At 69.7% G+C, this 217,557-nt stretch carries 189 protein-coding genes, 1 tRNA gene and 2 pseudogenes (1 of these 192 running past the window's edge); 107 read left to right on the top strand and 85 right to left on the bottom strand.

Annotation, left to right across the window (positions count from 1 at the left end):
* On the top strand, nucleotides 1-497 hold the 3' portion of the coding sequence (locus AC1DCT_RS16610; RefSeq protein ID WP_477430385.1) for an SMP-30/gluconolactonase/LRE family protein. 424 nt of this gene lie to the left of the window's left edge; the window shows 497 of its 921 coding nt (coding positions 425-921); the start codon falls outside the window, past its left edge; it ends in the stop codon at nucleotides 495-497.
* Nucleotides 494-619 carry a hypothetical protein gene (locus AC1DCT_RS16615; protein WP_477430386.1) on the top strand — a complete coding sequence of 42 codons (126 nt, stop codon included), beginning with the start codon at nucleotides 494-496 and terminating at the stop codon, nucleotides 617-619. The genes AC1DCT_RS16610 and AC1DCT_RS16615 overlap by 4 nt, the downstream gene beginning before the upstream one ends.
* 97 nt (nucleotides 620-716) lie before the next feature.
* Here AC1DCT_RS16615 and gndA read toward each other — a convergent pair whose 3' ends face one another.
* Nucleotides 717-2,177, bottom strand: a complete 1,461-nt coding sequence (gene gndA / locus AC1DCT_RS16620) for an NADP-dependent phosphogluconate dehydrogenase (protein ID WP_477230825.1) — start codon at nucleotides 2,175-2,177, stop codon at nucleotides 717-719.
* A gap of 319 nt (nucleotides 2,178-2,496) precedes the next feature.
* On the opposite strand from gndA, the gene AC1DCT_RS16625 reads away from it, so the two are divergent.
* The 5 genes from AC1DCT_RS16625 (at nucleotide 2,497) to AC1DCT_RS16645 (ending at nucleotide 7,675) form a co-directional block, all read left to right on the top strand.
* Entirely contained in the window at nucleotides 2,497-3,720 is a 1,224-nt protein-coding gene (locus AC1DCT_RS16625; protein WP_477430387.1) for a branched-chain amino acid ABC transporter substrate-binding protein, read from the top strand.
* A 95-nt stretch (nucleotides 3,721-3,815) separates the two neighbouring features.
* Entirely contained in the window at nucleotides 3,816-4,832 is a 1,017-nt protein-coding gene (locus tag AC1DCT_RS16630; protein WP_440732375.1) for a branched-chain amino acid ABC transporter permease, read from the top strand.
* Nucleotides 4,829-6,031 (top strand): branched-chain amino acid ABC transporter permease, encoded by a 1,203-nt coding sequence (locus AC1DCT_RS16635; protein WP_440732374.1) that lies wholly within the window; start codon nucleotides 4,829-4,831, stop codon nucleotides 6,029-6,031. Before AC1DCT_RS16630 ends, AC1DCT_RS16635 begins: the two co-directional genes overlap by 4 nt.
* A complete protein-coding gene (locus tag AC1DCT_RS16640) occupies nucleotides 6,028-6,975 on the top strand; it encodes an ABC transporter ATP-binding protein (RefSeq protein WP_440732373.1) in 948 nt (315 codons plus the stop codon). Before AC1DCT_RS16635 ends, AC1DCT_RS16640 begins: the two co-directional genes overlap by 4 nt.
* A complete protein-coding gene (locus tag AC1DCT_RS16645) occupies nucleotides 6,962-7,675 on the top strand; it encodes an ABC transporter ATP-binding protein (RefSeq protein WP_440732372.1) in 714 nt (237 codons plus the stop codon). The genes AC1DCT_RS16640 and AC1DCT_RS16645 overlap by 14 nt, the downstream gene beginning before the upstream one ends.
* A gap of 83 nt (nucleotides 7,676-7,758) precedes the next feature.
* Here the strand turns inward: AC1DCT_RS16645 and AC1DCT_RS16650 are convergent, their stop codons facing one another.
* Nucleotides 7,759-7,884, bottom strand: coding sequence for a hypothetical protein (locus tag AC1DCT_RS16650; RefSeq protein ID WP_258955456.1), 126 nt, complete (start codon nucleotides 7,882-7,884; stop codon nucleotides 7,759-7,761).
* Nucleotides 7,885-8,073: 189 nt separating this feature from the next.
* On the opposite strand from AC1DCT_RS16650, the gene AC1DCT_RS16655 reads away from it, so the two are divergent.
* Nucleotides 8,074-8,682, top strand: coding sequence for a 50S ribosomal protein L25/general stress protein Ctc (locus AC1DCT_RS16655; protein ID WP_440732371.1), 609 nt, complete (start codon nucleotides 8,074-8,076; stop codon nucleotides 8,680-8,682).
* Between the two features lie 79 nt (nucleotides 8,683-8,761).
* Complete coding sequence (gene pth, locus AC1DCT_RS16660) at nucleotides 8,762-9,343, top strand: aminoacyl-tRNA hydrolase (protein WP_440732370.1); 582 nt, start codon at nucleotides 8,762-8,764, stop codon at nucleotides 9,341-9,343.
* 37 nt (nucleotides 9,344-9,380) lie between these two features.
* Here pth and AC1DCT_RS16665 read toward each other — a convergent pair whose 3' ends face one another.
* A complete protein-coding gene (locus AC1DCT_RS16665) occupies nucleotides 9,381-9,974 on the bottom strand; it encodes a hypothetical protein (RefSeq protein WP_477230823.1) in 594 nt (197 codons plus the stop codon).
* 84 nt (nucleotides 9,975-10,058) lie between these two features.
* On the opposite strand from AC1DCT_RS16665, the gene mfd reads away from it, so the two are divergent.
* From mfd to AC1DCT_RS16685, 4 genes are read left to right on the top strand one after another with little or no spacing between them, the layout of a single operon-like run.
* Nucleotides 10,059-13,637, top strand: coding sequence for a transcription-repair coupling factor (gene mfd / locus AC1DCT_RS16670; protein WP_477230822.1), 3,579 nt, complete (start codon nucleotides 10,059-10,061; stop codon nucleotides 13,635-13,637).
* Complete coding sequence (locus AC1DCT_RS16675; protein WP_441976656.1) at nucleotides 13,634-14,449, top strand: NUDIX hydrolase; 816 nt, start codon at nucleotides 13,634-13,636, stop codon at nucleotides 14,447-14,449. Before mfd ends, AC1DCT_RS16675 begins: the two co-directional genes overlap by 4 nt.
* A 31-nt stretch (nucleotides 14,450-14,480) precedes the next feature.
* Complete coding sequence (locus AC1DCT_RS16680) at nucleotides 14,481-15,077, top strand: gamma carbonic anhydrase family protein (protein WP_440732366.1); 597 nt, start codon at nucleotides 14,481-14,483, stop codon at nucleotides 15,075-15,077.
* 44 nt (nucleotides 15,078-15,121) lie between these two features.
* On the top strand, nucleotides 15,122-18,109 hold the full coding sequence (locus tag AC1DCT_RS16685; protein ID WP_477430388.1) for an aminotransferase: 2,988 nt from the start codon (nucleotides 15,122-15,124) through the stop codon (nucleotides 18,107-18,109).
* 42 nt (nucleotides 18,110-18,151) lie between these two features.
* Here AC1DCT_RS16685 and AC1DCT_RS16690 read toward each other — a convergent pair whose 3' ends face one another.
* Nucleotides 18,152-18,919 carry an SDR family oxidoreductase gene (locus tag AC1DCT_RS16690; RefSeq protein ID WP_477430389.1) on the bottom strand — a complete coding sequence of 256 codons (768 nt, stop codon included), beginning with the start codon at nucleotides 18,917-18,919 and terminating at the stop codon, nucleotides 18,152-18,154.
* Between the two features lie 101 nt (nucleotides 18,920-19,020).
* Between AC1DCT_RS16690 and AC1DCT_RS16695 the strand changes: the two genes are divergently transcribed.
* A complete protein-coding gene (locus AC1DCT_RS16695; RefSeq protein WP_440732363.1) occupies nucleotides 19,021-19,911 on the top strand; it encodes a helix-turn-helix transcriptional regulator in 891 nt (296 codons plus the stop codon).
* Between the two features lie 24 nt (nucleotides 19,912-19,935).
* On the opposite strand, the gene gdhA is transcribed toward AC1DCT_RS16695, so the two are convergent.
* A complete protein-coding gene (gdhA, locus tag AC1DCT_RS16700) occupies nucleotides 19,936-21,252 on the bottom strand; it encodes an NADP-specific glutamate dehydrogenase (protein WP_477430513.1) in 1,317 nt (438 codons plus the stop codon).
* A 207-nt stretch (nucleotides 21,253-21,459) separates the two neighbouring features.
* A complete protein-coding gene (locus AC1DCT_RS16705; protein ID WP_477430514.1) occupies nucleotides 21,460-24,054 on the bottom strand; it encodes a phosphoenolpyruvate carboxylase in 2,595 nt (864 codons plus the stop codon).
* 189 nt (nucleotides 24,055-24,243) lie between these two features.
* Here AC1DCT_RS16705 and AC1DCT_RS16710 point away from each other — a divergent pair, with 189 nt between their 5' ends.
* From AC1DCT_RS16710 to AC1DCT_RS16725, 4 genes are all read left to right on the top strand, one after another.
* Entirely contained in the window at nucleotides 24,244-25,458 is a 1,215-nt protein-coding gene (locus AC1DCT_RS16710; protein WP_477430390.1) for a Na+/H+ antiporter NhaA, read from the top strand.
* Nucleotides 25,448-26,179: a nucleoside triphosphate pyrophosphohydrolase gene (locus AC1DCT_RS16715; protein ID WP_477384176.1), complete on the top strand. Its 732-nt coding sequence runs from the start codon at nucleotides 25,448-25,450 to the stop codon at nucleotides 26,177-26,179. Before AC1DCT_RS16710 ends, AC1DCT_RS16715 begins: the two co-directional genes overlap by 11 nt.
* Nucleotides 26,180-26,227: 48 nt before the next feature.
* Entirely contained in the window at nucleotides 26,228-27,496 is a 1,269-nt protein-coding gene (locus tag AC1DCT_RS16720; RefSeq protein ID WP_477430515.1) for a histidine--tRNA ligase, read from the top strand.
* A gap of 67 nt (nucleotides 27,497-27,563) precedes the next feature.
* Nucleotides 27,564-28,418 carry an SGNH/GDSL hydrolase family protein gene (locus tag AC1DCT_RS16725; protein WP_440732360.1) on the top strand — a complete coding sequence of 285 codons (855 nt, stop codon included), beginning with the start codon at nucleotides 27,564-27,566 and terminating at the stop codon, nucleotides 28,416-28,418.
* On the opposite strand, the gene AC1DCT_RS16730 is transcribed toward AC1DCT_RS16725, so the two are convergent.
* Complete coding sequence (locus AC1DCT_RS16730) at nucleotides 28,399-28,923, bottom strand: VOC family protein (protein WP_477230817.1); 525 nt, start codon at nucleotides 28,921-28,923, stop codon at nucleotides 28,399-28,401. The two genes, AC1DCT_RS16725 and AC1DCT_RS16730, sit on opposite strands and share 20 nt — an antisense overlap.
* 114 nt (nucleotides 28,924-29,037) lie before the next feature.
* Between AC1DCT_RS16730 and AC1DCT_RS16735 the strand changes: the two genes are divergently transcribed.
* Nucleotides 29,038-29,826, top strand: a complete 789-nt coding sequence (locus tag AC1DCT_RS16735) for a helix-turn-helix domain-containing protein (protein ID WP_477430391.1) — start codon at nucleotides 29,038-29,040, stop codon at nucleotides 29,824-29,826.
* Here AC1DCT_RS16735 and AC1DCT_RS16740 read toward each other — a convergent pair.
* The 5 genes from AC1DCT_RS16740 to AC1DCT_RS16760 are packed head-to-tail and all read right to left on the bottom strand — an operon-like array spanning nucleotide 29,780 to nucleotide 36,020.
* Nucleotides 29,780-31,030: an APC family permease gene (locus AC1DCT_RS16740; RefSeq protein WP_477430392.1), complete on the bottom strand. Its 1,251-nt coding sequence runs from the start codon at nucleotides 31,028-31,030 to the stop codon at nucleotides 29,780-29,782. The two genes, AC1DCT_RS16735 and AC1DCT_RS16740, sit on opposite strands and share 47 nt — an antisense overlap.
* Before the next feature lie 4 nt (nucleotides 31,031-31,034).
* Nucleotides 31,035-32,699 (bottom strand): CocE/NonD family hydrolase, encoded by a 1,665-nt coding sequence (locus tag AC1DCT_RS16745; protein ID WP_477430393.1) that lies wholly within the window; start codon nucleotides 32,697-32,699, stop codon nucleotides 31,035-31,037.
* On the bottom strand, nucleotides 32,696-33,994 hold the full coding sequence (locus AC1DCT_RS16750) for an MFS transporter (RefSeq protein WP_477430394.1): 1,299 nt from the start codon (nucleotides 33,992-33,994) through the stop codon (nucleotides 32,696-32,698). The genes AC1DCT_RS16745 and AC1DCT_RS16750 overlap by 4 nt, the downstream gene beginning before the upstream one ends.
* Nucleotides 33,994-35,022, bottom strand: a complete 1,029-nt coding sequence (locus AC1DCT_RS16755; RefSeq protein WP_477430395.1) for an alpha/beta hydrolase fold domain-containing protein — start codon at nucleotides 35,020-35,022, stop codon at nucleotides 33,994-33,996. Before AC1DCT_RS16755 ends, AC1DCT_RS16750 begins: the two co-directional genes overlap by 1 nt.
* On the bottom strand, nucleotides 35,019-36,020 hold the full coding sequence (locus AC1DCT_RS16760; RefSeq protein WP_477430396.1) for an alpha/beta hydrolase: 1,002 nt from the start codon (nucleotides 36,018-36,020) through the stop codon (nucleotides 35,019-35,021). Before AC1DCT_RS16760 ends, AC1DCT_RS16755 begins: the two co-directional genes overlap by 4 nt.
* A gap of 73 nt (nucleotides 36,021-36,093) precedes the next feature.
* Between AC1DCT_RS16760 and AC1DCT_RS16765 the strand changes: the two genes are divergently transcribed.
* Nucleotides 36,094-37,095, top strand: coding sequence for a LacI family DNA-binding transcriptional regulator (locus AC1DCT_RS16765; protein ID WP_477430397.1), 1,002 nt, complete (start codon nucleotides 36,094-36,096; stop codon nucleotides 37,093-37,095).
* On the opposite strand, the gene AC1DCT_RS16770 is transcribed toward AC1DCT_RS16765, so the two are convergent.
* On the bottom strand, nucleotides 37,076-37,546 hold the full coding sequence (locus AC1DCT_RS16770; protein WP_477430398.1) for a DUF4442 domain-containing protein: 471 nt from the start codon (nucleotides 37,544-37,546) through the stop codon (nucleotides 37,076-37,078). The two genes, AC1DCT_RS16765 and AC1DCT_RS16770, sit on opposite strands and share 20 nt — an antisense overlap.
* Before the next feature lie 101 nt (nucleotides 37,547-37,647).
* On the opposite strand from AC1DCT_RS16770, the gene AC1DCT_RS16775 reads away from it, so the two are divergent.
* The 10 genes from AC1DCT_RS16775 to AC1DCT_RS16820 all read left to right on the top strand — a co-directional run bounded on the left by AC1DCT_RS16775 (nucleotide 37,648) and on the right by AC1DCT_RS16820 (nucleotide 48,507).
* Nucleotides 37,648-37,995, top strand: a complete 348-nt coding sequence (locus tag AC1DCT_RS16775; RefSeq protein WP_440732350.1) for a GntR family transcriptional regulator — start codon at nucleotides 37,648-37,650, stop codon at nucleotides 37,993-37,995.
* Nucleotides 37,996-38,007: 12 nt separating this feature from the next.
* A complete protein-coding gene (locus AC1DCT_RS16780; protein WP_477430399.1) occupies nucleotides 38,008-39,096 on the top strand; it encodes a DUF1648 domain-containing protein in 1,089 nt (362 codons plus the stop codon).
* A complete protein-coding gene (locus AC1DCT_RS16785) occupies nucleotides 39,093-40,175 on the top strand; it encodes a lysostaphin resistance A-like protein (RefSeq protein WP_477430400.1) in 1,083 nt (360 codons plus the stop codon). The genes AC1DCT_RS16780 and AC1DCT_RS16785 overlap by 4 nt, the downstream gene beginning before the upstream one ends.
* Before the next feature lie 31 nt (nucleotides 40,176-40,206).
* Entirely contained in the window at nucleotides 40,207-40,875 is a 669-nt protein-coding gene (locus tag AC1DCT_RS16790) for an O-methyltransferase (protein WP_477430401.1), read from the top strand.
* Between the two features lie 133 nt (nucleotides 40,876-41,008).
* The gene (locus AC1DCT_RS16795; RefSeq protein WP_440732453.1) at nucleotides 41,009-41,539 is read left to right on the top strand and encodes a PH domain-containing protein; all 531 of its coding nucleotides are present in this window, start codon (nucleotides 41,009-41,011) and stop codon (nucleotides 41,537-41,539) included.
* Nucleotides 41,540-41,629: 90 nt separating this feature from the next.
* Nucleotides 41,630-42,754, top strand: a complete 1,125-nt coding sequence (locus tag AC1DCT_RS16800) for a 5-(carboxyamino)imidazole ribonucleotide synthase (RefSeq protein ID WP_477430402.1) — start codon at nucleotides 41,630-41,632, stop codon at nucleotides 42,752-42,754.
* Nucleotides 42,755-42,902: 148 nt separating this feature from the next.
* Nucleotides 42,903-43,370, top strand: a complete 468-nt coding sequence (purE, locus tag AC1DCT_RS16805; protein ID WP_440732452.1) for a 5-(carboxyamino)imidazole ribonucleotide mutase — start codon at nucleotides 42,903-42,905, stop codon at nucleotides 43,368-43,370.
* 5 nt (nucleotides 43,371-43,375) lie between these two features.
* Nucleotides 43,376-44,824, top strand: a complete 1,449-nt coding sequence (locus AC1DCT_RS16810; RefSeq protein WP_441976786.1) for an LCP family protein — start codon at nucleotides 43,376-43,378, stop codon at nucleotides 44,822-44,824.
* Nucleotides 44,825-44,883: 59 nt separating this feature from the next.
* Nucleotides 44,884-45,957: a glycosyltransferase gene (locus AC1DCT_RS16815; RefSeq protein WP_477430403.1), complete on the top strand. Its 1,074-nt coding sequence runs from the start codon at nucleotides 44,884-44,886 to the stop codon at nucleotides 45,955-45,957.
* Nucleotides 45,958-46,053: 96 nt separating this feature from the next.
* Nucleotides 46,054-48,507 (top strand): FG-GAP repeat domain-containing protein, encoded by a 2,454-nt coding sequence (locus AC1DCT_RS16820; RefSeq protein WP_477430404.1) that lies wholly within the window; start codon nucleotides 46,054-46,056, stop codon nucleotides 48,505-48,507.
* A gap of 45 nt (nucleotides 48,508-48,552) precedes the next feature.
* Here AC1DCT_RS16820 and AC1DCT_RS16825 read toward each other — a convergent pair.
* Both AC1DCT_RS16825 and rfbB read right to left on the bottom strand, forming a co-directional pair.
* Nucleotides 48,553-49,089, bottom strand: a pseudogene (locus tag AC1DCT_RS16825) (dTDP-4-dehydrorhamnose 3,5-epimerase family protein); the annotation flags it as partial.
* Nucleotides 49,090-49,109: 20 nt separating this feature from the next.
* The gene (gene rfbB, locus AC1DCT_RS16830) at nucleotides 49,110-50,108 is read right to left on the bottom strand and encodes a dTDP-glucose 4,6-dehydratase (protein ID WP_477430405.1); all 999 of its coding nucleotides are present in this window, start codon (nucleotides 50,106-50,108) and stop codon (nucleotides 49,110-49,112) included.
* Nucleotides 50,109-50,194: 86 nt separating this feature from the next.
* Between rfbB and AC1DCT_RS16835 the strand changes: the two genes are divergently transcribed.
* The 4 genes from AC1DCT_RS16835 to AC1DCT_RS16850 all read left to right on the top strand — a co-directional run bounded on the left by AC1DCT_RS16835 (nucleotide 50,195) and on the right by AC1DCT_RS16850 (nucleotide 55,300).
* A complete protein-coding gene (locus AC1DCT_RS16835) occupies nucleotides 50,195-51,730 on the top strand; it encodes a DUF2142 domain-containing protein (protein WP_477230803.1) in 1,536 nt (511 codons plus the stop codon).
* A 43-nt stretch (nucleotides 51,731-51,773) separates the two neighbouring features.
* Nucleotides 51,774-53,405 carry a DUF2142 domain-containing protein gene (locus tag AC1DCT_RS16840; protein WP_477430406.1) on the top strand — a complete coding sequence of 544 codons (1,632 nt, stop codon included), beginning with the start codon at nucleotides 51,774-51,776 and terminating at the stop codon, nucleotides 53,403-53,405.
* Between the two features lie 72 nt (nucleotides 53,406-53,477).
* Nucleotides 53,478-54,356 (top strand): chymotrypsin family serine protease, encoded by an 879-nt coding sequence (locus tag AC1DCT_RS16845; RefSeq protein ID WP_477430407.1) that lies wholly within the window; start codon nucleotides 53,478-53,480, stop codon nucleotides 54,354-54,356.
* Between the two features lie 56 nt (nucleotides 54,357-54,412).
* Entirely contained in the window at nucleotides 54,413-55,300 is an 888-nt protein-coding gene (locus tag AC1DCT_RS16850; protein WP_477430408.1) for a chymotrypsin family serine protease, read from the top strand.
* Here the strand turns inward: AC1DCT_RS16850 and AC1DCT_RS16855 are convergent.
* Genes AC1DCT_RS16855 through AC1DCT_RS16870 form a run of 4 tightly spaced genes read right to left on the bottom strand, consistent with a single transcriptional unit; the run spans nucleotide 55,293 to nucleotide 58,747 of the window.
* Complete coding sequence (locus tag AC1DCT_RS16855; protein WP_477230799.1) at nucleotides 55,293-56,249, bottom strand: glycosyltransferase family 2 protein; 957 nt, start codon at nucleotides 56,247-56,249, stop codon at nucleotides 55,293-55,295. The two genes, AC1DCT_RS16850 and AC1DCT_RS16855, sit on opposite strands and share 8 nt — an antisense overlap.
* Nucleotides 56,250-56,262: 13 nt before the next feature.
* Nucleotides 56,263-56,685, bottom strand: coding sequence for a GtrA family protein (locus AC1DCT_RS16860; protein WP_477230798.1), 423 nt, complete (start codon nucleotides 56,683-56,685; stop codon nucleotides 56,263-56,265).
* The gene (locus AC1DCT_RS16865; protein WP_477230797.1) at nucleotides 56,682-57,644 is read right to left on the bottom strand and encodes a Gfo/Idh/MocA family protein; all 963 of its coding nucleotides are present in this window, start codon (nucleotides 57,642-57,644) and stop codon (nucleotides 56,682-56,684) included. Before AC1DCT_RS16865 ends, AC1DCT_RS16860 begins: the two co-directional genes overlap by 4 nt.
* A complete protein-coding gene (locus tag AC1DCT_RS16870) occupies nucleotides 57,641-58,747 on the bottom strand; it encodes a DegT/DnrJ/EryC1/StrS family aminotransferase (RefSeq protein WP_477230796.1) in 1,107 nt (368 codons plus the stop codon). The genes AC1DCT_RS16865 and AC1DCT_RS16870 overlap by 4 nt, the downstream gene beginning before the upstream one ends.
* Nucleotides 58,748-58,849: 102 nt before the next feature.
* Between AC1DCT_RS16870 and AC1DCT_RS16875 the strand changes: the two genes are divergently transcribed.
* Together AC1DCT_RS16875 and rfbA are read left to right on the top strand one after the other, a co-directional pair.
* Nucleotides 58,850-59,566, top strand: coding sequence for an acyl-ACP--UDP-N- acetylglucosamine O-acyltransferase (locus AC1DCT_RS16875; RefSeq protein ID WP_477430409.1), 717 nt, complete (start codon nucleotides 58,850-58,852; stop codon nucleotides 59,564-59,566).
* 95 nt (nucleotides 59,567-59,661) lie between these two features.
* Nucleotides 59,662-60,537, top strand: coding sequence for a glucose-1-phosphate thymidylyltransferase RfbA (gene rfbA, locus AC1DCT_RS16880; protein WP_477230794.1), 876 nt, complete (start codon nucleotides 59,662-59,664; stop codon nucleotides 60,535-60,537).
* A 17-nt stretch (nucleotides 60,538-60,554) separates the two neighbouring features.
* Here rfbA and AC1DCT_RS16885 read toward each other — a convergent pair whose 3' ends face one another.
* Nucleotides 60,555-61,400, bottom strand: a complete 846-nt coding sequence (locus AC1DCT_RS16885) for an NAD-dependent epimerase/dehydratase family protein (RefSeq protein ID WP_477430410.1) — start codon at nucleotides 61,398-61,400, stop codon at nucleotides 60,555-60,557.
* 147 nt (nucleotides 61,401-61,547) lie between these two features.
* On the opposite strand from AC1DCT_RS16885, the gene AC1DCT_RS16890 reads away from it, so the two are divergent.
* On the top strand, nucleotides 61,548-62,462 hold the full coding sequence (locus tag AC1DCT_RS16890) for an ABC transporter permease (protein ID WP_477430411.1): 915 nt from the start codon (nucleotides 61,548-61,550) through the stop codon (nucleotides 62,460-62,462).
* Nucleotides 62,462-63,658, top strand: coding sequence for an ABC transporter ATP-binding protein (locus AC1DCT_RS16895; RefSeq protein WP_477230791.1), 1,197 nt, complete (start codon nucleotides 62,462-62,464; stop codon nucleotides 63,656-63,658). The genes AC1DCT_RS16890 and AC1DCT_RS16895 overlap by 1 nt, the downstream gene beginning before the upstream one ends.
* Before the next feature lie 4 nt (nucleotides 63,659-63,662).
* Here AC1DCT_RS16895 and AC1DCT_RS16900 read toward each other — a convergent pair whose 3' ends face one another.
* Nucleotides 63,663-65,114, bottom strand: a complete 1,452-nt coding sequence (locus AC1DCT_RS16900; RefSeq protein WP_477230790.1) for a glycosyltransferase — start codon at nucleotides 65,112-65,114, stop codon at nucleotides 63,663-63,665.
* Nucleotides 65,115-65,296: 182 nt separating this feature from the next.
* On the opposite strand from AC1DCT_RS16900, the gene AC1DCT_RS16905 reads away from it, so the two are divergent.
* From AC1DCT_RS16905 to AC1DCT_RS16915, 3 genes are read left to right on the top strand one after another with little or no spacing between them, the layout of a single operon-like run.
* Entirely contained in the window at nucleotides 65,297-67,177 is a 1,881-nt protein-coding gene (locus AC1DCT_RS16905; RefSeq protein WP_477430412.1) for a rhamnan synthesis F family protein, read from the top strand.
* Complete coding sequence (locus AC1DCT_RS16910) at nucleotides 67,174-68,406, top strand: acyltransferase family protein (protein WP_477430413.1); 1,233 nt, start codon at nucleotides 67,174-67,176, stop codon at nucleotides 68,404-68,406. Before AC1DCT_RS16905 ends, AC1DCT_RS16910 begins: the two co-directional genes overlap by 4 nt.
* Entirely contained in the window at nucleotides 68,403-69,623 is a 1,221-nt protein-coding gene (locus AC1DCT_RS16915) for an alginate O-acetyltransferase AlgX-related protein (protein ID WP_477230787.1), read from the top strand. Before AC1DCT_RS16910 ends, AC1DCT_RS16915 begins: the two co-directional genes overlap by 4 nt.
* 44 nt (nucleotides 69,624-69,667) lie before the next feature.
* Here AC1DCT_RS16915 and AC1DCT_RS16920 read toward each other — a convergent pair whose 3' ends face one another.
* Entirely contained in the window at nucleotides 69,668-71,815 is a 2,148-nt protein-coding gene (locus tag AC1DCT_RS16920; RefSeq protein ID WP_477430414.1) for a glycosyltransferase family protein, read from the bottom strand.
* An 87-nt stretch (nucleotides 71,816-71,902) separates the two neighbouring features.
* On the opposite strand from AC1DCT_RS16920, the gene AC1DCT_RS16925 reads away from it, so the two are divergent.
* Together AC1DCT_RS16925 and AC1DCT_RS16930 are read left to right on the top strand one after the other, a co-directional pair.
* Nucleotides 71,903-72,802: a glycosyltransferase family 2 protein gene (locus AC1DCT_RS16925; RefSeq protein WP_477430415.1), complete on the top strand. Its 900-nt coding sequence runs from the start codon at nucleotides 71,903-71,905 to the stop codon at nucleotides 72,800-72,802.
* Nucleotides 72,792-74,609, top strand: a complete 1,818-nt coding sequence (locus AC1DCT_RS16930; RefSeq protein ID WP_477230784.1) for a glycosyltransferase — start codon at nucleotides 72,792-72,794, stop codon at nucleotides 74,607-74,609. The genes AC1DCT_RS16925 and AC1DCT_RS16930 overlap by 11 nt, the downstream gene beginning before the upstream one ends.
* Here the strand turns inward: AC1DCT_RS16930 and AC1DCT_RS16935 are convergent.
* Nucleotides 74,602-75,738, bottom strand: coding sequence for an NAD-dependent epimerase/dehydratase family protein (locus tag AC1DCT_RS16935; RefSeq protein ID WP_477230783.1), 1,137 nt, complete (start codon nucleotides 75,736-75,738; stop codon nucleotides 74,602-74,604). The genes AC1DCT_RS16930 and AC1DCT_RS16935 overlap by 8 nt on opposite strands.
* A gap of 322 nt (nucleotides 75,739-76,060) precedes the next feature.
* Between AC1DCT_RS16935 and AC1DCT_RS16940 the strand changes: the two genes are divergently transcribed.
* From AC1DCT_RS16940 to AC1DCT_RS16950, 3 genes are read left to right on the top strand one after another with little or no spacing between them, the layout of a single operon-like run.
* Nucleotides 76,061-78,514 carry an FG-GAP-like repeat-containing protein gene (locus tag AC1DCT_RS16940; protein WP_477430416.1) on the top strand — a complete coding sequence of 818 codons (2,454 nt, stop codon included), beginning with the start codon at nucleotides 76,061-76,063 and terminating at the stop codon, nucleotides 78,512-78,514.
* Nucleotides 78,511-79,110: a hypothetical protein gene (locus AC1DCT_RS16945; RefSeq protein ID WP_477430417.1), complete on the top strand. Its 600-nt coding sequence runs from the start codon at nucleotides 78,511-78,513 to the stop codon at nucleotides 79,108-79,110. Before AC1DCT_RS16940 ends, AC1DCT_RS16945 begins: the two co-directional genes overlap by 4 nt.
* Entirely contained in the window at nucleotides 79,110-79,655 is a 546-nt protein-coding gene (locus AC1DCT_RS16950; protein WP_477430418.1) for a hypothetical protein, read from the top strand. The genes AC1DCT_RS16945 and AC1DCT_RS16950 overlap by 1 nt, the downstream gene beginning before the upstream one ends.
* Nucleotides 79,656-79,674: 19 nt before the next feature.
* Here the strand turns inward: AC1DCT_RS16950 and AC1DCT_RS16955 are convergent, their stop codons facing one another.
* Complete coding sequence (locus tag AC1DCT_RS16955) at nucleotides 79,675-81,021, bottom strand: hypothetical protein (RefSeq protein WP_477430419.1); 1,347 nt, start codon at nucleotides 81,019-81,021, stop codon at nucleotides 79,675-79,677.
* A 200-nt stretch (nucleotides 81,022-81,221) separates the two neighbouring features.
* On the opposite strand from AC1DCT_RS16955, the gene glf reads away from it, so the two are divergent.
* From glf to AC1DCT_RS16975, 4 genes are read left to right on the top strand one after another with little or no spacing between them, the layout of a single operon-like run.
* On the top strand, nucleotides 81,222-82,358 hold the full coding sequence (gene glf / locus AC1DCT_RS16960) for a UDP-galactopyranose mutase (protein ID WP_477430420.1): 1,137 nt from the start codon (nucleotides 81,222-81,224) through the stop codon (nucleotides 82,356-82,358).
* Nucleotides 82,355-84,424, top strand: coding sequence for an acyltransferase family protein (locus tag AC1DCT_RS16965; protein WP_477430421.1), 2,070 nt, complete (start codon nucleotides 82,355-82,357; stop codon nucleotides 84,422-84,424). Before glf ends, AC1DCT_RS16965 begins: the two co-directional genes overlap by 4 nt.
* Before the next feature lie 38 nt (nucleotides 84,425-84,462).
* Nucleotides 84,463-85,257, top strand: a complete 795-nt coding sequence (locus AC1DCT_RS16970; protein ID WP_440732325.1) for an ABC transporter permease — start codon at nucleotides 84,463-84,465, stop codon at nucleotides 85,255-85,257.
* Nucleotides 85,257-85,997: an ABC transporter ATP-binding protein gene (locus tag AC1DCT_RS16975; protein WP_477230775.1), complete on the top strand. Its 741-nt coding sequence runs from the start codon at nucleotides 85,257-85,259 to the stop codon at nucleotides 85,995-85,997. The genes AC1DCT_RS16970 and AC1DCT_RS16975 overlap by 1 nt, the downstream gene beginning before the upstream one ends.
* 70 nt (nucleotides 85,998-86,067) lie before the next feature.
* Here AC1DCT_RS16975 and AC1DCT_RS16980 read toward each other — a convergent pair whose 3' ends face one another.
* The 4 genes from AC1DCT_RS16980 to AC1DCT_RS16995 all read right to left on the bottom strand — a co-directional run bounded on the left by AC1DCT_RS16980 (nucleotide 86,068) and on the right by AC1DCT_RS16995 (nucleotide 90,447).
* The gene (locus AC1DCT_RS16980; RefSeq protein WP_440732323.1) at nucleotides 86,068-86,661 is read right to left on the bottom strand and encodes a hypothetical protein; all 594 of its coding nucleotides are present in this window, start codon (nucleotides 86,659-86,661) and stop codon (nucleotides 86,068-86,070) included.
* Nucleotides 86,661-87,635 carry a glycosyltransferase family 2 protein gene (locus AC1DCT_RS16985; protein WP_441976699.1) on the bottom strand — a complete coding sequence of 325 codons (975 nt, stop codon included), beginning with the start codon at nucleotides 87,633-87,635 and terminating at the stop codon, nucleotides 86,661-86,663. Before AC1DCT_RS16985 ends, AC1DCT_RS16980 begins: the two co-directional genes overlap by 1 nt.
* A gap of 113 nt (nucleotides 87,636-87,748) precedes the next feature.
* Nucleotides 87,749-89,044 (bottom strand): O-antigen ligase family protein, encoded by a 1,296-nt coding sequence (locus tag AC1DCT_RS16990; RefSeq protein WP_477430422.1) that lies wholly within the window; start codon nucleotides 89,042-89,044, stop codon nucleotides 87,749-87,751.
* Nucleotides 89,041-90,447, bottom strand: coding sequence for an O-antigen ligase family protein (locus AC1DCT_RS16995; protein WP_477430423.1), 1,407 nt, complete (start codon nucleotides 90,445-90,447; stop codon nucleotides 89,041-89,043). Before AC1DCT_RS16995 ends, AC1DCT_RS16990 begins: the two co-directional genes overlap by 4 nt.
* 209 nt (nucleotides 90,448-90,656) lie before the next feature.
* On the opposite strand from AC1DCT_RS16995, the gene AC1DCT_RS17000 reads away from it, so the two are divergent.
* The 3 genes from AC1DCT_RS17000 (at nucleotide 90,657) to AC1DCT_RS17010 (ending at nucleotide 95,700) form a co-directional block, all read left to right on the top strand.
* The gene (locus AC1DCT_RS17000; protein WP_082076464.1) at nucleotides 90,657-90,974 is read left to right on the top strand and encodes a WhiB family transcriptional regulator; all 318 of its coding nucleotides are present in this window, start codon (nucleotides 90,657-90,659) and stop codon (nucleotides 90,972-90,974) included.
* A gap of 182 nt (nucleotides 90,975-91,156) precedes the next feature.
* Nucleotides 91,157-94,303, top strand: a complete 3,147-nt coding sequence (locus AC1DCT_RS17005) for a glycosyltransferase (RefSeq protein ID WP_477430424.1) — start codon at nucleotides 91,157-91,159, stop codon at nucleotides 94,301-94,303.
* Nucleotides 94,300-95,700, top strand: a complete 1,401-nt coding sequence (locus tag AC1DCT_RS17010) for a DUF5719 family protein (protein WP_477430425.1) — start codon at nucleotides 94,300-94,302, stop codon at nucleotides 95,698-95,700. The genes AC1DCT_RS17005 and AC1DCT_RS17010 overlap by 4 nt, the downstream gene beginning before the upstream one ends.
* A 39-nt stretch (nucleotides 95,701-95,739) precedes the next feature.
* Here AC1DCT_RS17010 and AC1DCT_RS17015 read toward each other — a convergent pair whose 3' ends face one another.
* Nucleotides 95,740-96,183 carry a hypothetical protein gene (locus AC1DCT_RS17015; protein WP_441976703.1) on the bottom strand — a complete coding sequence of 148 codons (444 nt, stop codon included), beginning with the start codon at nucleotides 96,181-96,183 and terminating at the stop codon, nucleotides 95,740-95,742.
* 144 nt (nucleotides 96,184-96,327) lie between these two features.
* Between AC1DCT_RS17015 and AC1DCT_RS17020 the strand changes: the two genes are divergently transcribed.
* A complete protein-coding gene (locus AC1DCT_RS17020; protein ID WP_159576472.1) occupies nucleotides 96,328-96,534 on the top strand; it encodes a DUF3499 family protein in 207 nt (68 codons plus the stop codon).
* 13 nt (nucleotides 96,535-96,547) lie between these two features.
* On the opposite strand, the gene AC1DCT_RS17025 is transcribed toward AC1DCT_RS17020, so the two are convergent.
* Entirely contained in the window at nucleotides 96,548-97,396 is an 849-nt protein-coding gene (locus AC1DCT_RS17025) for an RDD family protein (protein WP_477430426.1), read from the bottom strand.
* 16 nt (nucleotides 97,397-97,412) lie between these two features.
* Here AC1DCT_RS17025 and AC1DCT_RS17030 point away from each other — a divergent pair, with 16 nt between their 5' ends.
* On the top strand, nucleotides 97,413-98,405 hold the full coding sequence (locus tag AC1DCT_RS17030; protein WP_477430427.1) for a stage II sporulation protein M: 993 nt from the start codon (nucleotides 97,413-97,415) through the stop codon (nucleotides 98,403-98,405).
* A 61-nt stretch (nucleotides 98,406-98,466) separates the two neighbouring features.
* Here AC1DCT_RS17030 and AC1DCT_RS17035 read toward each other — a convergent pair whose 3' ends face one another.
* From AC1DCT_RS17035 to AC1DCT_RS17070, 8 genes are all read right to left on the bottom strand, one after another.
* Entirely contained in the window at nucleotides 98,467-99,240 is a 774-nt protein-coding gene (locus AC1DCT_RS17035) for an aquaporin (protein WP_477430428.1), read from the bottom strand.
* Between the two features lie 146 nt (nucleotides 99,241-99,386).
* Nucleotides 99,387-101,603, bottom strand: coding sequence for a catalase/peroxidase HPI (gene katG, locus AC1DCT_RS17040; RefSeq protein ID WP_477430429.1), 2,217 nt, complete (start codon nucleotides 101,601-101,603; stop codon nucleotides 99,387-99,389).
* Between the two features lie 89 nt (nucleotides 101,604-101,692).
* Nucleotides 101,693-102,112 carry a Fur family transcriptional regulator gene (locus AC1DCT_RS17045; protein ID WP_477430430.1) on the bottom strand — a complete coding sequence of 140 codons (420 nt, stop codon included), beginning with the start codon at nucleotides 102,110-102,112 and terminating at the stop codon, nucleotides 101,693-101,695.
* Nucleotides 102,113-102,184: 72 nt separating this feature from the next.
* On the bottom strand, nucleotides 102,185-103,495 hold the full coding sequence (locus tag AC1DCT_RS17050; protein ID WP_477430431.1) for a DUF58 domain-containing protein: 1,311 nt from the start codon (nucleotides 103,493-103,495) through the stop codon (nucleotides 102,185-102,187).
* An 18-nt stretch (nucleotides 103,496-103,513) separates the two neighbouring features.
* Nucleotides 103,514-104,437: an AAA family ATPase gene (locus AC1DCT_RS17055; protein ID WP_440732449.1), complete on the bottom strand. Its 924-nt coding sequence runs from the start codon at nucleotides 104,435-104,437 to the stop codon at nucleotides 103,514-103,516.
* 161 nt (nucleotides 104,438-104,598) lie between these two features.
* A complete protein-coding gene (locus tag AC1DCT_RS17060; RefSeq protein WP_477430432.1) occupies nucleotides 104,599-105,867 on the bottom strand; it encodes a DUF4350 domain-containing protein in 1,269 nt (422 codons plus the stop codon).
* Nucleotides 105,864-106,565 (bottom strand): DUF4129 domain-containing protein, encoded by a 702-nt coding sequence (locus AC1DCT_RS17065; RefSeq protein ID WP_477430433.1) that lies wholly within the window; start codon nucleotides 106,563-106,565, stop codon nucleotides 105,864-105,866. Before AC1DCT_RS17065 ends, AC1DCT_RS17060 begins: the two co-directional genes overlap by 4 nt.
* On the bottom strand, nucleotides 106,562-108,010 hold the full coding sequence (locus AC1DCT_RS17070) for a glycerophosphoryl diester phosphodiesterase membrane domain-containing protein (protein WP_477430434.1): 1,449 nt from the start codon (nucleotides 108,008-108,010) through the stop codon (nucleotides 106,562-106,564). Before AC1DCT_RS17070 ends, AC1DCT_RS17065 begins: the two co-directional genes overlap by 4 nt.
* Nucleotides 108,011-108,210: 200 nt before the next feature.
* Between AC1DCT_RS17070 and mtrA the strand changes: the two genes are divergently transcribed.
* The 5 genes from mtrA to hpf all read left to right on the top strand — a co-directional run bounded on the left by mtrA (nucleotide 108,211) and on the right by hpf (nucleotide 114,008).
* Nucleotides 108,211-108,891 (top strand): MtrAB system response regulator MtrA, encoded by a 681-nt coding sequence (gene mtrA / locus AC1DCT_RS17075; RefSeq protein ID WP_440732307.1) that lies wholly within the window; start codon nucleotides 108,211-108,213, stop codon nucleotides 108,889-108,891.
* Between the two features lie 69 nt (nucleotides 108,892-108,960).
* Nucleotides 108,961-110,634 carry an MtrAB system histidine kinase MtrB gene (gene mtrB / locus AC1DCT_RS17080; RefSeq protein WP_477430435.1) on the top strand — a complete coding sequence of 558 codons (1,674 nt, stop codon included), beginning with the start codon at nucleotides 108,961-108,963 and terminating at the stop codon, nucleotides 110,632-110,634.
* Nucleotides 110,631-112,343, top strand: coding sequence for an LpqB family beta-propeller domain-containing protein (locus AC1DCT_RS17085; protein WP_477430436.1), 1,713 nt, complete (start codon nucleotides 110,631-110,633; stop codon nucleotides 112,341-112,343). Before mtrB ends, AC1DCT_RS17085 begins: the two co-directional genes overlap by 4 nt.
* A 304-nt stretch (nucleotides 112,344-112,647) precedes the next feature.
* Entirely contained in the window at nucleotides 112,648-113,166 is a 519-nt protein-coding gene (locus tag AC1DCT_RS17090) for a ComF family protein (RefSeq protein WP_477430437.1), read from the top strand.
* A 188-nt stretch (nucleotides 113,167-113,354) separates the two neighbouring features.
* Nucleotides 113,355-114,008, top strand: coding sequence for a ribosome hibernation-promoting factor, HPF/YfiA family (hpf, locus tag AC1DCT_RS17095; RefSeq protein WP_440732303.1), 654 nt, complete (start codon nucleotides 113,355-113,357; stop codon nucleotides 114,006-114,008).
* Between the two features lie 139 nt (nucleotides 114,009-114,147).
* Here the strand turns inward: hpf and AC1DCT_RS17100 are convergent, their stop codons facing one another.
* Together AC1DCT_RS17100 and AC1DCT_RS17105 are read right to left on the bottom strand one after the other, a co-directional pair.
* Complete coding sequence (locus AC1DCT_RS17100; RefSeq protein WP_477430438.1) at nucleotides 114,148-115,488, bottom strand: coiled-coil domain-containing protein; 1,341 nt, start codon at nucleotides 115,486-115,488, stop codon at nucleotides 114,148-114,150.
* Between the two features lie 59 nt (nucleotides 115,489-115,547).
* A complete protein-coding gene (locus tag AC1DCT_RS17105; protein WP_477430439.1) occupies nucleotides 115,548-116,144 on the bottom strand; it encodes a PadR family transcriptional regulator in 597 nt (198 codons plus the stop codon).
* Between the two features lie 1,001 nt (nucleotides 116,145-117,145).
* On the opposite strand from AC1DCT_RS17105, the gene AC1DCT_RS17110 reads away from it, so the two are divergent.
* Both AC1DCT_RS17110 and secA read left to right on the top strand, forming a co-directional pair.
* Nucleotides 117,146-117,802: an HNH endonuclease signature motif containing protein gene (locus AC1DCT_RS17110; protein WP_477430440.1), complete on the top strand. Its 657-nt coding sequence runs from the start codon at nucleotides 117,146-117,148 to the stop codon at nucleotides 117,800-117,802.
* A gap of 159 nt (nucleotides 117,803-117,961) precedes the next feature.
* Nucleotides 117,962-120,763, top strand: a complete 2,802-nt coding sequence (secA, locus tag AC1DCT_RS17115; protein WP_477430441.1) for a preprotein translocase subunit SecA — start codon at nucleotides 117,962-117,964, stop codon at nucleotides 120,761-120,763.
* Between the two features lie 123 nt (nucleotides 120,764-120,886).
* Here the strand turns inward: secA and AC1DCT_RS17120 are convergent, their stop codons facing one another.
* From AC1DCT_RS17120 to AC1DCT_RS17140, 5 genes are read right to left on the bottom strand one after another with little or no spacing between them, the layout of a single operon-like run.
* The gene (locus tag AC1DCT_RS17120; protein ID WP_477430442.1) at nucleotides 120,887-122,308 is read right to left on the bottom strand and encodes a YlbE family protein; all 1,422 of its coding nucleotides are present in this window, start codon (nucleotides 122,306-122,308) and stop codon (nucleotides 120,887-120,889) included.
* Complete coding sequence (gene fdrA / locus AC1DCT_RS17125) at nucleotides 122,308-123,855, bottom strand: acyl-CoA synthetase FdrA (protein WP_477430443.1); 1,548 nt, start codon at nucleotides 123,853-123,855, stop codon at nucleotides 122,308-122,310. Before fdrA ends, AC1DCT_RS17120 begins: the two co-directional genes overlap by 1 nt.
* A gap of 20 nt (nucleotides 123,856-123,875) precedes the next feature.
* Nucleotides 123,876-124,538 (bottom strand): ankyrin repeat domain-containing protein, encoded by a 663-nt coding sequence (locus tag AC1DCT_RS17130; protein ID WP_440732297.1) that lies wholly within the window; start codon nucleotides 124,536-124,538, stop codon nucleotides 123,876-123,878.
* Nucleotides 124,535-125,842 carry a purine-cytosine permease family protein gene (locus AC1DCT_RS17135; RefSeq protein ID WP_477430444.1) on the bottom strand — a complete coding sequence of 436 codons (1,308 nt, stop codon included), beginning with the start codon at nucleotides 125,840-125,842 and terminating at the stop codon, nucleotides 124,535-124,537. The genes AC1DCT_RS17130 and AC1DCT_RS17135 overlap by 4 nt, the downstream gene beginning before the upstream one ends.
* Complete coding sequence (locus AC1DCT_RS17140) at nucleotides 125,842-126,840, bottom strand: oxamate carbamoyltransferase subunit AllH family protein (RefSeq protein WP_477430445.1); 999 nt, start codon at nucleotides 126,838-126,840, stop codon at nucleotides 125,842-125,844. Before AC1DCT_RS17140 ends, AC1DCT_RS17135 begins: the two co-directional genes overlap by 1 nt.
* A 150-nt stretch (nucleotides 126,841-126,990) precedes the next feature.
* Between AC1DCT_RS17140 and AC1DCT_RS17145 the strand changes: the two genes are divergently transcribed.
* The 3 genes from AC1DCT_RS17145 to AC1DCT_RS17155 are packed head-to-tail and all read left to right on the top strand — an operon-like array spanning nucleotide 126,991 to nucleotide 129,934.
* Nucleotides 126,991-127,935 carry a carbamate kinase gene (locus AC1DCT_RS17145; protein ID WP_440732294.1) on the top strand — a complete coding sequence of 315 codons (945 nt, stop codon included), beginning with the start codon at nucleotides 126,991-126,993 and terminating at the stop codon, nucleotides 127,933-127,935.
* 53 nt (nucleotides 127,936-127,988) lie between these two features.
* Nucleotides 127,989-128,675, top strand: coding sequence for a GntR family transcriptional regulator (locus AC1DCT_RS17150; protein WP_440732293.1), 687 nt, complete (start codon nucleotides 127,989-127,991; stop codon nucleotides 128,673-128,675).
* A 35-nt stretch (nucleotides 128,676-128,710) separates the two neighbouring features.
* Nucleotides 128,711-129,934, top strand: a complete 1,224-nt coding sequence (locus AC1DCT_RS17155) for a pyridoxal phosphate-dependent aminotransferase (RefSeq protein ID WP_477430446.1) — start codon at nucleotides 128,711-128,713, stop codon at nucleotides 129,932-129,934.
* A gap of 24 nt (nucleotides 129,935-129,958) precedes the next feature.
* Here the strand turns inward: AC1DCT_RS17155 and AC1DCT_RS17160 are convergent, their stop codons facing one another.
* Together AC1DCT_RS17160 and AC1DCT_RS17165 are read right to left on the bottom strand one after the other, a co-directional pair.
* A complete protein-coding gene (locus AC1DCT_RS17160) occupies nucleotides 129,959-131,215 on the bottom strand; it encodes a CpaE/TadZ family protein (RefSeq protein WP_477430447.1) in 1,257 nt (418 codons plus the stop codon).
* On the bottom strand, nucleotides 131,212-131,691 hold the full coding sequence (locus tag AC1DCT_RS17165; RefSeq protein WP_477430448.1) for an SAF domain-containing protein: 480 nt from the start codon (nucleotides 131,689-131,691) through the stop codon (nucleotides 131,212-131,214). Before AC1DCT_RS17165 ends, AC1DCT_RS17160 begins: the two co-directional genes overlap by 4 nt.
* 233 nt (nucleotides 131,692-131,924) lie before the next feature.
* On the opposite strand from AC1DCT_RS17165, the gene AC1DCT_RS17170 reads away from it, so the two are divergent.
* Complete coding sequence (locus AC1DCT_RS17170; RefSeq protein WP_477430449.1) at nucleotides 131,925-132,203, top strand: helix-turn-helix domain-containing protein; 279 nt, start codon at nucleotides 131,925-131,927, stop codon at nucleotides 132,201-132,203.
* Nucleotides 132,204-132,260: 57 nt separating this feature from the next.
* On the opposite strand, the gene AC1DCT_RS17175 is transcribed toward AC1DCT_RS17170, so the two are convergent.
* Entirely contained in the window at nucleotides 132,261-132,857 is a 597-nt protein-coding gene (locus AC1DCT_RS17175; protein ID WP_440732288.1) for a hypothetical protein, read from the bottom strand.
* A gap of 136 nt (nucleotides 132,858-132,993) precedes the next feature.
* On the opposite strand from AC1DCT_RS17175, the gene AC1DCT_RS17180 reads away from it, so the two are divergent.
* Nucleotides 132,994-133,377, top strand: a complete 384-nt coding sequence (locus tag AC1DCT_RS17180) for an Rv3235 family protein (RefSeq protein ID WP_374107815.1) — start codon at nucleotides 132,994-132,996, stop codon at nucleotides 133,375-133,377.
* A 62-nt stretch (nucleotides 133,378-133,439) separates the two neighbouring features.
* Nucleotides 133,440-134,930: a sensor histidine kinase gene (locus AC1DCT_RS17185; protein WP_440732287.1), complete on the top strand. Its 1,491-nt coding sequence runs from the start codon at nucleotides 133,440-133,442 to the stop codon at nucleotides 134,928-134,930.
* A gap of 59 nt (nucleotides 134,931-134,989) precedes the next feature.
* Here the strand turns inward: AC1DCT_RS17185 and AC1DCT_RS17190 are convergent, their stop codons facing one another.
* Nucleotides 134,990-135,238, bottom strand: a complete 249-nt coding sequence (locus tag AC1DCT_RS17190) for a WhiB family transcriptional regulator (RefSeq protein ID WP_045249333.1) — start codon at nucleotides 135,236-135,238, stop codon at nucleotides 134,990-134,992.
* A 250-nt stretch (nucleotides 135,239-135,488) separates the two neighbouring features.
* Between AC1DCT_RS17190 and AC1DCT_RS17195 the strand changes: the two genes are divergently transcribed.
* Complete coding sequence (locus tag AC1DCT_RS17195; RefSeq protein ID WP_477230749.1) at nucleotides 135,489-135,899, top strand: hypothetical protein; 411 nt, start codon at nucleotides 135,489-135,491, stop codon at nucleotides 135,897-135,899.
* Between the two features lie 4 nt (nucleotides 135,900-135,903).
* Here the strand turns inward: AC1DCT_RS17195 and bcp are convergent, their stop codons facing one another.
* Genes bcp through aroA form a run of 3 tightly spaced genes read right to left on the bottom strand, consistent with a single transcriptional unit; the run spans nucleotide 135,904 to nucleotide 138,819 of the window.
* Nucleotides 135,904-136,380, bottom strand: a complete 477-nt coding sequence (bcp, locus tag AC1DCT_RS17200; RefSeq protein WP_477430450.1) for a thioredoxin-dependent thiol peroxidase — start codon at nucleotides 136,378-136,380, stop codon at nucleotides 135,904-135,906.
* 37 nt (nucleotides 136,381-136,417) lie between these two features.
* The gene (gene rsgA / locus AC1DCT_RS17205) at nucleotides 136,418-137,485 is read right to left on the bottom strand and encodes a ribosome small subunit-dependent GTPase A (protein ID WP_441976728.1); all 1,068 of its coding nucleotides are present in this window, start codon (nucleotides 137,483-137,485) and stop codon (nucleotides 136,418-136,420) included.
* Nucleotides 137,482-138,819 (bottom strand): 3-phosphoshikimate 1-carboxyvinyltransferase, encoded by a 1,338-nt coding sequence (aroA, locus tag AC1DCT_RS17210; protein ID WP_477430451.1) that lies wholly within the window; start codon nucleotides 138,817-138,819, stop codon nucleotides 137,482-137,484. Before aroA ends, rsgA begins: the two co-directional genes overlap by 4 nt.
* 62 nt (nucleotides 138,820-138,881) lie before the next feature.
* Between aroA and AC1DCT_RS17215 the strand changes: the two genes are divergently transcribed.
* From AC1DCT_RS17215 to AC1DCT_RS17230, 4 genes are read left to right on the top strand one after another with little or no spacing between them, the layout of a single operon-like run.
* Nucleotides 138,882-139,556 (top strand): sigma-70 family RNA polymerase sigma factor, encoded by a 675-nt coding sequence (locus tag AC1DCT_RS17215; protein ID WP_440732282.1) that lies wholly within the window; start codon nucleotides 138,882-138,884, stop codon nucleotides 139,554-139,556.
* Complete coding sequence (rsrA, locus tag AC1DCT_RS17220) at nucleotides 139,553-139,798, top strand: mycothiol system anti-sigma-R factor (RefSeq protein WP_477230746.1); 246 nt, start codon at nucleotides 139,553-139,555, stop codon at nucleotides 139,796-139,798. The genes AC1DCT_RS17215 and rsrA overlap by 4 nt, the downstream gene beginning before the upstream one ends.
* 58 nt (nucleotides 139,799-139,856) lie before the next feature.
* Nucleotides 139,857-141,164: a GNAT family N-acetyltransferase gene (locus AC1DCT_RS17225; protein WP_477430452.1), complete on the top strand. Its 1,308-nt coding sequence runs from the start codon at nucleotides 139,857-139,859 to the stop codon at nucleotides 141,162-141,164.
* Between the two features lie 29 nt (nucleotides 141,165-141,193).
* Nucleotides 141,194-142,534 (top strand): APC family permease, encoded by a 1,341-nt coding sequence (locus tag AC1DCT_RS17230; RefSeq protein ID WP_477430453.1) that lies wholly within the window; start codon nucleotides 141,194-141,196, stop codon nucleotides 142,532-142,534.
* Nucleotides 142,535-142,543: 9 nt separating this feature from the next.
* Here AC1DCT_RS17230 and AC1DCT_RS17235 read toward each other — a convergent pair whose 3' ends face one another.
* Nucleotides 142,544-146,242, bottom strand: a complete 3,699-nt coding sequence (locus AC1DCT_RS17235; RefSeq protein WP_477430454.1) for a multifunctional oxoglutarate decarboxylase/oxoglutarate dehydrogenase thiamine pyrophosphate-binding subunit/dihydrolipoyllysine-residue succinyltransferase subunit — start codon at nucleotides 146,240-146,242, stop codon at nucleotides 142,544-142,546.
* A 228-nt stretch (nucleotides 146,243-146,470) separates the two neighbouring features.
* Between AC1DCT_RS17235 and guaB1 the strand changes: the two genes are divergently transcribed.
* The 3 genes from guaB1 to AC1DCT_RS17250 all read left to right on the top strand — a co-directional run bounded on the left by guaB1 (nucleotide 146,471) and on the right by AC1DCT_RS17250 (nucleotide 150,458).
* A complete protein-coding gene (guaB1, locus tag AC1DCT_RS17240; RefSeq protein WP_477430455.1) occupies nucleotides 146,471-147,934 on the top strand; it encodes a GMP reductase in 1,464 nt (487 codons plus the stop codon).
* Between the two features lie 152 nt (nucleotides 147,935-148,086).
* Entirely contained in the window at nucleotides 148,087-149,400 is a 1,314-nt protein-coding gene (locus AC1DCT_RS17245) for a hemolysin family protein (RefSeq protein WP_440732448.1), read from the top strand.
* Nucleotides 149,397-150,458: a hemolysin family protein gene (locus tag AC1DCT_RS17250; RefSeq protein WP_477430456.1), complete on the top strand. Its 1,062-nt coding sequence runs from the start codon at nucleotides 149,397-149,399 to the stop codon at nucleotides 150,456-150,458. The genes AC1DCT_RS17245 and AC1DCT_RS17250 overlap by 4 nt, the downstream gene beginning before the upstream one ends.
* A gap of 54 nt (nucleotides 150,459-150,512) precedes the next feature.
* On the opposite strand, the gene AC1DCT_RS17255 is transcribed toward AC1DCT_RS17250, so the two are convergent.
* On the bottom strand, nucleotides 150,513-151,580 hold the full coding sequence (locus AC1DCT_RS17255; RefSeq protein WP_477430457.1) for an NADH:flavin oxidoreductase/NADH oxidase: 1,068 nt from the start codon (nucleotides 151,578-151,580) through the stop codon (nucleotides 150,513-150,515).
* A gap of 106 nt (nucleotides 151,581-151,686) precedes the next feature.
* On the opposite strand from AC1DCT_RS17255, the gene AC1DCT_RS17260 reads away from it, so the two are divergent.
* From AC1DCT_RS17260 to drt3b, 6 genes and pseudogenes are all read left to right on the top strand, one after another.
* Nucleotides 151,687-152,613 carry an ADP-dependent NAD(P)H-hydrate dehydratase gene (locus AC1DCT_RS17260; protein ID WP_477430458.1) on the top strand — a complete coding sequence of 309 codons (927 nt, stop codon included), beginning with the start codon at nucleotides 151,687-151,689 and terminating at the stop codon, nucleotides 152,611-152,613.
* Nucleotides 152,610-153,968, top strand: a complete 1,359-nt coding sequence (locus tag AC1DCT_RS17265) for a hypothetical protein (RefSeq protein ID WP_477430459.1) — start codon at nucleotides 152,610-152,612, stop codon at nucleotides 153,966-153,968. The genes AC1DCT_RS17260 and AC1DCT_RS17265 overlap by 4 nt, the downstream gene beginning before the upstream one ends.
* Nucleotides 153,968-154,138, top strand: a pseudogene (locus AC1DCT_RS17270) (thiamine-binding protein); the annotation flags it as partial. The gene AC1DCT_RS17265 and the pseudogene AC1DCT_RS17270, both read left to right, overlap by 1 nt.
* A 56-nt stretch (nucleotides 154,139-154,194) precedes the next feature.
* A complete protein-coding gene (locus AC1DCT_RS17275; protein ID WP_477430460.1) occupies nucleotides 154,195-154,509 on the top strand; it encodes a thiamine-binding protein in 315 nt (104 codons plus the stop codon).
* 252 nt (nucleotides 154,510-154,761) lie between these two features.
* The gene (gene drt3a, locus AC1DCT_RS17280; protein ID WP_477430461.1) at nucleotides 154,762-156,105 is read left to right on the top strand and encodes an antiviral reverse transcriptase Drt3a; all 1,344 of its coding nucleotides are present in this window, start codon (nucleotides 154,762-154,764) and stop codon (nucleotides 156,103-156,105) included.
* A gap of 37 nt (nucleotides 156,106-156,142) precedes the next feature.
* Nucleotides 156,143-158,140: an antiviral reverse transcriptase Drt3b gene (gene drt3b / locus AC1DCT_RS17285; protein ID WP_477430516.1), complete on the top strand. Its 1,998-nt coding sequence runs from the start codon at nucleotides 156,143-156,145 to the stop codon at nucleotides 158,138-158,140.
* A 358-nt stretch (nucleotides 158,141-158,498) separates the two neighbouring features.
* On the opposite strand, the gene AC1DCT_RS17290 is transcribed toward drt3b, so the two are convergent.
* The 5 genes from AC1DCT_RS17290 to AC1DCT_RS17310 form a co-directional block, all read right to left on the bottom strand.
* Nucleotides 158,499-160,271, bottom strand: coding sequence for an SAVED domain-containing protein (locus tag AC1DCT_RS17290; RefSeq protein ID WP_477430462.1), 1,773 nt, complete (start codon nucleotides 160,269-160,271; stop codon nucleotides 158,499-158,501).
* Nucleotides 160,268-161,731: a HesA/MoeB/ThiF family protein gene (locus tag AC1DCT_RS17295; protein WP_477430463.1), complete on the bottom strand. Its 1,464-nt coding sequence runs from the start codon at nucleotides 161,729-161,731 to the stop codon at nucleotides 160,268-160,270. The genes AC1DCT_RS17290 and AC1DCT_RS17295 overlap by 4 nt, the downstream gene beginning before the upstream one ends.
* Nucleotides 161,728-162,735: an SMODS domain-containing nucleotidyltransferase gene (locus AC1DCT_RS17300; protein ID WP_477430464.1), complete on the bottom strand. Its 1,008-nt coding sequence runs from the start codon at nucleotides 162,733-162,735 to the stop codon at nucleotides 161,728-161,730. The genes AC1DCT_RS17295 and AC1DCT_RS17300 overlap by 4 nt, the downstream gene beginning before the upstream one ends.
* A 150-nt stretch (nucleotides 162,736-162,885) precedes the next feature.
* Complete coding sequence (locus tag AC1DCT_RS17305) at nucleotides 162,886-163,347, bottom strand: hypothetical protein (protein WP_477430465.1); 462 nt, start codon at nucleotides 163,345-163,347, stop codon at nucleotides 162,886-162,888.
* A gap of 237 nt (nucleotides 163,348-163,584) precedes the next feature.
* Nucleotides 163,585-163,959 (bottom strand): ribbon-helix-helix domain-containing protein, encoded by a 375-nt coding sequence (locus AC1DCT_RS17310; protein WP_477430466.1) that lies wholly within the window; start codon nucleotides 163,957-163,959, stop codon nucleotides 163,585-163,587.
* Nucleotides 163,960-164,072: 113 nt separating this feature from the next.
* Between AC1DCT_RS17310 and AC1DCT_RS17315 the strand changes: the two genes are divergently transcribed.
* The 4 genes from AC1DCT_RS17315 (at nucleotide 164,073) to AC1DCT_RS17330 (ending at nucleotide 166,735) form a co-directional block, all read left to right on the top strand.
* Complete coding sequence (locus tag AC1DCT_RS17315) at nucleotides 164,073-164,300, top strand: helix-turn-helix domain-containing protein (RefSeq protein ID WP_477430467.1); 228 nt, start codon at nucleotides 164,073-164,075, stop codon at nucleotides 164,298-164,300.
* A 185-nt stretch (nucleotides 164,301-164,485) separates the two neighbouring features.
* A complete protein-coding gene (locus AC1DCT_RS17320; protein ID WP_477430468.1) occupies nucleotides 164,486-164,761 on the top strand; it encodes a thiamine-binding protein in 276 nt (91 codons plus the stop codon).
* Between the two features lie 9 nt (nucleotides 164,762-164,770).
* The gene (locus AC1DCT_RS17325; RefSeq protein ID WP_440732272.1) at nucleotides 164,771-166,012 is read left to right on the top strand and encodes an MFS transporter; all 1,242 of its coding nucleotides are present in this window, start codon (nucleotides 164,771-164,773) and stop codon (nucleotides 166,010-166,012) included.
* Nucleotides 166,013-166,072: 60 nt separating this feature from the next.
* On the top strand, nucleotides 166,073-166,735 hold the full coding sequence (locus AC1DCT_RS17330) for an NUDIX hydrolase (protein ID WP_477430469.1): 663 nt from the start codon (nucleotides 166,073-166,075) through the stop codon (nucleotides 166,733-166,735).
* 109 nt (nucleotides 166,736-166,844) lie between these two features.
* Here the strand turns inward: AC1DCT_RS17330 and metX are convergent, their stop codons facing one another.
* The 3 genes from metX to AC1DCT_RS17345 form a co-directional block, all read right to left on the bottom strand.
* On the bottom strand, nucleotides 166,845-168,053 hold the full coding sequence (gene metX / locus AC1DCT_RS17335) for a homoserine O-acetyltransferase MetX (protein WP_477430470.1): 1,209 nt from the start codon (nucleotides 168,051-168,053) through the stop codon (nucleotides 166,845-166,847).
* Between the two features lie 169 nt (nucleotides 168,054-168,222).
* On the bottom strand, nucleotides 168,223-169,206 hold the full coding sequence (locus AC1DCT_RS17340) for a hypothetical protein (protein ID WP_477430471.1): 984 nt from the start codon (nucleotides 169,204-169,206) through the stop codon (nucleotides 168,223-168,225).
* 307 nt (nucleotides 169,207-169,513) lie between these two features.
* The gene (locus tag AC1DCT_RS17345) at nucleotides 169,514-170,836 is read right to left on the bottom strand and encodes a bifunctional o-acetylhomoserine/o-acetylserine sulfhydrylase (protein WP_440732268.1); all 1,323 of its coding nucleotides are present in this window, start codon (nucleotides 170,834-170,836) and stop codon (nucleotides 169,514-169,516) included.
* A gap of 235 nt (nucleotides 170,837-171,071) precedes the next feature.
* Here AC1DCT_RS17345 and AC1DCT_RS17350 point away from each other — a divergent pair, with 235 nt between their 5' ends.
* Genes AC1DCT_RS17350 through AC1DCT_RS17365 form a run of 4 tightly spaced genes read left to right on the top strand, consistent with a single transcriptional unit; the run spans nucleotide 171,072 to nucleotide 173,840 of the window.
* The gene (locus AC1DCT_RS17350; protein ID WP_441976742.1) at nucleotides 171,072-171,884 is read left to right on the top strand and encodes an SDR family oxidoreductase; all 813 of its coding nucleotides are present in this window, start codon (nucleotides 171,072-171,074) and stop codon (nucleotides 171,882-171,884) included.
* Nucleotides 171,885-171,886: 2 nt separating this feature from the next.
* The gene (locus AC1DCT_RS17355) at nucleotides 171,887-172,606 is read left to right on the top strand and encodes a Type 1 glutamine amidotransferase-like domain-containing protein (RefSeq protein WP_441976743.1); all 720 of its coding nucleotides are present in this window, start codon (nucleotides 171,887-171,889) and stop codon (nucleotides 172,604-172,606) included.
* Nucleotides 172,606-173,295 (top strand): uracil-DNA glycosylase, encoded by a 690-nt coding sequence (locus AC1DCT_RS17360; RefSeq protein ID WP_441976744.1) that lies wholly within the window; start codon nucleotides 172,606-172,608, stop codon nucleotides 173,293-173,295. Before AC1DCT_RS17355 ends, AC1DCT_RS17360 begins: the two co-directional genes overlap by 1 nt.
* The gene (locus tag AC1DCT_RS17365) at nucleotides 173,292-173,840 is read left to right on the top strand and encodes an N-acetyltransferase family protein (RefSeq protein WP_477430472.1); all 549 of its coding nucleotides are present in this window, start codon (nucleotides 173,292-173,294) and stop codon (nucleotides 173,838-173,840) included. The genes AC1DCT_RS17360 and AC1DCT_RS17365 overlap by 4 nt, the downstream gene beginning before the upstream one ends.
* Before the next feature lie 3 nt (nucleotides 173,841-173,843).
* Here the strand turns inward: AC1DCT_RS17365 and AC1DCT_RS17370 are convergent, their stop codons facing one another.
* The 8 genes from AC1DCT_RS17370 to AC1DCT_RS17405 all read right to left on the bottom strand — a co-directional run bounded on the left by AC1DCT_RS17370 (nucleotide 173,844) and on the right by AC1DCT_RS17405 (nucleotide 182,438).
* Nucleotides 173,844-174,668: an ABC transporter ATP-binding protein gene (locus AC1DCT_RS17370; RefSeq protein ID WP_477430473.1), complete on the bottom strand. Its 825-nt coding sequence runs from the start codon at nucleotides 174,666-174,668 to the stop codon at nucleotides 173,844-173,846.
* A complete protein-coding gene (locus AC1DCT_RS17375; RefSeq protein WP_477230731.1) occupies nucleotides 174,665-175,453 on the bottom strand; it encodes an ATP-binding cassette domain-containing protein in 789 nt (262 codons plus the stop codon). The genes AC1DCT_RS17370 and AC1DCT_RS17375 overlap by 4 nt, the downstream gene beginning before the upstream one ends.
* Nucleotides 175,450-176,337 carry an ABC transporter permease gene (locus AC1DCT_RS17380; protein WP_477430474.1) on the bottom strand — a complete coding sequence of 296 codons (888 nt, stop codon included), beginning with the start codon at nucleotides 176,335-176,337 and terminating at the stop codon, nucleotides 175,450-175,452. The genes AC1DCT_RS17375 and AC1DCT_RS17380 overlap by 4 nt, the downstream gene beginning before the upstream one ends.
* Nucleotides 176,334-177,287 (bottom strand): ABC transporter permease, encoded by a 954-nt coding sequence (locus AC1DCT_RS17385; protein ID WP_477230729.1) that lies wholly within the window; start codon nucleotides 177,285-177,287, stop codon nucleotides 176,334-176,336. Before AC1DCT_RS17385 ends, AC1DCT_RS17380 begins: the two co-directional genes overlap by 4 nt.
* A gap of 10 nt (nucleotides 177,288-177,297) precedes the next feature.
* The gene (locus AC1DCT_RS17390; RefSeq protein ID WP_477430475.1) at nucleotides 177,298-178,848 is read right to left on the bottom strand and encodes an ABC transporter substrate-binding protein; all 1,551 of its coding nucleotides are present in this window, start codon (nucleotides 178,846-178,848) and stop codon (nucleotides 177,298-177,300) included.
* A 132-nt stretch (nucleotides 178,849-178,980) separates the two neighbouring features.
* Complete coding sequence (locus AC1DCT_RS17395) at nucleotides 178,981-179,940, bottom strand: alpha/beta fold hydrolase (protein ID WP_477230727.1); 960 nt, start codon at nucleotides 179,938-179,940, stop codon at nucleotides 178,981-178,983.
* A 160-nt stretch (nucleotides 179,941-180,100) separates the two neighbouring features.
* Nucleotides 180,101-181,291, bottom strand: a complete 1,191-nt coding sequence (locus tag AC1DCT_RS17400) for an acyl-CoA dehydrogenase family protein (protein ID WP_477430476.1) — start codon at nucleotides 181,289-181,291, stop codon at nucleotides 180,101-180,103.
* Between the two features lies 1 nt (nucleotide 181,292).
* A complete protein-coding gene (locus tag AC1DCT_RS17405) occupies nucleotides 181,293-182,438 on the bottom strand; it encodes a CaiB/BaiF CoA transferase family protein (protein WP_477430477.1) in 1,146 nt (381 codons plus the stop codon).
* 164 nt (nucleotides 182,439-182,602) lie between these two features.
* Between AC1DCT_RS17405 and AC1DCT_RS17410 the strand changes: the two genes are divergently transcribed.
* Entirely contained in the window at nucleotides 182,603-183,307 is a 705-nt protein-coding gene (locus AC1DCT_RS17410; RefSeq protein ID WP_440732247.1) for a tyrosine-protein phosphatase, read from the top strand.
* A 67-nt stretch (nucleotides 183,308-183,374) separates the two neighbouring features.
* Nucleotides 183,375-183,839, top strand: a complete 465-nt coding sequence (locus tag AC1DCT_RS17415) for an SIP domain-containing protein (RefSeq protein WP_477430478.1) — start codon at nucleotides 183,375-183,377, stop codon at nucleotides 183,837-183,839.
* Between the two features lies 1 nt (nucleotide 183,840).
* Here the strand turns inward: AC1DCT_RS17415 and AC1DCT_RS17420 are convergent, their stop codons facing one another.
* From AC1DCT_RS17420 to AC1DCT_RS17435, 4 genes are all read right to left on the bottom strand, one after another.
* Entirely contained in the window at nucleotides 183,841-184,293 is a 453-nt protein-coding gene (locus AC1DCT_RS17420; protein ID WP_441976789.1) for a Fe-S oxidoreductase, read from the bottom strand.
* On the bottom strand, nucleotides 184,293-185,105 hold the full coding sequence (locus tag AC1DCT_RS17425) for an arginase family protein (protein ID WP_441976760.1): 813 nt from the start codon (nucleotides 185,103-185,105) through the stop codon (nucleotides 184,293-184,295). Before AC1DCT_RS17425 ends, AC1DCT_RS17420 begins: the two co-directional genes overlap by 1 nt.
* Nucleotide 185,106: 1 nt before the next feature.
* Complete coding sequence (locus AC1DCT_RS17430) at nucleotides 185,107-185,847, bottom strand: PspA/IM30 family protein (protein WP_477430479.1); 741 nt, start codon at nucleotides 185,845-185,847, stop codon at nucleotides 185,107-185,109.
* 69 nt (nucleotides 185,848-185,916) lie between these two features.
* The gene (locus tag AC1DCT_RS17435) at nucleotides 185,917-187,944 is read right to left on the bottom strand and encodes a TPM domain-containing protein (protein WP_477430480.1); all 2,028 of its coding nucleotides are present in this window, start codon (nucleotides 187,942-187,944) and stop codon (nucleotides 185,917-185,919) included.
* A gap of 126 nt (nucleotides 187,945-188,070) precedes the next feature.
* On the opposite strand from AC1DCT_RS17435, the gene AC1DCT_RS17440 reads away from it, so the two are divergent.
* Together AC1DCT_RS17440 and trmB are read left to right on the top strand one after the other, a co-directional pair.
* The gene (locus AC1DCT_RS17440; protein ID WP_477430481.1) at nucleotides 188,071-188,946 is read left to right on the top strand and encodes a DUF3097 domain-containing protein; all 876 of its coding nucleotides are present in this window, start codon (nucleotides 188,071-188,073) and stop codon (nucleotides 188,944-188,946) included.
* A 65-nt stretch (nucleotides 188,947-189,011) separates the two neighbouring features.
* Nucleotides 189,012-189,737, top strand: coding sequence for a tRNA (guanosine(46)-N7)-methyltransferase TrmB (gene trmB, locus AC1DCT_RS17445; protein WP_440732241.1), 726 nt, complete (start codon nucleotides 189,012-189,014; stop codon nucleotides 189,735-189,737).
* Nucleotides 189,738-189,780: 43 nt separating this feature from the next.
* Here the strand turns inward: trmB and AC1DCT_RS17450 are convergent, their stop codons facing one another.
* Nucleotides 189,781-190,521: an alpha/beta fold hydrolase gene (locus AC1DCT_RS17450; protein WP_441976764.1), complete on the bottom strand. Its 741-nt coding sequence runs from the start codon at nucleotides 190,519-190,521 to the stop codon at nucleotides 189,781-189,783.
* 73 nt (nucleotides 190,522-190,594) lie between these two features.
* On the opposite strand from AC1DCT_RS17450, the gene AC1DCT_RS17455 reads away from it, so the two are divergent.
* Both AC1DCT_RS17455 and AC1DCT_RS17460 read left to right on the top strand, forming a co-directional pair.
* The gene (locus AC1DCT_RS17455) at nucleotides 190,595-191,293 is read left to right on the top strand and encodes a helix-turn-helix transcriptional regulator (RefSeq protein WP_441976765.1); all 699 of its coding nucleotides are present in this window, start codon (nucleotides 190,595-190,597) and stop codon (nucleotides 191,291-191,293) included.
* A gap of 45 nt (nucleotides 191,294-191,338) precedes the next feature.
* Nucleotides 191,339-191,725, top strand: coding sequence for a DUF1304 domain-containing protein (locus AC1DCT_RS17460; protein ID WP_477430482.1), 387 nt, complete (start codon nucleotides 191,339-191,341; stop codon nucleotides 191,723-191,725).
* Between the two features lie 23 nt (nucleotides 191,726-191,748).
* On the opposite strand, the gene AC1DCT_RS17465 is transcribed toward AC1DCT_RS17460, so the two are convergent.
* Nucleotides 191,749-192,342, bottom strand: coding sequence for a hypothetical protein (locus AC1DCT_RS17465; RefSeq protein ID WP_477430483.1), 594 nt, complete (start codon nucleotides 192,340-192,342; stop codon nucleotides 191,749-191,751).
* A 93-nt stretch (nucleotides 192,343-192,435) separates the two neighbouring features.
* Between AC1DCT_RS17465 and AC1DCT_RS17470 the strand changes: the two genes are divergently transcribed.
* A tRNA-Arg gene (locus AC1DCT_RS17470) sits at nucleotides 192,436-192,508 on the top strand.
* 80 nt (nucleotides 192,509-192,588) lie between these two features.
* Here the strand turns inward: AC1DCT_RS17470 and AC1DCT_RS17475 are convergent.
* Nucleotides 192,589-193,692, bottom strand: coding sequence for a LacI family DNA-binding transcriptional regulator (locus AC1DCT_RS17475; protein WP_477230717.1), 1,104 nt, complete (start codon nucleotides 193,690-193,692; stop codon nucleotides 192,589-192,591).
* A gap of 56 nt (nucleotides 193,693-193,748) precedes the next feature.
* Nucleotides 193,749-194,771: a hydroxyacid dehydrogenase gene (locus tag AC1DCT_RS17480; RefSeq protein ID WP_441976768.1), complete on the bottom strand. Its 1,023-nt coding sequence runs from the start codon at nucleotides 194,769-194,771 to the stop codon at nucleotides 193,749-193,751.
* A gap of 224 nt (nucleotides 194,772-194,995) precedes the next feature.
* Here AC1DCT_RS17480 and AC1DCT_RS17485 point away from each other — a divergent pair, with 224 nt between their 5' ends.
* From AC1DCT_RS17485 to AC1DCT_RS17510, 6 genes are all read left to right on the top strand, one after another.
* The gene (locus AC1DCT_RS17485) at nucleotides 194,996-196,042 is read left to right on the top strand and encodes an ABC transporter permease (protein WP_477430484.1); all 1,047 of its coding nucleotides are present in this window, start codon (nucleotides 194,996-194,998) and stop codon (nucleotides 196,040-196,042) included.
* Nucleotides 196,043-196,070: 28 nt separating this feature from the next.
* Nucleotides 196,071-196,982, top strand: a complete 912-nt coding sequence (locus AC1DCT_RS17490) for a carbohydrate ABC transporter permease (protein WP_477430485.1) — start codon at nucleotides 196,071-196,073, stop codon at nucleotides 196,980-196,982.
* A gap of 50 nt (nucleotides 196,983-197,032) precedes the next feature.
* Entirely contained in the window at nucleotides 197,033-198,694 is a 1,662-nt protein-coding gene (locus tag AC1DCT_RS17495; RefSeq protein WP_477430486.1) for an extracellular solute-binding protein, read from the top strand.
* Between the two features lie 80 nt (nucleotides 198,695-198,774).
* Complete coding sequence (locus AC1DCT_RS17500) at nucleotides 198,775-200,766, top strand: DUF2264 domain-containing protein (RefSeq protein WP_477430487.1); 1,992 nt, start codon at nucleotides 198,775-198,777, stop codon at nucleotides 200,764-200,766.
* The gene (locus tag AC1DCT_RS17505) at nucleotides 200,763-202,151 is read left to right on the top strand and encodes an alpha-L-fucosidase (RefSeq protein WP_477430488.1); all 1,389 of its coding nucleotides are present in this window, start codon (nucleotides 200,763-200,765) and stop codon (nucleotides 202,149-202,151) included. Before AC1DCT_RS17500 ends, AC1DCT_RS17505 begins: the two co-directional genes overlap by 4 nt.
* A gap of 102 nt (nucleotides 202,152-202,253) precedes the next feature.
* On the top strand, nucleotides 202,254-204,416 hold the full coding sequence (locus AC1DCT_RS17510) for a hypothetical protein (RefSeq protein ID WP_477430489.1): 2,163 nt from the start codon (nucleotides 202,254-202,256) through the stop codon (nucleotides 204,414-204,416).
* A gap of 124 nt (nucleotides 204,417-204,540) precedes the next feature.
* Here the strand turns inward: AC1DCT_RS17510 and AC1DCT_RS17515 are convergent, their stop codons facing one another.
* The 6 genes from AC1DCT_RS17515 to AC1DCT_RS17540 form a co-directional block, all read right to left on the bottom strand.
* Entirely contained in the window at nucleotides 204,541-205,824 is a 1,284-nt protein-coding gene (locus AC1DCT_RS17515) for an alpha-L-fucosidase (RefSeq protein ID WP_477430490.1), read from the bottom strand.
* Nucleotides 205,825-205,952: 128 nt separating this feature from the next.
* Complete coding sequence (locus AC1DCT_RS17520) at nucleotides 205,953-206,744, bottom strand: carbohydrate ABC transporter permease (protein WP_440732446.1); 792 nt, start codon at nucleotides 206,742-206,744, stop codon at nucleotides 205,953-205,955.
* Between the two features lie 107 nt (nucleotides 206,745-206,851).
* On the bottom strand, nucleotides 206,852-207,877 hold the full coding sequence (locus AC1DCT_RS17525; protein WP_440732227.1) for a carbohydrate ABC transporter permease: 1,026 nt from the start codon (nucleotides 207,875-207,877) through the stop codon (nucleotides 206,852-206,854).
* Complete coding sequence (gene ngcE, locus AC1DCT_RS17530) at nucleotides 207,874-209,292, bottom strand: N-acetylglucosamine/diacetylchitobiose ABC transporter substrate-binding protein (protein ID WP_440732226.1); 1,419 nt, start codon at nucleotides 209,290-209,292, stop codon at nucleotides 207,874-207,876. The genes AC1DCT_RS17525 and ngcE overlap by 4 nt, the downstream gene beginning before the upstream one ends.
* Nucleotides 209,293-209,353: 61 nt before the next feature.
* On the bottom strand, nucleotides 209,354-210,106 hold the full coding sequence (locus AC1DCT_RS17535) for a sugar isomerase domain-containing protein (RefSeq protein WP_440732225.1): 753 nt from the start codon (nucleotides 210,104-210,106) through the stop codon (nucleotides 209,354-209,356).
* Entirely contained in the window at nucleotides 210,103-211,035 is a 933-nt protein-coding gene (locus AC1DCT_RS17540) for a MurR/RpiR family transcriptional regulator (RefSeq protein ID WP_440732224.1), read from the bottom strand. Before AC1DCT_RS17540 ends, AC1DCT_RS17535 begins: the two co-directional genes overlap by 4 nt.
* 120 nt (nucleotides 211,036-211,155) lie before the next feature.
* On the opposite strand from AC1DCT_RS17540, the gene AC1DCT_RS17545 reads away from it, so the two are divergent.
* The 3 genes from AC1DCT_RS17545 (at nucleotide 211,156) to AC1DCT_RS17555 (ending at nucleotide 214,831) form a co-directional block, all read left to right on the top strand.
* Complete coding sequence (locus AC1DCT_RS17545) at nucleotides 211,156-212,211, top strand: N-acetylglucosamine kinase (protein WP_477430491.1); 1,056 nt, start codon at nucleotides 211,156-211,158, stop codon at nucleotides 212,209-212,211.
* 12 nt (nucleotides 212,212-212,223) lie between these two features.
* Nucleotides 212,224-213,891: an arginine--tRNA ligase gene (argS, locus tag AC1DCT_RS17550; protein ID WP_477430492.1), complete on the top strand. Its 1,668-nt coding sequence runs from the start codon at nucleotides 212,224-212,226 to the stop codon at nucleotides 213,889-213,891.
* 172 nt (nucleotides 213,892-214,063) lie between these two features.
* Nucleotides 214,064-214,831: an LmeA family phospholipid-binding protein gene (locus AC1DCT_RS17555; protein ID WP_477430493.1), complete on the top strand. Its 768-nt coding sequence runs from the start codon at nucleotides 214,064-214,066 to the stop codon at nucleotides 214,829-214,831.
* Nucleotides 214,832-214,840: 9 nt separating this feature from the next.
* Here AC1DCT_RS17555 and AC1DCT_RS17560 read toward each other — a convergent pair whose 3' ends face one another.
* Nucleotides 214,841-216,019: a YhjD/YihY/BrkB family envelope integrity protein gene (locus AC1DCT_RS17560; protein ID WP_477430494.1), complete on the bottom strand. Its 1,179-nt coding sequence runs from the start codon at nucleotides 216,017-216,019 to the stop codon at nucleotides 214,841-214,843.
* Between the two features lie 267 nt (nucleotides 216,020-216,286).
* Between AC1DCT_RS17560 and AC1DCT_RS17565 the strand changes: the two genes are divergently transcribed.
* The coding region (locus tag AC1DCT_RS17565; protein WP_477430495.1) for an HNH endonuclease signature motif containing protein at nucleotides 216,287-217,557 on the top strand (1,271 nt) is incomplete at its 3' end.

The raw sequence follows: 217,557 nt of genomic DNA on the forward strand, positions 1-217,557 counted from the left end.
GGATCGCGGTCGAACGCCTCGGCGGAGTCACGGTGTCCAACGGCCTCGTCTTCGACGACACCGGATCCACGATGTACTACATCGACACGCTTCCGCACCGCAGCATCGAGGCGTTCGATGTGGCGCCGGACGGCAACCTGTCGCACCGCCGCACGGTGTGCGCCGTCGAAGGAGGGAACCCCGACGGCATGGCGATCGACAGGGAGGGGATGCTCTGGGTCGCGGTGTGGGATGCGGGAGAGGTGCGCCGCTACTCGCCCGACGGGACGCTCGACGAGGCCATCGCGCTCCCCGCGACGAGGCCGACCGCGGTCGCCCTCGTCGGCGACCTGCTGGTGATCACGACCGCCAGCATCGGACTGCAGAGCCCCTCCGCGGCGGACGGCGCGATCCTGGGCGTGCAGGTCGAGGTCGGCGGTGCGCCCGCGCGGCCGTGGGGCGGAGCGATCCCCGTCGGGAGTCGCGCAGACACGACGGCCGGGAGGAACGGCTCGTGAGCATCGTGGACGACGTGCGCCTGCAGGAGCGGCTCGGCGCGAGCCGGCTCGTCGCGACCCTCCGCGGAAGCGACGTCGACGCCACGGTCGCGGCGGCGCGACCCTCACCCCGGCGGATGTGAACCCGAGCTCCGAGGCAAGCCCCTCCACTTGCGAGTCGTCCCTGTCAGCGCACACTCTGGAGTGCGCTGACGGGGACGACTCGTCGGTGAGGCCGCGTCAGTGCGTGTCGACGGCTTCGATCTCGGTGCGGTCGCCGGACCACTGGGTGTGGAAGGTGCCTTCCTTGTCGATGCGCTTGTAGGTGTGTGCGCCGAAGAAGTCGCGCTGGCCCTGCACGAGCGCGGCGGGAAGGCGGTCGGCGCGGATCCCGTCGTAGTACGACAGCGACGAGGAGAATGCGGGCGCGGGGATCCCGGCCTGCGCGGCGGTCACGACCACGCGGCGCCACGCGGCCTGGGCGCGGGTGAGCGCCTCGGCGAAGTACGGCGCGGTCATCAGGACGGGCAGCTCCGGCGTCTCCGCGTAGGCGTCGGCGATCCGGTTCAGGAACTGCGCGCGGATGATGCAGCCGCCGCGCCAGATCTTCGAGATCGCGCCGAGGTCGATGTTCCAGCCGTATTCGGCCGCACCGGCGCGGATCTCGTCGAAGCCCTGCGAGTAGGCCACGATCTTCGACGCGTACAGCGCCAGGCGCACGTCCTCGATGAACGCGTCGACCTGGTCGGCGGACACCGTGAGGGCCTCCGCCGGACCGGGAAGGGCGGTGGCGACGGCGCGCTGCTCGGGGTGCGAGGAAAGGGACCGGGCGAATGTGGCCTCGGCGATGCCGGAGACCGGCACCCCCAGCGCCAGTGCGGTCTGCACGGTCCAGGCCCCGGTGCCCTTGGCCCCGGCCTGGTCGAGGATGACGTCGACGAGCGGCTTGCCGGTGGACGCGTCGACCTGGCGGAGCACCTCGGCGGTGATCTCGATCAGGTAGCTCTCGAGCTCGCCCTTGTTCCACTCGGCGAAGATCTCCGCGATTTCGGCGGGGGTCTTGCCCGTGCCGCGGCGGATCAGGTCGTAGGCCTCGGCGATGAGCTGCATGTCGGCGTACTCGATGCCGTTGTGCACCATCTTCACGAAGTGGCCTGCGCCGTCGTGGCCGACGTGGGTCACGCAGGGCTCGCCCTCGGCGATCGCCGCGATGGAGCGCAGGATCGGTCCGAGCGTCACCCAGGACTCGTCGGATCCGCCCGGCATGATCGACGGGCCGGTGAGCGCACCCTCCTCGCCGCCGGAGATGCCTGCGCCGACGAAGTTGATGCCCGTGGCGCGCACCGCCTTCTCCCGGCGGATCGTGTCGGGGAAGTACGCGTTGCCGCCGTCGACGATGATGTCGCCCGGCTCGAACACCTTCACGAGCTCATCGATCACGGCGTCGGTACCGGCGCCGGCCTTGACCATGATGATCGCGGTGCGCGGCTTCTGCAGCGCGTCGGCGAACTCCTGGTAGGTGGAGGCGGGGATGAAGCCGGCCTCCGGGTGCGCGTCCAGCACGCCCTGGGTCTTCTCGTAGCTGCGGTTGAAGATCGCCACGGTGTTGCCCTCGCGGCTCGCGAGGTTGCGGGCGAGGTTCGAGCCCATGACGGCGAGTCCGACGACTCCGATGTTGGCGTGGGCGGTGTGTTCTGACACGCGGGACTCCAGACGACAGCGTGGGTGGGCTTCCCAGGCTACCCGGTGGGTCCTCGCCGACGATGTCGATGACGTTCGCCGTCGGGGGATCCACGGGGGAGGTGCGCCCGGAGCGTGCGTCGCGTGCGTGGATGTGTCGGTCGCGAGAACAGCATGTAACGATCCGAATACCCGTTCGTCGCGGGGGAGCGAAATTCCGGACGCCGTCGGACTAATGTCGTTCGCGGAGCGCGTGCAAAGAGGTACGCTCACCACACCCTTGATGACATCGACGTTCGCAAGGAGCGGTCGATGACCCGAATCGGAAGGCAATCACAAAATGATGCGAAAGAAGGCCCTCACCGCGGGCGTCGCAGCAGCAGCGGCCCTGCTCTTGCTCGCAGGTTGTGCGAACAAGGCTGGAGGAACCCCGACGTCGAGCAACGGAGGCGGGATCGACGTCCCCGCCGTCACCTCGGTCGACACCCCGAAGGACGCAGTCCTGCCCGCGGGTGACGGCAAGGGCAAGTGCGCGGCGACGACCACGATCGCCTACATCGGCGCGGAGACGGGCGCAAACGCCCAGCTCGGCATCAACATCTTCAACGGCGTGCAGCTCGCGATCGACCAGCACAACAAGGCCAACCCCGACTGCCAGGTGCAGTTCAAGAAGTTCGATACCGAGGGAACGCCCGACAAGGCGACCGGTCCCGTGACCCAGGCCGTGGGCGAGGCCGACATCGTCGGCGTCATCGGCCTGCCGTTCTCCGGAGAGTCCAAGGCGACCGGCAACATCTTCGAGCAGCAGGGCCTCGTGCACCTGACGCCGTCGGCGACCAACCCCGGCCTGACCAAGAACGGCTGGACCACCTTCTTCCGCGCCCTCGGCAACGACTCGCAGCAGGGTCCCGCCGCGGCGAAGTTCGTCACCGACACGCTGAAGGCCAAGAAGGTCTACCTGGTGCAGGACGACTCGGACTACGGCATCGGCCTCGGCACCGCGACCAGCGACGCGCTCGGCTCCGCACTGGTGGGCACGGACAAGGTCACCACCGGTCAGAAGGACTTCTCGGCCACGATCTCGAAGATCATGAACGCGAAGCCCGACGCGGTCTACTACGCCGGCTACTACGCCGAGGGTGCGCCGTTCGACCAGCAGCTCGTCTCCAAGGGCTACAAGGGCGCCTTCGTCGGCCCCGACGGCGTGAAGGACGACCAGTTCATCAAACTCGCCGGTGACGCGTCCAAGAACGCGTACTTCACCTGCCCCTGCATCCCGGGCGAACTGCTGACCGACTTCGCCAAGCAGTACCAGGACGCGTCCAACGCGGCTCCCGGCACCTACTCCATCGAGGGCTACGACGCCACCACCGTGCTGCTGGCCGGCATCGACGCGGGCAAGCAGACCCGCGCAGACCTCAAGGACTGGGTCAAGAACTACGACAAGGACGGGCTGAGCAAGCACTACAAGTGGGACGCCACGGGTGAGCTGCAGGCTCCCGCGGTCTACGGCTACAAGGTCGACGGCGGCAAGATCGTCTACGTCGGACAGATCGGCAAGTGATCCACCGGCCCCGCGACGCACGAGCTGCGTCGCGGGGCCCTTCTTCTCCTGCTCTTTCCCGGCGCCACGAGCGCCCCCTGTGGAAGCGAACCTGAATGCTGGATCTTCTCGCCCAGTCCGTCGTGCACGCGGACAACTCATGGATCAATTTCGACGTCAATGCGCTGTTCCAGAACTTCTGGAGCGCGACCTTCGACGGTCTCACCTTCGGGGCCGTCTACGGCCTCATCGCGGTCGGCTACACGCTCGTCTACGGCGTGCTCAGCCTGATCAACTTCGCCCACTCCGAGGTCTTCATCGTGGGCGCATACGGGGTGGTCGTCACACTGACCACGCTCGGCTTCGGCCCGAGCGCGCCGACCATCGGCCCGGCTGAGATCATCATGGATCTGCTGCTGGCGCTCGTGGTCGGCATGCTCGCCTCGGCGGTCACAGCCTTCCTCGTGGAACGCGTGGCCTATAGACCGCTGCGCAAACGCAACGCGCCGAGGCTCGCGTTCCTGATCACCGCGATCGGCGTCTCCTTCGCGATCCAGTACCTCATCTTCCTGCCGTTCGTCGGCGGGGCGAACGCGCAGCCCGCCGTGACGATGTTCATCCCGGAGCCGGTCTTCGATGTCTTCGGCACGATCATCACCAACCAGCAGATCATCATCGTGGTCGCCGCGATCCTGCTCATGGTCGGCACCGACATGTTCATCCGCCGCAGTCGCACCGGACGCGGGATCCGCGCCGTCGCGCAGGATCCGGACACCGCGACCCTGATGGGCGTCTCCAAGGAGCGCACCATCGTGATCACGTTCGTCATCGGCGGCCTGCTCGCCGGCGCCGCGGCCCTGTTCTACGTGATGCTGGTGCCCTCCGGTGTCATCTACAACGGCGGGTTCATCCTCGGCGTCAAGGCGTTCGCCGCCGCTGTCCTCGGCGGCATCGGCAACGTCCGGGGTGCGCTGCTCGGCGGCATCCTGCTGGGCGTCGTCGGTAACTACGGGCAGATCCTCCTCGGGGATGCGCAGTGGGCCGACGTCGTGGCCTTCGTCATCCTCGTCCTCGTGCTGCTGGTCCGCCCGACCGGCATCCTGGGCACCACGCTCGGAAGGAGCAAGGCATGAGCACCTCATCCGACGGGCCCCGCCCGCTGCCCACGGCCGAGTCGGCCCGAGAGACGATCGAGACAGAATCGATCGCCACCGCACGTCGCGGTCCGTTCCGCGGGCTCCGCGAACGCTGGAACGAGATGTCGCGTCCCATGCAGTGGGCATGGATGCTGCCCGTGGTCGCGATCGCCTACGCGTTGCCGTTCCTGGACTTCTTCCCGCTCAGCACGTCGCCGGGCAACAACTGGTCGATCGCGCTGTTCTCGATGGCGGTCTACGCGCTCGTCGCGGTCGGGCTGAACGTCGTCGTCGGCTACGCGGGTCTGCTCGACCTCGGCTACGTCGCGTTCTTCGCCGTCGGCCAGTACACCGCGGCGATGTTCACCAGCCCCGACTCGCCCTACCTGAAGATCCCGTACCTGTGGACGCTGCCGGCGGCCATGGTCGTCGCGATGATCTTCGGCGTCGTCCTGGGCGTGCCCACGCTTCGACTGCGCGGAGACTACCTCGCGATCGTGACGCTCGGCTTCGGAGAGATCGTGCGGATCCTCGCGACGATCATCCCGGCCATGAAGGGTCAGGTCGGCTTCCAGAACATCGGTCGCCCGCCGGGGGAGACCGCCTCCGGAGTGCCGATCTTCTCCAACTCGAACGGCGTACCGTGGTACTGGCTGACCATCACGATCCTCATCATCGTGCTGCTGCTGGTGGGCAACCTCGAGCGCTCGCGCGTCGGCCGCGCATTCATCGCGATCCGCGAGGACGAGGACGCCGCCGAGACGATGGGCGTGCCCACCTTCAAGTACAAGGTGTGGGCGTTCGCGATCGGCGCGAGCGTCGGCGGCCTCTCCGGCGCGCTGATGGCAGGGCAGATCGGCTTCGTGAACAACCAGAAGTTCGACGTGCAGACCTCGATCCTGTTCCTCGCCGCCGTCGTCCTCGGCGGCACGGGCAACAAGGTCGGTGCGATCCTGGGCGGCGCGATCGTGGCGTACATCCCGCTGCGCTTCACGGCGATCGCCGAGTACAAGTACCTCATCTTCGGTGTCGCTCTGGTGATCCTGATGATCTACCGCTCGCAGGGTCTGATCCCGGCCAAGATGCGTCTGATGGCCTACTCGCGCAAGGCGATCGAGTGGATTGCGCCGCCGAAACCCCCCAGGGCGGAACCGACGCGAACGCCCAAGCCGAGCACTGAGGGAGGTGCGTCATGACCGATCCGAACGAGAACCAGGTTCCCGCCGACGCGGCTCCGGAGGAGTCCGTGACGGACGCGGTGGCTGCCGAGATGCCCGAGGGCGCGCAGCCCGACATCGTGCCGGGTGAGGACCCGCCGCTCGTCGAGGGCGCCGAGTCCGAGCGCGAGATCGAGGTCGAGGTCGGCGAGAAGCTGGTCGAGGTGAAGAACCTCACCATCCGCTTCGGCGGTCTCACCGCTCTGGACGACGTGTCGTTCGACATCAAGCGCGGTGAGATCCTCGGTCTGATCGGACCGAACGGCGCCGGCAAGACGACGTGCTTCAACGCCATGACCGGCGTCTACAAGCCCACCAGCGGCGACGTGCTGCTCGAAGGCCAGTCGGTCAAGGGACGCAAGCAGCACCAGATCACGCGTCTGGGCTTCGCCCGCACGTTCCAGAACATCCGCCTCTTCGGCGAGATGACCGCTCTGGAGAACGTCGTCGTCGGGTTGGACGCGCGGCACCGCACCTCGGTGCCGGGAGCTCTGCTGCGGCTGCCCAGGCACGTGCGGGAGGAGAAGAGCTCGGTCGATCGTGCGATGGCCCTGCTCGACTTCGTCGGGATCGCGCAGCACGCGCAGAAGCGCTCACGGGATCTGTCCTATGGATCCCAGCGACGCCTCGAGATCGCCCGCGCCCTCGGAACGGATCCGAAGCTCCTCTGCCTGGACGAGCCGGCCGCCGGCTTCAATCCGGCTGAGAAGGAGGATCTGATGGCCCTCATCCGCTCCATCCGCGACGAGGGCTACACGGTGCTGCTCATCGAGCACGATATGAAGCTCGTGATGGGTGTCACCGACCGCATCGTGGTGCTGGAGTTCGGCAAGAAGATCGCCGATGACCTGCCCGCCGCCATCCGCAACGATCCGCGCGTGATCGCCGCCTACCTGGGAGTGCCCGAAGATGACGTTGCTTGAACTGAAGGACGTCTCGGTCCACTACGGACGGATCAAGGCGATCCACGACATCTCCTTCTCGGTGGACGAGGGTGAGATCGTCTCGCTGATCGGCGCGAACGGCGCGGGCAAGACCACGACCATGCGCACGATCTCGGGACTGCTGCAGCCGTCCACTGGATCCATCACGTTCGATGGCGAGGACATCACCAAGATGAAGGCGCACCTGCGCGTCGTCAAGGGGATCTCGCAGTCGCCCGAGGGCCGGGGGATCTTCCCCGGCATGACGGTGCTGGAGAACCTCGACATGGGCACGTTCGGTCTGAAGAGCAAGTCGGGCGTCGCCGAGTCGTACGAGCGCGTGTTCTCGCTCTTCCCGCGGCTGGACGAGCGCAAGAAGCAGCTGGGAGGCACGATGTCCGGAGGCGAGCAGCAGATGCTCGCCATCGGGCGGGCGCTGATGTCCCAGCCGCGCGTGCTGCTGCTGGACGAGCCCTCGATGGGTCTCGCCCCGCAGTTCATCCGGCAGATCTTCAAGATCATCACGGAGATCAACGCGCAGGGCACGACGGTGTTGCTGGTGGAGCAGAACGCGAACCAGGCGCTCGCACGCGCGCACCGCGCCTTCGTGCTGGAGACCGGGGCGATCACCCGCACCGGAACCGGCAAGGAGCTGCTCGCCGATCCGGCCGTCAAGGAGGCCTATCTCGGCGTCGGATGACCGGTCCCTGAGCCTGTCGAAGGGCACACACGAGAAGAACCGCGTCGTCCGAAGGGGCGGCGCGGTTCTTCGTGTGTGGTTCGTCAGTCCTTGCGGTAGCCGGAGCGGCCGAGCGAGAACAACGCGCCGAAGCAGAGTACGGTCGCGCCGACGGCCATCAGGCCGATCAGCCAGGCCAGCGCTTCGGAGAGGAATGCACCATCGGTCATGCCGTACAGCCTACCGTCAGAACAACGCGCCGAACTCGGGTAGCATGGTGTGGTCCTCGGCGAGGGATGACGCACGTGTGCGCGCATCCGTGATCGACGCGGCGAGCTCTGGCTCTCCTTCCGTCGTGTCGAGACGACGCACCCAGACCACCGCGCGGCCTCGAGCCGCGTGTGAACAAGGAGAACACCATGACCGAAGACAACAAGGTTGTCGCCGAGCTCCGCACCAGCTTCGGCAAGGGCTTCGCCCGCCGCCTGCGCGCCGCGGGCCAGATCCCGGCCGTCATCTACGGCCACGGCACCGAGCCGGTGCACGTCGCGCTGCCGGGCCACCAGGTCGCCCTGCTCATCCGTCGCGCCAACGCGCTGCTCGAGCTGGACATCGAGGGTCGCGCCGAGCTCGCCCTGGTCAAGGACGTGCAGAAGGACCCGGTGCACCAGATCATCGAGCACATCGACCTGCTCGTGGTGAAGAAGGGCGAGAAGGTCTCGATCGAGCTCCCCGTCGTCGTCGTGGGCGAGGCGTTCGCAGGCACGATCGTGCAGCTGGAGAACACGCACGTCGCCGTCGAGGCCGAGGCCACCCACATCCCCGAGCACGTCGAGGTCTCCGTCGAGGGCCTCGAGGAGGGCTCGCACATCACCGCCGCCGACGTGAAGCTGCCCAAGGGTGTCACGCTGGTCGCCGACCCGGAGCTGCTCATCGTGGCCGTCTCCGCGCAGAACGTCGCCGACTCGCTCGCCGAGGCCGAGGGCGACGCCCTCGAGGCGGACGCGATCGCCTCCAAGGCGGAGTGACCTTTCGGTTCTCAGAACTCTGAGAAGGGAGCGCGATTCTTTCGCGCTCCCTTCTTCTTCTCTCCGGGAGGATGGATCCATGGCGCAGACGTGGCTGGTGGTAGGGCTCGGCAACCCGGGCCCGAAGTACGCCGCGACCCGGCACAACGTGGGTCAGATGGTCTTGGACGAGCTCGCGGCGCGGCGTGGCGAGGCGTTCCGTGAGCACAAGGCCGGCGCCCGGGTCGTGGAGACCTGGGTGCGGCCGGGCGGCGACAAGCTCGTGCTCGCCAAGCCCAACAGCTTCATGAACGTGTCCGGCGCCCCGGTCGGCGCCCTCGCGCGGTTCTACTCCGTCGACCCCGAGCGGGTCGTGCTCGTGCACGACGAGCTGGACATCCCGTTCGACACCATCAAGCTCAAGGTCGGCGGCGGGCACGGGGGACACAACGGCATCCGTGACGTCGCCCGGGTGCTCACGACCCCGGACTTCCCGCGGGTGCGGGTCGGGATCGGGCGTCCGCCCGGTCGGCAGGATCCCGCGGACTGGGTGCTCGCACCGTTCGGCGCCGCGGAGCGCTCGAATCTCCCGATCCTCATCTCCGACGCGGCGGACGCCGTGGAGCAGCTGGTCGAGGAGGGCCTGCTCGCCGCGCAGCAGAAGCACCACGCGCCGCGCTGACCGCGGCTGCACCGCGTGCCGGGCAGATCGCGTCGCGTCAGCTCTGCGAGGCCGCCACGCCCAGTGCGATTGCGAAGGCCAGGTAGCCGACCACGAAGTAGACGAACGGCCCCAGCGCGGCGATGATGACGGCCGCGACGCCGGATCCGCGTCCGCGCCGCTTGGCGATCGCGACGATGCCCTGCACCAGTGCCCAGATCCCCAGCGCGGTCGCGGCCCACGACGTGATCTCGACCCACAGCACGAGGTCCCGCACGGGTGTCAGGATCGACAGGTCGCCGGCGCCGACCTGATTCTCGAGGGTCGTCAGGTCGGCCGAGGATCCGATGCCGTTTCCGACCTGCCACGCGAGCACGGCTCCGACGACGGTCAGCACGACGGTGGCGACGAGCGAGAGCAGCAGAGCCGTGCGGCCGAGCCCCGAACCACGGGCCGTCTGCGGCGTCGGCGCGTAGGGGGTCGTGAAGCCCCCGGCAGGTCCGGAGAACGCTCCGGGAGGGGCCTGGTAGACCGGGGCGGTGGGCTGCGCGAACCGCTGCGGTGCGCCGTAGGCGGGAGGCGCGATCGGCGGTGCCGGATATCCCGTCGCGGCGGGCGGCGGAACGGGAGCGGGCTGCTGCGGATCGGTCACGCGTTCATCCTAGGGTCGGCATCGGACCTACGACGAGAGGCGATGGACGGCTCCCGTGTCGGCGACGGCACGTAGACTCTTCCGGTGACTGTGCAGGGGATCATCCGCGCTCTGGAAGAGGAGGCGTCCGGATTCCGCGACGCCCTGACTTGGGCGCAGACCGACGCCGACCTGCTCGCGAGCGCAGGCATGGACGCGCCCATGCTCGCGGGGCTTCTCGAGCGCCGCGCCGCCGCGGGCAAGCCGGGGGCGCTGCTCGTGGTCGCGCCGACCGGGCGCCGTGCCGAATCCCTCGCTGCCGCCCTCGGCTCCTACCTTCCCGACGCCGAGATCCTGTCCTTCCCCGCGTGGGAGACGCTGCCCCACGAGCGACTCAGCCCCAGCCCCGACACCGTCGGGCGGCGCCTCGAAGTGCTGCGCCGGATGCGGGTCTGGTCGGGGGAACGCCCGCTCGTCGTCGTCGCGTCGGTGCGCGCGGCCCTGCAGCCCGTCGCCGCGGGGCTCGGCGACGTCGAACCCCTCGAGCTCACGGTCGGCGGACGAGGCTACGATCTCGACGGCGTCGCCGCTTCCCTCGTGGAACGCGCCTATTCGCGTGTCGACATGGTCTCCCGCCGCGGAGAGTTCGCGGTGCGCGGCGGCATCCTCGACGTCTTCCCGCCGACGGCAGAACATCCCTCGCGGGTGGAGTTCTTCGGCGACGAGGTGGACCAGATCCGGCTCTTCTCTGTCGCGGATCAGCGCTCCCTCCCCGCAGCGCCGTCGAGCGTCTCCCTGCCCGCCAGTCGCGAGCTGCTGCTGACGGCGGAGGTGCGCGAGCGGGCGGGCGCTCTCGTCGACGCCTTCCCCGGCATCGCCGGGATGCTGCAGAAGATGGCGGAAGGGATCCCGGTCGAGGGCATGGAGTCGCTCCTGCCCGTCGTCGCCGGTCCTGTGGTGCCGCTCACGGACTACCTGCCCGAGCACGCGGCGGTCGCGCTCGTGGATCCGGAGCGGTCCGGCGCCCGCGCGGCGAGCCTCGGCGAGACCAACCGCGAGTTCCTCGACGCCGCCTGGAGCGCCGCGACCGCGGGCGCCTCGGCACCGATCGACCTGCAGACCGGCGACTTCCTCTCCATTGCGGAACTGCGCACCGCCGTGCATGGCCGCGACGGCGTGTGGTGGCGGCTGAGCGCCTTCGACGCCGGCGCCGAGGATGCGGTGTTCGATCAGGGCACCGACGGCGTGAGCGCGGCGCCGATCCCGTCGTTCCATGGCGACGTCGACGGCGCGATCGAGTTCACCGCCGGCCGTGTCTCGGACGGATGGCGGGTCATCCTGGTGGCCTCGGGCCCCGGCCTCGTCGATCGCGCCAGGGACGTTCTCGCCGACCGCGGGGTCGCGGCCCGTGTGGTCGACTCTCTCCCGGGCGCTCCCGACGCGGGCGTCGCCACGCTCGTGACGGGAGCCATCGAGTCGGGTTTCCAGGTCGCCTCCGCGAAGATCGCGGTCCTCACCGAGAGCGAGTTCTACGGACGCACGATCGGCGGCGACACCCGCATCGTCAAGAAGCTCGCCTCCCGACGCAAGAACGTCGTGGATCCGATGCAGCTCAAGGCGGGCGACTTCGTCGTGCACCAGACGCACGGCATCGCGCGCTTCGTCGAGATGACCCAGCGCGAGGTCTCGTCGGGCGGGCGCAACGCCGTGAAGACCACGCGGGACTACCTGGTGCTCGAGTACGCGCCGTCCAAGCGCGGTTACCCGGGCGACAAGCTGTACGTGCCCACCGATCAGCTGGACCTGCTCTCCAAGTACGTCGGCGGGGAGGCGCCCCAGCTGTCGAAGATGGGTGGCAGCGACTGGGCCGCCGCCAAGGGCAAGGCGCGCAAGGCAGTGCGCGACATCGCCGTCGAGCTGGTGAAGCTGTACTCGGCGCGGATGGCGGCCAAGGGGTACGCCTTCGCCAAGGACACCCCGTGGCAGCGCGAGCTGGAGGAGGCCTTCCCGTTCGCGGAGACCCCCGACCAGCTGCAGACCATAGACGAGATCAAGGCCGACATGGAGCGGCCCATCCCGATGGATCGGCTGCTCTCGGGCGACGTCGGCTTCGGCAAGACCGAGGTCGCGGTGCGCGCTGCGTTCAAGGCGATCCAGGACGGCAAGCAGGTCGCGATGCTCGTGCCGACCACGCTGCTCGTCAAGCAGCACCTCGAGACCTTCACGGAGCGCTTCGCGGGCTTCCCGGTCAAAGTGCGTCCGCTGTCGCGGTTCCAGACCGACAAGGAGGCGCGGCTCACGCTCGACGGCCTGTTGGAGGGATCCGTCGACATGGTGATCGGCACGCACCGGATCCTCACCGACCAGGTGATGTTCAAGGATCTGGGCCTCATGATCATCGACGAGGAGCAGCGCTTCGGCGTCGAGCACAAGGACGCGCTCAAGAAGATGAAGACCAACGTCGACATCCTCGCGATGAGCGCCACTCCGATCCCGCGCACGCTCGAGATGGCGGTCACCGGCATCCGCGAGATGTCGACCCTGCAGACCCCGCCCGAGGACCGCCATCCGATCCTCTCGTTCGTGGGCCCCAAGAGCGACAAGCAGGTCGCCGCCGCGATCCGGCGCGAGATCCTCCGCGAGGGCCAGATCTTCTACGTGCACAACCGGGTGCAGTCGATCCAGCGCGCCGCGAGTGAGCTCGCCGAGCTCGTCCCCGAGGCGCGGATCGCCGTCGCGCACGGGCAGATGGGCGAGCACCAGCTGGAGCAGGTCGTCGACGACTTCTGGGAGCGCAAGTTCGACGTGCTCGTCTCGACGACCATCATCGAGACCGGCCTGGACATCTCCAACGCGAACACGATCATCATCGACCGGGCCGACCGTTACGGCCTCAGCCAGCTCCACCAGCTCCGCGGGCGCGTGGGGCGCGGGCGGGAGCGGGCCTATGCCTACTTCCTGTACGACGAGATGAAGCCGCTGTCGGAGACGGCCGCCGACAGGTTGCAGACGATCGCGGTGAACAACGACCTCGGGTCCGGCATGCAGGTCGCGCTCAAGGACCTCGAGCTGCGCGGCGCGGGCAACCTTCTGGGTGCGGAGCAGGCGGGTCACATCGCGGGCGTCGGCTTCGACCTGTACCTGCGCATGATCGGTGAGGCTGTCGCGACCTTCCGCGGCGAGGAGACCGAGACGGGCGCCGAGCTGCGCCTGGAGCTGCCGGTGGATGCGCGGATCCCCGACTCCTACATCGACAGCGAGCGGCTGCGGCTGGAGGCGTATCAGAAGCTGTCCAGCGCGGCCACGGCGACGGCGGCGGACGACGCCATCGACCACGTGGTCGAGGAGCTCACCGATCGGTACGGCGCTCCGCCGGCAGAGGTCGCCGGCCTCGTGGCGATCGCCCGGCTGCGGCGTCGCGCCGCGCGCGCCGGGCTCACCGACGTGGTCGCGATGGGATCGAACCTCCGGGTCGCGCCGGCGCGTTTCGAGGACTCGATGAAGGTGCGCCTGCAGCGGCTCTACCCGCAGGCCAAGCTGGTCGGCGGGGGAGAGGCGCTGGTCGTGCCCATGCCGGGTGCGGACAGGGCGGATCCGGTCGAGTGGACGAGTCAGCTGCTGACTGCGCTGTTCCCCGCATCCGCACCGGCCGAGGAGACCGTCGACGCAGGAGCGGCATCGTGAGCGCCGGGCTCACCGCGCCGCGGCGGCGCGACCGTGCGCTGTCGGCGGCGGAGGGGCGGGCGTTCGTGCGGGAGCAGCTGATGCAGGACCGGCAGGATGCGCTGCGCGCGGATGAGCCTCCGGCGGCCTCCGGGAGGTCCGCGGACCTCGCCGGACCGCGCTCCAAGGCCCGGAAGACGGATCCGGTCCTGATCATGGGATCTGCCTCGGTCCCGGCGCCGGAGCCCTCGCGGCGCTCTAGGGTGCGTCCCGAGCCTGCCGTGGATCCCCGCTGGCAATGGATCTCGACCCGTGAGACGCATCGCGGCAAGGTGCGCATCGATGTCGACGAGGTGCAGCTGCCCACAGGCGAGCGCACCACGTTCGAGGTCGACCGCAGCGTGCCGTTCACCGTTGCGGTGCTCGTGCAGGACGGAGCCGACCTGCTGCTGGCCCGGCAGTACCGCTACCCGGTCGATCGCTGGATCGTGGATCTTCCGGGCGGCGCGGGCGCGTTCGGCGAGATGCCGGAGCAGGCGGCACGACGCGAGCTCGAAGAGGAGCTCGGCGTCGTGGCGACCGAGCTGATCCCGCTGCACACCTTCTTCGCCAACCCCGGGCGGAGCGTCTGGAAGACGCACCTCTTCTTCGCACCTGGCGTGCGGGAGGGCCGGGCATCGGCGGACGATCCCAGCGAGAAGGTGCAGCTGGCGCGGATGGCGCGCGTCGACCTGGATCAGCTCCTGATCGAGGGGGAGATCAGGGATCCGGCGCTGCTGATCGCCCGCACGATGGCGTCCGCCAAGGGGCTGCTCCCGCCCGTCGGATCCTGACGATCGGCCTGCTCAGCACTACGCTCGTCACATGATCTACGAGCACCTCGGGGCTCGGCCCCGCATCCACGACACGGCCGTCGTCGCTCCGTCCGCCGTGATCTCCGGCGACGTCACGATCGGGGAGAACTGCCAGGTGCTGCACGGCGCCGTCATCACCGCGGAGGGCGGTCCGATCACGCTCGGCGAGCACGTCATCGTGATGGAGAACGCGCTCATCCGCGCCACGGCCGCCAACCCGGTGCACATCGGCGATCACGTGCTGGTGGGGCCGATGGCGAGCATCTCGGGGGCGACCATCGCCGAAGAGGTGTTCCTCGCCACCGGGACCCGGATCTTCAACGGCGCGGTGATCGGCGAGCGCAGCGAGGTGCGCATCAACGCGGTGGTGCACCTGCGCACGACCCTGCCGCCGGAGACCGTGGTGCCGATCGGCTGGGTGGCGGTCGGGGATCCGGTGCGCATCCTCTCGCCCGAGCAGCATGAGCAGATCTGGGAGGCCCAGCACGAGCTCGACTTCCCCGGCTACGTGTTCGGCGTGGACCGCTCGACGCCCGACCTCATGGTCCAGTTGACCGAGCGCTACGCCCGCTCACTCGCGCGGCACGCCGACGACCACGCGCTCTGAGATACCACTCCACGCTTCCCGCGCTTCCAAACGAAGGGACCGCTGTGCCCGAACAGCCGACCGGGGGTCTCGTGCGCCCCGATGTCACCACCTCTGACGCCGTCGCGATCGCGAGCGAGCTCTGGGGCATCACCGCCACCGCGTCCGAACTCGGCAGCAACCAGGACCGCAACTTCCTGCTCACCGAGGCGGACGGCACCCGCAGCGTGCTGCGCGTCGACAACCCGGTCTTCCCCGACAGGGCGCGTGATGCGCAGCATGCCGCACTCGACGCCTACCGTGCGGCAGGCGTCGCGGTGCCCGCCGCGTTGCCGGGCCTCGACGGCGCCCTCACCCAGCGCTGGCGCGGGTTCTCGGTGCGGCGGAGCGCCTTCGCCGAGGGGGAGGCGATGGTCGACGCCGGCTACTTCGCGCCAGAGGTGCTGCGCGAGTTCGGATCCCTCGCCGCCGCGTCCGTGAACGCACTCGCCGAGCTGGTGCATCCGGGCCTCGATCGTCCGCAGATGTGGGACATGCGGGTCGCGGCTGAGGAGGCGCGCCGTCTGCTGCCGTCGATCGAGGAGCCGGAGCTGCGAGTTCGCGTCGACGAAGCGATCGCGCGGGCCGAACGCCTTCTCGGAACCGCCGCCGTGGATCTGCCGGTGCAGCCGATCCACGGCGATCTCACCGATGACAACGTGATGGGCCAGCGGGGAGCGGATTCCCGGTTGCACCCGCGCACGGTGCTGGACCTCGGCGACCTGGCGCTCGGATGGCGGGTCGCGGAGCTCGCGGTCTGCGCATCGTCGATGCTGCATCACGAGCCCGAGCGGCCGCTGCGCGTGCTCGAGACCATCGCGGCCTTCCACGCCGAGGCGCCCCTCAGCGAGTCCGAGGCGCGCGCGGTCTGGCCGCTGATCGTGCTGCGCGCGGCCCTTCTCGTGGCGAGCGGCTGGCGTCAGCTCGAGATCGACGGCGGCAACGAGTATGCCCGCGAGCGGATCGCGGGGGAGCAGGCGATCTTCGACGCGGCGACAGCGGTGCCGCTCGTCGAGGCGGTCGAGCTCGTTATCGACAGGCTCGGGTTCCCCGCGGCGGCGATGCTGCCCGAGACCCCGATGCGAGAGAGCTCGGCCGTAGCGCTCGCGTCTCTCCTGCCCGGGCTCGACGGTGACGTCGCGGTCCTCGATCCCGGCGTCGAGTCCGAGGATCTGTCCGGCGGGGCGTGGCTCTCGCCTGATATCGAGCAGGTGCTCGTCCGCGCCGCATTCGACGGCGGGGCGGCGGCGGCGGTGATGCCCTACGGCGTCTACCGGCTCACCCGCACGCGCGTGGACAGCGCGGAGGCGGCGCCGACCTGGCCGATCGGGACAACGATCCATCTGCCCGCGGGCGGGCAGATGCTGCTCGCCGCCCCGGTCTCCGGGCGGATCGAGGGATCCGCGTACGGCACGGTGCGGGTCGTCTTCGCCGAGAACTGGGTCTGCGAGATCCGCGGCACGGGATTCGCCCCCGAGCACGGCGCCGAGGTCGAGGCCGGGCAGGGGATCAGCTGGGTCGCGGACAGCACGACGGCTCGGACCGTGGTGGTCTCGATCCTGCGCCGCGACGCCCCGGGGACGGCGCCGGAGCTCGGTGACGCCGCGCTCGTCAGCCCGGAGTCGGTGCCTGCCTGGCGCCGGTTCAGCACCGATCCGGCACCCTGGCTCGGCCTGCCCGCGCTCGCGCAGTGGGACGAGGCGCCGGCTGAACTCGCGCGCCGGGAGCGCACGTTCGCGAGTGCCCAGGAACGGTACTACGAGCGCCCGCCGCAGGTCGAGCGCGGCTGGCGGCACCACCTCGTCGACACCACCGGGCGCGCCTACATCGACATGGTCAACAACGTGACGGGGCTCGGACACGGCCACCCCGGCGTCGCCGACGCTGTGAACCGGCAGATCCGGATCCTGAACACCAACTCCCGGTTCCTGTATCGCGAACTCGCGGAGTACAGCGAGCGCCTCCTCGCGCTGCTGCCGGTTCAGGCGCGCCGCGGCGGCACCGACCGGGACGCCCTGGACACGGTGCTGCTCGTGAACAGCGGTTCCGAGGCGGTCGATCTCGCGCTGCGACTCGCCCAGGCGGCCACCGGGCGCAAGACCGTGGTGTCGCTGCGGGAGGCCTATCACGGCTGGACCATGGCCAGCGATGCGGTGACCACGAGCGCCTATGACAACCCCGACGCCCTGGCCACGCGCCCGGACTGGGTGCACGTGGCCGATGTGCCCAACCGGTTCCGCGGCACCTACCGCGGCGAGGAGACGGGATCGCGGTACGCCGCCGATCTGGGGGCCGACCTCGACCGTCTCACGGCCGACGGGCGTCCCCCGGCCGGCTTCATCTGCGAATCGGTGCTCGGCAACGCCGGCGGGGTTCTGCTGCCGGACGGCTACCTCGCGGAGGCCTATGCCCGGGTGCGCGCCGCAGGCGGGCTGTGCATCGCCGATGAGGTCCAGGTCGGATTCGGCCGGATGGGATCCTCGTTCTGGGGCTTCGAGCAGTCCGGCGTCGTCCCCGACATCATCACGATCGCGAAGCCGATGGGCAACGGCTTCCCGATCGGCGGGGTGATCACGTCGAAGCGAGTGGCTGACGCGCTGTCCGCCCAGGGGCAGTTCTTCTCATCCGCGGGTGGGAACCCGCTCAGCTGCCGCGTCGGCATCGCGGTGCTCGACGCGATGGCGGCCGAGGGGCTGCAGGAGAACGCGCGCGTCGTGGGCGGGCGCCTGGCGGAGGGGCTCCGCGCGCTCGCCGAGCGCCATCCGCTCATCGGACCAGTGCACGGCGAAGGCCTCTATCTCGGGGTCGAGCTCGTCCGCGACCGCGAGAGCATGGAACCCGCGGCGGCCGAGGCGGCCGCGATCTGCGAGCGGCTCCGGGAGCTGGGCGTCATCGTGCTGACGACCTCCGAGCGGTCGAACGTGCTGAAGATCAAGCCTCCGCTGTGCCTCACGGCGCAGAGCGCCGACCTGGTCGTGGCGGCGCTGGACCGAGTGCTCGCCGAAGGCTGGTGAGCCCGTCCGAGCCCGCGCGACGTGGGGCTCGGACGGACCGGATCAAGCCTGCTGGGTCGGCAGGACGACGACCTGGCGCAGGTTCACGTGCGCGGGGCGAGTCACGACGAAGTCGACCAGGTCGGCGACGTCGTCGGCCGAGATCGCCTCGATCGCGTCGAACATGGCGGCGAGCTCGGCGCCCAGGCGCTCGTTCTCGATGTGCGTGCCCAGCTCGGTGGAGGTGAGGCCCGGTTCGACGTTGGTGACCCGCACGCCGTGCCGGGCCACCTCGGTGCGCTGCATGGCGGACAGAGCGGTGACGGCGGCCTTCGTCGCGGCGTAGACGGCGTAGTCCGGGAACACCACGTGCGCGGCGATCGAGGAGATGTTGACGATGTCGCGCGGCCCGGTTCCGTCCAGAAGGTCGGGCAGCACGGCGCGGGTGACGCGGAGCAGGCCGGTGAGGTTCGTGTCGATCATGCGGTCCCATTCGTCTGCACGACCGTCCGCGAGGGGGTTCGGCAGCATCACGCCGGCGGCATTGACGAGGAGGTCGACGGAGCCGAGTTCGCGGTGGATCTGCGCGATGGTGGCGGCGACCTCGGACTCGGAGGTGATGTCGGCGGGAACCACGAGGATCCGCCCTGCCGCGTCGGAGTCGGCGGAGGCTGCGGCGACGGCCGCGAGGCGATCCTCCCGGCGACCGAGGGCGGCGACGGAGGCGCCGAGGGCGGCGAGGTGCGCGGCGACCGCCGCACCCATGCCGCTGCCGGCACCGGTGACGAGGGCGGTGCGTCCGGAAAGGGGGAGAGAGGATTCGGTGTTCATGGGAACCAGCCTGCGCGGGCTGCACCAGGGTGGGAACGTCCCGATGAACCTGGGTCTGACAGGGCCACCCTCGCGCGGTGCGCGGCGGCGATACTGGGACCATGACATCCGAGATCGGAGAGTTCCTCCGTGCGAAGCGGGAGCGCATCGCCCCTGAGGAGCGCGGCCTGCCCGCCGGCGGTCAGCGGCGGGTGCCGGGTCTGCGCCGCGAGGAGGTCGCGCTGCTGTCGGGGATCAGTCCCGACTACTACGTGCGTCTGGAGCAGGGCAGGGCGCGGGCGGCGTCGGACCAGGTGCTCGACGCGATCGCGCGCGTGCTGAGTCTGGACGATGTCGAGCGCGATCATCTCCGAGTGCTTGCGCGACCGGGCACGCAGGCTCAGGCGCCCCGGCCCCTGGCCGCTCCCGGTGCGCGTCCCGGGGTGCGCGCACTGCTCGATGCGATGCCTCAGGTCCCGGCGTTCGTGCTGGGGCCGGCCATGGACGTGCTGGCCACGAACCTGCTCGGCGACGCCCTCATCGCGCTCCCCGACGGTCCGCGGAACATGGCCCGTCACGTCTTCCTGGATCCGACCGCACCGGCGTACTACCCGGAGTGGGAGAAGGTCGCCCGCGAGACGGCGGCTCATCTGCGCCGCATGGCGGGGCTGCTCCCGGACGCCCCCGAGATCGCCGCCCTGATCGGCGAACTCACCATCGGCAGCGACGACTTCGTGCGTGCCTGGGCGCGGCAGGAGGTGGTCGTGAAGACCCACGGTCACAAGCTCGTCGACCACCCGGAGATCGGGCGCCTCTCACTCGACTACGAGACGCTCACCCTTCCCGACGAACCTGCGCTCATGCTCGTGACCTACATGGCCGCCGACGAGAGGACCTCCGACGCGCTGCGGACGCTGGGATCCTGGGCGGCGAGCCGTTCCGCAGCCGGCGGCAGCGCCCAGCGCCCGCAGTTCGCCGATGAACTCGGCCGCGCGGAGTCCGCAGAGCGCTGACCGCGCCGAGACGCGGAGCGAGGTTCAGATGACGCCCTGCGCGAGCATCGCGTTCGCGACCCGCTCGAAGCCGACGATGTTGGCACCGGCGACGTAGTCACCCGGCACGCCGTAGCGCTCGGCGGCGTCGAACGCGGCGCGGTGGATGTCGGCCATGATGTCGCGCAGCTTCTGCTCGCTGTCGTCGAAGCCCCAGCGCTGACGGGCCGCGTTCTGGCTCATCTCCAGAGCGGACGTCGCGACGCCGCCGGCATTCGCGGCCTTGCCGGGGGCGAACAGCACGCCCGCGTCCTGGAAGGCCGCGACGGCCTCGGGCGTCGACGGCATGTTGGCACCCTCGGAGACGGCGCGCACGCCGTTCGCGATCAGGGCCGCTGCGCCTGTGCCGTCCAGCTCGTTCTGCGTGGCGGAGGGCACGGCGATGTCCACCGGCACCTCCCACACGGAACCGCCCTCGATGAAGCGGGCCCCGGGGCGGCGCCTGGCGTACTCGACGATGCGTCCGCGCTCGATTTCCTTGATCTGGCGGAGAAGGTCCACATCGATGCCGGCATCGTCGACGACGTATCCGGAGGAGTCGGACGCGGTCACGGCGACGGCCCCCAGCTGCGCGGCCTTCTGGATCGCGTAGATCGCGACATTGCCGGATCCGGAGATGCCGACGCGCCTGCCCTCGAGGGACTCGCCGTGCACGGCCAGCATCTCCTGCGCGAAGAAGACCGCGCCGTAGCCGGTCGCCTCGGTGCGCACCTGCGCTCCGCCCCAGCCGATGCCCTTGCCGGTGAACATGCCGGACTCGTGCCGGTTGGTGATCTTGCGGTACTGGCCGAACAGGTAGCCGATCTCGCGGCCGCCCACGCCGATGTCTCCGGCGGGGACGTCGGTGTGCTCGCCGAGGTGACGGTACAGCTCGTTCATGAAGGACTGGCAGAACCGCATGATCTCGGCATCGCTGCGACCGTGCGGGTCGAAGTTCGAGCCGCCCTTGCCGCCGCCGATGCCCTGACCGGTGAGCGCGTTCTTGAAGATCTGCTCGAAGCCGAGGAATTTGATGATCGAGAGGTTCACCGACGGGTGGAAGCGCAGGCCGCCCTTGTACGGACCCAGCACGGAGGAGTACTGCACGCGGTATCCGCGGTTCACCTGCACCTTGCCGTGGTCGTCGACCCACGGCACCCGGAAGATCACCTGGCGCTCCGGCTCGACGAGACGCTCGAGCACCCCGGCGTCGACGTACTCGGGGTGACGCTCGAGCACAGGTCCGATGGAGTGCAGCACCTCGTGCAGGGCCTGGTGGAATTCGGGTTCGTTCGGGTTCAGGGCGAGGACGTCCTCGAACACGGGCTGGGCGAGCGGGGAGAGGGGATGGAAGTCGGTGCGTGCGGGGTCGCTGATGGTGTCGGTCACTCGGGATGCTTTCAGACGGGGATGCGGAGAGGAGCGCGGGTGATCGTGTCGTGCGCAGACAGCCGGATGCGGCAGATTCCTCACTCTAACCCGCTCCGCAACCCAGCCTGGGCGGCGTGAACCCCGCGTGAGAAGCCCGGATCAGCCGGTGTTCTGCAGACCCGCGGCGACTCCGCTGACCGACAGCAGCAGCAGGCGCTGCAGGTCCGGATCCGGTGCGGGGGCCTGCTCGTCGGCGTCGCGGAGGCCACGCAGCGCCCGCAGCTGAAGGAGCGAGAGCGCGTCCACATAGGGGCTGCGCATCGCGACCGCTCGCTGCAGGATCGGCTTGTTCTCCAGCAGGCGCTCGCCGCCGGTGAGGCGGATGACCCAGGAGCGGGTGAGCTCCATCTCCTCGAGCACGAGCGCGGCCAGGTCGTCGCGATCGCCGAGACCGAGGTAGCGGCGGGCGATGCGCGGATCCGTCTTGGCGAGGCTCATCGCGACGTTGTCGACCATCGTGCGCAGCAGTGGCCACTCCTGGTACGCGGTGCGCAGCAGTTCCTCGTCGCCGACGGCCTCGAGAGCCGTGCCCAGGCCGAACCAGCCGGCGAGGTTGATCCGGGCCTGCGTCCAGGCGAACACCCACGGGATCGCCCTGAGGTCCTCGAGGGACTCGACGGACAGGCCGCGGCGGGCCGGGCGGGAGCCGAGCGCGAGAAGTCCGATCTCCTCCATCGGCGTCACCGTGGCGAACCACGGGGCGAAGCCCTCCGCCTTCACGAGCGAGAAGAACCGATCGCGCGAGGCGCGGTCCATGGTGGCCGCGACGCCGGCGAACCGTTCGGCGGCGGTGCTGTTGCGCTGCTCGACGCCGGGGGAGGACGCGAGCAGGGTCGCCGCCGTCACCTGGTCGATGTGGCGCATCGCGATCGCGGGCTCGCCGTACCGCGCGAAGATGACCTCGCCCTGCTCGGTGAGCTTGAATCGGCCGTCCACGGAGTGCGGCGGCTGAGCCAGGATCGCGGAGTTCGCGGGGCCGCCGCCACGGCCGAGGGCGCCGCCGCGACCGTGGAACAGGGTGAGCTCGATGTTCTCGCGCTGCGCCCAGGCGGCGATCTCTGCCTGCGCCTCGTACAGGGCGAGATTCGCGGCCACCGGGCCGACGTCCTTGGAGGAGTCGGAGTACCCGAGCATGACCTCCAGGCGCCGGCCGGTCGCCGCCAGCCGAGCCGCGAAGGCCGGGTGGTCGACGATCTCGGCGAGGATCCCCGGCGCCGCCTGCAGGTCGGCGAAAGTCTCGAACAACGGCACCACGTCGAGCACGGGCCCGTCGTCGGCGCTCGCGTACTGCGCGAGGCGGTGCACGTTCGCGAGGTCCTGAGCCGACTGCGTGAACGAGACGACATAGCGCCCCGCCGCGCGCGGCCCGTAGGTGCGCTGGATCTCGCGGACGGCGCGGAAGACCGCCAGCACCTCCTCGGTCTCGGCGCTGAGGGAACCGGATCCGCCCGCGGCAGCGTCGAGCTCGGCGAGCGCACGCGCGTGCACCTGCGAGTGTTGCCGCACCTCGAGCTCGGCGAGGTGGAAGCCGTACGTCTCCACCTGCCAGATGAGGTGCTGCATCCCGCCGAACGCGTGCCGGCGTGCGCCGGCCGTGTCGAGCGACGACTGCACGGTGCGCAGATCCGCGAGCAGCTGCTCCGGATCCGCGTAGCCGCCCTCATCCCCGCGGCGGGTGACCGCGACGCGATGCGCGAGCAGCAGCAGGATCCGGCGATGCGGCTCGGAGGGGGAGCGAGTGGCGACTTCGCCCGCGACATCGGGGTGCGTGGCCTGCAGCGCATCCCACAGCGCCGTCGCCGCCGCGGAGGGCGGCGTGCCCTCGGCATCGAGCGTCAGCGTGCGGCCGATCCGCTCGATCGCCCGCTCGAGTCCACGCAGCACGTGGTCGGCCGCGATCGCGGCGGCCTCGCGGGTCACGGCGGCCGTGACGAACGGATTGCCGTCGCGGTCGCCGCCGACCCAGGTGCCGATGCGCACGAAGGCCGGGACGATGGGGGCGGAGGATCCGGACTGCTCGCCGCGCAGCACGTCGTCGATGCGGCGGTACACGTGCGGGACGGTGGTGAACAGCGTCTCGTCGAAGACGCTCATGACCGTGCGCACCTCGTCGGTCGGCGCCGGCTTCTGCGCCCGCAGCGGTGCGGTGCGCCAGAGGGTGTCGACCTCCTCGAGCATGCGCCGGTGTGCGCGGTGCGCCTCGGGGGTGCCCTCGGCTGCGGCGTCATGCGCGCTCAGCAGCTCGGCGAGGCGCCGGATGCTGGAGGACACCGCGCGACGGCGGGCCTCGGTGGGATGCGCTGTGAACACAGGGTGGAATCGCAGCGCACCCAGCCGGCGGCGGGCCTCGTCCTCGCCGACCTCGCCGCTCAGCTGCGCGAAGGCGCCGGCGACCGTGTCGGTGGAGGTGGGGTCCTCGCCGCGATCGCGGAGCACGCGCACGCGCTGGTGCTCCTCGGCGAGGTTCACGAGGTGGAAGTAGGCGGTGAAGGCCCTGGCGACCTCGTCGGCGCGCTGCACCGAGAACTCCTCGGCGATGCGGGTCGCGCGGTCGAAGGCCTCGGCGGACTCGTCGGTGTACGCCTCGATCGTGGCCTGACGCAGGCGCTCGACGTCGTCGAACAGGTCGTCGCCGCCGGATTCGCGCAGGACCTGGCCGAGCAGCGCGCCGAGCATGCGCACATCGGCGCGCATCGCCTCGGGCAGCTCGCGCCCTGCCTCGAACCGGCCGACGATGCGGATGGCTTCGGTATGGGTTGTGTCGGGGGTCACGATTCGAGCGTAAACCGATGCTGCGCAGGCGACGACCGCGTGACGTCCCGCGGCGACCTCTTGAAGTGGGAAGGGGGGATCGCTGAGGAGGGGCGCGATACGGTGGAGGGGATGAGCCGCACCAGTCGCCTTCTGAGGTCCCCGCAGTTCCCCGCGATCCTGCTGCTGGCGACCGCGGGGCTCGGGCTGCTCCTCGCGAACCTTCCCACGCACGACGCGATCGCCGGAGTGCTCGGCGCGCACTTCGGGATCCCCGGCACGGCTCTGGACCTCTCGGTGTCGCACTGGGTGTCGGACGGCGTGCTCGCGATCTTCTTCTTCGTCGTCGCGCTCGAGCTCCAGTACGAGCTCACCCGCGGCGAGCTGAACAGCGTGCGCGTGGCGATCCAGCCTGCGATCGCCGCCGCGGGCGGCATCCTGGTGCCGATCGCCCTGTACCTGTGGATCGCCGGCTCGGATCCGAGCGCGGCCGGCTGGCCGATCCCGACCGCGACCGACATCGCCTTCGCGCTCGGCGTGCTCGCCGTGTTCGGACGCGGTCTGCCCTCGGCGGTGCGCGCCTTCCTGCTTGCGCTCGCGATCCTCGACGACATCGTCGGGATCGTGTTCATCGCCGTGCTGTTCGCGCACGGGCTGAACCTGCTGCTGCTCGGTCTCGGCGTGCTCGCGGTCATTGTGTTCGCCGTGCTGAGCCGTCGCCTGCGCGGGTCCGCCACCCCGGTCGTGGCCGTGCTGATGGCGATCGTCGGCGTGGTCGCCTGGGGGCTGTTCGCCGCCTCCGGCGTGCACGCCACGATCGCGGGCGTCATGCTGGGCCTGGTGATGGCGCCCCGGGCCGCGGATCCGATCCGTCATGCGCTGGAACCCTGGGTCAACGGGCTGGTGCTGCCGCTGTTCGCCTTCGTGGCGGCGTTCGTGGTCATCCCGCAGGTGCCGCTGGAGGAACTCTCTCCGGCGTTCTTCGCGATCCTCGTGGCGCTGCCGGTCGGCAAGCTGATCGGCATCGGCGCGTTCGGCGCCCTCGCGCAGCTGATCCGCCCGCGGGGCGCGCCTCCGGCGATCCGCTTCCCCGACGTGCTCGCGGCCGGAGCACTGGGCGGCATCGGATTCACGGTCTCGCTGCTGCTGGCGAATCTCGCCTTCGCGGGGGATGCCGCGGTGAAGGACCAGGCGATCCTCGCGGTGCTGCTGGGGTCGGTGATCGCGCTGGTGGTCGCCGCCGTGCTGGTCTCGTGGCGGGCGAAGGTGCACCGTGCGATCGGCGATGCGGAGGACGACGAGCCGGACGAGGATGAGGACGAGGAGGCGTACGGGGATGAGCGCTGATCGGGAGTCCCCTGCCGAGACGGATCCGCTGCGCGCCGCCGCGGAGGTCATGCGGCAGGTGCGGGAGAAGTGCGTCTGGTCGCAGGCCATGACCCATCGCGAACTCGTGCCGTACCTCGTGGAGGAATCGGCCGAACTCATCGACGCCGTCGAGCGCGAGGACCGCGCGGAACTCCGCGAAGAGCTCGGCGACCTGCTCTGGCAGGTGCTGTTCCACGCGGCGATCGCGGCGCAGGATCCGGCGGATCCGTTCGACATCGACGACGTCGCGCGCACCCTGACCGAGAAGATGACCCGGCGCCACCCGCACGTGTTCGGCAACGCGATCGCCCGCACGCCGGAGGAGGTGCTGGTGCACTGGAACGCCGCCAAGGCCGCGGAGAAGCATGATCGCCGCAGCGTGCTGGACGGCATCCCTCCCGGAATGCCCGCGCTCGCCCGGGCGCAGAAGATCCTGGGCCGCGCCGCGAAGGCGCACGTCGAGGTCTCCGAGGATCCGTCCGCGTCCGGGCACGAGGAGGCCCCGCCGGCGATCGTCGGCCCGACCCCCGCGCCCCCCACGGAGCCCGCTCCGCTCACCGAGGCCGAACTCGGCGAGCAGCTGCTGACTCTCGTCGTGGCGGCTCGCGCCCACGGCTGGGATGCCGAGCGCGCCCTGCGCGAGCGCATCAGGATCCTCGAGGACGAGGTGCGCGCCGCGGAGGGATCAGAGCCGGCCTGAGGGACCTGGAAGAATGGATCCGTGGCAACGGTCAATCCTCCGCGCGGGATGCGCGACTTCCTCCCCGCCGACAGGGCGCGTCGTGAGCGTGTGCTCTCCGTCATCCGGGAGCGCTACCGCGCTCATGGGTTCGACGAGATCGAGACGCCCGTCGTGGAGGAGTACGACCGGCTGCACGCCGGGATCGGCGGCGACAACGAGAAGCTGTCCTTCAACATCCTGCGCCGCGGCCTGGACGCCGACGCGATCAGCGCGGCGGCGGAGGACCCGGCCGCCCTCAGCGACCTGGGCCTGCGCTACGACCTGACGGTTCCGCTCGCGCGCTTCTACGCGACCAACCGCGGTCAGCTGCCCGGAGTGTTCCGCTCGATCCAGATCGGGCCGGTCTGGCGTGCCGAGCGGCCGCAGAAGGGCCGCTATCGCCAGTTCGTGCAGTGCGACATCGACATCATCGGCGACGACTCGGCGCGTGCCGAGGCCGAGCTCATCGTCGCCTCGCTCGACACGATCGACGCCCTCGGGCTCACGGGTGGCATGGTGCGCGTGAACGACCGCCGCGCCCTCGACTGGATGCTCGATGCGTTCGGATTCACCGAGGACGAGCGTCCGGGAGTGCTCATCACGATCGACAAGCTCGACAAGATCGGCACCGACGGCATCGTCGCGGAGCTGCGCGAGCGCGGTGCGACGGTGGCCGCCGTGGACGCGTTCGAGGCGTTCCTGCATCGCCCGCAGACCCTCGAGTACAACCCCTACGGCGAACGGCAGATCCGCAAGGCGCTGCCCGAAGGCGTTCCGGACGACCTCGTCGCGCACCTGGTCGGCCTCGGCGAGGCCGTTGCCGCCGCCCGCCCCGCCGTCGAGGGCATCGATCCGATCCCGCTGCAGTTCGACCCGTTCCTGGTGCGCGGCATGGGCTACTACACGGGCACGATCATGGAGCTCGCGCACCCGTCGGTGTCGTACTCGCTGGGCGGTGGCGGCCGCTACGACGGCATGATCGGGCGCTTCCTCGGGCAGCAGGTGCCGGCCGTCGGCTTCTCGATCGGCTTCGAGCGGATCGTGGATCTGTTGGAGTCCGCCGACGACACGGCGGGGCAGGCCGTGGTGCTCGTGCACGATGCCGACGTACCCGTCGCCGAGCTCGTCGCGCACAAGGCGGCGCTCATCGCGGGCGGCGCCAGGGTGCGGCTGGAGCGGCGCACGAAGAACCTCAAGGCGCTCCTGGAGCGCGCGGCGTCCGACGGGTACACGGCGTTCGCGGCCGTGCGCGCGGGCGACGCGTCCGACGCGCTCGAGGTCAAGCCGCTGTCCTGAGGCGCCCGTCGCCTCTGCGTCCACGGCCGGTCACGCGCCGTTCATGTCGATGCGATCTGATCGGCGTATGGACGCTGCTGATCGCCGTCGGGCCGGGTCCCGAGGCGTGCCGGTGGGGCTTCTCGGAGCCGCCGGGCTCGCGATCGCCGGATCCGCCGTCGCCGTGCCGCTGGCGCTGCGGCGACAGGCGCGTATCGCTCGGCGTCGCATCGGCAAGCCGCTGGGAGAAGACGCGATCGACGCCGACCGCGTCTGGCGGCGGGGCCTGTCCGGGGAGCCGATCGAGCTGCTCGTGCTCGGCGACTCGCTTGCGGCCGGTCTGGGCGCCGAGCGGCGCAAGGACACGCTGGGCGGGCGGCTCGCCAAGGGCGTCGCCCGGCGGACGCGTCGGCCGGTGCGGCTGCGTACGGTCGCGATCGTCGGATCCGAGTCGCCGGATCTGGACGCTCAGCTCGCGTCGCTCGAGACGGACTATCTGCCGCACGTCGCGGTGATCGTCGTCGGCGGCAACGACGTGACCCACCGGATCCCGGTCACCCTCTCGGTGCAGCATCTCGAGGACGCGATCGGCTGGTTGCACGCGCTCGGAGCGAGCGTCGTGGTCGGCACCTGCCCCGACCTCGGGGCGCTGCGGGCCGTTCCGCAGCCGCTGCGGTCGATCGCCTCGCGGATGTCACGGCGACTGGCCGCGGCGCAGGCCCAGGCCGCCATCGAGCACGGCGCCACCGCGGTCGATCTGCGGCGCGCGGTCGGGCCGATGTTCTTCGATGAGCCTGAGGAGATGTTCAGCCTGGATCGGTTCCACCCGAGCGCCCTCGGCTACCGCCGCACTGCGGAAGCGCTGCTGCCCGCGGTGACGGCGGCGGCCGAGGAGGCCTCGGTGAACGCGGCCGGCGGAGCGCTCAGCTCTCCGGTGCGGTGAACGAGGCGGCCCATTCGGCCACGCGGGCCGTGCTCTCGGACTCGGAGAGGTCCTCGACGCGCGTCATGATCGACCAGCGCACGCCGAACGGATCCCGGATGCTCGCGTAGCGGTCGCCCGAGACGAACGTGGACGGCGCCTCGCGAACCGTCGCACCGGCCGCCACCGCGCGTTCGACGACCGTGTCGACGTCGGGCACGTAGAGGCCCATCGAGTAGCAGTCGGCGTCGCCGGCGGGGGCCGAGACGAGCCCGTACTCGGGGTTGGGATCGCCGAGCTGCAGCACGCCGAGACCGAAGTCGAGGTCGGCGTGCGCGACCACGCCGCCGAACTCGGTGATGTCGACGACGCGCGCGCCGAAGATGTCGCGGTAGAACTCGATCGCGGACCGGGAGTCGGGGATGGCCAGGAACGGGGTCAGGGACGTGGCCGAGTTCGGGCGGCCGTTCGTCGTGTATTCGCCGGTGACGCCGGTGGTCGCTGTGGTGGGGGTGTGTTCGCTCATGACCACGAGGCTAGGGGGCGACGGGAGACGGTTCTTGGAGATTCGCGCCACGTTCGGCCGGGGGCCCCGCGCGGCCCATCACCGGATGTCCGCGACGCCTTCTAGGCTCGGGGAATGGTCGATCCGACGCGCGGCGTGCTGTATCCGGCGCGCCTGCCGCAGTTCCACCGCCTTCCGCCGCCGGCGGAGGCCGCCGAGCTCGTGGAGTGGTGCTGGATCCCCGAGTGGGACATCGAGCCGGGCCGTTCGTCGCGTCAGGACCTCGTGTCGTTCCCTGCTCTGAACCTGGTCGTCGAGAGCGGGGGAACGGTGCTGTCGGGCGCGACGACCCGAGCCAGCTCCCGGGAGCTGACCGGCAAGGGGTGGGCCGTCGGCGCGCTGCTGCGGCCGGCCGCGGCGGCCGCGCTGACCGAGACGCCCTCCGCCCTGCTCGACCGGGCGGAGGCGTACCCGGCACCGGGGCTGGCGGAGGCGGTCGCAGGCGCGATGACTTCGGGGGAAGGGCATCGGGAGCGGGCTGTCGCGCTGCTGTGCGCCTGGCTGCGTGAGCGCGTGGGCGAGGTCACGGCGCCGGCCCGGCACGCGAACGCCATGGCGGAGCTGCTCATGTCCGATCCCGACGTGCGCAGCCCCGAGCAGGCGGCGGCCCGTCTCGCCGTCTCGGTGCGCACCCTGCAGCGCATGGCGCACCGCCACGTGGGTCTGTCTCCGGCCGCCATGATCCGGCGCCGGCGCCTGCAGGAGGCGGCGGAGCGGATCCGCTCCGATCCCGGCACGGATCTCGCGACCGTCGCTGTCGAGCTCGGCTACGCGGATCAGTCGCATCTCGCCAACGATTTCCGCGCGGTGCTGGGCTTCACCCCGTCGGCGTATCGCGCCGACGCCGGTCCCGTCCGAGCCTGATCGCCCGCACGCCGACGCCCACGAGGACCACGCCCGCTCCGATCATCACCGAGGACACCGGCAGCGACGCAGCCAGAGCCACGCAGCCGATCGCTCCGAGCACCTGCAGCGGTTTCGGATACCGGCGCGCGGCCCCACCCTGCTGGAGCGCGGCGGCGTTCGCGACGAAGTAGTACAGCAGCACGCCGAACGACGAGAACCCGATCGCTCCGCGCAGGTCCGCGACGAGCACGACCGCCACCACGACCGCACCGGCGGCCAGCTGCGCACGCCGCGGGACGTGATGCCGCGGAGCCACGGCGGTGAGGGAGCGGGGGAGGTCGCGTTCCCGAGCCATGGCGAGCGAGGTGCGACCGATCCCGGAGAGAAGGGCGAGCAGCGCGCCGGTGGCGGCCGTAGCGGCGGCGATCCGCACGGCGGGCGCCGCGCGGGGCCAGCCGGCAGCGGTGACGACGTCGGCGAGGGGCGCGGATGAGCTCTCGGCTGCGCCGCCGAGCGTCAGCACGACCGCACCGCCGATGAGCACGTAGATGACGAGTGCGGACGCGAGTGCGATGCCGATCGCCCGCGGGATGGCGCGCGACGGGTCCCGCACCTCCTCGCCCATGGTCGCGATGCGCGCGTACCCGGCGAAGGCGAAGAACAGCAGCCCCGCGGCCTGGAGCACGCCGTAGGGGGAGCCAGGCGGGAGGGGCGCGGGCGCGGCGTGCGGCAGTGCGGTCCCCGCGGCGGCCAGCACCACGATCAACCCGAGCAGGGTCACAGCCACGAGCACTTGGGTGACGCGAGCGGTGCGGGTCACCCCGACGCAGGTGACGGCGGTCAGGGCCGTGACCGCCGCGACCGCGACCGGCTTCTGCCACCCTGCCGGAGCCACGTACGCGGCGACAGTCATCGCCATGGCGGCGCAGCTCGCGAGCTTGCCGATCACGAAGCACCAGCCGGCGACGAAGCCCCACCACGGTCCGAGCTCCGCCCGACCGTACGCGTAGGTGCCGCCCGAGACCGGGTGCACGGCCGCGAGCTGCGCGGACGAGGTGGCGTTGCAGAACGCCACGATCCCGGCCAGCAGCAGCGCGACGAACACGCCGGATCCGGCGGCTCCGAGCGCCGGACCCCAGACGGTGAAGACACCGGCGCCGATCATGGATCCGAGGCCGATCGCGACGGCGTCGGCGAGGGTCAGTCGGCGGGCGAGCGGCATCCCGTCATCGTGGCACGCCGCGGTGAACGGCGGGTGCCGTGCCCTCCGGAAGCGGCAGCGAGAGCACCGCGGGCGTCGCAGCGCAGAGGAAGAGCGTCTGCGTGCTGGCCACCAGGCGCGAGTGGTCGCGCACCGGATCCGCCGTGCCCGGATTGCGCAGATGCAGGGGGTGCGCGCCCCAGGACACCTGCACGCGGAGGCGGCTGCCCGCGACGAAGCGATGCGCGATCGGTGCGAGCGCGACCCGGACCCGGCGCGGCTCGCCGGGCGCGGCCTCCGGGGAGAGCCGCAGGTAGCCGTCGGTGACGGTGCGCGAGGTCCCCCGCGCGTCCACTTCGCACAGGCGCACGAAGACGTCGACCCGGGGATTCGTGGAGGCGAGCGTGAGCGCGATCTCCGCCGAGCCCATGACCAGCAGCGGATCCGGGAGCGGCTCGCCCGTGAACAGCAGCACGTCCTCGCGGCTCTCGCGACGTCGCTGATCGCGGCGCCCGGCGCTGAACGGATTGAGCGTGCGGCCGCCGGCATCGGGCGTGGGATCGGCGGGGTCGTAGCGAGACGTCAGCGCGCCCTCCGCGTGGGCGGTCCCCAGCGCGACGAGACGGCCGTCCGCGGTCAGCTCCACCGGATGCGGCGCGCTCGGCGGCGGCCAGTCGGCCAGATCCCGCCAGCCGCCGCCCCCGCTTATCTCGACGCGCACCGGGGCGGCCTCGGGCTCGCCCTCGAGGGCCTGCAGCGCCTCGCGCACCCCGATCACCGTGATCTCGGGAGCGCCGTGGATCCAGTCGCCCACGATCAGGCGCGTCCGTACGCCGGCCCCCTGCAGCGCGGCGTGGTCCTGCAGCTGGCCGACGAGGAAGAGGTCCTGCCACCCCGCCATGAGCGTGACGGGAGGCACCGCCGCGGGATCGGAGGCGAAGTGCAGCGGATCCCACCAGGGATCCCCGGGATCGCTGTGCTCGACCCAGTCGCGGAAGAACTGCGGGTTGTCGCCCAGCGCCGCGGGCACGGCCTGGGACGGCGGCACCGTGCGCGCTCCCCGTGCGAGGGCGCTGCGCGCTCGCAGCAGCCTCCACAGACGCGCCGGCAGCCGGCGCTCCTGCAGGCCGAGCGCGTACGCCCACGCGAGCGGCGTGTCGATCGAGAAGCCGCGACCGAGGTAGAGGATCGCCTCGTCGAAGCGCCGGGCCGACACCGCGATGCCCATCGCGTCGGGTCGGAGCGCGCCGTCGCAGTACGCCCACTGCGTCACCCCGAAGTAGCTGCCGCCCCAGGAGTGCACGAGACCCGTCGCCCACGGCTGTGCGCGCAGCCACCGCAGCGTCGCCTGCCCGTCGGCGGCCTCGTCGTGCAGAGGCCGGAAGTCGCCGCCGGAGCCGAAGGTGCCCCGGCAGCTCTGCACCACCACATGATGCCCGCGTTCGGCGAGGAAGCGCGCCACGGCGGCGACGCCGTTCCGGGCGTAGGGCGTGCGGATGAGCACCGTGTGCGGGCCCGCGTCCTCGGCCGCCCAGTGGTCGGTGAGCAGCGGGACGCCGTCGTCCGCGGGCACCGCGATGCCGCAGGTCCGGTGCACGCCCGCGTGGGTGCGCGGCGGCATGCCGGGAGCCGCGCGCAGCCGGCGGTACTCGGCGCGCGCCGTCCAGGGGAGCCGGTCGTCCCTCCTCATCGCACGGCCTTGACCCGGGTGACGGCGAAGGCCGCGAACAGCGCCATCACGACCGCACCCGCGTAGAGCGCCACGAAGTTCTCACCCGTGGGCGAGCCGATGCGCGTCACGAAGAAGGCGAACACCGGCACCAGGATGCCCGGGAGCAGGTAGGCGAGCGCCACGATGCCGAGGTCCTTGCCTGCGTCCTCGGTCGAGGGCAGGCACTCGGTCATGAGCGCGACGTCGGCGGCGATGTAGGCCCCCTGCCCGGCGCCGACGATCGCGATCCCGATCAGGAAGAAGGCGACGTCGCGCACCGCGACGGCGACGACGAGTCCGACTGCGCTCGTGAGCGCTCCGATCACGACGGTCGGCTTGCGCCGTCCGGTGCGGTCCGAGATGACGCCGAAGACGAACGCCAGCACGAGGTTCATGATCGTGAACGCCGCCGTGGCCTGCGTCTGGACGGCGGCGATCTGCGCCGGGTCGTCGATGCCGAAGCGGCTGGAGATCGTGAGGTAGAGGTAGCTGGTCACCGACACGATGGAGGCGGTCATGAAGAAGCGGCAGATCCAGGCCCACGCGAAGTCGGGGTAGCGGCGCGGACTCAGCCAGAACGTCTCGATCACCCCGCGCCCGTCGAGCGGCGCCGCGGGGACCGTGCGGTGCAGGTCGTGCAGGGCGAAGAAGAGGGTGCTCGCGAGCACGACGGCGATGCCGCCCGGGATGAGGAAGATTCCGATCTGTCCCGTGCCCGCGACAGTGCCGGCCAGCGCGACGCCGCCGAAGATGCCCACGGTGGTGGCGGCGCCCGTCACGGCGGACATGATCGCACGGATGCGGCGGCGGATCTGGTCGGCGAAGAGCGTGTGGATCGTCATCGACACGGCGCCCCACCCGACCAGCACGAGTACCGCGCCCGCGCCGAGCAGCAGGAGCGAGGTGGCGAACGCCTGCAGGAGGTATCCGATCGCGGCGATGAGCACGCCCGCCGCGATCCAGGGGCGGCGGATGCCGAGGCGTGAGAGCGAGCGGTCGCTGAGACGCCCGAAGATCGGGGTGGTGACGAGGATCGCCGCGCCGCCTGCGGTCAGCACGATGCTGAGGTTGCCCGTCGCCTGGTCGGGATCCCACTCCTTGAGGAGCTGCGGCACGGCGACGCCGGCCACGCCCTGGGCGATGCCGGTCGCGAGCCAGGTGAGGACGAACGCGATCCAGAACCACCAGGTCTGGCGCTCGCCGGGCACGGCGTCGTCGCCGGGTGCGGGCGTGGACGGCAGGGGGATCACAGGATCTGCGGCATGGGTGGACATCATCGTCTCCCTCTCGGGTAGGTGGTCGGGTGCGGGTGCGGGTGCGGGTGCGGGTGCGGGGGCGGGGGCTCGGACGCGTAGGCGGCGGCGAGCTCGGCGACGAACACATCGCGCCAGTCGCGGGCGCCCTGCCAGGCGGTGAGCCCGGGGGAGCCGTGCACGTGGCCCGCGCCGATGCGGAGGGTCACCGGGACGTCCGCGTCCTGCAGGGCGCGGGCGTAGGCGACGGCGCCGTCGCGGAGCGGATCGAACTCGGCGGCGAGGATGAGCGCCGGAGCGAGGTCCCGATGATCGGCAGCGTCGAGCGGCGAGCACTCCGCGAGCGGGGCGCCCGCGCGGTAGAGGTCGGCGAGGAGTTCGGCACCGTCCATGCCTGAGGCCCGACGTCGCCGCGCGGAGAGGCCGCTGAGAGGGCGCAGCGTGGCAGGCAGCACCTCGAGCGCCTGATGGTGCAGCCGACGGCCGGCGTCCCTCTCCCGGAGGGCGGCGGAGGCCGCGATCGTGGCTCCGGCGGAGTTGCCTCCGATGCCGAGTCGGTCCGGGTCGATGCCCAGCTCGCCCGCCCGCGCGCGCAGGTCGGCGAGGGCCGCGACGGCGTCGTCGACGGGGGCGGGGAAGGGGTGCTCCGGCGTGAGGCGGTACTCGAGCGACACGATCTGCACCGCGGAGCGCAGGGCGCGGTCCGCGGTCGTGCTCTCGTTGAGGACCTCGTCGATCGTGCCCGCGATCCAGCCTCCGCCGTGCAGCCACAGCATGGTCGGGAGAGGGCAGGACGCGCCCGCCGGGCGGAACCGCCGGGCGCGGAGGGGCCCAGCGACGCCGGTGAGCCGCAGTTCCTCCGCCTCCACTCCCGGGGGAGTCGGATCCGTGAACTCGGCGGCCAGCAGATCGCTCAGGATCCTGGCCGCCCGGCGATGCGCGGCGGGGTCGGGCGAGCCGTGCTCGGCGAGGTCGGCAATGATCTCGTCGATCCGGCGGAGCCAGGCTCGCACCGGTGCGTCGAGCGCGAGCGCGTCGGCGGCGCTCATGAGTGCGCCCGCAGCCGACGCAGCTCGGTCACGATCAGGCGGTGGGCGACGTCGGCGGCCGGGACGAATCCGGTCGCGCCCAGGGAACCGTGGGTCTGGCCGACGAACCGCACGGCGGTGACGTCGACTCCGGCCTCGGAGAGCGCCCTGGCGTACGCCTCGCCGTCGCCGCGGAGGGGATCGAGCTCGGAGGTGATGATGAGCGCCGGGGGAAGGCCGGCGTGGGAGTCGGCGAGCAGCGGCGAGGCGTACGGGTTTCGGGCCGCCTTCGCGTCGTCGCCGACGTACTGACGCACCAGCACCCGGCCGGCCTTGCGCACGATGACGCCGGGCATCCCCGCGCTGACGCCGCGCGCGTCGGCGTGCCCGATGGTGAGGTCGAGCGCCGGGTTCTCCAGCAGCTGCAGAGCGATCGGGTGCGCCGCCCGGTCGCGGTTCATGAGCGTCACCGCCGCGGCCAGGTCGCCTCCGGAGGACGCGCCGCCTACGGCGAGCCGGTCGGCGGATCCGCCCAGCTCCTCCGCGTGCGCCCAGGCCCATTCCCAGGCGCTCCAGCACTGCTCCGGCTGGGTGGGGAAGCGCTGCTCGGGCGCGTGGGCGTAGTCCGTGGCGACGATGATGATCCCCGCGTCGCGCGCCCGCTCGCGGAACCGTGCGTCCCACGAGACCCAGTCGATCCCGGCGATCGTGAAGCCTCCGCCGTAGAAGTACACGAGGATCGGGAGTCCCGCGCCCTGCGGGGCCGGTTCGGACCCGGGCCAGTAGACGCGCACCCGCACGTCGGGGTGGCCGGCGACGGGCACGGTGTGCTCCGAGGTGGCGGTGTCGAGAGGCGAGATCCCCAGGGCCGCGCTGACCGTGGTGTCGTTCTCACCGGCGACGCGGCGCCGCCCCGCGGGATCGCTCGGCTCGGGCGCGAGAAGAGCGGCGGTCCTCGCCTCATGCGCCGCGACGGCGCGGTCGAGCATCGGACGGCGGTAGCGGGAGCCTCTCGGCATCGGTCATCTCCTTCGACGGGCTGCGGACTAGTCTGAGCAATCGAAGAACTTCGATGAAGAGGGGATCCGAGCGATGCGCGCACGTCCGGGAAGGGTCACGATCTACGACGTCGCCGCGCGTGCCGGGGTGAGCATCTCGACAGTCTCGCTGGCGGTGAGCGCGCCGCACCGGGTGCGCCCGGAGACGCGCGAGCGGATCGTCGCGGCCGCCACCGCGCTCGGCTACCGGATGACGCAGGGGCGCCGTATCGGCGCATCCCGGATCGCGGTCGCCGCCCCCTTCACGAGCTACCCCTCCTACCTGCGCCGGCTCTCGGGGATGCTGCGGCGGGCGCGCGACGTCGCGGTGGACATCATCCCCTACGACCTGGATTCGGCGGCCGCGGCCGATGAGCCGCTGCTGGACGTGCTGCCGGCGCGCACCGACGCGTCGGGGCTCATCGTCATGGGCGTGCCTCTCGGCGGCGCCGCCCGCCGTGCGAGCAGAGCGGCGAGGATCCCGGTCGTCTACGTGGACGTCGTGCCGGCGAAGGGCGAGATCGGCGGCCCCGTCGTCCTCGTCGACGACCGGGACGGAGGCGAGCAGATCGGCCGCCACCTCGTCGGGCTCGGGCATCGCACGGCGCTGTTCGTGCACGAGCCGCAGCGCTCGCCGGCCTACGTGTCGGCCGGCATGCTGCGCATCGAGGGGCTGCAGCGTCACGTCTCTGTGGTGCCCGCGGCGGTGGACGGGCCGGCCGAGATCGACGAGCGGGTGCTGCAGGCCGCGCGCGATGCCGGGGCCACCGCCGTCGTCGCGAATCACGACCGGTTCGCGGCCGCCGTCCTCGACCTGCAGCGCTCCCGGCCGGAGAGCGAGAGACTGCCCGTCATCGGCTACGACGACGGCGAGCTGGCCGAGGGGCTCGGCCTGACCACCGTGCGGCAGCCGTTCGAGGAGAGCGGCCGCACGGCGCTGGAGCTCGCGCTCGGCCTGGTCGCGGGCACCTCGGGCTCACGGGACACCGTGCGCCTCGCGCCGACGCTGGTCGAGCGGGCCTCGAGCCTGCGCGGGGTCACACCCGGGCGGCGGTGACCCGCTTCTTCTCCCGGACGTAGACCTCGCGGCGCACGCGCGCCACGACGTCGCCATCGCGGTCGGTGATCTCGGTCTCGAACCATTCGAGCACCTTCGCGCCGCCGGCGGCGCGCGTCCGGATCTCGGCGACGCGCTCCGGCGGCACGTGGAAGCGTGCGGTGAGCACGCCGCGGCCTGGCTTGACGAACTCGATCTCACCGCGGGTGTCCCAGACCACGTAGTCGCGGCCCAGCTGGTGCATGACGAGCATGAAGAAGTACGGATCCGTCATCGCCTGCATGGATCCGCCGAACGCGGTCTTCACATAGTTGCGGGTGAAGACGTTCACGTGCAGCTCCACCGTCGCCCGCGTCCAGTCCGCGCTGAAGCCGCGCACCCTGATGCCGCTGAACAGGTTCGGGATCCACAGGCTCATGCCGACGGCCAGACGGCGGGGTGTGACGCGCATGCAGCCAGTCTTCCCGGGGTGCGCCGCAGGAAGGGAATCGACTGGATCTCTTCCACAATTGATCTAGTTGACATAGAATAACTGCACAGGAGGTGAGTCGGATGCTGATCCGTATCGATGCCGACAGTGCGCAGCCGCTGTTCGCGCAGATCGCGGCGTCCGTGCGCGCCGAGGTGCTCGCCGGACGCCTGCGTCCTGGCGACCGGCTCCCTGCCGCCCGTGAGCTGTCCGAGGCGGTCGACGTGAACGTGCACACCGTGTTGCGGGCGTACCAGGAGCTGCGGGACGAGGGGCTCGTCGACCTGCGCCGAGGGCGCGGCGCCGTGCTCTCCGCCTCTGCCGCGCCCCTCGCCGACCTCGCCGAGGACATCGGGGCGCTCGTCCGTCGCGGTGCAGTCCTGGGGATCAGCCCCGCGACGCTCGCCGCGTTGATCGCCGCCCAGGAATGAGGAGGATCCATCATGAACGCACGTTCCGCTCCTGCCGTGCAGGACGTGACCGCGATCCCGGAGCGCGACCTGCGCCGGGCGCGCCTGCTCGCGGTCTGCCTCGGCGCCGTGGTGCCGCTCGTGCTCTCCGGCGTCGTGCTGGCCCTGGTCCTCGTGTGGCTGCCTGAGTTGCCGTCGCCCGCCGCCACGCACTGGGGCCCGTCGGGCGTCGACGGCTTCGGACCGCCGGCGACCTTCGTCTGGCTGACGATCCTGCTCGGCTTCGCGCTGCCCGCGGCGCTCACGATCACGACCGTGATCGGCGTGCGCGACCACTGGGGCGGTGGCGCGAGACTCCTCGTGGGCATGGCTCTGGGCATCTCCGGGCTCAGCGCCGTGATCAATCTCGGCGCGGTCGGCACGCAGCGCGGTCTCGCCGATGCGAAGCACGCCGACGACCTCGGCGGCCTCATGCTGCTCGGATTCGGCGCGTTCGTCGTGCTGATCGGCATCGGCTGGCTGCTGCAGCCGCACATCCGCCCCGCTCCGGCCGCGCCGCTGCAGCCGGCCCACGTCGCCGCGATCACCCAGGGCGAGCGGGTGGTGTGGCTCGCCACCGCGTCGTTGTCTCGCCGGGCGATGATCCTCATTTCACTGCTCGTGGTGGTCGTCGTCGGTCTCACCGCGTTCATGGCGATCCGGTTCACCGACCGGATGTGGGTGCCGATTCTGACGCTCGTCCTCATCGGCGGCGCCTTCGCGTCGTCCGCGTCGTTCCGGGTGCGCGTCGGTCCGGACGGCTTCTCTGTGCGGTCGCAGATCGGCTTCCCCCGTGTGCACGTGCCGCTCGACGAGGTGGTGTCGGTGCGGGCTGTGGAGTGCAACCCGTTCGGCGAGTTCGGCGGCTTCGGCTGGCGGCTCGGCCTCGACGGGCGCACCGGGATCGTGCTGCGCCGGGGGCCCGCGATCGAGGTCGAGCGCCGGGGCAAGCGCCCGCTGGTCGTCACCGTCGACGGAGCGGCGGTCGGCGCCGCCGTGCTGCAGGCCTACCTGGAGCGCGACGCGTCGTCCGAGTCCACCCCACCCGATGGCGGAGCGGCCGACGGCGGGAGCAGATCATGAGCGCCGGCCTCGATGGCACGGCCCAGGCGAACGGCGCGGATGCGGAGCTCTCGGCCGACGTCCCGGTGCGCATCGGACTCGGCGCGATCGTGGCCTACGTCGTGCTCGCCTGCGGGCTGGCGTGGCTCGTGGTTCTGCCTCTGTGGCTGGGGGACGGGCTGCGAGAGCCCTATGCCCTCCCGCTGATGTCGGTGATGATGTACATGCCCGCGGTCGCTGTCGTGGTCGTGCTGCTCGTGTTGCGGCCGGTCCCGAAAGGGAAGCGACTGCGGTTCCTCGGTATGTGGCCGCTGCGCCCTGCGAAGCGCGTCATCTGGATGATGATGGTCGGCCTGCTGGTGCCGCCGCTGCTGGTGCTGGCGTCGACCATCGTCGCGACTCTGTGCGGCTGGCTCCGCGTGGATCTCGTCGGCTTCTCCGGATACACCCACCTGCTGGCGTCCGCGGTGCCCGCCGGCACCCCGCTGCCCCCGACCGTCGTGCTGATCGCCGCGCAGGCGGCGAGCATCCCGGTCGCGGCCGCCACGATCAACGCGGTCGCCGCGTTCGGCGAGGAGCTCGGCTGGCGCGGTTTCCTCGTTCCGGCACTGCGTCGTTTCGGGACGTGGGCGTCCCTGCTCGTCAGCGGCGTGATCTGGGGCGTGTGGCACGCGCCGATCATCCTGCTCGGCTACAACTTCGGCCGTACCGATGTCAGCGGCGTGCTGCTGATGACCGGCGGCTGCGTCGTGCTGGGAGTGCTGTTCGGCTGGCTGCGGCTGCGTTCCGCGTCGATCTGGCCTGCGGTGTTCGCCCACGGCGCCTTCAACGCATCGGCCGCGATGTACCTCTGGTTCGTCGCTGCGGGATCGGCGCCGGATCCGGCGCTCGTCCTGCCCCTCGGCGTCTCCGGCTGGATCGTCGGCGCCGTGGTCATCCTCGTCCTGATCCTCAGCGGGCAGTTCCGCCGGCAGCCCGCGCTCGCCGCGGACCGGCCGCGGACGATGCCGGCGCCGTTCCCGGGGCCTTCCGTCGACGACCCGCGGGGCGCGGGGACGACCGCGGACGCGACGACCGGATCGGATCCGGATCGGTCTTGATCGCGGTCTGCTCAGGCGCGAAGCTGGGCGCATGGCTGAACCGAACCTCGCGAACTGGCGTGCTGCTGACGACTATCTGTCCGAGACCCTGGTCGGGCACGACCCCGCGCTGGAGGCTGCTCTGACCGCGCAGCAGGCGGCGGGGATGCCGGCGATCGAGGTCGCGCCGGTCAGCGGGAAGCTGCTGAACCTGCTGGTGCGGATCGCAGGCGCGCGCCGGGTCCTCGAGATCGGCACGCTCGGCGGCTACTCCACGATCTGGATGGCGCAGGCGGTGGGCGGCGGCGGACGCGTCGTCACCATCGAGGCGGAGCCGGACAACGCGGCGGTCGCGCGCGCGAGCATCGACGCAGCGGGCGTGGGGGAGCGCGTCGAGATCCGCATCGGGCGAGCCGCCGATGTGCTGCCGCAGCTCGAGGACGACGAGCCGTTCGACCTGATCTTCATCGACGCGGATAAGGAGTCGAACACGATCTACCTGGACTGGGCTGCACGCCTGGGGCGCCCTGGATCGGTGATCGTGGTCGACAACATCGGCCGCGACGGCGACATCATCGATCCGGCTTCCGCCGACTCCAAGGTGGTCGGTACGCGCGAGGGGCTCGAGATGCTCGGTCGAGATCCGCGCTTCGATGCGACGGCGCTGCAGACGGTCGGCGTGAAGGGCTGGGACGGCGTGGCGATCGCCCTCGTGGTCTGACGACGTCGCTTCCGCCTGTGGTCGGGATCGATCGGGCCCGCATCGGGACACACCCACCCCGGGCCGCGCGGATGCCGGTGTCGCGGGCCACAATGGACGCGTGACGCAACCGATGGGTCTGAGCGGGCGGCCGATGACGCCGCCGCCCGGCGTGCCCGCCGAAGAGCGACTCATCGCGCGTTTCCACCCGCACGCCCGGCACCTGCTCTGGTCGGCGCTCCTGCTCATCGCGGTGGCCGGCGCGACCGGGTACTTCACGAGCAATCTGCCGGCGCCGATCGCCGGATGGGCGAAGGATTGGATGCTGTGGGCGGCGGCCGGTGCGCTGGTGCTGCTGCTCGTCGTGGCACCGTTCCTCGTGTGGCTCTCACGCCGCGTGACGATCACGACCCGGCGGGTGATCGTGCGCGACGGGATCGGATCCCGCAACAGCACGGAGATGTCCCACGCCCGCGGATACACGATCACGGTGCGGCGCGGACCCCTGCAGCGTCTCGCCGGAGCCGGCACGATCCTGCTCTCGAACGGCGTGGATGCACCGCTGCGGATCCGCGACGTCCCGAATGTCGCGTTGGTGCAGGAGACCCTGGCGGACCAGGTCGAGGTGGGGCAGATCCTCGCGCACCGCGACGCCCAGGCCGCGCAGAACCCCTTCAGCGTCTGACACGACCGAGGCGCGACGCCCTGCGCTCTCGGCGGCGGCGATGATGGCTCGCCCGGTACGGAAGAATGGATCCCGAGGAACGGAGATCCGATGGCGTTGAGTGTGGGTGTGATCGGCGGCGGACAGCTGGCGCGGATGATGATCGCCCCAGCGGTCGAACTGGGTATCGACATCCGGGTGCTCGCGGAGGACGAGGGCATGTCGGCGCAGCTGGCCGCGACCGCCGTGGGCGACTACCGCGACCTCGACACCGTGCGCCGGTTCGCGGCGGACGTCGACGTGATCACGTTCGACCATGAGCACGTGCCGCAGGAGGTGCTTCGGGCCCTGGTCGCCGACGGCGTCGCCGTGCACCCCGGGCCCGACGCGCTGCGCTTCGCGCAGGACAAGCTCGACATGCGCGCCCGCCTCGCTGAGCTCGGCGCACCCCAACCCGACTGGGCGCGCGTCGCCGATGCCGGGGACCTGCAGGCGTTCCTGGACGCGCACGGCGGTCGCGGCGTCGTGAAGACGCCTCGCGGCGGCTATGACGGCAAGGGCGTGCGGGTGGTGGCCGCAGCCGACGAGGCGGCGGACTGGTTCTCGGCCCTCGTCGAGGGTGACGCCCTGCTCGTCGAGGAACTCGTGCCGTTCGTGCGCGAACTCGCACAGCAGGTCGCGCGGCGCCCGAACGGCGAGTCCGTGTCGTACCCCGTCGTGGAGACCGTGCAGAAGGGCGGGGTCTGCGCCGAGGTGATCGCCCCTGCACCGGGAGTCGACGCGGAGCACTTGGCTGAGGCAGCCCGGATCGGCCGGGAGATCGCCGAAGGGCTGGACGTGACCGGCATGCTCGCGGTCGAGCTGTTCCAGACCGAGGACGGCCGGATCCTCGTGAACGAGCTGGCCATGCGCCCGCACAACAGCGGCCACTGGAGCCAGGACGGCGCGGTGACCGGGCAGTTCGAGCAGCACCTGCGCGCCGTCGCCGACCTGCCGCTCGGGGAGACGACTCCGCACGCCGACTGGTCCGTCATGATCAACATCCTCGGCGGTCCCGAGTACGGGAGCATGCTCGACCGCGTTCCGGCCGCGCTCGCCGCGAGCCCGCACGCCAAGGTGCACACTTACGGCAAGGCCCCGCGCCCCGGACGCAAGGTCGGTCACGTGAACGCGAGCGGATCCGATCTCGACGCGGTGCTCGCCGAGGCCCGGGGCGCCGCGGCCGCATTCTCCTGAGAAACCGGGAGAGCGGCCTGAGCGGACGCCTTCCGGCGTTCTCGCCGGCCAGGGCGCGCCGCAGCGGGGTTCTCACAGGCCCCGCCCGTAGCCTGTACGGGTGACTGGGACACTGCACGCATCCGCCGCGCCCCTCGTCGGCGTGGTCATGGGATCAGACTCCGACTGGCGCGTGATGAGCGCCGCCTCCGAGGCGCTGACCGAGTTCGGCATCCCGCACGAGGTCGAGGTCGTCTCCGCGCACCGCACGCCGGAGAAGCTGCACCGCTACGGCACCGAGGCGCGTGAGCGCGGGCTCAAGGTCATCATCGCGGGAGCCGGGGGAGCCGCCCACCTGCCGGGCATGCTGGCCTCGGTCACGGCGCTGCCCGTGATCGGCGTACCCGTCCCGCTCGCCTACCTCGACGGCATGGACTCACTCCTGTCGATCGTGCAGATGCCCGCCGGCATTCCCGTCGCCACCGTCTCGATCGGCGGTGCGCGCAACGCGGGCATCCTCGCCGCGCGCATCCTCGGAACCGCGGATCCGGCCCTCGCCGACCGCGTCGAGTCGTACGCCCGCGACCTCGAGGCTCAGGTCGAGGAGAAGAACCGGCGGCTGAAGGACAGCCTGTGACCCAGATGCTCACCCGGCCCGGTGGGGTCTCCGCGCAGAGTGCGGGGCTGATCCGCACCCGCCCGATGCGCGATCCCGATTTCGGCTCGCCGGAGGTGATGACCCGCCGCGGATGGTGGCTGGTCGTGTTGAACGTGCTGATCCCCGGATCCGCGCAGGTGCTCGCGGGCAACCGCAGGCTCGGTCGATTCGGACTCGGCGCGACCCTGGCGATGTGGGCCCTGGTGATCGTGGGAGCGCTGACCGCGCTGCTCTGGCATCAGGCGCTGCTCTGGTTCACGGTCGGCGGCGGCTGGGTGAGCTGGATCGTGCTGAGCCTCATCCAGGTCCTGTGCTTCGCCTACATCGTGCTGTGGATCGTGCTGACCTTCGACGCGCTGCGCTTGGTGCGCCTGGTGCGCACCAGGAACTACGCAAAGATCGCGATCCCGCTGGTGGCGGTGCTGGTGCTGGGCCTGTGCGGCAGCGCCACGGCGTCCGCCGCGAACATCGTCGGATCCAGCCGCAACGCCATCAGCACGCTGTTCGGCTCGGGCGGGCCGAGCCTGCCGCCGAGCGACGGCTATTACAACGTGCTTCTGCTGGGCGCCGACAGTGGGCTCGGACGCGACTCGATGCGCTACGACAGCATCTCCGTGGTTTCCGTCAACGCCGAGACCGGCAAGACCACGATCTTCGGCATCCCGCGCGACATGCCCCACGTGCCGTTCGCGCCGGGACCGATGCACGACCTGTACCCCGACGGCCTGCAGGCGCACGACGACGAGGAGTGCGGCTGGGGGAGCGGCATCAACCAGCTCACCAATGCGGTCGAGACCTGCCACACAGGTCCGTCGCTCTACCCTGAGGCCACCAAGCACGGATCCCGTCCTGCGGTCGAGGCCACCAAGGATGCGGCCGAGGGCGTGCTCGGCATCAAGATCCCGTACTACGTGTTCCTCGACATGAACGACTTCGCGAAGCTCATCGACGCGCTCGGCGGCGTCGATATCAACGTCAAGGAACGGCTGCCCGAGGGCAACGTCCCGGAGTGGGGCGGTCCCGACAACGCCGAGGAATGGGCGACGGGCTGGATCGAGGCCGGCCAGCAGCACATGAACGGCGACACCGCTCAGTGGTACGCGCGCTCCCGTTACACGACGAGCGACTTCGACCGGATGCGCCGCCAGCGCGAGCTGCAGGATGCGCTGCTGAAGCAGTTCACGCCGCAGAACGTGCTCACGCACTTCAACGAGATCGCCGCGGCGGGCACGTCGGCGGTCGACACCGACCTGCCGCAGGACAAGCTGCCGGAGTTCTTCGACCTCATGGTGAAGGCGAAGCAACAGAAGCTCACCACGATCGATCTCACCCCGGCGAACGGTGTCGACGAGCTCGAACCGGACTGGAACGCGATCCACGCGATGGTCAAGGCGGCGCTGCACCCGGAGCCGTCACCGACGCCGACCGGCTGATCCCGCGCTCTGTGGAGCGCCTCAGGAACCGCCCGGCGGCTCCCGGATAGGGTCGGAGCATGGCTGTGCTGCGGGTTGTGATGGACCAGGTGAACGACGTCGTCGACGCCGATCAGGCCGAGGCCGCCCGTTCCCTGATGCGGGGGCTGGCGGCGACCGCGCCGCCGAAGTGCACCGTCGAGGCGATCGTGCCGGGTGGCGGTTCCGAACTCGCCGTCGACGGCGCGGACTCCGAGCACCGCCTGATGCTGGCGCGTCGCGAGCTCGGCGCCGCCTGGCAGCTCGGCGTGGTCGCGGGCGTCGGCGGAGGCATGATCCACGCGCCCACGCTCTTCGCCCCTCTCGCCAAGCACGACAGGGCCAACGACTATGACCAGACTGTCGTCACGGTGTGGGACCTGCGCGCCTGGGCCGCGCCCGAGCAGCTCTCCCGGGCGAGCGCGCTCTGGCAGCGCAGCATGCTCAAGCGCGCCGTGAAGCACGCCGATGCCGTCGTCGTGCCCACGCACGCGATGGCCGAGCAGCTCGCCGCCCTCGGCAGGTTCGGGGACCGCATCCGGGTGATCCCCGGTGCCGCGCCGGAGGGCTTCGCCATCCCGCTCGACGCAGGGCCCCGCCGCACCGAGCTCGGCGCGCCGGCGCGCTACGTCGTCGCCACGGGCACGGCGGAGACGCTCGCGCCCGTCTTCGCCGCGGCGGTCGACAGCGACGCGGACGCCTTCGTGCTGGATGCGCCGGAGGGATCCGCTGCCGCAATCGCCGAGGCCGCCGCGGCTGCGAGGCTCGCGGCGCCCCGTGTGCACGTGCTGGGGCAGCTGGACACGCCGGATCGGGCTGCGCTGCTGGCCGGTGCGCTCGCCTTCACGGCGGCGGATCCCGCGCCGGTCTGGCCCTGGCGGCTGGTCGAGGCGCTCAGTCTGGGCGTGCCCGTGATCGCAGCAGGGAGCGGTGCGCACCGCGACGTGCTCGCCGAGGGCGGTCTGCTCGTGCCTCCGGACGGATTCACGGACGCCCTGCGTGATGCGGCGGGAGAGGGCGCGCGCCGCCTGTCCGTGCTCGCGGCAGACCGTTCGAGGGCCTACTCCTGGAACGGGTCGGCGGAGCGGGTCTGGACATTGCACGCCGAGTTGTGACGATGCGGAGGCCGTGAAGGCGGACGAACCGCTTCATTCCGCGGATCTTTGCGTGTCCGCAGCGGGGATTCACCCCCGACCCCACAGAATGTCACCATGACAGGACATGGCCCGGGTCCCGTGCGCGCTCACGCGCCCCGACGCTGGATGATCGGGGTGCTCGTCATCGCCGCCGTCGCACTCTCCCTCCTGGCTCCGATCACGAAGGCTGGTTCGCCCGCCTCCGCCGCACAGACGCGCAGCGACACTTCGCGGACACCCGCGTCGTCGTCTGCAGCGACTGCGGTGCGTCCGGCGACGTTGGTCGGGTGGAACGCCGGCAACATCATCAGCGACGCCGTCTTCACGAACAAGGCGACCATGACGGTGGACCAGATCCAAGCCTTCTTCAACGCGAAGGTGCCGACCTGCCAGAGCGGCTACACCTGCCTCAAGGACTTCCGCGTCACGTCTCAGAATCGTCCCGCCGACGCGTACTGCAGCGGCTACACCGGGGTTGCGAACGAGAGCGCAGCGAGCATCATCTACCGCGTCTCGCAGTCGTGCAACATCAACCCTCAGGTGCTGATCGTGATGCTCCAGAAGGAGCAGGGTCTGGTCACGCACACGTGGCCCAGCAACTGGCGCTACGACAGCGCTCTCGGGCAGGGCTGCCCGGACGATGCCGCCTGCGATCCGAGCTATGTCGGCTTCTTCCAGCAGATCTATGGCGCGGCGCGTCAGATGCAGATCTACATGGAGGGCCGGTGGTTCACATGGTATGCGCCGGGCAACACCTGGAACATCCTTTACAACCCCAATCAGGCCTGCGGATCCGGACCGGTCTACGTCGCGAACAAGGCAACCGCAGCGCTGTACTACTACACGCCGTACCAGCCCGACGCGGCGGCTCTGCGTGCCGGGTACGGCGAGGGAGACTCCTGCTCCGCCTATGGCAACCGCAACTTCTACAATTACTTCACAGACTGGTTCGGCTCCACGCAGACGGTGACCCCTGCGCAGCCGCCGGTGAGCCTGCAGCCGTTCAATACGGCCGGTCACGTCCTGGCGGTGAATGCGGCCGGGCAGTTGCTCGCTTATCCGTTCAAGAACGTCGCCTGGGGGGCGCCCGTCCAGGTCGGATACGGTTTCGCGGGTAGGAAGGTCTTCGGCGTCGGTGATCTGAACGGCGATGGCAACCGGGATGCGATCGATGTCAGAGCCGATGGCACGGTGGACCTCATCGCAGGGACCGGGTCGGGGTACGACGCGGTCAGGACCCTTTCTGTGAACTGGTCAGGGGCGGCCCTCATCGCGCCCGCCGGTGACTTCGACGGGGACGGCATCCCGGATATGTTCACCACTCGAGCGGACGGGACGCTTCTGCTGTGGCGGGGAACAGCGCAGGGTGGGTTCCGCGAGGGGATTCCTGTGGGATCGGGCTGGAAGGGTTTCACCGCGCTGGTGGGCGGGGTGGATGTTTCCGGAGACGGTATCCCGGATCTCATCGGACGGACGTCCAATGGGAGTCTCAACGTATACTTCGGCGATGGCCACGGCAGTTGGACCGGGCAGCGTCTGATCGGTCCCGGCTGGAACGGCATGACGGCCATCTTCAGCCCGGGAGACTTCGGCAGTGACGGGACCGCCGATTTACTCGCTCGCGACGCTCAGGGGCGGCTGTTTCTCTATGCGGGTCTCGGCGGGGGCGCATTCTCCAGTGGGACGTTGATCGGCGGCGGCTGGGACGTCATGACGTCGGTGAGCGGACCCGGGCCCGCTGTGACCAGGGCGCGTGCCCTGCCGGCCGGCGCCGGAGACCTCAGCGGCGACAGGGCCCCCGACGTCCTCGCGCTCACGTCCGCGGGTGCGCTGGCCGTCTATCGCGGCGACGGATCCGGAGGATGGGGTGCCGTCTCGTTCCCGCGCACCGACTGGACCGGGCAGGCGCGCCTGATCCCGCTCGGCGATTTCACCGGTGACGGGTTCCGCGACGTCGGCAGCATCGACGGGTCTGGGATCTTCCGGCTCTGGAAGGGTGATGGGTCTGGCGGCTTCTCGGATCCGATGGTGATCGGCTCCGGATGGGATCCGAAACAGGTGATCGTCGGCAGCATGGACTTCGACGGCGATGGGAATCCCGACGTGCTCATGCGGAACAGTTCCGGCGACCTGCTGCTCTACCGAGGCAATGGCATCGGCGGCTGGGTCACCGGCCGCGGAGAGAAGATCGGCGTGGGCTGGGGCGTGTTCGACACGGTGTTCTACGCCGGCGACTTCGATGGGGACCGCCGCGGAGACCTGATCGCGCGGCGCATCGACGACGGATCGCTCTGGCTCTATGGCAGCAACGGGACAGGATCCTGGGCCACCATCCGGCCGATCGGGGCAGGGTGGTCGGGCATGACCGCCATCTTCTCGACCGGTGATTTCGACGGTGACGGAACGGCGGACGTGATCGCTCGTCTTCCCGACGGCAGTCTCGTCCTGTACCGGGGGGACGGTACCGGTTCCTGGAAGGGGTCATCCACGATCGGATCCGGGTGGTCGGTGTTCAGCCAGATCGATTGATCGTCCGAGGCGGTGCGGAGATGCGGTGCGGCCTGTTCAGAACCGCATCGGGGAGACGTCGGCAAGACGCGGGTGCGCCAGATCCTTGGCGGACAGCTCCGCGTCTTCGAGGGGAAGCGGCCAGTCGATCGCAACCGTTTCGTCGGCGAGGTTGAGGAACGTGTACTTCGCGTCGGGGGACCAGTGCGCATTCACGAGGTACGTGTAGGCGGTGGAGTCCTCGAGTGTCTGGAAGGCGTTGCCCACTCCTCGTGGCACGAAGACGGCCACGGACGGATCGATGACCGTCGTGAACACGGTGCCGAAGCCCGCACCCTCGCGGAGATCGACCCACGCGCCGAACACGCTGCCGGTCGCCACAGAGATGTACTTGTCCCATGGCTCGGCGTGGATCCCGCGCGTGGTCCCGCGGCTCTTGTTGAACGAGATGTTGTTCTGCACCGGTCCGAGATCAGGAAGACCCAGTGCGGTCATCTTCTCCCGTTGCCAGTTCTCCTTGAACCAGCCGCGGTTGTCGCCGTGCACCGGAATGTCGATGACCTGCAGACCCTCGATCGGCGCGGCCCGCAACGCGAGAGGCAGCCCGAAGCGGATCCCGCCGCTCACTGGCCGGTCTCCGCGTACTTGCGCTCGGTGGCGGACTTCTGCGGACGCCACCAGTCCTCGTTCTCGCGGTACCAGCGCACCGTGTCGACGATGCCCGTCGAGAAGTCGGAGAATCGCGGCTTCCAACCGAGCTCATCCCGCAGGCGCGTCCAGTCGATCGCGTAGCGGCGGTCGTGGCCCGCGCGGTCCGTGACGAGGTCGTAGTCGTCGGCGGGGCGGCCCATCTCCTGGAGGATGAGCTCGATGACCTCGCGGTTCGTCTTCTCCCCGTCGGCGCCGATCAGGTACGTCTCGCCGATCGCTCCGGCATCCAGGATGCGCAGCACCGCGGACGAGTGATCGTCCGCGTGGATCCAGTCGCGCACGTTGAGTCCGTCGCCGTACAGGCGCGGCCGGACCCCGTCGATGAGGTTCGTGATCTGGCGCGGGATGAACTTCTCCACGTGCTGGCGAGGCCCGTAGTTGTTCGAGCAGTTGCTGATCGTGGCCTGCACGGCGAACGAGCGTACCCACGCACGCACGAGCAGGTCGGATCCGGCCTTGGTCGAGGAGTACGGGCTGGACGGGTTGTACGGGGTCTGCTCGGTGAACCGTGCAGGGTCGTCGAGCTCGAGGTCGCCGTAGACCTCGTCGGTCGAGATGTGATGGAACCGGACCCCCGTGCGCCGGGCCGCCTCGAGCAGCGTGAAGGTGCCGATCAGGTTGGTATGCACGAACGGCGCGGGCCCGCTCAGGGAGTTGTCGTTGTGGGACTCGGCGGCGTAGTGCACGACGGCGTCGTGCTCGCCGAACAGGCGTCCGACCAGCTCCGCATCGCAGATGTCACCCTCGACGAACCGGAACCGGTCGGCGGGCAGACCCGCCAGCGAGGCGGTGTTTCCCGCGTAGGTCAGCTTGTCGAGCACCGTCACGGTGTCGTCGGTGTTCTCGAGTACGTAGTGAACGAAGTTGGAGCCGATGAAGCCGGCTCCGCCCGTGACCAGGAGTCTGCGCATCCCTCGATGATACCGGGCGGTACCTGGGTTCCCCGGCGACGGTGGGCCACCCGGGCGGTCGTGCGCCCGCTCTATATACTCGCCGGGTGGCAGAAACTCCCCGCGGCATCGCACCTCTCGAACGCACGGCACGACGCGGGGGCGTACGACTCCTCCTCCTGGTTCCACTGCTGCTCCTGGTCGCGCTGAGCGCATGGGCCGCGGCGACGCCGGTGGGCGGATCGCCGGACGAGAACTACCACCTCGCGAGCATCTGGTGCGGCGCGGGCGAGCGGCCGGGGCTCTGCGAGAGCGCGCCGGACGGGACGGGGGAGCGGGTGCCGTGGGCGACGATCGCGTCGCAGTGCTACGCGTTCCATCCCGAGGTCGCGGCGACGTGTCAGGACGAGGTGCTCGGATCGGATCCGAATCACCTCGTCAGCACCACGCACGTGAACTCCGTCGCGCACTACTACTCGCCCCTCTACTACGCGGTGCTGAGCCCCCTCGCGTCCCAGGACGTCCCGCTCTCGACCATCGTCATCCGGATCGTGAACGTGGTCCTGTTCGTCGGCATTGCATCGGTGCTGTTCTGGGTGCTGCCCTCGCGCCGTCGCCCCCTGCTCGTGGTGTCCATGGCCGTCACGATGGTGCCCTGGGGTGTGTTCCTGATCGCGTCGGTCAACCCCAGCGGCTGGGCCGTCCTGGCCGGCGGCACGGTGTGGCTCGCCGTTCTCGGCTTCCTGGAGAGCACCGGCTGGCGGCGCATCGTGCTCGGGGCGCTCGCGGCGCTCACCACGGTGATGGGCGCCGGAGCCCGGTCCGACATGGCCGTGTATGCGGTGCTGGGAATGGTCGCCGCCGTGCTGCTCGCGATGCGCGGGCGCGACGGCAGGCGGTTCTGGCTGTCGGTCATCCTGCCGGTCGTGCTCTCGCTGGTGTGCTTCGTGCTCTTCCTCACCGCGCAGCAGATCGGCGTGTGGCAGAACGGAGCGGCGCCGGGCAGTGGCGGGACGACCCGGCACGGCTGGAGCCTGTTGCTGCACAACCTGCTCAACGTGCCGTCGCTGATCGTCGGCTCGCTGGGCACCTCGTCGCTGGGCTGGAACGATGTGGTGATCCCGCCGATCGCGTGGGTCGGCACGTTCTTCGTGCTCGCGGCGGCGCTGTTCACCGGCATCGCAACGATGAACTGGCGCAAGGGCCTCGTGCTGGGCGTCACGGCGATCGCGCTGGTCTCGCTGCCCCTGTATCTGCTGCAGCGCAGTCTCACCGAGGTCGGCGGCCTGGTGCATCCGCGTTACCTGCTTCCGCTGCTGATCATGTTCGCCGGGTTCGCGCTGCTTCCCGTCGGCGCGCGCTGGGTGCGGGTGTCGCCGCTGCAGGCGTGGCTCGTGGCGGCGGTGCTGTCCGGGGCGAACGCCGTGTCGATGTTCAGCAACATCCGCCGGTACACGCTCGGGGGAGCGCCGGGCGTCACGCTCAGCGCACCGGGCAGCTGGTGGTGGAGCGCGGGTGTGCCGCAGCCGTCGATCGTCTTCGCCGCCGGATCCCTCGCGTTCGCCGCGGCGCTCGCGCTGCTGACGGTGCACTTCCTCTCCCGGCAGCGCGCCCGGTTGTCGCCCGGCGTGGTCGCGGCCTGAGGTGGCGCCCGAGCGGACGCGGCCGCTTCTATATACTCGCCGGGTGGCAGAAAACGGCAACGAGACGGCATCCCTCGAACGCGGCGCACGGCGCGGATCCTCTCGATTCCTCCTTCTGCTGGTGCCGCTGCTGATGCTGATCACGCTGGGCTCCTGGGCGGTCTCGTCGCCTACCGGGAGCTCGCCCGACGACAACTACCACCTCGCGAGCATCTGGTGCGGCGCGGGCGACCGTCCCGGGCTCTGCGAGATCGCCCCGGACGGGTCCGAGGCGCGCGTGCCGTGGTCGACCGTGGCGTCGCCGTGCTACTACTTCCAGCCGAGCGTCACGGCGAACTGCCAGAAGGAGGTCTTCGGATCCGATCCCAATCACCTCGTGACGACGGAGCACGTGAACTCCGTCGCGCACTACTACTCGCCGGTCTACTACGCGATCCTCAGTGTCTTCGCCTCTGACCACGTGTCGGCGTCGGTCATCGCAATGCGCCTCGTCAACTCCCTGATCTTCGTGGTGATCACGTCGGTGCTTTTCTGGGTGCTGCCGCGTCGCCGACGGCCGTTGCTGGTCGTCTCGATGGCGGTGACGCTGCTGCCGTGGGGCGTGTTCCTCGTCACGTCCGTCAACCCCAGCGGCTGGGCGGTGCTGGCGGGCGGCACCGTGTGGCTGGCGGTGCTCGGATTCCTGGAGAGTACGGGCTGGCGGCGCGTCGTGCTCGGCGTGCTCGCAGCGGTCACGGCGTTGGTGGGCGCCGGCGCCCGCTCGGACATGGCGGTGTACGCGGTGATCGGGATGGTCGCCGCGGTCTTCCTCGCCATGCGCGGTCGCGGCGGCCGACGGTTCTGGCTGTCCGTGATCCTCCCGGCGGTGCTGTCGCTGGCCTGCTTCGGTCTGTTCCTGTCCGCGCAGCAGGTGGGACTGTGGCAGAACGGCGTCGCCCCGGGCAGCGGGGGAACGACACGGCAGGGCCTGGACCTGCTGGTGCACAACCTCCTCAACGTGCCCACGCTGGTGTTCGGCTCGCTCGGCACCTGGCCGCTGGGCTGGAACGATGTGACGCTTCCGCCCGTGGTGTGGGTCGGCACGCTCCTGGTGTTCGGAGCTGCGGTCTTCACCGGCCTAGCGACGATGAACTGGCGCAAGGCGGTCGTCGTGTGCGGTGCGGGGATCGCCCTCGTCGCGCTGCCCCTGTACCTGCTGCAGCGCAGCCTGACCGAGGTCGGCGGGCTCGTGCACCCCCGCTACATGCTTCCGCTGTTGATCATGTTCGTCGGATTCGTCCTGTTCCCCGTCGGTGCGCGCTGGGCGCGCGTGACCCCGCTGCAGGCCTGGCTGGTCGTGGCGGTGCTCTCCGCTGCGAACGCGGTGTCCCTGTACAGCAACATCCGCCGCTACACGCTCGGCGGAGCGCCGGGCGTATCGCTCAGCGCTCCGGGCAGCTGGTGGTGGAGTTCCGGTGTGCCGCAGCCGTCGATCGTGTTCGCCTGCGGATCCATCGCATTCGCTGCGGCGCTTGCGCTGCTGGCGGTCCATCTCCTCGCGCAGCAGCGGATGGCTCCGCCTCGTCCGCACGGCAGCGCGGCCGGTGACGTGTCCGCGGCGCCCGCGGAGGCCGCCCGCGCTCGCGATTCGGCGTCCGGAGCGGGCGTTTCGACGCCCTCCGCCTCCGCTTTCTGACCGACCGCTCGCCACGGTCGTCTCTTCGTGCCGGGGGTCGTACCCCGGCCTCAATACCAGTATGTTCAGACCATGGAATCGTTGACAGAACGCCGACCGAGCCGTCGCATCATGCTGAGAGGGGCGGCTGTCCTCGTGCTCGCCGTCGCCGCCCTCGTCGCGACGACGCAGGCGGCGTCGGCGATGTCGCCGGTCTATCCCGCCGACGGATACGACTACAGCCCGGGGGAGCCCGCGATCTTCACGCCCGTCGGGGGGCAGGCCGGTTCAATGTATGACAGGGCGTGCACGGCAGGCTTCGCGATCGCCGGCGACGACGGATTCTTCCTCCTCGCCGCGCAGGACTGCAAGCGCCCCGGCCTTACCGATACGTACGACGGCAACGTCCGTGGCGACGCGGGCATCTTTGCCCATGATTTCGCGCGCCGGAGCACGGATCCGACGTTCCTGCTGCGGATGACGGACGGGAACGACGCACACCAGCTCGTCGTCGACCCGACGACGGGCGAGATGCCGGGGAACGGGGCGATTCAGGGATGGATGCCGAGCTCGGAGCAGGCCGTCGGCCTCCTGATTGGCAAGATGGGCATCAGCTCGGGCTGGACGGAGGGCGAGATCCTCGGCACAGCGCCCGGACGATACGGCGAGCTGCTGCTGTGCACCGACGCCCCAGCGGCTCCTGGGGATATCGGGGGACCCGTGTGGCGCTCGGACTCGGCAGGGCTCCGGGCGCTCGGAACCGTGGTCGCCATCTCGGACCAGGGCGGCGCGTGCTATCGACCGATCCAGGAGACGCTGTATCAGTACGGCGCCTACCTGCCCTCGTTCGGCCCGGACCAGGGGAGGCCGTCATGGGGGACCTTCGCACCCGGTATGGCCTCCTACTCTGGAACTCTGGCCAACGTGGCGCCATGGCGCACGATTGAGCACGGGGAAGACTGGCGCGAGTGATTCGACTCCTGACCCGGATCACGGATGGCGGCGAAGAGTTGCCACAAGGACATCCCGTGCTCTCGCCGACCGGAGAACTCCTGCGCCGGAGACTGAAGACGATGCGGCTGCTCCTCGGCGTCGCAGCGGTGGCCCTGCTTGCGCTGCCCCTGACCACCGGCGGTGCAGCCTCCGCTCAGATCGAGCCGGTACCCGTCGCCGAAGGGTACGACTTCTACCCGGGCGAGCCCGCCATCTGGGGAAGCGTCGGCGGCACCGCCGGTGCGTACTACGACAAGGCGTGCACGGGCGGCTTCGCCATCGCCGGCGACTCCGGCTTCTTCCTCACCACCGCTGCCGCGTGCTCGGTCGGGATCTCCGCCGACGGCAGCATCCGCACGGATGAGGGCTACTACGCCGACGTCTTCGCACGTCGCAGCAGCGATCCGACCGTGCTGCTGCGGATGCGTCCAGGCAACGACGCGTTCCAGCTCGTCGTCGATCCGACGACCGGTGCGATGCCCGGGGACGGCCTGGTCAGAGGCTGGATGCCGAGCGTCGAGCAGTCCGCCGGCATGCTGATAGGGAAGATGGGCATCGACACCGGGTGGACCGAGGGCGTCATCCTCGGCACCGCCCCCGGCTTCTACGGGGACACCGTGCTGTGCACCGACGCGCCCGCAGGCCCCGGCGATGTGGGCGGCCCCGTGTGGCGGGACGACGAGTTCGGGCTGCGCGCGCTCGGCACCGTCGTCGGCATCACCGACCAGGGCGGCGCCTGCTATCGCCCCATTCAGGAGACGTTGTACCAGTACGGCGCGTACCTGCCGAGCTTCGGGCCGGATCAGGGTCGGCCGAGCTGGGGCACATTCGCGCCAGGGATGCCGGCATACGCCGGCACCGCGGGCGTCGTGTACGGGGGCCGCATCATCGACAAGGGCGACGACTGGCGCCTCGTCAACTGAACGGTTCGTACTCGGGGCGGGACGGGCTGGCCTGGATGTCGAGCTGCAGCGCGCTGATGAGCATTTGTATGCCGAGCATGAGCGGCAGTGCCGCGAGCATGACGGTCGCGGCCGTCGCGACGACGGAGCTCGCGATCTGGAAGCACACCCAGATCGCGATGACCACGCCGATCAGGGACAGCGCCATGCCGAAGAACAGCAGCAGCGCAACGGGAGAAAACGACCACAGCACGTAGCGGTACCAGATCCGCCGCCAGAACCCGCGGAAGAGCAGGTTCATCAGCTCGGGCACCACCTTGGACAGTCGGATGCTCGACACCTCTTCGCCGTAGACGGCGGGGATCGGAACGTCCACGGCGCCGACCTGCAGGATGTTGAGGTGGATCAGCAGGTCGTTCTCGAAGCTGTAGCGCGGGGACACGCGATCGAGGGGCACGCGCTTGAGAACCTCGGTCCGCACCGCGGTGTAGCCGTTCTGCGGGTCGAACAGGTTCCAGTAGCCCGACGCCAGCTTCGTCATGAAGGACAGCACGATGTTGCCGAAGATCCGGTAGCCGGGCATGCCCTCGAAGGACTCGGGGGAGAAGAACCGGTTCGCCTTGGCGAAGCCGTAGCCGTCCTTGGTCACGCGGTCCAGAAGGTCCGGCAGGTAGGCGGGATCCATCTGCGCGTCGCCGGCCATGATCACGTTGACGTCGGCGCCGAGGTCCATCGCGGTCTTGTGGCCGGTCACGATCGCGCCGCCCACGCCCTGGTTGACCTCGTGACGGATCAGTGTGACGCGCGGATCAGCGATCTCGGTGACGACCTCGCTGGTCCGGTCGGGGCTGTGGTCGTCGATGATGACGATGTGGTCGACGAACTCCGGCATCGTGGAGATGACCGTCGAGATCATCTTCTCTTCCTTGTACGCCGGTACGACGGCGGCGATGCGTGCTCCGTGATACACGTTTGACTCTCTTTCAGCGGCTGCGGTCGGCGAAGACCCAGTACCGGTACGCGAAGTAGTTCCAGATGGTGGTCGCCGCCGTGGCGACGACCTTGCCGACGGCCCAGCCCGCGGGCGTCGTGTCGATCAGCGCGACGATAGCGGCTGTGGCGAGCGTGTTGAACACGACCAGGATCGTGTACTTCAGCAGCGTGCGGCCGTGGGGTGCACGCGACTCGAAGGTGAAGTATCGCTGGATCGTATAGGTGAACGCGAAGCTGAGCACGAACGCGCTGCCCGCTGCGAGCCACGTCGGCCAGCCGAACACCTGATGGAACAGGGCGAGCAGGCCGATGTCGACCAGGAACGCCAGTCCACCCGCCAGAAGATACCGGATCGCGCTACGGCGGCTCGACGAGATCCAGGCACCCGTCCGAGGGGGAGGGGCAGCGGTCATACCGAGGCACGCTCCGCGATGACGTGATCGATCACCTGGTGCGACGGAAGGATGCTGCGTCGCTCTGCTGCGGCGTCCACCCGCCCGTCGATCACGTCGATGAAGCGCGCGAACTGCGCGGTCAGCGGCTCCGGTGCCGGGGGGATCTCCGGGATCTCGATGATCGTCTGCTGTCGGTAGCTGGGTCCGTCGTCGACGGACGCCTCGGAGACGTGACGATAGATCGTGAGGTTGCGACGGAGCAGATCGACCTCGATGAGGCGATCGATCTCGTGGATGGTCAGCGTGCGGACCTTGTGCTGCCCGATCCGGCTGGCCGAGATCTGGGCCACGGCCCCGCCGTCGAACCCGAGGATCGTAGCAGCGACGTCCTCGGCTCCGGTCGCCGACTCCGGATGGAAGAATCCGAGCCGCGACGAGATCGTCTCGGGCTGACCACCGATGAGGTTGATCGCCAGGTCGACGTCGTGCACGAGGAGGTCCCAGGCCACCCCGGTGCGGATGCGCGGAGCGTACGGGGAGTGGCGCGTCGCGGTCACGTGCAGCGGCTCGGTGAGCGCGGAGCGCGCCGCGATCACGGCGGGGTTGTAGCGCTCGAGGAGGCCGCACATGATCGGCAGATCGCGCTGCTCGGCGACGTCGAGGATCTCCTCGGTGCGCAGCAGGCTGTCCGCCACGGGCTTCTCGATCAGCAGCGGGCGGTTCTGCCCGAGGACCTGCATGGCGAGCGGGTGATGCGCCTCGGTCGCGGCCGCGATGACGACGGCGTCGTAGTCGCCGAGGTCGGGGAGCTCGGGGCGCCAGGTGGCCCCGAACCGCTCCGCGACCGCGCGCCCGACGTCTTCGCGCGGATCCACGAGAACCGCCAGTTCCGCACCGTCGGACTGGCTGATCACGCGGGCGTGGTGCGAGCCCATGCTCCCCGCGCCGACGAGGACGACCTGCTTCGCGGCGCTCACGCGTGCTCCGCCACGATCGCGGCCACGGTCTCTGCGACCTGATCGAGCTCGCCGTCGGTCAGCGCCGCGTGGACGGGAAGCGACAGTGCCTGCGCGGTCAACCGGGTGGCTATGGGGACGTCGCTGATCCGCACCTGGGGGTTGTCGCGGTAGGCGTCGTAGTCGAAGGTGAGCTTCGGGTAGTAGATGCCGCTGCCGATGCCGCGTTCCGTGAGCTCGGCCGCCAGTGCGTCGCGCGTGATGCCGGCCTCATCGGTGACCCGGATCGTGTACTGGTGCCAGACGTGACCCCGCCCCTCGGCTTCGCGCGGGACCTCGATGCCGGCGACCGACTCGAGGATCGACGAGAGCCGAGCGGCGTTCGCGCGGCGCCGCGCGACCGTGTCCTCGTAGCGCGCGATCTGAGGGAGTGCGAGAGCGGCCTGCAGGTCGGTCAGGCGGTAGTTGTTGCCGGCCATCTCGTACTGGTAGCGCGCTCGCATGCCCTGGTTGCGCAGCAGACGGAGGCGGTCCGCGAGAGCGTCGTCGTCCGTGGTGATCATGCCGCCCTCGCCGGTGGTCATGTTCTTCGTCGCATAGAACGAGAACGTGCCCAGCCCGTAGGAGCCGGCGAAGCGGCCACGGTAGGTGGCGCCCTGAGCCTGGGCCGAGTCCTCGAGGATCCGCAGATCACGGGAAGAGGCGAGCTCCTGGATCGGATCCATGTCGGCCATCTGTCCGTAGAGGTGCACCGGGGCGACCACGCGGGTGCGATCCGTGACCGCGGCCTCGATCGCGGCGGGGTCGATGTTGAAGTCGTCCTCGCGGGCATCGGCGAACACCGCGGTCGCTCCGGCCTGCAGGATCGCGTTGAGCGTCGCGACGAACGTGAACGGCGTCGTGATGACCTCGTCGCCGGGCCCCAGGTCGAGCACCTGCAGGGCCGCGATGAGGGCGGTCGTGCCGTTGTTCACAGCGATGGCATGCGGGGAGCCGTAGCGCTCGGCGAACTCCTGCTCGAGACGCGCGACCTTCGGCCCCTGCGCGATCAGACCGGACCGGAGAACTTCGAGGACGAGCGCTTCTTCTTCTTCGCCGAATCGGACGTGCGTGATAGGTATCATGTGCTCTCGAACTGGTAGAACGGCGCACCGCTGGCACAGCGGTTGCATCAAACGGACGCTCCGAGCTTACCGCCCGGCGCGCGCAGCGACAGCGAGGCACAGATGAACACGATCCATCCCACGGCGGTGATCTCGCCGGACGTCGTGCTCGGGACGGGAAACACCATCGGTCCGTTCGTGGTCATCGAGGGGCCGGTCACGATCGGGGACGACAACTGGATCGGCGCCGGCGCCGTGATCGGGTGCCCGCCGGAGGTGCGTTCGTTCCCGCACCCGCGCGAGGCGGCAGACCCCCGCGGCGGAGGGGTCGTGATCGGCAACCGCAACACGATCCGCGAGTACGCCCAGATCCACCAGGGCTGGAAGGCGCAGACGCGCATCGGGGACGACGCGTTCATCATGAACCAGGTCTACGTGGCTCACGACTGCGTTCTCGGCGACCGCGTGACGCTGGCGTCGAGCGTTCTGCTGGCGGGCCACGTGCGCATCGGAGACGGCGCGAACCTGGGGCTCGGGACGTCTGTGCATCAGTTCCGCACGGTCGGCGTCGGCGGCATGATCGGGATGGGGTCCGTGGTGACGCGCGACCTTCCGCCGTACGCCAAGGCGTTCGGCTCCCCGGCGACCGTGCGCGGCGCGAACGTCATCGGCATGGAGCGCTCCGGCGTGGCCGAGCGCGTCATCGAGGCGCTGCGCGAGCTCTACGGAGGCCGCACGGAGGCGCCGGTCTTCGATCCCGCCGCGTTCGACGGGCTCGACCCCGCGATCATCGGAGCGGTGGAGCTGTGGCTGCGAGGACGCCCGGAATCGGCGCGCTGAGCGGTCACGGCGGGCGCGCCACGCCGTCACGTGGCCGCACGGCGGCGTGAGCGACTGGTTTGGCAGATTCCCTCGGCGTGCAGGACACTGGTCAGATGCGTGGCATCATCCTCGCCGGTGGGACCGGCTCGCGCCTTCATCCGATCACGATGGGCGTCTCCAAGCAGCTCGTGCCGGTCTACGACAAGCCGATGATCTACTATCCGCTGTCGACCCTCATGCTGGCCGGCATTCGGGACATCCTCATCATCACCACCCCCCACGACGCCGAGCAGTTCGAGCGCCTGCTCGGGGATGGCTCGCGGTTCGGCGTGTCGCTGACATACGTGCAGCAGCATTCGCCCGACGGTCTTGCCCAGGCGTTCACCCTGGGTGCCGACCACATCGGCAGCGACACCGCGGCCCTCGTGCTCGGCGACAACATCTTCTACGGTCCGGGCATGGGCTCCCATCTGCGCGAATATGCGGATCTCAGCGGTGCGGCGGTGTTCGGATACTGGGTGGCGGATCCGACCGCGTACGGGGTGGTCGAGTTCGACGCCCAGGGCCGGGCGCTGTCCATCGAGGAGAAGCCGGCTCAGCCGAAGAGTAACTACGCGATCCCCGGTCTCTACTTCTACGACAACGATGTCGTCGAGATCGCGAAGGACCTGAAGCCGTCCGCGCGAGGCGAACTCGAGATCACCGACCTGAACCGCGTCTATCTGGAGCGCGGAGACCTGCAGGTGCAGATCCTCCCTCGGGGTACGGCGTGGCTCGACACGGGAACATTCGACTCGCTGAGCGAGGCGACCGAGTTCATCCGCACGGTGCAGAAGCGCCAAGGGCTCTCGATCGGCTGCCCGGAGGAGGTCGCCTGGCGGTTGGGATTCCTCACCGACGACGAGCTGCGTGAGCGCGCTGAGCCCTTGGTGAAGAGCGGCTACGGTCAGTACCTGCTGGACATCGTCGCGCGGGGCCGGAGCCGCTGAGGCGGCGCCCGGGGTGCTCAGCCCCGGGCCATGACCTCGCGGATGACGGCCGCGTCTCCCCACACACCGGGGGAGTCGTAGGGACGGTCAGGGAAGGCGCCGTACTCCAGCGTGATCGGGAGACGGTTCTCCTCGATGAACTGCTCGACTTTGTCGGCGAGCGAGATCGGCTCACCCGTGCAGCAGTTCAGCGTGCCCGTGACATCGGAGGCCTCCGCCAGAGCGGCGAGCTGGCGGCCGAGTTCCTCGACGCGGATGAAGTCGTAGCGGTTCTTGCCGGACGTGAACGGGAACGTCGGCTTTCCCTCGTCGGCGGCTTCGAGCAGCTTTCGGAAGATCGAGTTGCTGCGGCGGTCATCGCCGTAGATGTAGTAAGCGCGCGCCCACGCGAGACTCGTCTCCGGCGGCAGCGCGAGGGGGAGCGCCCGCCGGAGCGCGTCCTTCGCGATGCCGTACTGCGACAGCGGGTTCGTCGGCGTGTCCGCGGTGATCGCGCCCTCCCAGTAGCCGACTTCGTGCATGGTGCCGAGAGCCACGATCCGCGGGCACCCCGCCTCGGCCGCCGCCGTGAGCAGCCGGTAGTGCGCCGACAACTGCCCGAGATGCGCGGGAGAGTTGTGGGTGAAGCCGTCCTGCCACGCGAGGTGGACGATGCCCTGCAGGGATCCCCAGGTGCGGATGTCGAAATCCGGCGCCAGGATGTCGGCCTCGACGCGGATCGCGCGGGGATCCGTGACGGCCGACGAGCCGGGTCGGACGACCGCGAGCACCTCATGACCCCGATCGGCGAGTGCGGCGACGACGTGCGGTCCGAGATAACCGCCTGCGCCGGTGACGACGAAGCGCGAGCGAGAGTCAGTCATGAAGACGCCACCGTTCCATTCCCGCGTCCGTCGAGCTGCGGACGTCCGTCACGAGGGTACCGGATCTGCTCGTGGGTCCCGCCGCCGGGATTCTGACAGGTGCCTGCAGTAGGCTGAGAAGGTTGGGTTGGACGACGTGGGAGCACGGTGGATACGGAACCTCGATACACGCGGCTGGCCGCCGCGCCGTTCATGCGCGCAGACGCATCCGGGCTGAAGCTCGACGTGCGCGGAGGCAAGGTCCGTGAGATCTTCCAGCGCCGGGAGCTGCTGCAGCTCCTCGTGCGCCGCGATCTCCAGGCTCGTTACCGGGACAGCTTCCTCGGTTTCCTCTGGACTGTGATCCGACCCATCATCCTCTTCCTGATGTACTACGTCGTGCTCGGGAAGTTCCTGCGGGCCGCGGACGGCGTCCCCGATTTCGCGGTCTACCTCTTCGCCGGACTGACGCTCTACGGCTTCTTCAACGAGATGGTCGTGAGCGCGACCGGCTCGATCCTTGCGAACTCGGGTCTGGTGAAGAAGATCTATCTCCCTCGCGAGATCTTCCCGCTCGCGAGCATCGGCGGTGCGGGGTTCATGTTCCTCGTGCAATGCGTCGTGCTGCTCGCCGCTGCAGTGCTCTTCCACGCGCTACCGGGCGACCTGACCCAGATGCTGTGGTTCTTCCCGTCCGTGGCGCTGATCCTCGTGTACGGACTCGCGCTCGGTCTTCTGCTCTCGGCGGTCAACGTCTACCTCCGCGACGTGCAGTACCTGCTCGACGTGGTCGTGATGCTCGCCATGTGGGCATCGCCGATCGTGTACACCTGGGGCATGGTGAAGCGCGCCTTCGACAGCTTCCACCTTCCGTCCTGGGTGTTCGAGATCTATCAGAACAATCCGATCACACTCGGCGTCCTCGGCTTCCATCGGGCCTTCTGGGGTGGCGGCACGACCGCCGACTACCCTTCCGAGCTCGGATTGCGCATCTTGATCGCCTTCCTCATCGGCGTCGTGCTCGTGTTCATCGCCCACCGCGTGTTCACGCGTCTCCAGGGCAACTTCGCACAGGAGATGTGATGGTCGTCTCAACTGTCCCGGGTCCGGTCGTCGTTCGCGTCGAGGACGTCACCAAGACGTTCCAGGTGCGCAAGGACAACACTCTCAAGGACCGGATCGTCCACCTCGGCAAGCTCGGCCGGGAGCACCGGGAGCGCTTCACCGCGGTGAACGGCGTCTCGCTGGAGATCCAAGCGGGCACCACCGTCGGCCTTCTGGGCGCCAACGGGTCCGGCAAGAGCACGCTGCTCAAGCTCATCGGCGGCATCGTCGCGCCTACGAGCGGCGCGATCTTCAATCGCGGCCGGATGGCCGCCCTCCTGGAGCTCGGCGCCGGATTCCATCCGGACCTCAGCGGACGCGAGAACGTGTACCTGAACGCCGCGATCCTGGGGCTCAGCCGTGAGCAGGTCGACGAGCAGTTCGATGCGATCCACGAGTTCAGCGGGATCGGCGATTTCATCGACACCCAGGTGAAGTTCTATTCGTCGGGCATGTTCGTCCGCCTCGCCTTCGCGGTGGCGATCCATACCGATCCGGACGTGCTGCTCGTCGATGAGGTGCTGGCCGTTGGTGATGAAGCCTTCCAGCGCAAGTGCATGGAGCGGATCGCGCAGTTCCGAGCCGAGGGCCGCACCATCATCCTGGTTTCGCATTCCGCCTCGCAGGTGCAGGAGCTCTGCGATCGTGCGGTCGTACTCAAGGACGGCCAGGTCGTGTTCGACGGAGACGTGAACAGGGGAATCGCGGCGCTTCGCGATGTGCTGGAGGGCCGCCGACTGGGCGAACTGCACGAGCGCGGGGCCGAGCAGCTGGTCGAGGTCACGGCGATCACCCTGCACGATGACCAGGGCACGGAGATCAGTGAGGTGCAGGTCGGGGATCCGTTGACGGTGCGGATCCACGCTCGCGCCCACCAGGCGATGTCGCGCTGGGCGGCGGGCTTCAGCATCGACACGGCCCTCGGGCAGATGACGATCGCATCCAACACGGAGCGACTGGGAATCACCCTCCCCTCGATCGAGGCCGGCGAGACGCATGTGGACTTCCGGATCGAGAAGGTCTATCTGGGCGCCGGCCAGTACTACATCAACGCCAACGTGTCGGAGGTGATCGACATCAACTCGCACGTCCTCATGCAGGGCAGGATGTTCACTGTCCGTGCCGACACCGCGACTCTCGGTTCGGTCGCAGCCGAGATCTCTGCCGGCGTCTGATCGCTCAGCGGCGGCGAAGCCGTCTCCCGAGACGTCCGGCGACGCGCACCGGCGCGGACAAGCGCCAGGACGCGCTGGTGTGGACGCGGTCGAGTTCGTCGCGCGCGTTCACGAGTCTCTCGCGGGTCGCACCGAGCTGCCCGCCGAGCTCCAGGATCTTGGCCTCCAGGACCTCGATGTGCCGGGTCCGATGGGCATCCAGCGACTCGATCCGCGAGGTCGGGTAATCGGCGGCATGCCTGGGCGTAAGGCAGAACTCGATCAACGGCGCGAGGGCGCGATCCCACGCGAACGTCTGGCTGAAGGCGCGGACATTCTCTGCGAGTGCGGCTCTGTCATCGACGAACAACGTCTGCTCGAGCGCTGCGACGAGCGCATCCACATCCTCGGCGGGCACCACCGCGCCTAGGCCGTTGTCACGGACGAGGGGTGCGAACGCGTCCCCGTCGGTCGCCACGATCGGCAGGCCCGCCCAGAGGTAGTCGAGGATCCGCGTCCGGAAGCTGAACGCGGTCTCGATGTGATTGAAGTGGGTGCTCACCCCCAGGTCGGCGTCGAGGAGATAGTTGATGCGGTCGTCGTAGTCGGTCCAGTCCATGTTGAAGAACACCTGGGTGTCCACGACGCCCAGGTCCTTCGCCAGTTGCAGCGCTTCGACCGCCATGCGCGATTCGTGCACCGCCGGGTTCGGATAGGTCATGCCCAGGAAGTAGAGCTTCACCTCAGGATGGCGCTGGGAGAGCCGATGGACGGCTCGGATCAGCGTGAGCGGGTCGAACCAGTTGTAGACGCCGCCGCCCCAGATGATGAGCTTGTCGTCTGCGCCGATCCCGTCGACTGCGTCGCGGATGGCGTGTCGCGTCTGGGTGGGGACGTCACCCGAGACGCCGAATGGCACGACGTCGATGAGCGTGCGCAGGCTTCGGTCGGCGTCATACGTCTCCGGCGAGATGCGCCCCAGCGATCCCAAGTGGCCGAGCCAGAAGTCACGCTGCTTCTCGGAGGCGCAGATCACGAAATCCGCTCGGCGGAGCTGCGTCGTGAGCATGTCCACGCAGTACTTGACCAGGAAGCTGCGCCCCTCGGGCCCCTCGTCCTTGGCGGACTCGAGAACCTCCAGGTGCAGCGGATCGTAGACGTCCGCAACGATGATGACTTCGGATTCGACCAGCCAGGGGTGCAGTGCGAACACCTCGCCCTGGGCGATGACGACGTCGGCCCAGTCGACCTGCCGCCGCAGCTCGTCGTCGTCCGCCGTCAGCACGTCGAAGTCCGGGTGCGTGAGCGACGAGTCCTTGATCGAGACGAGCCGCACCTGAGCCACGGCGACCAGGTGCTTCGCCATCTCCCACGCACGGATCGCAGGTCCGCCCATCTTGCGGCCGAACGTGTCGGGGCTGACGATCAGGACGCGCTGCGTGCCGTGAGGCTCGAGCGGCTGAGACGAATCTGGCATTGAGGGTTTCTCTCGGCTTCGGATCGGGTCGACGTCGTTGTGGCCCGGACGGAGGGACGCGCGGTGCACCGCGGACCATGGTCCGGCTCATCCTATCCGGCCGTCCGCAACGGACCGGTCCCAGGGGTCGCGCAGGAGGCACGGATATACTCGACCGGACTGTCCAGTATGTGAGGAGCCTCGTGAAGCGCATCGCCTTCTACCTGTTCTGGGACAAGGAAGGGATCGTCGACCGATACATCCCGTACTGCCTGGAGAAGCTCCGAGAGCATGTCGAGCACCTCGTCGTGATCTCGAACGGTCCGGTTTCGGAGAGCGGGCTCGTCGCTCTGAAGGGTGTCGCCGACGAGGTCTGGGAGCGCGACAACGTCGGATTCGATGTGGGCGGCTACAAAGAGTCCCTGGAGCGATTCGGGTTCGATCGTCTCGCGGAGTACGACGAGCTCATCCTTCTGAACTACACCTTCTTCGGCCCCGTGTATCCCCTCTCGGAGATGTTCGCGAAGACCGATTCCTGGGATGTCGACTTCTGGGGGATCACCGAGCACGGCGAGGTCGATCCGCACCATTTCGCCACCGGCGGGGTGCTGCCGCGGCACATCCAATCGCATTGGCTCGCCGTCCGGAAGTCGCTGCTCATGTCGCCGGCGTTCCGGCACTACTGGGAGACGATGCCCCAGATCACGAGCTACGAGCAGTCGATCGACCGTCACGAGGCGCGCTTCGCGAGGTACTTCGAGGATCGCGGCTTCACCTGGCGGGTCGTCTACCCGTACACCGATTTCCCCAGCCGCAACCCCGTCCTCGATGACGTCGTAGAGCTGACTGCGGACCGATGCCCCATCGTGAAGCGCCGCACGTTCTTCCATGATCCGCTCTACCTCTCGGATCACGCGATCATTGGGCGGGACATCATCAGCATCCTCGAGCAGACCTCGGACTATCCGCTGGAACTGATCTGGGAGAACGTCGCTCGCACGATGGAGCCCCGCGTCGCGGCGACGAACTTCTCGTTGCATCGGATCTACTCCGACGCTCTGGAGATCGACGCCGAGCAGCTCGAGCGCACGCGCGGGATGCGCGCCCTGGTGGCGATCCACTGCTACTACGAGGACATGATCGACGAACTCATGGAGTACGCGGAGCGCGTACCCTGCGAACGGCACGTTGTCGTGACGACCGACACCGAACAGAAGCGCGCCGTGCTGGAGACCGCGCTCGTCGCTCGCGGCGTGTCGTCGTACGAGGTCCGCGTGACGGAGTCCAATGCCGGACGCGACGTATCCGCATTTCTGCTCACCTGCGCCGATCTTCTCCGCAGTGACGACTACGACATCGTGGTGAAGATCCATTCGAAGCGCTCTCCGCAGGACGGCGCGGTCGCAGGAGGGTGGTTCAAGCGCCATCTTTTCGGCAACCTTCTGCATTCCGAGAACTACACGGCGAACGTCCTGAATCTTTTCGCTGAGCATCCCGAGATCGGGATGGCCATCCCTCCCGTGATCCACATCGGCTTCCCCACGATGGGTCAGGCCTGGTACCTCAACAAGCAACCGGCGGCTCGGCTCGCCCGACGGCTCGGCATCAGGACGCCGCTCGACGCGTCGACCCCGCTGTCCGCCTACGGTTCCATGTTCATCGCCCGCCCGCGGGCGCTGCGCGCGCTCGTCGACGCCGGACTGACCTGGTCGGACTTCGAGGATCAGCCGTACAGCGATGGCTCGATCGCCCACGTCATCGAGCGTCTGTTCACCTATTCCTCGCTCGGCGCGGGGATGCCCGTCTACACCGTGCAGAGCACGGAACTTGCGTCGATCAACTACCCGTTCCTCGAGTACAAGCTCCAGAACTTCAGCCAGGGGCTGCCGGGTACGGTCATGGAGCAGGGGGCTTACCTCGAGCGTCTGAAGTCGGCGTCCGGTGTTCTCGGGTTCAGCAAGCGCATCGTCAACACGCGATTCCCCATGCTCGCCCGCGCGCTTTTCCCGGCGTACGACGCGAGCCGGAAGGTGTATCGGCGAATGCGCGCCGCCCGCCGTTCGCCGAAGCGGACCAGCGCGTGAGCGTCGTGCGCAGCGGGCCGCTGAACGTCGCGCAGGCGTTCGACCCGCGGGCGAACTCGCTCGACTTCCTGCGCTGGCTCATGGCGTTCCTGGTGATCTTCTCGCATGCAGGTCCCATCGCCGGTTTCTATGGCGGTGAGGACCTGGGCGTCCAGATCTCGCGCGAGCAGTCCCTGGGTGGCGTCGCGGTCGCCGGTTTCTTCTTCTTCTCCGGATTCCTCATCACCAAGTCGCGGATGGGCCGCTCGACGATGTGGCGTTACCTGTGGCGCCGGTGCCTGCGGATCTTCCCCGCGTTCTGGGCCTCGCTCATCCTCACGGTCCTCGTCTTCGCGCCCGTCGCGTGGCGCACCGTCCACGGCACGTTCGACGGCTACTGGAGTGCGGTCGTCGAATCGCCGAAGACGTACTTCTTCGACAACATGTTCCTGTTCCTCAATCAGCGCAACATCGGCGGTCTCGGCGAGACCGTGCCGTACTTCCAGATCCATGGTGCGCGAGACTGGAACGGTTCGGCCTGGACGCTGTCGTACGAGTTCCTCTGCTATATCGTCGTGGGGCTTCTGGGCCTGTTCGGTGCGCTCGCGTCGAAGAGATTCGCAACGGCCTTCGCGGTCATAGTCATCGGCCTGAACGCTCTCCAGTGGCTGGGCGCAGGCAACATCGCGGGGCTGAACCGAGTGTTCGCGGACCCGTTCATCCTGATGTTCTTCGCGCCGTATGCGTTCGGAATGCTCTTCGCCTTGCACGGCGACAAGATCCCGATCGACGACCGGGCCGCGTTCGGAATGCTCGGACTGGGCCTGTTCACCTACGCGTTCGGCGGGTGGAACGTCGTCGGTCAGTACGGCTTCCTGTACTTCCTGATGTGGTGCGGTGTGCGCCTGCCGCTGACGCGCTGGGCGCGGTTCGGCGACTTCTCCTATGGGATCTACATCTACGCGTGGCCGCTCATGACTCTGGCGACGTATTTCGGGCTGCAGAAGCTCGGGTGGATCGTCTACCACGGCACGATCGTGGTGGTCGTGCACATCCTGGCTATCCTCTCCTGGCATCTGATCGAGAAACCGGCGATGTCGCTGAAGGACTGGACGCCACGCTGGCTCGCTCGGTTGCTGCAACGGCTCTCCCCGCTGACGACTCGGGCGAAGAGGCTGATCGTCCATCCAGACTTCTCCTCCACGCGCTTCGCCGACACCCTGCGCGCGCAGAACGGAGCGCAGTCATGAGCGCGGGGACGCCCCTGCACAACGTGCACGCCGTCGAACAGGAGAAACCGCGCTCCCACGCCCGGCGCATCCTGCACTTCGTTCCGCTGGCGGTGCTGATGGTCATCGTGCTCGTGCTGGCTGTGATCGGCGGTAGCACGCGACTAGCGGCGCACGAGGCGGCGCTGCAACAGCAACGGCAGGTTCTGACCCAGGCTTCGCAACAGGAATCCCTGCCCGCGAGCTGCACGTCGTCGCAATTCCCCTCCCATCCGATGGACATCTGGACCGGGGCGCGGACGGCGGACTCGGAGGCGAAGTTCGCCGCCCATCCCGACGCGCTGGGGATGCGCGTCGCGGGGCGCGACGGCTTCGACTTCTGGGGCGACGCGCAGTCCCAGAACATGTCTCAGGCTCTCGGTCGCGCGCCCTGGCTGGACTCGCAGTTGGCGCAATGGGTGACGTATTTCCAGGGGCTCGACAAGCAGCTCCGCAAGGACGGACGAGACCTCGTGATCGTGGTCGCGCCGGCGAAGTGGGAGCTCTACCGCGATCAGCTGCCCGAGTGGACGCAGGAGCTGCAAGGTCGCACGCATCTCGAGCAGTTCCTGCAGCATTCGGGTGACCTGCCCGTGGTCGACGTGCGCGGCGCCATGCAGGAGGCCAAGCAGACGGCGCCGGTCTTCTCGGCCGTCAACTCGCACTGGACGCCGTACGGCGCGTACGCCGCCTGGCGACAGACCGTCGCGTGCGCCGAGGCACTTCACCCCGGCTCGGTGTGGTCGAAGATCCAAGTGCCGGCCGTGACGGGCGTCGAGACCGGTGCTGCGCCGAACGAGTTCACGCCGTACGGGGACACGTCGACGCCGCAGGACTGGACGACGCCCGTGACGGCTGCGGCGACGGAGGCGGCGCGCTCGACCATAACGACTCCGGATGGGCAGCAGAAGGCCGGCCCGTCGGACGGCGCTGTGGGGCTGCTGGACATGCCGGCGCGCACGGAGAGCACCTCAGGCGCGGGACGCGCGCTGATTCTGCGCGACTCCACAGGGGAGGCGCTCGCACCCGCCTGGGCGCACGCGTTCCAGAGCACGTGCCAGATCCGCCACAACTTCGACTACCCGGACAAGCGTCCCGATGTCGCTGCTGAGGCGAAGACGTGCGGAGCGGACACCGTGCTCTTCGTGTTCGCGGAGCGCTACTTCTCTCAGGCGCCGCCCGCTCTTCCCGCTGGCTGAACGGCGGCGGCGCTGACGCACGCCGTCGGCGCTTCCGCCGCAGTTCAGCTGCGCTCGAGGACCATGTTGAGCAGTTGCCGTGCACGAGCATCGAAGGAGTGCTCGGTGCGGATCCGCGCCGACAGGCGGGCGAGCTCCTCGTCCGCGGCGAAATGGTCGTCCAGCGGTGCCTCTGTCAGCGCCAGCAGTTCTTCGTCGTTGCGGAACGTGCGCACGGCGCCGCCGAAGATCTCGTCGATGCCTTCCACGTCATCACTGATCGCGCGTCCGCCTGCGGCCACGACATCGTAGAGGCGATTCGAGATGAAGCCCTCGCGTCTCATCGCAGGCCAGTGGTCGTTGAGCACGGCGCCGGCGGATTCGTAGAGCACCGGAAGCTCCTCGTTCGGCACGTGGGGCGCAGCGATCGCGGATCCGGGGATGTAGCCGCGCCAGTCCGGGCCGTAGACGCGCACGCGCCGACCGGCCTTCAGCGGTATGACCACGGCCGGACGCGCGATCCCGCGCGCCGTGCCGACGAAGACGAGATCGTCGCCGCGCACGGCTCCCGTGGGGCGGAATCTCGTCGCATCCGTGCACTGAAGGAGTGGCTCGATCGGCGTGCCGAACCGCTCGGCCGCGTCCTTCGCCCACGCCGCCGAACCTGCGACCACGCGGTCGTATCCGGCGACCTCGTCGGCGGAGATCTCGTCGGGGTGGCTGATGATCCAGAGCAGTCGGTGCGGGGCGCCCGGCGCCGGCAGCGGATGCGGTCCGCGCAAGCTCAGGACGACGTCGTCGTGCTCGGACGACGGACGGTTCAGCGCCGTGCGCGCGTCGACGGCGACGTACTGCCCGAGCCGTTCCAGGGCGGCAGCGAGGGAGCGCGCGAAATGCGTCTCGCCCCAGGATTCGCCGCGCGGTCCTGCGGGAGCGGCGGTCTTGATCGCCCAGCGCAGACGCGGGGCGCTGCTTCCGTCCGGAAAAACGAAGGTCCCGCGGTCCGCCGCATAGCGGGGGTGCGTGCCATCAGCGGCGGTGATCCATCCCGCACGGCGCAGGCCGCGCGGCGCGACATCGAGCAGAACCTCGCCCGGATGTTTCGCCGGAGACGGGACTCCGTCGGTCTCGGCTCCGATGACAGCCTCGTCCAGGAGCGTGCGTGGAGGGCGGACATCCCCGGTGATGCTCGCCGCGACCGGGGAGTCGAGGGCTGCGACACGGAGTTCGACTCCCACGGCCACGGCGTCCTCCCGCGGGAATCCGCGCAGCGCCCGGTAGGCGTGCCCGTCCTCCACGAGGAGGCCAGCCGAGGACACGGCGCCGGGGGGCGATATCCACACGGGCGCGACGGGACCGAACCGCGCGGCGTGCGCAAGGCGCTGGATCGTCGCGCCGGTGATCTCGGCCCCGGGGATGCGACGGACGATGACGGCGCCCCGAGCCGGTGCGACAGGATCCGCGTCCTCGCTCTCGACGACGCGGATGCGCGCGTCTCCGAGGGAGAGAAGACCCGCGAGCATGCGGACGTCCCGCGGCGCCTCGGCGACCTCCAGGACCAGGCCGACACCGGCATCCCCTACGTCATCGGGCTCTGCGTCGCGCAGCACTCCGAGCGCACCGCGCAGGCCCTCGCCGTCGGCATCGCCGGCATCGAGCCGCCACCGCAGCACCGTGCCCGGCGGCGGTACCTCCGTGCTCTGCGGCCGAGCGCTCGCGGGCTCGAGGGCCGCCGCGCGGAGCATCCCGAGATCCGCGGTCGCCCCGCCGCGGAGACCGACTGCGCCGCCCGCGCGCAGCCCGCGCCAGGCGCTGCCGAGCACACCGCCGGGGTCCTTGCGCCAGGATGGATCGGACCGCGCGTGCGCGGGTGCGTCCCAAGCGAGGGTGGTCTCGATCGCGGCCTGATCGGCGATTAGATACGCGTACATCGCGGGGACGCGGTCCGAATCCGGGAGCTGCGCCGAGACGAGACGTTCCGAGAACAGCGGATTGAGCGTCAGCCCGGAACGGAACCCGCCGTGGACGTAACGGCGGATCGCCTGTCGCTCGGTGACGGCCCGTCCGAGCTGGCGGGAGACGAAGTCGGCGTCCACCACGTCTGCGCGCCGGATCGTGCGGGCCCACCAGAACCGGTCCACAGCGGTCAGCAGGGTGCGCAGAACGGGCAGGGAGCGCGCGGCGCGCCAGAGTCCTCGGAGGCGGTTCAGCACGTTACGGAGTCTAGGCGTTCACGGGGACGCACCATCCGGGGATGGTAGCCTTCGAGCATCGAAGCCCCAGTTCCCACAGGAGATCTCTTGCCTGAAACGTCCGCTCGTGTCGGCATCGTCGTCAGGACCAAGGACCGGCCGATCTTCCTGGAGCGGGCTCTGCACGACATCGCGCGACAGACCTTCGCCGACTGGTCCGTCGTCGTGGTGAACGACGGCGGAGACCCCACACCCGTCGATCGGATCCTCGCCGCACTCGAGTCGGAGCTCGGCGCGCGGGCCTCCGTGATCCATCGCACCGAAGGCCTGGGACGGTCCGCGGCCGCGAATGCCGGTGTGCGGGCGCTGTCCACGGAGTTCGTCGTCCTTCACGATGACGACGACCTTTGGGCGCCGCATTTCCTCGCCGATTCGGTCGCCTGGCTCGACCGTGCTCCCAAGGACGCGGGAGTGGTGAGCCGGACCGAGATCGTCTACGAGCGCATCGACGGTGATCGGCTCGAGGAGACCGGGCGCGAGCCGTTCTGGGGCGAGATGACCCGGATCACCTATGCTGACATGCTTCAGGTCAACAGGTTCGTCCCGATCGCCTATGTCTACCGTCGCGCTCTGCATGACGAGGTCGGCCTGTACCGCGAGGACGTGCACGCGGCCGAGGACTGGGAGTTCAACCTCCGTGTGCTGCGGCTTCATCCGATCGGCTACCTCCGCGGCCGGGTAGGCGCGTACTGGATGCAGCGTCGCGGCGTGGACGGGATCCTCGGCAACAGCATGTTCGTCCTGGCCGACGAGCACGACCATTTTGACCGCATGATCCGCGACGAGGCGCTGCGAGCCTTCGCGGCGACGCACGGCGACGGGTTGATGCTCTACCTGTCCCGCTACATCCAGGACGAGGTCGAGCGCCAACTGTCGGAGCGTGCATCCCTCGGACAGCGAGCCACCGAGGTCGCGCGACGAGGATGGCGCCGTTTCCGTGGCCGCTGAGACCGGCGTCGTCGCGCAGCGGGTGGTGTTCCCCGTGGACGGGATCGCGGCTGAGGCCGCGCCGCTGTATCTGCGTGGCTCCGCGGCAGTGGAGGGCCGTCGCGCAGTGCGGATCCCGGCCCGGCAGCGTGCGTCGTTCGCGACGTACTTCAATGCCTTCCCCGCGGGGATCTGGGCGTCGGTCGCCGGGATCGACCGCGTGGCTCTGCACCTGCGGGCGGAGGGCGAGGGAGTGCTCCGCCTGCGCGGTATCACCGCCGACGGCGTTCCGCACGCGCTCGCCGAGGCGCGAGGCGACGGACTCCTCTCTCTCGACACGGGGTCGTTTCCGGAGGGCCTCACCTGGGTCTGGCTGGAGGTCGAGGCCGGCGCGAGCCCCAGCCGGGTGATCGATGCCGAGTGGCTGGTCGACGCGCCGACGCGTCCGGTGCGGATCGATGTGGCCATCACCACCATGAACCGGGTCGACGACTGCGCTCTGCTCCTGGATGCGCTGGGCGATGCCGAACTTGCCGGCACCCTGTCACACGTCGTCGTCGTCGATCAGGGCTCGGATCCGATCGGCCCGCATGCGCCGCGCGAACGGTTGCGCAACGGGACGCCGCTGCGGGTGCTGGTGCAGGAGAATCTGGGCGGATCCGGAGGGTTCAGCCGCGGCATGATCGAGGCGCTCGGCACCGGTGCGACCCATGTCCTGCTGCTCGATGATGACGTGCGGATCGAGCCCGAATCGATCCGGCGTCTGCACGTGCTCGCCGCGACGGCGACCGATGACCCGTTGCTCGGCGCCCAGATGCTCAGCATGCTCGAGCCCACGGTGCTCCATTCGATGGGGGAGCGGATGGACCGCTCGACGATGTGGTGGCACTCCACCGAGCCCGAGCTCTCCGCCGCGGATCTCGCCTCGCATCCGCTGGAGAGCACGCCCGGACTGCGGCGCTTCCGTCCGGTGGATTTCAACGGCTGGTGGATGTGCCTGGTGCCGACCGCCGTGGTGCGCTCGCTCGGGGCGTCCCTGCCGCTGTTCATCAAGTGGGACGACGCCGAATTCGGTCTTCGCGCCGCGGCTGCCGGGCACCGCACCGTGACGGTGCCGGGGGTGGCGCTGTGGCATGTGCCGTGGACGTCGAAGGACGATGGACTGGACTGGCAGGCCTATTTCCAACTGCGCAACCGGCTGGTGACCGCTCTCGTGCACGATCGACGTCCTCGGCGGGTGCTGAGCGCGACTTGGCTGCAGGACGTGAATCATCTGCTCTGCCTGCAGTACGGATCCAGCCGTCTGCGCAACGCCGCTCTGGAGGACGTCTTGTCCGGCCCCGAGCATCTCGCGGCGACGCTGCGTGGCGGCAGGGCACGGGCTCAGCGGATCCTGGCGGAGGCGGGCCAGGCTGTGCGCCCGGACGGGGACGCCGACGCACCTGCCCCGCTGCGCGACGAGTCCGCGCCGCGCGGTGCTGTCGGGCAGGCGCGGCGGCTGGCGCGCGTGGTCCTGCATCAACTCGCGCCGGTCCGGGCGGGCAGCAGACCGGCCGAGTCCGTGCCGAGGACGTCGGGCAAATGGTGGCGGCTGGGGCTCGCCGACGAGGCTCGCCTGCGCAGCGCGTCCGGGAGCGGGTACTTCCTGCTGCGTCGCTCGCGCCGGCGGGCCGGGGCGCTGCTGCGGCGCTCGGTGGGGCTCCGGATCCGGCTGTGGTGGTCCTGGCGGACGCTGTCGCGCCGGTATCGGGACGCCGCGCCCGAGCTCGCGGGGGAAGACTTCTGGCGGACGGTCTACGCCGGCAGCGAGCCGACCTCGGTCATTTGAGGAGCTTCCGCTCCGCCATCTCCTTGAGGGAACGCTCGTACCCGTCGGGCTCGATGGGCTCGCTGAGCACCCACTCGGCGAAACGCTTCACACCGTCCTCGAAAGCCACGGTGGGACTGAAACCGAGGACTTCGCGCAGCGCCGTCGTGTCCGCGACGTTGTGGCGGATGTCGCCGAGACGATAATTGCCGGAGACTCGCGTCGGCACCTCGGTTCCGTACGCGGCGAACAGTGCTGCGACGACCTCGTTGACGGAGGTCGCCACCCCGGATCCGACATTGAGGATCCGGCCTGCGGCCGCGGGTGCGGTCGCCGCGAGATATGTCGCCTCGACCACGTCGTCGATGTAGACGAAGTCGCGGCTCTCCTCACCGTCCTCGAAGATGTTGATGTCCTTGCCCTGGCGGATCAGCGTGGAGAAGATCGACAGGATCCCGGTGTACGGGTTCTTCAGCGACTGCCCAGGGCCATACACGTTCTGGTAGCGCACAGAGACCGGCTCGACGCCGATCGTCGGCGCAACGGTCATGATGAGCGACTCCTGCATCTGCTTCGTGATCCCGTACACCGACGACGGGTGCACGAGGGCCGTCTCGTCGGTCGGGATGAGCCGCAGTTCACCCTCGCCCCGCACGTGGACATCGAAGTCGCCGACGGCCATGTCGGCATCGCTCCGGTGCTCGGGGTACACCCGTCGGCCGTCCGCGGTCTCGTACGCCCCTTCGCCGTAGATGGACCGGGAGGATGCGATCACGACGCGGCGGACGGAGTTCTCCTCGTTGGTGAGGATGTCGAGGAGTTTTGCGGTCCCGCCGACGTTGGCGTCCACATAGCGGTCGATCTCGTACATCGACTGGCCCGTTCCCGTCTCAGCCGCGAGATGGATCACGACGGTCGCATTCCGAAGGGCGCGTCGCAGATCCTCCTTCGAGGTCACCGTGCCGACGATCACCTCGGCCACTCCGTCGAGGGAGCGCAGCAGCGGTGACGTGGTGGCGGGGTCGTCGCCGTGCACCTGCGGGATGAGCGAGTCCAGGACGGTGACGGTGTGACCGTCGCGAACGAACCGCGCGGCCAGGCGGGTGCCGATGAATCCGGCTCCGCCGGTGATCAGGACGTGTTCCGACATCGATGCTCTCCTCGGGCGTTCGGACGGTGCGCGGCGGTGCTCGATGCATCGGGCCGGCCTCGGCTCAACTCCGCGAAGACGCGCCGACGTCGACTTTAGCGCAGTGCCGTTCGCCGATCGGGATACGCGCGACAGGAGCGATCTCCGCAGGGGAGTTCTGCTCGAGGTTCGACAAGACTAGTATTTCGTTCACACGGGGGGTCATCACCCGTTCCCCCCGGCGGGCGGCTGTGGGAGTTGCCCGGGACACTGGGGACACTGGGGAAGCGCCATGGGGCGTCAGGCGATGTTTGGCGATCGCGCGAACACGCGACGATCCGGCGTGCGCACGGCCGCGCTGATCACGGCCGCGCTCGCGATTCTGGCGTTCTGCGAGTTCAGCATCGCGGATCCGGTCGTCGCGGCGTCGCCGGTACAGATGATCGCCACGGGCCTCACCGCGCCGCGCGGGGTGGTCGCGGACCCCGCGAGCCGGCTCTGGGTCTCGGACGCGGCGAAGGGGTTCTGCCGCCTGAGCGCGCCGTCCGGATCGACCCCCGGCGCCATCGAGGCCACCACGTGCCTCGGGGCGGCGAGCGGCAACCGAGGTCCGAAGCTGCCGGGCCAGGCCGCACTGCTCACCTCGTCGGCGGGGACGACCGTTCTCGTCCCGGACGCGGCGAAAGGCGCCGCAGGTGTCATGCGCGCGCAATGGAACGCCGGAGCGGGAACGTTCTCCTACCGCGACACCCTCACCATCTTCGGCGGAAGCTCGGCGCCCGCCGCCGTCGCCGTCGGCGCCGACGGACACGCGTACGTGGTGCTCGGGGGCGCGCGCGCGATCGTGCGCATCGTGGACCCGGCATCACCGCAGCCGACTGTGGAGACCGTCGGTTTCACCGCCGCGACGGGAAACCGGGCCGTGGTGGCGGGGACTCTCGGGACGGCCGGTGTGCCGCTGTACGTCGCCTCGCCGACCGGAGTCGCGGCGTTCTCGGTCCCCAAATCCGGTATCGGCAGCGGCGGTCCCGCCAAGACGTTCGCCGTGGTCGCATCGCTGAGCCTTGCGCTCGACGCGACCGGGGCGACGGTGTACGCCGGCACGGGCGGGGCGACGACGGTGGGCGGCGACACCATCGCCGCGATCGACGTGGCGAGTGGTCAGATCACCGCGAACTGGGCGAGCGGGTTCACGCGCGTGGGCGGCATGGCCATGCAGGGCACTGGCATCGCGGCCGTCGACAGCGGCTCCGTCGCCGCCTCGCCGGGAGCCACGGGCTCGGCGTATCTCGCGGGTGCGATCCTGCCCGTGATCGCCGGCGGTCCGACGGCGAAGGAAGGATCCGCAGCGGCGGATCCTCGGTACACGAACAACCCGCAGCCGTCGTTCACCGTCGCGTTCGCGGGCGGGGGCGGGCTGCAGTGCGCCTTCGACGACGCGAACTGGTTCATCTGTAGCCCGGGACCCGTTGCCGCGCCGGCGCCGCTCGCGGACGGCACGCACAGCTTCAGCGTCCGAGCAGGGAGCACCGGAACGCCGGCGCGACAGACCTTCACCGTCGACACTGTCGCTCCCGCGGCGCCGGTCGTCACCGCGCCGGCGAACGGTGTGACAGTCGGAGCCACGACGGTGCTGCAGGCGTCTGCGGAGACCGGTGCGGTGATGCGATGCGCGATCGACTTCGCGTCGGCGGCGGTGTGCACCTCGGGTCAGACGCTCACCTTCACCACGTCCGGCTCGCACAGCGTGCACGTGACGGCGACGGACGCGGCCGCGAACACGAGCGCGGAAACGCTCGTCACGGTGGTCGTCGATCTGACTCCCCCCACCGTGACGATCAGCGCCCCCGCGGCCGATGGCACGTCGTTCACGGGCACCGCGTCGTTCACCTTCGCCGCGCAGCCGTCGGCGGGGACGACCTTCGCCTGCGGCATCGATTCCGGTGCGGCCGGCGCATGCACCTCGCCGGCCGCGTTCACCGGGCTGTCCGCCGGCACGCACACTTTCACGGTACGTGCGACCAGCAGTCTCGGGAACACCGCAAGCGCCTCGCGCACGTTCGTCTTCGTCGTCCCGACGCCGACCGTCGTGACGGCGACGCCTGCAGGCGGGGCCTACCCGGCCGGTCAGCAGATCTCGCTCGCGATCACCCCGGCCGGCGGCGTCATCCACTACACGGTCGACGGCTCCACGCCGACGAGCTCGTCGCCGATCTACGGCACCGCGCTGACGCTGAACCAGGCGATGACGCTGCAGTACCTCGGAACCGACGCCCAGGGCGGCAATCCTTCGGCGGTCGTCACGCAGAAGTACACGATCGCCGTGCCGCCGCCTGCCACGCCCGCCGCCCAGGACTTCACCTCGGACCACTTCAACGACGTGCTGGCGGTGACCTCCGGGGGCGTGCTGTGGCTGTACCCGGGTAACGGCGCCGGCGGGTTCCTCGCGCCGAGCCAGGCCGGGACCGGCTGGGGCGGCATGACGGCGGTCTTCACCCCCGGTGACTGGAGCGGGGATGGTCATCCGGATGTGCTGGCGCGGGATGGGTCGGGGCGGTTGTGGCTGTATCCGGGTGATGGTTCGGGCGGTTGGGGTTCGCCGGCGGTCATCGGCACGGGCTGGGGCGTGATGACGGCGGTGTTCGGTGTGGGTGACTGGAGCGGGGATGGTCATCCGGATGTGCTGGCGCGGGATGGGTCGGGGCGGTTGTGGCTGTATCCGGGTGATGGTTCGGGCGGTTGGGGTTCGCCGGCGGTCATCGGCACGGGCTGGGGCGGAATGGTGGTGCTGCTGTGAGCCGTGACCTCGGCGTCCGCCGCGAGCACGCCGTCTTCGCGCTGATCTTCGGCTGCCTTCTGGCCCTGACCGCCTGCAGCGGTGGCGATGGGGGTAGCGGATCCGCGACCGCGTCGCCAGGGATGGGCACGTCGACACCCCCGGCGGCGCCCACGCCCGCTCCCACGCCGGTGCCGACCGACGACGGCACCCCGGGGCCCGGCCCGACCGGCCCCGGGGACGGCGGACCCTCGTCGCCCGGAGACTCCCGCTTCATCCTCGATTGCATCGCCGTGGACGGGGCCTCCGCGCAGTTCGCCACGCTCGCCGACGCATGGGCCTCGCCGGACTACGTCCGCATCACCGGCTGCACGGCAGGGCCCGCACGCGACGACATCGTGCTCACGCCGGACGAGCAACAGGTCGCGGCGCTCGTCGACGGCGGAGCCGATCCGCTCACGGCGTTCCTGCAGGCCTTCGCGGCCTGTGTGCGGATCCCGCCCGACCGGATCCCGGAGCAGCCGACCGGCCTGCTCCGGGGCGTGCAGGCGCTGTGCCCTAAGGCGCCCGAAGCCGGCCTCGTCTCGTCGGCGCTTCAGGACAGGGGGGACGGCTGATGAACGGACCGGGTTCCGACGCGGGGCTCTCCCGTCGGCAGTTCCAGCACGCGGCGTTGTGGAGTGCGGCGGCACTCACCGGACTGGCGCTCACCGGCGCTCATCCCATGGCGGCGCCGGTGCCGGCGCCTCCTGGTGCGGTCGGACCCCCTGCGCTCGTCCTGGACGGAAACCCGCGCTTCCAGTTCCAGCCGATCACGCCGGTCCCGGATCAGTTGCGGCTGGGGAGCCTCCACGATGTCTGGGCGAGCTCGAACTACATCACCTACACGGACTGCGTCGTGACCTACGTCGGAGGCGGCGACTTCGTCCTCACCGGTGAGGAGCAGGCGATCGTCGATGTCATCGCGCAGGCGGGAGGCGACGTCTCGGATGGGCGCGTGGCCTACCTCACGACGGTCGCGGCGAGCACGCGCATGGATCCGCGCCGCCTCGCGGCTCGCCTGGCGGAGCTCGGCGCGCCCGTTGTCCGCGGCTCGCTCGCACTGGCCCCGGACGCCCCGCAGGCGCGTCTCTTCCTGGACTGGCTCTCCGGGAACGGCTGATCGGCCCCAGGGCGACCGATCAGGCGAGTTCGGCGGCGATCGCGTCGATGAGCGCGGACTGCACCCCGCTCGGGCTGGCCTTCAGGTGCGCGATCTGCGGGTACACGGTCATGCTCCCGCCGGCGATGCCGGGGAAATCTGGATCCCATCCCCCGGCGTAGCTGCCGTACACGGAGATCGGCGGGAGAAGAGCATCCGACGGTATGTAGCAGTCGACCTCGTTGGCGTAACCGCCCACGAAGATGTTGCCGGGACCGCTGTACAGGTTGCGGAAGTACACGGCGTAGCCGCTCACGATCTCACTGCCCACGAACACCATCGGGAGGACGGTGTCGCCGTAGATCTGCCAGACCTGCAGCGGCGTCGTGATCGACGTCGCGACGTCTCCTTCATCGATGCGCGCGATCATGGACTGCGCGTGCCGCACGTACCACGCGGGCAACCCCTGAGGATTCGCCATCCGGGTCACGAAGGCGGCGCGCACCGCGGCGAGGTTGGCATCGTTGACCGTGATGTCGAGGGGGAGGTCGACGCTGGTCAGGTCGGTGTAGATCGGTCCGGTGAGGGCGCGGCCCGCGGAGCCCGCCGCGGTGCTCACGATGCTGCCGAGGCTCGCAGACAGCTGATTGCGCAGCGACCATCCGGCGAGTCCGATCGGGTTCTGGTCTCCGGCGGGACCGGGAAGGAACTGGGCGAACGCTCCGGTCGCCGTCTCGATCGCGGCACACGCTCCCGCGGGCCAGTCGCCGTCCCAGCGCGTCTGGCCGCCGGCGCTCACGGGGTGACAACCGTAGCTGAACAGCACCACTGCGGGCTTGCCGCCGCTCTTGCGCGCGGTGAAGACGGGAACGGCCGTCTCCGTGTAGGGGAGGCCCTCGCGGTTCGCCGAGAAGTTCGCGGTCGCGACCTTGTAGTCCAGAGTCACGCTCGTCCGGGTGGCCGCGAGAGCGTTCTTCACGACCTGCACCACCTGGTCCTGAAGCCAGCTCGTGTAGGCGTCGATCTGGTCGAGCACGGAAATCCCGTAGGCGATCCACGGGTCCAGCAGACGGCCCACCACAGGCCCATTGTGCGTGTGCGTGGCGGTCAGAACCAGATCGGCGTCGGACCAGCTGGACAGGGCCCTCAGGCGGGGACGCAGCGACTGGTGGACCTCGGGTGGGATCCCGAGCAGGTCGAGCGAGACGATCCCGTTGGGGTAGCCGTCGTCCCAGAGGATCGTGCATCGCGCCATGAGCGGTTGCGCGTAGGGGGTGTCGCTGTCGATCACGCGCACATCCGACTGGGCGCCGTAGCCGGCCATGTACGGGTTCATACCGGCAGGCGGAGTGATGCTGATCTTGCCCGTGCTCACCTTGAAGACCATGCCGAAGGCTCCTCACCGAGCGAACGGACGCGCAGCGTCGCGTCGTCCCCAATGCCGCGCACCAGCGCTCCGATGCGAGTGTTCAGGAGGCCATTCTAGAGCCGCTGGGCGTTCTCCGTCCCCGTGCTCGTCAAGCAGTTTTTCGGCAACCGCGTTCTAGAATGGGGAGTTCTTGCCGTTTGCACACCCGAAAGGTGCTCATGGATATCCTCGTCGTCGGGTCGGGTTTCTTCGGCCTCACCATCGCCGAGCGCGCCGCTGCGGCGGGTCGCAAGGTGACCGTCATCGACCGCCGCCATCACATCGGCGGGAACGCGTACAGCGAGGACGAGCCCACCACCGGCATCGAGGTGCACCGTTACGGGGCTCATCTGTTCCACACGTCGAACCCGACGGTGTGGGAGTACGTGAACCGGTTCACCACCTTCACGGACTACGTCCACCGGGTGTATTCGACCCACAAGGGCGAGGTCTACCCGTTGCCGATCAACCTGGGAACCATCAATCAGTTCTTCCGCGCCGCGTACACGCCCGACGAGGCGAGGGCCCTCATCGCCGGGCAGGCCGGCGAGTTCGATGCGCACGAGGCGAAGAACCTCGAGGAGCGCGGGATCGCGCTGATCGGACGGCCGCTGTTCGAGGCGTTCATCCGCGACTACACGGCGAAGCAGTGGCAGACCGATGCGCGCGAGCTGCCCGCGTCGATCATCAGCCGGCTCCCGGTGCGGTACAACTACGACAACCGCTACTTCAACGACACCTGGGAGGGGCTGCCGACCGACGGATACACGGCGTGGCTGGAGCGGATGGCGGATCACCCGAACATCGACGTGCGGCTGAACGTGGACTTCTTCGACGAGACGCAGCCGCTGAGCAAGAAGGCGACCGTGGGCCAGTTGCCAATCGTCTACACCGGCCCGGTGGACCGCTACTTCGACTACGCCGAGGGCGAGCTGGGCTGGCGCACAATCGATCTGGAGCAGGAGGTGCTCGACACCGGGGACTTCCAGGGCACCAGCGTCATGAACTACCCGGACGCCGACGTGCCGTACACCCGGATCCACGAGTTCCGGCATTTCCACCCCGAGCGCGCCGACCGCTACCCGAACGACAAGACGGTGATCATGCGGGAGTTCTCCCGCTTCGCCGAGCGCGGCGACGAGCCCTACTACCCGGTGAACACCTCGTCCGACCGCGAGGGTCTGCTGGCCTACCGCGAGCTCGGGAAGGGCGAGAAGGACGTGCTCTTCGGCGGTCGCCTCGGCACGTACCAGTATCTGGACATGCACATGGCCATCGGATCCGCCCTGTCGATGTGGAACAACCAGCTCGCATGACGCTTCACGCGGAGAGTCGTCGCAGCCGCAGGGCCGCAGCCACCGAGCGCGGCGCCACCGCCGGGTCGACGTCGGGCTACCGTCCGGACATCGACGGCCTTCGCGCCGTGGCGATCCTGCTCGTCGTGGTCTACCACGTCTGGATCGGGCGCGTGTCCGGCGGCGTCGACATCTTCCTGATGATCTCCGCGTTCTTTTTGACCGGATCCTTCGTCCGCCGCATGAGCACCGGACGCCCGCTCGCCGTCGGCCGGTTCCTGCTGAGCCGTTTCCGGCGGCTCCTGCCCGCGGCGGCGGTCGTGCTGGCGGCGACGCTCGGTGCGGCATGGCTCCTGATGCCCCAGACCGCGTGGCCGCAGCTGTGGCGACAGGGGTGGGCGTCGCTCGGGTATTTCCAGAACTGGGTGCTCGCGGCCGAAGGTGTCGACTACTACGCGCACAAAGCGGTGCTGGCCTCCCCGCTTCAGCACTTCTGGTCGCTGTCCGTGCAGGGGCAGGTGTTCGTCCTGTGGCCGCTGCTGTTCCTGCTCGGTGCGCTCGTCGTCCGGCTCCTCAAGGCGCCCCCGGCGCTCGTGATGGGCGTGCTGTTCGGCGTCGTGTTCGCCGTATCGCTCGCGTTCTCGGTCTACGAGACGGCGACGCTGCAGTCCTACGCCTACTTCGATACCCGCACGCGGCTGTGGGAGTTCGCCGCCGGATCTCTGCTCGCCCTGGTGCTGCCCGTTCTGCGCGTGCCGCGTCTGCTCCGTGCTCTGCTGGGCTGGATCGGGCTCCTCGCCATCGTCGTGTGCGGGATGGTCATCGACGTGCGCGGCGGGTTCCCCGGGTATCTCGCGCTGTGGCCGATCGTCGCGGCGTCCCTGGTGATCGTCTCCGGCACGCGGACCGATGGCGTATCCGGCGCGGGTCCGGAACTCGGGCCGAGCCGCCTGCTCGCGACCCGGCCCGTGCTCGCGCTGGGACGGGACGCGTACGCGCTTTACCTGGTGCACTGGCCGGTTCTCATCCTATGGCTGACCTGGCGTCAGCAGACCAAGGCATCTCTGCTCGATGGCGCCGTCATCATCGCGCTCTCGCTGGTGCTGGCACGCCTGGTCACGCTCTGCGTCGAGCGTCCGCTGCGGCTCGGGGCAGGCGATCGCGGGGTGCTCTGGCGCAACGTCCTGGTCATCCTGTGCAGCGTCGCGGTCGTCGGCGCCGTCCTCGTTTCGTGGCAATGGGGGGTCACCAGTCGCGCAGCGGCCCAGCAGCAGGCGCACAAGAGCGCGTATCTCGGCGCCCTGGGCGAGCCTGGGACGACGAAGAACGACGGCATTCCGATCATCCCCGGGGTGAACACGCCGGACGACGAGAACTGGACCCAGCTCGACCGCCCGTGCGAGGGCAGATTCGCGTCGGCGGCGGAGCTCGTTCAGGAGAACTGCCGGCAGACCTCGAATGCCGCGAAGGCGAAGCATGTCGTCGTGGTCATCGGCAACTCCCATGCGCAGCAGATGACGGCGGCGGTGCAGGCCGCGGTCTCCAAGAGCGGCTGGGGAGTGGTGATGATCTTCCGGCCGTGGTGCTCGCTCGCCGCGGATCATCCGGTCGCCTCTCCCGAGGACCGCTGCGACGAGTGGCAGCCGCAAGCCATCGACCACACGGTGTCCATCCATCCCGATGCAGTGTTCACCATAGTGACGGCGGCCGCGATGGACAGTCCGGATGAGCAGGTGATCGCCGGGCTGGACGACCTGCTCGACACCTTCGACGGGGCCGGGATCCCGGTCGTCGGCATCCGCGACAATCCGCGTTCGGGAGTGACCAACTACTTCACCTGCGCCATGGAGCGCTCCGAGTGCGACTTCCCGGTGGAAGGGGCTCTCGCCGCCGAGAACCCTGTGACCCCGTATGCCGATCGGATGACCCTGGTGGACTTCACGCCGACGCTGTGTCCGGAGGGGCTCTGCCGGACGGTCATCGGTCACCTGTCCGTCTATCTCGACATGAACCACATCAGCGCCCAGTTCGCGAAGACCCTCGGGCCTGAACTGCGCCGACAACTCGGCGACGTGCTGCCGCTATGACCGCGGACGGCACCGCGCCGCCGCCTAGACTCGGAACTGTGAGTCACACGACGGCCGGCGCACCCGGAACGCCCCGGCGCTACTTCCACTCGCTGTGGCTGCTGTCGGCGCGGGACCTGCGGGTGCGATACGCGACGAGCGTGCTCGGCTACCTGTGGTCGGTGCTGGATCCGCTGGTGATGAGCGCGATCTACTGGTTCGTGTTCACGCAGGTCTTCCATCGCGGTCAGGTGGGGGAGCAGCCCTACATCGTGTTCCTCATCACGGCGCTGCTGCCCTGGGTGTGGTTCAACACCGCGGTGGGCGAGTTCACCCGCGCCTTCAAGAAGGACGCACGCCTGATCCGCTCCACGGCGATCCCCCGGTCGATCTGGGTCGTACGCGTGATTCTCACGAAGGGCCTGGAGTTCACCTTCGCGATCCCGGTGCTCGTTCTCTTCGCCGTGTTCGCGGGAGCTCAGGCGAACTGGTCTCTGCTGCTGTTCCCGGTCGCGATGATCTGGCAGACCGTGCTGCTGTTCGGCCTCGGGCTGCTGGTGGCGCCGCTCTGCGTGCTGTGGAGCGATCTCGAGCGCACCACGGCGCTCATCCTCCGGGCCCTGTTCTACATCTCGCCGATCATCTACGGGTTCAAGGATCTGCCGCACGAGCTGCACTTCCTCGGCGCCCTGAACCCGCTGTCCGGCATCTTCATGCTCTACCGGGTGGGGTTGTTCCCGGGGCAGTGGCAGCCCGAGCCCGTGATCATCGGCGCCGTCGTCACCGTGGTGTTCCTCGCCCTCGGTCTGCTCACGTTCCGCTCCCTCGAGCGCGACGTGCTGAAGGAGCTGTGATGACCCAGCAGCACTCCGCGATCGAGGTCGAGGGGCTCGGCGTGCGGTTCCGCCTGGGCCGTCGCGGCCGGCGCAGCTTCAAGGACCTCTTCGCCGGCAAGAACCGGCGGAACCGTCCCGGCGAGTTCTGGGCGCTGCGGAACGTCTCCTTCACCGTGCGGCAGGGCGAGGCGATCGGCGTGGTCGGCCGCAACGGCCAGGGCAAGTCGACGCTGCTGAAGCTCGTCGCCGGCGTGATGCTGTCCGATGAGGGGCAGGTGCGCGTGCAGGGCGGAGTCGCCCCGCTGATCGAGCTCACCGGCGGCTTCGTGGGCGACCTCACCGTGCGGGAGAACGTGCGGCTCACGGCTGGGCTGCACGGGATGGGGCGTGCCGAGATCGCTGCGCGCTACGACGACATCATCGACTTCGCCGAGCTGGAGAAGTTTCAGGACACCCCGTACAAGCACCTCTCCAACGGCATGAAGGTGCGCCTGGCGTTCTCCGTGGTGTCCCAGTTGGAGGAGCCGATCCTGCTCGTCGACGAGGTTCTCGCCGTGGGTGACAAGGCGTTCCGCGAGAAGTGCTATCAGCGCATCGACGAGTTGCTCGCCGACGGCCGCACGCTGTTCTTCGTGTCGCACAACGAGAAGGACCTGCGCCGGTTCTGCACGCGCGGCCTGTACCTGGACAAGGGCGGGCTCGTGCTGGACGCGTCGATCGGCGAAGTGCTGGACCGCTACAACGCCGACAACGCCTGATGCGACCCTGACCGCGCCTGATCGGCGCGCTGAAGGAAGCCGGTGACGCCCTCGCCGGGACCGGATCCGATCAGAGTCCGACGAGCGAGCGCAGCTGACCGAGCGCGGCGCGCGCGTCGACCAGGGGTCCCGATGGGTCGGATCCACCGGCGTAGGCCGAGCGCAGTGACTGCAGCCGGGCGGCGTAGGCGTTCACGGCTTCGCCCCATTGCGTCGCGATCGACGCGGGCGCGGGCTGGCCCGCCAGGTTCTGCGCGTCGTTCTGCAGCGAGTCGACGATCTGCACCGCCATGTCGCCGCTCTGGTTCTGCACGAGGTCGAGGCCGGTGGATGCGTCGTCGAGTCGCGGCTGCACCTGCGCGCGGAACTGGTCGACGGAGGGATCCGGCACCGGAGGCGGCGAAGTGGCCGGTGCGGTCGGCAGATCGGTCGGAGGCGTGGTGGGAGTGGGGGATGCCGTGGGCGTCGGGGTCGCCGTCTTCGACGTCGTCGGGCTCGGGGTCGGCGCGGGAGTGCCGTCGCCTCGCGGGATCAGGAACAGCACCACGACGGCCGCCACGATCAGCACCGCCACGATGAGTCCGATGATCAGGGCGATGCGGCCGCCGCGCTTCTTCGGCTCCTCGGGGAAGATCCAGACAGCTTCGGGCTTCTGCTCGCTCATCAGTCCTCCAGGGCCGGCATCGGGCGCCAGCTGCGGTCGCGGCCGATCTTCCCGCCGTCCCGCAGCCCGCGGAACAGGTTGCTGGTGCCGCGCACGGTGCGCTCGACGAACACCAGGCGGATGAGTTCCTTGGCGAAGGTCATCGAGGTGCCGAGGGCGAACAGCACGGGGTTGTACACGTCATGCGCGCGGTAGTACTGCTTCAGGTACGCGCGGTTGCGCATGATGTAGTAGCGGTAGGCGTTGCTGGACGCGTTCATGTGCCGCACGCCCATGTCCCACTGCTTGATCTCGCGGGTGCGCCGCAGCACGAACTCGTCCACGATCACGGCCTGGGTGCGCCGCGAGGCGAGCCAGCCGTACATCTGGTCGTCCCAGTAGATGAAGAACCGGGGATCCGGAAGCCCGATCTCCTTGACGATCGAGCGGTGGATGAACATGCCCTCGAAGCAACCGCTGTTCATCGGCTTGAACCCCGTGGCGTCGAAGCCGGCAGGAGCGAACGGGATCGGGATGCCCATGCGCTCCGCGATCCGGTACTGCCAGTAGAACGCGCTGCCGTCGTAGTCGTAGCGGCGCCCCTGGATGCTCTTGAAGCGCGGCGCCCATGCGCCCATCCTGGCGAGACCGTCGGGCAGCACCTCGACGTCGTCGTCCATCATCCAGATCCACTCGGATCCCAGCTCGTACGCAGTGCGCATGCCCTCGCTGAATCCGCCGGATCCACCGGTGTTCGTCTCCAGGCGCCGGTACACGATCTCCGCGCCGATCCGCGAGCGGTAGGAGTCGACGACGTCGGTGGTGTCGTCGGAGGAGGCGTTGTCGATGATGACGACGCGTCCCGGCTTCGGGTCCATCTGCACGATGCTGTCCAGCAGCCCCGTCAGCAGGTGCGAGCGGTTGTAGGTGACGACGACGATCGTCGCGGTGGCCGGGTCGAAGCCGGCGGCGGCGTTCTGCGGGTCAGGGGTCACGGATGTCGCTCCAGAGAAGGTGAGGGGAGGCCTCCAGCCTACCCGCGGAAGCCCGGGCAACCCTGCGAACGCGTGCGCGCGCCTCGTGCTTGTCCGAGGTCGCAGCCCGCATCTCAACGATCCGGCAGTGGGGTCGAACTCGTCTGCACGGCGTCGATGTTCTCCCGCCAGGACCGTGACTGGCCGGCGCGCAGGGCGCACAGCACGAGCAGGAACCAGCCCGCATTGACGATCGTGAAGCTCTCGAACACGGAGTCGACGGCGAGCGCGACGAGCACCAGCGGCGCCCAGGCGTAGACGACCGAGCGCCGTACGCTCGCGACCAGCCAGGAGCGCACGAGCGCGATCCCGCCGAGCAGGCAGAACAGCAGGAAACCGCCCGCCCCCACCTGCAGGAGGACATCGAAGAAGGCGTTCAGAGCGCTGCCGTGGTGATCGCTCGTGAAGTAGTTGATCGAGTTGAACGGGTACAGCGCGTCGCTCCACAGGCCGAACCAGCCCCATCCCTGAGCCGGACGCTGCTGCACGTATGGGGAGAGGGTGCTCCACAGCTCGACCCTGGTGTTGAAGTCGCTGCCCGCGTCGAGCAGCGCGACGATGCGGTGCCGGAAGATCGCGGTCGTGATGAGCGCCGCCAGCACCACCCCGCCGATCGTCCACTGCAGCGGGCGCCTCCGTGCGACCGGAGCCTGGCGCACGATCACCAGTGCCACACTCGCTGCGCCCACGACGGCCGCGAGCACGAGCACGGTGGGCGAGGCCGAGAAGAGCGCCAGGAATCCCGCGAGCACCACCGACGGGATGGCGATCCCGGCCGACAACGACTGCGAACGCCACTCCACCACGAACGTGATGACGGCGATGACGGCGATGAGTCCGAGCATGTTGCGCGTGCCGAAGAGCCCCTGGATCGGACCCCCGGCGGCGATCTCGCCCTGGATTCCCAGGAAGCGGAACGGCATGTCCAGCAGGACTCCGCTCATGATCTCGGCGACCAGGGATGCGCCGAGCAGGATCCGCAGGGCATCGCCCAGTGCGCGCACGGTCTGCAGGGTGTCCCGGATGTGGCCCACGACGACCGCGATCACCGCGTATCCGGCGAGGGCGGCCCAGGCCTTGAGCGTCGCCGCGGACGCGGTCGACCACACCGCGCTCGCGAGCGTCCACGCGAGGAACGCGAGCAGGGTCGACGGCGCGATCCGCAGCGGGCTGAGCTCCTCGCGGCGCACCCACAGGATGCCGACACCCGTCACGCAGAGCACGGCGATGATCGTGTTGAGGGTCGCGGGCGAGGTGAACGCGGAGATCGCGAACGATCCGAACACGCTCAGCAGCGCGCAGGTCGTGTAGGCGCGCGCCATCTCGACCGAGGCGAGGGTCCTCGCCAGGCGTCGCCGTGGAGTGGTCATGCCGTCTGTCGACGCGACTGCGGCGGTGCGCCCTCGCCGGGTCCGGATCCCACGAACGGCGAGATCTTCATCTTGAACGACAGCATCACGAGCAGCAGCCAGCCCCACAGCATGATGGGCGTCGACTCGGCCAGCCCCAGCACGAGCAGCATCCCGGCCAGCACGGTCGGCAGCAGCGACAACGCCGCGTAGGGGCGGTCCCGCACGAGATCCCAGCGGGGTCGGTCGACGGCGAAGAACCAGGCGCGCCACGCGAATGCGAAGAACGCGACCGCGATCAGCAGCACACCGACGATGCCGAGCTGGAGGAACACGTCGAGCCACATGTTGTGCGCCATGAACACGGTGATGCGGTGGTCGATGATCCAGTCGTGGAACGCTGGATCCCACGGCACCCAGGGGGAGGAGAAGCCGTTGCCGAAGACCGGACGGTGCACGGCGCGCTCCCACACCTTGCGCCAGATCTCCAGGCGCCCGGTCAGGTCGGAGGACTTGCCCAGCGCGCCGGACAGCGCGTCGCGGGCGAACCAGACGACGGCGGCGCCAGCGACGGCGACCGCGGTGAACACGGCGTACAGCCGGCTGCGGGCGCCCGGTGTGCGTGTGCGACGCATGAGCAGGGCGGCTCCCAGCACCAGCACGCCGACGGCGAACGACGCGTACGCGGTGGCGGATCCGGCCCGCAGGAAGAAGAACGCGGCGAGCACGATCCAGACCAGCAGTGCCGGCCGGCGCCGCGCACCCTGCGCGTACAGCAGCGCGAACACGACCAGAGCGAACGCGCAGAGGATACCCAACGTGTTGGAGTTGCCGACGATGCCCTGCACCCGGCCGCCGTCGAACAGATCGCCGCGCACCCAGTACCAGTGCGGATCCGGCTTGCCCGCGGGCAGGTCCGAGAAGAACGGGAGCAGCGGATGCCGCAGCACCAGCGCGACCCACAGCTCGAGCAGTAGCGAGAGACCCAGGATCCACTTCAGCGCGCTCGAGAGCGCTCGCACGATCTCATGCCAGCTCAGCGTGAACGCGATGAACAGCGCGACGACGGTGATCGCCGCCTGCAGCGTCCAGGTGAGCAGCGTCGCCCACGGCCAGCCGGACCAGAACACCGAGAGCAGGGCGAGTGCCGTGTAGCCGAGGGCCGTCCACGGCATCCGTCGCCACGGGAACCGGGCGGGACGCGCCAGGGCGATGCGGGGGATCGCGAGCCCGAGCGTGCCGAGCAGCAGTACGCCCAGCACGACGGCCGCGCCGTCCACGCCGAGCAGATTGAAGACCGCGGTGTGCGCGAACACGGAGAAGAGCAGCAGCACGATGTGCGCGCGCAGCAGCAGATGCCGGGTGGACTCGCGTGCCGGAGCGCTCGGCGGAGGGGCCGTGGAGAGTCTGGAGTGCTGCGCCATCGTGGTTCAGAGTACCGCCCGCACCTCGGGACGCCGGAGCGCCGCCGGTCTCCGACACGCCGTCGCGACACGCCGAGGACGTCGAAGAACGTTCAACGCGTGCTTGAGGGTTTACGATCCGCGACTTGACCAGGGCGAATGACACGGGTGTAATTAGTAATGCAACGCGGCCCGCGGCGCACCCGGGGGGAAACGAGGGAGAGGGCGACATGACGGCATACCGTTCAGACGTTCCCGATGACTGGTTCGTCGATCCGGTCCAATTGGGGGTGCCGGGCGTCCGCCGCCCGACCGAGGGCGACGACAATGCACTCGCGTGGCAGAGCGACGCGCTGTGCGCGCAGACCGACCCCGAGGCCTTCTTCCCGGAGAAGGGCGGCTCGACCCGCGACGCCAAGCGCATCTGCACCACCTGCGACGTGCGGGGCGAATGCCTCGAATACGCCCTGAACAACGACGAGCGCTTCGGGATCTGGGGCGGCTTGTCGGAGCGCGAGCGCCGCAAGCTCAAGCGCCGCGCCGGCTGACGAATCGGTCGTTGAGCGAGGACCAGCGCGAAGCGATCGACCGAGACGAAACGCGGCGCCCTCGCAGCCCCGCCGCTTCGGTTGCGCGGTCGCGGTCCCCGCAATGCGTCTGCCAGGAATACCGGGACGCGCCCACGTCCCAGTCCTCCCTCCGGCGACAGGCCGCTTAGGCTGACCCCGTCATGTCTGCCCGAGTACACGCCGTCCTCGTCGCCCGTTCGGGTGCGACCTCCCTCGCGCGCCTGCTGCGCGCCCTCGATGCGCTCGCCGCGCAGACCCGCCGGCCGGATGCGCTGACGATCGTCGCGTGCGGCTCCTCGAGCGCCCTCCGCGGCAGCGCCCGCGTCGCCGAGGCCGCCGAAGCGGTGATCGAGACCAAGGCCTCCACGACCCTGGCCGCCGCGGTGTCGCTCGCGCTGCCGCGTGTCGCCGAGGGCGCGGCGCTGTGGATTCTCACGGAGGATTGCGCCCCCGCTCCCACTGCGCTCGAGCAGCTCGCCGGCGCGCTGGAGCGCTCGCCGGCGGCCTCGATCGCCGCTCCCAAGCTCGTGAGCGATGTCGACGAGCACCGCATCGCGTCGTTCGGGCAGAGCATGACCCGCCTCGGCCGCGCCGTCGACCCTGCACGGGGCGAACTCGACCAGGGCCAGCACGACGGCATGGACGACGCGCTCGGCGCGGATGCGCGCGGGCTGCTCCTCCGCGCCGGTCGCGGGCTGCGCCCCGACGCCGGTCTGGGCGGCCGCGACGAGGGGCTCGATCTGGGCATCCGTGCCCGCCTCGCCGGCGGCCGCATGGCGCTCGCCGCCGGAGCGAGGATCGCCGTGGACGACGGCGCCGACGTCGAGGGCACGGCGGCGGACGCTTTCGCCCGCCGCCGCGCACAGCTGCATCGTCGGCTGAGCTACGCCCCCGCTGCGGCGGTGCCGCTGCACTGGCTCTCGCTGCTGCCCCTCGCGCTGTGGCGCTCGATCACGCACCTGACCGGGAAGCGTCCCGCCGCGGTGCTTCCGGAGTGGGGCGCCGCCGGCATCGCGATGGTCTCAGGATCCGCCGTAGCGCGCTCTCGCCGGGCGATCCGCGCCGATCGCAGCGCGAGCTGGGCGAGCATCGCTCCGCTCCGGGTCACCCGTGCTCAACTGCGCCAGCGCCTCGATGACGGGCACGGCACCGAGGCGGGGGTGCACGAGGAACTCGGGTTCTTCTCCGGCGGTGGCGCCTGGGCCGTGCTCGGCGCGCTGGTCGCCGGCGTCGCACTGTTCGCCTCCTTGCTGGCCTGGCCCGCCCTCGGTGGCGGGGCGATGCTGCCGCTGCGGCAGACCGTCGGCGCGCTGTGGCGAGACGCCGCCTACGGGCAGCGCGGCTTCGGGATCGACGTGGTGGGACCAGCGGATCCGTTCTCCGGCGTGCTGGCCGTGCTCGGCTCACTCTGGCCGGGATCGCCCTCCTACGCTCTGCTGCTGCTCTGGGTCGCGGCCCTGCCGCTCGCCGTGCTCGGCGGATGGTTCGCCGCCACCCGCATCACCGACAAGCCGGGGCTGCGGATCCTGGCCGGCGTCGTGTGGGCGCTGTCGCCCGCCTTCCTGATCGCGCTCGCCGAAGGGCGCCCGGCCGCGGTGCTGCTGCACCTGCTGCTGCCCTGGGTGCTGCACACCGCCCTCGTCGCCCAGCGCTTCTGGGGGGCGGCCGGGGCGGCGTCGCTGCTGACGGCGGCCGCACTGGCGTGCGCGCCGTCGCTCGCGCCGGCCTTCGTGCTGCTCTGGTTCATCGCGATCGTGTGGCTGCTCGCTCGACGCTCGGTACGCGGCGCCGTGCGCATGGTCTGGGTGCTCGTTCCGGCCGTCGTCGTGTTCGCCCCGCTCGTGATCTGGCACCTCGCGCACGGCTCGCTGTGGGCTCTGCTGTCGGATCCCGGTGCGATCGTCGTGGCGCCGCAGGCGGCCGCGGATGCGGCCGGGCGTCTGTCGCTGCTCGCCGGACTGCCCACCATGGACCAGGCCGGCTGGCCGACGCTGCTGGGTGTGAAGGACGCGTCCTGGGTGCTCTGGTTCGGCGCCCCGCTCGCCGTGCTCGCGGTGTTCTCCACGATCACACGTCGGTGGAGCGTGGGGATCGGATCCCTCCTCGTCGCCGCCACCGGGATCGCGACCGCGTTCGCCGCGGTGGGCGTCGCGGTCGCGTTCGCACAGTCGCAGGCCGTGCCGATCTGGCCCGGATCCGGACTGAGCCTCGCGTGGATCGGCGTCCTCGGCGGGGCGCTGGTGACCCTGGACTGCGCGATCACCCGCCCGGCGCTGCGCGGAGCCGCGGCGCTCATCGCCGCCGCCGGAATCGTGGTGTGCGCGATGCCGACCGCCGTGTCGTTCGTCACGGGGACCGCGACGATCCAGCGCGGTGACCTCACCACGCTGCCCGCGTATGTGAACGCCCAGGCCCGCGCCGACCGCGAGCTCGGAACGCTCGTGCTCAGCGCCCAGCCGGACGGCGCTCTCGCCACCACGGTGGTGTGGGGTGCGAGTGCCACCCTCGGCGCGCAGGCCACGATCATCAACACGGCGACCTCGGCGCCGGGCAAGGACTACACCGAACTGTCGGTGGATCTCGTCTCTGCGCGACAGTTCGATGCGCCCAAGGCGCTCGGCGCGCTGGGAGTGCGTTTCGTGCTGCTTCAGGCGGGCTCGGAGAAGGAGACCTCGGCGGAGCGCTCGCTGCGCCTGCAGTCCGCCACGGCCCTGGATCAGCGCGCGGGCTTCGTGCGCGTCGGCGAGACGCCTCGCGGGGTGCTGTGGCGCATGGACGCGGAGCCGGCCGCGCGCGCGGGGATGAGCGCCGGGCAGCGCGCCACGGCGCAGCTGGTCGTGACGGTGGAGCTGATCGTGCTGCTCGCCGCGCTGCTGCTGTCGATCCCGACCCGTGCGTCGCGCCGGGCCGCGCGAGCGGTTCCGCGCGCGGTCGGCGTGCTGCCGGAGCGGGCTCCCCGTCCCGTCAAGCCGGCACGCGAGCGCCCCGTCCGTGCCCCGAAGAAGCGCAAGGCCGCATCAGGGTCGGTGGTGATCCCCGGTGCGGCGGCAGAAGGCGCCGCCGCGCCCGACACCGTGATCGACGACGAGGCATCTCCCGGGACGGAACCGCCTGCCCAGGCGGACTTCGAGGAAGCTCCGGTCGAGAGCGACGCGGACTCGGCCGATCGGCCGGCGGATCCCGACGCGACGCCTGCGGATCCGTCTGCAGCTGCGGATCCAGATCCCGAACCCGAACCCGAACCCCAGGACCCCGGATCCGCTCCCGCCGATACGGCATCCGCGCCCGCGAAGGAGGCCGACGAATGAGCAGCAGGACCTCCGTGCGTCTCGTCGCCACCGGGGCTCGCCTGGTCGCAGGCGTCGTTGTGTCCGCGGCCTGCGTGGCCGGCGCGGTCATCGCGATCCCGGCCGCCTGGCCCACGATCGCGCACACACCGGCTCATTCCACGGTCAAACCCGTGGCGGGCGACACTCTGCTCAGCTGCACCGGGTCCTTCCTGGCGCTCGGGCGCGACGCCGCGCAGGCATCCCAGCTCAGCGTCGCAGGCAGCCCGAACCTCGTCAGCGGCGCCTCGGCGGGCGAGAACCTGACCCCGGGCGAGCTCGGCATGTCCGATGTGGTGGGCGCGACCTCGGCGCCGGCGTTCACAGCCTCCCCGCAGAATCGCGAGTCCGCCCTGGCTGCGGCTGCCCAGTCCGTCACGGTATCCGCCGACGACCTCTCCGGCTTCGCGGCGTCCGCCTGCCGTCCGCCGAGCATGGAGTCGTGGATCGTCGGCGGCGCCGGCACCACCGGATCGAGCGACATCCTGCTGATCGCGAACCCGGGCGCCGTCACGGCGACCGTGACGTTCACCGAGTACGGTTCGGCCGGCGGCACGCACTCCTCGGAGCTGGTCGTGCCCGCGGGCACCCAGTCCACGGTCCCGCTCGTCGCGGGGTCGGCGGGGGAGAGCAGCCCCGTCGTCGAGGTGACCTCGAGTGGTGCACCGGTGCGCGCGGCGCTGCAGTCCAGTCTGATCCGCACCCTGGATCCGGTCGGCATCGACGTGCAGGACGCCATCGCGCAGCCCCAGAAGGAGTTCTCTCTGCTCGGCGTACGCGCGGTGGTCGGGTCGGACGACGACGACAACGCCTCGACGGCGGTCCGCCTGCTGGCGCCCGACGCCGACGCCACCGTGACGCTGCAGCCACGCAACGCCGCCAACGGCAGCAAGATCGGCGAGCCGAAGACGGTGAAGCTCACGGCGGGCCAGGTCGGATCCGTCAACTTCTCCGCGCTGAAGCCCGGACTGTATGCCATCGACGTGACCGCGAGCAATCCGGTCGTCGCCGCCGCCTGGCAGACCACCGGGTCCGCCAAGGGATCCGACTTCGCCTGGATGACTCCGGCCCCGGTCATCACCGGCACCACGGCCTTCGCCGTGGCGGACGGGCCGGCACCGCAACTGCACCTGCAGAACGCCTCGGATCAGGCGACCACGGTCGAGCTCACCCCGATCGACGGCGGGGCGACCCAGCGCGTCACGTTGGAGCCCGATGGCGCTGCCACAGTGACCGTCAGCGCTTCCACCACGTATTCGCTGTCTTCGCCGACCGCGGTGCGCGGTGCGGTGGTCTACTCGGGCATCGGCCGGCTGGCCGGATATCCGGTCTGGGCCACGGACGCCGCAGCGGCCCCGATCACGGTCTACCAGCGTTAGGCGGGCCGGGCGGTCAGCGCCCGCGCTCCGTCGAGCGCGTCACTCGTCGGTGTCGAAGCCGCGTGGATCCATCTCCCACGGCTCGCGTCCGATGTACTGCGCCGCCGCGCGGAACACCGCACCCTCGATCGCGACGCGGCGGTGCGCGCTGTCGTCGTGACCGGGCTCGAGCAGTCGTTCGATGGGCACGCGGAACAGCACGATGCGCTGCGCCTGGGTGTCCACGAGCCAGCGCGGCAGTCCGTCCGGATCCGCATGGGTGGGCATCGCCGCGATCTCGATGCGCACCGGGCGAAGGTCCGGCCACATCGAGCGCAGCAGTTCGACCGCGGAGCCGACGTGCAGGTCGAACGTGTCGAGGCGCCCGTCGAGCGGTGGCAGCGGCGGCCGCACCACGGAGCTGCGGCCCAGACGGCCGTGCCGGCCGTGCCGGTCGCCGCGGCGCGGGACGACCGCACGGCGGGATCCACGAGCACGGCGCATGCGGCAAGTCTAGGCGGCACCGGCGGTCCAGGCGGCACCGGCAGTTCGGTCGGGACCTCGCCTGTTCCTCCGCGGATGGGCGGATCCGACTCACGTGCGCGCGGCATCCCGGCGCGGGCGGTGCGCGGTCGTAGCCTGAAGGGGATGTACGGACGACTCTGCTCCAAGGTGGGCTGCGCGCGGGAGGCTGTGGCGACCCTCACCTACGACTACGGCGACCAGATGGCGGCGCTCGGGCCGCTCGGCGTCGAGAACGACCCGCACGCGCACGACCTGTGCGCGATCCATGCCGAGCGCCTCTCCGTGCCGGCGGGCTGGATCGTCGTCCGCCACGAGACGCTGCGGGCTTGAGGGCTCGCGGGGTCTAGACGCCGACATCCACGCCGCTGAGGCGCTGCACGCGCGCATCGGCGAGCGCGAGCGCCCGCCGTTCGCGCTCCCGGCGCAGCACCGTCGCGGCCACGAGCACGGCCTCGGGGGGTGCGGCGGGCACCGGCGAGATGAACGCCGACGCCTCGGTCAGCAGCTCATACGCGATCCGCGCCCTGGCGGGCGGCAGCAGCTGCGGCGCGCTGTCCAGGAACTGCGAGATGCGCCGTGCGAGCCGATCGGGCATACGGGCCACGTCCGCGATCGCTGCCCACGACTCCATGCCAGGCGGCATGACCGGTACGCGCGCGGCCAGGCGCGGCGTGCGCACCTTCTGGCTGTACGTCCCGGCGACGAGGTCGCCCAGACGCTGCGATCGCGCGGTGAAGGCCGCGGTCAGGAAGGCGACGGCCCCGAACGTGAGGTAGGTCTCGAAGACGCCGATGAGCGCACGGATGAGAGCGTGCCGGAATCCGGCCGCGCCGCCGTCGATGCGCACGATCCGTCCGCCCACGGCGAGCTTGCCCAGGCTTCGGCCGTGGGTGAGGGTCTCGATCGTGCACGGCACGATCACGAATGCGGTGACCAGCGCCAGCACGGCGAGTATCCGGTCCAGGGCGGGATCGCCGAACGCGCCCAGCATCCAATAGCGCACGGCGATGTAGCCGAGGAAGACGGCCCAGCTCAGAGCCGCGTCGATCAGGGCGCCCAGCGTGCGGAAGAAGAGGCCGACGGGCTGCACTTCGATCGCGACGGCCTCGCCCGAGAGCACCTCGTCGTCGCTGTCGAGTGCGGCGATCGAGTGCGCAGCGCCCACGGCGTTCGAGGCGCTGGCATCCGACATGGGTACAGTAAAACACGTGGACGCCGACGCACTCGCCGATGCCAGGAGCCGCGAGTGGGCGCGCCTGGACGAGCTCAGCCGGCAGTCGCTCGACGGCGCCGGTGTCGACGAGCTCATCACTCGCTACCGGGCGGCATCGGCGGATCTCGCCGATCTGCGCAGCTCGGTCGGATCCTCTCCGCAGAGCGCGCACGTCTCCACAATCCTGGCCAGGGCACGGTTGCGGCTCACGGGCCAGGGCGACAACGTGCTCCGGCAGACCGGTCGCTTCTTCACCCGGCAGCTTCCCGCGGCGCTGTACCGGCTGCGCTGGACCACGCTGGTCATCGCGCTCGCAAGCCTGGCGGTGGTCGTCGGCGTGGCAATCTGGATCACCTCGGATCCCGCGCTCGTCGCGGCACTCGGATCCAAGGCCGATCTGAAGTACTACGTCGAGCACTCCTTCACGGACTACTACACCGAGAATCCGGCGGCCGAGTTCGCCGGCATGGTGTGGACGAACAACGCCTGGATCGCCGCGCAGTGCGTGCTGCTCGGGGTCACCGGCATCTGGCCGATCATGGTGCTCATGCAGAACGCCGTGAACGTGGGCCTGGCGGTCGGGGTCATGTTCGCATTCGGGCGCGGCGACGTGGTGGTGCTCTACCTCCTGCCGCACGGAATGCTCGAGCTCACCTGCATCTTCGTCGCCGCTGCGGCGGGCCTGCACATCTTCTGGGCCTGGCTGGTGCCGGGCGAGCGCACCCGCGGCGAGGCCCTCGCGGTCGCCGGGCGCTCGCTCGGCACCGTCGCCATCGGGCTCGTGTTCGCGCTCGGGCTCTCCGGCCTGGTCGAGGGATTCGTGACCGGCTGGGGACTGCCCTGGCCGGTGAAGATCGGGATCGGCGCGCTCGCGCTGGCGGTCTTCCTCGCCTACATGCTGATCGCGGGCCGTCGTGCCCAGCGACTCGGCGAGAGCGGCGACCTCACCGAGTTCGAGGCCGGCACACCGACGCTCGTTGCCGGCTGAGCGCGCCGCGATCGCGGGCCGTCGCGGCCGGTTCCGTGACGTGGATCCGGAGTCGTGGGTTTCAGCGCTCGGCGGGGACGGGAGCGTCGAACAGCGCGCGGTAGGTGAATCCGGCGATCAGGGCGCCCAGGATCGGGAACACCAGGAACACCCACAGCTGCGCGAGCGGCGCGACGCCGCCGTAGATCGCGGTGGCCAGCGATCGCGCCGGGTTCAGCGAGGCGTTGTCGATGGGCAGGGTCGCCAGGACGCCGAGGGTCAGCGTCAGGCCGATCGCGATGCCCGCGAACGGCGTGCCGCGCACGGGGTGGGTGACGCCGAGGATCACGAAGAGGAACAAGGCCGTGAACACGACCTCGGCGATGATCGCGGCCCACACGCCGAAGCCGCCGGGGGACAGCGCGCCCCAGCCGTTGCTGGCGAAGCCCGCGTCCTGCGCCCGGGGCAGCCAGCCGTCCGGACCGAACGTGCCGATCAGGGTGAGCACGGTGGACGCCACGACGCCGCCGACGCACTGCGCGACGACGTAGGGACCGGCGTCCTTCCACGCGATCCGCCCTGCGGCCGCCGCGCCGAGTGTGACGGCGGGGTTGAAGTGCCCCCCGGAGATCGGGCCGAAGGCGTAGACGCCCACGAGCACGGAGAGACCCACGGCGAGTGCCACCGCGAGGTAGACGGCGCCCTGCGCACCGGGATCGGTGAAGTGGTTCGAGGCGAACAGCGCGGTGCCCATCGCGGCGGCAACGAGCAGGAACGTTCCGAGACCCTCTGCGACCAGGCGCGGGGTGAGAGACGAGGGCCGGGCGGCCGGTGCGTCGACGGGGGAGGAGGACATGGGGCTCCTTGCTGTCTGGCGCGTGGGAAGGCGGGCGCCGCTGTCCGTCAGTGACACTACCCGCCGTGGCGCATCCCGCACCGCAACGCCGACGGCCCGCCCCGGGATCGGGACGGGCCGTCGGCGCACGGATCCGTGTCGTGAACTCAGCGCACGTCGTAGCGGTCGAGTTCGGCGACCTTGACCCAGGCCTTCACGAAGTCGTCGACGAACTTCGCGCTCGCGTCATCGCTGGCGTACACCTCGGCCAGCGCCCGCAGCTCGGAGTTCGAGCCGAAGACGAGGTCGGCGCGGGTGCCCACCCACGTCGTCTCTCCGGTCGCGTCGTCGGTGGCCTGGAACGCGTGGGATCCGGGATCGAGCGGCTTCCAGGTCGTGTTCAGGTCGAGCACGTTCACGAAGAAGTCGTTCGTGAGCACGCCAGGGGTCCGGGTGAACACGCCGTAGGGCGAGGCGTCCCAGTTCGTGCCGAGCACGCGCAGACCGCCGACGAGCACCGTCATCTCGGGTGCGGAGAGCGTCAGCAGGCCGGCACGGTCGACGAGCAGCACCTCCGCCGGGATCGCGCGGGCCACATCGCTGACGTAGTTGCGGAAGCCGTCGGCCTGCGGGTTCAGGTACTGGAAAGACTCGATGTCGGTCTGCTCCTGCGTGGCGTCGGTGCGCCCCGGCGTGAACGGGATCTCCACGGCGCGCCCCGCGGCGGCCGCGGCCTGCTTCACGCCGACGTTGCCCGCGAGCACCACGAGGTCGGCGAACGACACCTGCGCGCCGCCGGTCGCGTTGAACGCCTCCTGCACGCCCTCCAGCGCCGCGATCACGCGGGCGAGCTCGACAGGCCGGTTGACCTCCCAGCTGCGCTGCGGCTCGAGGCGGATCCGGCCTCCGTTCGCGCCGCCGCGCTTGTCGCTGCCGCGGAACGAGGAACTCGCGGCCCACGCGGTCGACACCAGGTCGGAGACGCTGAGACCGGTCGCGGCGATGCGCTGCTCGAGGTCGGCGATCTCGGCGGCGCCGATGAGCGCACCCTCGTGCGCGGGCACCGGGTCCTGCCAGAGCAGGTCCTCGGCGGGCACCTCGGCGCCGAGATAGCGGGTCTTCGGGCCCAGGTCGCGGTGGGTGAGCTTGAACCAGGCCCGGCTGTACGCATCGGTGAACGCGGCCTGGTCCTGGCTGAAGCGCAGCGAGATCTCGCGGTAGATCGGGTCCTCGCGCAGGGCCAGGTCGGTGGTCAGCATGCGCGGCTCGCGGCGACCCTCGCCCTGTGCCTCCGGGACCAAGTCCGATCCGGCGCCATCGGTCGGCTTCCAGTGCTTGCCGCCGCCGGGGCCCGTGGTGAGCTCCCAGTCGTAGGCGAACAGGATGTGGAAGAACTCGTTGTCCCAGCGGGTGGGGTGGTAGGTCCAGGTGACCTCGAGGCCGGATCCGATCGTGTCGTTTCCGTGTCCGGCGCCGTGGCTGCTCTTCCAGCCCAGACCCATCTGCTCCATCGGGGCGCCCTCGGGCGACTCGCCGACGTTCCCCGCTTCGGGGGCCGCGCCGTGGGTCTTGCCGAAGGTGTGGCCGCCGGCGATGAGGGCGACCGTCTCCTCGTCGTTCATCGCCATGCGACCGAACGTCTCGCGGATGTCCTTCGCGGCGAGAAGCGGATCCGGGTTGCCCTCGGGCCCCTCGGGGTTGACGTAGATGAGACCCATCATGGTGGCCGCGAGCGGCTTCGCGAGCGAGCGCTCGCCCTGCTCATCGGTCGAGATGCGGGCACTGGAGTCGAGCCAGATCTTCTCGGAGCCCCAGTACACGTCGTCGTCCGGCTCCCACACATCGGGGCGGCCGCCGGCGAAGCCGAAGGTGGGCATGCCCATCTGCTCGTGCGCGACGTTGCCGGCGAGGATCATCAGGTCGGCCCAGCTCAGCGCCTTGCCGTAGGTCTTCTTCACGGGCCAGAGCAGGCGGCGGGCCTTGTCCAGACCCACGTTGTCCGGCCAGCTGTTCAGCGGGGCGAAGCGCTGCTGGCCGTTGCCGCCGCCGCCGCGGCCGTCGAACACGCGGTACGTGCCGGCGGAGTGCCAGGCCATGCGGATCATCAGCGGACCGTAGTTGCCGAAGTCCGCCGGCCACCACGGCTGCGACTCGGTGAGCAGCGCGGCGATGTCGCGCTTGACGGCGTCGAGGTCCAGCGCCTCGAACGCGGCGCGATAGTCGAAGTCCTCGCCGTGCGGGTCGCCGATGGCGGGGTTCTTCGCGAGCTGGCGCAGGTTCAGGCGCTCAGGCCACCAGTCGGTGTTGCCGGTGCGGCTACCGGTGGGGCGCGGCGCGGGGGCGCCGCCGGAGTGGTCGATCGGGCAGGTGAGTTCGTCAGTCAAGGCTGATCCTTCCTGTTCTTTCGTGGGGTTTCAGGCACGCCGATCGCCGCTCCGAGGGAAGATCCCCGGGCGGGCGGCGCGAGTCTCGGTCAGGCGGACGGCAGCACCTCGTCGCAGGTGCGGCACACCGCGCGGTAGGTGACGGAGGCCTCGAGCAGGCGCATGCCGTGGTCTTCGGCCGGGTGCAGGCACGGCGAGGCGCCGACGGCGCAGGAGACGACCTCGAGCCGGCCGCAGCGGACGCACTGCATGTGGTGGTGGTTGTCGCCGGGCTCGACCTCGAAGAGCGCGCGGTCGGCATCGGGCAGGCTCACCCGTCGGATGATGCCGGCCGTGGCGAGGTCGCCGAGGATCGCGTGCACCGTCGGCAGGGCGATATCGGCGCCTTCGACGGCCGTGTGGATCCGATCCGCCGAGCTGTGCGGGGCGAGGGCGAGGGCCTGCAGCACCGCGATGCGCTGCACGGTCACGCGCAGTCCTGCGTTGCGGAGGATGGCGGAGGTCTCCATGCCTCCACCGTAGCTTTTTCTGAATGATTCAGGAAAAGCCATGGTCATCTGGGCGTGTCGCCAGAGGGCCGATTAGAGCCGTCCGGCCGCCTTGAGCTCCAGGTAGCGGTCCGCGATGCGCGGCGGCAGGTCCTCCGGATCCGCGGCGAGCGGCTCGCCGCCCGCGCGCCGGATCGCGTCGGCGACCCGTGCGGCATCGGCGAGGGTCCGCTCGGCGGCGGCGGCGAGATAGACGTCCTCGCGCGAGTCCCTGGCGCGGGCCAGGTCGTCGATCGAGAGATCCGTGGAGGATCCGACCAGGATCGTCGTGGCGCGCGAGGCGTGGGGAAACGCACCGAGGAACGACCGCGCGCTCTCCACCGCATCCTGTGCGGTGAGAACGACGATGAGCGACGGGCGGGTCGTGACCGACCGGATCGCTGCGAACGCGGCGCCCCAGTCCGTGTCCACGAGGCGGGCGTGCACGGGAGCCATCGCGTCTGAGAGCGCCGGCAGCAGCGCCGGACCCTCGACGCCGCTCACCCGGCCGCGCACCGCACGGTCGAACAGCAGCAGGTGCACGTGGTCGCCGGCGCGCTGGGCGAGGGCCGATAGCAGCAGCGCGGACTCATAGGCCGCATCCAGGCGCGTGCCGTCGCCCACCCGCGCCGCAGCGGTGCGGCCGGTGTCGATGAGGATCACGACGTGCCGGTCGCGCTCGGGACGCCAGGTGCGCAGCATCGTGGTGCCGGCGCGGGCGGTGGCGCGCCAGTCGATCGAGCGCACGTCGTCGCCGCGCACGTACTCGCGCAGCGAATCGAACTCGGTACCCTGACCGCGCACCTGCACGCTCGTGTTGCCGTCGAGCTCGCGCAGCCGTGCCAGCCGCGACGGCAGGTGCCGGCGCGATGTGAACGGCGGCAGGATCCGGATCGCTCCGCGCACACGGTGCCGACCCTGGCGTCCCGCGAGCCCGAGCGGACCTGTGGAGCGGACGGCGACGAACTCGCTCGCCAGCTCTCCCCGGCGGCGCGGCAGCAGGGCGATCGGCACGCGTCGGCGCTCACCCGCGGGCAGGTCCAGCGTCGCCCTGCCGCGGTTCCCGGCGCCCGCGGTCGGCTGCCACGCATCGCGCAGCTGCCCGCGCAGCCGGCGCTCGCCGAGGCTCTGCACGATCAGGGTCGCGGTGACCGGCTCGTGCTGCCGCGCGCGGTTCGGCACCTCGCGGACGATCCGCAGCGCGCCGAGCGGGGCTGCCGCGACCACGTCGACGCCGACCAGCACCGCGCACAGCGCCAGCCAGCCGAGCAGGACGAACCACGGCGACACCCCGAGGACGTCGAGCAGCACGAGCGGAACGACGCCGAGTGCGGCGACGATCACGAGGCGACCGGTGAGGAACATCAGGGGTGTCTCCGCGGCCTAGATCGGGACGCGGGTCTGCTGCACCACGCTGGTGAGCACGGCGTCGGCGGACACGCCCTCCATCTCGGCGTCGGGGCGCAGCTGCAGGCGGTGCCGCCAGACCGGGATCAGCATGGTCTGCACGTGGTCGGGGGTGACGGCGCTCGAGCCGTTCAGCCAGGCCCAGGCCTTCGCCGCGGCGAGCAGCGCGGTGGAGGCGCGGGGTGAGGCGCCCAGCTGCACCGACGGCGACTGCCGGCTCGCACGGGCGAGGTCGACCACGTAGCCGAGCACGTCGTCCGTGACCTGCACGCGACCGGCCGCCTCCTGCGCGGCGAGGATCTCCTGGGCGCTGACGACGGGGTGCAGATCCGTGAGTTCCCGCGGCGAGAAGCCGTCCGCATGGCGACGCAGCACCGAGACCTCCGCGTCGCGCTCCGGCATGCCGACCACGAGCTTCATGAGGAAGCGATCCAGCTGGGCCTCCGGCAGGGAGTAGGTGCCTTCGTGCTCGATCGGGTTCTGCGTCGCGGCGACGAGGAACGGATCCGGCAGCGGCATGCTCGCCCCGTCCGACGACACCTGGCGCTCCTCCATGGCTTCCAGCAGCGCCGCCTGGGTCTTCGGCGGGGTGCGGTTGATCTCGTCGGCGAGCAGGATGTTGGTGAACACCGGACCGCGGCGGAACTCGAACTCGCCGGTCCTGGCGTCGTAGACGAGGGATCCGGTGACGTCGCCGGGCATCAGGTCGGGGGTGAACTGCACGCGCTTCGTGTCCAGCCCGAGCGCCCGGGAGAACGAGCGCACCACGAGGGTCTTCGCGACTCCCGGCACGCCTTCGAGGAGCACGTGGCCCCGCGCCAGCAGCGCCACGAGCAGGCCGGTGACCGTGCCGGCCTGGCCGACGACGGCCTTGTCCACCTCGGCGCGGACGCGCTGCATCGCCTGGCGGAGCGCGGCGTCGTCGGAGCCTGGCGCCGTCGCGGATCCTTGTCGGGACGCCGCCGGGGACGACCGCTGGGCCGGCGCTGCCGGCGGGGCGGGCGGCGCCGGCGGATACCCGAGCGGGGCGGTTCCTGCGGGGTCGGTGCCGGGACGATCGGTCACGGGGTGCTCCTTTCGATGCGGACGGCGTTCTCGACGGCGGTCTCCAGCTCGGCGAGACGGCGGGCGTAAGGGACGAGGTCGGCGTCGCCGGCGGGCAGCGGGCCGATGAGCAGGGCACGGCAACCGGCCCTGTCCACGCGGATCCGGTCCGCTGCGGCATCCGCCACGGCCGCGGGATCGGCCCGGGCGGCGAGGCCCAGGCGTGCGGCGAGGCGGGAGAGCGTGCCGGCACGGAGCGCGTCGGCCGCATGCGCGGCGTCGGCCGCCTTCGCGGTGAGCCTGGCGCGGCCCAGCATGGTCTCCGAGGCCCGGACGGTGACCGGCAGCGTCTCGGAGACGAGCGGCCCGAACCGGCGCCCGCGCCAGACGGCGGCGAGGAGGGCGGTGATCATGCCCAGGACGATCACCGGCGTCACCCATCCGGGGGTGAGATCGGCCAGGCTCTTCGGTACGTCGACCTCGGAGCGATCGGAGTCCTCGTACGAGGGCACGTACCAGATCACGTGCGGCCGTGCGCCGAGCAATGCGAGTCCGAGCGCCGCGTTGCCGTTCTCGGCGAGGTGCTCGTTCGTGAACAGCGCGTCGCCGTCGACGATCGCGCGACGGACGCCATCCTGCTCCGAGATCAGCACCGCGGCGCCCTCGGCCGCATCGCCGAAGCAGGAGGTGACGCCGGAGTCAGGGAGGAACAGCTGGCCGGGGACGATCGTCCCGACGTGCGCGAAGGCGGGGACGTCGCAGTCGGCGCGCGCCAGGGGCGGCCCGGACGGGAAGGCGTAGGTGCCGAGCTGCAGCATCCGCAGCATCCGCGAGCTCGGCGAGATCAGCACCACGTCGTGCGCGGCGTCGGTGAGCTCCGTGACCGCCGCGTCCGTGAGCGGGTACGGATCGCTCATCACGAGTGTGGTCTCCGCATCCAGCCGGGCCGCCGCTTCAGCCCGCGAGCGCACGACGTCGACGGTCACGCCCTGCTGGCGGAGGATCTGCGCGAGCGCCTGCGTGCCACCCGGACCGGGGCGCTCCGGGTCCAGCGCGTCCCGCTGCACGGGCGAGGCAGATGTGAGCAGCAGACCCGCAGCGGCGACGATGAGGACGAGCGCGATCACCAGGACCCAGCCCAGGATCCGTCGCACGCGGCGTGGCGCACGCACGAGCGTCCCCGCGGGACGCGTGTCGGCGGAGGACGTGTCGCCGGCGGAGGACGGGGTGTCGGATCGGCCGTCGATGCGGTCCGGGGCGGGTGACACCGGGGGAGCGGTGCTCATGCGGGCACCGCCTCGGGCAGCACCTGCGGGCGCAGCGCGCGCAGGCGGTCGTCGGTCTCGGCGAGCGCGCGGTACTGGGCCGATGTGCCGGAGTGGCCGAGGTAGCGCACGTCGTCGAACGCCACCGCGGCGGCGTGCAGCGCCTCGCCTTCCCCGGGGAACGGCACGACGGCCTCGCGGGCGATCGTCTGGGCGGTCGCTCCGGGCGCCGGCGCGATGAGGTCGCGCTCGATGAGAGACCGGGCGACGGCGCGGTAGCGCAGCACGATCGCCTCGGCCCAGTCCTCCTCGCGCGACGCACGCTCGGCGTCGGCGCGCAGTTGGGCGGCGGTGCGATCGTCGGCGGATCCGAGGAGCACGGATCCGGTCGCCCTGGAGCGGGAGCGCCGAGGACGGCCCCAGATCAGCAGCACCGCGATGAGGGCGGCGACGAGCACGGCGCCGATCACGATCGCGGCCCACGGTCCGAGGTCGACCGCGTGCTGCGGTGTGAACAGGTCGGCGAGCCAGTCGATCACGGCGCGGGCCCATTGATCGATGAGCGTGGGCTTCGCGGCCTGGTACTCGGGCTTCGCCAGCTCCTTCTCCGCCAGCTCACGCGCGCCATCGCCGTCGGGGATGAGGGGGATCGAGGCGAGCTTCGCGCCAAGCGCGGCGGGGAGGGCGATCACGGCGACACGGACGGCGGGACCCGTCATGGTCGATCGGATCCGGGCGCGGTCCACCCGTCATCTCGCGTCGGGGCGGCCCAGGGGCTCTGCTGCGCGGGCGGGATCGGGGCGGGGGGCGCGGGCGGCGCCGGGGGAGCAGGTGGGGTCGCCGGCGTCGCGCGCGGGCCGGGGCGGTAACCGGTGGGCGCGGCCTGCGGAACGGCGGGCACGGCATAAGGCGGCACGGTCGGGTACCCCTGCGGCGCAGCCGGTCCGGCGTAGCCCGAGGGGATCGGAGCGCCGGCGTGCCCCTGGGCCGCCGCTGCTCCGGCAAACCCCTGCGGGGCCGGGTAGCCCGGGACGGGACCAGGGGGCAGCGGGTAGGGCACCGGCGCGGGCGCAGGGCGGAATCCGGCGCGCACGGCCCGGGCCGGATCCACACGGAACGGATCCGTGCCGTCGTCGTGGCCGGCGGCACGGCGCTCCACGGTCGCCATCAGATCCTGATCCAGCCCCTCGTAGCGCATCCGGCAGTCGATGTAGACGAGTGCGCCAGCGGTGGACTGCACGACGGAGCTGATGGACTGCAGCACGACGACGACGACCTCGGTGATCGCGAGACCCACGATGGTGCTGACGGTGAGGGAGAGGTCGGTGCTGCCGGTGGGGTTGAGCACCGGGCCGAACAGCGAGGTGACCAGGCTGCCGACCATGCTGATCGCCTGAGTGCCGACGTACATGATCGCGCCGATGAGGAACACGATCCCGAAGGCGAACCAGAACCGCCCCCGGGTGAGGCGCCAGGAGCGTGCGATCGCGGCGCGCACTCCGGAGCTCTCGAGGACGAGCAGCGACGGCACGAGCATGAGCTTGGTGCCGACCCAGATCGACAGCACGACGAGTCCGGCGATCCCGCCCAGCATGGCGAAGATCACGAAGGCGATGCCCGCGCCGTCGAAACCTGTCGGCAGGCCGATCGCGAGGAACGGCACGCCGATGATGAGCACGGCGGCCACCACCCCCGCGACGCCGTAGAGCAGGGTGTATCCGATGAGCCGCCAGGCCGCCGGGCGCACGCGACGCCACAGGGCGCCGAGCGTCGCGCTCTCGCGCAGCACCGCCGCCCGCACGTCGGCGGCGACGATGCCCTGGACGATCGCGGTGAACGCGACGGAGAACAGCCCCATGAGCAGGCCGGCCAGGCCGATGAACGCGATCGAGCCGACGTAGAGGGTGATCCACTCCTGGCTGCCCGCCTGCACGGTGCTGAGGCGGCTCAGCGTGGCGAACGAGACCACCCCGACGACAGTCAGGACCACGACCATCACGACCAGCTGCACCACCACGGCGAAGCCGAACAGCACCTTGGGGTTGTGCCGCAGCGCCGCGAAGGACTTCCCGAGGATCGTCCCGAACCCCAGCGGGCGCAACGGGATGAGGCCGGGCTTGGGCGCGGGGGTCCAGCCCTGCGCATTCACACTCTGCTGGCTCACGAGTCCTCCGGTTCGCGTGTGGGTCCATCGTGTCACACCGCTGTGACGCCCGGTCCGGCGACGCGACGTCGCCCCGCGGTGCCCTTCGGCCGAGTTCCGCAGGTCGTGAAGTACGCTGGACCGACGTGGGGGCGCTCGCCCGTGCCCACGTCCCGCAAGAGATCCGAACAACGCGAGATCCGAAAGACGACTGCCCGCCCATGACCTCACGCATCCTCGTGGTCGATGACGACACGGCCCTGGCCGAGATGATCGGCATCGTGCTGCGCACGGAGGGCTTCGAGCCCGTGTTCTGCGCGGACGGCGCGAAGGCCGTGGACGAGTGGCGGACTCAGCGTCCGGACCTCGTGCTGCTGGACCTCATGCTGCCCGGCATGGACGGCATCGAGATCTGCACCCGCATCCGGGCGGAGTCGGGGGTGCCGGTGATCATGCTCACCGCACGCGGCGACACCGCGGACGTCGTGCGGGGTCTCGAGGTCGGCGCCGACGACTACATGGTCAAGCCCTTCAACCCGAAGGAGCTCGTGGCGCGCATCCGCACCCGGCTGCGGCCGACGCCGCAGTCCACCAGCGAGGTGCTGCGCATCGGAGACCTGACGATCGACGTCGACGCGCACGAGGTGCGCCGCGGCAGCGCGCCGATCGCCCTCACGCCGCTGGAGTTCCAGCTGCTCGTGGCCCTCGCCTCCAAACCCCAGCAGGTGTTCTCCCGCGAGATGCTGCTGGAGCAGGTGTGGGGTTACCACTACAAGGCCGACACTCGGCTGGTGAACGTGCACGTGCAGCGCCTGCGCGCGAAGGTCGAGCTGGACCCGGACAACCCGCGCATCGTCACCACCGTGCGTGGCGTCGGGTATCGCGCAGGGAGCGTGGTCTGACCCGCGCGCGGGTCACGCCGACGCCACGGCCGAGAAGAAGCGGTCCCCGCCGATGCTGAAAGTCCGCCGATGACGAACACCGTGGCGCTCGCGAACGCGGCCGTGCGCGGCGTACGCGGCAGCGGGCATCGCGCCGCGCAGCTGTGGCGGCAGTCGCTGCGGTTCCGCACGCTGGTGATCGCCCTGGCCCTCACCAGCGTCGCCGTGCTGGTGACGTGCGTGGCGATGGCGCTCGCGGTGCAGAACAACCTCTGGGACTCGCGCAAGGACCAGGCGCTGAAGGACGCGCAGCGAGCGACGAACTCGGCGCAGTCCCTGCTGTACTCCGCCGACACGCAGGGTAACCGCACCGCGCAGATCGGCTTGATGCGTGAGGTCAGCGGGCAGGTCCAGCTGGTCTCGGCCTCGCGGGTGTTCGGCGTGATCCCGATCGATCCGCAGGCGCCGCCGGGCGCGACCCTGGGCGGATTCAGCCAAGACGTCGTCTCAGATCAGCTCAAGCAGCGGGTCGAGAAAGACGCCACGAAGCAGTGGTGGCAGCCGGTCGCTCTGCAGGACGCGGACGGATCCACGCACGCCGGGTTGCTGGTGGGACGGCAGCTCAACGCCCCGGGGGCGGGGGCGTATGCGCTGTACATCGCCTACGATCTCGCCGACACCGAGCAGACACTCGTGCTGGTGCAGTCGAGCCTGTGGATCGCGGGGATCGTGCTCGTCGCATTGATCGGCGTGATCGCCTGGTTCTCACTGCGCACCGTGGTGCATCCGATCACCGAGGCCGCGGAATCCAGCGCGCGTTTCGCCGGCGGAGACTTCGATGTGCGTCTGCCGGTGCGCGGGCAGGACGAGCTGGCGATCCTGGGCCGATCCTTCAACGCGATGGCCGACAGCATCGAGGCCCAGATCAAGGAGCTCGGCGAGCTGTCGCTCGTGCAGCAGCGATTCGTCTCGGACGTGTCGCACGAGCTGCGCACGCCGTTGACCACCATCCGGCTGGCGGCCGAGATGCTCAATGACCGTCGGGACGAGTTCGACCCGACGACCGCCCGCACCGCGGAGCTGCTGCAGACGCAGGTGCACCGATTCGACACGCTGCTCGCGGATCTGCTGGAGATCAGCCGCTACGACGCGGGATCCGTGCAGTTGGAGACCGAGGCGATCAGCCTCGCCCACCTCGCGGAAGACATGGTGGACGACATGCGGCCCCTGGCGGCGACGCACGACACGGAGCTGCGTTTCGTCGCCCCGGGCGGGCACACGCCGGTGGACCTCGACCCGCGCCGCGTGCGCCGCATCCTGCGCAACCTCATCGGAAACGCGATCGAGCACGGCGAGGGGCGGCCCATCGTCATCACGGTGGACAGCAGCCAGAACGCGGTCGCCGTCGGCGTGCGCGATCGCGGGATGGGCATGACCGCCGAGGATGCGGAGCGCGTGTTCGACCGGTTCTGGCGGGCGGATCCGTCGCGCACGCGCACGATCGGCGGCACCGGACTGGGGCTGTCGATCGCCCTGGGCGACGCGCGGCTGCACCGCGGCTCCCTCGCCGTGTGGTCGCGGCCCGGAGAGGGCACCAACTTCGTGCTGACCCTGCCGCGCGGCGCGCGACCGCTGGACGGCTCGTCGCCCGTGCCCCTGGAACCGGTCGAGGCGATCGCGGAGATCGGCGTGAACACCGCACCGATCGTCCAGCCCGGCGATCAGGCGCGCGTCGCATCGTCCGCCGAGGAGGAGAAGTCATGAGGTTCGGACGGATCCTGCGCGGAGCGGTCGTCGCTCTCGCCCTCCTCGGGCTCACCGCCTGTGCGTCACTGCCGATCACGGGCGACGTGCGCCCCGGACTCTCCGCCGATCAGAGCGACAGCGGATCGGACCTCGCCTTCGTGCCGCAGGGGCCGTCGGACGGGATGGATCCCAAGGAGATCGTGCGCGGCTTCATCGACGCCGCCTCGAGTCCCAAGGACAGCTGGGGCATCGCGCGGCAGTTCCTCACCTCCGGTGAGGCACAGAAGTGGAAGCCCGACGCGGGCGTAACGATCGACACCGGATCTGCAGGTCGCCGCTTCGATCTCCCCGACCTGCCGAAGGACGCCAGCTCGGCGACGGTGCATCTGGGGTTGCAGCAGACGGGGATCGTGGACGAGACCGGCGCCTACTCCGGAACGCCCGTGAACCGGGCCGGCGACCTCCCGTTCGAGCTCGCGAAGAACAAGGACGGCCAGTGGCGCATCTCCGCGGCGCCGGATGGCATCGTGCTGGACGCGGACTCCTTCGCGGCGGCCGACGTGTTCGCCCCCTACGACCTGCAGTACTTCGATCCGACCTGGACCTATCTGGTGCCCGATGTGCGCTGGTTCCCGAAGCGGGAGAACACGGCGAGCAGGATCGTCCAGTCGCTGGTCAGCGGCAAGCCCAGCTCCTGGCTGAACGGCGCGGTGCGCACTTCCTTCACGGGAGACATCGCGCTGGGCCGCAACACCGTGACTCCGGACTCGCAGGTCGCCGAGGTCGCTCTCGCCAACGTGCCCGCGGATGTGGATCCGGTCACGCTGGCGCGGATGCGCACGCAGCTGGAGCGCAGCCTGAGCGGGGTGGGGGTGCTGCAGGTGAAGCTCACCGTGTCGGGCCGCGATCTGAACGCGGGGTCCGCTTCACCGGCGTCGACGTCGGTCGACTCGCGTCCGCTCGTGCTCACCGACAAGGGGTTCGGCTATCTGACAGGCGGGGAGCTCGCGCCGGTCGCCGGCGTCTCAGCGCCGTTGCAGAACTTCCCCGAGGCGATCACTGCGATCCGTGCGGCCAGCGGTGCGCAGCGCGTGGCGGTGCAGGGGGCCAGCGGCCATGTCTACGCGGTCACGGACGGCAGGACCGATGAGATCGACGCGCGCTCCGGCCTCATCGCTCCGACGCTGGATCCCTTCGGCTACATCTGGACGGTGCCGCAGTCATCGCCCTCGTCCATCCTCGCCTGGTCGAACTTGGCCAAGTCCCAGCCGGCCTTCGCCGGGCCTCCGGACGCCAGCCAGATCATGGCGATGGCGGTGAGCAGGGACGGCGCCCGGCTCGCGATGGCCGTGAGCGCGAACGGCCAGGTCCGCATCGAGGTCGCTGCCATCACCCGGGACGACCGCGGTGCGCCCACGGCGATCGGCGTGGCGAACCCGAACGTGATCGCGTGGCCGACGGGGGCGACCGACATCACCTGGCTGGACGACACCACAGTGGGCGTGCTCACCACCGACGGGTCCAGCCTGGTGCTGCGCGCGCAGCAGGTGGGCGGACCCGCGAAGACCGTCGATGTGCCGGATACGACCCAGTCGATCGCACCGGCGTCGCCGACCACGACCGTGCAGCTGCTCGGCAACGGCGTGCTGTGGGTGCGCAGCGGGCCGACCCCCACGCAGGTGAGCACGAACGTCAAGGTGCTCGCCGTGCAGATGGGCGGCAGCTGAGGACTGGGTCTGCGGAGGATCCTCACGAGTCCCAGATCACGGGCGGGTTGGATCGTCCTGCACAGACCCCGGACGCCACCGGTTCCGCACCGATCGCGGCAGCGGCACTCGGGCGGCGTTCCCGGCCGGGCACCCTGGTGACGTGCCTCGCGAGATGTCGTCTTCCGTGTCGCCCGCCGACGGCGTCGTCCGCCGGCTCCTGCGGGAGGTGGCCGACTTCGCCTTCGCCTCCGTGTGCGCCGGGTGCGGTGCGACCGGGACGGCGCTGTGCAACTTGTGCGCGGCGGGTTTGGAGCCTCGCGTGGTGCGCCCACGGTCCGACGCGGTCGCGCTGCGCGCAGGGCTCGCCTTCGACGGGGCCGCGGCCGCCGTGCTGCGCGCGGTCAAGGAGGACGGCCAGACCTCGCTGATCCGGCCGTTGCGGCCGGCACTGGAGGCGGCCGTGGACGACCTGTGCGCCGGAGCCTCCGCTCCGCGCCGCATCGACGTCGTCGTGCCGGTGCCGACCACACGGGCCGCGTTGCGCCGGCGCGGATTCCGCGTGCCGGAGCTGCTTGCACGCGGGACGGGCATCCCGATGCTGCGTGGGCTGTCGTACACGCGCCGCGTGCGGGATCAGCGCGCGCTCGGCGTGCGGGAGCGCCGGAGCAACCTCGGCGGGGGTCTCATCGCGACGAGGGCCGGCGACGGCACGGCCGCTCTGATCGTCGACGACGTGATCACCACGGGGGCGACCTGCGAGGAAGCCGCCAGGGCGCTCCGCGCGGCGGGCTTCCAGGTCGTGGGCGCGGTGGCGGTCGCCGCCACCCGGCGCCGCGGATGACGTCCCGAACGTCGGCATCGCGGTGCCGGGCACGGTCCGGATGCGTATCCTGGCGAGTCTCGATCCGGATCCACACGACACACAGATGAATAGTGGATGACATCTCGGGGTCCGACGACTACGGTGGGGACTCACAAAGGCGACCACGGTCCGCCCCCTACCGGTCGGACCGGAACAAGGAGGTCAGGATGGAAACGAACATCGTCGGTGTCGGAGTCGGCATCAGCGATCGATTCCGAGCGGTGGTCGAAGAGAAGACCGCACGGATCGCGACTATCGCGACGAAGGCGCAGAGCCTCGACGTGAAGGTCACCCATCGTTCCTATCGCGGCGGTCATGTGGAGGACGAGACCGTCGAACTCACTCTCAACGGAAAGGGGCCGCTGGTACGCGCCGAAGCGCGCGACGCGGACAAGTTCGTCGCACTGGACCTCGCGGTCGACAAGCTCATCGAGCAGGTGCGGCGGGCCAAGGAGCGCCGGATCGACGGTCGTCACCATCCGCGCGGCGCGCACTTCGAAAAGGGCACCGGCGAACTCGCAGGCATCGATGTGCACCCCGTCTCCGTGGACACCCTGCACGCGGTCTCCACAGGTGCGATCCCGACGATCGAGGTCGAGGAGGACTACTCACCGGTCGTCATCCGCACGAAGAATTTCGATGCGGAGTGGATGACCGTCGAAGAGGCGGTCGACCGCATGGAACTGGTCGGCCACGACTTCTTCCTGTTCGTGGACGCACGCAGCGACCACCCGAGCGTCGTGTACCGCCGTAAGGGCTGGGACTACGGCGTGATCTCGCTCACCACCCAGGCGGCACCCGCCGAGGCACTCGTGGGCTGACGTCGATCCTCTGAAGACGACGAAGCGGCCCGGGAGGTTCCCGGGCCGCTTTCGCGTGTACTCCACAACCGAGTCGTCCCCCTGAGCACGGCCTAGAGGCCGTGCTCAGGGGGACGACTCGAAAAGTGAGGGGGTGCGGTCAGTCGAAGATGTCGCCGAGGAGGCCGCCGATGACGAGGCCGCCGAGCACGCCCGTCACGACGTCCCCGCCGCCGGAGCCACGGCCGCCGCCCCAACCGTTGCCGCCGCCTCCGCCCCAGCCGCCGCCTCCGCCCCAGCCCTGGTCAGGGCGGGACCGGTCGATGTCGTGTTGGGCGAGCTGCAGCGCCTCCGCGGCGAGTTGCGCGACGCGCCGCGCGGTGCCGAGGGCTTCTTCGCGGGTCTCCTCCGCGGGCAGCAGAGACGGCACGTCCACGCGGAGCCGCTCGGCCTCGGCGAGGCGTGTGCGGGCGTCGGCGCCGATCCAGCCGCGGTGACCTTCGATCAAGCCCCGCGCGACTCCGAGCTGCCGGTCCGCGTCGTCGAGCGCGTGCTGCACGGTGGCGATCGTGGGCAGCGGGTGCTCTGCGCGGTAACGAGCGGCCGCGATGGCGGCGTCCAGCGCGGAGTTCGCTGCGCGCAGGCGGGTGAGCTCGCCGAACGGATCCGTGCGGGTTCCCGCCGGTGCGAGGGAGTTCAGCGCCCGCTGCAGTTCCGTCGCCGCCGCGGTCACGGCGGGTGCGTCCGGTGCTGCCGGCAGAGCGGCCAGATCGCCCCGGGAATCGGCCACGACCTCGGCGAGCGTGGACTCGGCCCGCAGCGCCTCGATCTCGAAGTCGTCCACGGCGTCAAGCAGGGCGGAGGCGCGGCGCGTGGCCTCGGTCGCCGTCTCGAGCGCGAGCACGGCCTCCTGGTTGCGGCCGGCGTCGCGGCGGCGCTCGAACACGTCCGCGCCGTGGTTCGCGAAGACCACGAGCTGCGCGGCCTCCTCGGCGCTCTTCGCGATGCGCTGCATCGCGGCGTCGGAGTACCGGGTGGCCAGCCGCTCCACGGACGCCTGCGCCTGCGGCACGCGGCCCTCCAGGGCGGCAGCGTCCGCGCGAACCTTGGCCACCACCTGCGGTGCGTTGCGCACGCGGGCCACGGAATCGGCGATGGCGGCGGACTTCTCGTCGATCAGGTCCTCGGCCCACTGGCACAGCTGCACGATGCGAGCGTTGCGTGTGCGCAGCTCCTCGGGGGTGTCCGGGATCTCGTCATGGTTCAGCTGGTGCAGCTGGAACGCCTCGCCCATGTGCGTGCGCACGGCGTCCAGCACCGCGTGGAAGTCCGCGGTCATCTCCTCGCCGAGCTCGGCCGTGGCGAAGGCGAGTTCGTCGGAGGAGGTGCGGATCCGCTCGTCTGCGGCGACGATCGCCTGCTCGGCGCGGCGCGCGAGATCCGCGTCCTGCGCCTGCAGCTCTTCCTGTTCACGTTTGCGTCTGCCCCAGAATCCGGCCATGGGCCGATCCTATGGTCCCGGACCGTGCGCGGGCTGTGGAACCGCTACGCCCTCGGCGATCAGACCGGGACGGCGCGGGAGGGCCGCCCGCGTTTGGGCCGCTCGCTGGAGAGTTCCAGCTCGAGCACGTGCTGCGGGTGCTGGGCGAGGCGCTGCTCGGTGTGGTCGAGCCAGCGCACCTCCGCCTCCGCGGTGAAGATCATCGAGTCGACCACGAGCGTCCAGGCCAGTTCCTCGGGACTGTCCGGACTCGCACCCGCATACTTCGTTCGCTGCAGCTCCTGCAGCTGGGCGAGCGACGCCCTGCGCTGGGTCTGGATGACGGCGGCGACGTCGACGCCGGGCAATGTCGCGGCGACGGCGAGCTTGATCGCGAGCTCGTCGCGGGTGCCGGTGGCGCGCTCGACCGGGGAGGAGAGCCACCCGGCGACCTCCGCGGATCCGGCATCGGTGATCGCCCAGTACACGTGGCCCTGCTCGTCGGGGTCGCCGCGCTCGACCAGGCCGTCGCGCTCCAGGCGTTCGAGCGTGTTGTAGATCTGGCCGACGTTGAGCGGCCAGGTCGAACCGGTGCGCCGATCGAACTCGGCGCGCAGCTGGTACCCGTAGCACGGGCCCTGATCGAGGATGGCGAGGAGGCTCTGGCGCACCGACATGGATATTTCCTTTCCCGGAATCTGTTTCCGAGTATATGCATACCGGGAAACGCCCTCGCGAGGCGGGCGACGTCGGCGCGTCGGAGGAGTCGTGCTTGCCGTCGGGGTTCTCTGGCGGCGCGACGCTTGGTCCGATTCGTGGTTCCTCGGGTGGGTGAGAGTCGTGATCCAACCGTGATTGTTTTTGGATCTGATCTGGCCCTTTCCCAGCCCGGAATGTCGGTGGCCCCGGGTTGAATGGGGGGTATGACGAGCTCGACCGGCACGGTTCTGGATCCCGGGGTGGACCCGGTGGATCCGGCCGTCGTGCTGGCCGCGCTGACGGACGGGTTGGCGACGACCGAGGCGACGATCATCCGGTTGCAGGCGTTGAAGGAAGCGCACCTCGCGGTTGCGCAGCGGCTCGCGGAGGACCTCGCCGCCGCGGACGGTGCGTCCGGGGTGCGGGGTGAGTCGGCGGATCTCGCCGCGCGCGGCGTCGCGGCGGAACTGGCGGCGGTGCTGCACATGTCCGACCGGGTGGTGCAGGGGCGGATGGTGCGTGCCGCGGAACTGATGACGAAGTTCCCCGCCACGATGCGGGCGTTTACGGATGCGAGGATCAACGCCGGGCATGTGCGGCTGATCCAGGATGCCGGGGCGCGGCTGGACGGCGGGGTGCGGGCGGAGTTCGAGCGGGCGGCGGTCGATGCGTGCGTCGGGGAGACCCCGCACCGGGCGAAGCGTGTGGTCGAGCGGGTCGCGGAACGCCTCGCCCCGCGGAGCTTGACGGAACGGCACCGGGAGGCGCAGGAGAAGCGTCGGGTGTGGCGGGAGGATCTCGGCGACGGGCAGAAGATGCTCGGGATGATCCACGCGGCCGCCGTGATCGATGGGATCTACGACCGGCTCAGCCAGCAGGCCCGGGCGGTGCAGACGGCGAACGCCCAGGCGGCGAAGGACGCCGCCTGGGCGGGGATCCGGATCCGCATGATCTCGGTGTCCCGGGCGATGACCGAAACATGGATCAGCTTCGGGCCGACCTGTGCGCCGACACCCTCCTCACCGGCGTCGCGGCCGGGCATGACACGACCGAGGGGTTGCTCTCGGCGATCCAGGCACGGGTCGAGGTCACGGTCCCGGTGCTCACTGCGATGGCCGCCGACACCCCGGGTGCGGGCTTCGGATCCGCGTTCGGTGTCCGCGTCGAGCAACCCGGGGAACTCGCCGGCGGGCAACCCATCGACACCGACACCGCCCGGATCCTCGCCGGTGGCGCCGTCGCCTGGGAACGCGTGCTCACGCACCCGGTCACCGGGGCGATCCTCGCCGTGGACCGCTATCGGCCCAACGCCGACCTACGCCGGCTGTTGCACGCCCGCGACTCCCGCTGCCGGTTCGTCACCTGTGGGCTCCCACCCACTGCCCAGGACCTCGACCACACCATCGACGCCGCGTACGGTGGTGCCACCGAAGAAGGCAACCTCGGCGGACTCTGCCGACGCCACCACATCCTCAAACACCAGACCGCGTGGACCGTGAAACAAAAAGGCGCGGGCGTCCTCGAATGGACCAGTCCCGGCGGCTCGACTTATATCGACAAGCCACCCGCACCCGTCACCTTCACCACCGACGAACCGGATCCGGATCCACCACCCGACGCAGACGCGCCGTTCTGAGCCACTCGCCGGAGTCGCATCCGAACCGCTGGGCGGATCCCGGCTCCGCCCAGGGGATCGACAAGTCACGGCCCGGTAACATGAGTGCGTATGCCGTGCGCGCGACGCGCGCGGCCCCCGAAACAGATCGGGCACAGAACCCCTAGGGAGATGGAATCCGTGGCGAATCCTCTTGAGAAGCTGCTGCGCGCGGGCGAGGGACGGATCCTGCGCCGCCTGAACGGCGTCGTCAAGGCCGTGAACGCGCTCGAAGACGACTTCGCGAAGCTCAGCGACGAGGACCTCCGCAATGAGACCGCAGAGCTGCGCGCGCGGTTCGAGAAGGGCGAGACGCTCGACCAGCTCATGCCCGAGGCCTTCGCCGCCGTCCGCGAGGCTGCCAAGCGCACGCTCGGCATGCGCGCCTACGACGTCCAGATCATGGGCGGCGCCGCGCTGCACGAGGGCAACATCGCCGAGATGAAGACCGGTGAGGGCAAGACGCTCGTCGCGACCTTCCCGTCGTACCTCAACGCCATCGCCGGCCAGGGCGTGCACGTCATCACGGTGAACGACTTCCTCGCCTCCTATCAGTCGGAGCTCATGGGTCGCGTCTACCGCGCGCTCGGCATGACCACCGGCGTGATCATCTCCGGGCAGACCCCCGAGGTGCGCCGCGAGCAGTACAACGCCGACATCACCTACGGCACGAACAACGAGTTCGGTTTCGACTACCTGCGCGACAACATGGCCTGGCGCAAGGAGGACCTCGTCCAGCGGGGCCACTTCTTCGCCATCGTCGACGAGGTCGACTCGATCCTCATCGACGAGGCGCGTACGCCGCTCATCATCTCCGGTCCGTCATCGGGCGAGGCCAACCGCTGGTTCGCCGAGTTCGCGAAGATCGCGCGCACCCTCGAGCCTGATGTCGACTACGAGGTCGACGAGAAGAAGCGCACGGTCGGCGTGCTCGAGCCCGGTATCGAGAAGGTCGAGGACTACCTCGGCATCGACAACCTCTACGAGTCGGCGAACACGCCGCTCATCTCGTTCCTGAACAACTCGATCAAGGCGCTCGCACTGTTCAAGCGCGACACCGACTACGTCGTGATGAACGACGAGGTCATGATCGTCGACGAGCACACCGGCCGCATCCTGGTCGGGCGCCGCTACAACGAGGGCATCCACCAGGCGATCGAGGCCAAGGAGGCTGTGCCGGTCAAGGCCGAGAACCAGACCCTCGCCACGGTCACCCTGCAGAACTACTTCCGCCTGTACGACAAGCTCGCCGGCATGACCGGAACGGCCGACACCGAGGCAGCCGAGTTCATGTCCACGTACAAGCTCGGCGTCGTGCCGATCCCGACCAACAGGCCGATGATCCGCCAGGACAAGTCCGACCTCGTCTACAAGAACGAGACGGCCAAGTTCGCGCAGGTGGTCGAGGACATCGCGGTGCGGCACGAGAACGGGCAGCCGGTGCTGGTCGGCACCGTCAGCGTCGAGAAGAGCGAGTACCTCTCCCGGCTGCTGAGCAAGAAGGGCATCAAGCACGAGGTCCTGAACGCGAAGAACCACGCCCGCGAGGCCGAGATCGTCGCCCGCGCCGGGCGCCTCGGCGCCGTCACCGTCGCCACGAACATGGCGGGCCGCGGTACCGACATCATGCTCGGCGGCAACGCCGAGTTCCTCGCCGTGCAGGAGCTGAAGTCGAGGGGTCTGGATCCGGTCGAGACGCCGGAGGAGTACGAGCAGGCCTGGGATGAGACCTACGAGGCGATGAAGGCCAAGGTCGAGGTCGAGGGCTCCAAGGTCGTCGAGGCCGGCGGCTTGTACGTGCTGGGCACCGAGCGCCACGAGTCGCGCCGCATCGACAACCAGCTGCGCGGCCGCTCCGGCCGTCAGGGCGACCCGGGCGAGAGCCGGTTCTACCTGAGCCTGACCGACGACCTCATGCGGCTGTTCCAGCAGGGCGCCGCCGAGGCGATCCTCGCCCGCACGAACTTCCCCGAGGACATGCCGATCGAGTCGGGCCTGGTGACCCGCGCCATCCGCAGCGCGCAGAGCCAGGTCGAGGCGCGCAACGCCGAGATGCGCAAGAACGTCCTCAAGTACGATGACGTGCTCAACCGTCAGCGTGAGGCGATCTACACCGACCGCCGGCATATCCTCGAGGGCGACGACATCGCCGATCGGGTGAAGCACTTCGTGGAGGACGCGATCGGCGCGATCGTGGACGACCACACCAGCACGGGGCACACCGAGAGCTGGGACTTCGACAGCCTGTGGACCGAGCTGAAGACGCTGTACCCGGTCGACGTGACGATCGACGAGGTCGTCGCCGAGGCCGGCGGTCGCAAGGGCGGGATCACCGCCGAGGGTCTCAAGCGCGAGCTGGTCTCGGACGCCATGGTCGCTTACGAGAAGCGCGAGACGTCGCTCGGCGAGGCCGCCACGCGCGAGCTCGAGCGTCGCGTGGTTCTGCAGGTGCTGGACCGCCGCTGGCGGGACCACCTCTACGAGATGGACTACCTCAAGGACGGCATCGGCCTGCGCGCGATGGCGCAGCGCGACCCGCTGGTCGAGTATCAGCGCGAGGGCTACTCGATGTTCCAGGCGATGATGGGCCAGATCAAGGAGGAGTCGGTCGGCTACCTCTACAACCTCGAGGTCGAGGTGCGCCAGGCCGGCGACGAGGGCATCACCGAGGTCGAGGCCAAGGGGCTCGCCGAGTCCGCGGGCGACCAGCGCCTGGAGTACTCCGCGCCCAACGACGCCGGCGACGTCGAGGTCCGCAACGACCGGGGCCAGGTGCAGCAGGCGGCCACGGATCGCCTCCGCCAGGCGGCCGCACGCGCTCAGTCCGAGAACGAGGAGCCTGCCGAGCCCGCCGCGCGCGGTGCCTTCGGCCAGCGCGTCGATGGCGATCAGGCGGCCCCGGCGAACCGCGCGGAGCGGCGCGCTCAGGGCAAGAAGAAGTAGTCCCCGCGAAGCATCCGGAGACACGAAGGAGGCCGGCACCCATACGGGTGCCGGCCTCCTTCGTCAGCGGCAGAGTGTTCTGGGTCGCCCATCCGCACGGTGACGAGATGTGCCGTCCGAAGGTCAGGCGATGCGATCGGCGAGGGCCACGAGCGCCTGCTGGAACGCCTCGATCGGCGGGTGCGTGATGCCGGCGCCGATCATGCCGATGCCCGGATCCTTGTGCGCGATCGCGGTGTTGATGATCGGCAGGATGCCGGTCTCCATGACCTTGCGCACGTCGATGCCGGTGGGTACGCCCATGAAGTCGAGCGCCGGGATCGTCACGTTCGGGTTGTTGCCGGTCGTGATCGCGTTCATGGTGCGCGAGTAGCCCATGGCCTCGTCGACCGTGCCGCCGACGAGGGCGACGATCGCGGGCGCGGCGGCCATAGCGAATCCGCCGATGCCGAAGGTCTCGGTGATCGCGGAGTCGCCCATGTCGAGCCCGGAATCCGCCGGAGTGTAGCCGGCGAACATCGGGCCGACGACCTGCTGCGCGGGGCCGGTGAACCACTGGCCGCCGGTGCCGGACACGCGGATGCCGAAGTCGACGCCGTTGCGGGCCATCGTCGTCACGACCGTGGAGTCCTCGATGCCGTTCGCCGCATCCAGCGACGCCTTCGCGGTGACCATCCAGGTCGGGCCCGAGAAGTAGTCCGACGAGGCGACGAAGTCGAAGACCTCGCGCTTCTGGCTGGTCGTGAAGTCCGTCTCCAGGATGTACGGCGCGAGGGCCTGGATCAGCAGCGTGGTCCCCGCCACGTTGCGGTTGTGCGCCTCATCGCCCATGTGCAGCGCCTGGGAGAGCATGAGACGCAGGTCGATCCCGTCGGTGTTCAGCTTCATCGCGCCTGAGAGCACCGGGCCGAACACATCGCGCATCCAGTTCAGCCGGTCGATGACCGACTGATCGTTGGCGCCGAAACGCAGGATCTTGGAGAGTTGCTCCGAGAGGTTCGTGAAGGCGAGGTTGCCGTGCGTGCGGTTGCGCACCTGGTGCACCCACATGCTCGCGCTCGTGACACCGGCCATCGAACCGACCGACTGGTGCTCATGGCAGGGCGAGAACGTGATCTCGCCGGAGGCGGCGAGCTCGAACGCCTCGTCCAGGTCCTTCGCGAGTCCCTCGAAGACCAGTGCGCCCGTCACGGCGCCCTTCATGGGGCCCGACATGCGGGTGAACCCGATCGGCGGACCGGCGTGCAGGATCGTCTTCGCCGTCATCCCCGGGACGACGTCGATCGCCTGGCCGAAGCCCTCCAGGAACGGCTGCGCGGAGAGGATCCGGCTCAGCGCCTCCTCGTTCGCCGCATCGATCCGCGCGGCGATCGCGGGGTCCTCGAGCCGGCTGAGCGCGGCGATGACCTCGGGGTCGCCGCCGCCCGGCGGGGTCCAGTCCATGAGCACGGGGCTGACGCCCTGCGCTTCGAGGTCCTCGGCGAACATGTCGAGGCCGAGGTTGACCGGCTTCAGTGCGGAGCCGAACAGGTCGTTGACGCTCATCAGTTGTCACCCTTCGCGACGAATTCGCGGGCCAGCAGCCCGAGGTTGGTGGAGGAGGAGGCGATCGTCACGCCGGCGGCCTCGAGCTTCGCGACCTGGTCGGCGATGGCCGGTGTGTCCAGGTCGGTGCCGAGCACATAGCCGAGGATCTCGAGGTGCTGTCCGCGCGCGGCGGCCTTGGCCTTGGCCTCCTGGATCGCCGGGATCGTCACGCCCACCGGATCCTCGTGCGAGCCGAATCCGAGGATGAAGTCCATCGCGATGACGCCGACGGTCGGGTCGTCGGCCTCTTGGACCAGGCGCTGCAGGCGCAGCGTCGGGTCGATCATCGGGTGCGGACGGCCGTTGGTGAAGTCGTCGTCGCCCATGTCGAGATACGTGTGCTCGCGGGACGCGTCCATCGCGCCGATGACGCGCGCCGGATCCTTCTGGATGTTGGAGTACACGTTGTCGTAGGTCGCGAGGGCCGCGAACATCGCCTCGTCGCACAGCGTGCCGCCGCAGAACAGGCCGCGCACGTACTGCTGCTCGGGCGCGAGCTTGGCGCGCACCTCCTCGATCAGGGGGAGGTTCAGCGGGTGCGTGTCGAGCGTGGACTCGTCGATCCCGCTCGCGACGACCGCCGCGATCGCGGTCGGCTTGGTGCCGGAGACGAGCGTGACGTTGTCGTAGCCGCTCTCGGTGCGAGTCGAGCCCAGGAAGGTGACCACGACGGGCTTGGACGCCGCGCCGGCTGCGGCGAGCACCCTGTCGGCGACCTCCTCGGCCGGAGGCTTGGAGACGACCACGATCACCGCGGTCTCCGGATCCGCATCGAGAGCCGCGATGCCGTCGATCATGGAGATGCCGCCGATCTCGGTCGACAGGTCGCGTCCGCCGGTGCCGATCAGCTGCGAGACGCCGCCGCCGAAGTCATGGATGCGCACGCTCAGCTCCTGGCTGCCGGTCCCGGACGCGCCGACGATGCCGATGGATCCGCGACGGACGGCGTTGGCGAACGCCAGACCGGTGCCGTTGATGATCGCGGTGCCGCAGTCCGGCCCCATGACCAGCAGACCCTTATCATGGGCCAGCGTCTTGAGAGCCAGCTCGTCTTCGACCGGCAGGTTGTCGGAGAAGATCATCACGTGCTTGCCGGCGTTCAGCGCCTTGCGCGCCTCGCGGGCCGCGAACGCGCCGTTCACCGAGATGAGCACGAGATTGCTGTCGGGAACCTCGGTGAACGCGCCGTCCAGGGTGCGGTAGCGCACTTCGGCCACGCCGGCGGCGCCCTTGCTCTTGCGCGCGAGGATGTCGTCAACCGCCTCGATCGCCGCCTCGATGGTGTCGTCGGAGGCGTCGACGACGATCATGAGATCGCTGGGCTTCGCCGCGTCGATCGCCGGATCCTGGACGCCGACGTTGAGCAGCACCTCCTTGTTCATCGGTGTGGCCATGCCGAGCAGCGCCTGGGTCACGCCGTCGACGGCGTTCGCCTTGGTGCTCATCGACATGAGCGAGACCGAGTCGAGGTACGTGTTCTTCCTGATTTCGATGTGCCTGGTCATCGGGATCCTTTCGAGGAGTCTCAGGCCTGGGCGCGCTCGAGGATGGCGACGATCTCGTCGTATCCGCGCTCGCGGGCCAGGTCGGCGGGGGACGTTCCCCACGGGTCGGGCATGCCGGGCTTGGCGCCGTGCGCGAGCAGCAGCTCGACGATCTGCCGGCGCACCGGGCCGCCGTCACCGAGGATGATGGTCTCGATCAGAGCGGTCCAGCCCAGGTTGTTGGTGAGGTTGACGTTGATGCGGGTGTTCTCCAGCAGGTAGCGCACGACCTCCAGGTGGCCCTTCTCCGCCGACGGGGTGAGACCATTCCCGCCCATGCGGGTGAGCCGCTTGAGGTCGGCGCCTGCCTCGACCATGACGGTCACGAGCTCGAGGTCGTCGTTGATGCACCCGTACAGGAACGGGTTGGACTGGGTCTGGTCCTGGGCGTCGATGTCCACGCCTTCCGCGATGAGCGCGCGCACGACGTCGAGGTGGCCGCCGCGCGCCGCCAGCAGGATCGCCGACGCCTCCTCGCGGTCCTGCGCGTCCTTGTCCGCGCCGTCGGCGAGAGCGGCGCGGACGCCGTCCAGGTCGCCGGCGGACGCCGCGGCGAGATACCGCTCGTCTGTGCTGTTCGAGATGCGCGTGCTGCTCGAGATGCGCGTGCTGCTCGAGATGCGTGCGCTGTCCGAAACGGTCATCGGGTCGTCTCCTTGGCGGGCGCGGTCCGCGAGCGGGGGGACCGCTCGAGGACGAGGTAGGCGAGGCATCCCACGACGAGGCCGACGACAGCATCGCTCAGCACGGGGGCGAAGAAGTGCGAGAGCAATGCCGCCCCTGCGCCGATGGCCCAAGCGACCAGGGCGGTCCAGCGGAACCGCTGCGGTGCGCGATCGGCGTTGCGCTTGGCGAGGATGATCTGGTCGGCGATGAGGACGGCGCCGAGCGGGGGCACCAGCACGCCCAGCAGGACGAGCCAGTTCACGAAGTAGTGCCAGGCGCCGAGCACGGCGACCAGGGTGCCGATGACGCCGAGGATCAGGGTGAGCACGCGCATCTTCGAGCGGGTCAGGTGCGACCAGCCCAGCGCGCCGTTGTAGAGGCAGTGCGTACAGACCGAACCGAGGTTGATCACGACGAACACCAGCAGGAACACATCGAGCAGCGGATTGTGCGTGCTGGTGAGGATCGGCGCGAAGTTGCCGCCGTTCGACGCGGGATCGACGATCGCGCCGGCGGCGACGAACAGGGCGCCGCTGAGCTGGGCGACCAGGCTCGCGACCGGGAACGCGGTGACCGTGGCCATCACCGCTTCCTTGCCGTTGCGGGCCCAGCGGGTGAAGTCGGCGGTCATCGTGCCGGAGTCGGCGAAGGTCGCCATGATCGCGGTGACCGCGACCCCGAACGACATCGCCCCGCCGCCGACGCCCTGGTAGCCGAAGACGGCCGAGAAGTCGTGGTTCTGCGCCGCGATGGTGATCGCGATGATCACCGCCGCGATGAACAGCGGCGCCGCGATGGATCCGAGCACGGACAGCGCACGGATGCCGAGGTAGGTGATGCCGATGAACACCAGTCCGGCGAGGCCCGCGACCAGGGTCTCGTTCCAGCCGAACGCGGCGCCCAGGCTGGCACCGGTCGCGCCGGTGTTGAACGCGAACCAGCCGACCACGACGGTGGCGAGGAAGCCCGAGGCGATCGCATATCCGGCGGTGCCGAAGGTCTCCGTCGCCTGCAGCGAGAAGCTCTTGCCGGTACGGCCCGCGCGCCAGCTGAGCAGGCTCACGTAGACGAACATGATGGCGTTCGCCGTGAGGATCGCGCCGACACCGGGCCAGAATCCGAGCATCGCGACCACGAGGCCGCCGGGTACGGCGTTGGTGAGGATCATCGGGAAGCCGAACCACACCGCAGAAACGGTGAAGAGCGACTTGCGATGGTTCAGCGGGACGGGTTCGTGCTCGAACTCCGAGGTGCTGCTCTCCGCCGGTGCGGTCTTGGTCATCACACGTGCTCCTTCTGGACGATCCCGGACGTCGGCGTCGCGGGGACGGGTGCGGGGGCGGTGCGCAGCGCCGCCTCGGTACGCAGGGCAAGGCGGACGCCGCTGAGCATGTCCGTGCCGGAGGTGTGTCCGATGGCCGCGACGCGCAAGGCCGCGGACTCGGTGCGCGCATCGTCGCGGTCGCGCACGGCCCGGACGAGCGCATGCAGGCTCTGCGGGGCGCGGGCGTGCAGCGCGTGGCGGATGGTGACCGTGCTGAGCAGCGTCGTCCGCTCCGCGCCGTCCTCGTCGAGAGCGGCGGTCAGGGAGGGGAGCGCGCCGTGCAGCCGCATGCCACGCTGCGCGCTCACGAATGCGAGTCCGGTGAGGACGTCGTCACCGGACGGGGTGAGGCCTTCGCCGAGCCCGAGCAGCCGCCTCGCCGCATCGGCGATCCCGGCCGGATCCCGCCGGAGCAGCGCCGCTTCCAGAGCCTCGCCGCGAGCGGTCAGCAGTGCGGCGGCGGCGCGGCCGAATGCGGTCTGCGCGGTCGGCGCGGGGGTGCGTCCGATGATCTCCTCGGCGCGCCGCAGGTGTGCGGGGGACAGCGCGCAGAGGCAGACGTCGGAGGGGATCCAGGGGGCGGCGGGACCCGTCAGCACCGCGATCGGGCCGTTCTCCGTCTCGATCCGGAAACCGTCGGGGGCGATCGACACGACGTCCCCCGGCTGCACCTGGAGCGCGGTCCAGTCGTCGACGGGCACGCGGACGGTGGCCGGGGCATCGTCCAGGTCGGGGGAGACGAGGGCGACGAGCTCGTCCGCGATGCGCAGATTCACGGCGCGACGGTGCACCGAGTGCACCCGATGGCGAGGCTCTGAGCCACCGCCGATCGTCGGCCGGACGCGGGAGAGCACGGATCGGGTCTGCGCAGGGTCGGCGGCGCGGGAGAGCGTCTCCTCAAGTGCGGCATCCCAGGTGATCGCGCGCACGGCGACGGGGGTGGCGACGGGGTTCATCGTCTTCTCTCCGACTGCTTCGCGGGGCCTGGTCGACGACCGCCGAGGATGGTCAAGTGTTCAGGGAAATGTATACCATCGATTGAAATGGAGTACCATTCCCGAGACAACACCGGTCGCGACCGCGGCCTCAGCAGGAGGAGAAACCAGATGCGTGTCGTAGTCGCACTCGGGGGCAACGCCCTCGCCCGCCGGGGCGAGCCGATGACGGCCGAATATCTTCGGGCGAACGTCAAAGCGGCGTGCGAGGCGCTCGCCCCCTTCGCCCGCGAGAACGAGGTCGTGATCACGCACGGCAACGGCCCTCAGGTCGGTCTGCTCGCTCTGCAGAACCTCGCGTACCAGGACGTCGCGGCGTACCCCCTGGACATCCTCGGCGCCGAGACCCAGGGGATGATCGGCTACGTCGTGCAGCAGGAGCTCTCCAACGCTCTTGGTGGCGAGCGAGAGGTGGCCGGTGTGATCACCACCACCGTCGTCGACGAGAGCGACCCCGCCTTCGTGCGGCCCACCAAGCTGATCGGCCCGCAGTACTCCGCGCACGATGCCGCAGAGGCCGCAGCCGAGTACCGCTGGACCATCGCGAAGGACGGCAACGCGTTCCGTCGCGTGGTGCCCTCCCCGGTTCCGGTCTCCATCGTGCAGGCGCCGCTCATCCGCCGCCTGCTCGAGGCCGGCAGCCTCGCCGTCTGCGTGGGCGGTGGCGGCGTGCCCGTCCGCGAGGACTCGAAGGGCCGTCATATCGGTGTTCAGGCCGTCGTCGACAAGGATCTCGCCAGCGCGGCGCTCGCCGCGGACATCGGCGCCGACACCCTGATCATGCTCACGGACGGCGACTACGTCAGCGAGAACTGGGGCACCCCGGAGCAGCGCGACATCCACACGGCCTCGGCGGATGCGGTCGCCGCGATGGCTTTCGCCGAGGGCTCGATGCAGCCGAAGATCGATGCCGCGATCCGCGTCGCCCGTGCCGGAGGGCGCGCCCTGATCGGTCCGCTCGACCGGCTGGACGATCTGCTCGCCCGCACCGTCGGCACCGAGATCGTGCCCACGCTCAAGGAGGGCATCCGCTGGGTCGAGCCCGCCAAGTCCTGATCGGAGCGCCCCGCCGTCGCGGATTGCGGTCCGCTCGATGGAAGAATGATGCCGTGACCAGCAAGGATGAACGGCAGCTCGAGTCGACGAAGATCGCGTCGTGGTTGCGTGATGCGATCCTCGACGGCGCACGCGCCCCGGGCAGCCGCCTGATCGAACGCGACCTCGCTGCGGAGTTCGGGGTGAGCCGGGTACCGGTGCGCGACGCGCTCAAGGTGCTCGACGCCGAAGGGCTCGTCGAGCTGCGCCCGCACACCTGGGCGGTCGTGCGCGAGTTCACCGACGCGGATCTCGCGGACCTCGACGAGGTCCGCGCCGTGCTCGAGCCCCTGGCGTTCCGGCTCGCGGCCGAGCGCCATCGGCGCGACGGCCTGGCGCGACTGCGCCAGGCGCTCGATCGTGAGGAGTCCAGCGCCCGGATCGGCGACGAGATCGTCTCGCGCCGGGCGGCGGCGGACTTCCACGAGACCGTCACCGAGCTCGCGGAGAACCGTCTGCTCAGCGAGATGATGCGGGGGATCGGGAGCCGCCTGCGCTGGGCGCTCTCGCAGTACGACGACCTGGAGTACATCAGCGGGGAGCACGTCGAACTCTTCGAAGCGATCGAGCGCCGCGACGGCGATCGAGCCGCGGAACTCGCCGCCACGCACCTGGAGAGCAGCCGGCGCGAGCGCATCGCGCACGTCGAAGCGGTGCGCACCGGGGCGATCCGCACCCAGCAGGCGTCGCACCGCGCGTGAACGGGATGGCCCCGCGCAGACGGTAATCTTGCCCGATGACACCGAGAACCTTCGACCAGTCGTCCAAGCTGAAGAACGTCCTGTACGAGATCCGCGGCAACGCGCTCGTCGAGGCGGCGCGGCTGGAGGCGGCAGGTCACTCGGTGCTCAAGCTGAACACGGGCAACCCCGCGGTCTTCGGGTTCGAGGCGCCGCAGCAGATCGTCCGCGACATGCTCGCGACCCTGCCCAGTGCGCACGGCTACAGCGAGAGCAAGGGCATCGTCTCCGCCCGCCGTGCCGTGGTCAGCCGCTATGAGCAGGTCGACGGATTCCCTCTCGTGGACCCCGAGGACGTCTACCTCGGCAACGGCGTCTCCGAGCTCATCACGATGACCATGCAGGCGCTGCTCGATGAGGGCGACGAAGTGCTCATCCCCGCCCCGGACTACCCCCTGTGGACCGCGATGACCAGCCTCGCCGGCGGCACCCCGGTGCACTACCTGTGCGACGAGGAGAACGGCTGGAACCCGGATCTGGAGGATCTCCGCTCCAAGGTCACCCCGCGCACCAAGGCCATCGTCATCATCAACCCGAACAACCCCACGGGCGCGGTGTACTCGCGAGAGGTGCTGCAGGGCATCGTGCAGGTGGCCAGGGAGAACGACCTGCTGCTGCTCTCGGACGAGATCTACGACCGGATCCTCTACGACGACGCGCAGCACATCTCCACGGCGACCCTCGCTCCTGACCTGCTCTGCCTGACCTTCAACGGCCTCTCCAAGACGTACCGCGTGGCCGGATACCGGTCGGGGTGGCTCGTCATCACCGGCCCGCAGCAGCACGCGAAGGGCTTCATCGAGGGGATCACGCTGCTCGCGTCGACCCGGCTCTGCCCGAATGTGCCGGCGCAGCACGCGGTGCAGGCCGCTCTCGGGGGAGTGCAGTCGATCGAGTCACTGATCGCCCCGAGCGGTCGCCTGCATCTGCAGCGCGACGCCGCGTGGGAGGGTCTCTCTGCGATCCCGGGTGTCAGCTGCGTGAAGCCCACGGGGGCCTTGTACGCGTTCCCGAAGCTGGATCCGAACGTGCACGAGATCCACGACGACGCGAAGCTCATCTACGACCTGCTGGTCGCGGAGCGGATCCTGCTCGTCCAGGGCACGGGCTTCAACTGGCCGACACCGGACCACCTGCGCGTGGTGACGCTGCCCGAGCCGCGGGTGATCACCGAAGCCATCGAGCGCCTCGGCAACTTCCTGGCGAGCTACCGGCAGTAGGCGCCACATCCGGCGGAGCGTCGATCAGACCGCCGCCGCAGCCCCGCGCCGCCGCGCGCGCCGCGTCGCGGGGCTCTGCTCGTCGCGCAGCAGTGTCGCGGCGAGGGCTCGTGCGGCGGCCGTGAACGCCGAGCGCCCGGACACGTCCGGCACCGGCCGCGCGTGCAGGGCGGCGGCATCCAGCGCGCGCTGGTCGAATGGCAGGAAATGCACGTCGCGAATGCCCGAGAAGCGGTCCAGGGCACGCCGGATCTGTCCGCGCGCGTCGATGCCGAGAGGCCCGGGTCGCACCTTGTTCACGGCGACGGTGACGGGCACATCTCCGATCTCGGCGCGCAGTTCCGCATAGCCCCGCACGAACCGCGCGATCCCGAGCGGATCGGCGGCGGCCACCGCCACGATGCGGTCGGCGCTGCGCAGCGCGGTGAGCGTCGCGGCATTGCGGCGCGGTCCGTCCAGGTCGCTGATGATCTCCTCGTCGGCCTCGAGCGAGGCCGCGACGTCGACCAGCGTCACCGCGCTCCAGGTGCGGCACGCATCGAGCGCGGCCTGCAGGCGGGTCGCGGACAGCTCGGGCCAGCGCGTGGGACGGTTGATCCCGACCAGCACGTCGACGGTGCCGCCGGACGATTCCACGGGGCTGGACAGGCGGCTCAGCTCGGCGCCGTCGAGCAGCCCGAGTTCGGCGCGGCGGCAGGCCGCGGCGATGCCGGGGCCGTCGTCGGTGAGGCCCAGCATGAGGGCGAGCGCCGGCGCGTGCGTGTCGGCGTCGACGAGGGCGACCCCGCGGTCCGGGGCGGCGAGGAGGGCCGCGAGCTGCACGGCCAGGGTGCTGCGCCCCGGAGCGCCGTGCGGACCCCACACGGCGATCAGCCGATTCGGCGAGGCCGCCGTGTCGAGCTCTTCCGCACCGATCTCGTCCCGGCCGGCGCCCGCGTCGTCGGCCTGCAATGCGTCGGCGACGTCCCATCCGCTCGAAGACGCGGGCAGGGGCGTGCCCAGTCCGTGCCGGTGGGTGAGGCGAACGGCGGCCGGACCGTCGCCCAGGGTGAGGATCCGCACGCCGGCGCGGTCGCAGGCCCCGCGCAGCGCGGCGCTCAGCCAGGCCCGCTCCGCGGGGATCAGCAGCGCTTCGGCATCACGGAGCTCCTCGGCGTGTGCGACCAGCCTGGCCGCCTGCTCCGGTGTCATCCGCGCGATCACCGTGATGCCCGCCAGCCCCAGCTCCTCGGCGAGCGTCTCGGCGCGCTCCGGCGGCAGGGCCAGGACGATGCCGGTCATGACCGTGCGCCGATCGGCACCACCGACAGCGAGGATCCGTCGGTCAGCGCCGTGAGCACCTCGCCGACCTTCGCCCGGCTCACGACGAGCTCGAGCGTGGTGGCCTTGGCGGACAGCGGGCCGTCATCGCGGTCGACGGAGGCCACGGTGGCCTCGGACAGCAGCACTCGGGGTTCACCGAAACCCTTGCTGTCTTCGAGGGGCTCGGCCGCCCACAACTCGACCACGGAGCCCTTGACGATCGAGGCGGGAACCGGCACCGTGCTGCGGACCACGACCGAGGTGGTGCGCCCCTGGTCGGCGTCGGCCGCGGCCGTCGAGGGCACGAGCTCGCCCTCCGCGATCGTGCGCGTCGCGATCAAGCCGGGCTCGAGGGTGCCAGGGGTGAGGTAGCCGGATCCCACCGTGCCGAGTACGACGTCGACGACGCGCACGTCGGCGGAGGTGAGCGGCTCGCCCGGCACGATCGTGCGCACGGCCTGCAGTGCGGGACTGGTGCTTCGCTGCGCCCACGATCAGCCAGACTCCGGCGACGGAGACGACGATCAAGGCGAGGCCGATGAAGAAGCGCAGATCGGTCCAGGGCCGGCGGGCGGCTCGTGCGGTGCTCATGTGCTCATGGTCACAGAATCCGGATCCGTGCCGGGAAAGTTATCCACAGCGCTCCGCCGGTCGCCGCGGACGCCCTGGCGCGGAGCACAATGGGTGCATGCCCGATGCATCCACGCCTGCAGTGCGCTATCTCGCCCCGGCCCAGGTGGCCGAGCTCCTCGGCGTGCAGGTCGATGAGGTCGTCGAGCTCATCATGCAGGGCAGGCTGCGCGGCGCGCGGCTCGGTGCTCCGGCCGCCTGGCGGGTGGAGGAGGGCTCGATCACCGAGTACCTGGCGGAGCAGGCGGAGGACGCGCGGCGCAGGGCGCTGTGGCGGCAGGCGAACGCGGCGAGCTTCCCCGAGCTGTGGGGCCCTCCGGTCCGCCTCGGGGAGTGAACCGGCCCTCGTCCGGGTCCTGATCCCGCCTCGGCGGCGGCGGTTGCGAGCCTGCCGTCAGCCGAGGCCGGGCGCGGGCGCATCCGTGCCGATGGAGAGCACCGACGCGAACGGAACGATGCGGAATCCCGTGACCGCCCTCGCGCGTCGCGGAGAACCCGCATCGTGCAGCGCGAGATCCAGATGATCGGACCCGGCCCGGTCGATCGTGCCCGCCAGCACCGTGCCGGAGCGAGTGCGCAGGGTCACCCCGCTGCGGCGCCGGGCGAGGTCCCGGACGACGAAGCCGAACGTCATCCGCTCGCGCAGCGGCGAGAGCGGCTCGGCGGTGGCACCGCTGCTCAGCAGCGCGCCGTGATCGAGCGCCCACAGCTCCACGGCGTGTGCGGGCAGCAGCACGAGACCGGGCGCGTCCTGCGGCTGCACGGCCGCCCAGTCGGCGCCGACCGCGCGCAGTCGGCCGCGCACCCGGGTCGAATCGGTGAGCACGGCGGCGACAGCACCGCCCTCGTCGACGAGCACGCCCAGCCGCGTGCGCAGGTCGAGCCGCGCGATGCGCAGCCGCTCGGTCTCGGCGTCCAAGGCGGCGCGCTCCGCCTCCCAGCCCGAGGCGATCTGATCCTCGAGGTCTTCGAACAGCCGATCCCATTCCATGCCGTCGAGGCTACGGGAAGCGGCGGAGGCGATATACGGGTTATCCACATTCCTCGGCGAAGACGGCCCACGGCGCCTGCGAATGTGCTCGAATGCCAGTCACGCCATCCGAATCTCGAGGGGGAGAACACCGATGATGACGCTCGAGGATTTCGCACCGCAGCCCACGCCGACCGCAGAACTGCCGGATCCGGCTCCGCTGCTGCAGAGCCTCACGCGCGGCGTCCTCGAGGTGCTGGCCGGGGTGCGCGAAGCGGATCAGCTCGCGCGCTGGCTCAGCGAGGATGCCTTCCTCGTGCTCACGGCCCGCGCGAACCTGTCTGCGCGAGCCCGCAGCGCGCGCGGTGTCGCACCGGCCAGGCCCGTCTTCCGGGTCCTCTCCACCCACGTGTCATCGCCGGCGGACGGCATCGTCGAGGCCACCCTGATCGTGCAGACCCCCGGCCGGACCAGGGCTGTGGCGGTGCGTATGGAGGGGTTGGACCGGCGTTGGAGAGCCACCTCGCTCGCCGTGCTCTGAGCCCGGCTCCGCCGCCCTCCGCCCCGCGCGTGCGGGCCGGGGATACGCCCTAGGCTGTCAGGGTGTCGACACTCAGTGATCTCGCCCAGGCCCAGGGCTGCCTCGCCGACGAGGACATCGAATGGCTGCATCGCCTGGCCGGCGACGGGCAGTTGCTGGCGGATCTGGCTTCCGCGGACATCGTGATCTGGATCGCGACGGCCGACGGATCCTTCATCGCGGTCGCGCACACCCGGCCGAGCGGCGCGGCGACCCTGTTCTACCGCGACATCGTGGGGGAGCGGGTGCGACCGCAGTGGCGCACCCAGGTGCAGGGCGCGTTCGACACGGCCGGGATCGTCGACTCGGCGAACCCTGACTGGTTCGAGGAGACGCCGACCAGGGTCAGGGCGGTGCCGATCGTGCGCGCCCGCAAGAACGGCGACGATGGCGGACACCGGCAGCCGATCGGCGTGCTCACCCGGCACACGAACCTCGGTGAGGCGCGCACGCCCTCCCGGCAGCAGATCACGTTCAACGAGGCCGCGGACGACCTGTTCGGCATGATCGCCGGCGGGGAGTTCCCCGACCCTTCCGCGCCCACGTCGCCACGCCGCGGCGCTCCGCGCGCCTCGGACGGTCTCATCCGCATCGATGTCGACGGCGTCGTCACGTTCGCCAGCCCGAACGCCCTGAGCGCGTTCAACCGGATGGGCTTCGACGAGGAGCTCGAGGGGGAGTCGCTGGTCGAGGTCACGACGCGGATCGTGCCCCCTTCGCGGCAGGTCGATGAATCGCTGCCGGTCGTGGTCACCGGGCGCGCTCCGTGGCGCACGGACGTGGAAGCGCGCGGCGTCACCGTCTCCCTGCGAGCCATCCCGCTCAAGGACCACGGCACCCGGATCGGCGCCATCGTGCTGTGCCGCGACGTGTCGGAGCTGCGTCACCAGGAGCAGGAGCTCATCACCAAGGACGCGACGATCCGCGAGATCCACCACCGGGTGAAGAACAACCTGCAGACGGTCGCATCCCTGCTGCGGATCCAGGCCCGTCGTACGCACTCCGAGGAGGCGCGCGACGCGCTGACGCAGGCGATGCGACGTGTCGAGTCGATCGCCGTGGTGCACGACACGCTCGCCGGGGGACTGGCGCAGAAAGTCGACTTCGACGAGGTGTTCGCGCGCGTGCTGAAGCTCGTGGCGGAGGTCGCCTCGGCGCCCAACACCCGGGCGCGCACCCAGTCGACGGGGCGGTTCGGCGTGCTGCCGAGCGAGTATGCGACGCCCCTCGCCCTCGCGCTCACCGAGGTCGTCACCAACGCCGTGGAGCACGGACTCGCGGGCCAGGAGGGCCTGGTCACCATCGAGGCGCAGCGCACCGACGAGAACCTGCGTGTGATCGTCAGCGACACCGGACACGGTCTGCCCGAGGGGCGGATCGGTCAGGGCCTGGGCACGCAGATCATCCGCACCCTCATCCAGGGCGAGCTCGGTGGCACGATCGTCTGGGAGGGTTCGGACGGCGAGGGCACCGTGGTCACGATCGACCTTCCGATGCGCTGGGTGAACGGCTGAGCCGGATGCGCCGGGCGCGGGTCAGCCCGCGCGGGCGGCGCGGCGCCTGAGAGCGCGCGTCAGCCGGCGCGGCGGGCGCGAGCGGCGCGGCGCTTGAGAGCGCGGCGCTCATCCTCGCTGAGTCCGCCCCACACGCCCGAGTCCTGGCTGGACTCGAGGGCGTACTGCAGGCAGACCTCGGTGACGGTGCACCGGGCGCACACGGCCTTCGCCTTCTCGATCTGATCGACGGCCGGACCGGTGTTCCCGACGGGGAAGAACAGCTCGGGGTCGACGGTGAGACAGGCGGCCTTGTCGCGCCAATCCATGGGGGCTCCTCGGTGTGGAAATGTCATGGGCGCGCGAATCTCGCGTGCCCGGAATTCGTAGGCGGCGTTCGGGGGTCGACGCCCATCGGTGATGCGAGCGGGTGCTCGCCCCACGCCGCTGTGGGAGCACATGGCTGTCATCTATTCTCTTACATGAAAGGCGAGCGATCAAGGATTTTCTGCACTCCGTGTGAACGGGAGCCGAACCGTGAGCGAACGCCGACGACCCGACACCATCCAGGAGCCCCTTATGCGCCCGTCGAGACTGACCATCGCGGCGGCGGCCGTGCTCGCCCTCGAAGCGGTGGCACTGCTCGTGGTCACCCTCGGGGAGGTGTTCGGTCTGAGCTCCGGCGCCGCCACCTCGCTGCCCTCTGCCCTGGGACTGATCGGGCTCAGCGCGGTCGGTGCGGTGGGGCTCGCCGCTCTTGCCCTGGCCGTGCTGCGCGGACGCTCGTTCGGGCGCAGCGGAGGAATGGTGGCGCAAATCCTTGCGATCGCCGTCGCCCTGAGCGCGCTCACGGCACGGCCGTTCCCGGTCGTGTTCGTGCTCGCACTGCTGATCCCGGGCGTGATCGGCGCGGTTCTGCTGTTCCTGCTGACCCGGCGCGCGGGGCTGGAAGCCCGTCGGCGTGCCGATGCCGAACAGCAGGACGACTGAAGCGTTACGCGGCGAGGCCCACGAGCTTGCGGATGCGGGCGACGTGGCCGGTGGCCTTGACGTTGTAGAGCGCGTGCGCGATCACGCTGTCCTCATCGATGACGAAGGTCGAGCGGATCACGCCCTGGATCACCTTGCCGTAGTTCTTCTTCTCGCCCCACACCCCGTACGCGCGATGCACGGCGAGGTCGGCGTCGCTGAGCAGCGGGAAGGAGAGCCCGTCGCGCTCGGCGAACTGCTTGAGCTTGGCCACGTCGTCGCGGGAGACTCCCAGCACCGTGTAGCCCGCGCCCTGCAGCGAGGCGAGGCTGTCGCGGAAGTCGCACGCCTCGGTCGTGCAGCCCGGGGTCATCGCCGCCGGGTAGAAGTACAGGATGACGTTCCGGCCGCGCAGGTCGTGCAGGGAGACGGACGCGCCGTCCTGGTCCTGCAGAGTGAAGTCGGGGGCGGGGGATCCGGGTTCGAGGCGCTGTGCGATCACCCGTCCAGGCTACCCGCACCCCGGGGAGCGGATCCGCTCAGAGCTTGTCCGCGAAGGTCGCCAGCAGCCGCTGCAGCGATTCCAGCCGTGCCAGCCCGGCCTCGCCGAGCGCTCCGTCCGCAGCGGCCTCGTTGAGCGCGCAGTCCTCCGCGTCGGCGCGGTGCGTGCAGCCGCGCGGACAGTTCTCCGCGATCACGGCGAGCTCGGTGAAGGCGGCGAGGATGTTCTGCGGATCCACGTGCCCCAGCCCGAAGGAGCGCACGCCCGGCGTGTCGATCACCCAGCCGGACCCGCCGTCGGAGCCGGGGGCGAGGGGCGGAGCAACATAGCGCAGTGACACCGTCGACGAGGACGTGTGCCTGCCGCGCCCGGTGACCTCGTTCACGTGCCCGGTGGCCCGCCCGGCTCCCGGCACGAGGGCGTTCACGAGCGTGGACTTGCCGACGCCGGAGTGTCCGACGAACACGGTGGAGTGACCGATGAGGGCTCGGCCGATCTCGTCGACCGGCATCTCGCCCTGCGCGCTGGTGAAGACCGTCAGATCCAGGCCTTCGAAGTGCGTCAGGAACTCGGCCGGATCCGCCAGATCCGTCTTGGTGACCACCAGCAGCGGACGGATCCCGGCGTCGAGGGCTGCCACCAGGTAGCGGTCGACCAGGCGCTCGCGCGGCTCGGGGTCCGCCGCAGCGACGACGATGAGCATCTGGTCGGCGTTGGCGACGATGACGCGCTCGACCTGGTCGGTGTCGTCGGCGCTGCGGCGCAGCAGAGAGGAGCGTTCGAGGATGCCGACGATCCGGCCGAGGGTGCCTTCGTCGCCGGAGACGTCGCCGACCACGCGTGCGGCGTCGCCCGTGACGATCGGCGTGCGGCGCAGCTCTCTGGCGCGCGTGGTGGTGATGGTGTGCTCGTCATCGGTGCCCTCGCCGATCAGCACGGCGTACCGCCCCCGATCCACGCCCAGGACGCGCCCGATCTCGGCATCGTTGTGCGCGGGGCGGCGCTTGGTGCGCGGACGGTTCGCCTTCGGATTCGGGCGCATCCGGATCTGGGACTCGTCGAAGTCGTCGAGCTCGTCGTCGCCGTCGTCCTCCAGCCAGCTCACGCGGGTGCGCTCCCCGGGGCGTCGACGGACAGCATGCGCTCCCACAGCTGGGTGAACTCGGGCAGAGTCTTCGCCGTGGTGCCGATCTCGTCGATCTCGACGCCGGGCACGCGCAGACCGATGAGAGCGCCCGTGGTCGCCATGCGGTGATCGTGGTGTGCCGGCCAGGTGCCTCCCCGCAATGTCGCGGGGATGATGCGGATGCCGTCCTCGAGCTCCAGGGCCTCACCGCCGAGGGCTCGCAGATTGCCGGCGAGTGCGGCGATCCGGTCGGTCTCGTGCAGGCGGATGTGGCCGATGCCGGTGATCGTGGTGGGCTCGTCCGCCAGGGCGGCGAGACCCACGAAGGTCGGTGCGAGCTCTCCCGCTGCCGACAGGTCGAACTCGCTGCCGCGGATGCGACCGGTGCCGCGCACGATGAGCACCCCGTCTGCACGGTGCACGTCAGCGCCGAGGCGCTCCAGCAGATCGGGCAGCAGCGCGCCGGGCTGCGTGGAGCGGTTCGGCCAGCCCTCGATCGAGACCTCGCCGCCGGCGACGAGCGCCGCCGCGAGGAACGGGGCGGCGTTGGACAGGTCCGGTTCGATGGCGATCTCCCGGGAGCGCGGGACGCCGCCCTCCACCATCCATTCGCCGGGGCCGGGTCGGGTGACCTTGATCCCGCGGCGCGTCAGCGTCTCCACGGTCATGTCGATGTGCGGCATGCTCGGCAGCCGCTCACCGGTGTGCACCAGATGCAGACCGACATCGAAGCGCGGCGCCGCGAGCAGCAGACCCGACACGAACTGGCTCGATGCAGAGGCGTCGATCTCCACGCGGCCGCCGCGGATGTGCCCGCGGCCACGGATCGTGAACGGCAGAGACCAGCTGCCGTTGTCCTCGATGTCGACGCCGAGATCGCGCAGAGCGTGGATCATGGCGCCCATGGGACGGTGCAGCGCCGTCTCATGTGCAGTCAGCAGCACGTCGCCGCGAGCGAGTCCCGCGAGTGGCGCGATGAACCGCATCACCGTGCCGGCCTGGCCGCAGTCGACGGTGGTGCCGCCGGTGAGCGGGGCGGGGGTGATCCGCAGGTCGGGGCCGAACTCCCCGGTGCCGAACTGTTCCTCGACCCCGACGCCGAGGACGCGCAGTGCGTCGATCATGCGCGCGGAGTCGTCCGAATGCAGCGGGGCCGAGACGATTCCCGGGGCGTCGGCGATCGCGGCCAGCACGAGTTCGCGGTTGGTGAGCGATTTGGATCCCGGCACGCGCAGCCGCGCACTCAGGGAGTCGGCGGCGACCGGCGCGGACCAGCGTCCGCGCGGGGCAGGGGAATACAGGGAGGCGCTCATCGGTTCCTACCCTACTGAAGGCCTCCGGCAGCGGAGGGCGAGAAACAAGGAAGGCAGTGCGCATGCTCGCGACGCTCGAACCGGTGGAGGTCGACGTTCTCGGCCTAAACTGGCTGGCGATGAACGATCACGCACCGCTGGACGCGCAGCCGGACGCGGACTCCTCCGCGCGCCGGGAATTCGAGGAGCAGGCGATCCCCTTCATGGATCAGCTGTACGCCGCCGCCATGCGCATGACGCGCAACCCGTCCGACGCCGCGGACCTGGTCCAGGAGACGTTCGTGAAGGCGTTCGCCTCGTGGTCGAGCTTCACGCAGGGCACGAACCTGAAGGCGTGGCTGTACCGGATCCTGACGAACACCTACATCAACATCTACCGCAAGCGCCAGCGCGAGCCCTATCAGGGCACGATCGACGAGCTCGAGGACTGGCAGCTCGGCGGCGCCGAGTCGACCACGGCGTCGCACAGCCGCTCGGCCGAAGCCGAGGCGATCGACCGGATGCCCGCGTCGATCGTCAAGGAGGCGCTGCAGGCGGTCCCGGAGGACTTCAGGCTGGCGGTGTACCTCGCCGACGTCGAGGGCTTCGCCTACCAGGAGATCGCCGACATCATGAAGACCCCCATCGGCACCGTGATGAGCCGCCTGCACCGCGGGCGTCGCATGCTGCGGGAGCTGTTGGCGGATTACGCCGCGGAGCGAGGCATCGCCACGGCCGGCACGAGGAGCACGAAATGACGGACTGCGGATGCACCAAGGCGCGGCAGGACCTGGAGGAATACCTCCGCAATGAGATGTGCAAGACGGAGCACTCGGACATCCGCGAGCATCTCGAGAACTGCCCGTCCTGCGCAGAGGAGGCCCTCGTCGCGACCACGCTGACCGAGGTCGTCTCCCGGGCGTGCAAGGAGACGGCTCCCGAGGAGCTGCGCGACCAGGTGCTCGCGCGGCTGCGCGCCGTCCAGGCGGCGGTGCACTGACCACTCGCGGTCCACTCGTCGCGCGCCCGGTGCCCACCGCCCTGGCTAGGGTGGAGGCATGGCAGCCCTCGACGCCCGTGACGTTCCCGTCGACCCGCGCTCGAAGGAGCGCCTGAGCGCTTCAGGTCTCGACTACCGCATCGTCGACATGTCGGATCCGGCGCAGCGGCGCGGATTCGCCCGGGCCGACGCGCGAGGATTCCTCGACAAGGAGCCCGACGACGAGACCATCCGCCTCATGGGCGAGATGATGTCCGAGCGGCGCAACATCGGCGTGTACGCGCCGGGCGGCGAGCTTCCGGTCGCGACCGTCGACTCCTGGGTGACTCCGATGACCGTGCCCGGCGACGCCGGTGCGCACATCGACATGTGGGCGATCAGCGCCGTCACCGTCGCGGCGACGCACCGCCGTCGGGGGATCGCGCGCAACCTGCTGGAGGGCGAGCTGCGCGCTGCGGCCGCGGCCGGAGTGCCGATCGCAGGGCTCACCGCGACGGAGGCGACGATCTACGGACGCTACGGCTTCGGTCCGGCGATCCCCGTCTCCCATCTGCAGGTCGATGCCCGACGTGCCGGCGGCATCTCATGGCCTGCCGTGGGGGACGCGACCACCGTGGAGTACATCGAGCCGGAAGCGCTGCGGACGGCGCTCGGCGAGGTGCACGAGCGGACTCGCCTGGACCGGTCAGGCGACATCCCCGGATGGTCGCTGCGCTGGCGTCGCATGGCGGGCCTGGTGCCGGGCGACGAGCGCTCCCGCGCCGTGCGGGGCGTCAGGGCGGCCGATGCCGACGGCGTCACACGAGGTGTGCTCGCCTACACGCTCGACGAACTCGCCGAGGAGTTCGGCGCCGACCTCGCGATCCGTCACCTCGACGCGGAGACGCCGGAAGCGCTGCGCGCGCTCTGGGCGTTCGCCGTCAACCACGATCTGATCCGCACCCTGCGCGCGGACCTGCGGCCCGTCGACGATCCGCTGCCGTGGCTCGTCGCGAACCAGCGCGCCGTTCAGGTCACCGTGCACGACCACGGCTGGCTGCGGATCCTTGATGTCCCCGCCGTGCTCGCCGCGCGCACGTACCGTGCGCCCCTGGATCTCGTCCTGCGGGTGTCCGATCCGCTCGGCCTCGCCGAAGGAACCTGGCGTCTGCGGGTCGGTCAGGACGGGAGGGGCATCGTCGACGCCACGGCGGATGCTCCCGACGTCGAGCTCGGCGTGGACATGCTGTCATCGCTGTACCTCGGTGGCGTGAGCGCGACGACGCTGCGCGCCGCCGGCCGGATCTCGGCCGCGGCGGAGACCGCGGTCGCGATCCAGGACGCCTTCGGCACCGCCGCGGCGCCCGCGCTGAGCATCTGGTACTGAATGTCCGACCCCCTCGCTACCGTGAGGGGATGACCGCACTCCGTCCCGCAGAGGGCGCCGACGGCGCAGACCTCGGCATCGTCGCGCCGTCCGGGCTCGGGCTGGCCCAGGGCATCGCGCTGTACCTCGCCTCGGTGCTCGGCACCGGCCTGCTGGTGCTCCCCGGGCTCGCGGCGAAGACGGCGGGCCCCGCCAGCCTCATCGCGGTCGGGGTGATCACGCTCCTGGCGGTGCCGCTCGCGGGCGCGTTCGCGGCGCTCGCCGCGCGTCACCCGGATCCGGGCGGCGTGGCCAGCTACGCGCGTCGGGCTCTCGGCCCCACCGCGGCGCGGGCCACCGGGTACTGGTTCCTGTTCGGCGTCGCGGCGGGAGGGCCCGTCGTGTCGGTGCTCGGCGCCCGCTACATCGCGACCGCGGTTGGGATCGACAGCGCGGGTGTGCCCTGGCTCGCTCTCGGGTTCCTCGTGGTGCCGTTCGTCGCCAACCTGTTCGGGGTGCGGCTGACCGGCTGGCTGCAGCTGGTGCTGACCGGCCTGCTGCTCGCGATCGTCGTCGTGGTGGTCGCGGTGGCGGCGCCCGCCGTGCGCCCGGAGAGCTTCACGCCGTTCCTGCCGCATGGATGGGGCGGCGTGGGTACGGCGATCGTGATGTTCGTGTGGGCCTTCGCCGGCTGGGAGGTGGGCACCCACATCTCCGGCGAGTTCGCCCGGCCGCGGCGCACCATCCCGCTGGCCACGGCGATCACGCTCGTGCTCGCGGGCGGCTGCTATCTCGCGCTGCAGGTCGTGACCGTCGGCGCCCTGGGGGAGCGGGCGGGGCGCGGCGATGTCGTCCTGCTCGATCTCGCCGAGGCGGGTGGCGTGCGCGCGGCACCCACGCTCATCGGCGTGGTCTCGGCGGTGGTCGCGCTCGGCGTGCTCAACGTCTACCTCGCCGCGTTCGGCAAGCTCGGAGCATCGCTCGCCGGCAACGGCGACCTGCCGCGCTGGTTCGCGAAGGGCGCGGAGTCGGGCGAGGTGCCGCGCCGCGCGCTGCTGCTGTCGATGGCGCTCGTGCTGGCCTACTTCGCGGTGTCGTGGGCGACCGGGTTCGCGCTGGCGCCGTTCATCCTCATCCACACCGCGAGCATGGTGGCCGTCTACACGATCGGCATGATCGCGGCGATCCGGATCCTGCCGCGGCGCACACCCGGCTGGTGGATGGCGGTGATCGCCTCGGTCTGCACGATCGGACTGCTGCTGCTCGCGGGGGTCGCGCTCGTCGTACCCGCCGCGGTCGCTGTCATCGCGCTCGCCGTGACCGCCGTCCGGAACGTCCGCGAACGACGACGCGGTGCCCCGGAGAACCGGGACACCGCGTCGATCCGCTGAGGAGTCGACTCAGAGGGTTAGCGCCCGCGAGAGCAGGTCGGCCTGCTCCGCGGCGTGCACCTTCGAGGATCCCGTCGACGGCGCGGCCGATGCGGGCCGGGTGATCGGGCGCACGACACGCGGACCGGGCACGGTCTGGAAGTGCAGCGCGAGGAACGGCCAGGCGCCCTGGTTCTCCGGCTCCTCCTGCAGCCAGACGATCTCGGCGTTGGGGTAGGTGTCGGCGACGGCCTTGAGCGCGCGCAGCGGCACGGGGTAGAGCTGTTCGACGCGCACCAGAGCGATCTCCGGGTTCGGGTTCTTCTCGAGCTCGGCGACCAGGTCCCAGTGCACCTTGCCGGAGTGGAAGATCACGCGCTTGACGGCCGTGCGGTCGAGCTGCCGGGTGTCATCGATCACGGCCTCGAACTTGCCGCGGGTGAAGTCCTCGACCGGGCTGGTCGCGCCGCGCAGTCGCAGCATCGCCTTCGGCGTGAACACGATGAGCGGCCGGCGCGGCTTCGCGTAGGCCTGACGGCGCAGCAGATGGAAGTAGCTCGCCGGCGTGGACGGGCGCGCCACGGTCATGTTGTCCTGCGCGCACAGCTGCAGGAACCGCTCGATGCGCCCGGAGGAGTGATCCGGCCCCTGCCCCTCGTAGCCGTGCGGCAGCAGCAGCACGACGCTCGACTGCTGGCCCCACTTCTGCTCGGCGGCGGAGATGTACTCGTCGATGACCGACTGCGCGCCGTTCACGAAGTCGCCGAACTGCGCCTCCCACAGCACCAGCGCCTCGGGGCGTTCCACCGAATAGCCGTACTCGAAGCCGAGCGCGGCGTATTCGCTGAGCAGCGAGTCGTAGACGAAGAACCGGGCCTGGTTATCGGACAGGTTCGCCAGCGGCAGCCACTCCTGGCCGTTCTCCCGGTCGTGCAGGACGGCGTGACGCGACACGAACGTGCCGCGGCGCGAGTCCTGGCCGGCCAGACGGACGGGTGTGCCCTCGACGAGCAGCGAACCGAAGGCGAGCAGCTCGCCGAAGCCCCAGTCGATCGCGCCGTTGCGGCTCATGTCGACGCGCTTGTCCATGGCCTGCTGCAGCTTCGGGTGCACGGTGAAGCCCTCGGGCTTGTTCGCGTGCGCGTCGCCGATCAGGTGCACGACCTCGAGCGGAACGCCGGTGACCTCGGGGGTGCCGATCTGCTCGTCGACGGGCGGGAGGTCGGGGGCGATCGGCGTGGCACCGGTCTCCGCCGCGTGCGTCTCCGCGAAGGCGATCTCCAGGCGGTTCTGGAAGTCGGCCTTGGCCTGGTCATACTCCTCCTGGGTGATGTCGCCACGACCGACGAGAGCGTCGGTGTAGAGGCTGCGCACCGAGCGCTTCGCCTGGATCAGGTCGGTCATCAGCGGCTGCGTCATCGACGGGTCGTCACCCTCGTTGTGGCCGCGGCGGCGATAGCACACCAGGTCGATCACGATGTCGCGGTGGAACCGCTCGCGGTACTCGAACGCGAGCTGCGCGACGTGCACGACGGCTTCGGGGTCGTCGCCGTTCACGTGCAGGACCGGCGCCTGGATGGTCTTCGCGACGTCGGTCGCATACACCGAGGTGCGTGAGTCGTTGGGCAGCGTGGTGAAGCCGACCTGGTTGTTCACGACCACGTGCACGGTGCCACCGGTGCGGTAGCCGCGCAGCTGCGACATCTGCAGGGTCTCCACGACGACGCCCTGGCCCGCGAAGGCGGCGTCGCCGTGCACCAGGATCGGCAGCCAGGTGAACGTGCCGATCGGCTTGCGGTCCTGCTTGGCGCGCGCGATGCCCTCGAGCACGCCGTCCACGGTCTCCAGGTGCGAGGGGTTCGCGGCGAGGAGGATCGGCAGCTCGGCGCCGTCGTCGGCGACGAAGGTGCCCTCCTTGCCGAGGTGGTACTTGACGTCGCCGGATCCGCGCTGGTTGCCCGGAAGGGTGGATCCCTCGAACTCGCGGAACACCTGCCCGTAGGTCTTGCCGGCGATGTTCGCGAGCACATTCAGGCGGCCGCGGTGCGCCATGCCGATCGCGGCGCCGTCGAGTCCCGCACCGGCGGCGCCCTGCAGGATCTCATCCAGCAGCGGCACGAGCGATTCCGCGCCTTCGAGCGAGAAGCGCTTCTGGCCCACGTACTTGGTCTGCAGGAAGGTCTCGAAGGCCTCGGCCTCGTTGAGCTTGCTGAGCACGCGCAGCTGCTCGTCGTGGCCGGGCTTGACGTACTTGACCTCGACCTTGTCCTGGAACCAGCGGCGCTGCTCCGGATCCTGGATGTGCATGTACTCGATGCCGATCGTGCGGCAGTAGGAGTCGCGGAGCACACCGAGGATCTCGCGCAGCTTCAGCTGACGGTGACCACCGAAGCCGTTCGTGACGAACTCGCGGTCCAGATCCCAGAACGTCAGTCCGTGGGTCTCGATCTCGAGGTCGGGGTGTGTGCGCTGCACGTACTCGAGCGGGTCGATGTCGGCCATGAGGTGGCCGCGCACGCGGTAGGAGTTGATCAGCTCCTGCACGCGGGCGGTCTTGTCGATGCGCTCGGCGAGGTCGACCGCGATGTCCTTGTTCCAGTGGATCGGGGCGTACGGGATCCGGAGGGCACGGAAGATGCCCTCGTAGAAGCCGCGCTCGCCGATCAGCAGCTCGTGCACCTTCTTCAGGAACTCGCCCGAGCCCGCGCCCTGGATGACCCGGTGGTCATAGGTCGAGGTGAGCGTGATCGTCTTGCCGATGCCGAGCACGTCCAGCGTCTTCTGGCTGGAGCCCTGGAACTCGGCCGGGTACTCGAGGGCGCCGGCGCCGATGATGCAGCCCTGGCCCTTCATCAGGCGCGGCACGGAGTGCACGGTGCCGATGCCGCCTGGGTTCGTCAGGGACAGCGTGGTGCCCTGGAAGTCCGCGGCGGTGAGCTTGTTCCCGCGCGCGCGGCCGATGAGGTCCTCGTACGCGGAGAGGTACTCGCTGAACGTGAGCGACTCGGCACGCTTGATGCTCGGCACGAGCAGGGCGCGGGTGCCGTCGGGCTTGGGGATGTCGATGGCGATGCCGAGGTTCACGTGCGCGGGGGCGACGACGCTGGGCTTGCCGTCGACCTCGGCGTAGAAGACGTTCTGGCTCGGGAACTCCTTCAGCGCCTGGATCAGCGCCCAGCCGATGAGATGCGTGAAGGAGACCTTGCCGCCGCGGGTGCGGGACATGTGGTTGTTGATGACGATGCGGTTGTCGATCATCAGCTTCGCCGGCACGGTCCGCACGCTCGTCGCCGTGGGGACGGTGAGCGACTCGTCCATGTTCGCGGCGAGGGTCTTCGGCATGCCGCGCAGCGGCGTGACGACGTCCTCGTGCTGCTCGGCGCCGGGCTCCGCGGTGGCGCGATCCTGCGCCTGAGCGGGGATCGGGGCCTGGCGTGCCGGCTTCGTCGTGGTGCGCGCCACCGGCTGCTGGCCGATCACGGGGACCGGAGCGGTCACGGGATGCGTGTCCGGGGCCGTGGCGGGAGTAGCCGACGGCGTGGCCGCAGCGGAGGCGGCGGGGGCCGTCGCAGGCTCGGAGGGGCGGTAGTTCTCGAGGACCGGCCACCACTCCTTGTCGACGGAGTTGCGGTCGACTTTGAACTGTTCGTACAGCTCGTCGACGAGCCAGGAATTGGCCCCGAACTCTCCATCTCCAGAAGTCCCGACGCCGGTCACCTGGCTCGACACGCTCGATCGCCCTCTTTCATCGCTGAATCTGGTGGGATCCGTCCCCGGTGGTCTCCGGGTATGGCCACTCATCCGGGTGTCAAGCCTAACGTGTCACAGCCCCGGTGCGGGCCTGGATCGCAGGGCGCGGCGAGACCTTCCGCACGCGGGTCGCCCGGGGTCGCGACGGCGGGTTCGGAAGGACGCGGCGCCGAGGCGTTCCGGGCGGGGGAGGCATACCCTGTGTGCATGCAGTTCTCCGGCGAAGGACCCATGGTCGACCTCACCTACTCCGACGTGTTCCTGGTGCCGCGTCACTCGGACGTGACCAGCAGGCTCCAGGTCGATCTCGCGCCGCAGGACGGCACCCCGGCGACCATCCCGCTGGTGTCCTCGAACATGAACTCGGTCACCGGCCCGCGGCTCGCCGCGACCCTCGCCCGCCGCGGCGGGATCGGCGTGCTGCCGCAGGACATGCCGCTGCAGGAGCTGGACGAGGCGATCCGCTGGGTCAAGCGCCAGCCGGTGTCCTGGGACACCCCGCTCGTGCTCTCGCCGCGGGCAACCGTGGAGGATGCGCTCCGGCTGCTGCCGGCCAGCGGCGGTCACGGGATCGTGGTCGCCGACGCGCCGCGCGGCCCGGACGGCCTCCACGTCGACGCGATCCATGGAATACTGCCCGCCGTCCGCCTCGCGTCCGCGTTGCGGGACGCCCAGCTCGGCGACCTGGTCCGCGCCGACTCCCCTTCGCTCGACGCGGAGGACGTCGCCGACCCGCGTGCGGCGTTCGACGCGATCACCGCCGTCGAGGCCGAGATGGTGTGCGTGCTGCAGCACGGTCACCTGGTGGGCACGCAGACCGCGCGCGGAGCGCTGCGCTCCACGCTGTACCGGCCCGCGGTCGACGCCGCAGGGCGTCTGGCCGTGGCCGCCGCGGTCGGGATCAACGGCGACGTCGCAGCCAAGGCCACCGCCCTGGCGGCGGCCGGGGTGGACGTGCTGGTGGTCGACACCGCGCACGGTCATCAGGAGGGGATGCTGCGGGCTCTGCGCACGGTCGCGGCACTCGAGCTCGGCATTCCGATCGTGGCCGGCAACATCGTCACGGCCGATGGCGTGCGGGACCTCGTCGACGCCGGCGCATCGATCCTGAAGGTCGGGGTCGGACCCGGCGCGATGTGCACCACCCGCATGATGACGGCGGTGGGGCGCCCGCAGTTCTCCGCCGTGCTGGAGACGGCGCAGGCCGCCGCCGAGCTCGGCGCGCACGTGTGGGCGGACGGGGGAGTGCGCTACCCGCGCGACGTCGCCCTCGCCCTCGCCGCGGGGGCCGCAACGGTGATGGTCGGCTCCTGGTTCGCCGGCACGATCGAGGCTCCGGGTGAGCTGCAGAGCGACGCGGAGGGGCGCATCTACAAGGAGTCGTGGGGCATGGCCTCGACCAAGGCGGTGCAGGCGCGCTTCGGCCGTCTCGACGCGTACGAGCGTGCCCGCAAGGAGCTGTTCGCCGAAGGCATCTCGTCTTCCAGGATCTACCTGGATCCGCTCCGTCCCGGTGTCGAGGATCTGCTCGACATGATCACCTCGGGCGTGCGCTCCTCGTTCACCTACGCAGGCGCATCCTCCGTGCCGGAGTTCCACGAGCGGGCGCTTGTCGGGCTGCAATCCGCGGCAGGCTACGAAGAGGGCAAGGCGCTGCCGGTCAGCTGGTGATCACGCCGACGACCGTGCATCCGGTCGCATCACCCGCGCCGAGGGAAAGTAGAGCCGAGGGACGATAGAATCGTTCGCACCATGGACGACCCTCCCTCGTGTAGTACATCGCCCCACTGCCCGCTCTCCGCTTCGTCGGAGGTGACACCGTGATGGATTACATCTGGTTGGGCGTGGGGCTTCTGCTCATCGTGGGGACGGGCCTGTTCGTCGCCAGCGAGTTCGCCCTGGTCAACCTCGACCGCGCCGATCTGGAGGCGCGACGGGATCGCGGCGAGAGCCGTCTGGGCATGACCATCGCGGCGCTGAAGATCACCTCGACGCACCTGTCCTCGGCGCAGCTCGGCATCACGCTGACCACCCTGCTGACCGGTTTCACGATGGAGCCGGCGCTGTCGAACCTGCTCCGTCCGTTGCTCAGCTCGTGGGGGATCCCCGAGCCCGTCACCGTCACGATCGCCGTGATCGTCGCGATGACGGTCGCCACGATGCTGTCGATGATTCTCGGCGAGCTCGTGCCGAAGAACTTCGCGATGGCGCTGCCGGTCGCGACCGCCAAGGTCGTCATCCCTTTCCAGACCGTGTTCACGATGGTGTTCCGCCCCGTCGTCGCGCTGCTGAACGGCAGCGCCAACGGCGTGCTCCGTGCCATCGGCATCGAGCCCAAGGAGGAGCTCAGCGGTGCGCGCTCGGCGGAAGAGCTCAGTTCGCTGGTGCGCCGTTCCGCGAGCGCCGGTGTGCTCGAGGAGGACACCGCGACGCTGCTGGATCGCAGCCTCGGCTTCGCGCGGCTCACGGCGGGCGACGTGATGACCCCGCGCCCGAGCATGCACGCGATCTCGGCGGCGGATTCCGCCGACGGCGTGATCGGGCTGGCCCGGCGCACCGGCCACAGCCGTTTCCCGGTTTTCGACGAGGACCTCGACGACATCACCGGCGTGGTGCATCTGAAGGCGGCCGTGTCGGTGCCGCGCGACCGCCGCACCGAGGTGCCGGTGGGTGCGCTCTCCTCCGAGCCGCTGCGCGTGCCGGAGACCGTGCACCTGGATGCGCTCGTGGCCGAGCTGCGCGGCGGTGGCTACCAGCTCGCAATCGTCGTGGACGAGTACGGCGGCACCGCGGGGATCGTGACCCTCGAGGACCTCGTCGAGGAGATCGTCGGCGAGGTGTCCGACGAGCACGACCGCAGCAGGGCCGGCGTCGTGAAGAGCCGCGACGGGATCACCTTCCCCGCGGAGCTGCGCCCCGACGAACTGCGTGCGAGCACCGGCATCGAGGTGCCGGAGGGCGACGTGTACGACACGGTCGGCGGCTACGTGATGAGCGTGCTGGAGCGGCTGCCCAAGGCCGGCGACGAAGTGCCCGTGCCGGGCGGCACCCTGCACGTCGTGCGCATGCAGGGGCGAAGGGTGGATCGGATCCGCTTCATGCCCGAGGCCACGACGGAGGAGGGGGGCGAGCGATGAGCGACTGGGCCGGAATCGCATGGCTGTTCGTGCTGCTCGCCTTCAACGCGTTCTTCGTCGCGGCGGAGTTCGCGGTGATCTCCGCGCGCCGGTCGCAGATCGAGCCGCTCGCCGAACGCGGATCCCGTTCCGCGCGCACCGCGCTGTACGCGATGGAGCACGCCACGCTCATGCTGGCGACCTCGCAGCTCGGCATCACCGTGTGCTCGCTGCTGATCCTGAACGTGTCGGAGCCCGCGATGCACCACCTGCTCGCCGCGCCCCTGGGCGCACTCGGGCTGGCCGAGGGGGCGGTGGACGCCATCGCGTTCATCATCACCCTGGTCATCGTGTCGTTCCTGCACGTGGTGTTCGGCGAGATGGTGCCGAAGAACCTCGCGTTCTCGGTGCCGGACCGGGCGGTGCTGATCCTCGCGGCGCCGCTGGTGTGGATCTCCAAGGTGTTCTATCCGGTGATCCGCGCGCTGAACGCCACCGCCAATGGCGTCGTGCGGCTTTTCGGTGTGGAGCCGAAGGACGAAGCCGCATCGACGTTCACGCTCGACGAGGTCGCCACGATCGTGGATCAGTCCCGTCGTGAGGGCATGCTCACCGACTCCGCGGGCACCGTGAGCGCGGTGGTCGAGTTCACGGACAAGGACGCACGCGACGTCGCCGTGCCGCTCGCCGGCCTCGTCACGCTGCCGCTCGGCGCGACTCCGGACGATGTGGAGCGGGCCGTCGCCAAGCACGGCTTCTCGCGCTACGTCATGGTCGACACCGAAGGGGCACCGGTGGGCTACGTGCACCTGAAGGACGTGATCCGCTCGGCCGAAGGGCCGGATGCAGCGGTGCGCGCGGCTGCGCCGATCCCCGCGAAGCGCGTCCACCAGATGGTGCCGATGCAGGAGGACACCGATCTCGAGGATGCGCTCGCGATCATGCGGCGCGCGGGGCGACACCTCGCGCAGGTGCGCAACGCGGAGGGTGAGACGACGGCGATCCTGTTCCTGGAGGACATCATCGAGGAGCTCGTCGGCGAGGTGCGCGACATCACCCGTCGCGGCTTCGGGCGCTGAGTCTCGCCTCAAGGGGTCGTTGAGCGAGCGATGCGCTCGACGACCCCTTGTTGCTCAGTGCCAGCGGGCGCGCAGATACTGGTCGGGCCAGGCGACCTCTTCGCCGAGTTCGTGCGCGGCGCGCAGCCCGAAGTGCGGATCGCGCAGCCACTCCCGTCCGGCGAAGATCGCGTCCGCCGCACCCTCGGCGAGCACGGACTCGGCTTGGGCGCCGCTCGTCAGCAGCCCCACGGCGGAGGAGGGGATCCTGCCGCCCTGGCGCACGGCCGCGGCGAGCGGCACCTGGTAACCCGGGTGGACTTCGATGCGCTGGTGGGCGACGAGCCCGCCGCTGGAGACGTCGATGAGATCCGCGCCGTGCTCGACCGCCCATTCCGCCACCACGGCGGCCTCGTCCGGCGTGAAGCCGCCCGGGGCGTGGTCGGTGGCGGAGATCCGCATGAACACCGGTACCTCGTCGCCCGCGACCCGGCGCACCGCGTCGGTGACCTCGAGCAGGAGCCGGGCGCGGTTCTCGAGCGAGCCGCCATACGCGTCGTCGCGGTGGTTGCTGAGCGGCGAGAGGAACTGGTGCAGCAGGTACCCATGCGCGCCGTGGATCTCCAGCACGTCGAAGCCCGCGGCGAGGGCGCGGCGTGCGGCCACCGCGAACGCGTCGACGACGCCGGCAATGCCCGACGCGTCGAGGGCCTCGGGCGCGTCGAAGCCTTCGAACGCGATCGCCGAGGGTGCGACCGTGGTCCAGCCGCCCTGGGCTGCGGGGACGGATCCGCGCTCCTCGGCCCACGGCCACCAGGTCGAGGCCTTGCGGCCGGCATGTGCGAGCTGCACCCCGATCCGGGCGCCGCGCGCGTGCACCGCGTCGACGATCGACGCCCAGGCGTCGCGCTGCGCGTCGTTCCACAGACCGGTGTCGCGCGGGCTGATCCGGCCCTCCGGCACGACAGCGGTGGCTTCGGCCACGATGAGGCCCGCACCGCCGGAGGCGAACTGCGCGAGATGGGCGTGGTGCCATTCCTGCGGCACGCCGTCGACGGCGCTGTACATGCACATGGGCGAGACCCACAGGCGGTTGCTCAAGGTGACGGATCGGATGGTCAGCGGGGAGAACAGGTGGCTCACGGTCCGACGCTACCGGTCGCCGGACAGGTCGGGGGGCGGATCCGCGGATCCGCATCATCCGGATCCCTCGGCGGCGCGCACAGCCGCGGCCCAGTACCGTTGACGCATGCCTTTCTTCGCCGGTCCGGTGCGCCCGTGGTCGGACGACCGCACCCGCGCACTGCTGCGCGCGCCGAGCGCCGACTCCGACAAGCGCAGCCGCGGCGTCGTCGCGCTGCGCACCGGATCCGACGCGTACCCGGGCGCGGCCGTGCTCGGCGTGGAGGGCGCGTGGCGCGCCGGCTGCGGCTACGTGCGCTACGTCGGCCCGCGGCGGGCCGCGGACCTCGTGCTCGCGCGACGCCCCGAGACCGTCGCGACCGAGCCCGGCTCCGCCGCCATCCGGGCCGAGGCCTGGGTCATCGGCTCCGGCACCGATGCCGCGACCCGCTCGGAGTCGGAGACCACCGCGCTGCGTGCGCTGCTGGACGGTGCGGCCCCCGTCGTCGTCGACGCGGGAGCGCTGGATCTGCTTCCTGCAGCGAACGCCCCGGTGATCGCCACGCCGCACGCGGAGGAGTTCGTGCGGCTGCGGGCGCAGCTGGGACTCGGCGAGCTCGTCCCTGATGCCCTGCGGGATCCGTCAGCGCGCGCGAACGCGGTGAACGAGACCGCCGAGGCGCTGGGCGGCGCGGTGCTGCTCAAGGGCGCGACCACGTTGATCGCCGACGCCACCGGCGTGTTCGCCGTCGATGCGGGGACGCCGTGGCTGGCCACGGCCGGCACCGGCGACGTGCTGGCCGGCGTGATCGGCGCGCTCGTCGCCGCCGACCGTGCGGCGGGCGGGACCACGGCGCTCGCCGAGCTGGTTGCCGCTGCGGCGTGGCTGCACGGGCTTGCCGGGCGGATCGCATCGGGCGGCCCCGGGCGCCCGATCGTCGCACTCCAGGTAGCGGAAGGGCTGCCGGCGGCCATCGCGCTGGTCCGCAACGGCGACGAGCGGGGGCGCGTCGACGACGAACACGACGAAGAGACCCAGGAGGACCGCTCGTGACCGATGCCGAGCCGACGGGCGCGATCCGCGCCGAACCGAGCCGTCGCGACGATTCGCCGAAGGCGTCCGCAGTGCGTCGCGCGGGCCTGCCGCTCACCGTGCTGTGGCTGGCATTCGTCATCGCGCATCTGTACGTCTCGATGATCGGGTGGCGGATGCCCGCGCTGCCGATGGGCGACACCGTCTTCGTGTACGAGCCGTGGGCGCGCAACGCTCTCGGCGGCGGCGCGATCGTCGGCATCACGGAGAGCTGGGTCTACCCTCAGCTCGCCCTCGTGCCCATGCTCATCGCCCAAGGGCTGTCGCAGCTCATCCATCCGCTGTTCCCCGGGTCCTACGCCGTCGGATCCGCGAGCTACGTCGTCGCCTGGTCGATCCTGGTGACTGCGCTCGACGCGGTCGGATTCGCATTCCTGCTGCGCGGCACCAGGGCGCGCCGCAGCCGGATCCGCCGCGGCGCCGCCCTGCTCTGGATGGTCGCGCTCGTCCTGCTCGGCCCCATCGCGATGTTCCGGATCGACGCGATCACCGTGCCGCTCGCGATCATCGGCGGTCTGTGGCTGTTCTCCCGCCCCGCGGTTGCGAGCGCGCTGTTCACGATCGGAGCCTGGATCAAGATCTGGCCCGGTGCCCTGTTCGTCGCGGCTCTTGCACTGCTGCGTGGCCGGATTCGCATGCTCGCCTCGGCGGCGATCGTCACGTTCGCGGTCGTGCTCGGGCTCGTGCTGCTGGGCGGATCCAGGAACCTCCTCGGCTTCCTCAGCCAGATGAGCGGCCGCGGGCTGCAGATCGAGGCGGTCGGCGCAACGCCGCTGCTGTGGCTCACCCAGGTCGGGGTCACTCGGATCCAGTACGACCGCCAGATCCTCACGTTCCAGCTCGCAGGTCCCGGCGTCGACGTCGTCGCTGCGCTGCTCACCCCGCTCATGGTGCTGGGCGTGGTCGCCGTGGCGGCGCTCGCCCTATGGAAGCTGCGCGCCGGCGCCTCGGCGAGGCGTCTGCTGCCGGCGACCATGCTCGCCCTCGTCGCCGTCCTGATCGCGTGCAACAAGGTCGGTTCGCCGCAGTTCCAGGTGTGGATGCTCGCCCCGCTCGTGCTGTGGTGCCTCCTCGACGGTCCTCGCGTGCGGATCCCGGCGATCCTCGTGCTCCTCGACTACGCGCTCACCCAGGCGGTCTACCCTGTCGTGTACGACCAGCTGCTGGCGGCGCAGGCCCTGCCGATCGCGCTGCTCAGCGCCCGCAACATCCTCGTCGTCGTCATCTGTGTGATCGCGATCCGCGCGATCGTGCGCACCCCGGTGCGCCGCAGAGCGTTCCTCGTCGCCGAACTCCCCGAAACCCGGAGGTCCTGATGCTCGTCGCCTTCTCCGTCGCCCCGTCCGGTTCGCCGCAGGGCGGATCCGCTCCCGACCGCGCCGAGAACGCCGACGCCTCGGTGCACGACGCCGTCGCCGCCGCCGTGGCCGTGGTCCGCGCCTCCGGGCTCGCACACCGCACCACGAGCATGTTCACGAATATGGATCGTCTAAGGCATGGTTCGGATTTCGACCGCGCCGCCGCTTGAGAGAGGACCTCATCATGTTGATTGCATTCTCCGTCGCCCCGTCAGGTACTGGTCGTGCGGACGGTTCCGTCCATGACGCGGTAGCTGCTGCGGTGAAAGTCGTCCGCGACTCAGGCCTGCCGTCGAGAACCTCGAGCATGTTTACGGAACTGGAAGGCACCTGGGATGAGGTGTTCGATGTCGTCAAGCGCGCAACCGAGGCGGTGGAGCCGTTCGGATCGCGGATCTCGCTCGTGATCAAGGCTGACATTCGGCCGGGCTACGAGGGGGAGATCGACGCGAAGATCGAGAGGCTTGAGCGTGCCATCGACGGGACAACTGAGCTTTGACGGCCCGAGTCCGATAGCGGTCAGAAACGGATCGTTTCTCTAGTCACTGGATGCGGCTTGACAAGATCGAGCCGTCGCCAAGCTCGAGCAACACCGTGGTGTGCCCGGGAGGCTCGCTTCCGCATAGGCGAATTAGGGAGCGACCAAGTTCGGTCGAGCTTCAGGCACCGTTTGCGATGGCCTGGTCTGGCGCACTGGGCTTCTCGGACATCGTGCTCACCGGCCGATAGGCTCAGGCGAGGAGGCCGGAGATTGGACCAGAGTTTTTCGACGAAGAACCTGCGCAAGATATGGGACCTGGAGGCGCGACGCGGACGCGATCGCCTTCAGTTGTACCCTAACGTGCGTCGGGCCTATGAACTGGCCCGCGACGCGAGGCAACGCGCGCTGGCAGAACGAAACGGAACGGTGCCGTACATCGGTCCGCCGGAGTCGAATCCGGACGCCGTTGCTCGATCTTCCCGACAGGACGCTGACGAACTGCTTGAAGCCTCGCTAGCCGCGACGAGTGAGGAACTCATCGGAAGCGTAGAGACCGACGCATTCGTGTGGGGCCTCACCAAGGGACGGGTGATCGCGGGCAAACGTCAGACCTATACGATTGCGGGAACCCCTGAGGTCTTCTTCGCGGACAAGCACCTTCAGCGAGTGGTCGCGTCAAGCCTCTCGAACCGCCCGAGAGGGCGCCAATCGATTGTCGCAGGGCTGCTACGCAGCATTGACAATAACGTCCCAAAGATCGTTGTTCGTGCCGATGTCAAGGACTTTTACGACAGTGTTGATCACGGTCGACTTCGTTCTCACCTTGACCGGTCAGCGCTTAGCCCGTCGTGCCGGCACCTCATCGATAAGCTGCTCACGGAAATGCAGCTTTTGACTGGGGATGCGAGGGGTCTTCCGGCTGGGGTTGGTCTGAGCGCGAAGCTCGCGGAGCTCTACATCGCCCAAGCTGACCGAGCCTTGCGAGATTCGCGAGGGACACTCTACTTCGCACGGTACGTCGACGACATCGTCTTGGTGAGGGGAGAAGAACGCGCGGGCGCCGTCACGGCGGGAGCGGTAGTCGCGGAAATCGAATCAGAGCTTCAGAAGCTCGATCTCTCTCTGAACCCGACGAAGGTCCTTCACCGAGAATTCCTCAGTAACTCGCTCGGAAAATTCGAGTTCCTGGGCTATGAGATCCAGTATCAAGGCGGGGTTGGCGTGGGTGTGAAGTTGACCGACACTCGCTACAGGACGATACGAGCTCGCATTGATAAGACTTTCTCCGCGTGGGATCGTGCAGATCACGCGAACCATGGGCGAAGAAGCTTGTTGCTCGATCGACTCCGCTTCCTGACGGGCAACACTCGGTTGTCGCATAACAAGCGCAATGCGCTCGTTGGAATCTACTTCTCTAACCCGCACCTAACGGATCTGAAGTCATTATCAGGATTGGATAGGTACCTTCACCATCGGGCCTCGCAGTCCTCATTGCCTCCCGGGCTCAACCAGAAGGTCGCAGATCTGTCGTTCGTGCGCGGATTCCGTCAGCGCACGATTCACCGTTGGTCGATGCCGCGCATGAAACGACTGAAGGGAGCTTGGCTTGCGTAAGCAGCGGCGACCCTTGCAGAAACACTTCGCGCGTGTAGTGCTAAGCGACGTTCTTCCATACGAATTGCCGCCATCGTTTACCAACAGAGGCCTTTACGATTTTCTTCGCGATGCAGATGTGCGCTTCGTGGCAGGTGCAGTCCATGCGAGGCAACTTGACGACACCACCGAAGCAGTCCTTGGGGTCGTTCTTGGCAGGCGAGTTTCGTTCCCGGGGAACTGCGCGTCCCGAGAACGTGTCGCGATCTCTCTCCCTACGGATCAAGTTGCTATCCCAACCATTCCTTTTCAGTACACAGTTCGTCACAGAAGAAATGACTACCGTACGCTGACGGTGCCACATCCCCTGGCTCAGTTGGACATCGCGGACTTCTACGCGAGATTCGAAGATCTCATTATTTATCACACGTCGAAGAGTCAATTCTCGCTGAGACGACCGGCACGTGTCGCGCCCTACGTGGTCGTTCGAGACTCACTGTTCGCGATTCAACGACGAACTCACGACAGCATCGAACACGACGATCACGAGTATGAATGGTTGCGTTCATACTTCACCTATCAGCGCTATTCGAATGTCTACAAGTTCTACGACTCTTCCGAGTACCGATCGTGTGAGCGTCGATTTGGGTACCTGGTCAAGGTTGATGTCGCGAAGTGTTTTGACAGCATCTATACCCACTCGATTGCGTGGGCGGCTCACGGTCACGACATCGTGAAGGCAAATCTCGGTTCGCATCTGGATCGTACGTTTGGTGGTGCGTTCGATAAACTTATGCAACGCCTCAACCACATGGAGACGAGCGGGATTACCATCGGATCCGAAGCTTCACGGCTCTTCGCGGAAGTAATTCTCCAGGCTGTGGATCTCGAACTCGCGAGTCAACTTGACCAACTCGGGATGACTTTTGGTGAGGATTACGAGGTCTTGCGGTACGTCGACGATTACTTCATTTTCCTTGCAGATGAAAGCAAGCGTCCTTTCGTTCTTGACGCGCTTTCGAGGAGTCTGCGAAAGTACAAATTGCACTTGAACGCTTCCAAGGAAGAAGGTGAGTTCACGCCTTGGCTGTCGCCCCTGACGATCGCCAAGGAGAGATCTCGCGAACTGTTGCGGCGAGCGACCAAGCGCCGCAATCGAGAGTCCAGTCCGAACGTTATAGACCGCCCATACATTGACGCAGGGGAGTTGATCGTTGGATACAAAGCGATCTTGCTCGACACTGGCGTTAGCCACTTTGAACTCGCGAACTATGCGCTTGCTCGTGTGGAGCGTTCATTCGAGAAGCTCCTGCGTAGATCGAGGCGAGATCTCGATGGCCCCGAGCTCAGTAGCCAGCAAAGATCTGGGTATCACCGGGCGCTCACCTCTGCTCTGCTTGCGCTGACGGATTTCGTCTTCTTCGTCTACTCGGGCTCTCCTCGGATGAGTCCAGCGGTCAAAGTCGCGCGAGTTTGCAGTTCGCTCTTGCGCTATGCGCGCTCAGATGAAGTCCCCGCGCACGATCGTGAGCGAGTCGAGATGCGGGTTCGTGACGAGTTGATACAACAGCTCAGGCGGTCCAGAGGCTCGATGACTCCGGATGCCGTAACGGCGACACTCATCGACTGTGTCTCGGACCTGGGCTCGAACTACGCAATTCCCGAGCGCGAACTCGGAGATTTGTGCGGGTTCACCGAATCGGGTGGCACGCTTCGCGTGCCACCCACGATGAATGCACTTCTATTGTTCAGTCTCCTTCTGCACATGAAGCGGTCAAAGGCCTACCCTGAACTTCGTCAGGCGTGCGAAGCCTGGATTCTCAAGATGCAAGATCGTCCGTTGGTTGACGCGGAGTTGGCATTGCTTAACCTCAATGTGCTCTCCTGCCCGTTCATAACGCGATCCCTCCGCGAGACCATATATTCACGGTACGCAATGCCGACAACAAGATCGGTGGATCGTATGATCGCAAAGGGCCGACGATGGAACGTCGACTGGGAGACGTTCGATCTCTACGCGGCTCTCGAGCGAAAGCGGATGCTCGAGGTATATTGACTGAGCGCCCAGGCCCGCCCGACTCGTTCGAGCACACACACCAGCGCAGAGCGTGATGCCTGGAGAATCGCCAGCGTTGGTGGGGTCACTTCGAGTGGCCCCACCAACGCGAACTCCAATTCGCATCTCGCCCGAGACGCGTACCCTGCTTGCCTTGGTGAGGGTATCCAGGGTGTTCATCAGCAGCTAGGGCGGCCTGTCTGCTCATCCCACGCTTGTGGATGCGGGTGATCTATGACGGGATGGCGCGTGCATCTCGCCGCCGCGTCTATTCGAATCCCAACCTGGAGTCCGAGCTAGTTACGCGAGTTCGAAGCAACAGAACGCCGCTTCGTACGCACGCATCGTGGGTGGACAACTACAGGAAGACCTCAGTGATCGGACCGCCTGCGACCCCGGGCTCGATGGCGATCGCTGGCCGGTAGCGCGCGCCGTTGATCGTGTCGCCGTCCCATTCGTAGGCGATGGTGCGGAGCGTGTTCAGGTACCGTCCTACTAGCACAGCCATGGGGAAGGGGCCATGGAAGGCGAGGTGTACCTCGGCCCGCCCGTGCTCGGCCGATAGGCGCTTGATGTGCTGGGCGACGGCTTGGCTGAGGCGACCAGCTTCCAGCGGATCGATCCGATTGGAAGTCGTGACGGAGATGATCTCTACGCTGGCGAACCCCTCCGCGGATTCGACCACGAGGCGCTCGAACGCGGTGAGATCTGGGTCCGCCGTCAGGGTCACGAAGATCGCAACCCTTTTGGCTGCGTTGCTCGCCCGAGCGTCCTCGATCGGGAACGTCTCGCTGTGGAGTTGGGTAACTGCCGGATCGTCGCTCGCTGGTGTGGACTCCCAGACGTTGTTGTGCACATCGAGTACGGCGACGTTGCTGATCTTGGTTTCGGGCAATGCTGCTCCGAGCGCGAGTCCGATCGAGAGGTGTGCTCCGCCGGAGATCTGCACATGCCTGGCGCCTGCCGCGAACACGGCGTCGCCGGTGAGCGGGAGCGTCTTTCGAAGGAGCTCGACGCCGTCGGGCGCCGGGAGCCGTCCTTCGGTGGCTTCCTTGATTCGGATATGCAAGTCGTCGTCGTCGGCATCTACGGCGACCGGAGCGGGGCGGCTTTGAATGCGAATGGCGAAGTCCCGGTCCTCGGCGCGGATCTCAGGTCGTCGCTGTTCGATACGGTGCATGAGGAGGTCACGAACGATTTCGAGCTCGCCCGCGGAGTCGAGCACGTTAGCCTGCTTCTTGTCCGCGAGTGTTCGGGCCTGTGTGAGCCGCAACAGTCGGTCAGGGGCGTCGTAGTCGCATTTCGACTTGCTTCCTGGTCGTGCGATTTTGTTGGCGATGCACAGGCTGAACGCGGGGTCTTTGTCGAGCTCAAGCAGCCGGGGGAGTTCGCGTTCTCGCACGATCTCACTGTCGACAATGTCAGGAGTCACAATGAGCACGCCTGCCGAAAGTCCCTTGGTGAGTGCCTGTTCGAGACGGTCGGTGGTCGTCCCCGGTCGCAGGTCGATTCGGTCTCTCCACACGACGAGACCTGCAGCCCTGAGCAAGTTCTCTAATGTCTCCGCTTGCTCCGTCCCGTCGGACTGGCGGTAGGAGATGAACACGGGGCCATCGCCGCGAACTGCGCCATCGGGAAGTGGTCCAAGCTGACCGAATCGTGGCGCGGGCAAGGTCACGTTCGCATCCCGCGCGACGACTCGCCCGAACCGCTGACGTCGTGCGATCAGGCCGAAGTACGCGCCAGTATTTCCGGGCGTGAAGACGAGGAGCGCGATGGGTCCTTCCGCGGTCTTGGCGGCGGCGCGCATCGCATCGCGATCGATCGTGCTCGGGCCAGACGGCGCGGGATGGCTGTGCCATTCTCCGACATAGCCGATTGGGTCCTCCTCTGCTCTATCCGAGAGGAACTCTTTGAGGCGCTCGTTCGCTCGAACGTCGTCGCGGACGTATCGGTTGTTCGTCGCGCCCCCGCCATCGACAACGAGAGCGTGAGTGATCACTAGATTGTCGGCCTCGCGGTACCCGAGGAGGATGCCGCCGGTTTCGAGGGGTAGTCGTCTCGCCGTCTCGGATGCGATTGTCGCGTGAGCGTCAGCACGCACTTCGATGCTTAGAGCGGATCGGGTCATTGGGTAGTCCTTGCTGGTTCGACGAGGTTTCGTACTTCCCCTGAGGGGTCGACGGGACGTCCGATGAGGAGACCGATTATGTGACGTACGGTCGCGGATGACGCCTCGACCACCGCGTGGGGTGGTGTTGGCGAGATTGGACTGCCGCACCCGGCTTCGAATACTGCGGGCAGATGCTGACCGACGTCGATGCTCGAGCTCGGTAGCGGGCTGGCCCCCTCGAGCGGCGGGAGCAGGTCGACGCGATAGGTGGCGCCATCGTTCTGTACTGAGGCGGAGAGGATCCGTCTCCGCGCGGACCTGGCCGCGACATGCAGGAGTGCGGTCGTGGCGAAGTCGGCGCTGGTGTCCACGACCAGGTCGTTGCTGGTGAGAAGTTCCATGGCGACGTCGCCGGACGAGACGGCTGCATCGAATACCTCGATACCGTCTCCGGCGACCCCATGCCGGGCTGCCAGATGGCGCTTGACCGCGGTGACTTTCGGCAACCCCACCATCTCCGGCCCGACGAGATGGCGGATGAGGTTGCCGGGCATGACGATGTCGTGATCGACGAGCATCAGGTGACGTACGCCGGCGCGCACGAGCATGTCTGCGGTGAAGGAGCCGAGCGCGCCGACGCCAACGATCGCGACCCGAGCATCGTGGAGCAGGGGCGCAACCAGACCTGCGCGTGCCGTTCTCGCCGCAGTGGTATCGGCTGACGCGCGAAGGCGCCGAACGGCAATGTCACCGTCTGTCGTCGGCCATACCTCGAGGACGATCGCACCGTCATGGATACCGCGTCGATAGATGAGCACCACTATGTCGACGAGATGGTTCCGGATCCGGCGGTCCAGGTCCACGTCGGGGGCGATGCGGGCCGCAACGTCCTGCCAGGATCTCGGCGGAACATCTATCTCTCCAAGATCGGCGACATAACCGTAACGGTCCTTGTTGCGCTTGGACGCCTTTGTCGGGCGCGTGCCGCTCCCGATCCGCATCGTGTTGTTGCTACCCGGGCGAAACCGCACGAAGCCGTTAGGGTAACCGGCGAGGTCGTCGTAGAGATATAGACGCTCGTCCTCGGACGGGTGGAAGTATCGTTCGAGATCCAGATCGGGCCGATCATCGGGCCACCCAGCATCGGCCTGTTCGAACCAGGCGGTCACATGCTCCAGAAAGGCCGACGCCTCTGTCCACCACAGATTGTCATGGTCATCTTCCGCGACCAAACAGAGCGCGCCGTCGAGTTCTCGATGCCAGGACCACGTCACGCTGTCCGGATCGACAGGAACGACTCGTGGCGGCTGGAACGGAAACCGCGCCCGAAACGAGATCGCGACCTCCGTCGCCCCGCCCGCATGCGCGACCGTGCCTCGCCAACCTGCGTCGCCTTCGATGAAGCCCGCGCGGATCAGGCCCTCCTCGAAATGCTGGCGCGAGTATGCGACGTACTCGTCGTATTCGGTGATCGTCAACCGAAGGTCCTGGTGCCCGCCGGCACGACTCGCTCACCAGCAGAGATCGCGAACTCCCGCTTCGAACCGTCGTCGTTGAAGCCCGGCGGCATCGGGAAGACGGTGTCCTCGTCGCCGTTCTTGCCGAGCAGCTTCTGGAATGCCAGCGCGGCCTTGCCCTCGTCCTCCTCCCCGAGCGCGTCCCGTGCGTCGACAGCAGCGTCGTTGAATCGAATCCGCGCAGTCTCCAGCTCGTTATCGGTCGCGCGGATGCTGATGGTGTGTCCGGAGAGGGTAGGGTCGCTGACCGCGATGCCGTAGGTGACGAAGTTCTCGACAATCTTGCTCACCTCGTCGAGCGCTGAGACGTAGTACTCAGCGTGATCGCTCCCCGACACCAGACCCGAAGCGAAGGCCTGGTACGTCGCGACCTCGAAGAAGAAGCCCCCCGGCTTCTTCTTACCGAGGAGCGCGCGCCTGGTCTGACGGAGCAGCTTGACCGTAGGGACGTAGAAACCGTCGTGCGCGGCGTTCATCGCGGTCGACAAAGAAGTCAGTGACTCCGGGTTGGTGCGCACCCACTGGTTGTCATCGCCTTTCTGCGGGATCTCCCACGTGTCGCCATCCCAATGTGGCCGCGCGGGGACGGCATCGACGTAGAGGTCGTACTCGGGGAATGCCACCTGCAGGCTTCGATCCTGACGCTTGGTCCGCTGGTGACCGTCATCGTCGCGGCCGAACTCGGCATGAAGGACGGTGAAGAACCGGTCGAGGATCTCCTTCGACGTGACCTCGCTCGGCAGATCGGGGAGGCGGACGAACACGTCAACGTCCTTCACACGCTTGATCGACACGCTTCGCTTGTACGAACCGATCAGCACCGAGTTCACTCCGTACTCGGCGAGCTTTGTATCCGCCGCCAGCGCTTCGCGGACCAGGCGATGTGCCTCCGGTGCATTGGCCTTGTCGTCGCCGGGTTCGATGGAGCTCAAGGCATCCTTGAACTGCTGTTTCAGGTGAGCCATCGGGCGCTCCGTTCATCTCTCGGGACTTGGTCTCTCGAGTCTATGAACCACCTCAGACATTGGTTTTTCACGGCCACACTGTACGCACAGCAAGGGCACTGCGCGACGAGACCCGGGCGAGTGCATCCGCAATTGTGGCTCCCTGGGCCACTACCGGGCCACGCCTGACCCGCACCCCTTCCACATTGGCCCGCCTGCGCGCGTTGTCCGTACCGCCGATACCCACGCCTCGGCGTCGACGAGCCGCCATTGTGCGTGAAGGTCTCCCATATCGCGATTAGAGAGATGTGTCTCGTTGACGCCAGCCAAGTCACGCGCCGCCCATCGGGCTTCGATCGCGTCCAATCGACTGCCATAGGGCTCGGTGATCTCCATCCCGAGGTAGTGAGAGTTTCCAGCATCGGCGACCGTCGTGGCCCAAAGGCGACTCATCTCCTCCTGTCGGCGCTCCTTGACGCTCATCGGCCAGGACTCGATTCGGTCGAGGTCATCGAGCAGTTCCGAATCAGTGGTGAACCGCATCGGTGCGTCTGGCTGCTGCGCCAGTGCTTCGCCGTATCTGAGTTCCCACATAGCGTCGGGATGCTGGAGAATCCGGGTTGGCGCCGTCACCGGCCAGTTCGAGCAGCACCTGCATCCCTGGTCTTACCCGGGCTCCCGGAGGAACCCACTCCCGCAGGCCTCGATATCCGATCGGCGCGGTCGGCGGCCAGACCCACTCGATGGTCTCGTCGCCATCCGCTTCAGGATTCACGCAGTTTCAACCCCGGGAGATGAGGGTCGATGACACATCGACGCCGAGCTGTCGATAGGCGTTGAGCAGCGCCCGAATCTCGTCGTCCGCAGCGGTCACGCGTGACCACCGGTGGGCGGATCAACTGATGTATCCGAAGAGCCGCTCCTGAAGACGCGTGAGTCGTGAAACAGGGAAGCGATGAGTGCGCGCTGGTCGGCGGTAAGCGGTGGGAAGTCGGCGATCGTCTTCGTGATCGAATCGTGGATTGCAATTGCCTGGGCATAGGGGAGGTGCCTCAAGTGCGTGGGCACCGGCGGACGCTCAGGCAGGCGTACAGCCGCTTCGACGATCGCCGCGCGGATGGCGGCGGACTTGGACGTAGTGTCGGCCGTCAGGAGATCCAAGGCGGCCTCCGATTCGTCGTCGAGGATAACGGTGACCGTCTTTCGTGTCAGGCGGCGTTGCATCCTCGGGTATTCATCGACCATGACATCGCCTCGCTCTCTGATCAGGAGAGACACCGCGATCATAGTCGCCAGCGGCGGTATATGGAAGTGATAAGTACCTGGAAGCGATGACTCCCAGTGAACACGCTTGAGTAGTGGTCATCCCCCTCAAGTCGATTCTCGGCGCACGTGTGCGGGAGACCCGACTCGCGAAGGGGCTGACGCAGGAAAGGTTGGCAGAGCAGCTCGGCGTTACGCCCCGCTACCTTGCGGGAATCGAGCGGGGAGAGCGGAACCTTACTCTCGATTCGATTGATGCACTGGCCCACCAGCTTGGCGTGCCTGCATTGAGCCTCCTTGCCGTGCGCCCGGAACCTCGCTGAGTCAGACCGGTCTGTGCCCCGGACGCGGGTCAGCGGCGTGGATACATCCACAGCGCTAGACGCCCCGTGAGCTGCTGCACACGCCGTTGACGCCCGTCTTGCGCGGCGAGGCCCTTCTCGACCGTGCGGGGGAGTCCGGTTTGACCATGCCCCCTCGATGTGATTTCACATCGCTCGTCTAAGATATGGTGGCCCAAGATCCGCGTATTTCCGCGGACGGAGGTCGCAAAATGGCTCGAAAAGCACCCATCTTCCCTACCCCCTTTATGTCGACCGAGATCGAGGGCCCCGACTGGGACACCGTCATGGACGTCGTCAAGCGCGCCACCGAGGCCGTCATGCCGTTCGGATCCCGGGTCTCCCTCGTGCTCAAGGCCGATATCCGCCCCGGTTACACCGGTGAGATCGACGGCAAGATCGCGCGTCTCGAGCAGGCCATCGAGGAGTCCGGCAGCCTCTAAGCTGGACGGATGAAACCCTCGAGCCTCTCGAGGGGTGCGGCGAAGCGGGCGCTCCTCTCCCTCGCCATCGGCAGCTTCGGCATCGGCATGACCGAGTTCGTCGCGATGGGCCTGCTGCCCAACATCGCGCAGGACCTGCTGCCCGAGCTCTGGGCGCAGAACCCGGATGAGGCGATCGGCCGCGCCGGCATCCTGGTGTCGCTCTACGCGCTGGGCGTCGTGCTCGGCGCGCCCACGATCGCCGGCCTCGTCGCGCGCTTCCCCCGCCACAAGGTGATGATCGGTCTTGCGATCGCGCTGACTCTCGGCAACGGCCTCGCCGTCGTGCTGCCGACGTTCGAGACGGTCGGGCTCGCCCGCTTCATCGCGGGGCTCCCGCACGGCGCCTACTTCGGGATCGGCGCGCTCGTCGCCTCCGACGTGCTCGGCCCGGGCAAGCGCGCCAAGGGCGTGGCCTTCATCCTGACCGGTCTCACCATCGCGAACGTGGTCGGCGTGCCCGCGGGAACCTACCTCGGGCAGCACGTCGGATGGCGCAGCGCGTTCCTCGTCGTCACGATCGTGTTCGCGCTCGCCACGGTCTGCATCGCCCTCTTCGTGCCGGAGCACGAGGGTGATCCCGGACGCACCTTCCGCGCCGAACTGCGCGTGTTCCGCCGCCCCCAGGTCTGGTTCGCACTTGCGACCGGCGCCATCGGTTTCGGCGGGTTCTTCGCGGTCTACAGCTACATCGCTCCCGTCGTCACGGAGCGGGCGGGCGCGCCGGAATGGATGGTGCCGGTCACGCTGGTCGTGTTCGGGCTCGGCATGACCATCGGCAACCTGCTCGGCGGCGTCTTCGGCGACCGCAACCTCAGGCTTACCCTGCTGGTGGGGCTCGGCGCGATGGCCGTGGTGCTCGTGCTGCTCGCGATCCTGTCCTTCTCGATCTGGCTGCTCGTGCCGCTCTCGTTCGTGATGGCGCTGCTCTCGTCGATCCTGAGCCCGGCGATCCAGACCCGGCTCATGGAGGTCGCCGGCGACAACCAGTCCATCGCGGCGGCGTTGAACCACTCCGCACTGAACATCGGCAACAGCCTGGGCGCGTTCCTCGGCGGACTCGTGATCGCGTGGGGCTGGGGCTTCGCCGCGCCGTCCTGGGTGGGTGCCGGGCTCGCCGTCGTGGGCCTCGGGATCGCGATCGCTTCGTATGCCGTGCAGCGCCGCTTCCACACCGAGACCGGATCCGTGCGGGTGCGCGACCTGGCCTGAACAAGCCCCGATCGCCGAGCCGCCAGGGGAGCGAACCCCGGCGCGTCCTAGCATGGGCGGATGAGCTCCGCCCCTGATCGTGATGCGGCCGTCGAGGACCTGCCCGTCGCAGGCACCGCGGTGATCCTCCGTGACGCAGTGGAGGGCACGGAGGTGCTGCTGCTGCGCCGCCCCGACCGCGGTTCGTTCCCGGGCGCGTGGGTGTTCCCCGGCGGCATGATCGAGCCGGGTGATCGGATCCCGGGAGCCGACGAACTCGAGGACGCCTGCCGCGCCGCCGTGCGCGAGACGGCTGAGGAGGTGGGGCTGGAGCTCGAACGACTGGTGCCCCTGTCGTGCTGGGTGCCGCCGGCCGGGATCCCGAAGCGTGTGCGGACATGGTTCTTCCTCGCGGCGGATCCGGGTGGCGTGATCCGCTCGGCAGCGGACGAGGTGGTCACGACCCGATGGATGACGCCGGAGACCGCGCTCGCCGCGCGGGACGCCGGAGAGATCGCGCTGATGCCGCCGACCTGGCGCACCCTGGACGCGCTGTGCGGCGCGACCGGCGTGGAGGAGGCTCTGACCCGCATTCAGGATCCGGCCGTCTTCCGCACCCGGATGCAGGCGACCGCGGCGGGCACCCTCTTCTTCTGGGACGGCGACGAGCTCGCCGGTGCGGCGACGGGCGCCAGGGAGCGCCTGGTCGCAGAGGATCCGGTCTGGCGGTTCGAGCGCCGCTGATCGATGGCGGCGCCTCGCCGACGACGCGCCGCGCCGCGGGCGCGGGGCCCGGGCTCCCGGAATTGCGGACGGACCGTCGCATCACGGCAGGGCCGACCGAGCCACGGCGTCAGGAGCCGAGCAGCCGCTCCAGATGCCGGCCGACACCGTCGGTCTCGATGAGGAAGCCGTCGTGACCGAAGTCGCTCGCGAGCACGACCGCTTCGTTGCCGTCCAGTGTGTGCGGGATGCCCCGGGCGATGCGGTGCTGACCGTCGACCGGGAACAGCCGGTCGGTGTCGATGCCGAGCACGAGCGTCGTCGCCGTCACCCGCTTGAGGGCATCCTCGACGCCCCCGCGGTCGCGCCCGATGTCGTGCGAGTTCATCGCCTCCACGAGCGTGAGGTAGCTGTTCGCGTCGAAGCGCCGGGTGAACTTGTTGCCGTGGAAGTCGAGGTAGCTCTCCACGGCGTAGCGACCGCCCTGGCCGAGCGGCGACACGTCGGACTGCCAGGAGCGCTGGAACCGCTGGTTCAGCTCGATCGGGCTGCGGTAGTTCAGCAGCGCCATCCGCCGCGCCAGGGCGAGGCCGCGGTGCGGTCCCTCGCCGACGGGCGCGTCGTAGTACTCGCCGCCCGCGAAACGCGGATCCATCCGCACCGTCTCCAGCTGCACGAAGTTCAGCGCGAGCTGGTCGGCGGTCGTCACCGGGGGAGAGGACAGGATCGCGAGCCTCTCGACGCGCTCGGGCTGGCCCACCGCCCACTCCAGGGCGTGCATGCCGCCCATGGATCCGCCGATCACCGCGCCCCAGCGCTCGATGCCGAGTGCGTCCGCGAGCAGCACCTGGGCGGCGACCTGATCGCGGATCGTGAGGTACGGGAAGCGCGAGGCCCATTCGTAGCCGTCAGGGGCGATGCTGGCGGGACCGGTGGATCCCTGGCACCCACCGAGCATGTTCGGGGCGATCACGAACCACTCGTCGGTGTCGATGGCGCAGCCCGGGCCGACGATCTCGCCCCACCAGCCGCTCGTGGCATGCCCGCGGCCGGCTTCGCCGACCACGTGGCTGTCTCCGGTGAGCGCGTGCAGGATGAGGATCGCGTTGTCGCGCGCCTCGTTCAGCGTGCCCCAGGACTCGTACGCGATGCGGATCAGCGGAAGCTCCGCGCCTCCCTCGGTGCGGAACGGCCCGAAGGCCTCGAACCGGCGATCGCCCGCCGGATCGCCGTCGCGCCAGGCGCCGGTGGACGGCGGGCGGGCGCGCAGCAGGCGGGCGTCCGCCTCCGACACGCGCGCCGAGGGCACCGTGTCCTCCGAGGTCGTCTGCCAGTCCATGGATCCATTCTCCCGGGTGCGGCCGGGTGGGTGCGGAAGGTTACGGATCGGGGCGCGGCTTCGTGTCTGGGCGGCCGGGCGCACGCTGGCTCGGCGGCCGGGCGCCACTGGCCCGTGCCTCGTGCTACGCCCGTGGAAACGTGGGCCGCGGCCCGGAAAAGAGCACGGCTCAGCCCGGCGGGTAGACACCGAAGCGGGCGAGGCGCCGACCCAGGATCTCGGCGGTGCGAATGTGTGCGCCGTGCCAGCGCGCGGAGCGCCAGCCGGTGACTCCGCGCACATCGTCTTCGCGTCGCTTCTCATCGAGCACGACCTCGTCCGCAGTCCGCCCGCCGCGAAGATCAGCATCGAGATACTTGCCGCGGCCATCGAATTCTCCGAACACCTTCGAGCGCGGAAATCCGAAATCCAACCAGTATCTGTCGCCGTCCGCGCCGGTGACCGGCACTTGGAGAAGCAGATCGCGAAAGCCGAGGCGGTGCAGGTGCAGCCGGCTGACGCTCTCGCCCGGCAGCTGAGCGCGGCCGTCCGCGAACGCGAGCAGCTCTCGAGCGCGCCGGACTCCCCAAGCCCGGCTCACGGCGGCGCGGTCGGCCATGCGCGCATGCCACAGGGCGGCGCGACCCGCGTCGAACTGCATCCCCTCCATCGTCTCGCGGCGCTGTGCGGCGTCCGCTGCGCACACGGCTGCTTCGGGAGAGACGGTGCAGGCCAGATCCAGGATCGTGCGATCCAGCGAGGTGCAGGAGAGACCGTCCATGTCGACTACGTCGTCGTCGCCGAGAGGCACCTCGTGCTGCAGGACGCCTGCCCGCGTGCGGCCGTGATGTGCGCCGCGGATCACCGTATGCACGTTCGCCGGGCTGAGGCGGTAGAGCGGCAAACCGTGCAGTACGGCCGCAGACGGGCCCCAGAAGACGGCGCCGTGAACGTCCAGGTTCTTCGCAGCGGCGACGGTCTGGACGAGGTGGCGACCCTCGCTCCACAGCGCCTCGTAGGCCGCAGCATCCACGTAGCAGTCACGCCGCAGCCGCAGCAGCGCGCCGGCCGCGAGGGCGGCGTCGATCGCGCGCTCGCCCATCCCGCCCGACTCCAGCTGCGCGCGAGAACACACGAGCGCGCGGGCGTCGGTGATCCCGAGCGTCTTCGTCATTCCGCGATTGTGCGCTCGCGGTGCGGGCCACGAGACGCCGTCCACGCAACCGGTGAGGATTCGGACGGGATGTCGCCGTGTGCGGAGTAAGCCGCGTGGGTCCTCCTTCTTCGCTACACCTGTGTTTCCCTCCCCGCGGCGCCATTCCCTCCCCGTAGCAGCGTCAACCAGGGGAGGGGAAGACGCTCAGAGGAGGGAAACACGGAGAAGCGATGGACGAGCGGCCTTCGGACGGCGATGCACGCACGAACACGGGAGCGCCCCGGATCCTCGGATCCGGGGCGCTCCCGTCTCTGAGGAGGAGTCGTCAGGCGCGAGCGGCCTCGGAGACCTTGCGCGCCGCGGCCAGGGCCTGATCCAGGTCCGCCTTGAGGTCCTCGATGTTCTCGAGACCGACCGACAGGCGCACGAGGCCCGGGGTCACGCCCGTGGTGAGCTGCTGCTCGGGGGTGAGCTGGGCGTGCGTGGTGGAGGCCGGGTGGATCACCAGCGACCGGACGTCGCCGATGTTGGCGAGGTGGCTGAACAGGGTGAGGCTGTTCACGAACTCGCGGCCGGCGTCCACGCCGCCCTTCAGCTCGAACGAGAGGACCGCGCCGACGCCCTTCGGGGCGTAGGTGTTCGCGGCGGCGTACCACGGCGACGTGGGCAGCCCCGAGTAGTTCACGCTGGCGACGTCGTCGCGGCCGTCCAGCCACTCGGCGATCTCCTGGGCGTTCTGCACGTGGCGCTCGATGCGCAGCGACAGCGTCTCGATGCCCTGGATGAGGTTCCAGGCGCTCTGCGGCGCGATCGCGGATCCGAGGTCGCGGAGCAGCTGCACGCGGGCCTTGATGATGTAGGCGAGGCCATCGCCGACGGCCGCCGTGTAGCTGGCGCCGTGGTACGACGGGTCCGGCTCGGTGAGACCCGGGAACTTCTCCACGTTCTGCGACCAGGCGAAGGAGCCGCCGTCGATGATCGCGCCGCCGATCGTCGTGCCGTGGCCGCCGAGGAACTTGGTGACCGAGTGCACGACGATGTCGGCGCCGTGCTCGAACGGGCGGATCAGGTACGGGGTTGCGATCGTGTTGTCGACGATGAGCGGCACGCCCGCCTCGTGCGCGGCGCCGGCGACGCCCTTGATGTCGAGGACGTTGATCTGCGGGTTGCCGATGGTCTCCGCGAAGAACAGCTTGGTGTTGGGACGGACCGCGCGGCGCCACTCTTCGATGTCGTCCTGGTTCTCGACGAACGTGACCTCGATGCCGAGCTTGGCGAGCGTGTACTTGAAGAGGTTGTAGGTGCCGCCGTAGATCGAGGAACTCGAGACGAAGTGGTCACCGGCCTGGGCGATGTTGAGGATCGCGAAGGTCGAGGCGGCCTGACCCGACGCGAGCACGAGGGCGCCGGTGCCGCCCTCGAGAGCGGCGAGGCGCTGCTCGAGCACATCCTGCGTCGGGTTCTGGATGCGGGTGTAGATGTTGCCGAACTCGGCCAGTGCGAACAGGTTCGCCGCGTGGTCCGCGTTGTCGAACACGTACGACGTGGTCTGGTAGATCGGCGTGGCGCGGGCCTTGGTGACGGGATCCGGGGCAGCGCCGGAGTGGATCTGCTTGGTCTCGAAGCGCCAGTTCTCTGCAGCGGTCATGAGTGTCTCCTTCAGGATCAGCGACACCGAACCGCGTCGCAGGGCAGTGGGCCGTGGCTTCGACGGGCGCGAGAACCGGTGGCGTTGTATCGAGAGTACGAACCCGCGGCCGCTGTCAACAAGGCCGCGGAAATGTGACGTAACAGGGATCGGCCGCATGATTCCGCGGATCCGGAGGTCGCATCGACGATGGGCTGTCGTCGATGCGCGCGCGTGGATCCCGTAGCGTTGACGCATGGCGAACAGCGCGATGAACGACAGTCCCCACAACAGCAGACGTGCGGTGGTGACGGGGGCGAGCACCGGGATCGGCGAAGCGACGGTGCGGGCGCTGCGGGCGAGTGGCTGGGACGTCGTCGGCGTCGCGCGCCGCGAGGACCGCCTGCAGGCGCTCGCCGCGGAGACCGGATCGACGGCGTACGCCGCCGACCTCACCGACGCGGAACAGATCGCGGGTCTCGCGGAGCACCTGGCGCAGACCGGACCGCTGCACGCGGTCGTGCACGTCGCGGGTGGCGCCCGCGGCACGGAGCGGGTCGAGGACGGATCCGCGGAGAAGTGGCGGTGGATGTTCGAGGCGAACGTGCTCGCGGTGCAGCAGCTCACCGCGGCCCTGCTGCCGCAACTGCGTGCCGCCGCGTCGCACGGCGGTCACGCCGACCTGCTGTTCCTCACCTCGACCGCGGCCCGCCAGTCGTATCCGGGCGGATCCGGATACAACGCGGCGAAGGCGGCGGAGTCGATGATCCCGCAGGTGCTGCGCCAGGAGCTCAACGGCGAGCCGATCCGGGTCACCGAGATCGCACCGGGTCTCGTGCACACCGAGGAGTTCGCCCTGCGCCGCCTCGGCGGCGATGAGGTCGCCGCGGAGGCCGTCTATTCGGGCGTCGAGGCGCCGCTGGTCGCTGCGGATGTGGCCGACCTGATCGCCTACGCCTTGAACGCGCCGGGGCACGTGAACCTCGACCTCGTCGTGATCCGCCCGGTGGCCCAGGCCGCGGCGCACCTGCTCGCGCGCGGGCCGCTGCGCCCGCGCGGGGAGGACTGACCATGGGCGTGCACCTGATCGGCGGCGGCTTCGGCCGCGCCGCCTTCGCGCCGTTCACCGCCGAGGTGCAGGCCGTCGCGGCCGCGAAGGGGGTCGACGTGCCGCGCGTGGCCGTCGTCACCGTGCGCGAGGACGCTCATCCGGGTCACGCCGGTGATCTCGTCGAAGCGCTCACCGGCGACGGCGCGATCGCTCTCGACACCCGCGTGACGACCGTCGGACTGACGGATCTGGTGGATCCGGGTGTCTTCGACGATGTCGACGCGATCGTGATCGGGGGCGGGCTGACCCCGGCCTACCACGCGGCCCTCGAAGCCGGATATGACGTGATCCGCACCGCGGTGCAGGGTGGCACACCGTATCTCGGCTTTTCGGCCGGTGCCATGATCGCCGCCGAGCGCGCGATCCTCGGCGGCTGGCGGATCGGAGAGGTCGCGATCGCCCCGGAGGAGACCGCCGAGGATCTCGACGAGATCACCGTCGTGCCTGGGATCGGCCTGGTCGACGTGTCGATCGACGTGCACGTCGCGCAGTGGGGCACGCTCAGTCGCCTCATCGCCGCCACCGAGGCCGGCGCCGTCGACGGCGGGCTGGGGATCGACGAGAGCACCGTGCTCATCGCCGACGCGGAGGGCCTGCGGATCGCGGGGGAGGGCAGCGTCTGGCGGGTGTTCCCCGGAACCGAGGGCGTGACCGTCTCGAGCGATCGGGCGGCGCTCTGATGCCCAGGACGCTCGCCGATCTCGCCGCGGACGGCCAGCTCGATGCGGGCTGGGCGGAGGCCCTGGCACCTGTCGCGCCGCTCGTCGCCGAACTCGGTGACCGGCTGCGCGCTGAGACGGCCGCCGGACGCGGCTATCTCCCGGCCGGGCAGAACGTGCTGCGCGCGTTCGCGCGCCCCCTGGCCGATGTCAAGGTGCTGATCGTGGGTCAGGATCCGTATCCCACCCCCGGGCATCCGATCGGCCTGTCCTTCGCCGTGGACAAGGCGGTGCGCCCGCTGCCGCGCAGTCTCGGGAACATCTACCGCGAGCTGGAGACCGACCTCGGAATCGCGCCGGCCGTGCACGGCGATCTCTCTGCGTGGAGCGATCAGGGCGTCATGCTGCTGAACAGGGTGCTCACGGTGCGCCCGGGCACACCCGCCTCGCACCGCGGCTGGGGCTGGGAGAAGGTCACCGAGCTCGCGATCCGCAGCCTCGTCGCCCGCGACGCCCCGCTCGTTGCGGTGCTCTGGGGCCGCGATGCCGAAGGGCTGCGCCCCCTGCTGGGTTCGACCCCGGTCATCGCCTCCGCGCACCCGTCGCCGCTGTCCGCGAGCCGCGGGTTCTTCGGATCCCGGCCGTTCTCGCGGGTCAACACCTTGCTCGAGGAGCAGGGCGCGGACCCCGTCGACTGGAGGATCGCATGAGCGACACCCCGGCCGCGCCGCAGGCCCGCACGGATGCGTCGAGCGCGCCCGCGCGGATCCGGCCGGTGCAGGATTCGAATCTCCCCGCGATCAGGGACATCTACAACCACTACGTGCGCACGAGCACCGTCACCTTCGACGAGGAGGAGACGGATCTGGCGGTCTGGGAGCACAAGCGCGAGCTCCTCGCGGAGACGGGGCTGCCGTTCCTGGTGGCGACGGACGTCGACGGCGCCGTGCTCGGCTTCGCATACGCCCAGCATTGGCGCGCGAAGTCGGCCTATCGGTTCAGCGCCGAGAACACGATCTACCTGAGGCCCGATGCCGCAGGACGCGGACTCGGCAAGGCGCTGCTGGAGGCGCTGCTGGAGGCGTCGGTGCAGGCGGGGCTGCACGAACTCATCGCCGTGATCGAGCCCACGGCGGCCGGAGCGTCGATCGCGCTGCACCGTCGCTACGGTTTCGTGGACGCCGGGCACCTGAAGGGCGTCGGCGTGAAGTTCGGCCGCACCCTCGACGTGCTGTTCCTGCAGAAGTCGCTCTAGGGCTCAGCGCCCCGGGATGACGGGGATCGCCGCGAGCAGCCGCTTCGTGTAGTCCTGCTCGGGGTGATGCAGCACGCGTGCGGTGGACCCGTGCTCGACGATGCGTCCGTCCTTCATCACGGCGACGTCGTCGCACAGGTTCTGCACCACGCCGATGTCGTGGGACACCAGCACAAGGGTCATGCCGTCACGGCTGAGCTCGCGGAGCAGGTCGAGGATCTGTGCGCGCACGGTGACGTCCAGAGCGGACATCGGTTCGTCGCCGATCAGGATCCGGGGTCGATGCGCGATCGCGCGGGCCAGGGCCACGCGCTGACGCTGGCCACCGGAGAACTCGTGCGGGTAGCGCGATGCCATCTCGGGATCCAGGCCGACGCGGTCGAGCACCTCGGCGACTCTGGCGCGGTGAACGCCGTCGATGCCCAGCGCGCGCAGAGGCTCCGACACGATCCGGCCGACCGACTGGCGCGGATCGAGAGAGGCGTACGGATCCTGGAAGACCAGACCCGTCTCGCGGCGCAGCCAGTGCAGCGCCCGCGCCGACGCACGTGCGTCCACCGGGCGTCCGTCGACGTGCACGGTGCCCGCCGTCGGGCGGTCGAGCCCCAGCAGCAGCCGGATCAGGGTGGATTTGCCGGATCCGGATTCGCCGATGATGCCGAGCGCGCGACCTGCCATGACATCGAGGTCCACGTCGTCCAGAGCGACTGAGCGGGCCCGCCGCGCGAACGGTTCCTTCCGGGCTGCGAGGTACTCGCGGCGCAGCCTTCGCGCGCGGATCAACGGCTCGTCGTGCGCGGCGTCCGGCACCATGATCGGGTCGCTCATCCCTCCTCCTCCCCGCGCCACAGGGTCGCCGTCGCGTCGCGCAGCAGGCCCTGCGTGATCGGCGATTCCGGCGCGGTCAGCAGCGTCTCGAGCGGTCCGGATTCGATCACCCGGCCGTCGGCGAGCACGACGGCGTGCGTCGCGACCTGCGCGAGCACGGCGAGGTCGTGCGTGATGAACACGAGCGACATCCCGTCCGATTCCACGAGCGACAGCAGCAGGCGCAGCACCCCGGCCTGGATGGTCACGTCCAGCGCGGTCGTCGGTTCGTCGGCGATGAGCAGTCGCGGCCTCGCAGCGAGGGCGATGGCGATCGCGGCGCGCTGGCGCTGGCCGCCGCTCAGCTGATGCGGATAGCGGTCCACGATGCGCTCGGGATCCGGCAGAGCGACGCGGGCCGCCTCGCCGATCGCTCGAACCCTGGCGGCGCGCCGGCCGATGCGCTCGTGTATCCGGATCGTCTCCGCGATCTGGCGGCCGATCGTGCGGATCGGATTCAGAGCGGTGCGCGGCTCCTGGAACACCATGCCGATCTCGTCGCCGCGGATCCCGGCGAGCTCGCGGTCGGGCAGGTTCAGGATCTCCCGGCCGTTCCAGCGCACGCTGCCGAACGCCGTGGCGCCGTCCGGCAGCAGCCCCATGATCGCGAGCGCGGTGAGCGACTTGCCGGATCCGGACTCGCCGATGAGCCCCAGGCGCGTGCCATCCCGCACGGCGAACGAGATGCCGTCCACGACCCGGCGGCCGTCGATCTCGATGACGAGGTCGGTCACCTCGAGGCTCATGCGGTCACCTCCGGCAGGCGCGGCTGGCCGGCCCGTGCCCGGTTCGCCGGGCGCCATCCGGTGCGCAGCGTGGGATCCGTCGCGTCGCGCAGCGCGTCGCCGAGCAGGTTGAACGCGAGCACCGTGATCGTGATCGCGAGCCCGGGCCACACCACGGTGAGCGGGTGGATCTGGACGTAGCGCTGCAGGTCGGCCAGCAGGATGCCCCAGGACGGGTCGACGACCGACGCGCCGAAGCCGAGGTACGACAGCCCGGCCTCGGCGAGCACCGCCGTGGCCATGGCCCAGCTCAGCTGCACGATGAAGACCGGGGCGATGTTGGGCAGCAGATGCTGCACGAGGTTCTGCAGCGGGGTGAGGCCGGAGGCGCGTCCGGCCACCACGAAGTCGCTGTGCTGCACCCGCCGCAGCTCGGGGCGGGTGACCCGGGCGACGTTCACGCCGAATCCGATCCCGACGGCCCAGACGACGACCCAGAGGGATCCGCCGTGCACCGTGGAGATCAGCATCGCGATGATCAGCACGGGGAACGCGATGAGGACGTCGACGAGCACCGCCACGGTCTCGCGCATCCAGCGCGCCGTGAGCGCGCCCAGCGCACCGAGGGCGAGGCCGACGAGGGTGGCGATCACACCCGCACCGACCGCCACGAGCACCGTCGTGCGGGATCCGGCCATGATCAGGCTCAGGATGTCGCGACCGGTCAGGTCGGTGCCGAGCAGATGCGGCCAGCTCGGGGCCAGCCAGCGGGAGGCGACATCGGTGGCGCGCGGGTCGAACGGCGTCCAGAACAGCGAGACGACGGCAATGACGAGGATGGCGGCCACGACGATGAGGCCGAACAGCCCGGCGGCGGAGGAGCGGAGGCGGCGCAGCGTGGTCATTCGTCGGCCTCCCGCTGCCGGGGGTCGAGCGCGCGGTGCAGCAGATCCACGACGAAGCCGATGATGAGCACCATGCCGGTGAGCACGAGCAGCTCGCCCTGCACCTTCACGAGGTCGCGCGTGCCGACGTCGGCCACGAGCATGCGCCCGATCCCCGGCAGCGTGAAGAGCTGCTCGACGACGACGGATCCGACGATGATGCCGGCCACCTGGATGCCGAGCACGGTGATGATCGAGAGCCCGACCGCCGGCAGTCCGTGCTGGAGGAGGGCGCGGTTGCGAGTGAGCCCCTTCGCCGCCGCGGTGCGCACGAAGTCCTGTCCTGCGGCCTGCAGGGTCGCGCTGCGCACGAAGCGCAGCAGCAGCGCCCCCTCGATCGTGCCGATCGTGAACGCGGGCAGGATCAGCGCCTGCAGCGCCGCGCCGGGATCCGCCCAGCCCCCACGGGGGAAGCCCTGCGCGGGCAGCCAGCCCAGCCACACCGCGAACACCACGACCAGCATCATGCCCGCCCAGACGACCGGGACGGCGGCGACCGCCTGGGCCGCCGTGTTCAGCGCCGTGCCGGCCGCGCGTCCGCGCAGCAGGGCCGATCCGATGCCCAGGGGAATGGCGATGATCAGGGCGACGAGCAGCGACAGCGTCGCGAGCGGCACCGTCACCTGGGCCTTCTGGGCGAGCTCGGCGGCGACCGAGGCGCCGTTGAGCTGCGACGTGCCCAGGTCGCCGTGCAGCACGCCCCCGATCCAGCCGAGGTACTGCAGCACGAGCGGCTGATCGAGACCGAGGCCCTTGCGGATCGCGTCGACCTGCTCCGGCGTGGCCTTGTTCCCCGCGAGCAGCTGCGCCACGTCGCCCGGGAACACCCGCAGTGCGAGGAAGATCAGCGCGCTCGCGACGAGGAGCCCCGCGATGAGCAGGGCTCCCCGGGTGAGCGCGTAGCGGAGCACAGGGCTGAGGCTACTTGGTGACGGTGACGCCGCGCAGATCCAGCCGCGAGTTGATCGAGTCCTTCGGGAAGCCGTTCACCCCGGAACGCACCGCGGTCAGGGTCTGATCCTCGTACAGCCAGTCGGCCGCGGCGTCCTTCGCGACGATCTCGGCGGCCTGGGAGAGCAGGTCGGCCGACTTCTTCGCGTCCAGCTCGGTCTGCGACTGCGCGTAGAGCTTCTGCACCTCGGGGTTGTTGTAGCCGAAGTAGTAGTCCGGATTGGCGAAGTTGCCGAAGTCGCGCGGCTCGACGTGCAGCACGAAGCTGAGGTCGTAGTCGTGCTTGGTGTAGACGGAGTCCAGCCACGCGGGGAACTCGACCGAGTTCACCGTGAGCGTGACGCCGACCTTCTTGAAGTCGCTGGTGAGCAGCTGCGGAACCGTCGTGCCGTAGAACGAGGGGATCGTGAGGGTGAGGGCGAGATTCTCCTGGCCCGCCTCCTTGAGCAGCGACTTGGCCTTCTCCGGGTCGTACGGCGCCGTGCTGGACAGATCCTTGTACCCGGGGTCGAGCTGGGGGATCGGACCGTACAGGGTCGTCCCGACGCCGCGCGCCTCGATCAGCGCCTTGTGGTCGATCGCCAGGCGCAGCGCCTCGCGGACGCGCTGGTCGTTCAGCGGGGCCTTGGCGTTGTTGAACGCGAGGGTCCCCTTGTCGGTGGTGCGGCCCTTCGTGATGGTGAAGGTCCCGTTCTTATCGAGCTGCGGCGCGAGGTTCGCGTCCACCGCGGTGAGCACGTCCAGCGTGCCGCTCTGCGCGGCGTTCACGCCGGCGGTGAAATCGGGGATGTAGTCGAAGACGACGCTCTTCACGCCGGCCTTGGCGCCCCAGTACGTGTCGTTGCGGGCGAAGGAGAGCGAATCGCCCTTCTTCCACTGCGTGAGGGTGAACGGCCCCGTGCCGTTCTCGGCGGCCTGCAGGTCGGTCGTGTCGCCCTTCTGGAACACGAGGCCCGCGGCGCCGGTGAGGCTGAACAGGAAGTTCTGACTGGGTTGCGTGAGCGTGATGACGACCGTCTTGTCATCCTTGGCTTCGATCGACGCGACGTCGGCGAGGTCGGCGTGCCCCTGGACGGTCTTGTCGTCCTTGGCGGTCTGCAGCGAGGCGACGACGTCGGATGATGTGAGCTTCGTGCCGTTGTGGAAGGTGATGCCGTCGTTCAGCACGAAGGTGTACGTCAGGCCGTCGGATGAGATGTCGTGGCTCTTCGCGAGCCGGTCGATGATCTTGTTGTCCTGCGTGCGGCTGACCAGCCCCTCGTAGATGTTGTCGACGAGCACCTGCTCGAGCGCGGCGCCGCTGGTGTGCCGGATGTCGAGGTTCGACGGTTCGAGCACGAGGCCCACCGTGAGCGTGGCGTTCGCGTCGGCGGCTCCCGAGGCGCTGCTTCCCGACGGAGCGGGGGATCCGGTGCAGGCGGACAGCATGAGGGCGGCGGCCGTCAGGCCGGTGAGCAGGGCGACGGCGGCGCGGCGCGGCGCGCGGCGGCGCGAGGCGAGGGCAGCGCGGGTGCGGTGCATGCGGGGGATCCTCTCGGGCGGTGCTGTGGGGTGCTGTGCGGGTGTGCGATGTGCGGTGCGTGCGGGTCTTGCGGTGTGCGGTCGAGCCTAGGGCGGCCGTTCAGCGCCGGGCTTCGGCGGCGGAACGCGGCGTCACAATCCGGGCTCCTCGACGGGCTCAGGGCCGATGCTGTCTGCGGCGGTGCGGATGATCTCGGCGAGGGCTGCCGGGGCCGTCTCCTGCAGGTTGTGGCTGCCTTCGAGGTGCAGGACTCGTGCGCGGGGAGCACGTGCGCGGAACTCCTGTTCGGCGTCGTCCGAGACGAACCCGTGACCGGCGCGGACCAGGGAGAGCGGGGCGACGACGGCATCGAGATCCGCCCAGCCGTGCTCGCCGAGGATCGCGGACGGCGCTCCGGTCGATGCCGTCGCGGGCGGCGCGTCCAGCAGCCGAGCCGCGATGTGCGCGAAGTGGTGCTTCCACTCCACGCGGCCGTCGGGGCGGACTCTCGTGTTCAGGAACACGCCGCGTGCGGTGTCGTCCCGGGATCCGCCGAAGCCGAACTGCTGGGCGCGTTCGACGAGCTCGTCGCGGGAGGCGGCGTCGACCACGCGGTAGAACTCGCGCAGGGCCGCGGGGCCGACGCTCTGGTCGACGCCGGGGGTGATGTCGACGACGAGGAGCTCGCGCACGAGCTCCGGGGCGCGGGCGGCGATCGCTGCCGCGGTGAGCCCGCCCAGCGACTGGCCGACGAGCACCTGCGGGCGGTCGGTCCAGGTGCGCAGTGCCTCGATCACGTCGGCGGCCAGGGTGCGGCCGGTGTAGTCGGCGTCGTCGCGCCAGGAGGAGTCGCCATGGCCCGCGAGGTCGATCGCCAGGGCGGGCCGGCCGAGGGCGAGCACCGTGGTGTCCCAGGTGTGCGCATTCAGGCCCGCGCCGTGCAGCAGGGTGACCTCGACCGGCTCGTCGCCGTAGCGCAGCGCGCTCAGCGTGCGACCGTCGGCGAGGGTCAGGCTCAGGCGTTCGACCGGTGGGATCGGGACGCCGAGCGCCGCGGCCTGACCGGCGAGGAAGGAGAACTCGGTGATCTCTTCTGGGGTGACGTGGGACACGCCCTCATTGTGCTCCCGCGCAGTCGCCGACGTGAAATGAGGGATCAAAGTGCGCGCTCGGAGCGTCACAGGAGGTAACTTGCAGTAATTCAGAGCGAGCCTATGCAGGCGGAATGCTCTAACCTCATCGGAAGCCTCGGGTCAGAGTCGAGATCCCAGATCAGAACGCGCTCAATCCGGTGAGGGCTCGACCGATCACCAGCTGGTGGATCTCATCGGTGCCTTCGTAGGTGCGCACCGACTCGAGGTTGGCCGCGTGCCGCATCACGGGATAGGCGTTCGTGATGCCATCGCCCGCAAGGATCGTGCGCGCCTGGTGCGCGATCTCGAGCGCCTCGCGCACGCTGTTCAGCTTGCCGACGGAGATCTGCGCGGCGGTGAGCGCGCCGCGCTCCTTGAGGCGCCCGAGATACAAGGCGAGCAGCACGCCCTTCTCGACCTCGACGAGCATGTCGGCGAGCTTGGCCTGTGTGAGCTGGTTGGCCCCGATCGGCTTGCCGAACACCTCCCGGCTTGTAGAGCGATCCAGCGCCGCCTCGAGGCAGCTGCGCGCCGCCCCCATCGCACCCCAGATGATGCCGTAGCGCGCCTCGTTCAGGCATCCGAACGGGCCGGAGAGCCCCTCGGCGCCGGGAAGCATCGCATCCGCGGGAAGGCGGACGCCCTCGAGGGCGACATCGCACTGCACGGATGCGCGCATGGACAGCTTGCCCGTGATCGGAGTCGCGGTGAACCCCGGTGTCGTGGTCGGCACGAGGAAGCCCCGTACCGCCCGCCCGCCTTCGCCGAACGCCGGATCGTCCACGCGCGCCCAGACCACGGCGACATCGGCGAGGGAGGCGAGCCCGATCCAGCGTTTGGCGCCGTCGAGCACCCAGCCGTCGCCCTCCCGGCGCGCCGTGGTGATCATGGCCGCAGGGTCGCTGCCGCCCTGCGGCTCTGTGAGCGCGAAGCAGCCGACGGCATCGCCCGTGGCCATGCGCGGCAGCCACGCCTGCTTCTGCTGTTCAGAGCCGTACTTCGCGATCGCGCTCATCGCCAGCGATCCCTGCACCGAGACGAAGGTCCGCCACCCGCTGTCCGCCGCCTCCAGCTCGAGGCAGGCGAGGCCGTAGGACACCGCGCCGGCGCCGGCACACCCGTAGCCGGTCAGGTGCATGCCGAGGAATCCGCCGGCGCCGAGCTCGGCGATGAGCTCGCGGCGGAAATGCGCGTTCTCGAAGTCCTCCTCGATGACCGGCAGGATCCGCTCCTGCGCGAACGCCCGCGCGCGCAGCTGCCAGTCGCGCTCCTCCGGGGTGAGCAGAGCGTCGAGGTCGAAAACGGCGTCGATGTGGGGAGCAGTCGTCATCTCAGGTCCTTTCGGTGCGCCAGGCGGCGGGCGCGGAGTCGTTCAGAGCGGGCGGCGGTGTGCGATAGGCGGCCGGGGCGTCGCCGAGCCGGATCGGGTTCGCGATCGTGCGGGAGGCCCCGAGCGCGACCACCGGATCGAGCCCCAATCCTTCGGCGAAGGCGATCGCCTCCGCCACGTCGTGCACGAGGCCGGCGGGGATCCCTGCCGCACGGAACCGGTCGATCCAGTGCGCGGCTTCGGCGTGCGCGAGCTCCTGCTCGATCAGCGTCGTGAGCGCATCCCGATGGGCGACGCGGTCGGCGTTGCGGAGGAAGCGCGGATCGGTCGCGAGCGCCGCCTGTCCCAGCACGACGGCTAGCGCGCGGAACTGCTTGTCGTTGCCGACGGCGATGACCAGGTCCCGGTCTGCGGCGCGGAACAGAGCGTAGGGGGCGATCGACGGATGCTGGTTGCCCAGACGCCGGGGCGCGACCCCGGTGGCGAGCGTCGAGGCCGCCTGGTTCGTCAGCGCCGAAAGGAGGCTCTGCAGCAGATTGACGTCGACGCGCTGGCCGAGGCCCGTGCGCTCACGCTCGCGCAGGGCCAGCAGGATGCCGGCCACGGCGTTCTGCCCGCACAGCACGTCGACCAGCGCGACCCCGGCCTTCGCTGCGGATCCTTCCGGATCGCCGGTGATCGACATCAGCCCGCCCACGGCCTGCACGAGCAGGTCGTACCCCGCGAGCGAGGCGCCCGTGCCGGTACCGAACCCGGTGATCGAGCAGTACACGATGCCGGGATTGACGGCGCGGACGGCGTCGAAGCCGAGACCGAACCGCTCCATCACCCCGGGACGGAAGTTCTCGATCAGCACGTCCGCGGTACCGGCGAGTCGCAGTGCCTGGGTGCGATCGGCGTCCAGGGTCAGATCCAGCGCGATGGAGCGCTTGTTGCGATTGACGCTGCCGAAGTAGGTGGCGGTGCCGTCGGCGTCGACGGGTGGATGCCAGTGCCGGGTGTCGTCACCGGCCGGCGGCTCGATCTTCAGCACGTCGGCGCCGAAGTCGGCGAGGGTCATGGTCGCGTACGGGCCGGCCAGCACACGGGAGAAGTCCGCCACGCGGACGTCGTCGAGGACGCCGCGCCGCCCGATCTCCACGCTCATCGTCAGCCCCTTCGCCGCCCGTCACGCACCTGCTCCATCCTAGGGATGCCCCGAGTCCTTGCCGCTCGCCGGCCGGCTCGGAGGGCGCCCGGTACCGGGCCCGACGCGGCGGACACACCCTAGGCTGGAGGCATGCGGCAACGGCGAACGGTGAGGAGGCGCGGATGATCCTGCTCGACGTACCCGGCATCACGAATCTGCGCGACGTGGGCGGCATTCCGGCCGGCACCTCCCGTATTCGCGAGGGGGTGCTGTTCCGCTCCGGGAACCTCGCGCACGTCGGGCCGGAGGCGCACTCGTTCCTCACCGAGCGGGTCGCGCGCGTCGTCGACCTCCGCGATGACAGCGAGGCGAGTGCCGAGCCGTGTGCGCTGCCCGGGCTGCGCATCGATCGCATTCCTCTGTTCGCGGGGTCCGTCGCCTCGTTCCTGCTGGGCGATGTGAGTCTCGCGGGCCTGTACCGGCACATCGTCGAGGACGGTGCGGACCGCATCGTCCAGGTGGTCCGGATCCTGTCCGAGGGGGAGCCCACGCTGGTGCACTGCACGCTCGGCAAGGATCGCACCGGCGTCAGCGTCGCGCTCGCGCTCGCCGCCGTCGGCGCGGATCGCGATGCGATCGTGGACGACTACGCATTGACCGCCTCGCAGCTTCCGGAATCACGCAACCGAGCGATCGCGAAGTGGCTCGAGGAGCGGCTGCCGATCGCCCACGACGCGATTGCGGTGGCGACTCAGTCGCCGGCGCCGGTGATGCGTGACCTGCTGAAGAGCATCGACGAGCGACACGGCTCGGCGGCGGACTATCTGCTCGGCGCCGGGCTGAGCCGTGCCGAGCTGGACGCTCTGGGAGCCGCGCTGGTCGACTGACGGCACTCGGCGGCGGTGTCGGGTGTAGGTTAGGCAACCCTTCATGCGGTGATATCGTAGAGACATCATGACCACCGCGATCCGCACCACCGCACGCGCCGAACGCCGTGCCCAGCGTCGCTCCACGAAGGCCCAGCATCTGATCGTCGCCGACGAGGGATCCTTGGCCGAGCTGGAGGCGGCTCTGGCGACGCTGCCACTGTGCGCGACCGGCCGCGTGTTCATCGAGGTGCCCGATGCCGACTCCATCTCCACGGTCTCCGCACCTCCGCGGATGACCGTCACCTGGCTGCCGAGGAGTTCGCGTACGGGTGAGCCCGGCACCGGGCGTCGCTGCGCGCGCGGCACCGCCGCAGCTCGTGCCGCGATCGCCTGGTCCGACGAGATGCTGTGCGACGGCGCGGGGGAGCACACCACAGTGACGCTGCTCTGCGGCTTCCTCGGCACGGCCGACATCGCCGAGCACCTCCGGGAGCGGCTGGGCATGGCCGCCGAGCGGATCACCGCACCGGAGCGCTTCGGGCTGTCCTGAGTCACCGCCTCGGCAGGTAGTGCCCGTCCTGCAGACCTGCTTCGATCTCGAAGCGGTTGCGCAGCGGGTCCCGTCCCGCGAACAGGTACAGGAACGGCATCAGAAGGCCGTAGCGCAGCCACTGCTGCTTGTGCACGGCCTCATGTCGCAGGACGCGGTCGTCCGGCACGTCGTCGCCGGTGAGGTAGCAGCCCGCGACGCAGACGCCACCTCGCGCGAAGGTCCACGCGGGCATTCCGCGGAAGATCCACAGCCCCTCGCGACGTTCGATCTGGCCGGTGCTCCACAGACCGCCCCAGATCCAGCCCACGGCCATGCCCCAGGCGTATCCGAGACGGCTGATCGGGGAGCGCAGCAGCACCGAGGGCAGACGCAGGTCCCGACGCCGGGACCGCTCCAGGATCTCGGCGGCCTCGGCTTCGATCGCGGCGATGCGGGCGGCGTCGCCCGCGATCACGCGAGGGCGCCGATCAGACGCAGGATCGCGCCCAGGTCCTGCACCGCGTCGCCGGGGGAGCGCGGGGCGAAACCGGCGATGGTCGCGCCTGCCAGGGGCAATTGCTCGCGCAGCGCCTTCACCGCGCCGACGACATCGGCCGTGCGCAGGCCGAACGGCACGGCGGACGAGACTCCGACGAGCTCGGACGGATCCAGCACGTCGACATCGATGTGCACGTACACCCGCGATGCGCCCGTGGCGGCCACGGCCTGCGCCAGCGCCCGTGCGTCCTCGAGGTCGTCGAGTCGGATGATCCCGGACTCCGCCAGGTACGCGCTCTCGGCGTCGTCCTCGGATCGCGCGCCCACGAGCACCGTGCGCTCCGCGCTGAGCCCCGCGGGGCCGTCGATCGGGAACGAGTCGTGGCCGAGCAGCGCGCGCAGCGCCATGCCCGCGTAGGCACCGGAGGTCGACGACTCCGGGGTGTGCAGGTCGGGGTGCGCGTCGAACCAGACGATCGCGACGTCGTGCAGTGCGCCAGGGAGGGCGGCGACCGCGGCCACGCTGACGCCGCAGTCACCGCCCACCACGAGCGTGGGCTCGGCATGCGCCGTGATCGCTTCCTCGATGAGCTCCCTCGTGCGGCGCAGGCTGCTGAGCCTGTGCACGCCCGTACCCTCGGCGTCGCCGGCCTCGAGCGGGACCTCCAGCACCGTCGTGCGGGCGCTCGGGAGGTCGCCGGCGATGGCCGACGCCCCCTCGGTGAGCAGCATCGCCCGCGGGGCAGGGGAGCCCTGCCACTGCGGGACGACGAGGAAGCGGGTCATTTCAGCCCTCGAGCGCTTCCTGGGGCTTGGTCGATCCGGCCTTCAGCTCTGCCAGACGGGCCTCGACCTCGGTCAGCTGGCCGATGTCCTCGAGGCTCTCGAACTGCGCGTCCAGGCTGGACGCAGCAAGCTCCGCCTTGCCCTGGGCCAGCGCCTCCTGGCGACGGACCTTGTCCTCGAACCGGCCCAGCTCGCTGGTGGGGTCGAGCACGTTGATCGACGACACGGCGTCCTGCACCTTGGTCTGCGCCTCGGCCACCTTGGCGCGGGCGAGCAGTTCGCTGCGCTTGTTCTTCAGCTCGACGAGCTTGTCCTTCATGCCGTTGAGGCCGGTCTTGAGCTTGTCGACGATCTCGGTCTGCGCCGCGATCTGCGGCTCGGCCGTCTTCGCCTCCTGCTCGGAGCTGATCTGACGCTGCAGGGCGACCTTCGCGAGGTTGTCGAACTTGTCGGCGTCGGCGGTGTTGCCGGCTCCGCGCAGGTCATCGGCCTTGCGGCTGGCGGCGAGGGCCTTGTTGCCCCACTCCGCGGCGGACTGCACGTCCTCCTGGTGGTCGCGCTCGAGCAGACGCAGGTTGCCGATGGTCTCGGCGATGGCCGATTCGGCGTCCGCGACGTTGTTGGTGTAGTCGCGGACGAGCTGATCGATCATCTTCTGCGGGTCCTCCGCGGAATCGATGAGGGCGTTGACGTTGGCCTTCACCAGGGTGGAGATGCGGCCGAAGATGGACTGCTTGGTCATGGGATGTCCTTTCCAGATTTCCGGTCGATGGGGTCGTGCACGTCAGGAGAAGTCGAGTGTCCGAGCATGTCAGAAGCGGCCGCCCGATCCGCCGCGGCTGCCGCCGCCGAAGCTGGAGGGGCTGAATCCGCCGCCTCCGCCGCCGCTCGAGCGCCAGCCGCCGCCTCCGCCGCCCCAGCCTCCGCTGCTTCGGCCGCTTCCGCCACCGGACAGGATGCCGCCGATGATGCCGCCGAGGATCGCGTCGCCCATACCGCTGCGGCTTCCGCCGCCTCCGCCGCCCCAGCTGCCGCCGTCGTTGCCCCACGAGTCGATGGAGCCCGCGGCGAGCTGGGTGGCCTCGCGTGCGAGCGCGATCGCCCGTTGCGCGTGCTGCAGCGCTGCGTTCGGATCCGCGACACGCGCAGCTTCGGCCTGGTCGTACTCCGCGGATGCCTGTGCGGCCCTGGTTCGCGCATCGGGGCCGATCGCGCCGCGGTGCGTCGTGATGTAGCTGTTCGCCGTCGAGATCTCCGCGCGTGCCTGCGTGAGCGTCTGCTCCAGCACCTGCTGGGCGCGCTCGGCCTGCTGCTGAGCGTTGCGGATCGCGTCCACGGTGCTGTCGATCCGGGTGTTGGCCGCCGTCAGCGATTCCAGCACCGCCTGGGGCCGGCGTCCCGTGCCGGTGGCGTCGGTGCGGGCCTGATCCAGCGCGGTGCGGGTCGCCGCCATCGTGGCGTTCAGCTCGGGAGATGCGGGCAGCGCTGCGGCTCCCGCAAGGTCTTGCTCGAGATTCGCGATGAGCGCCTGCGCCTGTGTCTCGGTCGCGGCAAGGTCGGTCTGCAGGGTCATGATCGCTGCTGCCAGCTGCGACGCCTGCAGCACGCCTTCTTCACCGGTGCGGATCGCGAAGGCGGCCTCACCGCGCTTCCCCTGCCCGATGAGGTCGGCGGCCTGAGCGATGTTGGCGTCGGCCAGCTCCAGCCGGCTTGCGGCCTCGGCGGGGTTGCCGACGACCGTCTGCAGAGCGGAAGCGTCGTATTCGGCGGCCAGCGCCTGCAGCGCGGCAGGGGCCGCAGCCACTGCCGAAGCCGCGGCTGCGCGATGCGCCTTCAGCTGGGCGAGGGCCTGCTCCGCGTTCTGCTCCAGCTTGCGGAGCTCATCGAACGCCGCGACGTTCGCGTCCAGCGCAGTGTCGGCCGACTCGCACAGTCGGATGATCTGCAGGTGCCAGTCGCGACGCTGTTGGTCTGTGTCGGGAACCTCGTCGTCGAGCTTCTGCTTGAGGGAGAACGCCTCATCGAGCTTGCTCTTGGCCTTGGCGACCACGTCGGTGAACGTGCTGGTCGCAGTGTCGCCGAACTGCGCCGTGGCGAATCCGAGGTCCTCGGTGGAGGACGTGATCGCGTCATCGGTGTGTACGAGCGCGAGGCCCGCGCGCTTGGCCAGCTCCTCATCGCTGATGGCATCGAGCGGATCCCCGACCGGATCGGTCGCGACCGACTTCACCCGAGCGGCGGCGCGACGGCGCATCACCACCAGAACGATGATCGCGGCGACGATGGCGAGGACGCAGAGGACGATCAACAGGATCCCGCCCAGATCCGTCCCCGAGGATCCGGATCCCTGGAACCCTGCCGCGGCTGTGCGAACGGCGGCGGCCCAGTCCTGCGTGCGCAGATCATTCACGAGCGACTGGGAGATCTGGTCCACGCGGGACAGCGGGATCGGACCCGCCTTGTCGGCGGACAGATAGTACTGCCGTGACTGCGTGGCGACAGCCAGCAGATACTGCTGCTGGCCGAGACCGTTGTCGACCGCGACCTGGTTCGTCCATTCCTGGCTGTTGTCCGGGTTGGAGAACGTGTCGACGAACACCACGAACAACTGGATGTTCTGCGACCGGCTGAGGTCCTCGAGCCGGCTGTTGAGCTCTTCCGTCTCTGAGGAGCCCAGCGCGCCGACCTCATCGGTGATGAACTGCGAGCCCAACGTCACCGGCGCCGAGGCCGGGGCGGGCGCCGTCGCGTCCGTGCTCGCGAGCGCCGATGCGGATCCGAGCGACATGCCGAGCGCACCCAGGACCACACCTACGACGACAGCCCAGCGCGCGCGCATCTTCGCTCCTCCCGGGGTCCGGCAGGCCCCAGGAGCGAGTCTAGGCTGTGTCTCCCTTTGTTTCTCCTGCCCGTGCCGGCCGCAGGACTCCGAGAGGAGACGGGCGCTCTCGGTAGGCTGGGGACGATGGATGACAGGTACGGATCCGATGTGCTCGCGAGCGGTTGGCGCGAGCGCGGTGCGAAGGTCGCCGTGGACGTCGCGGCGGAGAAGGATCTCGTGGTCGAGGTCGCGATGGACGGGTTCTGCGGGGCGGTGACCCGGATCGAGGGCGGACAGGTCGAGCTCGAGGATTACCGGGGACGCCGCCGGCTGTTCCCGATGGGCGCGGGCTTCATGATCGATGGCGAGCCCGTGCGGCTGGTGCACCCTGCTCGCGCGGCAGGCGCGGCCTCAGGCGGGACCAAGCGCACCGCCTCCGGATCCTTCGCGGTCGGGGACTCTCGTGCGCGCACCGCGCTGCCGAGCCGGATCCTCGTCGAGGGCCGGCACGACGCGGAGCTCGTGGAGAAGGTCTGGGGCGACGATCTGCGCGCGGAGGGCGTCGTCGTGGAGTACCTGCAGGGTGTCGATCTGCTGGAGGAGCTGCTCGCCGCGGCTCCGCCGCGGCGAGACCGTCGCTACGGTGTGCTCGTGGACCACCTCGTGCCCGGCTCCAAGGAGACCCGCATCGTGGAGCAGATCATGCGCGGCCCGCACGGCGCTCATCTGCGCATCGTCGGGCACCCATACATCGACGTGTGGCAGTGCGTCACGCCCGCAGCGATGGGGATCCGCGCCTGGCCCGAGATCCCGCGCGGCATCGACTGGAAGACCGGGATCTGCCGGGCCTTCGGATGGCCGACCGCGTCGCAGGCCGACTTCGCGCACGCATGGAAGCGCATCCTCTCGCGGGTGAACAGCTATCGCGACCTCGAGCCGTCGCTGCTCGGCCGCGTCGAGGAGCTCATCGACTTCGTGACGGAACCCGTCGCGGGGCCGGCCTCGGGCGGCGCACGATGAGCGGCCGCTCCGCCCGCGGGGCAGGACGGGCGGGCGCGACGCCGGACGGCGGATACCCTGGAGGGATGCCCGAACCGCGTACCTTCCGTGACGAGCCGGTCTCGTTCGTCCGCCGCAGCGGCCGCATGTCCGAGGCGCAGGAGCGCGCCTTCGCCGAACTGGCCGAGTTCTTCGTGCTGGATGTGCCGCGCAACGTGGCCTGGACCTCGGTGCACCCCGAAGCGCGGCTCGACGTCGCCGCGGCGTACCGGCGCGAGGCGCCGCTGACCGTCGAGGTCGGATCCGGCCAGGGGCACGCGATCGTCTCCGCCTCGGCAGCACACCCCGAACGGGACTTCCTGGCGGTCGAGGTGTTCCGAGCGGGGCTCGCCAGGACGATGCTCGATGCCGAGCGCGAGGGCGTGCGAAACCTGCGGCTGATCGAGGCGAACGCGCCCGAAGTGCTCGCCACGTACCTTCCCGCGGGCTCCGCCGATGAGGTGTGGATCTTCTTCCCCGACCCCTGGCACAAGAAGCGGCACACCAAGCGCCGCCTGGTGCGGCCGGGCTTCGGCGCCACCGCGGGCGCAGCTCTGCGCGACGGGGGACTGCTGCGACTCGCCACGGACTGGGAGGACTACGCGCTGCAGATGCGTGAGGTGCTCGACGAGGCGCCCGAGTTCGAGCGCGCGTTCGAGGGGGAGTGGGCGCAGCGCTTCGACGGGCGCGTGATGACCGCGTTCGAGCGCAAGGGCATCGCGAAGGGCCGCGAGATCCGCGATCTGACCTACCGCCGCGTGCCGCGGGGCTGATCCGCCGGCTGCGACGGATCGGCCCCGTCGGAGCGCGCACCGTTCAACCGGTGTGAGACGCCGCCGAGCGGATGACCTCGACGAGGTCGCGAGGACGACTCCACATGGGCCAGTGACCGGTCGGGAGGTCGACGACGTCGAGGTGCTCGAGGTTCGTGACCTCGGCGAACATGGGATGGCCCCCTCGCGCCAGGTCCAGCAGCTGCGCGCTCGGGATCGAGCAGCACACCAGTGTGGTCGGGATCCCGTTGCGGGCGCCGTTCACGAGATCGACGTGCTGGCGCAGCACGGGGCCGGGCTCGGGGACGGCTCGGGCTCGGAAGCGTGCAAGGACCTCGGCGCTGAGTCCCTCGAGGCTCGCCTGCTGCGCGAGGACGTCGAACGCGGGGAGTGGAAGGTCCTGCACGTCCTCCGGGAGGTCAGCGGCGAAAGCGCTCCCTGCGGCCACCGGTCCGGAATCGACCCAGACCACCCGACGGACGAGCTCGGGGTGCCGGTCGAGGAGGAGGGAGACGGGGAAGTTCGCCCCGCTGTGAGCGACGACGATCGCGGGCTTGCTCGCGGAGACGCCGTTTCGAGCCAGGACGTCGAGGATCGCCGTGACCTGGTCGTCGAGAGTCCTCTCGGCCCGTTGGGGGTCGTCGGGGTCGAGACCCGGCGGCGTCATCGCGACGGCGTGAGAGCCGGCGGAGTCCAGGTGCTCGCGCACGTCGTCCCATGCCCAGGCGCCCAGCCAATGGCCGGCGATGAGAAGGATGGTGGGGCTTTCCGTCTTCTGTGTCATGCCACCAGCTTCGGGCGTACCGCAGGCACGTGTATGTCACTATTTATGTCATGAAATATTCGGCGGCGACGCGGTGAAGCGCGCAGAGCGACTCCACGCCCTGTCTGAGATGCTGCGCCGCAGCGGATCCCGGGGCTGCTCCGCTGAGCGGCTGGCACGAGAGTTCGGCGTGTCGGTTCGCACCGTCAAGAGAGATCTCGCTGCGCTCGAGAGCAGTGGTGCGCCCATCTGGTCGCGTCCGGGCCCCGGGGGCGGCTACGGAATGGCGATGGGTGCGTCGCTGCCGCCGGTCAGCCTGTCTCCCGCGCAGGCGGTCGCGCTCATGGCGGCCGTGTCGGCGGCCTCCGATGCCCCCTACGCGGATCTGGCGGCAGCCGGGATCCGGAAGATCATGGACGTCCTCGATCCCCGGACCCGCGCACGGGCGGACGCCTTGGCCGAGCGCGTCTGGGTGGACGCGGTTCTCGCGCCTTCGCGTGCGATCAGGTCGGCGCTGGAGGAGGCGATGGCGGATCAGCGTGTCGTCCGCATCCGCTACACGGCGGGGGACGGGACGACAACCGCACGTGACGTCGAACCCGTCCTGTTCGCATCCACGCAAGGCCAGTGGTACCTCGTCGGATGGTGCCGATTGCGTGACGCTATGCGGTGGTTCACGGTCTCTCGCATCGAGCGGGCCAGCGTGACCGCAATGCCGTGCGCTGGGCACACCGTCGACGAGGTCGGGGAGCCTCCCGCGACCGCCGCTCCGGTGCATTCAGGTCATCGCTAGCGCGCGCCTCTCGCGTCGGTGCGCGGCGCGCGGCAGAATCGGCCCATGCTCCTGCTGATCGGATCCGTGTTCGCCGCGCTCGCCGCGCTCATCCACGTCTACATCTTCGTGCTGGAGTCGGTGCGCTGGACGCATCCGTCGACGCGGCGGATCTTCGGCACATCCGCCGAGGATGCCGAGACGACACGACCGCTCGCGTTCAATCAGGGCTTCTACAACCTGTTCCTCGCGATCACGGTGGTGATCGGAATCGTCTTCGTCGGCGCGGGATCGGCCGGTGTCGGAATCGCGCTCATGCTCGCGGGAGCCGGATCGATGCTCGCCGCGGCGCTCGTGCTCATCCTGTCCGACCGCTCAAAGTCCCGCGCTGCGGTCGTGCAGGGAGCGACCCCGCTGATCGCGGTCGTGCTGCTGGTGATCGCGCTGTTCTGACCCGACCCCGCGTTGTGACCCGGTCAGACGATCGTGCCCATCACGGAGCGCATGGCATCGAACATCGCGAACATCAGCCAGAACGACCATCCGATGGTGAGCAGGAAGCTCGCAGCAGTCGCGGCAAGGGCGATCCACATCGTGGCCGAGCCCCTTCCCGCCTGCCGGCGCACCACGACGGCACGGCCGATCGGATACACCGGCGAAAGGAAGCTCCACGCCCAGTGGAAGCGCTTCGGGTAGCCGAGCCGGCCGAGCTGCACGTAATCGCGGTACCCGGCGACGATCGCGAGCGCATAGAGCGCCCAGCCCAGAAGCGTGCCGAGCATCGACGCCGCAACGATCCCCGGCATCAGGTCGAAGATGATCCCGGACACGACGCCGGGCTGCACTCTCGTCCCAGAGGCGGCCATGCCGCTCAGTTCGGCCACGCGTCGCACGTAGCTGAGCATCGGGCCGGTCATCAGCCACAGCGAGACGGCCGAGACGGCGACCCCGGCGACGGTAGTCCAGGCACTCACCCATCCCCAGGCGGTGTAGACCGGCGTTCCTCGGGGGACGCGGGGCTCTTCCACGGCCGTGTGCGGCCAGGGTGCCGGGGGAACGGAAGCGCTCATCGGGTCCTCATCGATCGGTCGGTTTCTCGCGACACTACCGGGATCCTGCGCGGTCGGAGAGGAGGCGGATCCGATGCTAGGCTCGTTCGGTACGCCTCCGTAGCTCAGCGGATAGAGCGCCGGTTTCCGGTACCGTAGGTCGCAGGTTCGATTCCTGTCGGGGGCACGCATTTCGACGAAGGGCCGCCCGGATGGGCGGCCCTTCGTCGTGTGGGCAGCGAAGCTGGCCTGATCGTCGCCGTAGGATCAGCGCCCGGGCGCCCACGGGGTCGTGCGCGGCGCAGCGACGGACTCGCGCTCGACGAGGCGCGTCCCGACGATGATCTCGCCGTCGGCATGGCGGCCGAAGGCGTCGTCGGTGCGGCTCAGGGCGAGGCGCACGCTCTCGCGCCCCATGTCCTCGAGCGGCACGTGCACGGTGGTGAGCTTGGGGGTGAGCTCGCTGGACTGCGGGATGTCGTCGTAGCCGACGAGCGAGATGTCCTCCGGCACGCGCACGCCGCGTGCGGTCATCGCGTCCAGTGCGCCGGCGGCGACCAGGTCGTTCGCCGCGAACACCGCCGTGATCCCCGGGTTCCCGTCCAGGATTTCGCCCATCGTGGCGTGGCCGAAACGGCGTCCGAACGCCCCCTGGTGCACGAGCTCCGGGGGCACCTCGTAGCCGTGGGACTGCATCGCGCGACGGAAGCCGGCCAGACGCGCGACACTGGTGGAGAGGCCGATCGGACCGCCGAGGTAGAGGATCCGGCGGTGTCCCTGGGCGATGAGGTGCTGCGTCACCGCGAAGGCGCCGCCCTCGTTGTCGTAGCCGACGATCTTCGTCGGTGCCTGCTCGCCGACCGAGGGGCGGCCGCACAGCACGAGCGTCGATCCGATGCCGGCCAGGGTCCGCGCGCGCTCGGCCATCCGGCGTCGGGCGCGGGGATCGTCGTACCCCCCGCCGACGACGATCACGGCGTCGGCGCGCTGGCTGATCATGCGGTCGATGAGCTCGATCTCGCGATCGACGTCGCCCTGCGAGGCGGCCACGATGCAGAGCCGGCGCGTGGCGGCGGCCTCCTGCTCGACGCCGCGCACGATGTAGGAGAAGAACGGATCGACCAGGTCGTTCACGATGATGCCGACGCTGTGCGTCGCCGAGCTTGCGAGCGCTCTGGCGTGCGCGTTGGCCGTGTAGCCGAGGTCATCGATGGCCCGGTTGACGGCGTCGCGCGTCGCCTGCGCCACCGGGTAGTTGCCGTTGAGCACCCGGGAGACGGTGGCCGAGGAGACGCCCGCGCGCTCGGCGACATCGGACATGGTCACGGTGTGCATGGCTCCCACCGTGGCGCGATCGTCCTGCGTCGTCATCCCATCCTCCGTTCGTGGGCCGGCGGCCCGCTCTCTCGCGTCGTGCTCTGCTTCGATCAGGCGGTGTACGCCAGCTCGTCGGCACGGAGTTCGTGCGCGAGGATCCCTCGACCAACGTACTGCTCGACCTCGCGCACGGCCGAGTCGCCCAGCCGGTGGATCTCGTTGCCGAGCGCGCCGGCGATGTGCGGCGTGATCACCACGTTCGGCAGGGCGTAAAGCGGCGAGTCCGCCGGCAGCGGCTCCGGATCCGTCACATCCAGATACGCGTCGAGGCGTCCGCTCACGAGCTCCGCGGACAGGGCGTCCGTGTCGATGAGGGCGCCCCGCGCGGTGTTCACGATCAGGGCGCCGTCGTGCAGCAGCCCGAGTTCGCGAGCGCCGATGATGCGGCGTGTGTCCGGCGTGCTGGGAGCGTGCAGCGTGAGCACGTCGCTGCGACGGCACAGCTCAGGAAGGGAGACGACTTCGACGCCGAGCCGCGCGGCCTCCGACGCGGTCAGATATGGATCGCAGACCAGGATCCGCGCATCCAGCCGGGACAGCAGGGCGATGACCTCACGCCCGACCCTCGAGGCGCCGAGGATCCCGATCGTGACCCCGTTGGTCCCGATCGGGGGGATCCCGTCGACGATGCGATGTCGCCGCGTGGTGCGCAGCTGATGTGCGAACCGGCTCGCACGCTTGAGCCCGAAGACGATCGCGGCGAGTGTGAACTCCGCCACCGGTGTGGCATTGGCCGCCGCGGCCGTGCTCACCCTGATCCCGCGGCGGAACGCCTCGGCGTCGAGGAAGGTCTTCACGGTGCCGGCGGTGTGCACCACTGCCTCGAGTCGAGGGGCGAGGTCGAGCACGTGCGCATCGATGCGCGGGGCGCCCCAGCCCGTCAGCATGACGCGAGTCTCGCGGAGAGCTTCTCGGGCGGCGGGCGCCGCGAAATCCGTGATCGGAAGCGGCCCCGCGATCTCGACCGTGTTCCGCAGTCGCGCGAGCGCCTCCCTGGAGAACACCTCCGCGAAGGAGTCCTCCGCCATGACGATCACGGCGGCGGGGTGGGCGGTCGAGGGGTTGTGATCCACGGCGATCCTTTCTTTCTGCATCCAGATAGTAAGCGCATACTATGCGTTCGGTCCAGCCCGCGGTGAATCCCACAGGCTCAGAAACCATGAAAATCAATGTTTCGCCGAAACATGGTCGCATCGTTGACACTCGCAGATCCGTCGGGTACGTTCGCAGCACAGCAAGCGCTTTCTAGCTCTTGCCGAGGACGATGAAGTTTCCCTGTGGCAGGTCGAGGTCGAAGATGAGCAGTTACAGCGAGCCGCTCGTGCAGAGCACGACGCCTCCCGTCAGTGGCGCCGCGGATGCGCCCTCCGCGCGTCCCGCGCCGAAAGGGCGCCGTCGGGCAGCGCCGACCGACGCCCCCGCGCACCGCAAGCGCAGCCTCTGGGCGCGGATCAAGCGCGACCGGATGATGCTGCTGCTGATCGCCCCGGGGTTCCTCTACTTCGTGGTGTTCCACTGGCTGCCGCTGCCGGGCAACATCGTCGCCTTCGAGGACTACCAGCCATACCTCGGCTTCATCGACAGCGCCTGGGTCGGCTTCGACAACTTCGTGAAGATCTTCGCGGATCCGACGTTCTGGCAGGCGCTGCGCAACACCCTCGTGATCACCGGCCTGCAGCTCGTGCTGTTCTTCCCGATCCCGATCGTGCTGGCCCTGCTGCTGAACAGCATCATGTCGAACCGGATCCGCAAGTTCGTGCAGAGCGTCGTCTACCTGCCGCACTTCCTCGGCTGGGTCATCATCGTCTCGATCTTCGGCCAGGTGCTGGGTGCGACCGGCGTCGTGCCGCATTTCATGGAGGCGCTCGGGATGAAGCCGTTCCAGGCGATGACCACCCCGTGGTTCTTCCCGTTCCTCGTCTCGATCCAATCCGCCTGGAAGGACGCGGGCTGGGGCACGATCATCTTCCTCGCTGCGCTCATGAACATCGACCAGGAACTGTACGAGGCCGCGGCCGTGGACGGCGCCGGTCCCTGGCAGCGCATGAAGACCATCACCATTCCCGGGATCATGCCGGTCATCATCCTGCTGCTCATCCTGAACCTGGGCAGCATCCTCTCGGTCGGCTTCGAGCAGATCGTGCTGCAGCGCGACAACGTCGGCGCGGGAGCAGGCGAGGTGCTCGACACCTGGGTCTACTACCACGGCATCCAGAACGGGCAATGGGGCCCGGCTGCGGCCGTCGGTCTCGTGAAGGGCGCCGTGGGCCTCGCGCTCGTGCTCGGCGCGAACAAGGTCGCTCATCTGTTCGGCCAGGAAGGGGTGTACTCCAGTGGCAAGTGACGTGCAGCTGACGACCAGAGCGGTCGTCATGCCCCGTACCCGACGCAAGAACCGCAGCGTTGAATCGGCGCGGCCGGCCTGGATGGAGAAGCCCAGCCGTCTCGGCATCACGGGCAAGGCCGTCGTGGTGACGCTGATCTGCGTGGCGACGATCTACCCGTTCCTCACAGTGCTCTCCACGAGCCTCTCGGACAGCACCGACATCGCGAACGCCAACGGCCTGGTGCTGTTCCCGCTGCACCCGACATTCGCCGCCTACGAGACGATCTTCTCCGGCGGCATCGTGACCGCCGCCCTCGTGCGCAGCATGCTCATCACCGTGATCGGCACGCTGTGCTCGCTCGCCGCGACCGTCGGCATGGCTTACGGCTTGTCCCGGCGCGATCTGGCCTTCGGCAAATTCATCCTGCTCACGGCGCTGTTCACGATGCTGTTCACGCCGGGCATCATCCCCAGCTTCCTCATGGTCAAGCAGCTCGGCCTGCTCGGCAGCTACGCGGCGCTGGTGCTGCCCACCCTCATCTCGGCGTTCAATCTCGTCGTGGTCCGGTCGTTCTTCATGGGGCTGCCGCAGGAGCTGTTCGAGGCGGCGAGGATCGACGGCGCCGGCGACTTCCGGATCCTGGTCAAGATCGTGCTGCCGCTGTCGAAGGGCGTGCTCGCCGTGGTCGGGCTGTTCTACGCGGTCGCCTACTGGAACGCGTTCTTCAACGCGATGCTCTACCTGAACAGCGACCAGTGGCCGCTGTCGATGATCCTCCGCCAGTACGTGCTGCTCGGATCGCCGCTCGACACCGCCTCGGTCGGCGAGATCTCGGCGCCGTCCCAGGCGATCCAGATGGCCGTCGTCGTCATCAGCGTCATCCCGATCCTGCTCGTCTACCCCTTCCTGCAGAAGTACTTCACCAAGGGCGTCCTCACCGGCGCCGTCAAGGGCTGAGGCCCGCTCCACCCGATCGATCCACCTCCCTGTACAGAAAGGAGCCCAACGTGGCTCTCGAAACGAACCGGCGGACCTTCCTGTCCTTCGCCGCCCTCAGCGTCCTCGGCGTCGTCACCGCGGGCTCCCTCGCCGGCTGCGGCACCAAGGGCGCACTGAACGCCTCCGCGGCCTCGGCGTCGGTGCTGCCGAAGTACATCCCGCTGAAGGGGGCCACGCCCGACCTCGCGGGAACCGCCGAGGGCGTTCCAGCGGCCTTCTTCAACTACCCGGCCAAGCCGTTCCGCGCGGTGCCGGCGCCCTTCCTCAAGGGACAGAAGATCACGGCGATCACGAACATCTTCGGCCCGCCGCCGACGCCTGCCGCCTCCAACCCGGCCTGGCAGGAGATCAACAAGCGTCTCGGCGGCACGGTCGACATCACCGCGGTCTCGAGTGACGACTACGACACCAAGCTCAACACCGTGATCGCCGGTGGGGACATGCCGGACCTGATGCTCAATGACGGCGCGGCCATCGCCGACATCATCGGCTTCCTGGAATCCGCGTGTCAGGACCTCACCCCGTTCCTCGCGGGCGACAAGTCCAAGGACTATCCGAACCTCGCCAACATCCCGCAGGCGTTCTGGAAGCCGGCGGTGCAGAACGGCAAGCTCTACGGCATCCCGATCCCGCGCGGCATGACCGGCGGATCCGGTTTCATCAACCAGACCTTCTTCGAGGCCGCGGGCGTCACCGACACCTCGACCATCAAAAACGCGGACGACTACCTCGCCCTCGCCAAGCAGCTCACCGGAGCGAACCGCTGGGCCCTCGGCAGCACCAAGTTCGGCCTCATCCCGTTCGAGCACATCTTCCACGTCCCCTACAACTGGACGATGAAGAGCGGCAAGCTCGTGAAGGACATCGAGACGCCGGAGTATCTGGAGATGGTGTCCTTCGTGCAGAAGCTCTACGCCGCGGGATGCTTCGCCCCCGGCAGCGAGGGCTGGACCAAGTCGCAGATGTCGAACGCGTTCATCTCCGGCCAGGTCGCGCAGATCTACGACGGGCTGCCGGCATTCGGCAAACCGGGCGGATACCAGCAGACCGTCCCCGCGGCGAACCCCGCGAACAAGGTCGCCCCGTTCATCCCGTTCAGCGCCACGGGCGGCAAGGCCACGGTGTGGCTGGACAACATCGACTTCGCCTGGACCATGGTCAAGAAGGGCAGTGCGGATCACATCAAGCAGGTCCTGCAGGTCGCGAACTTCCTGGCTGCGCCGTTCGGCAGCGAGGAGTATCTCCTGATGAACTACGGTGCCGAGGGCACGGACTACACCCGAGACGGCAAGGGCAACCCGATCCCGACGCCTGCGGCGGCGCTGAACACGGCCGTGCCGTGGAAGTACCTGGCGGCGGGCCCCAACACGCTGTACTCGCCGCAGTTCCCCGACGCCATCAAGGTGCTTCACGACGCGTACTCGAAGCTCGTCCCGATCGGCGTCCCGGATCCGACCGTCGGCCTGTTCAGTCCCACCAACGCGAAGCAGGGGCTCACGATCGCCAAGCCCGTCTCGGACGCGGTGACCAACTTCATCGCCGGCCGCGCTTCGCTGAGCGACGTCAAGAGCGCGATCTCGACGTGGAAGAGCTCCGGTGGAGACACGATCCGCAAAGAGTTCGAGAGCGCGCTGAACGGGCGGACGTCGAGCCCGTCGCCGTCCGCCTGAGCGGCAGCGGATCCGTGAACGTGGGAGAGGGCAGCGGGGGAGAGGGAACCGTGAGGGAAGACATCTCGACGAGAATCGCGATGGATCCTGTCCTCTCCCCGTTCACGGGCTGGGGCAGGGCGCAGTGGGAGGCGGTGGCGGACGACTGGCTGAGCCAGGTGCGCCGCTTTGCCAGTCCGGAGGGCGCCCTGCCGCGCCTGCCAGGAAGGATCACCGGCGACGGCGTACGGCGGGAGGGGATGGAGACCGTGGGCCGGTCGTTCCTGCTCGCGGCGCCGCGGATCGCGGGCGCCGCCGACGCCGCGGATCCAGCCGTCCAGGCGCACCTGGACTACTACTCCCGGGCGTTGCTGGCCGGCACCCGGGCGGGTGGTGAGGAGGAGTGGCCCCGCGGGGTCAGCTGCCGGCTGCCGCTGACGGGGATCACGAACTCGATCGTGGAGGCCGCGAACATCGCGTTCTCCCTGCACATCAGCCGCGATCGGCTGTGGTCGGGCCTCACCCGGCCGGAGCAGCTCCAGATCGGGAACTGGTTGCGTCATCACGCCCGCTGCGAGGTGTGGCAGAACAACTGGCAGCTGTTCCCCGCCATGGCGGAAGGCTTCCTGCGCGCGGTCGGCGAAGACGTGCGCGGTCTGCACGCGAGGCGCAACGTGGCGCGGGTGGAGAGCTGGTACCTCGGCGACGGGTGGTACACGGACGGGCCGGAGCATGCGGTCGACTATTACAACGCCTGGGCCATCCATCCCTACCTGTGGGCCTGGTACCGCATGACGGACACCGTGCACACCGCGGAGGGGCAGCGGTATCTCGAACGACTGCACGACTTCACCGCGTCGCAGGCCCACATGGTCGCCGCCGACGGCTCGCTCCTGCATCAGGGCCGCTCGCTGACCTACCGCACGGCGGCGCTGGCCGCTCTCTGGTGTGCCGAGGCGTCCGGCGTGAGCGCGCTCAGCCCCGGCCAGACCCGCCGCATCGCATCGGGAGTGCTCTCGCGCTTCACCGCGCAGGGAGTCGGTGCCGACGGCCCGCTCACGCTCGGGTGGTACGGCGAGTTCGAGCCGATGTGCCAGGACTACAGCGGCTTCGGATCCCCGTATCTCGCAGGCATCGGATTCCTCGGGCTGGCCCAGCCCGAGACGGCTCCCGTCTGGACCGCGATCGAGGAGGCCCAGCCCTCCGATCTCGGCTCGTTCACCGCCCCGATCGAGCCCGTGGGGTGGGTGCTCCGCGGAGCTTCGGACGGCATCGTGCGAATGGCGAACCACGGCTCGGATCACGCCACGCTGCCCGTCGGCGAGGACGAGGACCGCGACGACCCGCACTACGCGAAGTTCGCGTACTCGACGCACACCGCACCGGGCACGGGGCCGGCTTGGGTCGACGCGATCGACTCGCACTTCGCGCTGCTCGACGACGAGGGCGCCGGCAGCAGGCGCAGTTCCCTGCGGGCCACGCGGGTCGAGGGGGATCTCGCCGGATCCGTGCACGTACCGCAATTGCATCGCCGTGCGCTGCCTGGGACCGCGGTGACCACGGTGACCGCGGGCGACGGCACCGCCGAGGTGCGTGCGCATCTCGTTCAGACGGATCGGCCGTGGCCGATGCGCGAGGGCGGCTGGGCGGTCGCCGACGACGCCGAGCTGGCCACCGGCGTCTTCGAGGACGGCGCCTGGGCGCAGGGCCGCGACGGCCTGCTCTCCGCGGTGATCGGGTTGCACGGGTGGGACGCTCCTCGGCCCGCCGTCGCCGACGATGCAAGCCGTCGCCCCGAGCGGGCGCGCGTGTTCGCCTACCGCGATGCCAACGCGATGGGCTCGCACTCCGCGACTCCCGCCCTGCAGGGCCGCACCAGCACGAGGAACACGGTCGTGGCCACCCTGCACGTGCTCGAACGCGGCGGCGCGGTCGACCCGCAGGAGTGGCGCGATCGGGTGCGGGTGGACGTCGATGGCACCCTCGTGCGCCTGACGTGGGCCTCGGGCGCGACCTCCGAGTTCGACCTGGCGACGTTCGTCCCATGGGACGAGCACCCGGGCCTCACCGGTCCTCGGGGGGAGGCCCGATGATCGAGCTGCGCTACGGCGCGGGACCGGAGGGGCGCCGACAGGACCCGACGATGCGGGCGTTCCGTGCCGATCGGTTCGGACAGTTCGTGCACTGGGGGTTGTATGCGATCCCCGCGGGGACGTGGCAGGGGCGCACGATCGAGTTCGCCGCGGAGTTCCTCATGCACTCGGCGCACGTGAGCCGGGAGGAGTGGGGCGCGCTCGCCGCCGATTTCACGCTGGAGGGATTCGACCCGGCGGAGTGGGCCCGCACGGCGAAGCGCATGGGCGCGCGCTATGCCACGATCACCACGAAGCACCACGACGGCTTCTGCCTGTGGCCGAGCGCGTACACCGACTTCAGCGTCGCCGCCACGCCCTCGGGGCGCGACGTGCTCGGCGAGATCCTCGACGCGTATCGCGCCGAAGGTCTCGCCACGCACCTCTACTACTCGGTGCTGGACTGGCATCACCCGGACTGGCGATACGCCATCGAGTCCGATGACGATCGCGTGGCGTTCGACCGCTATCTCGACTTCGCGACGAACCAGCTGCTCGAGCTGGCGGAGAGATACCCGCAGGTGCGCGGATTCTGGTTCGACGGCACCTGGGACGAGTCCGTGAAGGCGAACGGGCGCTGGACCCACGAGATCGAGCAGCGGCTCAAGCAACGGATCCCCGGCGCGATCGTGAACAGCCGTCTCCGCGCCGATGACAGGGGCGCACGGCATTTCGACTCCAACGGCGCCCTGATGGGCGACTACGAGAGCGGTTACGAGCGCCGGCTCCCCGCGCCGTGGGACCGGTCGGTCGCCGTGCACGACTGGGAGGCCTGCGCCACCCTCACCCAGGCGAGCTGGGGCTTCCATGACTCCGCCTGGGCGGAGCGAGGGCGCAAGACGCCGGCGCAGGTCGTGGAGCAGCTCGCGCAGACCGTGAGCCTGGGAGGCAACCTCCTGCTGAACTTCGGGCCGCGCGGCGACGGCTCGCTCGCCCCCGTCGAGGTCGCCCTGGCCGACGAGGTCGGCGCCTGGATGGCCGTGAACCGGGCAGCCGTGCACGGCAGCGGGCCGGCTGAAGGGTGGGATTACCCCGGGTGGGGCTTTTACACGATGCCCCTGCAGGCGGAGGAGTCAGCCGAACGATCCGCCCTTGTGCACGCGATCGTCACCCGGATCCCGGTCTCCGGCATCCTCACGATCGCGCTGCCGCCCGGCGTCGCGTTGCGCGGGGTGCGCGCACTCGATGACGACACCGCCGTGTCGTTCACCGAACTGGACGCCCACACCGCCCAGCTCGCGGCCCCCGCCGCCACGGGCATGCCGACCGTGCTCGCCCTCGAGATCGCGCCTGCGGACCCGGAGAGCGGCCTGCGCGAGCCCAACCCCGACGTCGCGCTCGTGTGAACGCATGAGCGGGCGCCTTCCCGTTCCGCGCTTGCGACGTGGGGAACGGGAAGGACACACCCAAACCCTCCGCTTCGAAGAGGAACAGGAAAGGGCACCACCATGAAACAACACCGCACCGCGCAAAGCAAAGCGCGCTGGCGACGGCTGACCCCGGCGCTCGCCGCAGGGGCCGTCCTCGCTCTCGCGCTGCCCGCCACCGCGCAGGCCGGCACCACCCCGGCTCCGCCGCAGTACGTCGCGGCCGGCACCACCACCATGAAGGGCGGTCTGACCAGCGACATCGCCGGCTCGGCGTATCTCGGCAAGGACGGCCAATTCCACTGGAGCAACGCGCTCACGTCCTACAACACGAACCCTGGCAACGCCTGGGCGCGCACGTTCACGAACACCGACATGGGCGCGGTGTCCGCAGGGATGGGCACCACGACGCAGAAGGTTCAGGCGCCCGCGTACTATGCCGACGCGGGCACCATCTGCTACCAGCTCGACAAGGATCCGACCTTCCCGATCCCGTCGCCGCAGCAGGACGACCACTGCGACGTCATCGGCGTCTGGGTGGATCCGCAGGGCACGTGGCACGCGCTGCTCAACGACGAGTTCCAGTTCGATCCCTGGCAGACCAAGGGTGCAGACGCGACGGTCGATCAGAAGATCTCGACCGGGTACCACAACAACCGGATCCTGCTCGCGACCTCGAAGGACGAAGGCGCCTCCTGGCAGTACCAGGGGCCGGCGCTCACCTCGGCGTGGGATGACGATCAGGTGATCGACAGCGCCGCCTCACCCGGTCAGTCGTATCCGTTCGGCAACTCCGGCTGCCGGCTGTTCATCGATTACTCGACGGGCTACTTCTACATCACGTACAACGTGAAGATCTACAAGAAGCCGGCTTCCTCGACCCTCGCCAGCTGGACCGAGATGGCCCGCGCGCCGATCAGCGGCGGCATGGCCAGCGGCACCTGGCAGAAGTGGTACAACGGCTCGTGGTCGCAGCCGGGCATCGGCGGCATCGACGGCAACGTCAACTCCGTCGGCGGGCTGAACGTCGTGTACGACCCGGCGACCGACCTCATCGCCTGGCAGGGATCCGGCGACAACGCCACCGCGTCGTACCAGGCCGCGAAGGTCGCCGCCGATCACCTCATCGTGTTCTCCGACGCGTCCGGAAACACCTACACGGCGAACACGCTGACGCACACGATCGTGAACAACGCGACAGCGGAGTCTGCGCCGGACCGGACCGTGTCGTACCACGACGACGTGACCGGCCAGGACCTGACGCTCAAGGCGGTCGACGACAAGTACGAGAACGGCGTCAAGGTCGTCACGGGCGGCATCTACGTGACGCAGACGGATCCGGCCACCGGTGCCTCCCAGACCGTGGATCTCATCACGAACAGTGCGTATTACAAGGATCCGAACACCGGTCATCTGTACCTGCCGTCGGCGAACAACGAGTCGGCCATCTCGTACAACGCGTTCTCCGGGCTGTACCGCATCGTCGGCTACGACGGGAACGTCTACGAGACGGCTGATCTCGGCGACCCGAACTCCTGGAAGGTCGTGGGCCTCATGCCCGCCGGATCCAATGGCGGTTACCTCACCTCTCTGGACAACGGCAGCCTGACGAACCAGAACGTCACCGGCCGTTCGTTCCTGACGATCTCGGATCTGACCGCCAAGGTGTTCGACATCGCGCAGACCGCCGGCGACGGATCCGCCGCGGTGAGCACCGAGTACACCCCGCGGGACACGGCCGGCAACGCGGTGTCCGGAGATTCCGCCTACGTGCTGCGGGTCGGCGGCAAGGCCGTGACGGCGAACCGCGGACCCGGGCTGGACGGCGGGGACGGAGCGGCCACGGGCGTGTCCACCTGGAAGTTCCAGCCGGTCAAGGACGTGCGCGACGGCAGCCAGAACAGCGGCTTCTACCGCATCGTCGATGCCGCGACCGGCAAGGACCTCCAAGTGTCCGGATCCGCGCCGGCCGAGCAGCGCGCCGTCGACGCGGTCGTCACGGTCGGGGCGCCGCAGGCCGACGCCCAGCCTCTGACCTCGGCCGGCCTCGGGGCGCCGGGTGGCAGCGATCAGTGGTACCTGCAGCGCGTCGCGACGGACGGCACCTCGCTGGACGGATCCACCACCTACCGCCTGGTCAACCGCAACAGCGGCCTGACCCTGCAGTACGTGAACGAGAGGATGCGCCTCGAGCAGCAGGCTGCGGGCAACGCCTCGCAGTACGTGACGCTGACCGTGCGGTAGGGGATAAGGCGAGTGACGGCGCCGGGTCGGGTGCGTGCACCCGACCCGGCGCCGTCACGATCGATGTGACCTCGCAGCGGCCGGCGTGACGCCGGGCCAAGAGCCCGCCTTCCCGTGAGCGCGGTCACATGAGGATCATGTCGCCGTCGGCCGCCCGGTACTCCTCGACGGAAGGGGGGACAGGGATGCTCTCGCTCCCGGTCCGGAAGCCGCGCACGGACAGGAGCACGGGATCGGGGCCGGTCGCCTCGATCTCGACCGCGCTCAGGGTGCGCCCGGGGAAGGCGTGCAATCGGCCGGCGCCGATGGTCTGACCCGAGCAGACCTCCACTCCGGACGCCAGGATGCGATGCGCGGCGACGCGCTGACCGTTCTCGAGCTCCTCGACGAGCTCGAGGTGATCGATGTGGACGTCGGAGCCGAAGTCGGCCCTCCAGCGACCGGGGGAGAGAGGCGTGAGCGCGGCGGGCAGCGGCGTTCCGAAGCGGCGTTCCCGCTCTTGCGAATACTCCCGCAGCCGAACCAGGTCCGTATCGTCGATGAGTCCGTCACGATTCGGGGGGACGTTCAGCAGCAGGTTGGCGCCCAGCCCGACCGAGCGGTAGTAGATCGCCAGGAGGTGCTCCACGCTCTTCGGGGCGTCGTCGGGATGCCAGAACCAGCCGTGGCGCAGCGAGACGTCGCATTCCGGGGGCAGATAGCGCTCGCCGAAGTCGAGCACTTCGTCGGTGTGCACATCGTTGCGCGTGACGTCGACCACGTACTCGACGGGATCAGCGGCGAGGCCGTCCTCATTGCCGACCCAGCGGATGTCGGGATCGCCCATGTTGAAGATCACGGCCTCGGGCTGGTGGGTGCGCACGACCTCGACGATCCGCTCCCAGTCGTAGCTCCGGCCGGCCGACCCCGCGCCGTCGAACCAGACCTCGACGAGGTCGCCGTACCGGGTGCACAGTTCGGTGAGCTGAGCGCAATAGAAGTCGTCGTACGCCGCAGGATCCGAGTAACGCGGCTCGTGACGGTCCCACGGCGAGAGGTAAAGTCCGAGGCCCATCCCGGCTTCGGCGCAGGCATCGGCGAGTTCCCGGACCACGTCGCCCTTGCCGTTCCGCCACGGGCTGGAAGCCACGGAGTAGGCGGTGGTCGATGTGGGCCACAGGCAGAAGCCGTCGTGATGCTTGGCCGTCAGCACGACGTACGTCGCACCCGCCAGCTGCGCGGCGGCCACCCACTGCCGTGCATCGAGGAGCCGCGGGTCGAAACTCGCGGCCGGCAGTGTTCCGTCACCCCATTCGACGCCGGCGAACGTGTTCAGGCCGAAATGCAGGAAGACCCCGATACCGCCGCGCTGCCAGCGCAACTGTGCGGGGGTCGGGTGGTGCGCAGCAGTATCTGCGGAGATCGACATCGTGCTCCAGAACGTGTGCCTGCGGGCAGCGGGCGCGCATGCGAGCGCCCTCTCACAGCCGCGGGCGGATGGTGGTGGGACAGGTGGCGGGACGGATGGGTTCCTGTCGTTCCCATCCGTCCCATGGACTACTTCGAGGTGCCCTGCGAGACGGATCCCTGCAGTTGACGCTGGAAGAAGATGTAGATGAGCAGCACCGGGATGATCGTGATCATCACCGCCGCGAACATCGCACCGAAGTCGAGCGAGTAGCCCGCCGACGAGGCGAAAGCGGCCATGCCTTGGCTCAGCACGTAGTTGTCCTGGTTCGGGTTCAGGGCGATCGGCAGCAGGAACTGGTTCCACAGGCCGAGGAAGTTCATGATCGCGATCGCGGCGAGGCCCGGCTTGGCCATCGGCAGCATCACCTGGAAGAACGTGCGCCATTCACTGGCGCCGTCCATGTAGGCCGCCTCCTGGATCTCGTACGGCAGCGACTTGAAGAACGAGTACAGGAAGAAGACCGTGAACGGCAAGGCGTATGCCACGTAGGTGAGGATGAGGCCCGGCAGCGTTCCCAGGAGACCGATCTTCTGCAGGATGCCGAACAGCGGCACGATCGCGAGGAACACGGGGAAGGTGAGCCCCGCCAGCATCAGGTAGTAGATCACCCTGCTGCCGGGAACGGAGAACCGTGCCAGCACGTAGGCGCACATCGCGCCCAGCAGCATCACCAGGAACAGCGAGAACCCGACCACGATGATCGTGTTCAGGAACATGCGACCGAAGTTGTTGCCGACCCATGCCGTGACGTAGTTGTCGAAGTTCCAGTTCGCCGGGAGCCCGAAGGGCGACTTGAAGATCTCCTTCGTGGTCTTGAACGAGCCGATGATCGTCCACACCAGGGGGAGGATCACGATGATCGCCCAGATGACCAGCATGACGTGCGAGACCCCGCCGACCACCTTGTCGCTCGCGGTGGACTTCGTCTTGTGCTCGACCTGCCGGGCGCCCGGATCGATCGTGATCGCTGCGCGGGTCTCGACGCTCATGAGCGTCCTCCTTCATCCTTGCCGCCCGTGAGGCGGAACACACCCATCACGAGACCGGCGAACACCAGGGTGAGAACGGCGAGCACCACGCCCATGGCGCTGGCCAGACCGAACTGCCCCTTCTCGAAGGCGGTGCGGAACAGGTACTGGCTCATCACCAGGGTGCTGTTGCCCGGGCCGCCGGTCGAGTTCAGGCCTGCCATGTAGACGAAGGCGTCGAGCGCCGCGATCCCCAGATAGATGTATGCGGTCTGCACGTTGTCGCGGATCTGCGGAAGCATGATCGAGGTCACCGTGCGGAATCGACCGGCGCCGTCGATGCGGGCCGCTTCCAGCGTCTCCGCCGGGATCCCCTTGATGGCGGCGATGAACAGCACCATGTAGAAGCCGACCATGCCCCAGACCATCACGAAGATCGACGCGGGCATCGCCGTGCGCTGATCGCCGAGCCAGGCGAACTGGTTGTTGTCGATGCCGAAGAGGCCCAGGATGCCGTTGAGCAGGCCGCTCGGCGCGTAGATCATGTTCCACAGGATCGCGATGACGATCGCCGGGATCACGTAGGGGAAGAACGACACCACCCGGTAGAAGCTCGAGGCCTTGAGACCGCGTACCTGACCATGGCTGGGTCCGCCGACGGTGATCAGGCTCGCGAACACCAGGGCGATGATGATCGTGATCAGCGGAACGACGATCGCCAGCAGGATGTTGTTCCCCATCGCCTGCATGAAGGCGCCGTCCTGGAACAGCCTCACGAAGTTGTCCAGGCCGACGAAGCCCATCTGCGGGGAGAACCCGGTCCAGTTCGTCAGCGAGAAGTAGACCGCCTGGATGAACGGCCAGATCACGAAGATCAGGAAGATCGCGACCGGAAGCACCAGGAAGACCGCAAGGAACGACGCATAGTCCAGAGTCATCTTGCGCGGGAGCCCCGCTCGGGGCGGCTTGCGCCGCCCCGAGCGTGCTGTAACCACAGCGGCGGTCTGCAGTGCAGACCCGCCGCTGACTGTTGAATTGCTCATTTGATCTCGATCTTCTTCACCGAGCTGTCGTTGCGGACCTTGTCGACGAGCGCCTGCAGCTGCTTGGTGATCTCATCGACCGTCATCTTGCCGTCGAGGAACGAGTTCCAGATCGGCAGCTGGTCCGAGTTCATGCCGTACAGGTTCGTCGACTTGATGGTGAACACGTTGTCGCCGGCCGCGTCCAGCATCTTGATCTGCGATGCGAGCGCGGTCGAGCCGAAGGCGTCGTCCGGCACCGTGCCCTTAACGATGGTCGGCGCGAACTTCTGCTGCGCCGTCCAGGTCGCCGCATCCTTCGACAGCATGGTGCGCAGCAGCTCCTTGCCGCCGGCCGCGTTCTTCGCCTTGGTCGGGACGATGAACGGCTCGCCGGCCTCGGCGCGCATGGTGCCCTTCGGCGTGGTCTGCTTGTCGTCCAGCGGGAGCTCCGGGATGCCCATCATCTTGAAGCCGTCCGCGGTCTGCTTCTTCATCTCGTTCTCGATCCACGAGCCCGAGGGGTAGAGCAGAGCGGCCTCATCCAGGCTCCACTGCGACTGCGCCTGGGTGAACTGGGTGCCCGACCCGCCCGGCTTCATGTAGCCGGCCTGGATCAGGTCGTACAGGATCGTCAGGATCGCCTGCAGGGTCGGGTGCGACCAGCAGTTCTCCTTCAGGTTCTCCAGGGGCAGGCGCACGTCGTCGCCCGACTGGATCACCGCGGAGTCGATGACGAGCGTCTGGTAGTACGTCGCCGCCTCCTTGCCCCAGACGAACAGGTACTTGCCCTTGGCCTTGGCCGCCGCGCCGAGGTCCTTCAGGTCCTGCCAGCTGGTCGGGACCTTGTAACCGTCCTTCTCGAACAGGCTCGACGAGTACCACAGGCCGAACACCGTCATGAAGTAGTTGATCGCGACGAACTTGCCGTCGAACGTGCCGGGATCCTTGACGCCGCCGTAGAGCGTGTCGCTGATCTTGGTGCCCTCGAGGTTGTTCGACTCGAGCACATCGGACAGGTCCTCGAGCTGGTCGAGGATCGTGTTCCAGCCGATCGAGTTCGCACCCGAGTTGTCGATCAGGTCCGGCGGGTTGCCGCCGACGAACCGCGGCTGCAGCTCCTGGGCGATCTTGGTGGACGGGGAGATCTTGGCGGTCGCGCCGCCGAGCTTCTTGTTCCCGCCCATGATCTTCGCCGCGTTCTCGACGTAGTCCACGCCGTAGCCGCCGTCGAAGATCACCGCGTCGACCTTGGAGTTCGCTGCGACGCCGAACGGGTTGTCGGCGGACTTCGTGCCGCCACCGGCGTTGCCGCCGCCGGAGCCGCTCGGACCAGCGCAGGACGCCAGGCTGACGCCGAGCGGCACCATGACCGCTGCGAGAGCAGCCCCGCGCAGCAGCGAGCGACGGCTGATGGAAGCATCTCTGGTTTCCATGTGATTCTTGCCTTCCTAGTGGGTGGTGAGGGTGAGGGAGAGGATGAGTCTGTGGGCGCCCTCAGGCGCCGCGGCGGAGCCGCTCGAGGTAGCGCGCTTCGAGCGCGGAATTGTGCTCGTCACCGCCGGGGATGTTCGCGGAGATGTACATCGGCGCAACCTCGCCGGCGTCGGTGAGCGCGCGGGCGACGCCCAGGGTGAGCAGCTGAGCGATGAACGCGGCGGTGATCGACGAGATCGCGCCGGCCGAGATGGTCTCGGTGACGTTCAGGGTCGAATCGCCGTAGGGGGCGAGGTTGTCGATCACGACATCGGCGATCTCGCTGAGACGCTTGCCGCTCGGGTGCTTGGGCTCGACCCGGGCGGTGTGCTCGAGGCTGGTCACGGCGATGACCTTGTGACCGTGCTCCTTGGCCCACAGTGCGACGCCGACGATGGATCCGTTCACGCCGGAGTTCGAGGCGATCACGAAGACGTCGTTCTCGGCCACGGGGGAGACCGCCATGAGCTCGTCGACGACCCAGGGCTCGCGCTCGAGGGAGCCGGTCAGCACGTCGGCGGTGCGTTCGCCGTGCAGCACGATGTCGCGCAGCGCGATGCGGTTGGTCGGGATGAGTCCGCCCGCGCGCCCCGCGATCTCCATCGCGAACGCCTCGGAGTGCCCGGTGCCGAACGCCTGGATGACTCCGCCGTCGCGCAATGCGGTGACGAGCAGGTCGATGGCCGGATCCAGCGCGCCGCGCTCCGCATCGGCGGCGAGGCGCTCGAGGCGCGTCTCGGCTTCGCGGAGCAGATCCAGGGGAGAGGCGCTCATCGGGTGGACTCCTTCGTGCGGGGGGTTCGGCGGGCTTCGTGCGGAGCGGAGGAACGTCGGTGCGCGGAGACGGCCATCGCGCTGGCCGCGAGACGTGTCGCGGCCTCGCCGAGTGTGCGCTGCGCGACGAGGACGTAGAGCAGATCGACCACGAGAAGCTGCGCGTGCTTGATGGAGAGGTCATCGGGGCGCTGGGCCGGGTTCTCCGAGGCGGTGATCAGGGCCACGTCGGCGCTGGCGGCGAGCCAGGAGTCGGCATCGGTCGTGATCGCGACAGTGAGGGCTCCGGCGGCGCGCGCATGCGAGAGCATCTCGATGGTCTCTTCGGTTCTGCCGGTGTTGGAGATCCCGACCGCGACCGAGGAACCGTCCTGCAGCACCGCGCTGGTGAGGCCGTCGTGCACATCGGACCAGGAATGCGCGTTCACGCCGATCCGGTAGAGCCGGCCGCGGAACTCGTCGGCGATGACGCCGCTGCCGCCGACGCCGTAGATGTCGACGTGCCGCGCCTCGGCGATGGCGCGTGCGACGAGCTGGACATCGTCGAGATCCAGCAGGCGGGTCGTGACCTCCATGCTGCGCGTGTGCAGTCCGAGCAGCGTGAGCAGCACCCGGTCGGCCGGGTCGTCCTGCCCGATGTCGTCCGCGATGTCGGTGCGCCACGTGGTGCCGGCATCGCCTCGTCCCGACTCGGCCGCGACGCCGACGCGGAACTGCGTGTACCCCTCGAAGCCGATCGCGCGGCAGAAGCGGGTGACGGTGGCGGCCGAGGTGCCGGCCTGGTCGGCGAGTTCGGTGATGGTCAGCTCGACCGGGGCTGTGGGGTGGGCGGCGATCACGGCCGCGATCTTCGCCATGGCCTTGGGCATCGCAGGACGCCGCAGCGAGATGCGCTGCGTGATCGACAACTCGTTGCCGACATCCTGCATGAGTGGCACCATAGCCTCCGGTGAAAACGCGTCGTGCTACGACGGGGTTCGGGTGAAAAACATTCTCATCAGGTCCCGGGTGAAAAATCAAGTAGGGCAGATAACAAATTGGGGTGCAAGATGCTCGTGATCGGTGTGGATGCAGGAGGCACCTCCACGAGAGCGGTGCTCGCGACCGGCGAAGGACGCGTCGTCGGCTTCGGTCGCGGCGGCAGCGGGAATCCCACTTCATCGGGTATTCCTGCGGCCCTTGCCGAGGTCCGCGGCGCGATCGCCCCCGCCCTGGCCGCAGGTGGTGCCAGCCTGTCCGAGGTGTCCGAGATCGTCGTCGCCATGGCCGGTCATGATGCGCGCGGCGGTGCGTCCGACTGGATCCTCGAGCCGTTGAAGGAAAACGGGTTCGCGGGCGCGCTGTGGTTCGAATCGGATCTGCTGGCCATGTACGCGAGTGGCGCCGTCGCGCCGGTCGGGTACGGCGTGGTGTGCGGAACGGGTGCGAGCGCCGTGCGCGTGGAGGGCGGGCGCATCGTTGCGACGGCGGACGGGCTGGGCTGGCTGCTGGGCGACCGGGGCAGCGGCTTCTGGATCGGGCGTGCGGGGGCCGCCGCCGCCGTGGCGGAGCTGGACGGACTCGGCCCCGCGACCGTCCTCACCCCGCGGGTGCTCCAGGCGGCGGGCATCGCCGGAGAGGGCGCTCTGAGCCGGGGGAGCGATGGGCGACCGGTCGGCCTGGAGCAGCTGATCCGCGTGCTGTATGCGCAGCGGCCCGTGCAGCTTGCGGCCTTCGCTCCGCTCGTGTTCGATGCTGCCGAGGAGCAGGATCCGGTTGCGGAGCGGATCCTGCAGGAGGCGGGCGAGCAGCTGGCGCAGACGATCGAGCTCGTGCAGGCAGCACCGGGGCCGGTCGTGGTCGGCGGCAGCATCGTGTCGAGGCCGGGCGCGCCGCAGCGGGTGCTGCGCGCGCATGTGACCGCAGCCTTCGGCGACCAGCCGTTCGTGCTGGTCGACAGCGGCGCCGCGGGTGCGACGATGCTCGCCCTCCGCCACGCGGGACTCCGGGTGGATGAGAAGACGCTGGCGCGTGTGCGCGCGGGGATCGCCGAGGCGATGCGGGCTCGGGTTCCGCTGGCGGATCCCGCCCCGCACACGACGATTCCGCAAGGGGACACGCCCTAGAATCGATACCCTATGAATCCCGAAGCTCTCGCCACAGCGATCCTGTCCGTCCTCGCGCCGATCGCGGACGAGCGACGAGGTGGCGAGCCCCTTCCGCTCACCGCGGGCGACATCGTGCTGGAGCGCCCGCGCAACCGCGAGCACGGCGACTGGGCCACGAACATCGCGATGCGCCTCGCGAAGCAGCTCGGCACGAATCCGCGCGAGCTCGCGCAGCAGATCGCCGACGGACTCGGCGCCGTGGACGGCATCGCCGAGGCCTCGGTCGCAGGGCCGGGGTTCCTCAACGTGCGCCTCGAAGCGGGCGCGGCCGGCGCCCTCGCCAAGGTGATCGTGGATGCGGGCGAGGCATACGGCCGTAACGACTCGCAGGCGGGCCGGTCGATCAACGTCGAGTTCGTGTCCGCGAACCCGACCGGGCCGCTGCACATCGGGCACACCCGCTGGGCCGCTCTCGGCGACGCGATCGCGCGTCTGCTCGACGCCAGTGGGGCCACCGTGGCGCGCGAGTTCTACATCAACGACGCGGGTGCGCAGATGGAACGGTTCGCCGGATCCATCGTGGCCGCAGCTCAGGGCGAGCCGACCCCCGAGGGCGGTTACGCGGGCAGCTACATCACCGACATCGCGCAGCGCGTTCTCGCCGATCGCCCCGATTTCCTCGCCCTCGACCCCGAGGTGCAGCTCGACGTCGCCCGCGAGCTCGGCTACCGGTACCAGCTCGCCGAGCAGCAGGAATCACTGGCCAAGTTCAATGTCGTCTTCGATGTCTGGTTCTCCGAGCGGATCCTGCATGCGAAGGGCGAGGACGGCGGCCCGAGCCTTGTCGACGAGGCCGTGGACCGCTTGCGCGCGCAGGGGCACGTGTTCGATCAGGACGATGCGGTGTGGGTGCGCACCACCGACTTCGGCGACGACAAGGACCGCGTGATCCGCCGCTCCAACGGCGAGTACACGTATTTCGCCGCCGACGCCGCGTACTACCTGAACAAGGGCGACCGCGGCTTCGAGCACAAGATCTACCTGCTCGGCGCCGACCACCACGGCTATGTGCACCGCCTCAAGGCGCTCGCCGGCGCCGCCGGCGACGACCCGGAGAAGGATGTCGAGGTGCTCATCGGGCAGCTGGTCTCGGTGGGCGGCGCCCGGCTCAGCAAGCGGGCCGGCAACATCATCGAGATGGACGACCTGCGCGAATGGCTCGGCACGGACGCGCTGCGGTATTCGCTCGAGCGCTCGCCGGCCGACTCCCCGCTCTCGTTGGACCCGGAGCTGCTGCAGAAGCGCACGAATGACAACCCGGTGTTCTACGTCCAGTACGCGCACGCGCGCACGCACAACGTCGCCCGAAACGCGGCTGACTCCGGCGTGGACCGGTCGGCGTTCGCGCCCGAGCTGCTGACGCACGAGACCGAGTCGGCGCTGCTGGGCGCGCTGCAGGAGTTCCCGCGGATTGTGGCCTTCGCCGCCGAGGTGCGCGAACCGCACCGCGTCGCGCGCTACCTGGAGGAGCTCGCGGGGCTGTACCACCGCTGGTACGACAACTGCCGCGTGATCCCGCAGGGCGACGACCCGATCGAAGACGTGCACCGCACCCGCCTGTGGCTGAACGACGCCACGGGCCAGGTGCTGCGCAACGGGCTCGACCTGCTCGGGGTGTCCGCGCCGGAGCGGATGTGACGTGAGCGGCGCGGAGGAGGGTACGCACCCGACGGAACCGTATCCGCGGGGCCTCGGTCTCGAGCAACCCGTCGCCGTGCCGCCGCCCTCGGCTGCGGGACCGCTGCCACGCGACGCCGCATCGGGGGCAACCGCGCCGCCTCGGCCCCCGCTGCCGTCAGCCCCTGTGGCGGTGCCGCCGCCGCGTCGGCGTGCGCGCTGGCCCTGGGTGCTGGGGATCGTCGTGGTCGTCCTCGCGGCGCTCGTCGTGGGCGGCGAGTTCGTGGCGCGCGCCGTCGTCGCGCAGCAGATCCGCTCGCAGGCGATCACCGCGCTGAAGCTCCCCGCGGATCAGCAGATGGACGTCGCCGTGGGCGGCATCGTGCTCCCGCAGCTCGTCGCAGGGCGCCTGGACGATGTCCGCATCTCCTCGAAGAGCGTCGCGATCGGACCCATCACGAGCGCCGTGCAGGTCGACGCGACGGGCGTGCCGATCCGCGGCGGCGCGCTCGGCAGCGCGAGGGGCACGTTCCGGATCACGGCCGATCAGCTCGAGAAGGCCATCACGGCGGCTGCCGGATCCACGCCGATCGAGTCCGTGACGCTGGACGGCGAGGATGTCACGGCGACCGGATCCGTGAAGCTCTTCGGAGCGACGGTGCCACTCGCCCTCGCGCTCACGCCGGGGGCTGCGGACGGCGAGCTCACCTTCACACCGACGTCGGCGACGATCGGTGCGATCACCGTCGACCCCGACACCGTCGCGTCGTCCCCGTTCGGTGCGGCGCTGAAGCCGTTGTTCACCACGCAGAAGCTCTGCATCGCGGACAGGCTGCCGGCTGGCGTGCACTTGAGCGGGCTGCACGTGGATGCCGGCGCGCTGGTGGCGACGTTCTCCGCGGACAGCGCGATCACGACGGATCCGACACTGCTCGAGAACGGCACCTGCCCCGCTTCATAGCCGTCGGTCTCAGCGGCGGTGCGACGCGGAGGAGCGTGCTCCCCGCGGTCGGCGCAGAAGGCGCCGGTACCAGGGGAGCGCCGGTGAAGGGGACGGCTCGGCCTCGGCGCGTGCCGCGTCACGCTCGGCCAGCGCCTCCGGCTGCTCCGTGCCCAGCGCGGTGCGCGCCGCGTCCCGCTCGGTCTGCGCCGCAACCAGCAACCGCTCGGCCCGGTCAAGGCGCAGTTCCGTCAGCGAACGCGGATGCCCCGTGACGCGATCCTCCTCGTCCTCGACCCCCGTGATGATCCACGCGCTCGCGAGCAGCACGACCTGCGCCGAGAAGTTCAGCCACAGCAGCAGGGCGATGAGGGCGGCGAACGAGGCCAGCAACGGGTTCGCCCGCGCGCCGCCGACGAAGAGGCTGGAGAGCTGCTGCAGCACGAGGAGCCCGACGGCGCCCAGGGCGGCACCGGACCACAGCACCTTCGCGGGCGATCGAACTCCGGAGAGGACCGCGAACAGCCCCGCGATGACGACGACGTCGAGGGCATAGACGATCAGGGCGGCGAGGATCCGCTCGATCCAGGTCGCGAGATCCGATCGTTCCGCGCCCAGCAACGAGGCGAGAGAGCTCACCCCGACGCTGCTGACCACGGTGACCGTCGCCGTCACTGCGAAGGCGATCGCGATCCCGGCCGCGAGTCCCAGATTGCGCAGGATCACGCCGTACCAGAGCACCTCGTCGGCGAGCCTCCCGGCGAGGGTGCGCAGAGCCACCCGCAGGGATCCGATCGCGCCGAGCGCGGCGCCGATGAGGCCCGCGAGCGAGACGACGCCGGCGATGGTCAGGCCGGTGGGTGCGCGGATGTCGGCCGGGTCGACGATGCCGCCGTGACCGACCAGGCCGGGGACGACCGCGTCCACCGCGGAGACCAGAGCGGCGAGAGCCTCGGGATTCCCGGCGAGCCAGAGCCCGGCGACGGAGAAGCCCAGCAGCACCGCCGCGAACACGCTGAACAGGGCGCGGTAGGTGATGCCGTCCGCGAGGGCGGGTCCGTGCTTCTCCGCGTACAGCAGCCAGGCGCGGGCGACCCGCCAGCGCAGCACGCGGGCCATTCCGGCATCGATCGTGCGGGGAAGCCACGGCTTGTTCGCCGCGGCCGGCTTCGGCGTCGGTGCGTGCTCGGAGGCGCTGTGGGTGCCCATGGTCCGAGCGTAGCGAGAGGCGGACGCCGGCGCGGAAGCCCTTGACGAGGGGCCACGGGGCATGCGAGTCGCCGCGCTGGAGGAAGGGTGGCGAAGCTGGCATCGTTCGGATGATCCCGTCACCCACCCGCAGATCTGGCGCCGTGCAACTACTCGCGCGACGCGGAATCCAGATTCTTCAAGTCGTGATCTGTTCGTGATCGTTTCCGATCCTGATCGGGCCCTTTTCAAGCCTGGAATGTCGGTGGCCCCGGGTTGAATGGGGGTATGACGAGCTCGACTGGCACGGTGGTGGATCCCGGGGTGGATCCGGTGGATCCGGTGCTCGTGCTGGCCGCGTTGGTGGACGGGCTGCAGACGACGGAGGCGACGATCATCCGGTTGCAGGCGTTGAAGGAGGCGCACCTCGCGGTCGCGCAGCGGCTCGCTGAAGACCTCGCCGCGGCGGACGGTGCGTCCGGGGTGCGGGGCGAGTCAGCGGAACTCGCGTCACGGTCGGTCGCGGCGGAGTTGGCGGCGGTGCTGCATATGTCGGATCGGGTGGTGCAGGGGCGGATGGTGCGGGCCGCGGAGCTGATGACGAGGTTCCCGGCGACGATGCAGGCGTTCACGAACGCGCGGATCAACGCCGCCCACGTTCGCCTCATCCAAGATGCCGGAGCCCGCCTCGACAGCGATGAGGTGCGGGCCGAGTTCGAACAGGCGGCGGTCGCCGCGTGCGAGGGTGAGACCCCGCACCGGGCGAAGCGAGTGGTCGAGCGCGTCGCGGAGCGGTTGGCGCCGCGGTCGTTGACGGAACGGCACCGGGAGGCGCAGGAGAAGCGCACCGTGTGGCGGGAGGAACTCCCGGACGGGCAGAAGATCCTGGGGATGATCCACGCCGCCGCGGTGATCGATGGGATCTACGACCGGCTCAGCCAACAGGCTCGAACGGTGATGGTCGCGAACGCGACCGCCGCGAAAGACGCCACCGCGGACGGGGATCCGGATCCGGACATGCTGGGTGATCCGACGGATGACCGCAGCATCGACCAGCTCCGTGCGGACCTGTGCGCGGACACCCTGCTCACCGGCACCCCGTCCGGGCACGACACGACCGCGGGGCTGCTGTCGGCGATCCAAGCACGTGTGGAGGTAACGATCCCCGTGTTCACGGCGATGGCCACCGACACTGCGGGCGCGGGCCTCGGCGGCGCGTTCGGGATCCGGGTGGAGCAGCCCGGCGAACTCGCCGGCGGGCAGCCCATCGACACGCACACCGCCCAGATCCTCGCCGGCGGGGCGACGGCGTGGGAACGGGTGCTCACCCACCCCGTCACCGGGGCGATCCTCGCCGTCGACCACTACCGCCCCACCGCCGACCTACGCCGACTCCTGCACGCCCGCGATTCCCGCTGCCGATTCCCCACCTGCGGACTCCCACCCACCGCCCAAGACCTCGACCACACCATCGACGCCGCCTACGGCGGCGCCACCGAAGAAGGCAACCTCGGCGGACTCTGCCGCCGACACCACGTCCTCAAACACCAGACCACGTG

Source organism: Microbacterium sp. 10L49, from assembly GCF_056395125.1.

What these genes read in the sequence shown, in the direction of transcription:
- AC1DCT_RS16625 (WP_477430387.1), top strand. Translation starts at nt 2,497, where the DNA reads ATGATGCGAAAGAAGGCCCTCACCGCGGGCGTCGCAGCAGCAGCGGCC.
- AC1DCT_RS16630 (WP_440732375.1), top strand. Translation starts at nt 3,816, where the DNA reads ATGCTGGATCTTCTCGCCCAGTCCGTCGTGCACGCGGACAACTCATGG.
- AC1DCT_RS16635 (WP_440732374.1), top strand. Translation starts at nt 4,829, where the DNA reads ATGAGCACCTCATCCGACGGGCCCCGCCCGCTGCCCACGGCCGAGTCG.
- AC1DCT_RS16640 (WP_440732373.1), top strand. Translation starts at nt 6,028, where the DNA reads ATGACCGATCCGAACGAGAACCAGGTTCCCGCCGACGCGGCTCCGGAG.
- AC1DCT_RS16645 (WP_440732372.1), top strand. Translation starts at nt 6,962, where the DNA reads ATGACGTTGCTTGAACTGAAGGACGTCTCGGTCCACTACGGACGGATC.
- AC1DCT_RS16650 (WP_258955456.1), bottom strand. Translation starts at nt 7,884, where the DNA reads ATGACCGATGGTGCATTCCTCTCCGAAGCGCTGGCCTGGCTGATCGGC.
- AC1DCT_RS16655 (WP_440732371.1), top strand. Translation starts at nt 8,074, where the DNA reads ATGACCGAAGACAACAAGGTTGTCGCCGAGCTCCGCACCAGCTTCGGC.
- pth (WP_440732370.1), top strand. Translation starts at nt 8,762, where the DNA reads ATGGCGCAGACGTGGCTGGTGGTAGGGCTCGGCAACCCGGGCCCGAAG.
- AC1DCT_RS16680 (WP_440732366.1), top strand. Translation starts at nt 14,481, where the DNA reads ATGATCTACGAGCACCTCGGGGCTCGGCCCCGCATCCACGACACGGCC.
- AC1DCT_RS16690 (WP_477430389.1), bottom strand. Translation starts at nt 18,919, where the DNA reads ATGAACACCGAATCCTCTCTCCCCCTTTCCGGACGCACCGCCCTCGTC.
- AC1DCT_RS16695 (WP_440732363.1), top strand. Translation starts at nt 19,021, where the DNA reads ATGACATCCGAGATCGGAGAGTTCCTCCGTGCGAAGCGGGAGCGCATC.
- AC1DCT_RS16705 (WP_477430514.1), bottom strand. Translation starts at nt 24,054, where the DNA reads ATGCGCGCCGATGTGCGCATGCTCGGCGCGCTGCTCGGCCAGGTCCTG.
- AC1DCT_RS16710 (WP_477430390.1), top strand. Translation starts at nt 24,244, where the DNA reads ATGAGCCGCACCAGTCGCCTTCTGAGGTCCCCGCAGTTCCCCGCGATC.
- AC1DCT_RS16715 (WP_477384176.1), top strand. Translation starts at nt 25,448, where the DNA reads ATGAGCGCTGATCGGGAGTCCCCTGCCGAGACGGATCCGCTGCGCGCC.
- AC1DCT_RS16720 (WP_477430515.1), top strand. Translation starts at nt 26,228, where the DNA reads ATGCGCGACTTCCTCCCCGCCGACAGGGCGCGTCGTGAGCGTGTGCTC.
- AC1DCT_RS16725 (WP_440732360.1), top strand. Translation starts at nt 27,564, where the DNA reads ATGGACGCTGCTGATCGCCGTCGGGCCGGGTCCCGAGGCGTGCCGGTG.
- AC1DCT_RS16730 (WP_477230817.1), bottom strand. Translation starts at nt 28,923, where the DNA reads ATGAGCGAACACACCCCCACCACAGCGACCACCGGCGTCACCGGCGAA.
- AC1DCT_RS16735 (WP_477430391.1), top strand. Translation starts at nt 29,038, where the DNA reads ATGGTCGATCCGACGCGCGGCGTGCTGTATCCGGCGCGCCTGCCGCAG.
- AC1DCT_RS16740 (WP_477430392.1), bottom strand. Translation starts at nt 31,030, where the DNA reads ATGCCGCTCGCCCGCCGACTGACCCTCGCCGACGCCGTCGCGATCGGC.
- AC1DCT_RS16745 (WP_477430393.1), bottom strand. Translation starts at nt 32,699, where the DNA reads ATGAGGAGGGACGACCGGCTCCCCTGGACGGCGCGCGCCGAGTACCGC.
- AC1DCT_RS16750 (WP_477430394.1), bottom strand. Translation starts at nt 33,994, where the DNA reads ATGTCCACCCATGCCGCAGATCCTGTGATCCCCCTGCCGTCCACGCCC.
- AC1DCT_RS16755 (WP_477430395.1), bottom strand. Translation starts at nt 35,022, where the DNA reads ATGAGCGCCGCCGACGCGCTCGCGCTCGACGCACCGGTGCGAGCCTGG.
- AC1DCT_RS16760 (WP_477430396.1), bottom strand. Translation starts at nt 36,020, where the DNA reads ATGCCGAGAGGCTCCCGCTACCGCCGTCCGATGCTCGACCGCGCCGTC.
- AC1DCT_RS16765 (WP_477430397.1), top strand. Translation starts at nt 36,094, where the DNA reads ATGCGCGCACGTCCGGGAAGGGTCACGATCTACGACGTCGCCGCGCGT.
- AC1DCT_RS16770 (WP_477430398.1), bottom strand. Translation starts at nt 37,546, where the DNA reads ATGCGCGTCACACCCCGCCGTCTGGCCGTCGGCATGAGCCTGTGGATC.
- AC1DCT_RS16775 (WP_440732350.1), top strand. Translation starts at nt 37,648, where the DNA reads ATGCTGATCCGTATCGATGCCGACAGTGCGCAGCCGCTGTTCGCGCAG.
- AC1DCT_RS16780 (WP_477430399.1), top strand. Translation starts at nt 38,008, where the DNA reads ATGAACGCACGTTCCGCTCCTGCCGTGCAGGACGTGACCGCGATCCCG.
- AC1DCT_RS16785 (WP_477430400.1), top strand. Translation starts at nt 39,093, where the DNA reads ATGAGCGCCGGCCTCGATGGCACGGCCCAGGCGAACGGCGCGGATGCG.
- AC1DCT_RS16790 (WP_477430401.1), top strand. Translation starts at nt 40,207, where the DNA reads ATGGCTGAACCGAACCTCGCGAACTGGCGTGCTGCTGACGACTATCTG.
- AC1DCT_RS16795 (WP_440732453.1), top strand. Translation starts at nt 41,009, where the DNA reads ATGACGCCGCCGCCCGGCGTGCCCGCCGAAGAGCGACTCATCGCGCGT.
- AC1DCT_RS16800 (WP_477430402.1), top strand. Translation starts at nt 41,630, where the DNA reads ATGGCGTTGAGTGTGGGTGTGATCGGCGGCGGACAGCTGGCGCGGATG.
- purE (WP_440732452.1), top strand. Translation starts at nt 42,903, where the DNA reads ATGGGATCAGACTCCGACTGGCGCGTGATGAGCGCCGCCTCCGAGGCG.
- AC1DCT_RS16810 (WP_441976786.1), top strand. Translation starts at nt 43,376, where the DNA reads ATGCTCACCCGGCCCGGTGGGGTCTCCGCGCAGAGTGCGGGGCTGATC.
- AC1DCT_RS16815 (WP_477430403.1), top strand. Translation starts at nt 44,884, where the DNA reads ATGGCTGTGCTGCGGGTTGTGATGGACCAGGTGAACGACGTCGTCGAC.
- AC1DCT_RS16820 (WP_477430404.1), top strand. Translation starts at nt 46,054, where the DNA reads ATGACAGGACATGGCCCGGGTCCCGTGCGCGCTCACGCGCCCCGACGC.
- rfbB (WP_477430405.1), bottom strand. Translation starts at nt 50,108, where the DNA reads ATGCGCAGACTCCTGGTCACGGGCGGAGCCGGCTTCATCGGCTCCAAC.
- AC1DCT_RS16845 (WP_477430407.1), top strand. Translation starts at nt 53,478, where the DNA reads ATGGAATCGTTGACAGAACGCCGACCGAGCCGTCGCATCATGCTGAGA.
- AC1DCT_RS16860 (WP_477230798.1), bottom strand. Translation starts at nt 56,685, where the DNA reads ATGACCGCTGCCCCTCCCCCTCGGACGGGTGCCTGGATCTCGTCGAGC.
- AC1DCT_RS16870 (WP_477230796.1), bottom strand. Translation starts at nt 58,747, where the DNA reads ATGATACCTATCACGCACGTCCGATTCGGCGAAGAAGAAGAAGCGCTC.
- AC1DCT_RS16875 (WP_477430409.1), top strand. Translation starts at nt 58,850, where the DNA reads ATGAACACGATCCATCCCACGGCGGTGATCTCGCCGGACGTCGTGCTC.
- rfbA (WP_477230794.1), top strand. Translation starts at nt 59,662, where the DNA reads ATGCGTGGCATCATCCTCGCCGGTGGGACCGGCTCGCGCCTTCATCCG.
- AC1DCT_RS16885 (WP_477430410.1), bottom strand. Translation starts at nt 61,400, where the DNA reads ATGACTGACTCTCGCTCGCGCTTCGTCGTCACCGGCGCAGGCGGTTAT.
- AC1DCT_RS16895 (WP_477230791.1), top strand. Translation starts at nt 62,462, where the DNA reads ATGGTCGTCTCAACTGTCCCGGGTCCGGTCGTCGTTCGCGTCGAGGAC.
- AC1DCT_RS16900 (WP_477230790.1), bottom strand. Translation starts at nt 65,114, where the DNA reads ATGCCAGATTCGTCTCAGCCGCTCGAGCCTCACGGCACGCAGCGCGTC.
- AC1DCT_RS16915 (WP_477230787.1), top strand. Translation starts at nt 68,403, where the DNA reads ATGAGCGCGGGGACGCCCCTGCACAACGTGCACGCCGTCGAACAGGAG.
- AC1DCT_RS16935 (WP_477230783.1), bottom strand. Translation starts at nt 75,738, where the DNA reads ATGTCGGAACACGTCCTGATCACCGGCGGAGCCGGATTCATCGGCACC.
- AC1DCT_RS16950 (WP_477430418.1), top strand. Translation starts at nt 79,110, where the DNA reads ATGAACGGACCGGGTTCCGACGCGGGGCTCTCCCGTCGGCAGTTCCAG.
- AC1DCT_RS16955 (WP_477430419.1), bottom strand. Translation starts at nt 81,021, where the DNA reads ATGGTCTTCAAGGTGAGCACGGGCAAGATCAGCATCACTCCGCCTGCC.
- glf (WP_477430420.1), top strand. Translation starts at nt 81,222, where the DNA reads ATGGATATCCTCGTCGTCGGGTCGGGTTTCTTCGGCCTCACCATCGCC.
- AC1DCT_RS16965 (WP_477430421.1), top strand. Translation starts at nt 82,355, where the DNA reads ATGACGCTTCACGCGGAGAGTCGTCGCAGCCGCAGGGCCGCAGCCACC.
- AC1DCT_RS16975 (WP_477230775.1), top strand. Translation starts at nt 85,257, where the DNA reads ATGACCCAGCAGCACTCCGCGATCGAGGTCGAGGGGCTCGGCGTGCGG.
- AC1DCT_RS16980 (WP_440732323.1), bottom strand. Translation starts at nt 86,661, where the DNA reads ATGAGCGAGCAGAAGCCCGAAGCTGTCTGGATCTTCCCCGAGGAGCCG.
- AC1DCT_RS16990 (WP_477430422.1), bottom strand. Translation starts at nt 89,044, where the DNA reads ATGACCACTCCACGGCGACGCCTGGCGAGGACCCTCGCCTCGGTCGAG.
- AC1DCT_RS16995 (WP_477430423.1), bottom strand. Translation starts at nt 90,447, where the DNA reads ATGGCGCAGCACTCCAGACTCTCCACGGCCCCTCCGCCGAGCGCTCCG.
- AC1DCT_RS17000 (WP_082076464.1), top strand. Translation starts at nt 90,657, where the DNA reads ATGACGGCATACCGTTCAGACGTTCCCGATGACTGGTTCGTCGATCCG.
- AC1DCT_RS17005 (WP_477430424.1), top strand. Translation starts at nt 91,157, where the DNA reads ATGTCTGCCCGAGTACACGCCGTCCTCGTCGCCCGTTCGGGTGCGACC.
- AC1DCT_RS17010 (WP_477430425.1), top strand. Translation starts at nt 94,300, where the DNA reads ATGAGCAGCAGGACCTCCGTGCGTCTCGTCGCCACCGGGGCTCGCCTG.
- AC1DCT_RS17015 (WP_441976703.1), bottom strand. Translation starts at nt 96,183, where the DNA reads ATGCGCCGTGCTCGTGGATCCCGCCGTGCGGTCGTCCCGCGCCGCGGC.
- AC1DCT_RS17020 (WP_159576472.1), top strand. Translation starts at nt 96,328, where the DNA reads ATGTACGGACGACTCTGCTCCAAGGTGGGCTGCGCGCGGGAGGCTGTG.
- AC1DCT_RS17025 (WP_477430426.1), bottom strand. Translation starts at nt 97,396, where the DNA reads ATGTCGGATGCCAGCGCCTCGAACGCCGTGGGCGCTGCGCACTCGATC.
- AC1DCT_RS17035 (WP_477430428.1), bottom strand. Translation starts at nt 99,240, where the DNA reads ATGTCCTCCTCCCCCGTCGACGCACCGGCCGCCCGGCCCTCGTCTCTC.
- AC1DCT_RS17045 (WP_477430430.1), bottom strand. Translation starts at nt 102,112, where the DNA reads ATGGAGACCTCCGCCATCCTCCGCAACGCAGGACTGCGCGTGACCGTG.
- AC1DCT_RS17050 (WP_477430431.1), bottom strand. Translation starts at nt 103,495, where the DNA reads ATGTTCCTCACCGGTCGCCTCGTGATCGTCGCCGCACTCGGCGTCGTT.
- AC1DCT_RS17055 (WP_440732449.1), bottom strand. Translation starts at nt 104,437, where the DNA reads ATGCAGCGCGTCCGCGCCGAGGTGGACAAGGCCGTCGTCGGCCAGGCC.
- AC1DCT_RS17060 (WP_477430432.1), bottom strand. Translation starts at nt 105,867, where the DNA reads ATGAGCACCGCTCCCCCGGTGTCACCCGCCCCGGACCGCATCGACGGC.
- AC1DCT_RS17065 (WP_477430433.1), bottom strand. Translation starts at nt 106,565, where the DNA reads ATGACGGGTCCCGCCGTCCGTGTCGCCGTGATCGCCCTCCCCGCCGCG.
- mtrA (WP_440732307.1), top strand. Translation starts at nt 108,211, where the DNA reads ATGACCTCACGCATCCTCGTGGTCGATGACGACACGGCCCTGGCCGAG.
- mtrB (WP_477430435.1), top strand. Translation starts at nt 108,961, where the DNA reads ATGACGAACACCGTGGCGCTCGCGAACGCGGCCGTGCGCGGCGTACGC.
- AC1DCT_RS17085 (WP_477430436.1), top strand. Translation starts at nt 110,631, where the DNA reads ATGAGGTTCGGACGGATCCTGCGCGGAGCGGTCGTCGCTCTCGCCCTC.
- hpf (WP_440732303.1), top strand. Translation starts at nt 113,355, where the DNA reads ATGGAAACGAACATCGTCGGTGTCGGAGTCGGCATCAGCGATCGATTC.
- AC1DCT_RS17100 (WP_477430438.1), bottom strand. Translation starts at nt 115,488, where the DNA reads ATGGCCGGATTCTGGGGCAGACGCAAACGTGAACAGGAAGAGCTGCAG.
- AC1DCT_RS17105 (WP_477430439.1), bottom strand. Translation starts at nt 116,144, where the DNA reads ATGTCGGTGCGCCAGAGCCTCCTCGCCATCCTCGATCAGGGCCCGTGC.
- AC1DCT_RS17110 (WP_477430440.1), top strand. Translation starts at nt 117,146, where the DNA reads ATGGATCAGCTTCGGGCCGACCTGTGCGCCGACACCCTCCTCACCGGC.
- AC1DCT_RS17120 (WP_477430442.1), bottom strand. Translation starts at nt 122,308, where the DNA reads ATGAGCGTCAACGACCTGTTCGGCTCCGCACTGAAGCCGGTCAACCTC.
- fdrA (WP_477430443.1), bottom strand. Translation starts at nt 123,855, where the DNA reads ATGACCAGGCACATCGAAATCAGGAAGAACACGTACCTCGACTCGGTC.
- AC1DCT_RS17130 (WP_440732297.1), bottom strand. Translation starts at nt 124,538, where the DNA reads ATGACCGTTTCGGACAGCGCACGCATCTCGAGCAGCACGCGCATCTCG.
- AC1DCT_RS17135 (WP_477430444.1), bottom strand. Translation starts at nt 125,842, where the DNA reads ATGACCAAGACCGCACCGGCGGAGAGCAGCACCTCGGAGTTCGAGCAC.
- AC1DCT_RS17140 (WP_477430445.1), bottom strand. Translation starts at nt 126,840, where the DNA reads ATGAACCCCGTCGCCACCCCCGTCGCCGTGCGCGCGATCACCTGGGAT.
- AC1DCT_RS17145 (WP_440732294.1), top strand. Translation starts at nt 126,991, where the DNA reads ATGCGTGTCGTAGTCGCACTCGGGGGCAACGCCCTCGCCCGCCGGGGC.
- AC1DCT_RS17155 (WP_477430446.1), top strand. Translation starts at nt 128,711, where the DNA reads ATGACACCGAGAACCTTCGACCAGTCGTCCAAGCTGAAGAACGTCCTG.
- AC1DCT_RS17160 (WP_477430447.1), bottom strand. Translation starts at nt 131,215, where the DNA reads ATGACCGGCATCGTCCTGGCCCTGCCGCCGGAGCGCGCCGAGACGCTC.
- AC1DCT_RS17170 (WP_477430449.1), top strand. Translation starts at nt 131,925, where the DNA reads ATGCCCGATGCATCCACGCCTGCAGTGCGCTATCTCGCCCCGGCCCAG.
- AC1DCT_RS17175 (WP_440732288.1), bottom strand. Translation starts at nt 132,857, where the DNA reads ATGGAATGGGATCGGCTGTTCGAAGACCTCGAGGATCAGATCGCCTCG.
- AC1DCT_RS17180 (WP_374107815.1), top strand. Translation starts at nt 132,994, where the DNA reads ATGACGCTCGAGGATTTCGCACCGCAGCCCACGCCGACCGCAGAACTG.
- AC1DCT_RS17190 (WP_045249333.1), bottom strand. Translation starts at nt 135,238, where the DNA reads ATGGATTGGCGCGACAAGGCCGCCTGTCTCACCGTCGACCCCGAGCTG.
- AC1DCT_RS17195 (WP_477230749.1), top strand. Translation starts at nt 135,489, where the DNA reads ATGCGCCCGTCGAGACTGACCATCGCGGCGGCGGCCGTGCTCGCCCTC.
- aroA (WP_477430451.1), bottom strand. Translation starts at nt 138,819, where the DNA reads ATGAGCGCCTCCCTGTATTCCCCTGCCCCGCGCGGACGCTGGTCCGCG.
- AC1DCT_RS17215 (WP_440732282.1), top strand. Translation starts at nt 138,882, where the DNA reads ATGCTCGCGACGCTCGAACCGGTGGAGGTCGACGTTCTCGGCCTAAAC.
- rsrA (WP_477230746.1), top strand. Translation starts at nt 139,553, where the DNA reads ATGACGGACTGCGGATGCACCAAGGCGCGGCAGGACCTGGAGGAATAC.
- AC1DCT_RS17225 (WP_477430452.1), top strand. Translation starts at nt 139,857, where the DNA reads ATGGCAGCCCTCGACGCCCGTGACGTTCCCGTCGACCCGCGCTCGAAG.
- AC1DCT_RS17230 (WP_477430453.1), top strand. Translation starts at nt 141,194, where the DNA reads ATGACCGCACTCCGTCCCGCAGAGGGCGCCGACGGCGCAGACCTCGGC.
- guaB1 (WP_477430455.1), top strand. Translation starts at nt 146,471, where the DNA reads ATGCAGTTCTCCGGCGAAGGACCCATGGTCGACCTCACCTACTCCGAC.
- AC1DCT_RS17245 (WP_440732448.1), top strand. Translation starts at nt 148,087, where the DNA reads ATGGATTACATCTGGTTGGGCGTGGGGCTTCTGCTCATCGTGGGGACG.
- AC1DCT_RS17250 (WP_477430456.1), top strand. Translation starts at nt 149,397, where the DNA reads ATGAGCGACTGGGCCGGAATCGCATGGCTGTTCGTGCTGCTCGCCTTC.
- AC1DCT_RS17260 (WP_477430458.1), top strand. Translation starts at nt 151,687, where the DNA reads ATGCCTTTCTTCGCCGGTCCGGTGCGCCCGTGGTCGGACGACCGCACC.
- AC1DCT_RS17275 (WP_477430460.1), top strand. Translation starts at nt 154,195, where the DNA reads ATGTTGATTGCATTCTCCGTCGCCCCGTCAGGTACTGGTCGTGCGGAC.
- AC1DCT_RS17290 (WP_477430462.1), bottom strand. Translation starts at nt 160,271, where the DNA reads ATGACCCGATCCGCTCTAAGCATCGAAGTGCGTGCTGACGCTCACGCG.
- AC1DCT_RS17300 (WP_477430464.1), bottom strand. Translation starts at nt 162,735, where the DNA reads ATGGCTCACCTGAAACAGCAGTTCAAGGATGCCTTGAGCTCCATCGAA.
- AC1DCT_RS17310 (WP_477430466.1), bottom strand. Translation starts at nt 163,959, where the DNA reads ATGGTCGATGAATACCCGAGGATGCAACGCCGCCTGACACGAAAGACG.
- AC1DCT_RS17320 (WP_477430468.1), top strand. Translation starts at nt 164,486, where the DNA reads ATGGTGGCCCAAGATCCGCGTATTTCCGCGGACGGAGGTCGCAAAATG.
- AC1DCT_RS17325 (WP_440732272.1), top strand. Translation starts at nt 164,771, where the DNA reads ATGAAACCCTCGAGCCTCTCGAGGGGTGCGGCGAAGCGGGCGCTCCTC.
- AC1DCT_RS17330 (WP_477430469.1), top strand. Translation starts at nt 166,073, where the DNA reads ATGAGCTCCGCCCCTGATCGTGATGCGGCCGTCGAGGACCTGCCCGTC.
- metX (WP_477430470.1), bottom strand. Translation starts at nt 168,053, where the DNA reads ATGGACTGGCAGACGACCTCGGAGGACACGGTGCCCTCGGCGCGCGTG.
- AC1DCT_RS17340 (WP_477430471.1), bottom strand. Translation starts at nt 169,206, where the DNA reads ATGACGAAGACGCTCGGGATCACCGACGCCCGCGCGCTCGTGTGTTCT.
- AC1DCT_RS17345 (WP_440732268.1), bottom strand. Translation starts at nt 170,836, where the DNA reads ATGACCGCTGCAGAGAACTGGCGCTTCGAGACCAAGCAGATCCACTCC.
- AC1DCT_RS17350 (WP_441976742.1), top strand. Translation starts at nt 171,072, where the DNA reads ATGGCGAACAGCGCGATGAACGACAGTCCCCACAACAGCAGACGTGCG.
- AC1DCT_RS17355 (WP_441976743.1), top strand. Translation starts at nt 171,887, where the DNA reads ATGGGCGTGCACCTGATCGGCGGCGGCTTCGGCCGCGCCGCCTTCGCG.
- AC1DCT_RS17360 (WP_441976744.1), top strand. Translation starts at nt 172,606, where the DNA reads ATGCCCAGGACGCTCGCCGATCTCGCCGCGGACGGCCAGCTCGATGCG.
- AC1DCT_RS17365 (WP_477430472.1), top strand. Translation starts at nt 173,292, where the DNA reads ATGAGCGACACCCCGGCCGCGCCGCAGGCCCGCACGGATGCGTCGAGC.
- AC1DCT_RS17370 (WP_477430473.1), bottom strand. Translation starts at nt 174,668, where the DNA reads ATGAGCGACCCGATCATGGTGCCGGACGCCGCGCACGACGAGCCGTTG.
- AC1DCT_RS17375 (WP_477230731.1), bottom strand. Translation starts at nt 175,453, where the DNA reads ATGAGCCTCGAGGTGACCGACCTCGTCATCGAGATCGACGGCCGCCGG.
- AC1DCT_RS17380 (WP_477430474.1), bottom strand. Translation starts at nt 176,337, where the DNA reads ATGACCACGCTGCGCCGCCTCCGCTCCTCCGCCGCCGGGCTGTTCGGC.
- AC1DCT_RS17390 (WP_477430475.1), bottom strand. Translation starts at nt 178,848, where the DNA reads ATGCACCGCACCCGCGCTGCCCTCGCCTCGCGCCGCCGCGCGCCGCGC.
- AC1DCT_RS17400 (WP_477430476.1), bottom strand. Translation starts at nt 181,291, where the DNA reads ATGACGACTGCTCCCCACATCGACGCCGTTTTCGACCTCGACGCTCTG.
- AC1DCT_RS17405 (WP_477430477.1), bottom strand. Translation starts at nt 182,438, where the DNA reads ATGAGCGTGGAGATCGGGCGGCGCGGCGTCCTCGACGACGTCCGCGTG.
- AC1DCT_RS17410 (WP_440732247.1), top strand. Translation starts at nt 182,603, where the DNA reads ATGATCCTGCTCGACGTACCCGGCATCACGAATCTGCGCGACGTGGGC.
- AC1DCT_RS17415 (WP_477430478.1), top strand. Translation starts at nt 183,375, where the DNA reads ATGACCACCGCGATCCGCACCACCGCACGCGCCGAACGCCGTGCCCAG.
- AC1DCT_RS17425 (WP_441976760.1), bottom strand. Translation starts at nt 185,105, where the DNA reads ATGACCCGCTTCCTCGTCGTCCCGCAGTGGCAGGGCTCCCCTGCCCCG.
- AC1DCT_RS17430 (WP_477430479.1), bottom strand. Translation starts at nt 185,847, where the DNA reads ATGACCAAGCAGTCCATCTTCGGCCGCATCTCCACCCTGGTGAAGGCC.
- AC1DCT_RS17435 (WP_477430480.1), bottom strand. Translation starts at nt 187,944, where the DNA reads ATGCGCGCGCGCTGGGCTGTCGTCGTAGGTGTGGTCCTGGGTGCGCTC.
- AC1DCT_RS17440 (WP_477430481.1), top strand. Translation starts at nt 188,071, where the DNA reads ATGGATGACAGGTACGGATCCGATGTGCTCGCGAGCGGTTGGCGCGAG.
- trmB (WP_440732241.1), top strand. Translation starts at nt 189,012, where the DNA reads ATGCCCGAACCGCGTACCTTCCGTGACGAGCCGGTCTCGTTCGTCCGC.
- AC1DCT_RS17450 (WP_441976764.1), bottom strand. Translation starts at nt 190,521, where the DNA reads ATGACACAGAAGACGGAAAGCCCCACCATCCTTCTCATCGCCGGCCAT.
- AC1DCT_RS17460 (WP_477430482.1), top strand. Translation starts at nt 191,339, where the DNA reads ATGCTCCTGCTGATCGGATCCGTGTTCGCCGCGCTCGCCGCGCTCATC.
- AC1DCT_RS17465 (WP_477430483.1), bottom strand. Translation starts at nt 192,342, where the DNA reads ATGAGCGCTTCCGTTCCCCCGGCACCCTGGCCGCACACGGCCGTGGAA.
- AC1DCT_RS17475 (WP_477230717.1), bottom strand. Translation starts at nt 193,692, where the DNA reads ATGACGACGCAGGACGATCGCGCCACGGTGGGAGCCATGCACACCGTG.
- AC1DCT_RS17485 (WP_477430484.1), top strand. Translation starts at nt 194,996, where the DNA reads ATGAGCAGTTACAGCGAGCCGCTCGTGCAGAGCACGACGCCTCCCGTC.
- AC1DCT_RS17490 (WP_477430485.1), top strand. Translation starts at nt 196,071, where the DNA reads ATGCCCCGTACCCGACGCAAGAACCGCAGCGTTGAATCGGCGCGGCCG.
- AC1DCT_RS17500 (WP_477430487.1), top strand. Translation starts at nt 198,775, where the DNA reads ATGGATCCTGTCCTCTCCCCGTTCACGGGCTGGGGCAGGGCGCAGTGG.
- AC1DCT_RS17505 (WP_477430488.1), top strand. Translation starts at nt 200,763, where the DNA reads ATGATCGAGCTGCGCTACGGCGCGGGACCGGAGGGGCGCCGACAGGAC.
- AC1DCT_RS17510 (WP_477430489.1), top strand. Translation starts at nt 202,254, where the DNA reads ATGAAACAACACCGCACCGCGCAAAGCAAAGCGCGCTGGCGACGGCTG.
- AC1DCT_RS17515 (WP_477430490.1), bottom strand. Translation starts at nt 205,824, where the DNA reads ATGTCGATCTCCGCAGATACTGCTGCGCACCACCCGACCCCCGCACAG.
- AC1DCT_RS17520 (WP_440732446.1), bottom strand. Translation starts at nt 206,744, where the DNA reads ATGCTGGTCATCTGGGCGATCATCGTGATCCTCCCCCTGGTGTGGACG.
- AC1DCT_RS17525 (WP_440732227.1), bottom strand. Translation starts at nt 207,877, where the DNA reads ATGAGCAATTCAACAGTCAGCGGCGGGTCTGCACTGCAGACCGCCGCT.
- ngcE (WP_440732226.1), bottom strand. Translation starts at nt 209,292, where the DNA reads ATGGAAACCAGAGATGCTTCCATCAGCCGTCGCTCGCTGCTGCGCGGG.
- AC1DCT_RS17535 (WP_440732225.1), bottom strand. Translation starts at nt 210,106, where the DNA reads ATGAGCGCCTCTCCCCTGGATCTGCTCCGCGAAGCCGAGACGCGCCTC.
- AC1DCT_RS17540 (WP_440732224.1), bottom strand. Translation starts at nt 211,035, where the DNA reads ATGCAGGATGTCGGCAACGAGTTGTCGATCACGCAGCGCATCTCGCTG.
- AC1DCT_RS17545 (WP_477430491.1), top strand. Translation starts at nt 211,156, where the DNA reads ATGCTCGTGATCGGTGTGGATGCAGGAGGCACCTCCACGAGAGCGGTG.
- argS (WP_477430492.1), top strand. Translation starts at nt 212,224, where the DNA reads ATGAATCCCGAAGCTCTCGCCACAGCGATCCTGTCCGTCCTCGCGCCG.
- AC1DCT_RS17560 (WP_477430494.1), bottom strand. Translation starts at nt 216,019, where the DNA reads ATGGGCACCCACAGCGCCTCCGAGCACGCACCGACGCCGAAGCCGGCC.